General features: G+C 36.7%; 217 protein-coding genes, 15 tRNA genes, 3 rRNA genes, 1 other RNA gene, 3 riboswitches and 1 other annotated feature (2 of these 240 cut by a window edge). Of the genes, 190 read left to right on the top strand and 46 right to left on the bottom strand.

Going from position 1 to position 230,686, the window contains the following annotated elements; translation table 11 throughout:
• A protein-coding gene (scrK, locus tag A5821_RS05475) for a fructokinase ScrK (protein ID WP_086313573.1) crosses the window boundary here: on the top strand, nucleotides 1-546 show its 3' portion. 330 nt of this gene lie to the left of the window's left edge; 546 of the gene's 876 nt are visible here — the last part of the coding sequence; its start codon lies beyond the left edge, outside the window; it ends in the stop codon at nucleotides 544-546.
• 61 nt (nucleotides 547-607) lie between these two features.
• Here the strand turns inward: scrK and A5821_RS05470 are convergent, their stop codons facing one another.
• Complete coding sequence (locus A5821_RS05470) at nucleotides 608-1,498, bottom strand: ArsR/SmtB family transcription factor (RefSeq protein ID WP_069646570.1); 891 nt, start codon at nucleotides 1,496-1,498, stop codon at nucleotides 608-610.
• Between the two features lie 201 nt (nucleotides 1,499-1,699).
• On the opposite strand from A5821_RS05470, the gene A5821_RS05465 reads away from it, so the two are divergent.
• The 8 genes from A5821_RS05465 to A5821_RS05430 all read left to right on the top strand — a co-directional run bounded on the left by A5821_RS05465 (nucleotide 1,700) and on the right by A5821_RS05430 (nucleotide 10,115).
• On the top strand, nucleotides 1,700-3,193 hold the full coding sequence (locus tag A5821_RS05465; protein ID WP_086313572.1) for an alpha-N-arabinofuranosidase: 1,494 nt from the start codon (nucleotides 1,700-1,702) through the stop codon (nucleotides 3,191-3,193).
• 16 nt (nucleotides 3,194-3,209) lie between these two features.
• Entirely contained in the window at nucleotides 3,210-4,451 is a 1,242-nt protein-coding gene (locus A5821_RS05460; RefSeq protein WP_086313571.1) for an extracellular solute-binding protein, read from the top strand.
• A 127-nt stretch (nucleotides 4,452-4,578) separates the two neighbouring features.
• Complete coding sequence (locus A5821_RS05455) at nucleotides 4,579-5,457, top strand: carbohydrate ABC transporter permease (protein WP_069646567.1); 879 nt, start codon at nucleotides 4,579-4,581, stop codon at nucleotides 5,455-5,457.
• A gap of 12 nt (nucleotides 5,458-5,469) precedes the next feature.
• Nucleotides 5,470-6,315 (top strand): carbohydrate ABC transporter permease, encoded by an 846-nt coding sequence (locus A5821_RS05450; RefSeq protein WP_069646566.1) that lies wholly within the window; start codon nucleotides 5,470-5,472, stop codon nucleotides 6,313-6,315.
• 12 nt (nucleotides 6,316-6,327) lie between these two features.
• Nucleotides 6,328-6,762, top strand: coding sequence for a DUF4064 domain-containing protein (locus A5821_RS05445; RefSeq protein ID WP_086313570.1), 435 nt, complete (start codon nucleotides 6,328-6,330; stop codon nucleotides 6,760-6,762).
• A 45-nt stretch (nucleotides 6,763-6,807) separates the two neighbouring features.
• Nucleotides 6,808-8,412 (top strand): glycoside hydrolase family 43 protein, encoded by a 1,605-nt coding sequence (locus A5821_RS05440; protein WP_086313569.1) that lies wholly within the window; start codon nucleotides 6,808-6,810, stop codon nucleotides 8,410-8,412.
• Between the two features lie 23 nt (nucleotides 8,413-8,435).
• Nucleotides 8,436-9,875 carry an alpha-N-arabinofuranosidase gene (locus A5821_RS05435; RefSeq protein WP_086313568.1) on the top strand — a complete coding sequence of 480 codons (1,440 nt, stop codon included), beginning with the start codon at nucleotides 8,436-8,438 and terminating at the stop codon, nucleotides 9,873-9,875.
• 3 nt (nucleotides 9,876-9,878) lie between these two features.
• Nucleotides 9,879-10,115 carry a DUF6171 family protein gene (locus A5821_RS05430; RefSeq protein WP_069646562.1) on the top strand — a complete coding sequence of 79 codons (237 nt, stop codon included), beginning with the start codon at nucleotides 9,879-9,881 and terminating at the stop codon, nucleotides 10,113-10,115.
• A 75-nt stretch (nucleotides 10,116-10,190) separates the two neighbouring features.
• On the opposite strand, the gene A5821_RS05425 is transcribed toward A5821_RS05430, so the two are convergent.
• Nucleotides 10,191-11,081, bottom strand: coding sequence for an ArsR/SmtB family transcription factor (locus tag A5821_RS05425; RefSeq protein ID WP_086313567.1), 891 nt, complete (start codon nucleotides 11,079-11,081; stop codon nucleotides 10,191-10,193).
• A 245-nt stretch (nucleotides 11,082-11,326) separates the two neighbouring features.
• Between A5821_RS05425 and A5821_RS05420 the strand changes: the two genes are divergently transcribed.
• The 9 genes from A5821_RS05420 (at nucleotide 11,327) to araA (ending at nucleotide 21,454) form a co-directional block, all read left to right on the top strand.
• Complete coding sequence (locus tag A5821_RS05420) at nucleotides 11,327-12,613, top strand: ABC transporter substrate-binding protein (RefSeq protein WP_069646560.1); 1,287 nt, start codon at nucleotides 11,327-11,329, stop codon at nucleotides 12,611-12,613.
• Nucleotides 12,614-12,712: 99 nt separating this feature from the next.
• Entirely contained in the window at nucleotides 12,713-13,621 is a 909-nt protein-coding gene (locus A5821_RS05415) for a carbohydrate ABC transporter permease (protein WP_069646818.1), read from the top strand.
• Nucleotides 13,622-13,741: 120 nt separating this feature from the next.
• The gene (locus A5821_RS05410) at nucleotides 13,742-14,524 is read left to right on the top strand and encodes a carbohydrate ABC transporter permease (protein WP_240488099.1); all 783 of its coding nucleotides are present in this window, start codon (nucleotides 13,742-13,744) and stop codon (nucleotides 14,522-14,524) included.
• Between the two features lie 10 nt (nucleotides 14,525-14,534).
• Nucleotides 14,535-15,134, top strand: a complete 600-nt coding sequence (locus tag A5821_RS05405; RefSeq protein ID WP_086313566.1) for a YesL family protein — start codon at nucleotides 14,535-14,537, stop codon at nucleotides 15,132-15,134.
• A 12-nt stretch (nucleotides 15,135-15,146) separates the two neighbouring features.
• Nucleotides 15,147-16,664 carry an alpha-N-arabinofuranosidase gene (locus A5821_RS05400; protein ID WP_086313565.1) on the top strand — a complete coding sequence of 506 codons (1,518 nt, stop codon included), beginning with the start codon at nucleotides 15,147-15,149 and terminating at the stop codon, nucleotides 16,662-16,664.
• 14 nt (nucleotides 16,665-16,678) lie between these two features.
• Nucleotides 16,679-17,641 (top strand): family 43 glycosylhydrolase, encoded by a 963-nt coding sequence (locus tag A5821_RS05395; RefSeq protein WP_086313564.1) that lies wholly within the window; start codon nucleotides 16,679-16,681, stop codon nucleotides 17,639-17,641.
• Nucleotides 17,642-17,677: 36 nt separating this feature from the next.
• Entirely contained in the window at nucleotides 17,678-19,285 is a 1,608-nt protein-coding gene (locus tag A5821_RS05390; RefSeq protein WP_086313563.1) for a xylulokinase, read from the top strand.
• A 17-nt stretch (nucleotides 19,286-19,302) separates the two neighbouring features.
• Nucleotides 19,303-19,998 (top strand): L-ribulose-5-phosphate 4-epimerase, encoded by a 696-nt coding sequence (locus A5821_RS05385; RefSeq protein ID WP_086314314.1) that lies wholly within the window; start codon nucleotides 19,303-19,305, stop codon nucleotides 19,996-19,998.
• Nucleotides 19,999-20,026: 28 nt separating this feature from the next.
• Complete coding sequence (gene araA, locus A5821_RS05380; protein WP_086313562.1) at nucleotides 20,027-21,454, top strand: L-arabinose isomerase; 1,428 nt, start codon at nucleotides 20,027-20,029, stop codon at nucleotides 21,452-21,454.
• A 64-nt stretch (nucleotides 21,455-21,518) separates the two neighbouring features.
• On the opposite strand, the gene A5821_RS05375 is transcribed toward araA, so the two are convergent.
• The gene (locus A5821_RS05375; protein WP_086313561.1) at nucleotides 21,519-21,962 is read right to left on the bottom strand and encodes a VOC family protein; all 444 of its coding nucleotides are present in this window, start codon (nucleotides 21,960-21,962) and stop codon (nucleotides 21,519-21,521) included.
• Between the two features lie 84 nt (nucleotides 21,963-22,046).
• On the opposite strand from A5821_RS05375, the gene A5821_RS05370 reads away from it, so the two are divergent.
• From A5821_RS05370 to A5821_RS05360, 3 genes are all read left to right on the top strand, one after another.
• Complete coding sequence (locus A5821_RS05370) at nucleotides 22,047-22,988, top strand: helix-turn-helix transcriptional regulator (RefSeq protein WP_086313560.1); 942 nt, start codon at nucleotides 22,047-22,049, stop codon at nucleotides 22,986-22,988.
• Nucleotides 22,989-23,106: 118 nt separating this feature from the next.
• On the top strand, nucleotides 23,107-23,706 hold the full coding sequence (locus A5821_RS05365) for an alpha/beta hydrolase (protein ID WP_086313559.1): 600 nt from the start codon (nucleotides 23,107-23,109) through the stop codon (nucleotides 23,704-23,706).
• 98 nt (nucleotides 23,707-23,804) lie between these two features.
• The gene (locus A5821_RS05360; protein ID WP_086313558.1) at nucleotides 23,805-24,056 is read left to right on the top strand and encodes a YtxH domain-containing protein; all 252 of its coding nucleotides are present in this window, start codon (nucleotides 23,805-23,807) and stop codon (nucleotides 24,054-24,056) included.
• A gap of 44 nt (nucleotides 24,057-24,100) precedes the next feature.
• Here A5821_RS05360 and spxB read toward each other — a convergent pair whose 3' ends face one another.
• Nucleotides 24,101-25,828 carry a pyruvate oxidase gene (gene spxB, locus A5821_RS05355; RefSeq protein WP_086313557.1) on the bottom strand — a complete coding sequence of 576 codons (1,728 nt, stop codon included), beginning with the start codon at nucleotides 25,826-25,828 and terminating at the stop codon, nucleotides 24,101-24,103.
• A 159-nt stretch (nucleotides 25,829-25,987) separates the two neighbouring features.
• Between spxB and A5821_RS05350 the strand changes: the two genes are divergently transcribed.
• Nucleotides 25,988-26,806 carry a ZIP family metal transporter gene (locus A5821_RS05350; protein ID WP_086314313.1) on the top strand — a complete coding sequence of 273 codons (819 nt, stop codon included), beginning with the start codon at nucleotides 25,988-25,990 and terminating at the stop codon, nucleotides 26,804-26,806.
• Between the two features lie 47 nt (nucleotides 26,807-26,853).
• Here the strand turns inward: A5821_RS05350 and A5821_RS05345 are convergent, their stop codons facing one another.
• Nucleotides 26,854-27,312: an S-ribosylhomocysteine lyase gene (locus A5821_RS05345; RefSeq protein WP_010771832.1), complete on the bottom strand. Its 459-nt coding sequence runs from the start codon at nucleotides 27,310-27,312 to the stop codon at nucleotides 26,854-26,856.
• Between the two features lie 92 nt (nucleotides 27,313-27,404).
• Nucleotides 27,405-29,051 carry an alpha-keto acid decarboxylase family protein gene (locus A5821_RS05340; RefSeq protein WP_086313556.1) on the bottom strand — a complete coding sequence of 549 codons (1,647 nt, stop codon included), beginning with the start codon at nucleotides 29,049-29,051 and terminating at the stop codon, nucleotides 27,405-27,407.
• A gap of 247 nt (nucleotides 29,052-29,298) precedes the next feature.
• Between A5821_RS05340 and A5821_RS05335 the strand changes: the two genes are divergently transcribed.
• The 7 genes from A5821_RS05335 (at nucleotide 29,299) to A5821_RS05305 (ending at nucleotide 36,083) form a co-directional block, all read left to right on the top strand.
• Nucleotides 29,299-30,354, top strand: a complete 1,056-nt coding sequence (locus tag A5821_RS05335; protein ID WP_086313555.1) for an aspartate-semialdehyde dehydrogenase — start codon at nucleotides 29,299-29,301, stop codon at nucleotides 30,352-30,354.
• A 133-nt stretch (nucleotides 30,355-30,487) separates the two neighbouring features.
• The gene (dapA, locus tag A5821_RS05330; protein ID WP_086313554.1) at nucleotides 30,488-31,360 is read left to right on the top strand and encodes a 4-hydroxy-tetrahydrodipicolinate synthase; all 873 of its coding nucleotides are present in this window, start codon (nucleotides 30,488-30,490) and stop codon (nucleotides 31,358-31,360) included.
• A 31-nt stretch (nucleotides 31,361-31,391) separates the two neighbouring features.
• Nucleotides 31,392-33,080, top strand: coding sequence for a ribonuclease J (locus tag A5821_RS05325; RefSeq protein WP_086313553.1), 1,689 nt, complete (start codon nucleotides 31,392-31,394; stop codon nucleotides 33,078-33,080).
• 368 nt (nucleotides 33,081-33,448) lie between these two features.
• Nucleotides 33,449-34,630: an AI-2E family transporter gene (locus tag A5821_RS05320; RefSeq protein WP_086313552.1), complete on the top strand. Its 1,182-nt coding sequence runs from the start codon at nucleotides 33,449-33,451 to the stop codon at nucleotides 34,628-34,630.
• A 195-nt stretch (nucleotides 34,631-34,825) separates the two neighbouring features.
• A complete protein-coding gene (gene amaP, locus A5821_RS05315; protein ID WP_086313551.1) occupies nucleotides 34,826-35,389 on the top strand; it encodes an alkaline shock response membrane anchor protein AmaP in 564 nt (187 codons plus the stop codon).
• Between the two features lie 12 nt (nucleotides 35,390-35,401).
• Complete coding sequence (locus A5821_RS05310) at nucleotides 35,402-35,635, top strand: DUF2273 domain-containing protein (protein ID WP_086313550.1); 234 nt, start codon at nucleotides 35,402-35,404, stop codon at nucleotides 35,633-35,635.
• A gap of 25 nt (nucleotides 35,636-35,660) precedes the next feature.
• A complete protein-coding gene (locus A5821_RS05305) occupies nucleotides 35,661-36,083 on the top strand; it encodes an Asp23/Gls24 family envelope stress response protein (protein ID WP_086313549.1) in 423 nt (140 codons plus the stop codon).
• Nucleotides 36,084-36,195: 112 nt separating this feature from the next.
• Here A5821_RS05305 and A5821_RS05300 read toward each other — a convergent pair whose 3' ends face one another.
• Nucleotides 36,196-36,657 carry a methylated-DNA--[protein]-cysteine S-methyltransferase gene (locus A5821_RS05300; RefSeq protein ID WP_086313548.1) on the bottom strand — a complete coding sequence of 154 codons (462 nt, stop codon included), beginning with the start codon at nucleotides 36,655-36,657 and terminating at the stop codon, nucleotides 36,196-36,198.
• 92 nt (nucleotides 36,658-36,749) lie between these two features.
• Here A5821_RS05300 and A5821_RS05295 point away from each other — a divergent pair, with 92 nt between their 5' ends.
• From A5821_RS05295 to A5821_RS05260, 8 genes are all read left to right on the top strand, one after another.
• Nucleotides 36,750-38,129: a bifunctional metallophosphatase/5'-nucleotidase gene (locus A5821_RS05295; protein ID WP_086313547.1), complete on the top strand. Its 1,380-nt coding sequence runs from the start codon at nucleotides 36,750-36,752 to the stop codon at nucleotides 38,127-38,129.
• Nucleotides 38,130-38,163: 34 nt separating this feature from the next.
• On the top strand, nucleotides 38,164-38,823 hold the full coding sequence (locus A5821_RS05290; RefSeq protein ID WP_086313546.1) for a YutD family protein: 660 nt from the start codon (nucleotides 38,164-38,166) through the stop codon (nucleotides 38,821-38,823).
• 6 nt (nucleotides 38,824-38,829) lie between these two features.
• The gene (locus tag A5821_RS05285; RefSeq protein ID WP_086313545.1) at nucleotides 38,830-39,600 is read left to right on the top strand and encodes a TIGR01457 family HAD-type hydrolase; all 771 of its coding nucleotides are present in this window, start codon (nucleotides 38,830-38,832) and stop codon (nucleotides 39,598-39,600) included.
• A gap of 1 nt (nucleotide 39,601) precedes the next feature.
• Nucleotides 39,602-40,249: a TIGR01906 family membrane protein gene (locus tag A5821_RS05280; protein ID WP_170922959.1), complete on the top strand. Its 648-nt coding sequence runs from the start codon at nucleotides 39,602-39,604 to the stop codon at nucleotides 40,247-40,249.
• A 189-nt stretch (nucleotides 40,250-40,438) separates the two neighbouring features.
• A complete protein-coding gene (locus A5821_RS05275; protein ID WP_086313543.1) occupies nucleotides 40,439-41,053 on the top strand; it encodes a MarR family winged helix-turn-helix transcriptional regulator in 615 nt (204 codons plus the stop codon).
• Nucleotides 41,054-41,258: 205 nt separating this feature from the next.
• Nucleotides 41,259-41,828, top strand: a complete 570-nt coding sequence (locus A5821_RS05270) for a DUF1836 domain-containing protein (RefSeq protein ID WP_086313542.1) — start codon at nucleotides 41,259-41,261, stop codon at nucleotides 41,826-41,828.
• Nucleotides 41,821-42,678, top strand: a complete 858-nt coding sequence (locus A5821_RS05265) for a DegV family protein (RefSeq protein ID WP_086313541.1) — start codon at nucleotides 41,821-41,823, stop codon at nucleotides 42,676-42,678. The genes A5821_RS05270 and A5821_RS05265 overlap by 8 nt, the downstream gene beginning before the upstream one ends.
• Before the next feature lie 195 nt (nucleotides 42,679-42,873).
• Complete coding sequence (locus A5821_RS05260) at nucleotides 42,874-43,539, top strand: MIP family channel protein (protein WP_086313540.1); 666 nt, start codon at nucleotides 42,874-42,876, stop codon at nucleotides 43,537-43,539.
• 81 nt (nucleotides 43,540-43,620) lie between these two features.
• Here the strand turns inward: A5821_RS05260 and A5821_RS05255 are convergent, their stop codons facing one another.
• Nucleotides 43,621-44,388 carry an SDR family NAD(P)-dependent oxidoreductase gene (locus A5821_RS05255; protein WP_086313539.1) on the bottom strand — a complete coding sequence of 256 codons (768 nt, stop codon included), beginning with the start codon at nucleotides 44,386-44,388 and terminating at the stop codon, nucleotides 43,621-43,623.
• 163 nt (nucleotides 44,389-44,551) lie between these two features.
• Between A5821_RS05255 and A5821_RS05250 the strand changes: the two genes are divergently transcribed.
• On the top strand, nucleotides 44,552-44,935 hold the full coding sequence (locus A5821_RS05250; RefSeq protein ID WP_249921828.1) for a MerR family transcriptional regulator: 384 nt from the start codon (nucleotides 44,552-44,554) through the stop codon (nucleotides 44,933-44,935).
• A 45-nt stretch (nucleotides 44,936-44,980) separates the two neighbouring features.
• Here the strand turns inward: A5821_RS05250 and A5821_RS05245 are convergent, their stop codons facing one another.
• Nucleotides 44,981-45,940: a S66 family peptidase gene (locus A5821_RS05245; protein ID WP_086313538.1), complete on the bottom strand. Its 960-nt coding sequence runs from the start codon at nucleotides 45,938-45,940 to the stop codon at nucleotides 44,981-44,983.
• A gap of 185 nt (nucleotides 45,941-46,125) precedes the next feature.
• On the opposite strand from A5821_RS05245, the gene yycF reads away from it, so the two are divergent.
• The 7 genes from yycF to A5821_RS05210 all read left to right on the top strand — a co-directional run bounded on the left by yycF (nucleotide 46,126) and on the right by A5821_RS05210 (nucleotide 53,676).
• On the top strand, nucleotides 46,126-46,830 hold the full coding sequence (gene yycF / locus A5821_RS05240) for a response regulator YycF (RefSeq protein WP_086313537.1): 705 nt from the start codon (nucleotides 46,126-46,128) through the stop codon (nucleotides 46,828-46,830).
• Between the two features lie 6 nt (nucleotides 46,831-46,836).
• Nucleotides 46,837-48,666, top strand: a complete 1,830-nt coding sequence (gene walK, locus A5821_RS05235) for a cell wall metabolism sensor histidine kinase WalK (protein WP_086313536.1) — start codon at nucleotides 46,837-46,839, stop codon at nucleotides 48,664-48,666.
• Nucleotides 48,663-49,970, top strand: a complete 1,308-nt coding sequence (locus A5821_RS05230; protein ID WP_086313535.1) for a YycH family regulatory protein — start codon at nucleotides 48,663-48,665, stop codon at nucleotides 49,968-49,970. The genes walK and A5821_RS05230 overlap by 4 nt, the downstream gene beginning before the upstream one ends.
• Complete coding sequence (locus A5821_RS05225; RefSeq protein ID WP_086313534.1) at nucleotides 49,970-50,851, top strand: two-component system regulatory protein YycI; 882 nt, start codon at nucleotides 49,970-49,972, stop codon at nucleotides 50,849-50,851. The genes A5821_RS05230 and A5821_RS05225 overlap by 1 nt, the downstream gene beginning before the upstream one ends.
• A gap of 54 nt (nucleotides 50,852-50,905) precedes the next feature.
• A complete protein-coding gene (locus A5821_RS05220; protein ID WP_086313533.1) occupies nucleotides 50,906-51,712 on the top strand; it encodes an MBL fold metallo-hydrolase in 807 nt (268 codons plus the stop codon).
• A 207-nt stretch (nucleotides 51,713-51,919) separates the two neighbouring features.
• Entirely contained in the window at nucleotides 51,920-52,819 is a 900-nt protein-coding gene (locus A5821_RS05215; RefSeq protein ID WP_086313532.1) for a permease, read from the top strand.
• A gap of 14 nt (nucleotides 52,820-52,833) precedes the next feature.
• On the top strand, nucleotides 52,834-53,676 hold the full coding sequence (locus tag A5821_RS05210; RefSeq protein ID WP_086313531.1) for a TIGR03943 family putative permease subunit: 843 nt from the start codon (nucleotides 52,834-52,836) through the stop codon (nucleotides 53,674-53,676).
• 39 nt (nucleotides 53,677-53,715) lie between these two features.
• Here the strand turns inward: A5821_RS05210 and A5821_RS05205 are convergent, their stop codons facing one another.
• The 3 genes from A5821_RS05205 to A5821_RS05195 form a co-directional block, all read right to left on the bottom strand.
• The gene (locus A5821_RS05205) at nucleotides 53,716-54,144 is read right to left on the bottom strand and encodes a GNAT family N-acetyltransferase (RefSeq protein WP_086313530.1); all 429 of its coding nucleotides are present in this window, start codon (nucleotides 54,142-54,144) and stop codon (nucleotides 53,716-53,718) included.
• 89 nt (nucleotides 54,145-54,233) lie between these two features.
• Nucleotides 54,234-54,710 carry a threonine/serine exporter family protein gene (locus tag A5821_RS05200; protein ID WP_086313529.1) on the bottom strand — a complete coding sequence of 159 codons (477 nt, stop codon included), beginning with the start codon at nucleotides 54,708-54,710 and terminating at the stop codon, nucleotides 54,234-54,236.
• Between the two features lie 41 nt (nucleotides 54,711-54,751).
• Nucleotides 54,752-55,504 carry a threonine/serine exporter family protein gene (locus tag A5821_RS05195; RefSeq protein WP_086313528.1) on the bottom strand — a complete coding sequence of 251 codons (753 nt, stop codon included), beginning with the start codon at nucleotides 55,502-55,504 and terminating at the stop codon, nucleotides 54,752-54,754.
• Nucleotides 55,505-55,734: 230 nt separating this feature from the next.
• On the opposite strand from A5821_RS05195, the gene A5821_RS05190 reads away from it, so the two are divergent.
• The 6 genes from A5821_RS05190 (at nucleotide 55,735) to argF (ending at nucleotide 61,191) form a co-directional block, all read left to right on the top strand.
• On the top strand, nucleotides 55,735-56,433 hold the full coding sequence (locus A5821_RS05190; RefSeq protein ID WP_086313527.1) for a DUF554 domain-containing protein: 699 nt from the start codon (nucleotides 55,735-55,737) through the stop codon (nucleotides 56,431-56,433).
• Nucleotides 56,434-56,523: 90 nt separating this feature from the next.
• Entirely contained in the window at nucleotides 56,524-56,913 is a 390-nt protein-coding gene (locus tag A5821_RS05185) for a GyrI-like domain-containing protein (protein ID WP_086313526.1), read from the top strand.
• A 239-nt stretch (nucleotides 56,914-57,152) separates the two neighbouring features.
• Nucleotides 57,153-58,184: an N-acetyl-gamma-glutamyl-phosphate reductase gene (argC, locus tag A5821_RS05180; RefSeq protein WP_086313525.1), complete on the top strand. Its 1,032-nt coding sequence runs from the start codon at nucleotides 57,153-57,155 to the stop codon at nucleotides 58,182-58,184.
• A 62-nt stretch (nucleotides 58,185-58,246) separates the two neighbouring features.
• Nucleotides 58,247-58,999, top strand: coding sequence for an acetylglutamate kinase (gene argB / locus A5821_RS05175; protein WP_086313524.1), 753 nt, complete (start codon nucleotides 58,247-58,249; stop codon nucleotides 58,997-58,999).
• Nucleotides 58,996-60,162, top strand: coding sequence for an acetylornithine transaminase (locus tag A5821_RS05170; protein WP_086313523.1), 1,167 nt, complete (start codon nucleotides 58,996-58,998; stop codon nucleotides 60,160-60,162). The genes argB and A5821_RS05170 overlap by 4 nt, the downstream gene beginning before the upstream one ends.
• 93 nt (nucleotides 60,163-60,255) lie before the next feature.
• The gene (argF, locus tag A5821_RS05165; protein WP_086313522.1) at nucleotides 60,256-61,191 is read left to right on the top strand and encodes an ornithine carbamoyltransferase; all 936 of its coding nucleotides are present in this window, start codon (nucleotides 60,256-60,258) and stop codon (nucleotides 61,189-61,191) included.
• 32 nt (nucleotides 61,192-61,223) lie between these two features.
• On the opposite strand, the gene A5821_RS05160 is transcribed toward argF, so the two are convergent.
• Nucleotides 61,224-61,847, bottom strand: a complete 624-nt coding sequence (locus A5821_RS05160) for a class I SAM-dependent methyltransferase (RefSeq protein WP_086313521.1) — start codon at nucleotides 61,845-61,847, stop codon at nucleotides 61,224-61,226.
• Nucleotides 61,848-62,101: 254 nt separating this feature from the next.
• Between A5821_RS05160 and A5821_RS05155 the strand changes: the two genes are divergently transcribed.
• From A5821_RS05155 to A5821_RS05145, 3 genes are read left to right on the top strand one after another with little or no spacing between them, the layout of a single operon-like run.
• Nucleotides 62,102-62,371: an IreB family regulatory phosphoprotein gene (locus A5821_RS05155; RefSeq protein ID WP_010760982.1), complete on the top strand. Its 270-nt coding sequence runs from the start codon at nucleotides 62,102-62,104 to the stop codon at nucleotides 62,369-62,371.
• Nucleotides 62,368-62,796, top strand: a complete 429-nt coding sequence (gene ruvX, locus A5821_RS05150; protein WP_086313520.1) for a Holliday junction resolvase RuvX — start codon at nucleotides 62,368-62,370, stop codon at nucleotides 62,794-62,796. Before A5821_RS05155 ends, ruvX begins: the two co-directional genes overlap by 4 nt.
• A gap of 47 nt (nucleotides 62,797-62,843) precedes the next feature.
• Nucleotides 62,844-63,152, top strand: coding sequence for a DUF1292 domain-containing protein (locus tag A5821_RS05145; protein ID WP_010760984.1), 309 nt, complete (start codon nucleotides 62,844-62,846; stop codon nucleotides 63,150-63,152).
• Nucleotides 63,153-63,374: 222 nt separating this feature from the next.
• Here the strand turns inward: A5821_RS05145 and A5821_RS05140 are convergent, their stop codons facing one another.
• Genes A5821_RS05140 through A5821_RS05130 form a run of 3 tightly spaced genes read right to left on the bottom strand, consistent with a single transcriptional unit; the run spans nucleotide 63,375 to nucleotide 66,645 of the window.
• A complete protein-coding gene (locus tag A5821_RS05140) occupies nucleotides 63,375-64,544 on the bottom strand; it encodes an FtsW/RodA/SpoVE family cell cycle protein (protein WP_086313519.1) in 1,170 nt (389 codons plus the stop codon).
• Nucleotides 64,541-65,722: an FtsW/RodA/SpoVE family cell cycle protein gene (locus tag A5821_RS05135; protein ID WP_086313518.1), complete on the bottom strand. Its 1,182-nt coding sequence runs from the start codon at nucleotides 65,720-65,722 to the stop codon at nucleotides 64,541-64,543. The genes A5821_RS05140 and A5821_RS05135 overlap by 4 nt, the downstream gene beginning before the upstream one ends.
• On the bottom strand, nucleotides 65,719-66,645 hold the full coding sequence (locus A5821_RS05130; protein ID WP_086313517.1) for an LCP family protein: 927 nt from the start codon (nucleotides 66,643-66,645) through the stop codon (nucleotides 65,719-65,721). Before A5821_RS05130 ends, A5821_RS05135 begins: the two co-directional genes overlap by 4 nt.
• Before the next feature lie 290 nt (nucleotides 66,646-66,935).
• A riboswitch (M-box (ykoK) riboswitch) is annotated at nucleotides 66,936-67,105 on the bottom strand.
• Nucleotides 67,106-67,523: 418 nt separating this feature from the next.
• On the opposite strand from A5821_RS05130, the gene alsS reads away from it, so the two are divergent.
• Together alsS and budA are read left to right on the top strand one after the other, a co-directional pair.
• Nucleotides 67,524-69,188: an acetolactate synthase AlsS gene (alsS, locus tag A5821_RS05125; protein WP_086313516.1), complete on the top strand. Its 1,665-nt coding sequence runs from the start codon at nucleotides 67,524-67,526 to the stop codon at nucleotides 69,186-69,188.
• 13 nt (nucleotides 69,189-69,201) lie between these two features.
• Nucleotides 69,202-69,915, top strand: coding sequence for an acetolactate decarboxylase (gene budA / locus A5821_RS05120; protein WP_086313515.1), 714 nt, complete (start codon nucleotides 69,202-69,204; stop codon nucleotides 69,913-69,915).
• Nucleotides 69,916-69,958: 43 nt separating this feature from the next.
• Here the strand turns inward: budA and rnhC are convergent, their stop codons facing one another.
• Nucleotides 69,959-70,888 carry a ribonuclease HIII gene (gene rnhC / locus A5821_RS05115; protein WP_086313514.1) on the bottom strand — a complete coding sequence of 310 codons (930 nt, stop codon included), beginning with the start codon at nucleotides 70,886-70,888 and terminating at the stop codon, nucleotides 69,959-69,961.
• A 321-nt stretch (nucleotides 70,889-71,209) separates the two neighbouring features.
• Here rnhC and rimP point away from each other — a divergent pair, with 321 nt between their 5' ends.
• The 11 genes from rimP to A5821_RS05060 all read left to right on the top strand — a co-directional run bounded on the left by rimP (nucleotide 71,210) and on the right by A5821_RS05060 (nucleotide 82,475).
• Nucleotides 71,210-71,683 (top strand): ribosome maturation factor RimP, encoded by a 474-nt coding sequence (rimP, locus tag A5821_RS05110; protein ID WP_086313513.1) that lies wholly within the window; start codon nucleotides 71,210-71,212, stop codon nucleotides 71,681-71,683.
• Nucleotides 71,684-71,806: 123 nt separating this feature from the next.
• Nucleotides 71,807-72,988: a transcription termination factor NusA gene (gene nusA, locus A5821_RS05105; protein WP_086313512.1), complete on the top strand. Its 1,182-nt coding sequence runs from the start codon at nucleotides 71,807-71,809 to the stop codon at nucleotides 72,986-72,988.
• 18 nt (nucleotides 72,989-73,006) lie between these two features.
• Nucleotides 73,007-73,303 carry an RNase P modulator RnpM gene (gene rnpM, locus A5821_RS05100; protein ID WP_086313511.1) on the top strand — a complete coding sequence of 99 codons (297 nt, stop codon included), beginning with the start codon at nucleotides 73,007-73,009 and terminating at the stop codon, nucleotides 73,301-73,303.
• Entirely contained in the window at nucleotides 73,296-73,598 is a 303-nt protein-coding gene (locus A5821_RS05095) for a YlxQ-related RNA-binding protein (protein WP_086313510.1), read from the top strand. Before rnpM ends, A5821_RS05095 begins: the two co-directional genes overlap by 8 nt.
• A 12-nt stretch (nucleotides 73,599-73,610) precedes the next feature.
• Nucleotides 73,611-76,112: a translation initiation factor IF-2 gene (infB, locus tag A5821_RS05090; protein WP_086313509.1), complete on the top strand. Its 2,502-nt coding sequence runs from the start codon at nucleotides 73,611-73,613 to the stop codon at nucleotides 76,110-76,112.
• A 33-nt stretch (nucleotides 76,113-76,145) separates the two neighbouring features.
• Nucleotides 76,146-76,496, top strand: a complete 351-nt coding sequence (rbfA, locus tag A5821_RS05085; RefSeq protein WP_069634716.1) for a 30S ribosome-binding factor RbfA — start codon at nucleotides 76,146-76,148, stop codon at nucleotides 76,494-76,496.
• 196 nt (nucleotides 76,497-76,692) lie between these two features.
• On the top strand, nucleotides 76,693-77,949 hold the full coding sequence (locus A5821_RS05080; RefSeq protein ID WP_086313508.1) for a PcsB-like coiled-coil domain-containing protein: 1,257 nt from the start codon (nucleotides 76,693-76,695) through the stop codon (nucleotides 77,947-77,949).
• A 240-nt stretch (nucleotides 77,950-78,189) separates the two neighbouring features.
• The gene (gene truB, locus A5821_RS05075) at nucleotides 78,190-79,110 is read left to right on the top strand and encodes a tRNA pseudouridine(55) synthase TruB (RefSeq protein WP_086313507.1); all 921 of its coding nucleotides are present in this window, start codon (nucleotides 78,190-78,192) and stop codon (nucleotides 79,108-79,110) included.
• Nucleotides 79,111-79,127: 17 nt separating this feature from the next.
• On the top strand, nucleotides 79,128-80,075 hold the full coding sequence (ribF, locus tag A5821_RS05070; protein ID WP_086313506.1) for a riboflavin biosynthesis protein RibF: 948 nt from the start codon (nucleotides 79,128-79,130) through the stop codon (nucleotides 80,073-80,075).
• 232 nt (nucleotides 80,076-80,307) lie between these two features.
• Nucleotides 80,308-82,101, top strand: a complete 1,794-nt coding sequence (locus A5821_RS05065) for a glycerophosphodiester phosphodiesterase family protein (protein ID WP_086313505.1) — start codon at nucleotides 80,308-80,310, stop codon at nucleotides 82,099-82,101.
• Nucleotides 82,102-82,229: 128 nt separating this feature from the next.
• On the top strand, nucleotides 82,230-82,475 hold the full coding sequence (locus A5821_RS05060) for a hypothetical protein (protein WP_086313504.1): 246 nt from the start codon (nucleotides 82,230-82,232) through the stop codon (nucleotides 82,473-82,475).
• Nucleotides 82,476-82,614: 139 nt separating this feature from the next.
• On the opposite strand, the gene A5821_RS05055 is transcribed toward A5821_RS05060, so the two are convergent.
• Both A5821_RS05055 and A5821_RS05050 read right to left on the bottom strand, forming a co-directional pair.
• Nucleotides 82,615-83,505 (bottom strand): LysR family transcriptional regulator, encoded by an 891-nt coding sequence (locus tag A5821_RS05055; RefSeq protein ID WP_086313503.1) that lies wholly within the window; start codon nucleotides 83,503-83,505, stop codon nucleotides 82,615-82,617.
• Between the two features lie 25 nt (nucleotides 83,506-83,530).
• On the bottom strand, nucleotides 83,531-84,412 hold the full coding sequence (locus tag A5821_RS05050; protein ID WP_086313502.1) for a LysR family transcriptional regulator: 882 nt from the start codon (nucleotides 84,410-84,412) through the stop codon (nucleotides 83,531-83,533).
• 626 nt (nucleotides 84,413-85,038) lie between these two features.
• A riboswitch (M-box (ykoK) riboswitch) is annotated at nucleotides 85,039-85,209 on the top strand.
• 116 nt (nucleotides 85,210-85,325) lie between these two features.
• Between A5821_RS05050 and mgtA the strand changes: the two genes are divergently transcribed.
• The 6 genes from mgtA (at nucleotide 85,326) to dnaJ (ending at nucleotide 94,481) form a co-directional block, all read left to right on the top strand.
• Nucleotides 85,326-87,989: a magnesium-translocating P-type ATPase gene (gene mgtA / locus A5821_RS05045; protein WP_086313501.1), complete on the top strand. Its 2,664-nt coding sequence runs from the start codon at nucleotides 85,326-85,328 to the stop codon at nucleotides 87,987-87,989.
• 245 nt (nucleotides 87,990-88,234) lie between these two features.
• Complete coding sequence (gene hemW / locus A5821_RS05040; protein ID WP_086313500.1) at nucleotides 88,235-89,392, top strand: radical SAM family heme chaperone HemW; 1,158 nt, start codon at nucleotides 88,235-88,237, stop codon at nucleotides 89,390-89,392.
• Between the two features lie 188 nt (nucleotides 89,393-89,580).
• Nucleotides 89,581-90,624: a heat-inducible transcriptional repressor HrcA gene (hrcA, locus tag A5821_RS05035; RefSeq protein ID WP_086313499.1), complete on the top strand. Its 1,044-nt coding sequence runs from the start codon at nucleotides 89,581-89,583 to the stop codon at nucleotides 90,622-90,624.
• Between the two features lie 106 nt (nucleotides 90,625-90,730).
• The gene (grpE, locus tag A5821_RS05030; protein ID WP_422392087.1) at nucleotides 90,731-91,228 is read left to right on the top strand and encodes a nucleotide exchange factor GrpE; all 498 of its coding nucleotides are present in this window, start codon (nucleotides 90,731-90,733) and stop codon (nucleotides 91,226-91,228) included.
• Between the two features lie 62 nt (nucleotides 91,229-91,290).
• A complete protein-coding gene (gene dnaK, locus A5821_RS05025; protein WP_010771895.1) occupies nucleotides 91,291-93,120 on the top strand; it encodes a molecular chaperone DnaK in 1,830 nt (609 codons plus the stop codon).
• A 197-nt stretch (nucleotides 93,121-93,317) separates the two neighbouring features.
• Entirely contained in the window at nucleotides 93,318-94,481 is a 1,164-nt protein-coding gene (gene dnaJ, locus A5821_RS05020; RefSeq protein WP_086313497.1) for a molecular chaperone DnaJ, read from the top strand.
• A gap of 63 nt (nucleotides 94,482-94,544) precedes the next feature.
• On the opposite strand, the gene A5821_RS05015 is transcribed toward dnaJ, so the two are convergent.
• Complete coding sequence (locus A5821_RS05015; protein WP_086313496.1) at nucleotides 94,545-95,474, bottom strand: helix-turn-helix transcriptional regulator; 930 nt, start codon at nucleotides 95,472-95,474, stop codon at nucleotides 94,545-94,547.
• Between the two features lie 137 nt (nucleotides 95,475-95,611).
• Nucleotides 95,612-95,754: riboswitch (adenosylcobalamin (AdoCbl) riboswitch) on the top strand.
• Between the two features lie 240 nt (nucleotides 95,755-95,994).
• Here A5821_RS05015 and A5821_RS05010 point away from each other — a divergent pair.
• The 29 genes from A5821_RS05010 to A5821_RS04870 all read left to right on the top strand — a co-directional run bounded on the left by A5821_RS05010 (nucleotide 95,995) and on the right by A5821_RS04870 (nucleotide 118,882).
• Entirely contained in the window at nucleotides 95,995-97,128 is a 1,134-nt protein-coding gene (locus tag A5821_RS05010; protein ID WP_086313495.1) for a 1-propanol dehydrogenase PduQ, read from the top strand.
• An 80-nt stretch (nucleotides 97,129-97,208) separates the two neighbouring features.
• On the top strand, nucleotides 97,209-97,553 hold the full coding sequence (eutS, locus tag A5821_RS05005) for an ethanolamine utilization microcompartment protein EutS (RefSeq protein WP_086313494.1): 345 nt from the start codon (nucleotides 97,209-97,211) through the stop codon (nucleotides 97,551-97,553).
• 18 nt (nucleotides 97,554-97,571) lie between these two features.
• Nucleotides 97,572-98,144, top strand: a complete 573-nt coding sequence (locus tag A5821_RS05000; protein WP_086313493.1) for an ANTAR domain-containing response regulator — start codon at nucleotides 97,572-97,574, stop codon at nucleotides 98,142-98,144.
• Nucleotides 98,137-99,555 (top strand): sensor histidine kinase, encoded by a 1,419-nt coding sequence (locus A5821_RS04995; protein ID WP_086313492.1) that lies wholly within the window; start codon nucleotides 98,137-98,139, stop codon nucleotides 99,553-99,555. Before A5821_RS05000 ends, A5821_RS04995 begins: the two co-directional genes overlap by 8 nt.
• A gap of 105 nt (nucleotides 99,556-99,660) precedes the next feature.
• Nucleotides 99,661-101,088, top strand: a complete 1,428-nt coding sequence (gene eutA, locus A5821_RS04990; protein ID WP_086313491.1) for an ethanolamine ammonia-lyase reactivating factor EutA — start codon at nucleotides 99,661-99,663, stop codon at nucleotides 101,086-101,088.
• Nucleotides 101,089-101,135: 47 nt separating this feature from the next.
• Nucleotides 101,136-102,503, top strand: coding sequence for an ethanolamine ammonia-lyase subunit EutB (locus A5821_RS04985; protein ID WP_086313490.1), 1,368 nt, complete (start codon nucleotides 101,136-101,138; stop codon nucleotides 102,501-102,503).
• 19 nt (nucleotides 102,504-102,522) lie between these two features.
• Nucleotides 102,523-103,437 (top strand): ethanolamine ammonia-lyase subunit EutC, encoded by a 915-nt coding sequence (gene eutC / locus A5821_RS04980; protein ID WP_170923001.1) that lies wholly within the window; start codon nucleotides 102,523-102,525, stop codon nucleotides 103,435-103,437.
• Between the two features lie 15 nt (nucleotides 103,438-103,452).
• The gene (eutL, locus tag A5821_RS04975; RefSeq protein ID WP_086313488.1) at nucleotides 103,453-104,106 is read left to right on the top strand and encodes an ethanolamine utilization microcompartment protein EutL; all 654 of its coding nucleotides are present in this window, start codon (nucleotides 103,453-103,455) and stop codon (nucleotides 104,104-104,106) included.
• An 18-nt stretch (nucleotides 104,107-104,124) separates the two neighbouring features.
• Nucleotides 104,125-104,589, top strand: a complete 465-nt coding sequence (locus A5821_RS04970; RefSeq protein WP_086313487.1) for a BMC domain-containing protein — start codon at nucleotides 104,125-104,127, stop codon at nucleotides 104,587-104,589.
• A 13-nt stretch (nucleotides 104,590-104,602) separates the two neighbouring features.
• Nucleotides 104,603-106,063: an acetaldehyde dehydrogenase (acetylating) gene (locus tag A5821_RS04965; protein WP_086313486.1), complete on the top strand. Its 1,461-nt coding sequence runs from the start codon at nucleotides 104,603-104,605 to the stop codon at nucleotides 106,061-106,063.
• Between the two features lie 91 nt (nucleotides 106,064-106,154).
• Nucleotides 106,155-106,433 (top strand): BMC domain-containing protein, encoded by a 279-nt coding sequence (locus tag A5821_RS04960; protein ID WP_211272478.1) that lies wholly within the window; start codon nucleotides 106,155-106,157, stop codon nucleotides 106,431-106,433.
• Nucleotides 106,434-106,594: 161 nt separating this feature from the next.
• Nucleotides 106,595-107,224, top strand: a complete 630-nt coding sequence (gene eutD, locus A5821_RS04955; protein ID WP_086313485.1) for an ethanolamine utilization phosphate acetyltransferase EutD — start codon at nucleotides 106,595-106,597, stop codon at nucleotides 107,222-107,224.
• Nucleotides 107,225-107,233: 9 nt separating this feature from the next.
• Nucleotides 107,234-107,863, top strand: coding sequence for a hypothetical protein (locus tag A5821_RS04950; protein ID WP_086313484.1), 630 nt, complete (start codon nucleotides 107,234-107,236; stop codon nucleotides 107,861-107,863).
• Between the two features lie 9 nt (nucleotides 107,864-107,872).
• On the top strand, nucleotides 107,873-108,136 hold the full coding sequence (locus A5821_RS04945; protein WP_086313483.1) for a EutN/CcmL family microcompartment protein: 264 nt from the start codon (nucleotides 107,873-107,875) through the stop codon (nucleotides 108,134-108,136).
• A 20-nt stretch (nucleotides 108,137-108,156) separates the two neighbouring features.
• Complete coding sequence (eutH, locus tag A5821_RS04940; RefSeq protein ID WP_086313482.1) at nucleotides 108,157-109,248, top strand: ethanolamine utilization protein EutH; 1,092 nt, start codon at nucleotides 108,157-108,159, stop codon at nucleotides 109,246-109,248.
• A 9-nt stretch (nucleotides 109,249-109,257) separates the two neighbouring features.
• Nucleotides 109,258-109,710, top strand: coding sequence for a cupin domain-containing protein (locus tag A5821_RS04935; protein ID WP_086313481.1), 453 nt, complete (start codon nucleotides 109,258-109,260; stop codon nucleotides 109,708-109,710).
• Between the two features lie 406 nt (nucleotides 109,711-110,116).
• The gene (locus tag A5821_RS04930) at nucleotides 110,117-111,004 is read left to right on the top strand and encodes an energy-coupling factor transporter transmembrane component T (RefSeq protein ID WP_086313480.1); all 888 of its coding nucleotides are present in this window, start codon (nucleotides 110,117-110,119) and stop codon (nucleotides 111,002-111,004) included.
• Nucleotides 110,977-112,653 carry an ABC transporter ATP-binding protein gene (locus tag A5821_RS04925; protein WP_086313479.1) on the top strand — a complete coding sequence of 559 codons (1,677 nt, stop codon included), beginning with the start codon at nucleotides 110,977-110,979 and terminating at the stop codon, nucleotides 112,651-112,653. Before A5821_RS04930 ends, A5821_RS04925 begins: the two co-directional genes overlap by 28 nt.
• Nucleotides 112,646-113,332 (top strand): ECF transporter S component, encoded by a 687-nt coding sequence (locus A5821_RS04920; RefSeq protein ID WP_086313478.1) that lies wholly within the window; start codon nucleotides 112,646-112,648, stop codon nucleotides 113,330-113,332. Before A5821_RS04925 ends, A5821_RS04920 begins: the two co-directional genes overlap by 8 nt.
• A 23-nt stretch (nucleotides 113,333-113,355) precedes the next feature.
• On the top strand, nucleotides 113,356-113,730 hold the full coding sequence (locus tag A5821_RS04915; RefSeq protein ID WP_086313477.1) for a DUF4430 domain-containing protein: 375 nt from the start codon (nucleotides 113,356-113,358) through the stop codon (nucleotides 113,728-113,730).
• 10 nt (nucleotides 113,731-113,740) lie between these two features.
• On the top strand, nucleotides 113,741-114,238 hold the full coding sequence (locus A5821_RS04910) for an ECF transporter S component (protein ID WP_086313476.1): 498 nt from the start codon (nucleotides 113,741-113,743) through the stop codon (nucleotides 114,236-114,238).
• A 3-nt stretch (nucleotides 114,239-114,241) separates the two neighbouring features.
• Nucleotides 114,242-114,988, top strand: a complete 747-nt coding sequence (locus tag A5821_RS04905) for an AIR synthase related protein (protein WP_086313475.1) — start codon at nucleotides 114,242-114,244, stop codon at nucleotides 114,986-114,988.
• Nucleotides 114,985-115,578 (top strand): bifunctional adenosylcobinamide kinase/adenosylcobinamide-phosphate guanylyltransferase, encoded by a 594-nt coding sequence (cobU, locus tag A5821_RS04900; protein ID WP_170922957.1) that lies wholly within the window; start codon nucleotides 114,985-114,987, stop codon nucleotides 115,576-115,578. Before A5821_RS04905 ends, cobU begins: the two co-directional genes overlap by 4 nt.
• On the top strand, nucleotides 115,575-116,324 hold the full coding sequence (gene cobS, locus A5821_RS04895; protein WP_086313473.1) for an adenosylcobinamide-GDP ribazoletransferase: 750 nt from the start codon (nucleotides 115,575-115,577) through the stop codon (nucleotides 116,322-116,324). The genes cobU and cobS overlap by 4 nt, the downstream gene beginning before the upstream one ends.
• Nucleotides 116,325-116,335: 11 nt before the next feature.
• On the top strand, nucleotides 116,336-116,920 hold the full coding sequence (locus A5821_RS04890; protein WP_086313472.1) for a histidine phosphatase family protein: 585 nt from the start codon (nucleotides 116,336-116,338) through the stop codon (nucleotides 116,918-116,920).
• Nucleotides 116,917-117,366 (top strand): EutP/PduV family microcompartment system protein, encoded by a 450-nt coding sequence (locus tag A5821_RS04885; protein WP_086313471.1) that lies wholly within the window; start codon nucleotides 116,917-116,919, stop codon nucleotides 117,364-117,366. The genes A5821_RS04890 and A5821_RS04885 overlap by 4 nt, the downstream gene beginning before the upstream one ends.
• Nucleotides 117,363-117,920, top strand: coding sequence for a cob(I)yrinic acid a,c-diamide adenosyltransferase (locus A5821_RS04880; protein ID WP_086313470.1), 558 nt, complete (start codon nucleotides 117,363-117,365; stop codon nucleotides 117,918-117,920). The genes A5821_RS04885 and A5821_RS04880 overlap by 4 nt, the downstream gene beginning before the upstream one ends.
• 110 nt (nucleotides 117,921-118,030) lie before the next feature.
• Nucleotides 118,031-118,450 (top strand): pyridoxamine 5'-phosphate oxidase family protein, encoded by a 420-nt coding sequence (locus tag A5821_RS04875; RefSeq protein ID WP_086313469.1) that lies wholly within the window; start codon nucleotides 118,031-118,033, stop codon nucleotides 118,448-118,450.
• Between the two features lie 21 nt (nucleotides 118,451-118,471).
• Complete coding sequence (locus tag A5821_RS04870) at nucleotides 118,472-118,882, top strand: EVE domain-containing protein (protein ID WP_086313468.1); 411 nt, start codon at nucleotides 118,472-118,474, stop codon at nucleotides 118,880-118,882.
• A gap of 52 nt (nucleotides 118,883-118,934) precedes the next feature.
• On the opposite strand, the gene A5821_RS04865 is transcribed toward A5821_RS04870, so the two are convergent.
• Genes A5821_RS04865 through A5821_RS04855 form a run of 3 tightly spaced genes read right to left on the bottom strand, consistent with a single transcriptional unit; the run spans nucleotide 118,935 to nucleotide 121,739 of the window.
• Nucleotides 118,935-120,158, bottom strand: a complete 1,224-nt coding sequence (locus A5821_RS04865) for an ABC transporter permease (protein WP_086313467.1) — start codon at nucleotides 120,156-120,158, stop codon at nucleotides 118,935-118,937.
• A gap of 15 nt (nucleotides 120,159-120,173) precedes the next feature.
• The gene (locus A5821_RS04860) at nucleotides 120,174-120,866 is read right to left on the bottom strand and encodes an ABC transporter ATP-binding protein (protein WP_086313466.1); all 693 of its coding nucleotides are present in this window, start codon (nucleotides 120,864-120,866) and stop codon (nucleotides 120,174-120,176) included.
• Nucleotides 120,867-120,878: 12 nt separating this feature from the next.
• On the bottom strand, nucleotides 120,879-121,739 hold the full coding sequence (locus A5821_RS04855) for an efflux RND transporter periplasmic adaptor subunit (RefSeq protein WP_086313465.1): 861 nt from the start codon (nucleotides 121,737-121,739) through the stop codon (nucleotides 120,879-120,881).
• Between the two features lie 200 nt (nucleotides 121,740-121,939).
• Between A5821_RS04855 and A5821_RS04850 the strand changes: the two genes are divergently transcribed.
• The 6 genes from A5821_RS04850 (at nucleotide 121,940) to A5821_RS04825 (ending at nucleotide 127,567) form a co-directional block, all read left to right on the top strand.
• Nucleotides 121,940-122,674: a metallophosphoesterase gene (locus A5821_RS04850; RefSeq protein WP_086313464.1), complete on the top strand. Its 735-nt coding sequence runs from the start codon at nucleotides 121,940-121,942 to the stop codon at nucleotides 122,672-122,674.
• 117 nt (nucleotides 122,675-122,791) lie between these two features.
• Nucleotides 122,792-124,984, top strand: a complete 2,193-nt coding sequence (locus tag A5821_RS04845) for a Tex family protein (RefSeq protein ID WP_086313463.1) — start codon at nucleotides 122,792-122,794, stop codon at nucleotides 124,982-124,984.
• 2 nt (nucleotides 124,985-124,986) lie between these two features.
• Nucleotides 124,987-125,472 (top strand): SprT family protein, encoded by a 486-nt coding sequence (locus A5821_RS04840; RefSeq protein WP_086313462.1) that lies wholly within the window; start codon nucleotides 124,987-124,989, stop codon nucleotides 125,470-125,472.
• An 81-nt stretch (nucleotides 125,473-125,553) separates the two neighbouring features.
• Nucleotides 125,554-126,279 carry an ElyC/SanA/YdcF family protein gene (locus A5821_RS04835; protein WP_086313461.1) on the top strand — a complete coding sequence of 242 codons (726 nt, stop codon included), beginning with the start codon at nucleotides 125,554-125,556 and terminating at the stop codon, nucleotides 126,277-126,279.
• A 278-nt stretch (nucleotides 126,280-126,557) separates the two neighbouring features.
• Nucleotides 126,558-126,640, top strand: a tRNA-Leu gene (locus A5821_RS04830).
• Nucleotides 126,641-126,826: 186 nt separating this feature from the next.
• Entirely contained in the window at nucleotides 126,827-127,567 is a 741-nt protein-coding gene (locus tag A5821_RS04825) for a glucose 1-dehydrogenase (RefSeq protein WP_249921827.1), read from the top strand.
• Between the two features lie 744 nt (nucleotides 127,568-128,311).
• Here A5821_RS04825 and A5821_RS04820 read toward each other — a convergent pair.
• Nucleotides 128,312-128,713, bottom strand: a complete 402-nt coding sequence (locus tag A5821_RS04820; protein WP_086313459.1) for a DUF2871 domain-containing protein — start codon at nucleotides 128,711-128,713, stop codon at nucleotides 128,312-128,314.
• A 170-nt stretch (nucleotides 128,714-128,883) separates the two neighbouring features.
• Here A5821_RS04820 and A5821_RS04815 point away from each other — a divergent pair, with 170 nt between their 5' ends.
• Both A5821_RS04815 and A5821_RS04810 read left to right on the top strand, forming a co-directional pair.
• Nucleotides 128,884-130,533 carry a glycoside hydrolase family 13 protein gene (locus A5821_RS04815; RefSeq protein ID WP_086313458.1) on the top strand — a complete coding sequence of 550 codons (1,650 nt, stop codon included), beginning with the start codon at nucleotides 128,884-128,886 and terminating at the stop codon, nucleotides 130,531-130,533.
• Nucleotides 130,534-130,763: 230 nt separating this feature from the next.
• On the top strand, nucleotides 130,764-131,981 hold the full coding sequence (locus tag A5821_RS04810; protein ID WP_086313457.1) for a pyridoxal phosphate-dependent aminotransferase: 1,218 nt from the start codon (nucleotides 130,764-130,766) through the stop codon (nucleotides 131,979-131,981).
• An 84-nt stretch (nucleotides 131,982-132,065) separates the two neighbouring features.
• Here the strand turns inward: A5821_RS04810 and A5821_RS04805 are convergent, their stop codons facing one another.
• A complete protein-coding gene (locus A5821_RS04805; RefSeq protein WP_086313456.1) occupies nucleotides 132,066-132,242 on the bottom strand; it encodes a hypothetical protein in 177 nt (58 codons plus the stop codon).
• A gap of 194 nt (nucleotides 132,243-132,436) precedes the next feature.
• On the opposite strand from A5821_RS04805, the gene A5821_RS04800 reads away from it, so the two are divergent.
• Both A5821_RS04800 and nagA read left to right on the top strand, forming a co-directional pair.
• Entirely contained in the window at nucleotides 132,437-133,264 is an 828-nt protein-coding gene (locus tag A5821_RS04800) for a helix-turn-helix domain-containing protein (protein ID WP_086313455.1), read from the top strand.
• Nucleotides 133,265-133,367: 103 nt separating this feature from the next.
• Entirely contained in the window at nucleotides 133,368-134,516 is a 1,149-nt protein-coding gene (nagA, locus tag A5821_RS04795) for an N-acetylglucosamine-6-phosphate deacetylase (protein ID WP_086313454.1), read from the top strand.
• A 41-nt stretch (nucleotides 134,517-134,557) separates the two neighbouring features.
• Here nagA and A5821_RS04790 read toward each other — a convergent pair whose 3' ends face one another.
• Both A5821_RS04790 and A5821_RS04785 read right to left on the bottom strand, forming a co-directional pair.
• Nucleotides 134,558-134,950, bottom strand: coding sequence for a hypothetical protein (locus tag A5821_RS04790; protein WP_086313453.1), 393 nt, complete (start codon nucleotides 134,948-134,950; stop codon nucleotides 134,558-134,560).
• Between the two features lie 33 nt (nucleotides 134,951-134,983).
• Nucleotides 134,984-135,652: a DNA/RNA non-specific endonuclease gene (locus tag A5821_RS04785; RefSeq protein ID WP_086313452.1), complete on the bottom strand. Its 669-nt coding sequence runs from the start codon at nucleotides 135,650-135,652 to the stop codon at nucleotides 134,984-134,986.
• Nucleotides 135,653-135,817: 165 nt separating this feature from the next.
• On the opposite strand from A5821_RS04785, the gene A5821_RS04780 reads away from it, so the two are divergent.
• The 4 genes from A5821_RS04780 to A5821_RS04765 all read left to right on the top strand — a co-directional run bounded on the left by A5821_RS04780 (nucleotide 135,818) and on the right by A5821_RS04765 (nucleotide 142,281).
• Entirely contained in the window at nucleotides 135,818-136,519 is a 702-nt protein-coding gene (locus A5821_RS04780; RefSeq protein ID WP_086313451.1) for an ABC transporter ATP-binding protein, read from the top strand.
• Between the two features lie 6 nt (nucleotides 136,520-136,525).
• Nucleotides 136,526-139,954, top strand: a complete 3,429-nt coding sequence (locus A5821_RS04775; RefSeq protein ID WP_086313450.1) for an FtsX-like permease family protein — start codon at nucleotides 136,526-136,528, stop codon at nucleotides 139,952-139,954.
• 309 nt (nucleotides 139,955-140,263) lie between these two features.
• Nucleotides 140,264-140,788 carry a hypothetical protein gene (locus A5821_RS04770; protein WP_086313449.1) on the top strand — a complete coding sequence of 175 codons (525 nt, stop codon included), beginning with the start codon at nucleotides 140,264-140,266 and terminating at the stop codon, nucleotides 140,786-140,788.
• Between the two features lie 20 nt (nucleotides 140,789-140,808).
• A complete protein-coding gene (locus A5821_RS04765; protein ID WP_086313448.1) occupies nucleotides 140,809-142,281 on the top strand; it encodes a flotillin family protein in 1,473 nt (490 codons plus the stop codon).
• A 107-nt stretch (nucleotides 142,282-142,388) separates the two neighbouring features.
• Here A5821_RS04765 and A5821_RS04760 read toward each other — a convergent pair whose 3' ends face one another.
• Complete coding sequence (locus A5821_RS04760) at nucleotides 142,389-143,648, bottom strand: MFS transporter (RefSeq protein ID WP_086313447.1); 1,260 nt, start codon at nucleotides 143,646-143,648, stop codon at nucleotides 142,389-142,391.
• Nucleotides 143,649-143,876: 228 nt separating this feature from the next.
• On the opposite strand from A5821_RS04760, the gene A5821_RS04755 reads away from it, so the two are divergent.
• Nucleotides 143,877-144,575, top strand: a complete 699-nt coding sequence (locus A5821_RS04755) for a carbonic anhydrase family protein (protein WP_086313446.1) — start codon at nucleotides 143,877-143,879, stop codon at nucleotides 144,573-144,575.
• A 66-nt stretch (nucleotides 144,576-144,641) separates the two neighbouring features.
• Here the strand turns inward: A5821_RS04755 and A5821_RS04750 are convergent, their stop codons facing one another.
• Nucleotides 144,642-146,258 carry a PucR family transcriptional regulator gene (locus A5821_RS04750; protein WP_086313445.1) on the bottom strand — a complete coding sequence of 539 codons (1,617 nt, stop codon included), beginning with the start codon at nucleotides 146,256-146,258 and terminating at the stop codon, nucleotides 144,642-144,644.
• A 61-nt stretch (nucleotides 146,259-146,319) separates the two neighbouring features.
• Nucleotides 146,320-147,075, bottom strand: coding sequence for an IclR family transcriptional regulator (locus tag A5821_RS04745; protein ID WP_086313444.1), 756 nt, complete (start codon nucleotides 147,073-147,075; stop codon nucleotides 146,320-146,322).
• Nucleotides 147,076-147,250: 175 nt separating this feature from the next.
• Between A5821_RS04745 and A5821_RS04740 the strand changes: the two genes are divergently transcribed.
• The 5 genes from A5821_RS04740 to A5821_RS04720 are packed head-to-tail and all read left to right on the top strand — an operon-like array spanning nucleotide 147,251 to nucleotide 152,423.
• Complete coding sequence (locus A5821_RS04740; protein ID WP_086313443.1) at nucleotides 147,251-148,924, top strand: thiamine pyrophosphate-dependent enzyme; 1,674 nt, start codon at nucleotides 147,251-147,253, stop codon at nucleotides 148,922-148,924.
• 47 nt (nucleotides 148,925-148,971) lie between these two features.
• Complete coding sequence (locus A5821_RS04735; protein WP_086313442.1) at nucleotides 148,972-149,874, top strand: sugar phosphate isomerase/epimerase family protein; 903 nt, start codon at nucleotides 148,972-148,974, stop codon at nucleotides 149,872-149,874.
• 22 nt (nucleotides 149,875-149,896) lie between these two features.
• Entirely contained in the window at nucleotides 149,897-150,859 is a 963-nt protein-coding gene (locus A5821_RS04730; protein WP_086313441.1) for a D-2-hydroxyacid dehydrogenase, read from the top strand.
• Nucleotides 150,860-150,887: 28 nt separating this feature from the next.
• The gene (locus tag A5821_RS04725; protein WP_086314310.1) at nucleotides 150,888-152,033 is read left to right on the top strand and encodes a glycerate kinase; all 1,146 of its coding nucleotides are present in this window, start codon (nucleotides 150,888-150,890) and stop codon (nucleotides 152,031-152,033) included.
• A gap of 27 nt (nucleotides 152,034-152,060) precedes the next feature.
• A complete protein-coding gene (locus A5821_RS04720) occupies nucleotides 152,061-152,423 on the top strand; it encodes a cupin domain-containing protein (RefSeq protein ID WP_086313440.1) in 363 nt (120 codons plus the stop codon).
• A 64-nt stretch (nucleotides 152,424-152,487) separates the two neighbouring features.
• On the opposite strand, the gene A5821_RS04715 is transcribed toward A5821_RS04720, so the two are convergent.
• Nucleotides 152,488-153,087 carry an FUSC family protein gene (locus tag A5821_RS04715; protein WP_086313439.1) on the bottom strand — a complete coding sequence of 200 codons (600 nt, stop codon included), beginning with the start codon at nucleotides 153,085-153,087 and terminating at the stop codon, nucleotides 152,488-152,490.
• Between the two features lie 116 nt (nucleotides 153,088-153,203).
• Here A5821_RS04715 and A5821_RS04710 point away from each other — a divergent pair, with 116 nt between their 5' ends.
• Both A5821_RS04710 and A5821_RS04705 read left to right on the top strand, forming a co-directional pair.
• Nucleotides 153,204-154,163, top strand: coding sequence for an aromatic acid exporter family protein (locus A5821_RS04710; protein WP_086313438.1), 960 nt, complete (start codon nucleotides 153,204-153,206; stop codon nucleotides 154,161-154,163).
• A 218-nt stretch (nucleotides 154,164-154,381) separates the two neighbouring features.
• A complete protein-coding gene (locus tag A5821_RS04705; RefSeq protein WP_086313437.1) occupies nucleotides 154,382-154,885 on the top strand; it encodes an HD domain-containing protein in 504 nt (167 codons plus the stop codon).
• A 67-nt stretch (nucleotides 154,886-154,952) separates the two neighbouring features.
• Here A5821_RS04705 and A5821_RS04700 read toward each other — a convergent pair whose 3' ends face one another.
• Nucleotides 154,953-156,308, bottom strand: a complete 1,356-nt coding sequence (locus A5821_RS04700; protein WP_086313436.1) for an MATE family efflux transporter — start codon at nucleotides 156,306-156,308, stop codon at nucleotides 154,953-154,955.
• A 313-nt stretch (nucleotides 156,309-156,621) separates the two neighbouring features.
• Here A5821_RS04700 and A5821_RS04695 point away from each other — a divergent pair, with 313 nt between their 5' ends.
• The 5 genes from A5821_RS04695 to recQ all read left to right on the top strand — a co-directional run bounded on the left by A5821_RS04695 (nucleotide 156,622) and on the right by recQ (nucleotide 163,138).
• Entirely contained in the window at nucleotides 156,622-157,890 is a 1,269-nt protein-coding gene (locus A5821_RS04695) for a voltage-gated chloride channel family protein (RefSeq protein ID WP_086313435.1), read from the top strand.
• A 59-nt stretch (nucleotides 157,891-157,949) separates the two neighbouring features.
• Entirely contained in the window at nucleotides 157,950-158,228 is a 279-nt protein-coding gene (locus tag A5821_RS04690; protein ID WP_086313434.1) for a UPF0223 family protein, read from the top strand.
• A gap of 1 nt (nucleotide 158,229) precedes the next feature.
• Nucleotides 158,230-158,997, top strand: a complete 768-nt coding sequence (locus tag A5821_RS04685; protein ID WP_086313433.1) for an inositol monophosphatase family protein — start codon at nucleotides 158,230-158,232, stop codon at nucleotides 158,995-158,997.
• A gap of 250 nt (nucleotides 158,998-159,247) precedes the next feature.
• Entirely contained in the window at nucleotides 159,248-161,083 is a 1,836-nt protein-coding gene (gene typA, locus A5821_RS04680) for a translational GTPase TypA (RefSeq protein ID WP_086313432.1), read from the top strand.
• A gap of 267 nt (nucleotides 161,084-161,350) precedes the next feature.
• Nucleotides 161,351-163,138 (top strand): DNA helicase RecQ, encoded by a 1,788-nt coding sequence (gene recQ, locus A5821_RS04675; RefSeq protein ID WP_086313431.1) that lies wholly within the window; start codon nucleotides 161,351-161,353, stop codon nucleotides 163,136-163,138.
• Between the two features lie 66 nt (nucleotides 163,139-163,204).
• Here the strand turns inward: recQ and A5821_RS04670 are convergent, their stop codons facing one another.
• Nucleotides 163,205-163,984 (bottom strand): ABC transporter ATP-binding protein, encoded by a 780-nt coding sequence (locus A5821_RS04670; protein ID WP_086313430.1) that lies wholly within the window; start codon nucleotides 163,982-163,984, stop codon nucleotides 163,205-163,207.
• Nucleotides 163,985-164,142: 158 nt separating this feature from the next.
• On the opposite strand from A5821_RS04670, the gene A5821_RS04665 reads away from it, so the two are divergent.
• From A5821_RS04665 to A5821_RS04555, 23 genes are all read left to right on the top strand, one after another.
• Nucleotides 164,143-164,709, top strand: a complete 567-nt coding sequence (locus tag A5821_RS04665) for a YceD family protein (protein ID WP_086313429.1) — start codon at nucleotides 164,143-164,145, stop codon at nucleotides 164,707-164,709.
• A 59-nt stretch (nucleotides 164,710-164,768) separates the two neighbouring features.
• Nucleotides 164,769-164,948, top strand: coding sequence for a 50S ribosomal protein L32 (gene rpmF / locus A5821_RS04660; RefSeq protein ID WP_010763436.1), 180 nt, complete (start codon nucleotides 164,769-164,771; stop codon nucleotides 164,946-164,948).
• Nucleotides 164,949-165,193: 245 nt separating this feature from the next.
• Nucleotides 165,194-166,615 carry an NADP-dependent phosphogluconate dehydrogenase gene (gndA, locus tag A5821_RS04655; protein ID WP_086313428.1) on the top strand — a complete coding sequence of 474 codons (1,422 nt, stop codon included), beginning with the start codon at nucleotides 165,194-165,196 and terminating at the stop codon, nucleotides 166,613-166,615.
• A gap of 149 nt (nucleotides 166,616-166,764) precedes the next feature.
• The gene (locus tag A5821_RS04650; protein WP_010765234.1) at nucleotides 166,765-167,451 is read left to right on the top strand and encodes a response regulator transcription factor; all 687 of its coding nucleotides are present in this window, start codon (nucleotides 166,765-166,767) and stop codon (nucleotides 167,449-167,451) included.
• Nucleotides 167,452-167,462: 11 nt separating this feature from the next.
• On the top strand, nucleotides 167,463-168,965 hold the full coding sequence (locus A5821_RS04645) for a HAMP domain-containing sensor histidine kinase (protein ID WP_086314309.1): 1,503 nt from the start codon (nucleotides 167,463-167,465) through the stop codon (nucleotides 168,963-168,965).
• Between the two features lie 622 nt (nucleotides 168,966-169,587).
• Nucleotides 169,588-171,148, top strand: a 16S ribosomal RNA gene (locus A5821_RS04640).
• 83 nt (nucleotides 171,149-171,231) lie between these two features.
• Nucleotides 171,232-171,304, top strand: a tRNA-Ala gene (locus A5821_RS04635).
• Between the two features lie 187 nt (nucleotides 171,305-171,491).
• Nucleotides 171,492-174,403, top strand: a 23S ribosomal RNA gene (locus tag A5821_RS04630).
• Between the two features lie 96 nt (nucleotides 174,404-174,499).
• A 5S ribosomal RNA gene (rrf, locus tag A5821_RS04625) occupies nucleotides 174,500-174,615 on the top strand.
• Together the 16S, 23S and 5S rRNA genes with 14 tRNA genes alongside form the textbook arrangement of a ribosomal RNA operon.
• A 7-nt stretch (nucleotides 174,616-174,622) precedes the next feature.
• Nucleotides 174,623-174,696: transfer RNA gene (locus A5821_RS04620), tRNA-Asn, on the top strand.
• Nucleotides 174,697-174,743: 47 nt separating this feature from the next.
• Nucleotides 174,744-174,832: transfer RNA gene (locus A5821_RS04615), tRNA-Ser, on the top strand.
• Nucleotides 174,833-174,847: 15 nt separating this feature from the next.
• A tRNA-Glu gene (locus tag A5821_RS04610) sits at nucleotides 174,848-174,919 on the top strand.
• 12 nt (nucleotides 174,920-174,931) lie between these two features.
• Nucleotides 174,932-175,004 (top strand) — tRNA-Val (locus tag A5821_RS04605).
• Between the two features lie 9 nt (nucleotides 175,005-175,013).
• Nucleotides 175,014-175,087 (top strand) — tRNA-Asp (locus tag A5821_RS04600).
• Between the two features lie 14 nt (nucleotides 175,088-175,101).
• A tRNA-Phe gene (locus A5821_RS04595) sits at nucleotides 175,102-175,174 on the top strand.
• Between the two features lie 3 nt (nucleotides 175,175-175,177).
• Nucleotides 175,178-175,258: transfer RNA gene (locus A5821_RS04590), tRNA-Tyr, on the top strand.
• Between the two features lie 9 nt (nucleotides 175,259-175,267).
• A tRNA-Trp gene (locus A5821_RS04585) sits at nucleotides 175,268-175,338 on the top strand.
• 13 nt (nucleotides 175,339-175,351) lie between these two features.
• Nucleotides 175,352-175,424, top strand: a tRNA-His gene (locus A5821_RS04580).
• Between the two features lie 31 nt (nucleotides 175,425-175,455).
• Nucleotides 175,456-175,528, top strand: a tRNA-His gene (locus A5821_RS04575).
• A gap of 14 nt (nucleotides 175,529-175,542) precedes the next feature.
• Nucleotides 175,543-175,614 (top strand) — tRNA-Gln (locus A5821_RS04570).
• A 34-nt stretch (nucleotides 175,615-175,648) separates the two neighbouring features.
• Nucleotides 175,649-175,719, top strand: a tRNA-Cys gene (locus A5821_RS04565).
• Between the two features lie 16 nt (nucleotides 175,720-175,735).
• Nucleotides 175,736-175,819 (top strand) — tRNA-Leu (locus A5821_RS04560).
• A 76-nt stretch (nucleotides 175,820-175,895) separates the two neighbouring features.
• A complete protein-coding gene (locus A5821_RS04555; protein ID WP_086313427.1) occupies nucleotides 175,896-178,310 on the top strand; it encodes a bacterial Ig-like domain-containing protein in 2,415 nt (804 codons plus the stop codon).
• Between the two features lie 70 nt (nucleotides 178,311-178,380).
• On the opposite strand, the gene A5821_RS04550 is transcribed toward A5821_RS04555, so the two are convergent.
• Complete coding sequence (locus tag A5821_RS04550; RefSeq protein WP_086313426.1) at nucleotides 178,381-178,926, bottom strand: PadR family transcriptional regulator; 546 nt, start codon at nucleotides 178,924-178,926, stop codon at nucleotides 178,381-178,383.
• A 122-nt stretch (nucleotides 178,927-179,048) separates the two neighbouring features.
• Between A5821_RS04550 and A5821_RS04545 the strand changes: the two genes are divergently transcribed.
• The gene (locus A5821_RS04545) at nucleotides 179,049-180,248 is read left to right on the top strand and encodes an MFS transporter (RefSeq protein ID WP_086313425.1); all 1,200 of its coding nucleotides are present in this window, start codon (nucleotides 179,049-179,051) and stop codon (nucleotides 180,246-180,248) included.
• 147 nt (nucleotides 180,249-180,395) lie between these two features.
• On the opposite strand, the gene A5821_RS04540 is transcribed toward A5821_RS04545, so the two are convergent.
• Complete coding sequence (locus A5821_RS04540; protein ID WP_086313424.1) at nucleotides 180,396-183,059, bottom strand: sigma 54-interacting transcriptional regulator; 2,664 nt, start codon at nucleotides 183,057-183,059, stop codon at nucleotides 180,396-180,398.
• 255 nt (nucleotides 183,060-183,314) lie between these two features.
• Here A5821_RS04540 and A5821_RS04535 point away from each other — a divergent pair, with 255 nt between their 5' ends.
• From A5821_RS04535 to ssrA, 19 genes are all read left to right on the top strand, one after another.
• Complete coding sequence (locus A5821_RS04535) at nucleotides 183,315-183,650, top strand: PTS lactose/cellobiose transporter subunit IIA (RefSeq protein ID WP_086313423.1); 336 nt, start codon at nucleotides 183,315-183,317, stop codon at nucleotides 183,648-183,650.
• Nucleotides 183,651-183,674: 24 nt separating this feature from the next.
• A complete protein-coding gene (locus A5821_RS04530) occupies nucleotides 183,675-183,977 on the top strand; it encodes a PTS sugar transporter subunit IIB (RefSeq protein ID WP_086313422.1) in 303 nt (100 codons plus the stop codon).
• A gap of 23 nt (nucleotides 183,978-184,000) precedes the next feature.
• Nucleotides 184,001-185,260 carry a PTS sugar transporter subunit IIC gene (locus A5821_RS04525; protein WP_086313421.1) on the top strand — a complete coding sequence of 420 codons (1,260 nt, stop codon included), beginning with the start codon at nucleotides 184,001-184,003 and terminating at the stop codon, nucleotides 185,258-185,260.
• Between the two features lie 12 nt (nucleotides 185,261-185,272).
• Complete coding sequence (locus tag A5821_RS04520; RefSeq protein WP_249921826.1) at nucleotides 185,273-186,325, top strand: tyrosine-protein phosphatase; 1,053 nt, start codon at nucleotides 185,273-185,275, stop codon at nucleotides 186,323-186,325.
• A 263-nt stretch (nucleotides 186,326-186,588) separates the two neighbouring features.
• Nucleotides 186,589-187,425 carry a BglG family transcription antiterminator LicT gene (gene licT / locus A5821_RS04515; protein ID WP_086313419.1) on the top strand — a complete coding sequence of 279 codons (837 nt, stop codon included), beginning with the start codon at nucleotides 186,589-186,591 and terminating at the stop codon, nucleotides 187,423-187,425.
• Between the two features lie 125 nt (nucleotides 187,426-187,550).
• Nucleotides 187,551-189,434 (top strand): beta-glucoside-specific PTS transporter subunit IIABC, encoded by a 1,884-nt coding sequence (locus tag A5821_RS04510; RefSeq protein WP_086313418.1) that lies wholly within the window; start codon nucleotides 187,551-187,553, stop codon nucleotides 189,432-189,434.
• Between the two features lie 40 nt (nucleotides 189,435-189,474).
• Entirely contained in the window at nucleotides 189,475-190,905 is a 1,431-nt protein-coding gene (locus A5821_RS04505; protein ID WP_086313417.1) for a 6-phospho-beta-glucosidase, read from the top strand.
• A 236-nt stretch (nucleotides 190,906-191,141) separates the two neighbouring features.
• Nucleotides 191,142-191,918 carry a helix-turn-helix domain-containing protein gene (locus tag A5821_RS04500; RefSeq protein ID WP_086313416.1) on the top strand — a complete coding sequence of 259 codons (777 nt, stop codon included), beginning with the start codon at nucleotides 191,142-191,144 and terminating at the stop codon, nucleotides 191,916-191,918.
• 56 nt (nucleotides 191,919-191,974) lie between these two features.
• Nucleotides 191,975-192,634, top strand: coding sequence for a MurR/RpiR family transcriptional regulator (locus tag A5821_RS04495; RefSeq protein WP_249921825.1), 660 nt, complete (start codon nucleotides 191,975-191,977; stop codon nucleotides 192,632-192,634).
• 746 nt (nucleotides 192,635-193,380) lie between these two features.
• Nucleotides 193,381-195,921 carry a choline trimethylamine-lyase gene (gene cutC, locus A5821_RS04490; RefSeq protein ID WP_086313415.1) on the top strand — a complete coding sequence of 847 codons (2,541 nt, stop codon included), beginning with the start codon at nucleotides 193,381-193,383 and terminating at the stop codon, nucleotides 195,919-195,921.
• Between the two features lie 141 nt (nucleotides 195,922-196,062).
• Nucleotides 196,063-197,079, top strand: a complete 1,017-nt coding sequence (locus A5821_RS04485) for a DMT family transporter (RefSeq protein WP_086313414.1) — start codon at nucleotides 196,063-196,065, stop codon at nucleotides 197,077-197,079.
• The gene (locus tag A5821_RS04480; RefSeq protein WP_086313413.1) at nucleotides 197,079-197,357 is read left to right on the top strand and encodes a hypothetical protein; all 279 of its coding nucleotides are present in this window, start codon (nucleotides 197,079-197,081) and stop codon (nucleotides 197,355-197,357) included. The genes A5821_RS04485 and A5821_RS04480 overlap by 1 nt, the downstream gene beginning before the upstream one ends.
• Nucleotides 197,358-197,376: 19 nt before the next feature.
• Nucleotides 197,377-198,327: a choline TMA-lyase-activating enzyme gene (cutD, locus tag A5821_RS04475; RefSeq protein ID WP_086313412.1), complete on the top strand. Its 951-nt coding sequence runs from the start codon at nucleotides 197,377-197,379 to the stop codon at nucleotides 198,325-198,327.
• 238 nt (nucleotides 198,328-198,565) lie between these two features.
• Nucleotides 198,566-199,723 carry a histidine kinase gene (locus A5821_RS04470; RefSeq protein ID WP_170922956.1) on the top strand — a complete coding sequence of 386 codons (1,158 nt, stop codon included), beginning with the start codon at nucleotides 198,566-198,568 and terminating at the stop codon, nucleotides 199,721-199,723.
• 16 nt (nucleotides 199,724-199,739) lie between these two features.
• Nucleotides 199,740-200,474: a DNA-binding response regulator gene (locus A5821_RS04465; RefSeq protein WP_086313410.1), complete on the top strand. Its 735-nt coding sequence runs from the start codon at nucleotides 199,740-199,742 to the stop codon at nucleotides 200,472-200,474.
• A 132-nt stretch (nucleotides 200,475-200,606) separates the two neighbouring features.
• Nucleotides 200,607-201,083 (top strand): GAF domain-containing protein, encoded by a 477-nt coding sequence (locus A5821_RS04460; RefSeq protein ID WP_086313409.1) that lies wholly within the window; start codon nucleotides 200,607-200,609, stop codon nucleotides 201,081-201,083.
• Between the two features lie 69 nt (nucleotides 201,084-201,152).
• Entirely contained in the window at nucleotides 201,153-201,584 is a 432-nt protein-coding gene (locus A5821_RS04455) for a VOC family protein (RefSeq protein ID WP_170922955.1), read from the top strand.
• A gap of 179 nt (nucleotides 201,585-201,763) precedes the next feature.
• Nucleotides 201,764-202,087: a DMT family transporter gene (locus A5821_RS04450; RefSeq protein ID WP_086314308.1), complete on the top strand. Its 324-nt coding sequence runs from the start codon at nucleotides 201,764-201,766 to the stop codon at nucleotides 202,085-202,087.
• Nucleotides 202,088-202,224: 137 nt separating this feature from the next.
• Nucleotides 202,225-202,592, top strand: a transfer-messenger RNA (tmRNA) gene (gene ssrA, locus A5821_RS04445).
• A 91-nt stretch (nucleotides 202,593-202,683) separates the two neighbouring features.
• On the opposite strand, the gene A5821_RS04440 is transcribed toward ssrA, so the two are convergent.
• Together A5821_RS04440 and A5821_RS17570 are read right to left on the bottom strand one after the other, a co-directional pair.
• Nucleotides 202,684-202,833: a tyrosine-type recombinase/integrase gene (locus A5821_RS04440; protein ID WP_422392086.1), complete on the bottom strand. Its 150-nt coding sequence runs from the start codon at nucleotides 202,831-202,833 to the stop codon at nucleotides 202,684-202,686.
• 131 nt (nucleotides 202,834-202,964) lie between these two features.
• On the bottom strand, nucleotides 202,965-203,381 hold the full coding sequence (locus tag A5821_RS17570; RefSeq protein ID WP_086313407.1) for an N-terminal phage integrase SAM-like domain-containing protein: 417 nt from the start codon (nucleotides 203,379-203,381) through the stop codon (nucleotides 202,965-202,967).
• Between the two features lie 148 nt (nucleotides 203,382-203,529).
• On the opposite strand from A5821_RS17570, the gene A5821_RS04430 reads away from it, so the two are divergent.
• The 6 genes from A5821_RS04430 (at nucleotide 203,530) to A5821_RS04405 (ending at nucleotide 206,416) form a co-directional block, all read left to right on the top strand.
• On the top strand, nucleotides 203,530-203,820 hold the full coding sequence (locus A5821_RS04430) for a TIGR04197 family type VII secretion effector (RefSeq protein WP_086313406.1): 291 nt from the start codon (nucleotides 203,530-203,532) through the stop codon (nucleotides 203,818-203,820).
• Nucleotides 203,817-204,203 (top strand): hypothetical protein, encoded by a 387-nt coding sequence (locus A5821_RS04425; RefSeq protein ID WP_086313405.1) that lies wholly within the window; start codon nucleotides 203,817-203,819, stop codon nucleotides 204,201-204,203. Before A5821_RS04430 ends, A5821_RS04425 begins: the two co-directional genes overlap by 4 nt.
• Nucleotides 204,193-204,513, top strand: a complete 321-nt coding sequence (locus A5821_RS04420) for a hypothetical protein (protein ID WP_086313404.1) — start codon at nucleotides 204,193-204,195, stop codon at nucleotides 204,511-204,513. The genes A5821_RS04425 and A5821_RS04420 overlap by 11 nt, the downstream gene beginning before the upstream one ends.
• A complete protein-coding gene (locus tag A5821_RS04415) occupies nucleotides 204,510-205,478 on the top strand; it encodes a hypothetical protein (RefSeq protein ID WP_339098984.1) in 969 nt (322 codons plus the stop codon). The genes A5821_RS04420 and A5821_RS04415 overlap by 4 nt, the downstream gene beginning before the upstream one ends.
• Nucleotides 205,479-205,480: 2 nt before the next feature.
• Nucleotides 205,481-205,858 carry a hypothetical protein gene (locus A5821_RS04410; protein ID WP_086313402.1) on the top strand — a complete coding sequence of 126 codons (378 nt, stop codon included), beginning with the start codon at nucleotides 205,481-205,483 and terminating at the stop codon, nucleotides 205,856-205,858.
• A 165-nt stretch (nucleotides 205,859-206,023) separates the two neighbouring features.
• Nucleotides 206,024-206,416: a hypothetical protein gene (locus A5821_RS04405; RefSeq protein ID WP_086313401.1), complete on the top strand. Its 393-nt coding sequence runs from the start codon at nucleotides 206,024-206,026 to the stop codon at nucleotides 206,414-206,416.
• Between the two features lie 384 nt (nucleotides 206,417-206,800).
• Here A5821_RS04405 and A5821_RS04400 read toward each other — a convergent pair whose 3' ends face one another.
• Nucleotides 206,801-207,667, bottom strand: a complete 867-nt coding sequence (locus tag A5821_RS04400; protein WP_086313400.1) for a LysR family transcriptional regulator — start codon at nucleotides 207,665-207,667, stop codon at nucleotides 206,801-206,803.
• A gap of 124 nt (nucleotides 207,668-207,791) precedes the next feature.
• Here A5821_RS04400 and A5821_RS04395 point away from each other — a divergent pair, with 124 nt between their 5' ends.
• Nucleotides 207,792-208,370 (top strand): DapH/DapD/GlmU-related protein, encoded by a 579-nt coding sequence (locus tag A5821_RS04395; RefSeq protein WP_086313399.1) that lies wholly within the window; start codon nucleotides 207,792-207,794, stop codon nucleotides 208,368-208,370.
• Nucleotides 208,371-208,549: 179 nt separating this feature from the next.
• Here A5821_RS04395 and A5821_RS04390 read toward each other — a convergent pair whose 3' ends face one another.
• The 4 genes from A5821_RS04390 to A5821_RS04375 all read right to left on the bottom strand — a co-directional run bounded on the left by A5821_RS04390 (nucleotide 208,550) and on the right by A5821_RS04375 (nucleotide 213,578).
• Nucleotides 208,550-209,374 carry a DUF4393 domain-containing protein gene (locus tag A5821_RS04390; RefSeq protein ID WP_086313398.1) on the bottom strand — a complete coding sequence of 275 codons (825 nt, stop codon included), beginning with the start codon at nucleotides 209,372-209,374 and terminating at the stop codon, nucleotides 208,550-208,552.
• Between the two features lie 487 nt (nucleotides 209,375-209,861).
• On the bottom strand, nucleotides 209,862-211,505 hold the full coding sequence (locus tag A5821_RS04385) for a YfhO family protein (RefSeq protein ID WP_086313397.1): 1,644 nt from the start codon (nucleotides 211,503-211,505) through the stop codon (nucleotides 209,862-209,864).
• 360 nt (nucleotides 211,506-211,865) lie between these two features.
• Nucleotides 211,866-212,780, bottom strand: coding sequence for a helix-turn-helix domain-containing protein (locus tag A5821_RS04380; RefSeq protein ID WP_086313396.1), 915 nt, complete (start codon nucleotides 212,778-212,780; stop codon nucleotides 211,866-211,868).
• 456 nt (nucleotides 212,781-213,236) lie between these two features.
• Nucleotides 213,237-213,578 carry a hypothetical protein gene (locus A5821_RS04375; RefSeq protein WP_086313395.1) on the bottom strand — a complete coding sequence of 114 codons (342 nt, stop codon included), beginning with the start codon at nucleotides 213,576-213,578 and terminating at the stop codon, nucleotides 213,237-213,239.
• A gap of 251 nt (nucleotides 213,579-213,829) precedes the next feature.
• On the opposite strand from A5821_RS04375, the gene A5821_RS04370 reads away from it, so the two are divergent.
• The 10 genes from A5821_RS04370 (at nucleotide 213,830) to A5821_RS04325 (ending at nucleotide 223,295) form a co-directional block, all read left to right on the top strand.
• Nucleotides 213,830-214,147 carry a hypothetical protein gene (locus A5821_RS04370; RefSeq protein ID WP_086313394.1) on the top strand — a complete coding sequence of 106 codons (318 nt, stop codon included), beginning with the start codon at nucleotides 213,830-213,832 and terminating at the stop codon, nucleotides 214,145-214,147.
• A gap of 228 nt (nucleotides 214,148-214,375) precedes the next feature.
• Nucleotides 214,376-214,423, top strand: a sequence feature (sodium ion sensor (DUF1646 type); this cis-regulatory element may regulate processes involved in with the transportation of sodium ions).
• Nucleotides 214,424-214,590: 167 nt separating this feature from the next.
• On the top strand, nucleotides 214,591-214,917 hold the full coding sequence (locus A5821_RS04365; protein ID WP_086313393.1) for a hypothetical protein: 327 nt from the start codon (nucleotides 214,591-214,593) through the stop codon (nucleotides 214,915-214,917).
• Entirely contained in the window at nucleotides 214,904-216,907 is a 2,004-nt protein-coding gene (locus A5821_RS04360; RefSeq protein WP_086313392.1) for a V-type ATP synthase subunit I, read from the top strand. The genes A5821_RS04365 and A5821_RS04360 overlap by 14 nt, the downstream gene beginning before the upstream one ends.
• A 15-nt stretch (nucleotides 216,908-216,922) precedes the next feature.
• A complete protein-coding gene (locus A5821_RS04355; protein WP_010760283.1) occupies nucleotides 216,923-217,396 on the top strand; it encodes a V-type ATP synthase subunit K in 474 nt (157 codons plus the stop codon).
• A 13-nt stretch (nucleotides 217,397-217,409) separates the two neighbouring features.
• Entirely contained in the window at nucleotides 217,410-217,991 is a 582-nt protein-coding gene (locus A5821_RS04350) for a hypothetical protein (RefSeq protein WP_086313391.1), read from the top strand.
• A 41-nt stretch (nucleotides 217,992-218,032) separates the two neighbouring features.
• Nucleotides 218,033-219,034 (top strand): V-type ATPase subunit, encoded by a 1,002-nt coding sequence (locus A5821_RS04345; protein ID WP_086313390.1) that lies wholly within the window; start codon nucleotides 218,033-218,035, stop codon nucleotides 219,032-219,034.
• Nucleotides 219,024-219,335: a V-type ATP synthase subunit F gene (locus A5821_RS04340; protein ID WP_086313389.1), complete on the top strand. Its 312-nt coding sequence runs from the start codon at nucleotides 219,024-219,026 to the stop codon at nucleotides 219,333-219,335. The genes A5821_RS04345 and A5821_RS04340 overlap by 11 nt, the downstream gene beginning before the upstream one ends.
• Nucleotides 219,336-219,502: 167 nt before the next feature.
• A complete protein-coding gene (locus A5821_RS04335; RefSeq protein ID WP_170922953.1) occupies nucleotides 219,503-221,284 on the top strand; it encodes a V-type ATP synthase subunit A in 1,782 nt (593 codons plus the stop codon).
• Nucleotides 221,277-222,653, top strand: coding sequence for a V-type ATP synthase subunit B (locus A5821_RS04330; protein WP_086313387.1), 1,377 nt, complete (start codon nucleotides 221,277-221,279; stop codon nucleotides 222,651-222,653). Before A5821_RS04335 ends, A5821_RS04330 begins: the two co-directional genes overlap by 8 nt.
• Before the next feature lie 6 nt (nucleotides 222,654-222,659).
• Nucleotides 222,660-223,295: a V-type ATP synthase subunit D gene (locus tag A5821_RS04325; RefSeq protein ID WP_086313386.1), complete on the top strand. Its 636-nt coding sequence runs from the start codon at nucleotides 222,660-222,662 to the stop codon at nucleotides 223,293-223,295.
• Between the two features lie 90 nt (nucleotides 223,296-223,385).
• Here the strand turns inward: A5821_RS04325 and A5821_RS04320 are convergent, their stop codons facing one another.
• The 4 genes from A5821_RS04320 to A5821_RS04305 all read right to left on the bottom strand — a co-directional run bounded on the left by A5821_RS04320 (nucleotide 223,386) and on the right by A5821_RS04305 (nucleotide 228,188).
• Nucleotides 223,386-224,342 (bottom strand): serine hydrolase, encoded by a 957-nt coding sequence (locus A5821_RS04320; RefSeq protein WP_249921822.1) that lies wholly within the window; start codon nucleotides 224,340-224,342, stop codon nucleotides 223,386-223,388.
• 372 nt (nucleotides 224,343-224,714) lie between these two features.
• Nucleotides 224,715-226,634 (bottom strand): fructose-1,6-bisphosphatase, encoded by a 1,920-nt coding sequence (locus A5821_RS04315; protein ID WP_086313385.1) that lies wholly within the window; start codon nucleotides 226,632-226,634, stop codon nucleotides 224,715-224,717.
• A gap of 15 nt (nucleotides 226,635-226,649) precedes the next feature.
• Complete coding sequence (locus A5821_RS04310; protein WP_086313384.1) at nucleotides 226,650-227,462, bottom strand: pyruvate, water dikinase regulatory protein; 813 nt, start codon at nucleotides 227,460-227,462, stop codon at nucleotides 226,650-226,652.
• A gap of 90 nt (nucleotides 227,463-227,552) precedes the next feature.
• A complete protein-coding gene (locus A5821_RS04305; protein ID WP_086313383.1) occupies nucleotides 227,553-228,188 on the bottom strand; it encodes a helix-turn-helix transcriptional regulator in 636 nt (211 codons plus the stop codon).
• Nucleotides 228,189-228,354: 166 nt separating this feature from the next.
• Here A5821_RS04305 and ppdK point away from each other — a divergent pair, with 166 nt between their 5' ends.
• Nucleotides 228,355-230,686 carry the 5' portion of a pyruvate, phosphate dikinase gene (gene ppdK / locus A5821_RS04300; protein WP_086313382.1) on the top strand. 284 nt of this gene lie beyond the right edge of the window, so the window shows 2,332 of its 2,616 coding nt (coding positions 1-2,332); its start codon is at nucleotides 228,355-228,357; its stop codon lies off the right edge, out of view.

Here is a 230,686-nt window from a genome sequence, read left to right as displayed (position 1 = left end):
GCAGCTTACGGAGAATATGTTTCTGGAAATGGCAAGGGTTCTTCCAGCTGTGTTTATTATACGATTGGCACAGGTGTTGGTGCTGGTGCTATCCAAGATGGTCATTTTATTGAAGGGTTCAGTCATCCAGAAATGGGTCATATGATCGTAAAAAGACATTCAGATGACAAATTTAAGGGGAGTTGTCCATTTCATAGCGATTGCTTAGAAGGTATGGCAGCAGGTCCTGCGATTGAAAAAAGAGCTGGAAAAAAAGGGCAGGATCTATCAGAAGAAGATTTAATTTGGGATATCGAAGCATATTATATTGCACAAGCAGCTTATAATACCACGTTAATGCTTGCGCCAGATGTAATAATTTTTGGTGGGGGAGTAATGAAGCAACGCCACATGTTAGTTAAAGTCCATCGTGAATTTGAAAAGCTGATCAACGGTTACGTGAAAACACCACCATTAAAAGATTATCTTGTGACACCTAAGTTAGAGGATGATCCAGGAACGATTGGGTGTTTAGCATTAGCTAAAAAAGAACTGGAAAATTCATAAAAAAAGCAATCAGGATCGTTTCCAAGTCCTGATTGCTTTTTTTATCGACTGATTTTTATGCTTAACTATAGTACATTTTTACTTTGATATCTTGATTATAATTTCCAAAATCTTTACCAAATAATGTGCAACCTCCAATATTTTCAGCATCATTTTTGACCTCAATGCGTAATTGCCAAGTATCTGTTCGTTCATCAATATCAGATAATTTCACAGCGGAAAGCGGCTCACCTTCCATATAGGTACCATGATTCATGATGCGAATCGTTTTTAGCAAGCCATATTGATTAAGATTATCAGGATACCAATCTGGAGTATACTTGCCCCGTATGTCCGCAAAGTCACCTGGACTTGTCCATGTTCCGAGCTCAATACCATTCAAAGAAAAAGTGATATCAGAAGGCCAATTGTCATTAGAAAAAGGAAACTCAGAAGAAATCTCCATAGAAAGTTCGATCATTTCTAATTTTTGATCTGAAGTCAAAAAATTTGGTGTTTGATATTCTAAATAGCCTTTAGTAAACCACAAAATTTGAGCTTCCATTCGGCTAGGATCCATAAAATATTTAGGTTCGTCCACTTTTCCAATAAAATGAGTCCCCGTTGCTAGCCCACAAGTTGGTTCAACCGAGTAATTCGTATAATGACCAACAGGAATCGTTGTTTCTAATGTATCAAACGCATTAAAGATTTTTTCAGGAAAGTGAATTTCAATATTATCGACGCGTAGGCTTGAAATCTTTTGTTGGCCTATTTTTTCAGTTTTGATGATATTCGCATCTTCTAGTTTTTTTATATGCATAGTGACGATTGCACTACTTAATCCGAGCTCGTGTGCAATTTCTTTGATATTCATTTTTTGTTTGGCGAGTAGTTTGATGATCCTGATACGGACAGAACTAGCCAGTGCTTCATAAACGGGTAATGCTTCTTCAGAAATCTCCAGTTGCATAGTAACCACCACCATTATATATTTATATATATATTAACATATACGCTAATACGTGTAAACAGGTAAACTTATCATTACTTATTATTAATATATTTATTAATTTATAAAGTGTTATTTATAGTTGTGATTAACAATAATATTGTTGACAGCGATTTCAAAATGGATTATTATTTGTTTGTAAATAAATAGTGAGGTGATTAAATGGAAAGCAAATTAATAATTTCGAAGAGATTTGAGATTTCTGAAATTGATCCACGTATCTATGGTTCTTTTATTGAACATATGGGAAGGGCAGTTTATGAAGGAATCTATCAGCCCGGACATCCAAGTGCAAATGAACAGGGATTTCGTCAGGATGTCATCGAATTAGTGAAAGAGTTGAATATTCCTTTGATTCGTTATCCAGGAGGAAACTTTCTTTCTGGTTATAACTGGGAAGATGGTGTTGGACCGAAAGAACAGCGGCCTAAAAGACTAGATTTAGCTTGGCGTTCTTTAGAAACAAATGAAGTAGGGATGCATGAATTTGCTAACTGGATTGAATTAATTGATTCCCAAATCAATATGGCTGTTAATCTGGGAACAAGAGGGATCGATGAGGCAAGAAATCTTGTAGAATATTGTAATTTTGAAGGCGGTACCTATTGGAGTGAACAGCGTAAACAACATGGACAAGAGAAACCTTTTGGAATCAAGACGTGGTGCTTAGGTAATGAAATGGATGGACCATGGCAAATTGGGCACAAAACAGCTGATGAGTATGGACGTTTGGCTGAAGAAGCTGGAAAAGCAATGAAATTGGTAGACGACTCGATAGAGCTTGTTTTGTGTGGCAGTTCCAGTAGTCACATGCCGACTTTTGGTGACTGGGAATTAACTGTTCTGGATCATGCATATGACCAAATCGACTACTTGTCACTCCACCAATATTACGGTAATCCAGATGATGATTTGGAAAATTATCTTGCTCGTTCACTGGATATGGAGGAATTTATTCAAGGTGTTGTTGCCATATGTGATTCAGTAAAAGCGAAAAAGCATAGCAAAAAGCAAATTAATCTATCGTTTGACGAGTGGAACATTTGGTATCACTCGAATGAGCACGATGAACAAGTAAAACCTTGGCAAGTAGCGCCGCCCTTATTAGAAGATCATTATAATTTTGAAGATGCGTTATTATTAGGTTGTTTACTTATTACATTGTTAAAGCATTCTGATCGAGTAAAAATTGCCTGTCTTGCTCAATTAGTCAATGTTATTGCACCAATCATGACAGAAGCTGAAGGAAAAGCATGGCGACAAACCATTTTTTATCCATTTATGCATGTATCGAATTATGGACGCGGAACTGTTTTGACTCCAATTATTGATGCACCAACATATAAAACGAAAGACTTTGATGCTGTACCATATTTAGAAACGATTGCAGTTTTAAATAAAGAAAAAAATGAAGTCATTATCTTTGCTGTAAACAGAGGCAAAGAAACGATGAATTTCTCCGTTGAAACAACAGATTTTGCGATTAAGAAAATCATTGAGTTTACAGAGATGACAGATTTTGACATCAAAGAAACCAATACAGCTGACAAAGAACGGGTCAAACCAAAATACTCTGACCGTTATGAAGTAACCGATGGAGGTCTATCGATCGAACTTGCGCCACTTTCATGGAATATGATTCGTTGTGAATTATAAAAAGGGAGGGATTAAGATGAATTTAAAAAAATGGATTCGTTTAAGCATTATCACGTTATCAGCTAGCTTATTGCTATCTGGTTGCGGAAAAAAAGAAGACCCGAATACAATCGTTTTTTGGAACCCTTTAACAGGGGACGACGGGGCTTATATGGATAATATGGTCAAAGCTTATAATAAAACAGAGCCAGAATTTCCTGTGAAGTCAGTGGTCACATCGGATATGTACACAAAAATTTATACCGTATTGAATTCAAAAAAAGATGTTCCAGATTTAACATTGATTCATGCAGATCGTGTACCTGGTTTTGTTAAAGCGGATATGTTAGAGCCAATGACTAAAGTCCTAAAAGACAAAAAGGAAATCAAAGAGTCTAACTACCTACCTCAAGCTTGGTCTGCTGGAGAAGTAGAAAATGTTCAATACACTGTGCCTTTAGATATCCACTCGAGTGCGATGTATTATAACAAAGATCTATTAAAAAAATATGGTGTCGAACATTTTTTAGATGACGATGTCGTAACCTTTGATGAAATGATGTCCTTAAAAGGCAAGCTAGACGAAGGGGATTATCTAGTAAATAATGCCTTGCTTTCTTGGGTAATTTTAGCCGAAGTGATTAATTTAAATGGTGATATTCAAAAAGATGGCCAACCAGCAGTGAATACTCCTGAAATGAAACAAGCACTTGAATCAATCAAAAAAATTGTAGAAGCTGGACTTATGACACCGAACGGAGAAGATGGATACTTAATGTTTCAATCAGGGAATGTATTGTTTTCAACTGATGGGACTTGGACATCGACGGCCCATGATGAAGTGGATGGTTTAAATTATGGTGTAACCAATATCTATGCCTATTCACCTGACAAATTTACAAATCGGGCATCCTCTCATATGTTTTCTATGCTTAAAAATGAAGCGAGAACAGATGAAAAAGAAAAAGGCATCGCAGAATTTTTAGAATATGTTCGTGAGAATTCGATTGAATGGGCTAAAGCGGGACAAATCGTAGCGAGTAAAGAAGTAGTTGAGAGCCCGGAGTTTAAGGATTATAAACAATCTTACTTTACTTCAAATGAAAAAGAATTAGATTCGCTGCATATTTTCACGTATGAGTATTATCCTTATATCCAAGAGGCGCTTGATACGTATGGGTTGGATATTATTTATGGCGATACTAGTATTGAAGAAGGCTTGGCGACTATGCAGAAATTTGTAGAAGATAAAATCGCAGAAGGAGACAACGGCGGATAAAAGTAAACAATAAATAGACTGATTAAAAACTTGTGCCAAACTATGTAGAAAAAAGCAGCTCTTGATAGATTAATATTTTTTAAGAGTTGCTTTTTGATCTTTTCTCCAAGAAAGGAGTATTTTTACTATGAAGAAAAAGGCAAATCTAAAGCCAATCTTATATATAGGGCCACATTTGTTATTGTTTATTGTTTTTATTTGTCTGCCAACAGTTTACGGTATTTATGCGTCATTTACAAAATGGAATTTGATTGGAGAACCGCAGTGGGTTGGGTTAGATAACTACAAAACACTTCTATTCGATCGTTCATCGACCTTCCATTTTCAATTTACAAATGGACTGAAAAATACGTTGCTGTATGTTGTTTTGATGGTCCCCTTGTTAATCGTCATTCCTTTACTGATTTCTGTAGCTTTAGAAAATAAAAAAATTCGTTTTAAAAGCGTGTTTCAAGGGATTCTGTATATCCCTGGACTTGTTTCGATTTCAGCAGCAGCGTTGATTTGGTCGTTGATGTTTCATTCTAAGTTGGGAATTGCGAATAATTTATTTGGTTTGAATATTTCGTGGGCGTCTCAGCAACCTTTTGCGTGGTTTTTGGTTATTATTGTTAGTTTATGGGGCGGGATTGGGGGAAATATGATTATTTATCGAGCGGCAATTGCCGGGATTTCTCCAGATTTGTATGAATCTGCTGAGATCGATGGTGCTAGTTCTTTTCGAAAATTTTTGAATATTACCTTGCCTTCGATAAAATTTCCGTTGATTTATACGTTAGTGATGACGACAGCTGGCTGTTTTAATGTATTTGCGCAACCGTTGATGATGACAAAAGGCGGTCCGAAACAAAGCACGCATGTCTTGATGATGTATATTCGAACGCTTGCATTTGGACATGGGGAATCGATTGCTGGTATGGCTTCTGCGATGGCTGTACTTTTAGGACTGATTATTTTAGTTATTTCTGGTTTCCAATATTATGTCATGAACAAAAATACGGATTAGGAGGAACAAGGAATGAAAAAAAATGGAGCAATTAGCAAATGGCTTGCCTATATATTTTTAAGCGTTCTTTGTGTGATCTGGATCGTACCGATCATTTTTGGGTTGATGACGTCGTTTCGTTCTCAAAGCGAGGTAGTTTCTTCTGGTTTTCGTTTATTGCCAGTGGATTGGATCGTTGATAACTACATAGCGATTTTAGAAAATACATCCACCGCACCGATTCTACAATGGTTAGTCAATTCACTTTTTATTGCTGTCAGCCATACGATTTTAGTGGTGATGGTTGTCTCCTTGACTGCTTACGGATATTCTAGGCTGCGATTTAAATATCGAGATCAGCTATTCTTTTTGCTACTAGGAATCTCAATGTTTCCAGGGGTTGTGAATCTGATTCCTTCTTATAAAATCATCGAGACGTTTGGTTGGGTCAATTCGCCTTTAGCGATGATTATTCCTGGTCTTGCTGGAATGGGAAATATTTTTTTAGTTCGACAATTCATGAAAGGGATTCCAAAAGAATTTGATGAGTCTGCACGGGTTGATGGAGCAGGTGAATTTACGATTTATTCTCGTATCATTTTGCCGATGATCAAACCTGTATTGATTGTGACAGGGCTCTTTTCTTTCACGGGTTCTTGGAATGATTTTTTATGGCCGGTAATTGTTTATAGTGATGTTGAAAAAATGCCGATTACCGCAGGATTACTGCTATTACAGGATATTTATGGGAATTATCGCATGATCGGGCAATTGATGGGTTCAGCATTTTTAGCGATTATTCCGACGATGCTCCTGTTTTTATTTGCTCAAAAGTATTTTGTACAGTCTATGAATTTAAATGCAGGTGTGAAGGGCTAGGTGACAGCTTGAATGAAAAGAAATACAGAGAAAATCTTATTGTACTGTGGTGGAATTTGGAATATTGTTACAGCTAGTTTCACGATTCTTGGTTATTCTTCTTGGTTTAAAAAAACAGGAATCGAAGCTTTAGAAAAAAATCGTCAGTTGAACTATGTAAATAGTACGATGGTAGATTCTATTACCAAAGTCATAATGATCTTTGGGCTATTTACGTTAGGAGTGGGGATCATTAATCTTTTCGTGGTTAAAAGCTTAAAAGCGAATCAGATTGATAGAAAGGTGATGATTTGGTTATGGTTCGTGACAGGGATTCAATTGTTATCGTTTGACTTGATTGGACTTGTTTTCTATTTAGTTGCAAGTGTTTTGTATTGTTCAAAAAACAAAGCAATTCGTATGATAATGCAACAAACAGACACGAATTTTATACGAGTAAGCGAATAATAGTGAAAAACCAGGTATTGACTAAAAATGAAAGAAGGAAATGAAATGAAAAAATGGATGATCGGTGTTCTTTTTTCTGTATTGAGCGGGTTTGTTTTAGGAGGTTGGAACGTGAGTGAAGCAAAAGCACAAGAGTGGCAAACGCATCCAGCTAATAGAGTATCTGTCCACGATCCATCAATTACTTCTGTTATCAAAGATGGTAAGGAAACATTTTATATTTTTGGTAGTCATTTAGCTCAAGCAAAAACAACTGATTTTCAAACTTGGAACGTTCCTTTTACAACTGAGTATGAAAATCCTAGCAATAATCTAATGTTAAGAAATTTAAAAGAAAATTTGAAAGAGTCATTCAATTGGGCTGGTTATGACGATGGAAATTCAAAAGGCGGTTATGCAATTTGGGCACCGGATGTGATTTGGAACGAGAAATATGAATGGTCGAATGGTGAAAAAGGTGCTTATATGTACTATTATTCGACGTCTTCAACATGGCGTCGTTCGTGTATAGGATATGCTGTTTCTAAAACAATCGAAGGACCATACGCTTATGGCAATACGATTGTTTATTCCGGGTTTACTGAAAAAGATTCCACCGATGGCAGTACTCGAAATACCAATTATCAAAATACCAACGTCAGCCAGTTAATTAAAAACGGTAAAGTCTCTGGATTTAGTCAAAATTGGCGCAAGGATAATGGCCTAACTTATAATACTGACTATGCGCCAAATGCGATCGATCCAGCTCTTTTTCATGATCAAAGCGGTAAATTATGGATGACATATGGCTCTTGGTCAGGTGGTATATTTCTGTTAGAGATCGATCAAAAAACAGGCAACCCGATTTACCCTGGCAAAGATTCTGTTAAAACATCTGGTCAACCGATCGATCGTTATTTTGGCGTGAAATTAGCAGGTGGGTATCATCAATCTGGTGAAGGTCCTTTCATCGTATATGATCGCTCAGTGGGGTATTATTATTTGTTTGAAACCTACGGCGGGTTATTTGCCGACGGCGGCTACAATATGCGCTTGTTCCGTTCTAAAAATCCTGATGGCCCATATGTTGATGCAAAGGGAAATACGCCACTATTTGATAAAGACTCGATCAATAGTGATTATGGTGTAAAAGTGATGGGGAATTATCAGTTTGAACAAATGCAGACTGCCTATAAAGCTCAAGGGCATAATTCAGCGATCATCAGTCAAAATGGTCAATGGTATTTAGCGTTTCATACTAGATTCAATACAGGAATGGAAAATCATGAAGTGAGGATTCATACGATGTATATGAATGAAGCTGGTTGGCCAGTTGCTACACCTTACGAATATCGTAAAGGTGAATCTAGAACGGTTGCTTCGTCTGAAATTGCTGGAACTTATCAGTTTATTCAACATGGAACAGATAACGGTACGACTGTTTTACCAACAAAGACGATTCAATTAACTGTTGATGGAAAAATAAAAGGTGCTGTTAACGGAACTTGGAAGCAAACTACAGCAAGATCTGGTATTGATTTCGTCATTAATGGAGTAACCTATACAGGTATTTTGACCAAACAAAATAATGAAGCAGCAAATGCTGAGATCGTTGTGACTTTTTCAGCAATTGGCAATAACAATGAAACGATTTGGGGCAGCAAAAAATGAGTAAAATACAAAGGATGAGATAGATGAAAATTATTATGACACCCAATAAATCAGGCACTAAAATCAGTAAATATATTTATGGTCATTTTGCAGAGCATTTAGGACGCTGTATTTATGAGGGAATTTGGGTAGGAGAAAATTCGCCTATTCCAAATAAGAACGGTATCAGGACGGATGTCGTTGATGCCTTAAAAAATATTTGTGTACCCGTTTTACGTTGGCCGGGTGGGTGCTTCGCCGATGAATATCACTGGAAAGATGGAATTGGTCCCAAAGAAAAAAGAAAAAAAATGGTCAATACACATTGGGGCGGTTTGACTGAAAACAATCATTTTGGTACACATGAATTTTTTGAGTTGGTCTCACAATTAGGCTGTGAAGCATACATTAATGGCAATGTGGGAAGTGGCACGGTTCAAGAAATGCAGGAATGGGTCGAATACATGACGATGAATGGTGAATCACCTATGGCCAATTTAAGAAAAGAAAACCATCAGGTAGATCCGTGGAAAGTAGCATTTTTCGGTGTAGGAAATGAAAGCTGGGGCTGTGGTGGAAATATGCGTCCTGAATATTATGCTGATTTGTATCGTCGCTATCAAACCTACGTCAGACAATATGGCAAAGACAAAATCTATAAAATTGCTTGTGGTCCTAATATTGATGATTACAATTGGATGGAGCAGGTAATGAATAGTGCTGCACCGTTTATGGACGGAATCAGTTTGCATCATTATGCTTTAACAGGGGCTTGGGAAGACAAAGGTCCAGCACTGAATTTTCCAGAAGAACAATGGTGGTCGTTGATTGCTAGTGCGCAAAAGATGGATGAATTGATCACTAAACATAGCACGATCATGGATAAATATGATCCTGACAAACGAATTGGTTTGATCGTTGACGAATGGGGTTCGTGGTTGTCGGTAGAGCCAGGGACCAATCCCGGATTTCTTTATCAGCAAAATACTATCAGAGATGCAATGGTTGCAGCAGTAACATTGAATATTTTCCATAAACATGCTGACCGAGTGCACATGGCTAATATCGCACAAACTGTCAATGTGCTCCAAGCAATGTTATTAACAGACGGAGAGCAAATGGTCAAGACACCTACTTATCATGTGTTTGATTTGTATAAAAATCATCAAGATGGTGAATTGATCGATAGTTATGGAGATGAAAATGATACAATCTCTTATACAATTTCTAAAAAAAAGGAGAAAGTGACGATTTCTATCTGTCATTTTTCATTAACAGCATCGAAAGAACTTTCTTTTGATGGAGATAATGATTTAACACTGGTTGATGCAAACTATATTACAGCAGAATCGATGGATGCGTACAATGACTTCACTCACCCAGAAACGATTTCGATTAAGCCATTCAAGGAACTTTCTATACTCAATGGAACGCTTAACGTGATAATTCCGCCGATGTCTGTTGTTTCGATTGTAGTTGAGTAGCTGATGAGTTGTATTGGTTGTGAAATCAAAGAATCTACCACTAATTTAGATGTACAACAGTTGATTGAGGAACAGTTACTTCTTGAAACAAATGTCGTCAAAGAACAAGTCAAAATAAAACGAATAAAGTTGTGTGAGACATGTCCTTTTAGAGTTGCTCACACTTGTTCCAAATGCGGTTGTTTTTTTGAATTTCGAGCTAGTTTAGCAGTTAAAAAATGTCCAGTTGGTCATTGGTGAAAGAAGACGAATCGATTGACTAAAAGGAACAAGCTGAAAAATGATTGAGACATCATTTTTCAGCTTGTTTAGTGTTTAGCGGTAATACATTTTTACTTTGATATCTTGATCGTGATTACCAAACTCACGGCCAAATAATGTGCAGCCGCCCATATTATCTGCATCCTCTTTCACTTCGATTTTCAATTTCCACGTATCCATTTCACTTTTGATATCGGCTATCGTAACGTCTGATAAAATATTGCTGTCCACATTTGTTCCGTGATGCGTAATTCGGATCGTTTTAAGTAAACCATATTGATTGAGATGATCTTCCCACCAATCAGGTGTTAATTTCCCTCTAGCATCGTAGAAATCCCCTGGACTAGTCCAAGTGCCTAATTCAATATCATTTAAAGTGAACGTGATATCAGACGGCCATTCATTATTTGCAAAAGGAAATTCAGAAGAAATCTCAAAAGAAATTTCCAACATTTCTAGCGTGTCTTCAGCTTGCAGAAAATTAGTAATCTGATATTCAATAAAGCCTTCGGTAAACCATAATATTTTAGCGTTCATTCTTTCTGGGGCCATAAAATATTTTGGCTCATCAAAAATACCAATACGGTGCGTTTCTGTAGCTAAGCCACATGTTGGTTTGACTTGGTAGTTTGTATATAAACCAACAGGAATCGACGTTTCATAGGTATCAAATGCATGAAAGATTTTTTCTGGAAAACTGATTTCGATAGTGTCGACTTTTAAACTAGAAATTTTTTGCTGACCAACTCGTTCTGTTCTGATCAAATGGGCTTCTTCAAGCTTATTGATGTGCATTGTCACGATAGCGCTGCTTAAGTTCAGTTCTTTAGCTAATTCCTTGTTGTTCATTTTTTTCTCCGATAGTAGCCGAATGATATGTAGTCTTACTGAACTTGCTAAAGCTTCATAGGTTGATAAAGATTGATCTGAAATATCTAGTTGCATATGCTCCCACCTATTCATAGTTTTATTTACGTCCATCGTATCATCTGAGGTATATTTTGTAAATGTTTAATATAAATGTTAATCGATGGTTTTAATTTATAATATGATTCGTATAATTGTTATTGACAGCGTTTGCAATTAGGTATATTATTTAGTTGTAAATGAAATGAAGGAGGTTTAATCAGGTTTTGGTTAATGATTTTGGCTAAGCTTTTACTACTAAATTAACTAGGGAGAGAAAAAAGATGAAAGCATGGAAGAAAATTTTAGGAGCATCACTTGTGTTAGGTTGCAGTCTATTATTGTTAAGTGCTTGCGGAGGAGGCAATGAAAAAAAAGCTTCTGAGTCAGCTGACGGCAAAACAAAATTGACCTTTTGGAATGGTTTTACAGCATCTGATGGAGAGATACTACAAAGTATTGTTAACGATTTCAATAAGAAAAATGATAAAGGTATCACAATTGAAATGGATGTCATGACTTGGGCGAACTTAAATGAAAAGCTTCCACCTGCGATTTCTTCTAAGACAGGCCCTGATTTTATGTTGCTGAATTATGGAGACTTTGCTCAATATGTTAAGAATGGTGCCGTTCAACCATTAGATGATTTTTGGGACTACAAAGGAGTCGACAAATCTGATTTCACAAAAACTGCTTTGGAATTAGGAACAGTGGATGAACAACAATATTATATTCCAATGCAAGTTCAAGGGATGTATACCTATTGGAACAAAGATTTATTTAAAGCTGCTGGCTTAGATGAAAATAAACCGCCGAAAACTTGGGATGAGCTAACTGAAATGGCACCAAAATTAACAGATGCGTCTAAAAATGTTTCTGGGTTTGTTTTTAACAAAGATGGTACCGCACCATTGTATAACTGGGTTTTAGCGAATGGTGGGAAATTAGTGAACGATGATTATACAAAGTCGGAATTTGCCTCACCTGAAACGTTAGAAGTACTGAAAAAAATCCAAACAATGATTCATACGGATAAAACTGGTCCAGAATCCATTTCTGGTGCTGAAATGGATAATTTGATGAACGCTGGGCAATTAGCAATCGAGTTAAATGGTCCATGGTTAAACAATGGTTTGAAGAAAAATGAAATCAATTATGGTGTCACAACGATTCCACAACTTATTGCTGGAAAAAATGAACATGCAATTTTAGATGGTGTAGGATTTGGTATTCCAGCCAGCACAGATGATTCGAAAAAAGAAGCTATCTATGAATTTATTAAATATTGGAATACAACAGAAATTGGTAAGAAATGGAGTATTGAAAATGGCTTTCCGCCATACTTGAAATCCGTTAGTGAAGACGCTGAAGTCAAAGCAGATCCAATTGTCTCAGAACTAGGGAAACAAATAGAATTTGCTAAACCATTCTTACCGGGATTCGATCAACTACCTTCGATCAACAACGATATTATGAATCCATTGATCGAAAAATTATTAGCTGGTGATGATCCTGAAAAACTAATGAAAGACGCTGACAAAGCAATCAATGACATGTTAACTAACAAATAAGTAAGACGGATGAAAACACACTCATTAAAGAGTAAAAAATGAGTGTGTTTTCGCTTGATTGTTTCACTACATACTCGCAAAAAAGGGGATGGAAAACAGATGAAGAACTATAGGACATCACTTTCAACTTATTGGAATAAACCAAGTCGAGCGGGGTATCTTTTTCTCGCACCATCAATTTTGGTTTTGCTGTTTTTTACAGTGATTCCGTTGATTGGGACATTTGCACTCAGTTTTTTTAAAATCAATATATTCTTTACGAATACTACGTTTACTGGTTTTGACAATTTTCTCCGGGTATTTCAAGATGAACGAGCGGTTCGATCGTTGATCCATACATTGTATTTTACGTTACTAGAAACACCGGCTCAGATTATTGTAGGCTTGCTATTTGCAGTTTTATTATCAAAAAACACAAGATTTAATCGTTTTTGTCGATCAACTTTTTATATTCCCGTTATTTGTTCGTTGACATCGATTGCCATTATTTTTTCAATGCTGTTAGATCCAAATATTGGTGCGATTCCTTACGTACTTTCTCAACTAGGCATGCCGATCCCTCAATTTTTTAGAGATCCAACGCTTGCAATGCCTACAGTCGCTTTTATGACGGTTTGGAAAAACTTTGGAGTGACTATGACGATTCTCTTAACAAGCATTCAAGGGATTTCACCTTCATTATATGAATCAGCTGAAATGGATGGGGCAACTAAAAAAGAGCAATTTTTTAATATTACGTTGCCGCAAATCGTGCCTTCATTAGGCTTTTGTATTTTGACTAATTTGATTGGTTCAATGCAAGTCTTTGACCAAGTTTATGTAGCAACAGGCGGTGGTCCACAGTTTAAAACAGAGACAGCCGTACAATATATCTACAGCCGAGGATTTTCTGCACCGTATGAGTTAGGTTATGCTTCCTCATTATCTTCCGTGTTGTTTGTATTAGTGGCAGTTATTGCTATTACAGCTAATGTTTACATGACAAGAAAAGAACGCCAAATGAAATAGGAGATGAAAAAAATGACAGAACTTGTAGAGCATTCAGCAACACTTGATAGAAGTCCTGCAAATAAAGACAAAAGGTCGCTGAAGAAAAAGGATAAAACCTCTATTTTTACTAAAATCGCAATGACGATCATTTTAGTAATTATTGCCTTTCCTTTTATTTGGTTAGTTATTTCATCATTTAAATATGAAAAAGATATTATCTCTTTTCCACCTAAAATTCTTGCGGATAAGTATACCTTTGAAAACTATATTAAAGTGTGGTCAACGATTCCTTTACTAGACTATATCAAAAATACCGTTATATTTTCAGGCGGAGTTGTGTTGACGTCAGTTTTCTTTGACTCACTAGCTGGCTATGCATTTGCCAGAATGAATTTCAAGGGAAAATCAGTTTTCTTCTATTTTGTGTTACTAACAATGATGATCCCTTTTCAAGTCTTTATGATTCCGTTGTTTATTGAAATCAATAAATTAGGCCTGCTTGATACGTACGCTGGGTTGATCATTCCAAAAATGACGAGTGCATTTGGAATATTCATGATGCGATCATTTTTTGTAACATTACCAAAGGATCTAGAAGAAGCCGCTCGGGTGGATGGACTCAATGAATTTAAAATATTTTTAAAGATAATGTTGCCGTTAAGCAAACCAACAATGTTGTCCCTGGCGATTTTTACCTTGATGAATAGTTGGAATGATTTATTGTATCCACTTATTTTAACAAGCAGCTCTAAGATGAGAACGCTACCAGCTGGTTTGGCCTTATTTACTGGACAAAATATTTCCTTTTATGGCCCAGTTATGGCGGGAACAGTTATTTCGATGTTGCCGCTGCTGATCATTTACATGTTTGCTCAAAAGTACTTTGTTCAAAGCACGGCGATGTCTGGAATGAAAGAATAGGGGGAAGAAAATGAAACTGATCAATAGTCGATTTTATGGCGCAATGATGGTGATTACGGATTATCTATTGTTAGGGTTATTGTGGCTGATTTGTTCATTTCCGTTGATTACTATTTACGGGGCATCTGTTTCAATGATTTATGTGGTGGATCAATGGCATGAAGGGGAAACAGGTACTATCCTGTATCTGTTTTTTACTAAATTCAAAGAAAAGTTCATTCGTAGAATCCTTATTTCCGGCTTGTTTTTGCTTAGTTTCAGTGTGATCTATTTTGATTTTTCACTATTATCTACTCTATTTTCGGACGATAAACCAATCGTTGTTGGGTTGATTGTAACTAGTTTGATAGTGGGGTTACTTTTTATAAATATGACTTTTATCGATGGTATAACAAAGGGATTAAACTTCGTTGAGTTATTCAAAGCAACAGTGCTCAGTTTATGTACAAATTTTCTTTTAGATATGCTCATTCTAGTACTAGTTTTAATCAATGGTTTTCTAGTGTTTCTATTGCCAGTCACTGTTTTTTTTACACCGATCATCTCGGCAATAGGAATCTATAAAATAAGTTGCAAAAAGAAAATGTTCATTCACATAAGGCGAAATTGAAGGAGGGAAAGTATGCCGACAACGATAGAAATAAATAAGGAATTTAAAGTGGGCAAAATCAGTCCGCGATTGTTTGGTTCTTTTATCGAACAGATGGGCAGCGTGGTTTATACAGGGATTTACGAGCCAGAACATCCGGATGCCGATGAACATGGTTTTCGTTTAGATGTGTTAAATAAAATTAAAGCATTAAATTTAGGGATTATCCGTTATCCTGGTGGAAATTTCACTTCAGGTTATGACTGGACAGATACGATTGGACCGATAGAAAATCGAAAAACAAAACTGGAGCTTGCGTGGCGTGGGATTGAACCAAATACTTTTGGATTGAACGAATTTTTTGATTGGCTCAAATTAGTTGGCTCTGAACCCATGATGACGGTCAACCTTGGAACAAAAGGGATCGATGATGCACGTAATCTTGTTGAATATTGCAATTTTCCTGAAGGAACTTACTGGAGTGATTTGCGAAAATCTCATGGGATTAAGAAAACACACGATGTTAAAGTGTGGTGTTTAGGGAATGAGCTGGACGGACCTTGGCAAATAGGTAGAAAAACAGCGTATGAATACGGACGTTTAGCAAATGAAGCATCAAAAGCGATGAAATTGGTTGATGACACGATCGAAACAGTTCTAGTCGGAAGTTCCACTCCCAAATTGGATTCTTACCCTGAATGGGATCGCGTTAGTTTAGAACAAGCATATGAAACAGTTGATTATTTGGCACTGCATAATTATATCGATCGTTGTCAAGATGAGGATTTAAGCAAAAAGGCGCCGCGCGAGCCAGACGATACACCAACTTACTTAGCTCGTTCCATCGAATTTGATAAGCAGATCGAAGCGGTGATTGCCACATGTGATTACGTAAAAGCATTAGTCCGCAGTGACAAAACAATGTATTTGGCTTTTGATGAATGGAATGTTCACAACTTTCCAGAAAAAGAACATCGCAACTTTGAATTAGGTAGTCCAATTGATTGGTGTCACTTTTCGATGGAAGATACGTTGTTATTTGCTTCAATGGGTTTATCGATTTTAAGACGGGCTGATCGTATCAAAATTACTTGTCAGTCTTTGTTAGTGAATACGATTCCCTTGATATTGACGGATGCCATGGGACAATCGTGGTGTAATCCAACGTATTTTGTTATGAAAGATTTGAGTAATCTAGCGAAAGGGACCGTCTTACAAAGTGTTTCATCAGGGACTCTTTATCATACCGATATCTATCAAGAGGTGCCATATATCGATTCAGTGGTTGTGGATTCAGAAACAGAATTGATTTGTTTTATCGTCAATCGTTCCGCGGAGGAAGAAAAGATTGTTGTAAACACAACGATTGATTTCTCAGGAGAAATTAGTCACTCAGAATTATCTAGTAAAAATTTAGAAGATACAAATACAAGAGAAAATCCAACTAATGTTCAACCAAAAGAGGTAAAAGGGCGCGTCAGTCTTACGAACAATCAAATCGACATCACTGCCGCACCTTATTCTTGGAATGTGATAAGAGTTGGAAAATAAGGGAGTCAATGTCTATGTCAGGGGAAAATCCGCAAAAAATTTATACAAACCCAATTGTTTTAGAAAGAGCTGATCCTTGGGTCTATAAACATAGTGATGGTTATTATTATTTTACTGGTTCAGTGCCAGGTTATAAATCGATTGAACTTCGTCGGGCTAGATCGTTAAATGATTTAGAAAATGGAGAACGAATAACGGTTTGGAAGGCGCCAGAAACAGGACCAACGAGTTGTTTGATCTGGGCACCTGAAATCCACTTTGTACGAGGGAAATGGTATATCTATTTTGCCGCAAGTGACAACGAGGAAATTCGCAATGAAAACCATCACCACCGCATGTTTGTTATTGAAAATGCTGAGGAAGATCCTATGAATACAAATTGGGTAGAAAAAGGGCAAATCAAGACCCAATTTGAAAGTTTTAGCTTGGATGGTACGATGTTTGAACATCAAGCACGTCTTTATTACGTATGGGCACAGCAAGATCCAGTTATTCCGGGTAATTCTAATTTATACATTTCAGAGATGGAAAATCCTTGGACTCTAAAAGGGAAACAAACGCTATTATCGGTGCCTGAATATCCTTGGGAAAAAATTGGATTTTCTGTGAACGAGGGCGCCGCAGCAATCATCAGAAACGGTAAAGTGTTTATCACGTATTCAGGTAGTGCGACAGACGAAAATTATGCTATGGGTTTATTATGGGCAGATGAAAAGAGTGATTTACTGAATGGATTCTCTTGGAATAAAACGGTTGAACCTGTTTTTAAAAGTTCTCCCGAAAATCAACAATTTGGTCCAGGACATAATTCATTTACAGTCAGTGAAGATGGCAAACGTGATGTAATCGTTTATCATGCTAGACCAGAACCAAACAAGGTAGGTGATCCTTTAAACAATCCAAATCGTCATGCGAGAGCACAAATTTTCGAATGGGATGAGAAGGGATTTCCAGTTTTTGGAGAACCAGTTCGTTGAATCAGAGATAAAACAATTAGTATTGGAGGGCTAACTGTGGATGATAAAAACAATAGCATCAAGGCAGATATTGTAAATGGTCGTACCTCGTTAGGCATTGAATTCGGTTCGACGCGCATCAAAGCTGTATTGATTGGCTCAGATTATACCCCGATTGCTTCAGGCAGTCATGAATGGGAAAATCGTTTAGAAGATGGAAATTGGACATATGCGCTTAACGATATTTGGCAAGGGCTAAAAGACAGTTATCAAACTATGGCAAAAGAAGTCACAGAAAAATATGGTGAAGTACTTACAACTATTGGTTCAATCGGCTTTAGCGGTATGATGCATGGCTATTTAGCATTTGATAAAAATGGAGAGTTACTCGTTCCTTTTCGGACATGGAGAAACGCTTCAACTGAACAAGCTGAAAAAGAACTGACCGCATTATTTGAGCATAATATTCCTCAAAGATGGAGCATTGCACACTTATATCAAGCTATTTTGAATGATGAAAAACATGTACAGGAGATTGATTATATTACAACTCTTTCTGGCTATATTCATTGGCAATTAACTGGTAAAAAAGTCATAGGAATCGGAGATGCTTCTGGCATGTTCCCAATTGATGCCGCCACAAAAAACTATGATGTTGGCATGGTAAGACAATTTGACGATTTGATTCGTGAACAAAGATATCCATGGACATTAACTCAGATCTTACCTGAAATCCGCATAGCGGGTGAAAAAGCTGGTCAATTAACTGAAAGCGGAGCAAAACTGTTAGACATAAGCGGAACTCTTCAAAGTGGAATTCCGATGTGCCCACCAGAAGGAGATGCTGGAACTGGAATGGTTGCAACGAATAGTGTGGCAGAGCATACAGGAAATATCTCAGCTGGAACCTCTGTGTTTGCTATGATTGTTTTAGACAAACCGTTGAAAAAAGTTTACCCACAAATTGATATTGTCACAACACCATCTGGTAGTTTAGTGGCGATGGTTCATGCGAATAACTGCTCGTCAGAGATCAATGCTTGGGTACAACTATTTAAAGAATTTGCTGAAATGATCGGTGTACCCATCCAAACAACAGAATTATTTGAAACCTTATTTTTAAAAACACTCGAAGGGGACAAAGATTGTGGTGGTTTGCTTTCTTATGGGTATTATTCAGGCGAAAATATTACGGGAATCAAAGCGGGGCGCCCTTTGTTTGTTCGCACACCTGAGAGTAAGTTTAATTTGGCTAATTTTATGCAAGTTCATTTATACTCGGCTTTTGGCGCATTAAAGATCGGTATGGATATTCTATTAAAAGAGGAAGCGGTACGGATCGATAGTGTTGTCGGACATGGCGGTTTGTTCAAAACGAAAGAAGTTTGTCAAAAAGTTGTGGCATCAGTGATGGACTCGCCAGTTTCTGTGATGGAAAATGCTGGAGAAGGCGGTGCTTGGGGGATTGCTTTATTAGCCGCTTTTATGCGCGAAAAGACAGCGGAATTGACTTTAGCGAATTACCTTACTCAAACGATATTCATTAACGCTGAAAAAAACACTGTGGGTCCAAATCAAGAAGAAAAAGCTGGCTTTGAGCTTTTTATTGATTGTTATAAAAAAGGACTGCCAATCGAGCAAGCAGCCGTTGACTACCTGCAGTAGAAAGAGAGGAATCAATGATGTTAGAACAGCTGAAAGAAGAAGTTTTTCAAGCAAATCTTGAATTGCCTAAACAAGGACTGATCAAATATACCTGGGGAAATGTCAGTGCGATCGATCGTGATAAAGGACTTTTTGTGATTAAACCTAGTGGCGTTGATTATGAAACATTGACTGCTGAAGACATGGTCGTTTGTGATTTAAATGGACAAGTAATTGAAGGAAAACTAAACCCATCTTCAGATACACCTACGCATGCGGTGTTATACCAAAAATTTCCTAAGGTTGGAGGAATTGTGCATACCCATTCAACTTGGGCGACGATTTGGGCTCAAGCTGGATTAGATGTACCAGCGATGGGCACAACTCATGCGGATACTTTTTATGGATCAATTCCTTGTGCACGTTTTTTAAATCAGGCTGAAATCAATCAAGGATATGAAACAGAAACAGGTAATGTGATCATAGAAACATTTGAAAGGCGAAACATCGATCCTATGGAAGTTCCAGGTGTTTTACTTCATGGACATGGCCCATTCACGTGGGGAAAAGATGCAAAAAGTGCAGTGATGAATGCAGTTGTTTTGGACGAGGTGTGCAAAATGAACTTATTTGCTAGAGAGCTCAATCATTTTGCTGAAACCTTACCGCAACGTATTTTAGATAAACATTATTTACGCAAGCACGGGACCGATGCTTATTATGGTCAAAAATAAAAGAATTCTTTGAAGGAGCGAAACAAATATGTTAAAGACAGGTAAAAAAGAATTTTGGTTTATCGTAGGTTCGCAACATTTATACGGAGAAGAAACATTATTAGAAGTAAAAAAGCATGCACAGGAAATTGCAACTGGATTAAATGAAAGTGGAAAATTACCATATCCAATCGTTTTGAAAGATGAATTAGCAGTTTCAGCGGATGTCATTACAAGGATTATGAAAGAAGCAAACTACAATGATGAAGTTGCTGGCGTAATTACATGGATGCATACATTTTCTCCTGCAAAAATGTGGATCAGAGGCACGCAATTACTACAAAAACCGTTGTTGCATTTAGCCACGCAATATAACGAAAGTATCCCATGGAGCACGATTGATATGGATTTTATGAATTTAAATCAAGCAGCTCATGGGGATCGGGAATATGGGTTTATCAATGCTCGTTTAAAGATCAATAATGAAATAGTCGTTGGGTATTGGCAGCATGAATCTGTTCAAAAACAAATTTCTGAGTGGATGGATGTAGCAGCTGCTTATGCGGAAAGTTTTGCTATCAAAGTTGCTCGTTTTGGTGATAATATGCGGAACGTTGCTGTGACAGAAGGGGATAAAGTTGAAGCGCAAATCAAGTTTGGCTGGGTGGTTGATTATTATGGTATCGGCGATTTGGTTGCCGTAATCGATCAAGTAACAGATGCCGAAATCGATGCATTGTTTGCCGAATATAAAAAATTGTATGATTTTGAACTTGGAGAATATGCAGAAGAAGTTTGGACAAAACATGTTAAAGAACAAGCTCGGATCGAAATCGGATTGCGCCGTTTCTTAGAAGAGGGCAACTATTCAGCTTTTACAAGTAATTTTGAGGACTTATATGGTATGAAACAATTGCCAGGCTTAGCTGTTCAGCGTTTAATGGCGGAAGGCTATGGTTTTGCAGGTGAAGGAGATTGGAAAACAGCTGCGATCGATCGTATGATGAAAATTATGGCTCACAATGAAAATACTGGTTTTATGGAAGATTATACGTATGAACTAACACCAGGAAAAGAAGCGATTTTGCAATCTCATATGATGGAAGTGGATCCGACACTAGCAGTCAATAAGCCAAAAATCGTGGTTTCGCCATTGAGTATGGGCAATCGTGAAGATCCAGCTCGTCTAGTTTTTGACGGGAAAGCCGGGTCAGGAGTGGTTGTTTCTATGGCCGATTTTGGCACGAATTATCGTTTATTGATCAATGAAGTGGATGCATTTGAACCAACTGAACCAGCACCTCATTTACCTGTTGCCAGAATTCTTTGGAAAGTAAAACCTGATTTTAAATCCGGCGTTCATTCTTGGATCCAAAGCGGTGGGGGGCATCATACCGTTGTTTCCTTGAACCTTTCTTCCAAGCAAATCGTAGCTTGGGCGAAAATGGTTGATTTGGATTATGTACTGATTAAATAGTTTTAAGCAAAAAGTAAGCCAAACAATTATGATGAGAAGTCCATCATAAGTGTTTGGCTCTTGTTTATTTTAAGCGTTCATCATGCATTAACTGAATTTGTACCCCAAAAGGATCCTCTACAATCCCGTAAGCACCACTGAAAACATTTTGATTCAACGGTACAATGATTTTGACACGATCATCTGATGTTAGATTGGAATAAAAAGTTTCAATTTCGACTAAATCAGCACTTTGAATACACAAAGAAAAGTTAGTACCTATTTTAAATGATTGGGTTGGATCCATTGAATCTTCTGCAATCATTAGTTTCGTTTGACCAATTTGTAAAACTGAATGGGAAATGAATTGTTTATTTTCTTCTGTCACTAGGAAACTGTCATCTCTTTTGGCCATGTCTTCATAGGTCACAACGAGTAGCTCTTTAGCTCCTAAATGTTTTTTATAAAACGCCAAAGCCTCTCCAGCACGTCCATTCATGGATAAAAATACTGCAATTTCTAAAGTCATATGAATTCCTCATTTCTTTTATTTTCTTTCCACCTTTAGTATACTGATCAAAGGTGTCAAAACATGATACTTTTAGGAGGAGTTATGAAAAAAGCAGAACGCATCAATGATATGATTCTTTTTTTAGCCAATAAAAATAGTTTTAATTTAAAAGAATTGATCGATCGATATAACATTTCAAAAAGTACAGCGCTGAGAGATATACAGTCACTTGAAGAAATTGGTCTACCGATTTACTCTGAACTTGGAAGATATGGTAAATATCAACTGTTGGATACTCGGATAGTGGCTCCAGGTTTATTTACAGAAGGTGAGATTTATGCTCTTTATTTTGCTTTGTTAACGTTAAAAGGTTATCGCTCTACACCGTTCAACATGGAAAGCAGTACACTTGAATTAAAATATAGTCAGGTTCTGCCAGAGAAGTTACAGCAAAAACTTTTATTAATGCGTAAAATCATTACACTTGAGCAAGTCAATCACAGCAATGTCAGTCAGTATTTAAAAGAAATCGTTGAAGGAATCCTTCATGAAAAGATCTTTAACATTCGGTATGCAAAAAAGCAAGAAAAAGTGTCCATCAAGGCTCAATTTATTCAGCTTTCTTCTAAGTTTGGCCAATGGTATGCTAGAATTTGGACGATTGAAACCCAACAAATTCGTGTCATTCGTTGCGATAAAATTGAGTCACTAGAAGAAGAAAACCGTCAAGATTCACTACCACTTGAAATGCTATTAGAAAAAGCTGAAACGTTTTATCAAAAGGAACAACTAACGTCATTTTCAATCAAAGTCGATGAAAAGGGCAAAGATATTTTTTCTAAGGAAAACTACCCTTCAATGTCAATCCAAGTATCTGAAGAAAATTATTTGATTAGCGGGTACTACCATATAACCGAGGAAGAATTTATTACGAATTACTTACTTCGGTTTGGAACATCAATTATACAAATAGAGCCGACTCAATTAAAAGCAAGCCTGTCAAAAAAAGCGGCATCCTTTGCTGATTACTGGGGTCAGTTATAGCATTTTGTAAAAGTGACAAATAACATAAAAGGTGTTAAAATGAATTTAACTTACAAAAAGTAAGCGTTTTGGATGGATCATTTTTCGTCCTAAAAACAATGGAAAAGGGAGGAAAAAAATGCATTATCTATTTGAAAAAGGTGCGCCCAACGGCAAAAAATTACTATTACTTCATGGTACTGGAGGAGACGAAACATCATTGCTCGACATTGCTCGTTTCTTGGATGAAGAGGCTACGTTACTTTCATTTCGCGGAACAATTCAAGAATCAGGGATGAATCGCTTTTTTAAGCGAAACGGGTTGAATCAATTTGACCTAGTTAGTCTAGAAGAAGAAAGTGACCGCCTGATCCAATCTATCACATCAGTTAGTGAAGAAAAAGGTATACCTTTAGAAGAATGGGTTATTGTTGGTTATTCGAACGGTGCTAATATTGCGGCACACATGTTGTTGGAACGTACGACCGCTATCAAGTATGCTATTTTGTTTCACCCAATGTCTTTAGGTGTCGACACCCAAGATTTTCCACTTGCTGATAAGGGGCTGTGGTTGTCTGTGAGTGAAAATGACCCTATTGTTTCAAAGGAAGCTTCAAATCAGCTGGTTCAACAATTAAAAAATCGCCAAGCAGCAGTTACAATTACGACGACTAATTCAGGTCATCAAATAACTATGGACGAAATCAATCAAGCAAAACAATGGTTGAGTGGGCGCTAAATAATTCGTTGATAAAAAACAAAGCGAATCGTTTGTAGCAAGTTAAAAAGGATGCTATGCTAGTTATGTACTATAAATTAACTAGGAGGGATTTTCACATGGCAGATTTAAATGGACGCGTAAATGATGCAAAAGACAAAGTTGAAGGAACAGCTAAAGAAGTTCAAGGTAAAGTAACAGATGATAAAGGCAAAGAACTTGAAGGTAAAGCGCAATCAGCTTTTGGCGATGTAAAAGACAAAGCTCGTGATGCCGGTGATGATATCAAAGAGGGCGCTGAAAAATTAGGCGACAAAATCAAAGAAGGCTTTGAAGATATCAAAGAAAAATTCCATAAACATGATAAATAAAATATGAAAACAGCAGATGCGTAAAAATCGCACCTGCTGTTTTTTTAGTTTTTCAGTAACTCTTTCAGTACAGGCATATCATGAACTTCATATTTTTCTTTAAATTCATGGATTTCGTTTTCACTGAATTTTTCAGGGTCTAAAACCAATTCCTCAACAGGCAAAGGACGTGTATTTCTAATTTTCACATCGATCACTACAGGACGTTCACTATGTTTAGCTGCTTCAAAAGCGGGTTCTAATTGACTATATTCTGTAATTGTAAACCCTTTGGCACCAAGAGCTTCACCAACTTTTCCGAAATCAGCTCCTTGTAAAAAGACACCGAATTTCTTTTGCTCACTGTCTTCTTGTTCTGCTTCAATGAAGCCAAAAGAGTCGTTTGAAAAAACAACATTGATGATCGGTAATTTGTATTTCACTTGGGTAATGATATCTTGCATGACCATAGCAAAAGCACCATCACCACTCAAGGTAAAGACTTGCCGATCAGGATAACTTAGCTGAGCTGCAATACCACCGGGAACAGCATTGCCCATGGTAGCAAACCAACCAGAAGTCGTGAATTTTTGTTTGCCGTTCATGTCCAACAGACGAATCGCATGAATGGTTGTATTCCCAACATCTGTGACAAAAATTGCTTCCTCATCAGCGATTCGACGGATTTCTTTAAAAACAGGCTCGACACGAAGTGGTTTATCTGACGTATCATCGAAACTTCTTAACCAAGCAACCCAGTTTTCTTTGTTTTTTTGATTGGCTTTTAGCCAGCGATCTTCTGGGCGTGATTCACCTAGTTCAACCATTCGTTTTAACGCTTCCCCGGCATCACCTAAAATCGCAATATCTGTTTTATGTCGTCGTCCTAATTTTGTTGAATCAATGTCGATTTGAATAAATTTAGCATCAGGGTTAAAGAAATAAGCAGCAAAAGGGAAATCACTACCGGCAAATACAATCAAATCTGTTTCAGCTAACGCTTCGTTTGCAGGTTTAGTTGCCACACGAGCAGCAAAACCGAGGAAGTTTTCATACGCATCTGGAACAATGCCTTTACCTAAGACAGCCGAAATGATCGGCATTGAAAAGTGTTCAGAAAAAGCGCTGATTTCTGGCCAAGCACCACGAGTTCCTTGTCCAATATAAAGAACGGGCTTTTCAGCAGCTTCGATCAAAGAAACAGCCTTTTTTAAGTCATTATAGTGTGGCATAACTAAAGCTGTTCGATGATTTTTTGCGGTTGAAACCTCTTGAACAGGAATTTCTTTGGTACCAAAATCAACAGGAATCGTTACAACGGCAACGCCATTATGCTTATATGCGGCTTTAATGGCTTCATCCACAACATGAGGCAAACTTTCTGGGGTCATAACAGTTCGATTATACACGCTGACATCTGCAAACATAGGGTTTTCATTTAATTCTTGGAAGGAATTGTAATTCATAGAGCTTGAAGCGACTTGACCTAAAAGCGCTAAAACAGGGACATGATCCATCTGCGCATCGTATAACCCGTTGATCAAATGAGTAGCACCAGGTCCTGCAGAACCAAAAGCCACCCCAATTTTTCCAGTCAATTTAGCATCTGCGGCGGCAGCTAATGCCCCAACTTCTTCATGGCGGACTTGAATGTAATGGATCCTATCTTTTTCTTGGTATAAGGCATCCATTGTGGAGTTGAAGGAACCTCCTGGGATTCCGTAGATATGATCGATGTCCCAACTTTCTAAGACTTTGATCATTGCAACAGCAGCATTGATTGTTTCGGACATTTTGCTCACTCCATTTCTTTGTTTATGTCTATCTAAAGTATACTCTTTCTAGATTTTTGTACCAAATGAAAGCATTTTTCATTTTTAGCGTGGTCATAAAATCGGTGATATGATAAAGTTAAGTTAAGAAAAAAAAATGGGAAAGATGGGGTGTTCATAATAATTGATTGGCTGTTATCTTTAGAGGCTTGGCAACAAGCATTAGTGGGGACAGGATTCACATATTTTATGACAGCTTTGGGCGCGGGCTTGGTCTTCTTTTTTAAGGAAATCAAAAAAGATATTTTGAATATGATGTTAGGCTTTGCTGCTGGTGTGATGATTGCTGCAAGTTTTTGGTCATTGTTAGATCCAGCGATCAAGCAGGCAGAAGAAAATGGTAGTATTGCTTGGCTTGTGGTTAGTTTTGGATTTGGCTTGGGTGGATTATTTTTGTATATCGCAGATAAAACGTTACCGCATATGCATTTTGGTCCGAATCATGAAAAAGAGGGGCTACCTAGTCATTTAAAGCGGACGATTTTATTAGTATTTTCGATTACGTTGCATAATATTCCAGAGGGATTGGCTGTAGGTGTGGCATTTGGGGCAGCTAATTCGGCAGATGATCCTAAAAAAGCGGTGTTAGCAGCAATTTCAGTGGCATTGGGAATCGGTATTCAAAACTTTCCAGAAGGTGCGGCGGTTTCGATACCGTTGAGACAAGAAAATTTGAGTCGTAAGAAAGCGTTTATTTATGGTCAAGCTTCAGGAATTGTGGAACCAATTGCAGGAATCATTGGCGCGGTTTTAGTAACGAAAGTAACGTTATTATTGCCGTATGCGTTAGCATTTGCAGCTGGAGCAATGATTTATGTAGTCGTTGAAGAATTGATTCCAGAAGCGCAACAAACAGTGACGAGTAAGCGTCATTTTGCGGTATTCGGTGTGATGCTAGGTTTTATTATTATGATGATTTTAGATGTAGCTTTAGGATAAAGAAAAAGGTCAAACCTGAATGATACGGGTTTGACCTTTTTACTATTTTATAAAACGCGCTCAAAAGGATCTAAACTGATTCCTTTTTCTAAAACAATCTTCGCATATTCTTGTGCAGAAAATAAAGAATGGTCTTTATAGTTTCCACACTCTTTAGCAGAAACAGCAGGAACGAAATCTGTCTCAGCGATAAAGTTCAATACTTTAACCAAAGCATCGCGAATTTCTTTTGGAGAATGTTCATTCCACATAATCATGTAAAAACCAGTTCGACAACCCATTGGAGAGATATCGATGATGCCTTCTAAGTGATCGCGCAAATTCACTGCTAATAAATGTTCCAATGTATGAACTGCTGCTGTTGGTAATTCGTCTTCATTTGGTTGTAAAAAACGTAGATCGTATTTTTCGATCAGGGCCTCACCATTTTTTTCAGTACCCGCTAAACGAACATAAGGGGCTTTAACTGTATTGTGATCTAATTCAAAACTTTCAACACGTGCCATATTATTCACTCCTTCAAATTAAGTAAATGTCGCTTTTAACTATAACAAAATAGTATAGAAAGTCAATAGATTCCGTCTTATCAACGGTTGTTCTAAGAATTTTGTTTTGCAAAAATTTTCGCTAGTTTTTTCAATAACTCAGGTGCATCTTCTTGGTCCATTACAACTTCGATCCATTGTAATCGTTTTGTATCTTTTCTAGCGGTCTTCATGACTTCATCTAACTCGATTGTTGTAGTGACTTTGTAGGTTGCAACGGTTTGGTCATTTCCACCAAATACTAAGGGTAAGTTTTGATAATCCCACATCGGAATATCATTGTATTGTTCTGTTGCGCCATGGATTTCTCGTTCCACTGTATAACCATTATTGTTGATAACAAAAACAATTGGGGTCAGTTTTTCTCTTAAAGCAGTCCCTAATTCCTGCACAGTCAGTTGCAAGGATCCATCACCAATAAACAAAAGATGCCGACTCGCTTGATTGGCAAGTTGACTCCCTAATGCAGAAGGGAATGTGTAGCCAATCGAGCCCCATAAAGGCTGGCCGATAAAATGCATATTTCTTTTTAACGCAACATTTGTTAAGCCAAAGAAAGAGGTGCCTTGTTCGCCAATGACAGTATCGCCTGGAATAAGGAATGTTTCTACCATTTCCCAAAATTGTTTTTGTGATAGTTTTTCATCTTTGATTGCTTGACTTGAGATTCGAGTTACTGGTTGTATTTCATCTTCATATCTACAAAAAGAAAGAGTTGTCAAAGCCGAAACAAAACGATCTAACTGTACTGCTTCAAATGTTTCGCCATAAAACAAAACTTCAGTGCTGCCAATCGAAATAATTTGTTGATCTGTAAAGCCAAAACTAAAGCCAGACGTAGCAGAATCTGTCAACTTAGCACCTAATAGTAAAACCAAATCTGCTGTATCAACACGATTTTTTAGTGGTTCTTCCGTTGTGGAACCTGAGTAAGTGCCTAAATAATGTGGGTCTTCTTCATTAAATGCGCTCTTTCCAAGTGGTAAAGTTGTGATTGGCAGATTAAATTTTTGGATAAATTCATCCAATTGATGTTCAATATGGTAACTTAAAATCTCATGACCAGCAATCACAACTGGATTTTTTGCTTGAGATAATGCTTTTTCAACTTTATCCAAAATAGCTGTTTCAACATCCGTTAGTTTTTCCACTGATTGACTTAACGGGCTTAGAGGAGGAGTCACTTTGAAATCTGCAACATCAATCGGTAAATTAATATAAACAGGGCGTTTTTCAATCATAGCAATAGTGAGTACACGATCGATTTCAGTTAAAGCATTTTCTGCTGTTAGATGAGCAATAGCCGCTGTTACTTCTTTATGCATTTTTTCAAAGTGTAGAAAGTTGCCGTCGCCTAATGTGTGGTGGACAAGTTTTTTATCATTCTGAACGGTCGTTGTTGGTGAACCCACAATTTCAACAACAGGCACATTTTCTGCAAAGCTTCCTGCTAAACCATTGATAGCACTTAATTCGCCAACCCCAAACGTTGTGACAAACGCTGAAATCCCTTTTGTTCTAGCATAGCCATCTGCCATATAAGCTGCATTCAACTCATTCGCATTGCCAATCCATTCAAGATCTTGTCTTGCGGTTATGTGGTCTAAAAATTGTAGGTTATAATCACCAGGAACGCCGAATATTTCATCGATACCCAATTCTTTTAAACGGTCTAATAAATAATCCGCTACAGTATACATCTAATCATCCTCTCAAAAATGTGGTGCTAAAACAGTATAAATCTGCAAAAATAATTAGTCGACTATGTTGCACCAATCATAAGAACGCCATTAAAAAATGATTTGAACGGTTAGTATTCCGAATTTTCTTTTTCTTTTTTGACAAAATTAAAGCAAAATCATTTTACTTCCTATGTAGTAAAAGTCAATATTATGGTAAAATAGAAAAAGCAACTTTCTTCAGGAATTTGAGAGGAGATCAATAAGTATGAAAAAAATGTACAATGTTGCCGTGGTAGGCGCAACTGGTGCTGTGGGTACCAAAATGATCCAAATGTTGGAAGAATCATCATTACCGATGAATCAGGTAAAACTTTTAGCTTCAAAACGTTCTGCGGGAAAAGAAGTAACGTTTAAGGGGCAAACCCTTGTAATCGAAGAGTTAGTACCTGAATCATTTACAGACGTGGATATTGCATTATTTAGTGCAGGAGGCAATATCTCAAAACAATTTGCACCAGAAGCAGTGAAACGCGGAGCGGTCGTTGTTGATAATACAAGTCACTACAGAATGGATCCAGAAGTACCTTTAGTAGTGCCAGAAGTCAATCCGAAAGCGTTAAAACGTCATAAAGGAATCATTGCCAATCCGAATTGTTCGACGATTCAAATGATGGTAGCACTTGAACCTATCAGACAGGCATATGGTTTAGACCGTTTGATTGTTTCAACTTATCAGGCAGTTAGTGGAGCAGGGATCAATGCAATGGAGGAGCTAAAATCACAAGCATTAGCGTATATCAATGGTACGCCTGCGGATCAATTAGAAGCGGCTATTTTACCAGCTGGTGGCGATAAAAAACACTATCCAATCGCATTCAACGCATTACCTCAGATCGATGTCTTTGCGGACGCTGATTATACTTATGAGGAATGGAAGATGATCAACGAAACGAAGAAAATCATGGAAGATGACAGCATCAAAGTGGTTGCAACCTGTGTTCGGATTCCTGTTTTATCTGGTCATTCTGAATCGATTTATATCGAAGTTAAAGAAGAAGGTTCGGATGTGAGCACAATCAAAGAATTGATTGCTAATGCGCCAGGTGTTGTTTTACAAGACGATCCAAGTAAGCAACTTTATCCGCAAGCTTTAACAAGTATTGATCGTAAAGAAACATTTGTTGGAAGAATTCGTCAAGATATTGATATTGAGAAAGGCTACCATATGTGGGTTGTTTCGGATAATCTATTAAAAGGTGCTGCCTGGAATTCAGTTCAAATTGCGGAAACATTACATGAGATGGATTTGGTAAGAGTTTAAATGTTTGTTTAGCTTTGTAGGCTAGACTCTGTAAAAAAAAATCTGCTTGTGAAAAAAAGTTACAAGCAAATTTACCTGTTTTTCTACGAGTCTAAACGAGCCTGCTACGCTTTTAAATTAGGAGGTAGTAAGTATGAATTTAAAAAATGCAACGATCATTACAGCAATGGTTACACCTTTTGACGAAAGTGGGGCAATTGATTTTGCTAAGCTGCCCCAATTAGTGAATCACTTGCTTGATCACCATACAGAAGGTATTATTTTAGCAGGAACAACAGGGGAATCACCAACGTTAACACATGATGAAGAAATCGATTTGTTTAATGAAGTAATTCGTTTGGTTGATGGTCGAGTTCCAATCATTTGTGGTGTGGGAACCAATGATACACGGGATTCTGTTGAATTTGTGCAAGAAATATCTGCAATTAGAGGTATTGATGCTGGTTTGGCTGTCGTTCCGTATTATAATAAACCAAACCAAGAAGGATTATATCAACATTTTAAAGCAATTGCTGAGGCGAGTGATTTGCCCATCATTATATATAACGTTCCAGGGAGAACGGTGGCAAGTCTTGATGTAGCAACGACTTTGCGCTTAGCAGAATTGGATAATATCATTGCAGTCAAAGAATGTTTCGGTTTAGATGCATTGACCGAGTTGATAGAAAAGGCGCCAAAAGACTTTTTAGTGTATACTGGGGAAGACTCCTTAGCTTTTTCAAACAAAGCTTTGGGCGGACAAGGTGTAATGTCAGTTGCCAGCCATGTTTTTGGAACGGAAATGTATGACATGTTTCAAGCGTTGGATCAAGGAGAAATTAAAAAAGCTGCAAGCATCCAGCGTCAGTTATTACCTAAGATGAATGCACTGTTCTCAGTGCCATCTCCGGCTCCCGTAAAAGCTGTATTGAATCAAATGGGTATTTCCGTTGGTGATTTACGTTTACCTCTTGTACCATGTACTTCTGAAGAAAAGGCGAAAATTTTAAGCATACTGGATCTTTGATTCAGTATGAGAATATAGAGAGGTGAAATGAGTGAGTACAATAAAAATCGTTCCATTAGGCGGCGTTCGTGAAAATGGTAAAAATATGTACATCGCAGAAGTGGAAGATGAAATTTTTGTACTGGATTGTGGATTAAAATATCCAGAAAATGAGCTATTAGGAATTGATGTGGTCATTCCCGATTTTACGTATTTGGTGGAAAATATCGATCGTGTCGCAGGGATTTTCTTAACACATGGTCATGCCGATGCAATCGGAGCGTTACCATATCTTTTATCTAAAGTTCATGTACCAGTATTCGGAACGGAATTAACCGTTGAGTTAGCAAAATTAAACGTAGGAGATCATGCAGATTCTAAAGATTTTAATGATTTCCATGTGGTTGATGCCCATACAGAAATTGATTTTGCACATGCAACAATCAGCTTCTTCCGAACAACACACACGATTCCAGATTCTATTGGAATCAATTTAAAAACTAAAGAAGGTAACATCGTCTACACAGGAGATTTCAAGTTTGATCAAAGTGCGATTCCAATGTATCAAACAGATTTTGGTCGTTTAGCTGAAATCGGCAATGAAGGAGTTTTAGCGTTGTTGAGTGACTCTTCTAATGCAGAAAACCCAACTCAAATCGTTTCTGAACTTCAGATTGCAGATGAAGTTTTTGATACAATCCGTTATTGGGAAGGCCGCATTATCGTAGCTTGTGTGGCGAGTAATTTACAACGTGTACAGCAAGTTTTAGATGCTGCCCACAAATCCGACCGTAAAATTGTTTTAACTGGGCAGGATTTCCAACGAATCATCAACACTGCCATCAAATTGGACAAATTAAAATTACCTAGTGAAGATTTAATCATCAGTGTGAAAGATATGAAAAAATATCAATCTGATCAATTAGTGATTTTAGAGACAGGAACGATGGGGGAACCAATCAAGTCATTACAAAAAATGGCTAATGGTACACATCGTGTCATTAAAATCAAAGAAGGCGATTTAGTTTATATCACCACAACGCCAACGACTGCGATGGAAACGGCTGTTGCTAAGACAGAAGACATTGTATACCGTGCAGGTGGTGTAGTGAAACAAATCTCTGATAATCTGCGTGTTTCAGGTCATGCAAGTCCAAATGATTTACAGTTGATGCTAAATTTGATGAAACCAAAATATTTTGTTCCGATCCAAGGTGAATATCGTCAATTGGCAGCCCATGCAGATTTAGCCCATGAATTAGGCATTCCATACAAAAATATTTTCATTACTGGTCGAGGGGATATCCTTGAATACAGTAAACAAAAAATGAATGTTGCTGGCAGTACAACTGCTGATAACATCATGATTGATGGAATTGGTGTGGGAGATATCGGAAATATCGTGCTTCGTGATCGTAGAATATTATCTGAAGATGGTATTTTTGTAGCTGTTGTCACAATCAATCGTCGCGAAAAAAGAATTGTTTCACCTGCTAAAATCACATCAAGAGGTTTTGTCTATGTGAAAACAAGCAAAGACTTGATGAAAGAAAGTAGCAGTATCGTAACCGAGATTGTTGAAAAGCATCTTGAGAGCAGCGATTTTGAATGGAGCAAGTTAAAGCAAGATATTCGTGAGCAACTGAGTCGCTACTTATTTGAACAAACCAAACGTCGTCCAGTGATTCTTCCTGTTATTATGGAAGCAACGCAACGTAAAGGACGCAAATCAGCAAATTAACCAATAAAATCACTCAGTTAGTTATTTAACGACTGAGTGATTTTCTATTTGAAAAGCAGAATAATGAAGGGAAAATTTTTTTACAGATTCCATTTTTTTCGTTACAATAAAGAAGTAACGCTATCTTGCCTAGTGGGATTTGTCTCTTGAAAAAAAGATAAAATATGTTAGTGATAAAAAGCATCACTATCCTATTTTTCAACGCCCCTTAACAAGCCCATTACACTTTTAAATTGTCTAGTTCTATGGGCTAGGCTCTATGAAAAAAGATAAAATCTGTTAGTGACAAAAAGCATCACTACCATATTTTCCTATTTTTCAACGCCCCTTATCAAGCCCATTACACTTTTATTTTAAGGAGGGATCAAATGGAAAAGAAACAAGAAACTCGTTGGATCAAATTTCTTGGTGGAAAAAATCTATTATTCACACTTGTTGCTTTATTGTTGTTAGGTGCAGTGATTTTTATTTTTCATCAGGTTGGTTTTATTTTTGGTCCGATCGGTGTTGTGTTCAAAACAATTATTGGACCAACAATTTTAGCGTTGATTTTGTATTATTTATTCAATCCAGTCGTCAACTGGTTAGAAAAACATAAAGTGAAACGAGTGTATGGTGTTTCGGCTATTTTTATTATTTTGATTGCATTGATCGTTATCGGTATTATTTTAGTTGTTCCGATTCTGCAAAAACAGGTGGATGGATTAGTCAAAAGCTTTCCACAATATATGGACGATCTAAATAAAATGGTCACAGATTTTTTCCATAATTCTGCATTAGAAAAACCTTTAGCCAATGCTTTAGATGGTATTCAAAGATGGTTTGATAACGTTTCAGATGGCATAGGAAGTTATTTTAGTAAAGCTGTGGAGGGAGCTTCGACGGTCTTTTCTACCTTGACTGGTTTTGCACTTGTGATGGTAACGGCTCCAATCATTACTTTTTTCTTATTGAAAGATGATCGTAAGTTTTTCTCTTTTATTTTGAACATTATACCCCCACGTTTTAGAAACGATGCGAAAGAAATTGGGGCAACAATGAGTAGCCAAGTTGGTGCCTATTTAAAAGGGCAAATTTTGGTGTCGATCGCTATTGGTATCTTAACATTCATTGGTTTTTGGCTTGTTAAAGTACCTTATTCAGGAACGTTATCGATTATTGTTGGGATTACTGCCGTGATTCCTTATATAGGACCTGTCATAGCATTCATTCCAGCTGCAATTGTCGCATTGATGGTGTCATTTGGTATGTTTATTAAAATGAGCCTAGTTTGGATGCTTGTCCAAATGTTGAATGGACATTTGATTGCACCTCAAGTGATGGGAAAACGACTAGTCGTGCATCCATTGACGATTGTGATCGTATTATTGGTGATGGGGGATTTACTAGGGATGTTCGGCTTGATTTTTGGAATTCCTATTTATGCTATTGCCAAGGTGCTAGTTACCTATATTTTCCGTAAATTTAAACAACGTTACAATCAATTTTATGGAGATAGTGGAGAATATGAAGACACTGAATTTTCTAAAGAAGAATATTTAGATGAATAATTAAAAAAGACGATTGAACTTGTGCATCCAGCAAATGATTTGCTGAATCTTATAAATTCAATCGTTTTTTTTATATAATCTGAGCAAAATAAAATGTCTGGAGAAAAAAAGAAATTCGTATCTTTTGTAATACTTTTTTTTAGGCGTTACAATTTAATCAGAAACGAAAGGACTAATCTCAAAGGAGGGAAGTATATGAAACGTTTGCTGAAAATTATTTTTTTATTTATCATACTCATACTGTTTATCGGAACACTGGGCTCACTTAGTCAGTTGGTCGATATTCCTTGGCTGTCTTACCAAGTAGATGGGCTTCTTTACAATTATCCTTGGTTATTCAGTTTTTTTGAATGGACTTTACTTATCTTAGGAGGTCTTTTACTGCTTAGTTTGGTGGCAGTACTTTCAGTTTCTGGACGAAGAAAACGTCTAGTCATAAAGGACGGTAAGAATCGGATCGAAGTACCTAAAAGCACTGTAGAACAAATTGTGAAAGATGCTTACAGCACCATCATCCATCCAGATAAAACGAAAATGACAGTTAGAATCAAGGGTAAAGAAAAAGTAGCCATTAAATTGAAAGTTGATGTTCGAAGCAAAGAGCGTTATCAACCTTTAGGAGAAGAAATCAAAGAAGCGGTACAAGGAGCATCAGACACAGCCCTGGAATCAATTGATAGCCGCGTAACGGTTCAATTAAGAGAAAAAGAACCGACAGAATCTACAGCTTTTGGTAAAAAACAATCACGAGTGATATAGGAGGGAAACGTCATGGATCAAGAGAAAAAAGAACACTGGCTCAAGCAGCTTAGACCGTATCGTTTTCGGATTATTTGGACAACCTTGTTTTTCCTATTAGCTCTCTTGTTATTACTGATTGGCTTTGGAAAAACATTGGTCTTACTAATTTTCGCAGCCGTTGGATTTATTATCGGAAAAATGCGGGATGAAGATTTAGATATCTATTCCTTGATAGATTCAGTTAGATCTATGATAGGAATTTAAAATTATATTGAAGGAGTGAATGCAAATGGCAGAGGCAGTAGAGAACAATACAAGTGGATTAAAAGCAAAATTGACGTTCGGTGATGTTGTGATCAAAAAAATCGTAGGTGTGGTTATTTCTGATATTGATGGGATCTTAGGATTGAGCGGCAATCTTTTTACCGATTTTGCTGACCGATTTAGAGATAACGAAGATGTGACAAAAGGCATTGGAGTGGAAGTCGGAACAAAACAAGTAGCGGTAGATGTATCCGTGATTTGCAAATACGATGTTAATATTTCAACTGTCTTTGATCAAACTGTTGAACTAGTAAAAGAAGCGATTGCTCATATGACTGGTTTAGAGCTGATTGAATTTAATATGAGTGTGGATGATGTTATGACAAAAGAGCAATACCTAGAAAAATATCGTGGCAAAGAGAGTAATGACAATGAGGGGAGCAACTAATCTTTTTTAAGAGATAGCCGTTTTATTTATACAGAAAAAAATAACGAGAAACAGAACGAAGAAAGTTTTGTTTCTCGTTATTTTTGATGCTTCGAATAGTTTAAAACGGAACCTAATCCAGTAATCCATTTTCCACTTGTAACAAGAACATTTTGATACTGAGCCCGTCATGTTCAGAACTACCTAAATAGCCTGTTAATTGCCCATTTTTGCCAATCACTCGATGACAAGGAACAATGATCGGAAGCGGATTTTTGCTGTTTGCCTGACCGATTGCTCGAACTGCTTTTGGTGAACCAATAGCTTGAGCGATTTCTAGGTAACTGCAGGTTTTTCCATAAGGGATTTGAGTAAGAGCGGCCCAAACTTTTCTTTGAAACTCAGTGCCGCTTTGGATGGATAACGGGACAGTAAAATGCGTTCGTTCACCAGAAAAATAGTCTATCAGTTCTTTTGCGGCTTGTTCTGTAAAAGAATTTGTTTGATGGTTTTTGAGCTCAAAAAATGAGACTAAGGTCAAGCCTTTATGATCGGCATCTAGCCATATCGGTCCAAAAGGTGCAGTGATTTTCATTTTGATCTCCTTTAATTTTATGGTTACTTTATTATACTTCATCTAGAAGTATGGTACTATACTTTTATATACTGAAATTTGGAGGCCTGTTTATGGAAGAAATCGTCATCTTTCACACGAATGATTTGCATTCACATTTAGAAAATTGGCCCAAAATCAGGCGGTATCTGATCAGTCATAAAGAAGAATATGAGAAATTAGGTAAAACCGTAATAACTGTCGACTTGGGAGATTTTGCTGATCGTTGGCATCCATTGACAGAAGCAACCGATGGTCAAGCCAATATTGAACTGATGAATGCTGTCGATTATGATGCAGCAACCATCGGTAATAATGAAGGTGTCGGTAATTCCAAAGAGCAATTGAATCATTTATATGATCATCGAAATTTTGATGTTATATTAGGTAATTTATTTGATTTAAACTCTGGTCAGGCGCCTGATTGGGCGAGTTCCTATAAGATTATAGAAACAAAAGATAAAGCTAAGATCGGTTTGATTGCTTTAACCGCCCCATTTCCGTTAACCTATAATCCAAATGGGTGGGATATACGTTCGACCAAAGAGATATTGCCATCATTGCTTAGAGAAATTCAAGCAAAATGTGATGTTATAGTCTTAATGAGTCATTTGGGCATTGACGAAGATATTAAAATAGCAAACGAATTTCCTGAAATCAATGTATTATTAGGTTCTCATACGCATCATCTGTTTAAAGAAGGAGAAAAAATCAATGATACACAACTATCTGCTGCTGGAAAATTTGGTCATTATCTTGGAGAAGTTCATTTAACAATCGATAATGTAAAAATTATTCATAGTGAAGCAAAGGCAGTATCAATGGCTGAACAGGAAACGTTAGCTGAAGATCAAAGAGAAAGTGACGATTACTTAGCTTTAGGCCATCAGTTGTTGAAGGCGAAAAAAATCGCGAAGATCGATCATCCTCTTTTAATCGAGATGGCGGCTGATCATCCTTTGATCGTGACAGCATTAAAAGCTTTAAAAGAAAAAGGCCAGACAGATGCAGCGATTTTAAATAATGGGTTGTTTTTATCAGATCTACCAAGAGGAATCATTGATGCAGATCAGCTTCACGAAACATTACCTCACCCGATGCATTTGATTCGTGTGACCTTATCTGGAGCAGAACTGATTCGTATGCTTAAGGAAATGGAAAAAAATCGACACTATTTACGAAAGTTTCCAATTACAGGAATGGGGTTTCGTGGTAAAGTCTTTGGTGAATTGTATTATGACGGAATCACGTATGATAAAGAAAAAAAACAAGTTCTATGGAAAAATCAACCCATCGATTTTAAGCAGAACTATACGTTTACTACAGTCGATCACTTTATGTTCATTCCTTTTTTTCCAACGATCGAACTTGCAGGCAAGGTTGAATTTTTGTTTCCGGAATTTATCAGAACAGTTTTAGGTGACTACTTGAACATGCACTATCCAATCCAATAAAAACAAGGTATAATAAAGTCTAGGCGGTGAAAAAATGACAGAAAAAGTAAAAAAAACATCCAAATCAGCTAAACCATTTAAACAAAAAGAAGAGACAACAGCGACGTTAACAGAAGAAATCACTGCTGTCCTTGAAGAGATAAAAGAAGAACCTGTCAAAGAAAAGAAAAAAGGTGAAGTCGTAACACTTGTTGATGATAAACATGTGACGATCGGTACGCGCGAGTATCTTTTAGTAAAAAATCATCGGGAAGCTTTTGATGCAGAGAGATTAGGAGAACGTTTTAGCGATGTTCTTTCAAGATATGATTATATTGTTGGTGACTGGGGTTACGATCAGCTTCGGTTGAAAGGTTTTTTCAACGAATCAAATCGCAAAGCTGCACCTGAACAGAGAATCGATACGCTAGAGGATTATTTGTATGAGTATTGTAACTTTGGCTGTGCGTATTTTGTGATCGAGCGAGTTGGTGGGAAACGTGAGAAACAACAAACACGCCGCAAAAAACCAAACAAAAAGCCAGCGAATTACAACCAAGCGCACACAGATGAAAAACGTGTGCCTGTAACAAATAAAACAAAACCTGTGATTAAAAATCGCAAAGAAAATGAACCGAAAAAACCAGTTGTTGGAAAACAAAATAATGGTGCTGGCCAAGGCCGCTCATTTACTATTCGTCAACGTGAGGAGTAATGATTTGTGAAAAAGCATTATCAAGGATATTTGATTGATTTAGATGGTACGATTTATTTAGGCAAAGAAGTCATTCCAGCAGGGAAGAGGTTTGTTGAACGTCTTCAGGAGTTAAATTTGCCTTTTCTTTTCGTGACGAACAATACAACAAAAACACCAGAGGCTGTTTCAGATCGATTAGCACAAGAATTCGATATTCATGTATCAGCTAAAACTGTTTATACAGCAAGTCTTGCAACAATCGATTATATGAAAGAACAAGAAAAAGGCAATCGGGTCTATGTGATCGGAGAATCCGGGCTGGTTGATTTGATTTTGTCTGCTGGTTTTCAATGGGATGAAGAATCACCAGATTATGTCGTTGTTGGTTTAGATACAGATATCAGCTATGAAAAATTTGCAACAGCTTCACTTTGTATCAGAAATGGCGCAACTTTTATTGGGACAAATCCTGATAAAAGCATTCCGACAGAACGTGGGCTGCTACCTGGTGCAGGCTCATTTATTTCTTTAGTCCAAACAGCGACGCAGACAGAGCCGATCATGATTGGGAAACCAAATGCAGTTATTATGAATGAAGCGCTAAAAGTGATGGATCTGAGCAAAGAAGATGTAATCATGGTTGGTGATAACTACGAAACGGATATTCAGTCTGGTCTTCAAAATGGCATTGATAGTTTACTGGTTTTATCTGGTTTTACAGCAAAGTCAGCAGTTGCGGATTTGCCTGAACAGCCGACTTATATTGTTGATTCACTAGATGACTGGACTTTTTGATATGAAGAGTGTGGAAAAAAATTGGATTTGGCGAGAACGACTAGGAATTGTATGCTTGATTTTGACTATCTTATCGCTGAGTATTACAATCACTATTAATTTTCGCCCGCTTTATATCGTTGATATTGATTCTTTGAAGATTTTGACCTATGTTGACATGGATAAATCCACATTACTAAAAAACTTTGGTGAGTTGATGAATTATTTAAATAACCCATTTCGTCACACACTGCAATTATCCGATTTTCCTGTATCAACAAGTGGGGCATTTCATTTTTATGAAGTAAAGCGTCTATTTTTACTATGTTATGGTGTGCTGATCGTGACGGTGGTTCCAAGCACTCTGTTTGTTTTCCATCTGTTCAAATCAAAGCGAATGTGGCGATTGATTCGTCCGTTCCAATGGGGAATGATCATCCCAGTATTTTTCGGGATTTTAATGGCAATCGGATTTGATCAGTTTTTTGTGGCATTTCATGGAGTCTTTTTCAATAATGATGATTGGTTGTTCGATCCGGTTACCGATCCGATCATAAATGTTTTACCAGAAGAATTCTTTATGCATAGCTTTATTTTATTTTTTGTTTTATTGGAGTTGTTCTTCTTAATCGGAATTATTTTAGGCAAACGACAACTGAAAAAACTGTAAAGAAGAGTATAAGTCACTGTAAGCAGACTCATTGAGTTGCTTCAGTGATTTTTTTCTATTATAAAGGTAGCTTTATAATTTTTTCAGCTTATATCAATTGGTTTTTTGGTGAATGTTGACAAAAACAACAGGTACCTTTATAATATAATTCAGGTACCTGATTTATAATTGACAATGGAGGACTAAATTATGGAAGAACAAACATTGATTGAACAATTTTTACGATTACAAGCAATGATGCAAAAATATTTTATGAAACGTCGTAGAGAACATGGACCTTTTGGTAATCCTCATAGAGGGCAAGGAAGAGTGCTGAATTTATTAAAACTTAAACCTGAAACAACTCAAAAAGAGCTATCTTATTTGTTGGATATGAGACCTCAATCACTAGGAGAATTATTAGGTAAGTTAGAGAGAAATGGATATATTAACCGCGAACCGTTGAAAACTGATCGTCGCGTGATGGTGATTCGATTGACAGAGGCGGGAAGAGCAGCAGCTGATAATAACAAGCAAGAAGAAGAAACACTTTTTGATGTACTGTCAGAATCAGAACAAGAATCGTTCAAAAATATTATGAACAAATTACTGGAAGCTTTAGAAGATGAAATTCCAGAAGAAGAGCGTGATTTTAGAGGAGCACATAAACACGGCAGACATAGAAGTCATGGTTTTGGTCGAGGACCTGGAAAAATGGATCCCCGTGATTTATTTGGAGTACCTGATTTTCCGAATAGGGGAAAATTTGACTTTGACCCATTTAAACGCAGCGATGAAGAGGATGATGGGTTTAATGATTTTTAAGTCTAGAGAAGGCAATTGAGTTTCTTGATTATTAGGAATAAAAAGAGAATTCACTTTTTATTCGGATTTCATGTGAGTGGGATATGACTCGTAGAGTTATGTTTCACTCGTTTTTTTATTAATTTTTCAATCTGGTTATCAAAACTAGTTTGAATGTTTTTCGAAATAATGTTAAACTGTTTTAGTAAATAGAAGGAGGGATCTTGTGAATGAATTAAAAGCCTCTTTACAAATTTGGGGAAAAGAATTGGAAGATGTCCATTTACCAAGATGGCATGAATTACCCGAATTAGAATTATATATGGATCAAGTGATCACACTTGTTGAACGCTACTTGTCACCAGTTATTTTAAAAGAAAAACATACATTACTCACCTCATCAATGGTCAACAACTATGTGAAATTAGGACTGATTCCAGCACCTATTAAAAAAAGGTATAATCAAAAACATCTCGCTTTTTTAATCGCAATTACGTTATTAAAACAAGTTTTAACAATACCAGAAATCAAGCAAGGTATTCTTTATCAAGGAGCAGCGGTTGGGATTCGTGAAGCTTATAATTTGTTTTGCGACGAGCAAGAAGCAGCTATAGCAGTTGTTGTTGCACAAGCGTTAGACAAGGAACCAGTTGCGGCATTTAATCAACCGATACCCGTAGAATTTTTGATTGTAAAAAGCGCAACGTTATCGTTTGCAACAAAATTGTTTACTGAAAAAGTCATTGAATTGGCACAAAAAAACTTAGAAGAAAATGGAGAACAAGAAAATGAATAAAGAAAAAATTGCTCTTTTAGTAGATTCAGGGACAGACGTGCCTCAAGAATTAGTTGAACAATATGGAATGTATATGATTCCGTTGCAGATCATTTATAAAGACCGTATTTATACAGATAAAGTCGATATCACACCAGAGGAAGTTTATGAACGCTTGCCTATAGAAATTCCTAGCACTTCGTTACCTGACGGTGAGACGATCACGAAAATTTTTGAAAAAATCAAAGCAGATGGCTATGAAAAAGTATTAGCTGTTACGATTTCTAGTGGGTTGAGTGGAACATTTAATGTTGTTCGTTTGATAGCAGAAGAATTTGATGGATTGGAAACATTTGTTTTAGATACTAAAAATATTGGAATTGGTAGTGGTCTTCAAGCTATTGAAGCTGCTAAAATAATTGAAGAAGGTCGCTCATGGGATGAAATCAAAATGACATTAACGACTAATGTGGCAAAATCTAAAGTTTTTTTCAATGTTGCAACGCTTGAATATTTACAAAAAGGTGGAAGAATTGGGTTAGTTGCTTCCATTTTAGGAAATGCTTTAAAATTGAACCCAATTATTTCATGTAATGGAGATGGTGTTTATCACACGGTTGCCAAAGCACGAGGTAGAAAAAAAAGTTTGGATAAAACCTTTGAATTAGTGAAAGCCTTCGTTGGAGACCATAAAAAATTTGTTTTGGCTGTTGCGCAAGGACAGGCGGTAGCAGAAGCAGAAACTTTCTACGAAAAATTGAAAGAACAGTTTCCTCAAGCAGAAAAAATTTATTTTGGTACGATCAGCCCTGCGCTAGTCGTTCATACTGGACCGGGGCTTATAGGAATCGGTATCCAACTTTTAGATTGATTTTGAATACCAACAAAGGAGCATTATTTAAATGCTTTTTGTTGGTATTTTTTTGATTTTCCTCATATGATTATATTTATCAATCATATTGAGATATTACTCATTAAATTTTCTCTCAATTTTAGTTGAAAGTATCAAGAAAATTTTCATGATTGTGATAATCTAGGTAAGAACATGGAGAAGGGAGGGAAATGTATGAAAAAAGCAATTGCAGAATGTCTTGGAACATTTATCTTGGTTTTCTTTGGTACAGCGACAGCTGTTTTAGGAGGCGGGATAGAAGGTATTGGCACAACAGGGATCGCTTTGGCTTTTGGCTTGACGATCATTGCAGCGGCTTATAGTATTGGTACGATTTCTGGTGCGCATTTGAATCCAGCAGTTTCTTTGGGAATGTGGGTCAATAAACGAATTTCAACAATGGATTTGATTTACTATATCATTGGACAAGTTGTTGGTGGTTTGATCGCTTCTTTTACTTTACTGTCAATTTTAAATGCTTCAGGAAGAGAAACAACAAACTTGGGTCAGAATGGCTTTGGTGATTTTAGCGCAATGGGTGCCTTAACAGTAGAAATTATTTTAACATTTATTTTTGTTTTGGTTATCATGACGGTCACAAGTGCTAAAAAAGGGAACGCAAAACTTGCAGGAATCGTGATTGGTTTGACGTTAACAATGATCCATTTGGTGGGAATTCCATTAACTGGCACATCTGTCAACCCAGCGAGAAGCTTAGGGCCAGCAATTTTTGCCGGTGGAGAAGCTTTATCTCAGGTTTGGGTATTTATCGTAGCTCCGCTGATAGGTGGCGTACTTGCAGCTATTGTTAGCAGATACTTATTGGATACTGAAGAGTAGACTTGTAAATTTTAAAATTAAATTGAGGCAGGGATGTGACTTTTAGAGTTATGTCCCTGTCTCAATTTATTTTTGACAACACTACAAATTGATAATTCCAGTTTGGTAATGGTCAAAAATAGGTCCTGATAAATTGAACTCAAATGTATCGCGGTCAACTAGCCCAACAACTTCTTGACTTTGATAGAGATCAATAAGAAGTTGCGCCATTTCTTTTGCTGTGTGAAATGTGGTAAAACCTTTGGTATAATCGTAAGTTTTTGACCCATTCGCAACTTGAGCAAATTCTGTTTCAGTTGCAGCTGGAGCTAAGACCTTTGCTTTAAGTTGGGCTTTTTTTGCTTGCAATTCTAAAGCGATAGCTTCAGTAAAGGCACTTACATAAAATTTTGTAGCGCAATACGTAGCAGCATTGGCAACATTTTTATATCCACCAGCAGAAGAAATATTGATCAACTGCGTATTTTCTTTGTCTTTATAGTCTGTGACATAAAGAGAGGATAATAATGTCAAAGCTTCAATATTTAAATGCAGCATTTGGCTAACTTTCGTTAAATCTTGATCAGCTACTGAATGATAGTAGCCAAAACCAGCATTATTGATCCATGTTTCAATATCATATCCTTTTAGAGAGCTGTAAAGAGCCAATACGTTTTTGCTTTGGGACAGATCAACTGTTTTAGTCAGAATCTCAAGTGTTGGATGTTTAGACAGAATTTCTTCTTTTAAGCGATCTAGGCGATCTTCTCTACGGGCAACTAAAATCAAATTTTTCCCGAGGTTCCCGAATTCTTTTGCTGTTTCCAAACCGATTCCTGAACTTGCCCCTGTGATTACTGTGTACTTCATACTGATTCCTCCTATTATTCAATGGTTTTAAAGCTAAATAATTCAACCTACAATAAACTTGTTTCCTCATAAAATGAGCTAATGATAAAAACGAAGCTTGATGGTACAATCGAAGTATAAGGTTTAGAGTTTACTCTAACGCAAGGAGAAATATAAAAAGGATGTGGAAAAAATTTACACGATTAGTGAATTTGCAAAAAAGATTGACATCAGCGAACATACGCTGCGCTATTATGAAAAAGAGGGATTGATTAAACCATCTAGAGATGAACATAATTATCGTGTTTATGGAGAGGAAGATCTTGATTGGGCGAAATTCGTGAATAAATTAAAAAAGACGGGTATCTCCTTAAAAGAAATCAAACGATATACCCAACTGAGAAACCTTGGTGATTCAACGATTACTCAACGTAAAAATTTATTATTAAACCATCGAATAAATATTATAGCTGAATATGAAAAAGCCAAAAGTCATTTAGAATTACTGGATAATAAAATTACATTGTACGAACAATTGGAAAAAGAATATAAAAAAGAAAGTCTCTAATGTTTGCTTCACTTATTTGTGAAGTCTCTATTAGAGGCTTTCTGTTTAAAAAAAGGTGATTTTTTTCTGTGAAGTATCGACAGTCGCTTGATCACCAATCGGAATCGTAAAAATCGGCTGCGTATGACCGAAGTTCATATCATAAATCACAGGAATTTCTCGTAATAAAGGATATTTTGCTAAAATAGCTAATAGTCGTTCTTCAGTCATTTCTGTTTCTTTTGGAAAACGTCCGATCAATAAGGCCTGAGGATGTCTTACGACTTGCAGCAAAGCAGCTAAACCACGAGCGAAATCATGATAGTCATCTTCTTCAGCATTTTCAACAAATAAAATAGAGCGTTCAAGGTCTGGTAAAAAGCGTGTACCAAACAGTAGTTGGAACGTACCTAAATTCCCACCGTAACATCTTCCGGTAACGGATTTCGAATGACTATAGACTTTCCAGTTATTCGCATGTAATACTCGCTTAGGCTCGGGTAAATACCATTCGTCTTGGCTCCAAGACTCAGAAGCCGTCACATGAAAAGCTTTTTCATCTGTTGTTGCGTGTAAAAATGTTTCGGTTTGATAGTCCTGTAGCTCATCCATTTGGAAACTGGAAAAATGGGGACCCACATAGGTGAGTAACTTTGTTTTAGCTGTGATTGCATTACATAAAGCTGTAATATCACTGTAGCCGCAAAAAATTTTAGGGTGGCGTTTGATCAATTCAAAATCAAGGTAAGGCAGTAGTTCGTTGCTGTTGAATCCGCCGATGGCCGTTAGAATCCCTTTGACGTTGTCATCTGAAAAAGCTTCATGCAAATCTTTGACTCGACTCATGATCGAAGAAGAGCCTAACACATCTTGTTCATTTTTATGTTCAGAAAAGGTGACGTGAAAACCTAAATCTGTTAATTTTTTTTCAGCGGATTTAATTCCTAAATCTGTTAAACGTGAAAAACTGCTGGATGGCGCAATGACTCGAATTTCATCACCAGCTTGTAATCTTGGTGCTTTCATTTTATCGCTTCCTTTAAAAAAACTTATTCCTAATTATAGTCAGAAAACCTTTTTTTTTGCAAGATATAGATAAGAAAGAGTAAGGACTCTTTTATCAAAGATGAAACAGTGGACAAAATAAGGTATAATGAGGGAGAATATGTTTAGACTATGAAAAGACAAAAGAAAAAAGAGGTGCCTCTTATATGAAAAAAATATTAGTTGTAGATGATGAAAAGCCGATTTCAGAAATTGTGAAGTACAACCTTACAAAAGAAGGATATGAAGTTTTCACGGCTTACGATGGTGAAGAAGCTGTTGAAAAAGTGAAAGAAGTAGAACCAGATTTAATTATCTTAGATTTGATGTTACCAAAAATGGATGGTCTGGAAGTTGCCAGAGAAGTTCGCAAAACCTATGATATGCCGATCATTATGGTGACGGCCAAAGATTCTGAGATCGATAAGGTTTTAGGATTAGAATTAGGGGCAGATGATTATGTGACCAAACCGTTTTCTAATCGTGAACTTGTTGCCCGTGTCAAAGCGAACTTGCGTCGTGGCGCTACAAGTGCTAAAGAAGCAGAATCAACAACACAATCAGAACTTTCTATAGGAGACTTAACGATTCATCCTGATGCTTATATGGTATCAAAACGAGGCAGTAAAATCGAATTGACTCATCGTGAATTTGAATTGCTTTATTATTTAGCGAAACATATCGGACAAGTGATGACGCGCGAACATTTACTTCAAACGGTTTGGGGTTATGATTATTTTGGAGATGTTCGTACGGTTGACGTGACTGTACGTCGTTTAAGAGAGAAGATCGAAGATAGCCCAAGTCATCCGACTTACTTAGTCACTCGTCGTGGTGTCGGCTATTATCTTCGAAACCCTGAACAGGAGTAGTGATTTATGAAGAAAAAAGTTCACTTTTTTCAATCGGTAAATTTTAAGATTGCATTATCATTTATTTTGTTACTATTGATTGCGATTCAAATTATCGGTGGCTATTTTATCCGTGAGCTGGAATCGACAACGATCAATGATTATAAGCAAAATGTTGATCGACAAGTGACTCAGTTGGCAAGCACACTTAGTGCAAAATTAGGTGAAAAAGATCGAGAGCGAACAGAGGTCGACGCCGATTTGAAAAAGACCTTGAGTGATTTCTCTGGATCGGAAACGATCGAAGCTCGCGTTGTTGATGATAAAGGAATCGTAAGGGCAACAAGCGATTTAAATCGACAAGGAATCGTTGGAAAGAAAAATGATTATCGTGACTTGAACGATTTTAGTGCCAAAAAATATCCTGCGATGGATAATGAGAATCGTGTATATATCAATGTTCAGCCTATTCAATCCCCGACTGGCGACACTGTCATCGGGGTTCTTTATGTTAAAAGTAATACCGAAGGCAAGTACCAGGAGATCACAGACACAGCTCGTATCTTCTTTACGGCATCTATTATAGCTGGAGCGATTTCAATCATTGTGACTCTTTTGATTGCTAGATCGATTACTCAGCCGATCGGTGAGATGCGGGAACAAGCCTTACGAATTGCTAAAGGTGATTACACTGGAAAAGTAAAAGTTTATGGAAAAGATGAATTAGGTCAGCTAGCAGAAACGTTCAATCAACTCTCTGAACGAATTGAAGAAGCACAAGAAACGATGGAAGCAGAGCGGAATCGTTTAGATAGCGTGCTAGCACATATGACTGACGGTGTTATTGCAACAGATAGACGAGGGAAGGTCATTACGATCAATGAAATGGCGCTTTCTTTATTGAATGTGAAGGATGAAGATGTGATCGGTTCTTCTTTACTAGAATTATTAGATATTGAAACGGATTATACATTGAGGAAATTATTAGAAGAACCAGAAGAAATTTTGATCGATCGTTCTTTGTCTTCAAGGGAAGAAGATCAAATGATCATTCGTGTTGATTTTGCAATGATTCGTCGAGAATCTGGATTTATTACTGGACTTGTTTGTGTGTTACATGACGTAACGGAGCAAGAAAAGAATGAACGGGAGCGTCGAGAGTTTGTTTCTAATGTTTCTCATGAATTGCGGACACCTTTAACTAGTATGAGAAGTTATATTGAAGCTTTAAGTGAAGGAGCTTGGGAAAATCCAGAAATTGCCCCTAATTTCTTAAAAGTTACGCTAGAAGAAACAGACCGCATGATCCGCATGATCAATGATTTATTGAATCTTTCAAGAATGGATTCTGGCAACGGAGAATTACAATTAGAATACGTCAATTTTAATGAATTGATTAATTTCGTTTTAGATCGTTTTGATATGATGGTTGAAGCGAATGATAAAAACTATACGATCCATCGTGAGTTTACAAAACGGGATCTTTGGGTGGAGTTAGATACAGATAAAGTGATTCAAGTATTGGATAATATTTTAAATAATGCTATCAAATACTCACCCGATGGCGGAGAAATCACCTGTCGTTTGCTTGAAACACATAATAATGTTGTGTTTAGTGTAACTGATCAAGGTCTAGGTATCCCCAAAAAAGATGTCAATAAAGTCTTTGAACGTTTCTATCGTGTAGACAAAGCCCGTGCGAGAGAGCAGGGTGGAACAGGTCTTGGTTTGGCGATTTCAAGAGAAGTGGTTAAGGCTCATAATGGGGCGATTTGGGTGGAAAGTCAGGAAGGTCAAGGGTCTACCTTTTATATCTCCTTGCCTTATGAACCTTATGAGGAGGACTGGTGGGAATGAAAATAACAGAAAAAATCGTAAGAATCGGTTTGGTTTTGTTAGTACTCCTAAGTTTGTACTTTTCTTTTAGTATTTGGATCAGTTCTGCAAAAAAAGAACAGCCGATAAAAAATGATTCTCAATTGACAAGTGCAGTTGTCAATGAGCGGATAGACACAGACGTATTTTTACCGTTGCGTTTAGTTCGTATGCAAGATGGAAAATCAGAAATGAATACTAGTGAGAACTTGATCACGAATATCCAAAATGAAATCAAGCACAGTTCGTTTGGGAAAATTGCTCAAACTGTTAGTGGAGACTTAGAACAATTTGAAAACTACCTGGCAATGGGGCAAGGTTTTGAATTACTTTATGAAGGACCATTTCTATTAAGAGAATATGTGTCCATCTATAATTTAGAGTTAAATCTAACAGATATCGATGCTGATGAAATTTATTTTACTTGTATTCAGGTCGATCTAGCACAAAACAAAATTCGTTTTTTAGATTTTAACCGTAAAGATGTTTACGAAGCACCAATTACTATAAACAACGAAAAAGTCTTGAATTTAATGAATAAAGTTGGTGTGCAATATAACCAAATTTCTGAGCAACAAGCACTTGATGGGAAACATTATTACTTGTCAGAAGATCTAAAAATGAAAAAATATAGTTATATTTTAGCCTCTCAACCAGTGACGAAGTTTCGAAATGCTTTTTTCTCGAATACAGACGATATTCAAACAAACGAAGATAGCAAGGATTTATCTTATACAAGCGGTAGTGAACGGCTAACTGCAGATGAAAAACTAGGAACAATCCACTTTAATGGCGATTTAGAGGCTAGAACAGTCAAAGATAATATTTACTCTGATAGTTTCAAGTATATAAAAAAACTAGGAACAAATATGGGGAATATTCGTTATTTTGATCGAACAGAGGCAGAGATCAATTATCGAACATTCGTAGAGGGATTTCCAGTCTTTAGTGAGAATGATAAAGGTCAAGTTCGGATTACGATCGGCAATGATAAAGCCGAAAAATCAAGTGTGGTCATCGAAACAAGCGTGGATACGATTCAAGTGCCGATTCCATCAGAAGAAGAAGTTACCTTGAAAAGTACAGAAAACTTATTAGAGCAGTTGATAGCAAATGGCGTAGATACTGAAAAAATCAATTCAATGATGATCGGTTATACTTGGCATAAAATCGAGGAAATAACCCAAGTAGTCGACCTGACTCCAGAATGGTATATTCGCTATGATAATAAATGGTATCCAGAGCGCGAATTAGTGGAACAATTGGCGAATTTGGAGGTGGAATAATGGACTTTAAACGAATTGAGTGGATTTTTTTCCTTGCCTTTTTAGGCTTAAATCTGTTTCTTTTTGGTATTTATCAAGAAGGGGTAAAAGAAGAGAGCAATGTTTCTTTTTCTGAGCAGACAGACAGTATTGAAAAGAGGTTGGGAAAGGATGGCATTTCGTATAAAGGTGTACTTTCTGGTGGAAAAAAAGAAGGATATTATTTGAGTGGTGAACAAACGAACTTTTATGATGCAATTCAAAATGAACGAGAAACGAGAGACCGTAATTTTTTTAAAAATGGAATCGAACTGATCGATAATTCATTAACTGCGTATCCTCAAATGAATTACACTCAAACGAGTTACTTTATTGATGAGAAGAATGTTAAAAAGTCTTTAGAAGCATTTTTAAACGATAAAGATAGCGTTTTGTTTGGCAATCAGTACCTTTATTTACCTGAATTTTCTACATTAGATGGTGAATTTCCAGAAGTCATTGTTTCTCAAAGTTATAAAAATATTCCTTTTAAAGATGATACGGCTCAAATTTCATTAAAGTTGGAAAAGTCAGATGAGTCAGATGGCCTACACAAAATTTATAAGTATACACAAACTCATATTCAAGGAATCGAAGAGTTGAGGGATAAGATGGATTTATCTTCTGAACGTGATGCTATTGAAACGTTGTATATCAATAATAAGATTCCTAGCAACGCGAAGATTACGTTTAGAGAGCTAGCTTATACAAGAATTTATAAAATTCGTGAGAAAAATGTGTATGTACCTGTATGGTTTGTTGGAATCAAGTCTAGTGGTAGTAATTTACAGATAGAACAGGTGAATGCCATGAGCAATACGATTATTACAAATAATACTGTGCCAAAGGTGGAAAATCAGTAGTGATGGTTGTATAATAATTAGCTGTAGACTAAAGAAGGGAAGCGAATAGAAAAAATGAGTCAAGAAAAAGCTTTTAACATCAGCATTCTTGCCAGCGGCAGTACCGGTAATTCCCTTTTTATTGAAACAGAGAAGAAGAAGCTGCTTATTGATGCAGGCTTGAGTGGGAAAAAAATCACTTCATTACTAGCAGAAGTCGGCCGTAAACCAGAAGACTTGGATGCTATTTTAGTAACACATGAACATCGTGATCATATTCATGGTGTCGGTGTCCTTGCTAGAAAATATAAATTAGACGTCTATGCGAATGAAAAAACGTGGGCAGCAATGGATCCATTGATCGGAAATGTTGCGCTTGAGCAAAAGCATGTCTTTGATATGGGAAAAGTGTTAACGTTTGGTGATATGGATATCGAAAGTTTTGGTGTTTCCCATGATGCAGCAGCTCCGCAATTCTACCGTTTCTTTAAGGATAACCGTTCGTTTGTCATGCTGACAGATACAGGATATTGCAGTGACCACGTACGCGGTATAATCAAAGATGCAGATGCTTATTTAATTGAAAGCAATCATGAATTAGAGATTTTACGGATGGGTCCGTATCCTTGGAGCTTAAAACAGAGAATTTTAGGAGACAAAGGTCACTTATCAAATGATGATGGGGCTTTGACGATGGCTGATGTGATCGGGGATCATACGAAACGGATTTATTTAGGGCATTTAAGTAAGGAAAATAATACCAAAGAACATGCTAGAATGGCGATGGAATCGATTTTAGCTGAAAAAGGGCTAGGGGTTAATTTTGATTTTAACGTCTACGATACAGATCCTGAATCAGCATCAGAATTATTTGCGATTTGACCAATTAAGAGTAAACCAACAGTCTTTTTTCGTTTTGGTTTACTCTTTTTGTTATGAAATGAAAATCTTATAGATGTTTTAATATATTCGAGCTTATCTTGTATTTTTGTTAGAGGTGCAGTATAGTTAATTATATTTTTGAATGTTAAAAAAGTATCCGTACCATATGCGATTACTGGTGTTATTTTTAGCAGTAGGAGGAATTAGATGTTTCAGTTTTTACCCCATTCAGTTTTACAAATGGGTACTATTTTCTTGTCTATCGTGATCGAAGCTTTACCGTTTGTGATGCTTGGTTGCGTGATCTCAGGTGCTTTACAAGTGTTTTTAACACCAGAGAGAGTCAAAAAAATACTGCCAAAAAATAAATTTTTATCGATTGTTGTCGGAAGTTTGCTAGGGTTCTTTTTTCCATCTTGTGAATGCGGTATTGTGCCGATTGTTCATCAGTTTGTTAAAAAGGAAGTTCCCACTTATACGGCGTTTGCCTTTATGATTACAGCTCCGATCATTAATCCCATTGTACTATTTTCTACTTACATCGCTTTTAGTAATTCAATAAAATTTGTTGTTTGGCGGGTTGTTGGGAGTATGTTAGTAGCCTTGGTCGTCGGTGTTTGGTTGGCTTATATTAACAAAGAACCGATTCTAACTCAAACAGAACTCGATCAGGCATGCCAAATAGAAGCTCATCATCATGAGAAAGAAACAGCTTGGCATAAAGGGTGGTCTGTATTGACGCATGGCATCGATGAGTTTTTTGATTCAGGTCGCTATTTGATTTTTGGTTCCTTGTTAGCTGCTGCTATGCAGACTTATTTGCCAACAGGTGCTATTTTACAATTAGGTCATACCAAAATTTTAGCGATTTTAGTGATGCTTATATTAGCAGCGACGTTGTCATTATGTTCAGAAGCCGATGCATTTATTGGTTCTTCATTATTGAGCTTATTTGGCAGTGGACCGATTGTCGGGTTTCTTGTTTTTGGACCAATGGTGGATATCAAGAATTTATTGATGATGAAACGTTATTTTAAAACATCATTTATGTTGAAATTTGTTGGAATCGTGACAGTTGTTGTTAGTCTTTATGCACTAGCTATTTAAGGAGGGAAGAGTAGATGATTCGTTTTTTGATTTTGATTGGCTATACAATGTTGATGATGTATTTGCAGGTATCTGGCAGACTGAATCAATATATAAATGTTCATTACAGCTATTTGGCGATTTTGTCGATGGCACTTTCTTTTGTGTTAGCGATTGTTCAGCTGATTCTTTGGAACAAAGAAGAGGATAAAAAGTCTGAAAATCATCATAACCAGGAAGGACATGATCATGGTTTGACCAAACCGTATCAACGTGGGATTGCGTATTTATTATTAGCGTTGCCATTAGTTGTAGGCTTTATGTTTCCGACGATTAGTTTGGATACGTCGATCGTTGAAGCGAAAGGCTTTAACTTTCCGTTAAGTAAAGAGTCTGTGGGTGATCCCGATGTAGAGACTCAATTCTTAAAACCAGATACAAGTATTTATTTTGACAAAACGGATTACAATGAACAAATGAAACAAGCGTTGAAAAAATATGTAAAAGACAATCACGTGACGATCACCGATGAAAATTATTTAGAAGTGATGGAATTGATTTATAACTATCCTAGTGAATTTGCTGGTAAGACCATTTCTTATAAGGGGTTTATCTTTAATTCTAAACGAAAGGAACAACCAGGAACATTTGTTTTCCGATTTGGAATCATTCATTGTGTGGCAGATTCTGGAGTGTTTGGATTGTTGACGAATATGCCTGAAGGTCAAACATTCAGCAACAATGACTGGGTGGAGTTAACAGGGACAATTCGTTCTGAGTACTATACACCTTTTAAACGGGAGATTCCAGCAGTTGATGTTACAAAAGTCAAACAAGTGGAAGAACCGAAGAATCAATATGTGTATCGCTCGTTTTAATAAAAAAGTACCAGCCGAAAAAAACGGCTGGTACTTTTATTATTTTTTCCAAAGAAGCTGATATTCTATCTCGCCAGTATTATCGGTTTGTTGATTGATTTGTTGAAATCCTTGTTTTTTATAAAAATTTACAGCCTTCTGATTTTTAGCGTAAACAGAAAGGGTCAACTCGTCATGGACCTGTTTTGCTTCGTCTAAAAGCTTTTGACCGATTCCTAGATTTCGATAGCCATTCAGGACAAAAATTCCAGCGATATAAGTATCATTCATGCCCAAAAAGCCAATTATTTTGTTTTTCTCACAATAAATATAGAGATCGGCTTTGGGTAATTCTTCTTTTACAAATTCAACGTTTTTTTGCCAATAGCTTTCTGGGATAAAAGGATGGGCCTCACAATTGGCTGTTAGCCAAATTTGTACTATTTCATCTAATTCAAATGATGTTAAGACATCGATTTTTTTAATCATGTTTCTGTTCCTTTCTTAAGTTAGTTCTTGAAAGAAAAGTGATTACACTCATCAACTCACCTCTTGACTATTTTAGTTAAAATTTATGATTACTTTTCCTGTTTCTTTCTAATCAAACTAACGATTTCACGCTTTTCTCTAAAGTTTCTGATGTTATGATTTAAGACCTCTGATAAAACGAGGCCTAAAGCAATGGCTCCAGCGATCATGATGGCTTGGACGGTAGAGTAAATAGCTGTTTCGTAATTACCAATGACTAAATTTCGTACCGCTTGATAGGCTAAGCCACCTGGAACCAAAGGAACCATGCCGGGGATATTAAAAATAGTGACAGGTAATTTTAATTTTCGTGAACAGATAAAGCTAACTGCGGCAACACTTAATGCACCCAGTAAGGAGCCTAAAGCGGCGTTACCACCTAATTGAATCACAAACCAATAAAACATCCAGCCAGATGCACCAGATAAGCCACAGGCAATCAATGATCGTCTGGGAACATTTGTAATGATAGCATATGCAGCCGATGCTAAAAAACTAAAAGAAAACTGAATCAGTAAAGTGGTCATTTGAGAACCTCCAAATTCTTAAAAATGCATAACGATCATGTCTAATAAAATAATTGAAAAACAAAAGCAATTGCAAAGCCGATCATAGAGGCAGTCATCATTGCCTCAGTACCTCTGGAAACACCTGAAAGATAATGTCCAGCAAGCAAGTCGCGTAAGGCATTCGTCATTTGAACTCCAGGAACTAAGGGCATGACACATCCTATAATAATCATATCCTGATTGATGCCTAACCCGATTTTACTGCTCAAAAGAGCCGCACACCCAATAAAGAAAGCAGCTAAAAACTCGGAGAGAAATTTGATTCGTAAGACTTTTAAACTGGAATAATACAGAATATAACCGCTCCCTCCGATCAAACAGGTCAAAAGCAGGTCATCCCAAACACCACCAAATAAAATCATGATCGTTCCGCTCACAACAGCAGCGCTGATGAATCTTAGCCATAAAGGAAAAAATTTCCGTTCTTGCTCTAAAGTTTTTAGTTCATCTAAAAGCTCATCCAAGGTGTAACGTCCAGTCACATATTCTCTGGACAGCTGATTGATTCTGGAAACTTTTTCTAAATTGATCGAGCGATTTAAAATTTGGACCATGCGAATCGTTGATGTCCCATCTAGACCAACGAAAAGACCGGTTTGCGTAACGTAACTGACTAGGCGATAATCTCCCGAAGCTAAAGCAATTCGACTCATGGTATCCTCTACTCGATACATCTCAGCATCGCTTTCCAACATGATTTTTCCAGCCAATAAACAAGTCTCCAAAACTTTTTCTATATCTATTGTTGTCATTTATTTTCCTCACTTTTAGGTTCTATCATCTTATCTATGATTAGTATAGTTGATTATGGTTGGAAAAAATAGCATGGAACAACAAAAATAAACATAAGAACCAATCATTATGCACAAATCATGATGTTTTGGTCCTTGTAGATTTTTCTAGAGCTTAAAATATCTCTTTCGCATTTCTTATCGTATAATAAGAAAAAGTATGAAAATATCTAAGGTTTGGGAGGAAAAAAATGATTTTATTGGGTTCATTGGTTAATGGATTAGCAATTATTTTTGGGAGTTTACTTGGCGCTGTTTTGCGTAATATCTCTGAACAGATGAAAGATACTGTAACGAAAGGTATTGGGCTGGGCGTTGTGGTATTAGGGGTTCAAATGGCTTTTAAAACTTCTTCATTTATTGTGATTTTGATTAGTTTATGTTTAGGGGCAATGCTAGGAGAACTGCTTGGGATTGAAGACAAAATGAACGATCTTGGCTTGAAGCTGGAAAAGCGTTTCGCAAAACCAGGTAGTAATTTTGCCGAAGGGTTTGTAACTGCGTCATTGATTTTTATGATTGGATCAATGGGAATTATTGGTGCTATAGAAAGTGGCGTAGCGAATAATCATCAAACGTTGTTTACAAAAGCTGTTATGGATGGTTTTTTGTCAATTATGTTGACAGCGACATTAGGCGTTGGTGTCCTTTTTTCTGCAGTACCCGTTTTTCTTTATCAAGGTATCATTGCTTTCCTTGCCAGCATTCTGATGCGTTATATTCCTAAAGAACTGTTGGATGTATTGATGATGGAAATAAGTGCAATCGGTGGTTTGATGATTTTAGGTATTGGGTTGAATATAATGGGAATCAGCAAAATCAGAGTATCTAATTTTCTGCCTGGTATTCTTATTTTGATTAGTATTGTTCTGGTACAGTTTTATTTATAATGAATAAACAAAATTAAGTTAAATGATGACAGACAGCTGTCATTATTTTTATGATAAGCTCACCTTTAGAAATGTAGAGGAGTGAATAAAATGACAATTAGAGTAACTGAAAAAATAATTAAAGGAAAGAAAATTCGCACGAACAATAACCATTTAGATGAAATTATTGCGTTGTGGAGTAACGTTGCGAAAATGAACTTAGAAGGTGAAGTCTTCGCTGTTTATTCAAACTATGAAAGCAACTTTAAAGGAGATTATGACTTATTAGTGGGAAATGAAAAGGCAGATTTTCCTGAGAATTCAGTTATTCTTGCTGGTGATTATTTAGAGATCCCAGTAGCCGTTGCTAGCCCCGAAGGTGTAGGTGAAGCTTGGCAAAAAATTTGGAAAGACGAAGTGATAGAAGCAAAACGTACTTATCTGACGGATGTGGAACATTACAAGGAAGATGGAACGATTGTGATTTATCTTTCTGTATAGTTCTTGGAATTTTAAGTAGAAGAAAAGTTGATCAAGGTCAGTAGAAAAGCGAATAATGCTTTTCTACTGACCTATTTTTATTCAAAATATGATGAATATTCCGTTTCCTTTTTTTTGCATAAATATTTATTTTGTTTGTATAAATTAATAAAAAACCGTTGACTTGTCTCGTGGGAAAACGTATAATATGAAAAACAACACATAGCTTGGTAAAATAAAAAAGAAAAGAAGTGAAGCTGATGAAGGTCTCGATTGTTGGTGTAACAGGCTATAGCGGATTGGAGCTTTTACGCTATCTTAGACAGCATCCACTTGTCGAAGTCGTTTCGATCCATAGTCATTCAATGAATAAAAAATCAATAGATGAAGTTTATCCACATTTACAGCAACTCATTACCTTACCTTTAGAAAAAATCGATCCAGAAGAAATAATGAAAAAAAGTGATTTAGTTTTTTTTGCGACTCCGTCGGGTATTTCAAAAGAGTTGGCAAAGTCTTTCGTTGAAGCTGAATTTCCTGTGATTGATTTATCTGGTGATTTTCGGTTAAAAGAACTTGGGGCGTATGAAACTTGGTATGGCTCTAGTGCAGCTCCGATGCATTTGATCCAAAAGTTTGATTATGGCTTAGCAGAGTATCGAGAAGTGCCACACTCAAAATGGATCACTAACCCTGGGTGCTACGCTACGGCTGCGGAGTTATCTTTAGCACCATTACTAAAAGAAGGTAAACTAAGCTTAGATTCTATCGTGATCGATGCTAAATCAGGTATTTCAGGTGCAGGTAAAGGGTTATCTCAAACAACTCATTTTTCAGAAACACATGATAATATGACCTTGTACAAAATGAATAGCCACCAACATATTCCTGAAATCGTGCAACAATTGAAAAAATGGGCACCTGCTCTTACAGCAGTTCAATTTTCAACATCATTGATTCCAGTGACTAGAGGGATTTTTCTAACAGCTTATGCTAAATTGACACAACCGATTTCTGACGAGGAATTGGTTCAACTCTATCAAGCACATTTTGAGCATAATACTTTTATAAGAGTTCAAGAAGTTGGGCATTATCCTGTACTTAAACAGGTGATTGGTTCAAATTATTGTGATATCGGACTTGCCTATAATACACAGACAAATATGGTCACGATTGTTACAGTCATTGATAATTTAGGCAAAGGTGCTGCAGGGCAAGCAATCCAAAATTTAAATATTTTTGCTGGATTTGATGAACGATGTGGATTAGATCAGTTGCCGATTTATCCATAAAAAAAGGAACAATCAAATAAAATACAAAACAGAACGTTTAAAACATAAAGGGAGCGACAAGCATGAAGAAGGTCATTGTTATAAAATTGGGTGGAGTAGCCAGTGATAACTTAACAAAAGCATTTTTTGAACAAGTCGATCGTTGGCAAAAAGAAGGGAAACAAGTCGTTATTGTTCACGGAGGCGGACATTATATTTCTGAAATGATGCAGCGCTTAAATGTACCTGTGGTGATTCAAGATGGACTACGTGTAACTACCGCTGAAACATTAAAGATCACTCAAATGGTTTTGATCGGTCAAGTGCAACCGATGATTACAGCTCATTTTCAACAGGAAGGCTTCTCAGTTGTAGGACTAAATGCATCTTGTGGTCAAATCATTACGGGATCATTTGTTGATGAACATAGATTAGGGGCAGTTGGGGAGGTCGAGCAAGTGGATACAGAATTATTAGAACACTTACTTAAAACGAAGCATATCCCAATCATTGCTCCACTAGGTTTGACAAAAACAGGTGAATGGCTGAACATCAACGCTGATCACGTTGCATGTAAAGTTGCGGAAGAATTACAAGCTGAAAAGCTCTATCTACTAACGGATGTTCCAGGAGTAAAAAAGGAAAATCAGTGGTTAAAAGAACTCTCCACTAGTGAAGTGCCTAAACTAAAGAGAGAAAAAATTATCAAAGGTGGGATGCTGCCTAAATTAGAAAGTGCTGTAGCAGCTATCAAAGGTGGCGTAAAGGAAGTTCATATCACCAATCAAATTCAACACGCTGGAACCATCATTAAATCCAAGGGGGTCTTTGTATGAGTTATTTATTTCCAAATTATCAAAGAAAAGAGTTGGAATTGATCAAAGGGTCTAAAAATGTACTGACAGATCAAACAGGGAACAACTACCTTGATTTTACTAGTGGTATTGGCGTAATGAATTTAGGGTACAATGATCCTGAATTGAATCAAGTATTGCTAGAGCAGTCTACTCTTTTATGGCATACCCCTAATTTATATGAAAATCAATTGCAAGAACAAGTCGCTGAAAAATTAGCAAATGAGAAAGAGTATATCAGCTATTTTTGTAACAGCGGGGCAGAAGCAAATGAAGCTGCAATCAAGCTAGCTCGCAAAGCAACAGGCAAAAGTAAAATAATTACATTTACGAATTCTTTTCATGGTCGAACGTATGGTGCAATGAGTGCCACTGGACAAAATAGTATTCATCAAGGATTTGCTCCGTTAGTACCAGATTTTATTTATTTACCCTTTAATGAGTTGGAGCCTTTGAAGGCTGAAATCAATCAGCAAACAGCAGCTGTCATGTTGGAGCTGATTCAAGGCGAAGGTGGTGTTGTACCAGCTGATGAGGAATGGATTCAAGCGGTTCAATCACTATGCCATGAGTTTGGTGCTTTATTGATCATCGATGAAATTCAAACAGGAATTGGACGAACGGGCACTTTTTATGCTTATGAAGGATATCAAATCGAGCCAGATATATTTACACTGGCTAAAGGTTTAGGGAATGGAATTCCTGTTGGTGCAATGCTTGGAAAGAAGACCTTGGCGAAAGCGTTTGGACCTGGCAGTCATGGCTCTACTTTTGGCGGAAATAAGTTGGCGATGTGCGTAGCATCTAGAGTAGTTGAGCGAATCAATCAGACAGAATTTTTGTTGGAAGTTCAGAAAAAAGGGCAGCTGTTAGCAGCTGGTTTAACACAGATAGCAGAAAAAAATAAGGTGATCAAAGCTATCCGGGGTAAAGGCCTTATGCTTGGTATTGAGTTTTCTGACACCAATACATTAAATCAAGTGATGGATTTATTGGAAGCAGAAGGGTTGCTGACTTTAAAGGCTGGACAAAATGTTTTGCGACTTTTACCACCATTAACGATTGAAGTAGAAGAAATCAAACAAGCTTTAGCGATAATAAGTAAGGTTTTAAGTAATAGGACATTACAGGGCAACGCTGAATAACGAAAAATAGAGTAAAATAAAAAGTGACGCAGCTAATTTTTCTTTCAAGGAGGGACAAGCTCGTTTAGATTACATAAAAAAGGAGAAAAATAAATGATAAATTCTATGTATGGCAAAAGTGTTTTAAACTTAACTGAGTTAACAAAAGATGAATTTATGGGGATCATTGAGTTAGCTGTTGCAATCAAAGCAAATCCTGAAGAGTATCGTGGCGTACTAGCCGGGAAAATATTAGCAATGATCTTTGAAAAAAACAGTACTCGAACACGTGTCTCTTTTGAGGCAGGAATCATTCAACTTGGAGGGCAAGCGATCGTATTAGATTCCAAGAGTACTCAAATGGGACGGGGAGAACCTGTGAAGGATACGGCTAAAGTCATGTCTAATTATGTGGATGCGATCATGATTCGTACCTATTCAGACCAGATGGTGGCCGAGTTAGCGGCTGAAGCATCCATTCCTGTGATCAATGGTCTAACAGACAACCATCATCCATGCCAGATACTTGCGGATTTTCAAACAATTTATGAACAAAAAGGGAAACTAGAAGGAATCAAATTAACCTATATCGGTGATGGAAACAATATGGCGCATTCATTTTTGATTGGCGGAAGTTTGGTTGGGATGGATGTAAGCATCGCAACACCAAAAGGATATGAACCGAAAGAAGAGTTTGTGAAGCTTGCCAAAGAAAACGCAAAAGTAAGTGGCAGTGTCATTGAAATCTCGAACGAACCAGATCAAGCAGCGAAAAATGCTGACGTTTTAGTAACAGATGTATGGGCAAGTATGGGAGATGAATCAGAACAAAAAGAACGAGAAAAAGTATTCAAATCATTTCAAGTCAATGAGCAAATAGCTGCTCAGGCAAAAAAAGATTATCTATTCTTACATTGCCTACCTGCACATAGGGGAGAAGAGGTCGCAGCTGACATTATCGATGGTGTACATTCTGCTATTTATGAAGAAGCTGGTAATCGTCTTCATGCTCAAAAAGCACTGATGGTCAAGGTGCTAACTAATCTATAAAAAGTAAAATGATGTGAAGCGATTGTTTCACATCATTTTACTTTTTGAAAAACAAACATAGACCATTGATTTGTTTTATGGTGAGCGTAAGGTAAAAATCCTCGATCAGACATATAAGTTTGAAATGAGTCTATTTTTTTGAATTCAGGTAAAAAGTAGTTGATTTTTGCTGTTTCGCAGGCGAACACAACAAGGCCGTTTTGTTTAAGAATACGATGGATTTCACGTGAAGCTTTGTCTAGATCATCCCAGTGAAAATGAGTTTGAAATGCTGTTACAAGATCAAATGTTTCAGGCTGAAAAGCCATTGTATGAACATCCATTGTTTCAAAGTGAAGCCTTTCGTTTGGATACTTCTTTTTTGCTTGAATGATAGCGTCCTCAGAAAAGTCGATACCTGTTACTGATAATAAGTTTGCCTGCTGTAACAGATAAGCACTAGAGGCACCATTACCAACGCCAATATCTAAAATACTAATCTGATCATTCAAAGCCAAATTGCTCATTGTCCATTTCACTAAAGGGAGATACACACCATTCCAAAGACGCATCATCCATGTACCCAGAAATCCCGTCGGTTTTTTTGATTGCTTTAATAAAATTCGAAACAAACTGATCAATAACACAGTAATACTGCCGATAATCCAAACAAACATAAAAAAACCCCTTTATTTTGCACCCAATCTTTTAAACTAGTATACAATAAAAAACAACTAGTAGTAAAAATAGTGAGTAAGTCATCTTCATTTTGAGATCAAAACCAATTTATTTGCCTGATATTCCTCTGATTCTGATAAAATTAAAGGAAATCTTTAATATATGACAGAAAATGTTAAGTTTTGTTTGTAGTTTTGCCTTGTTTTTAGTAGAATGGATGTGTATGAATAGAATAAAAGTGAGGTGTAGATAAATGGGTTTTACAGATGAAACTGTACGTTTTGATTTTGATGACAGTCGTAAGAAGGAAGTAAGTGAGACTCTAGCTACTGTATACAAGGCTTTAGAGGAAAAAGGATATAATCCGATCAATCAGATTGTGGGCTATTTGCTTTCTGGAGACCCGGCCTACATTCCTCGTTATCAAGACGCTCGAAATTTGATTCGTCGTCACGAACGGGATGAGATCATGGAAGAGCTGGTTAAATATTACTTATCCGATCACGGAATCACTATTCGATGAGAGTAATGGGACTTGACGTCGGATCTAAGACAGTGGGAATCGCGGTAAGTGATCCATTTGGTTGGACGGCACAAGGTGTAGAGATCATTCGAATCAATGAAGAACAGGAAGAATTTGGCTTTGAACGTTTGGCAGAATTAGTCAAAGAATATGAAGTGACTCGTTTTGTTGTGGGATTACCAAAGAATATGAATAACTCGATTGGACCAAGAGCTGAAGCATCGATGGCTTATGGAAAAAAAATCGAAGACATGTTTCAACTCCCTGTTACGTATCAAGATGAACGTTTGACCACCGTTCAGGCAGAACGTATGTTAGTCGAACAAGCGAACACGTCTAGAGCGAAAAGAAAAAAAGTAATCGATAAAGTAGCTGCTGTCATGATTTTACAAAATTATTTAGATGGCGCTGGCAATAAAATTTAAACTAACTTGTTAAACAACAAGTATAAGATAAAAGGAGAGCAAGACAAATGGCAGAAGAACATAACCATGATCACGATCACGAAGGACATGAACATATTACGTTAGTTGATGAACAAGGAAACGAAACGTTATATGAGATTTTATTAACAGTTGACGGACAAGAAGAATTCGGTAAAAATTACGTACTTCTTTATCCTGCAGGTGTTCCAGAAGAAGAAGATGTTGAGTTGCAAGCTTATGCATACATCGAAAACAACGAAGGAACAGAAGGCGAATTACAACAAATCGAAACAGACGCTGAATGGGATATGATTGAAGAAGTATTCAATACGTTCATGGCGGAAGAAGAAGAATAGAAATTGAATGAGAGCTGAATCCTCGATATAAGAGGATTCAGCTTTTTCTTTTGTTTAGTGAATACCATCTGTTAAAAAATCAAGTGTTTTACTAGTGGATAACGGAGTTAGAATAAATTGGAAAGAAAAGGAGATAGCCGTTAATAAATAATAAAACGATGAAGCAACTTTTTAAAAGCTCACTTCATCGTTTTTTTTTTAATTCAAATAAATAGTCCCTAGCTAAATCTTCTCCTTCTGATAATACATCGAAAGAATCAACCCAACCCCAATAAAATTAGTCAAATAAGCTGTACCGCCCTGACTAATAAAAGGCAAAGGAATCCCCGTTAAAGGTAGCAAGCCAATATTAGACCCGATATTTTCAAGAATGTGAAACAAGAAATACATAATCACACCCGTCGTAATATACGCATAAAATTCACGTTTCGCATTTAGCGTACAGATCAGCATTTGATAAATTAGATAAAAGAATAACAGGATCAACGCACAAGTACCGACAAAACCATAAGCCTCACCAATTACAGTGAAAATCATATCAGATTCTCTAACAGGGACATAGATTTGTAAATTCGACAGACCTTTCCCCAACATCTCTCCAGACCCAATAGCAGTCAGACCGCGAGCTTGCTGAAATGAAATTGAATCCGCATATTCAAAAGGATTGAGCCAAGCATGGATCCGATTAAACTGATATGGCTGAAAATGAAGATAGGAAAGGATTGTTTGTCCTCGCTCAGTTAAAACCAACAAAATACCACTGACGCCAATTACACCTAAAATCCCAAAACCGACCGTTAAAATCTTCCAAGAGCAACCAGAAACAAGTACCATACCAAGAAAAATAGAAATAAAAACTAAACTTGTCCCAAAATCTTTTTGATAAAACATTAAAGCAAAAACAGGGAGGCTGACAAGTGATAATTCACCTAATAAGCGAAAATCTTCTTTTAAAGTTGAAGGATTCGACGATTTTTGTCTTCTTCTCGTAACAATATAGGCCAACATCAAAATATAGCCTAATTTCATGAATTCTGATGGCTGAAAGGAAATTGGCCCTATACGAATCCAACGTTTGGTACCTGTTGCGGCTGCCATTATTGGGTCATGAAATTTTATAAGTAAACTCATTACAAATAACGATAAACCGTAAAGAGCAGGAGTAAATTTCCATAAATATTTTATCGGAATGAACATTGTAGCAAACATTGTGACAATACCTAAAATAGTCCATAAAAGTTGTTTCCTCAATAAAGGTGCAACTGATTCAACAGAAGGATCTGCATGGAATGCACCGTACTGAGCAATGAAACCGACTAATATCAAAAGAAAGACAGGCAAGAGAAGGGCGTAATTCACTGGTTCGTTTTTGGTATTTAACATTTTTCTCATGCCATACCTCCCTGTTGCCTAGTGGTTTCTCTAATCTCTGTAGCGCGGGCATTCAAAGCGATGCCAAGCGTAATACTCAGTATCAGTAAGCTGGATCCACCATAACTGATGAAGGGGAAGGTCAATCCAGTCATTGGAATAAAACCTAACAAACTACCTACATTTACAGCGACTTGAAGTAAAAGTAACATCCCGCAACCAATATAAAGATAAGAATAATAAAGATTTTTTGATCTTATTGCAAGTAAGAATAAGTGAGCAACCATAAAGAATACTAAAAATAAAATCCCTAAAGAAAAAATCAAGCCCAACTCTTCGATACAAATAGCAAAAATAAAATCTGTATCAGGAGCTGGAAGGAAGCCTTTTTTCTGAATACTATTGCCTAATCCTAATCCCCAAAAACCGCCATTATGCATAGCATAGTAGGCATTTGACGTTTGAAATCCTTTACCAGTTGGATCGATAAAAGGGTTTTGCATCACTTCAAAACGTGTCACTAAATACCCGAATTTTTGTGGCATCCAATTGGTTGGAATCGACAATAAAAGAACTGTTCCTAACCGTTTTATCGCAACAAAACCAATTAAAGCTATCGACATAAACCAAGGAGAAAGTCCACTAGATAAAAACAAGACTAAAACAAGAATGAAAATCATTGATGCTCCAGCGATATTCGGCTGCAAAGCCACAAAAAACATAAAGAAAATAGCGACCAGCAGTGAGCGTTTATGATCCTTGAATCTAAATGGGACAAGTGTGTCCGTTTTAGCTAAATTGGAAGCCAAATAAAGAACGATTACTAAAGGAACTAACTCAGATGGTTGAAACAAAAGCACCCCCAAGTTTATCCAACGCTTGGCGCCACCAACACTGGTCCCTATAAACGGTAAAGCGATAATGGATAGGAAGGTCATGGTCAAAATAAAATACATCATTTTAGGTTTACGAAGAACCGCCAAGTTAATTCGATAAACAAAACTCATACAAACGATACTAAAAAGAAAATACATGGTTTGCTTAATTGCTTTACTAGAAGTTCCAAGATCACTATCTAATAGTTGATAAGAACTTGAACTATAGACCATTAGAATGCCAATGACGCATAAGATAAAATAAGGGATCAGAATATAAAAGTCTAAATAATGCATCTTTGAGAATCTTTTCATTTGTTTCATTTTGCAGCTCCATCACTCAAGAAGCTATGAATGGCTTCTTGGTTTTGTTTCTCGTCTATTTCTAATACACTGCCTGCATCAGTGTAATCGTTAAATGACCAGCTCCCTTTAACTGGTACAGATAATGTTTCAAGACTTTTTACGTTCCCTGTTAGAAAATCTTTTGCCAAGTCTACTAGAAGGTCAGTAGGAATATTTGTATCTAAGTAACCGACAGCTTCACCAGCAATTTTTGGAAGTTGTAAGAAGGAAACGGCATCTTTAGATTGTTTTGCCAGGGCGTCCATGACCTGTTGTTGTCTTCTTACACGACCAAAGTCACCTTCTTCGTCCATTCTAAAACGAGCATACTGTAACAATGTATTGCCATCCATAGTTTGTTTGCCTTTTTTGATGTCGACATTGTCTAAATTGATATCTTTTTCCGCATCAATCTCAATCCCTTTTGGATAAAGCTCATTGATCAATCGAATAAAATTATTAAAATCAGCTGAAATATAATAATTGATTGGTAATCCAAAAGAGTCATTGAGGACTTTTCTAGTTAATTCTGCTCCACCATATGCATAAGCTGCATTGATTTTTTCTAATCCATGACCAGGTATTGATACATAAGAATCTCTCATGATTGAGACTAATTTGGGTTGTTTAGTTTCACTATTATAGTGGGCGACCATCAAAGTATCTGCGCGTCCGCCATCTTCATCATCTTCACGACCATCATCACCAATTAACATAATTGTGATTTCTTTCATATTTGTCTGTTGATCACCAGAAAAATTAGTATTTTTGCTCTTGTTCACTTGAGATTGAGCTATTTTTTTCCCGTTATGAAAATTGATTGCCGTGTAACTCCCGATTCCTGTAAAAATCAAGAGAACAAAAAGAATCATACAAATTAAAAATTTCATTCCTGTTTTCATTTTTTATTCCTCGCTAATCATTTTAATTGATCATCAAATAAAGTTTGGCTTTAGGAATTGATTTAGATGGGGGATAAAAAGTCTATTTACTAAAAATAATGAATCACAGTAAATTCGAAATAAAAGAAGAATCTCTATACCATATCATTATGAAGAGACATTTTCTTCTTCGATTTGTAGATCCACCTCCAAAAAATTAAGAATTCTGTCAACATTATTTATCAAAACAAAAAACCTCCGCTTAGAATAACTCAGCGAAGGGGGATTGATTTCAGCACAAATAGGGCTTTTCATCATTCTCATCGTTGAGTTTTAGCACTATGAAACGTAAAAAGCAGAGCTTTTAGCTACTTTGTGAAAAGCCTTAATTCGACAATTCCTGTCCTACCCATTACTGTCTTTCGACATTTTTGAGCAGTAGCCTGTGTTTCCATAGGAGCCTCACCTAACAAGTTATTCAGATCGCTCTAAATATAGTGAATATCACTAGTAAAGTCAACTAGATAAGTATTAAGTTTTTCATAATAAGTCTAGTCCTGGATAGAGTAACGATTTTTGATCGATCGTTGAACTAGTAGGGAAACAAGCGTTGGAAAACTCGTCGATTTATACGTTTAGCCTAAATATTTTCTTTATTTTTTCTTAAACTTATATTGATATGGAGAATAAGTAAACAAGGAATATAAAAAATTGATTACAGTTTTATTTTAGCAAACAAATCATTAAACAAATAAAAGATCGCATGCTATAATAACGAAGTGATACAGGTTGATTAACTGTACTATTGTGATGGACGATTTTGTATTTTTTTTAATATTCACCCTTTTGTATAAGTGGTTTTGAAATTATGTAACATTATTTGAAAGGTAGTGTAACAGATGGTGGAAAAAAGTAGAAATGGTGCTGAAGTGATTGTAGAAAGTTTAAAAAATCATCATGTCGATTATGTATTTGGGATTCCAGGAGCAAAAATTGACGGTTTGTTTGATGCTTTAGTCGATGATGGACCTGAATTGATAGTAACGCGTCATGAGCAAAATGCTGCCTTTATGGCGGCAGCTGTGGGACGATTGACTGGAAATCCAGGAGTAGTAGTTGCGACAAGCGGTCCAGGTGCAAGTAATTTAGCAACTGGATTAGTTACGGCTACGGCAGAAGGTGATCCGGTATTGGCAATAGGCGGTCAAGTGAAACGTAGAGATTTACTAAAATTAACGCATCAAAGTATGAATAATGCTGCTTTATTTGAACCGATCACTAAGTACAGTGCGGAAATTCAAGATCCAGAGACTATTTCGGAAGTTCTAGCAAATGCTTACCGATTGGCAAAGTCTTCGAAAAAAGGAGCTAGTTTTATCAGTATTCCTCAAGATGTTGTCGATGGCGCAGTAAAATCCGTAGGCATCAAACCTTTGAGTGATCCAAAAATTGGTTCAGCTTCATCAGAGGATATTCAATATCTTTCAAAATTAATTCAAGCAGCAGAGTTGCCTGTATTGCTTATTGGGATGAGAGCCTCTACAGATAAAGAAGCTAAAGCGATCCGTGCAATCGTTGAGAAGACCAAAATCCCAGTTGTTGAAACGTTTCAAGCAGCGGGCGTGATTTCTAGAGAATTAGAGGACCATTTCTTTGGACGAATCGGATTATTCCGTAACCAACCAGGTGACATGTTGTTAAAACGTAGTGACTTAGTCATTGCTGTGGGATATGATCCAATTGAGTATGAGGCTAGAAATTGGAATGCTGAAGGAGAGGCAAAAATCATCGTGATCGATGATACTCCAGCTGAAATCGACCAATACTTCCAGCCCGAACGAGAGTTGATTGGGGATATTGCAGAAACATTAACAGTGCTTTTGCCTAGTATTGAAGCTAAAATAGTATCAGAGAAAGCGATCGATTATTTAAATACATTACATGAACGATTAGTGGAACGGGATGATGTGAAAGAACGAGTAGACAATGGTTTGCTGCACCCTTTGGAGGTCATTGAAACACTGCAAAGTATTGTCACTGATGAAATGACGGTCACTGTTGACGTGGGCAGCCACTATATTTGGATGGCGCGTCATTTTAGAAGTTATCAACCACGACATTTACTTTTTAGCAATGGTATGCAAACACTAGGGGTGGCGCTGCCTTGGGCTGTTTCAGCGGCACTGGTTCGTCCAAATACACAAATAGTATCAGTTTCTGGTGATGGTGGATTCTTGTTTTCAGCTCAAGATCTTGAAACAGCTGTGCGTAAAAAGTTGAATATCATTCATTTGATTTGGAATGATGGACGTTACAACATGGTCGAATTTCAAGAACAGCTAAAATATCATAGAGTTTCTGGTGTTGATTTTGGACCGGTTGATTTTGTGAAATACGCTGAAGCATTTGGTGCAACAGGGGTAAGAGTCAAGAATGTAGAAGAGTTGAGGGCAGCTATTTTAACTGGAATCAAAACGGAAGGTCCGGTAGTTATTGATATTCCAATTGATTATCAAGACAATGAAAAACTTGGTGAAACAATTTTGCCAGATCAGTTTTATTAGAAGGGTGAGAATAATGACAAAAGAAGCAGTCTTATATCAGCACGGGACATTGGGAGCTTTAATGGCAGGCTTGATGGATGGTACTGAAACAATTGCTAATATTTTGAAAAGAGGTGATTTTGGCATTGGCACATTATCTGGTCTAGATGGCGAATTGATTATTTTAAATGGGAAAGCCTATCAAGGCAGAGAAGATGGCGCGCTGATTGTGATAGATGAGCAACAGGAAACGCCATATGCTGCCGTGACTACTTTTAAACCGGTCATTACTTTTTCGGTGAACAAGATTGTATCTAATTTTGATATCAATAGATTGGTCCGTGAGCATTTGAAGAGTGAAAATCTTTTTCATGCAATCAAAATTCATGGTCAGTTCAAAAAAGTCCATATTCGCGCGATGCCTAAGCAAGAAAAACCTTATAAACGTTTAGTTGAAGTGTCCAAAGAACAACCTGAATTTATTAAAGAAGATTTGGCAGGAACTGTTGTGGGCTTTTTTACACCTGAATTATTTCAAGGTGTTGCAGCGGCAGATTTTCATTTACATTTTATTGATGATGAGCAGACTTTTGGTGGACATTTAATGGATTTTGAGTTGGAGTCTGGGATAGTTGAAATTGAACCAATGGATTCCTTGTTGCAGCATTTTCCTAAAAATGATGAAACGTTTATTCACACAGCGATTGACTACGCTGATCTAGACAAAGAAATTCAAGAAGCAGAATAGCAAAACGCCTAAGACAGTATCTCAATTTGTCTTAGGCGTGTTTCTATTTAGCGGCTATTTTTTTTGCTTTTTCCGTATTTGCAAAATGAAGTTTTACGTATTTACTTAATAATTCCATTCCACCTTTAGCTAAAACTTTAGCAGCAATTTTATCGGAAACAGTTCCAGCCCCAGAAGGGACCTTCATGCCTAATTCTTTAGACTCTTTATCTAATTCTTCCAAAAAGGCCGCGCGACTAATAATTGAAGCTGCAGCAACTGCTACGTGGTATTGTTCACCTTTCGTGATAAAGTACAACTTTTCACTGACCTGATTTTGCTCACTTCGTACATATTTTCTGTAGTTTGCTTCAGGTGTAAACTGATCGATTAAAATCGCTTCGGGTTTGATTGGTGCGATCTCATTTAATAGTAAATGGATTGCTTGATTATGAAGTGCGACTTTCATATGAACAGCATTGTACTTAGGTTGAATCTGATTGTATTTTTCTGGTTCAACAATTAGTAATCTATATGGAATCAATTCTTTGATGACTTTTGAAAGTTCTATGATTTGAGGATCGGTAAGTTCCTTCGAATCTCTTACACCAAGAGCTTTCAATTTTGTGACCATTGTTTTATCAACATAGGCTGCGCAAACTGTCACTGGACCGAAATAACTACCATTGCCGACTTCATCGCTGCCTAAGACAGAAAGTTGGCTGAAATTAGCTGGAAGTGTGTTCGCCTTCTTTGAAGTGGTAGAGTTTGTTCCTTTGCTCTGGGTCGGGTTTCCCCATTTAGCAGCAGCGTTTTGCGCATCAGGCCCCTGAAACATGACTTTACCAGAAGTGTAGGCCGTGATCGTTATATTGCCAACTTTCGCAACGAATTCAGAATAAGGTACGTTCCTATTCAAAAGATTTCTCTCGTAAAAGGACTTCATTTTTTTTATATTCTCTTTGGTCACTTTGATTACTTGTATTTGAGACATGGTGGTGCTCCTTTCGAATCTTCTTATCTATAGTAAAACAAAAGAATGGAAAAGTGAAGTATGATTTCTTGTGAGAATCAGTTGAGGGGAATAGCGTTGTGAGAAAGCAAATTTGAGTTTTCAGAAAAACTATGGTAGAATACATTATAAGTAATGATACTAGTTTGAGTGAGCGGATTTCTGCTCACTCTTTTTAATGGGGTAACTTAAGAGGAAAGCAAGATGAAACGTTGATTTGTCTTGCTTTTCTATGATTTAACTGCATGGAGCGTCGTTTCTAAAAACTAGTGCGTTACATAAATCTCGAAGGAGGCGAAAATTTTGAGTAGTGTTGTGGAAACTGTTACCGAGTTAGTCACACCAATCTTAGAAAAACAAAATTTTGAACTTGTAGAAGTAGAGTTTGTCAAGGAAGGAAGAGACTGGTTTCTCCGTGTCTTTATTGATAAAGAAGGCGGTATCGATATCTTAGACTGTGCATTTGTTAGTGAGCAGCTAGATGAAAAGCTTGACGCTATGGATCCCGATCCGATTCCTCAAGCTTACTTTCTGGAAGTATCCTCTCCGGGAGCAGAACGTCCGTTGAAGAAAGAAAGCGACTATGAAAAAGCAGTTGGAGAATACATTCATATTTCACTTTATCAAACGATCGATGGTGAAAAACAATTTGAAGGTATTTTAAAAACACTTGATAAAGATCAGTTGACCTTGACAGTCAAAATCAAAACAAGAGTCAAAGACTATACATTCGAAAGAAAAAACATTGCAAAAGCTCGTTTAGCAATTCAGTTTTAATTAAGTAAACTATCAAGCAGAACGTTTTAGTTTTGACTTATCACGAGATGCAAGAATCGGCATATAAAAGTCGATCAGCTCCGTTCACCTTTCATTTAGACAGTAGGAGGAAATGATAAAAAAATGAGCAAAGAAATGTTAAATGCACTTGATGCATTAGAAGCTGAAAAAGGTATTTCTAAAGAGATTGTGATTGATGCACTGGAAGCAGCATTAGTTTCCGCATATAAAAGACATTATGGGCAAGCCCAAAATGTTGAAGTAGAATTTGACGGTAAAAAAGGCAATATCCATGTTTATGCCGTTAAAGAAGTAACAGAAGAAGTATTTGATTCACAATTAGAAGTGTCATTAAAAGAAGCGATGGAAGTTAATAAAGCATACGAGATGGGCGATAAAATTCGTTTTGAAGTAACGCCAAAAGATTTCGGTCGCATTGCAGCACAAACGGCTAAACAAGTTATTTTACAGCGTGTTCGTGAAGCAGAAAGAAATATTATCTATAACGAATTTAGCGCGTATGAAAATGACATCATGCAAGGGATCGTTGAAAGACAAGACCGTCGTTATATTTATGTAAACTTAGGAAAGATCGAAGCTGTCCTTTCTAAGCAAGACCAAATGCCAAATGAGTTTTATCAACCTCATGATCGTATCAAAGTATATGTTTCAAGAGTTGAAAATACTTCTAAAGGTCCGCAAGTATTCGTAAGCCGTAGTCATCCAGATTTACTGAAGCGATTGTTTGAACAAGAAATTCCAGAAGTGTATGATGGAATAGTAGAGATTGTCAGCATCGCTCGTGAAGCTGGAGATCGTTCAAAAGTTTCAGTTCGTTCAACTGACCCTAACATCGATCCTGTCGGAACGTGTGTAGGACCAAAAGGTCAACGAGTTCAAGCAATCGTGAATGAATTAAAAGGCGAGAATATGGATATTGTTGAGTGGAGTGAAGATCCTGCTGTTTTCATCAGTAACGCATTGAATCCAGCTCAAGTCGTGGATGTTATTTTCGATCCGAATAACAATAAAGCTTGTACTGTAGTTGTTCCAGATTATCAGTTATCACTTGCTATCGGTAAAAGAGGTCAAAATGCTCGTTTAGCGGCTAAATTGACTGGCTTTAAAATCGATATCAAACCAGAGTCTGAAATGGAAACTTATTACGCAGAACTTGCAGAAAACCAAGAAACACCCGAAGAAGAAGCACATGATGAAGCAATCGTAGCATCTGATATGACTGCTGATGATTACGAAAACGTCGAGTTTGAAGAAAAAACTGCAGAAGACGAAGAACAAGTCTAACGATCTGGAGGGAATACAATGAAAAAAAGAAAAATCCCGATGCGTAAATCTGTTGTTTCAGGTGAAATGAAACCCAAAAAAGAATTAGTGCGAATCACACGCTCAAAAGAAGGCGAAGTGGCAATCGATCCGACTGGTAAAATGCCAGGACGAGGTGCATATGTTTCACTTGAGCCCAAAGAAGTCCAAGAAGCATGGGACAAACATATTTTAGATCGTGTGTTGGAGACTACCTTGACAGATGCTTTTTACCAAGAATTATTAGACTACGTTGAACATCAAAAAGCACGTAAAGAGTTGTTCGGCAATGGATAAAGAAAAAGTATTAAATTTATTAGGTTTGGCTATGAGAGCTGGAAAACTAGTAACGGGTGAGGAATTGACCATCGGTGATATCCGTAGTAATAAAGCGAAATTCGTTTTTGTTGCTTCTGATGCTAGTGAGAATACAAGAAAGAAAATAAAGGACAAAAGTTCTTATTACAACGTTCCTTGTGATGATTCGTTTTTACATTCGGAGTTAAGTCATGCGATTGGCAGAACACGTATGGTGATCGGAATCAATGACCAAGGCTTTGCGATGAAGTTCAAGGAACTAATCAAAGGTTAGGAAGGTGATTGCATGGGTAAAAAAAGAATTTATGAATTAGCAAAAGAAATCAATCAATCGAGTAAAGATGTTGTCGAAAAAGCACATGCATTAGGTATGGATGTGAAAAATCACATGGGCGCAATTTCTTCTGAAGAAGAATCAAAACTTCGTCATTCATTTGGAGGAAGCAAGCCTGCAAGTACGCAACAAAAACCAGCAGCGAAACCACAAGCAACTCAAAGTGGTCAAGCGCAAACAAAACCAGCAAATCCAAAACCAGCTAACCAAAATGGAAATAGACCAAACCAAAATCAACATAAAGCACAACAACCAACTGGACAACAAAACCGTCCGCAACAAAGTAACCAAAATCAAAATCGTCCAGCACAATCAGGACAACAAACGAATCAAAACCGTAACAACCAAAATCGAAACATGCAAGGAAGCAGCCAAAATATGACTCAAAACCGTTCAAATCAAGGACAACAAAACCGTCCGCAACAAAACAACCAAAATCAAAACCGTCCAGCGACACAAACAGGACAGCAAAACCGTCCACAACAAGGACAAACTAGCAACAATTCACAAGGAAATCAAAACCGTAACAATACAAATTCTGGAAACCGTAACAATAGTTTCGGCGGAGGCGGTGGTCAAAATCGTAACCGTAATGGCTACAACAACCAAAACCGCAACAGATTTAACAAAAAAGGTAAAAAAGGCAAATACCAAGAATCAACAAAACCAGCAGTGCCAGCACGTAAATTCCGTGAATTACCAGATGTATTAGAATATACAGAAGGTATGAACGTAGCAGATATTGCGAAAAAAATTCACCGCGAACCAGCTGAGATCATCAAAAAACTATTTATGATGGGTGTTATGGTCAACCAAAACCAATCATTAGATAAAGAAACGATTGAACTATTAGCAGTTGATTATGGTATGGAACCACAAGAAAAAATTCAAGTAGATGTTGCTGATATCGATAAATTCTTTGAACCAGAAGCTTTAGTTGAAGAAAATCTTGTCACACGTCCACCAGTTGTAACGATCATGGGTCACGTTGACCATGGTAAAACAACATTGCTTGATACATTGCGTAATTCACGTGTAACTTCAGGTGAAGCAGGTGGTATCACACAACATATCGGTGCATACCAAATCGACATCGATGGCAAACCAATTACTTTCTTAGATACACCAGGACATGCTGCATTTACAAGTATGCGTGCTCGTGGAGCTGGTATCACAGATATTACGATCTTGGTTGTCGCGGCAGATGATGGTGTAATGCCGCAAACGGTCGAAGCAATCAACCATGCAAAAGCAGCAGAAGTGCCAATTATCGTGGCAGTCAACAAAGTCGATAAACCAGGTGCTAACCCTGATCACGTAAAACAAGAATTAAGTGAACATGGCTTAATTCCAGAAGAATGGGGCGGAGATACAATCTTCGTAAATATTTCAGCGAAATTCAACCAAAATATTGAAGAATTATTAGAAAATATTCTTTTAATTGCTGAAGTAGAAGATTTGAAAGCAGACCCAACACAACGTGCGATCGGTACAGTGATCGAAGCTCGTTTAGATAAAGGCAAAGGCCCTGTTGCTACATTACTTGTTCAACAAGGTTCATTGAGAGTTGGAGATCCAATCGTTGTCGGAAATACATTTGGACGTGTCCGTGTTATGACCAATGACCTTGGTCGTCGTGACAAAGCAGTAGGTCCAGCAACACCAGTTGAAATCACAGGGTTGAATGATGTGCCGCAGGCAGGAGATCGGTTTGTAGTCTTTGAAGATGAAAAAACAGCTCGTCAAGCAGGTGAAGAACGTGGCAAACGTGCCGTTCTGGAACAACGGTCATCAAATAACCGTGTAACGTTAGATAACTTATTCGAAAGTCTAAAAGAAGGCGAATTGAAAGATGTTAACGTGATTATCAAAGCTGATGTACAAGGTACAGCAGAAGCCTTAGCCGCAAGCTTACAAAAAATCGAAGTTGCAGGCGTTCGTGTGAAAATCGTTCACTCGGCTGTTGGAGCTATCAATGAAAGTGACGTGACACTTGCTGCAGCAAGTAATGCGATCATTATTGGCTTTAACGTTCGTCCGACACCACAAGCGAAACAACAAGCAGAACAAGAAGAAGTGGATATTCGTTTACACCGTATCATCTACAAAGCAATCGAAGAAATCGAAACAGCGATGAAAGGGATGCTAGATCCTGAATTTGAAGAGAAAATTACGGGTCAAATGACTGTTCGTGAACTTTATAAAGTATCTAAAGTTGGAACGATTGCAGGTTGTTACGTAACAGAAGGCTCTATCCGTCGTGATAGTGGTGTTCGTGTAATTCGTGATGGCATCGTGATCTTTGAAGGCAAACTAGCTAGCTTGAAACGTTTCAAAGATGATGCGAAAGAAGTGAAACTTGGCTTTGAATGTGGTGCCATGGTTGAAAACTTCAACGATCTTAAAGTGGATGATGTAATTGAAGGCTTCGTTATGGAAGAAATCAAACAATAATAATAACTAAAAGTAGAGAGAAGGAGAAACAGTATGGCAAATTATCGTGACCGTCGAGTGGGTCAAGAAATCATGCGTGAAATCAATGATATATTGAGAAAACGTGTAAGAGATCCTCGTGTGCAAGATATTACAATTACCGATGTTCGAGTAACTGGCGATCTACAACAAGCGACGATTTATTACAGTTTGTTATCTGATCTAGCTTCTGATCAACAAAAAGCGCAACAAGGATTAGATAAAGCCAAAGGATTGATTCGTAAAGAATTAGGTCAACGTTTAACATTGTACAAAACGCCTGAACTGATTTTTGAAAAAGATGAATCCGTGCAATATGGGAATCATATTGATGAATTGATTCGTAAATTGAATCAAGGTGATTAAAATAATAGGTTAATGTACCTAATAAAAAGACCGAAAAGGAATGATCCTCTTCGGTCTTTTTTTGTACTTTTGTAACAGAATTATTTTTTGTAACTATATTGAAAGGAACTGTAACATTTTTACCGATTAACTAAAATGGATTTGTGTTATTATTTGAAGTACAAGTCTTATCGTTGAAGAAAATGGAGGGTTAATAGTGAAGAAAAAGAATTTGTCATTATTAATAGTTAGTATGATTACAGTTGCCGGAACAATTGCGCCAATTAGTTCGCTGGCAGAAACAGCTGATAAAAAAATAGAACAACAAGATAAAGAAATTTCGGCATTGAAAGAGAAACAACAGGGAGTAGCCAATCAGATAGCTTCACTAGAAGAAGAAATAGCTTCGATCTTTGATGAAGGTGTTGCCTTGAATAAACAAAAAACAGATTTAACAAAAGAATCTGAGCAATTAAAGAAAGATATCGCTGCACTAGATGTACGCATCAATAAAAGAACTGAAGCAATCCAAAAGCAAGGGCGCAATGTTCAAGTGAATGGACAAGGCACTCAAATTCTTGATATTCTTTTAAATTCAGAATCAATTACAGATGCAGTCGGTCGAGTGCAAGCAATTTCTTCAATTATGACAGCAAATAATGATTTGATTAAACAACAAAAAGAAGACAAAACACTCGTTGAAACGAAGAAATCAGATATTCAAAAGAATTTAGCTGCTGTAGAAGAAGCAACAGCTCAATTAGAAAAAGAAAAAGAAAACCTAGTTGCAAAACAAGCAGATTTGAATGTTTTGAAAGCAGAAGTTGATTCCGAAACTTCTGGTGCTGAAAATTCAAAAAATAAACTCTTAAAAGAACAGCAAGAAGCGCTAAAAGCGCAACTAGCAAATGAAACGAAAAAGAAAGAGGCTAAGAAGACTGAGACTTCTAACAAGCCGGAAAAACAATCTACACAAAGTGAAAGCACTAGTGAAACAACGAAAGAAACAACAACTACACCTCCTGTAGAGACGGATGAACCTAAAGAGACCGCTCCAAGCACGCCTGAGGGGAATAATTCGAATAACCAAGGAAATACAGTAGTGCCAGAAAATCCTGACAAACCAATAGAGCCGCCAGTGACTTCAGCTGACGCAACTTTCCAAGCACTTAATGCATTACGTACAGCGAATGGATTGAATCCAGTAAGTTGGGATGCTGGCCTTGCTGCTGCAGCTAGCGGAAGAGCTGCAATGATGCAAGATTTTCAAATACCATCAGATCATTGGAATCGCGGAGATGAAGTAATTGCCTTCATGTTTGCTCCAGGAAACTCTGTTATTATGGCTTGGTATAATGAGACCAACATGGTATCTCCATCTGGAACAGGACATCGTGATTGGGAAATGAATCCTAGCATGACACGTGTAGGGTTCGGTTATGCAGGTGACGTGATTGTAGGGCATTCTGCTTAATAAAACAATCAAATCCATAAGCGTAAAACAAAAACGGATGAACCGTTTTTGTTTTACGCTTTTTTTAAGAATCACATTCATTAGATCGACCGATATGTTGAACAAGGTGAGCATCTTCCAAAAATAATTTATATGTGAACTATCTCTATCACTCAAGACCCGTTTTTTAAAAATGAATTTCTCTTCTCTTCTATGCTATAATATATCAGTTGATACTATAATTTTTGGAGGAACTATTAGATGGACGGTATTTTACCTTTATGGAAAGAAGCTGGTATGACTAGTCATGACTGTGTTTTCAAACTAAGGAAAATTTTACATACAAAAAAAATTGGTCACGGCGGTACTTTAGATCCTGATGTGTCTGGGGTTTTACCTATTTGTATCGGAAAAGGGACGAAAGTAATTGAATATATGGTTGATTCAGGTAAGACGTATGAAGGAGAAATTACGCTTGGTTTTTCTACGACAACAGAAGATGTTAGTGGAGAAATAGTGGAGAAAGTTGTGCTGTCTAAACCTTTTTCAAACGAAGAAATCGATGCTGCTATGCAGACGATGACAGGCGTTATAACACAAATCCCACCGATGTTTTCTGCAGTCAAAGTCAACGGGAAACGTCTTTATGAGTATGCTCGAAATGGAGAAGACGTTGAGCGACCAGTGAGAGAAGCGATGATTTATTCTTTTGAACGTACCAGTGAGCCTGAATTTAATCTAGAAAACGGAACACAAAGTTGGCGCTTTAAAGTAGTTTGTGGTAAAGGAACTTATGTGAGAACGTTGTCTGTTGATACAGGACTTGCCTTAGGAGTGCCAGCGCACATGTCTGATTTGACGCGTACGGCAAGCGGTGGCCTAACAGCTGAGCAGAGTTTGACCTTAGCGCAGGTCGCAGAAAGAATGGAACAAAACAAAATAGCAGAAACGCTTTTGCCGATTGAAATAGCTATCGAACGCTTTAAACGCATTGATTTAACGGAGGAGCTTTACAACAAAGTTAAAAATGGTGTTCGATTAAGTCCAACCGATTTGGCTCTAAAGGAAATGCCGCAGGATTTGGTGGCCTTATTTTATCAAAATCAAGTCGTAAGCTTATATATGGCACATCCGACAAAGCCAAATGTATTAAAACCTAGCAAAGTGCTAAGAAATAATTAATAGAAAGAAGTTTTAACATGCAGATCATTCCAATTCGACATCCATATAATCCAGAACAAATCCCAGTAGAAGAGGTTGTTATGGTACTAGGATTTTTTGATGGTGTTCACCGTGGACACCAGAAAGTCATTGAAACAGGAAAAAAAATTGCGGAGAAGAAAGGCTTAAAATTAGCCGTCATGACATTTAATCAGCATCCGTCCATCGTTTTTCAAAAAGTTTTGCCTGAGAATATGAAATATTTGACAAGCTTAGAGCAAAAAGAACAATTGATGGAAAATTTAGGGGTAGATTTGTTATATGTAATCGAATTTACTTCGGCATTTGCGCATTTAGCGCCACAAGAATTTGTAGATCAATATATCGTTGGACTACATGCGGCTGCAGCCGTTTCTGGATTTGATTATACTTACGGACCGAAAGATATCGCAGATGTCGCCCATCTACCAGGCTATGCTAAAGATCGATTTGAAGTTGTGACGGTAGGTAAAGAAGAGTTGGATGGAGCGAAAATCAGTTCAACACGCATTCGCGAATTGATGGAACAAGGGAAGATGGAAGAGGTTACTGAATTACTAGGGTATGTCTATGAAACAGATGGCACCGTTGTTCATGGTGATGCTAGAGGACGTTTATTAGGATTTCCTACTGCTAATATCAAAGTAAAAAGTACAGTGCGCTTGCCTAGAATCGGTGTTTACGCTGTGAAAATTAAAATTGGAAACAAATGGCATATTGGTATGGGCTCGATCGGTCACAATGATACTTTTGGTGACGGTCGTGAACTAACTGTGGAGGTATATATTTTAGATTTCCATCAAGATATTTATGGTGAATATGTAACTGTGCGTTGGAACCATTATTTACGTGACCAAGTGAAATTTGATGGAGCGGAAAATTTGATTGTACAGCTAAAACAAGACGAACAAGATACTGCAGATTATTTTTTGAATAACAATCACTAATATAGTTTCATCATATTCGATAAACTGAATAAAGCAGCAATGAGTTTGGTTGTTGCTTATTTAGTTTAATTGTTTTTTTTCAGACTTTAGTTTCAGTGAAGTGGAAACTTGGAGTAGGAAAAATAATATAAAATTTTATATAAAAACAAATTTTTCTACATCGGATCAAAGTAAATTGATATACTATAATTGCACTACTAAAGGAGAAGTCATTAACGATAAGGGGCATTACATGGAAAAAAAGAAACGTGAAAAGAAGAAAAGAAAACTGTTTAGACTTCCGACGTTATTTATACTCTTGATTTTGGGCGGAATCGCTTTTTTATTTTGGTATTATTACAACCTCGATTATCAGGATAACGCTACGCCGTCCTATAATGGGTATCAAGTTTCCCCAATAGATTTAGAGATATCAGGTGTTGACTTTCACCAAGGTACTGAGCCTTTATTGGAAGGAAGTCGAGTGAATTCTGAATTTGCTGAGCCATTGATCGATCCATGGCCGCAAGATGAGCAAATCAAACAACCAGCAACGCTACCTGTTTTTCGTTTGTGGGATATGGACAATAAACAAACTGTTTACAAAGCAAGCGTAAATCTGTCAAGTGTGAAACATATTGAAAAAGTTGAATTTCCAACGTTTGGTGAAGAAAATGGACCAAACGATTTACAAATCTATCCAGCGAAATATCATCCAGAAAGTAGTACATGGGAAACAGATATTCTGGTTAAGAACCATCAAGAAGCGGGACGTTATCAGATTAAACTGTTGATTACGAAAGAAAATGGAAAAACTGAATTAGTGGACTTTGGTGAGTTTGTAGTTGAACAGCCTAGCATAGAAGCTGCAGTGGACAATGCTAACGTTGGTAAAGGGCAGTTTGATGTAAATATTCAGACTAAAAGCACTGCTGATATTGAAAAAGTACTAGTTCCAGTGTGGTCAAAAGAGGATAAAAGTGATAAAAAAGTATATGAGGGGACCCTTCAACCTGATAATACCTATAAAGTTCATGTTGATTACGAAGATTTCGCTTTTAATAATGGTCTGTACCATGCGAGTGCCCAACTAATTACAATGAATGGATTAAAAGCTGAGTGTGAGGCTGGCACTGCAGAGATTGAGTTGAGACGGCCAGTCCGTATCCGAATCATGCAAGAAACAACGTTGTTTCAAAATAGAACCTTGTCTAAAACAGCTAAACAATTACCAGCAAACAGTATGGCTTATGTGAAAGGGATCGTCTTTAATTCTGAAAAAAAAGTTTATCGAACGACTGAGGGCTATATTTCCGCTGAGAATATTGAAATTAGTGAAATGATGGATGATATACGTTATGTAGCTCATCGTGGAAATCATAAAGTAGCGCCCGAAAACTCTATCCCGTCCTTCCAACAATCTGATAGTTGGGGAATTGAAACGGATATTTGGCTGACAAAGGATAAACAGTGGGTGATCATGCATGATAGAACAGTTGACCGAATGACAAATGGTAAAGGGAAAATCAGTGATTTGACATTAGCTCAGATAAAAGCCTTGCGCATCGATCAAGGATCAAATAAAGAAAATTATTCCCAAGAACAATTAATTGTTCCGACACTAGAAGAGTTTCTAACGATCATGAATAATAAACAGAGTATTCCTTTTATTGAAGTTAAGGCAAAGAATCTTGAACCGAGCGATTATGATCATCTTGCAAATTTAATTACTTCCTATGGTATGTCTAATACAGCGGTGATCATTTCATTTGATTATCCAAATTTAGTGGAAATGAAAAAACGTCTTCCAGACACTCAGGTTCAATTGTTAGCTAAAACTTTAGATGAACAAATGATTACTCAAACGAGTAGTTTAGGTGGGAAAGCTGGTCTAGATATCAAATATGATAGTGTAGTGAATAGGCCAGACTTAATTGCTAAAGCTCAAAGTAAAGGATTGTCTGTTAATTTATGGGGAGTGCCTCAAAATGAATTTAAAAAGATGGAGGCATTAGGGATAAATAATTTAACAACGGACTATGACTAAGGAGTATTTAAGCCTTTTTGTAAAGGAATAGATTCATAAAAATTTTAGGATGGTTCATGTTTTTTATTCTGTCATAATGGACGATAAGCAAAAATAATTGCTTACTATTTTTTAGGAGGATAAAATCCATGAAAAAAATTATTTTAGGAACAACAATCTTATTTTGCTCAGTTGCTCTAGTAGGATGCGGTAAAAATGCGGAAAAGAACAATGATAAAACTGAAGGATCGTCGTCCTCCAGAATTGAAAAAAGTAGCAGTTCTCTAGAATCAAGCAAGAAAGATAAGCACGAAAAAACTTCGGAATCGAAAGAAGTTGGCAACGAAACTACAGAGTCCGTAGTAAAAAAAGAAAAAGTAAAAAAAACTGTTTAACAGGGGATAATGTAGAATCTACAAAATGATTTTTAAAAGTAGTGACTGAGTTGGTTTGTAAGGATGTGAGTGGGGATATAACTCAAAGAGTTATGTCCCCACTCACATTTTTTTTTTAAGAATCAGTGTATGAAATTCATTAAAAAGAAGTATCAATAAAAGATGATAATACTTGTTTTAGTTGATTTCCAATATATTTATTTTTAAGATAATAGATCGACATCACTCTGAGTGGGAGGCTTTCATCATTTATAGAAATGATGTCTAGATCATCCAAATGACGTTGTAAATATTGTGGGACGATAGAAAAAGTATCGGTGTTTTTTACCATGTAAAGAATCAATTCAGTGGTATCAACGTGAATATCCATTTCTTGAGATCTTGATGGGAGACTGTTTTTCATCCAATCATAAATTGTTTTCGTTTCAAGAAATGTTTGATTAAAGAATACAAAAGGATAATTATCAAATAAGTCTAGACTAATTGTTGCATGGTCGAAAACTGGGTGGCCTTTTCGCATGATGATTTTGTATTCGTTTGAATAAATATCTATTTTATTTATCGTGTCAGGTACATTGTTTATGGAAGGGCCAATTCCAATATCCGATTCTAATGTTTCGAGTGAGTGAAAGATATTATCTGAAATAATTGTATTGATTCTCAAATATTTATATTCTTGAAACAATGCTGAAAGAGTCTCATTTAATTTGAATTCTAGATCGTTTAAAAAAAGAGAAACATTAATCGTAGTTAATGCAGATTCTTTTGAAAAGGAGAGGTCATTGATCTCATCGCAAATATAGAACATTTCTTGTTTGATACGCCAACAATGACTTTCTAGTATTTTTCCAGCGGGGGTGAGTTGACATTCTTCTTTAGCTCTAAAAAATAGTGCTGCCCCGATTTCATCTTCAAGATTTTTTATTTGCTTACTTAATGCGGCTTGTGAAATGCCGAGATGATTGCTGGCTCTAGTGAATTGTTTTTGTTCGCAGAGTGTTAAGAAGTAGTTTAAATGAGTTAATTCCATGTTTTTTTCTCCTTTCAATTTGTTGTTAAAAAATAAATTGAAGTTGTTCGATTAGATCTTTATGTGCTTTTGAGAGAGGTAGGTCTGAATGATAACCAATAGAAATATTTCTGAAAGGTCCATCAATGATCTCGACTGATGTAATACTTAAATAATTCGGAATGGAATCTGCCAATGAGTAAGGAAGAAATGCCACGCCAAAGTCTTGATCGACTAAATTCAATATCGAGATTGTTGAAGGTAGTTCGTAACATTGATTATCTTTAAGTTCAGGATGGTTTATTTCTATCCAAGTTTTAATTATGTTCTTTTCATAGATTTGTTTTGAATAATTTATTAAAGGGGTTTGCAGTAAATGCTCTACTGACAATTCGTTTAGATAAGATAGTTGATTTTTTTTGCTAATGAAAACAACGTAAGATTCTGAAAAAATCAAACTACTTGCTATTTTAGAATTCTCTTCTGATAGAATACCGACTGCTATATCGATTTCTTTATTTTCCAGAGCTATTTCAAGATTGTCGTAATAGCCATAATCAATAGAGGCTAATGGATATTTTTGGTGAAAGTCTGTTAGCATTTTTGCAATCAAATAGTCAGTGTCAGCTAAATTTGTTCCGATTTTGATGGTTGCCGTTTCTCCAGTATGGACAAGTAAATTGATTTCTGTGACAGCCATTTCAAATTCTTGAAAAATTTTCTCCCCTCTTTTTTTTAAAACAAGACCCTCAGGCGTTAAGGTGTTATTGCCGTAATCTCTCGTTATCAGTTGGGCGTTTAGCTCCTGCTCTAATTCTCGAATATGTGTGCTTAAATAAGGCTGAGAAATACCTAATTCCTCTGATGTTTTTGTAAAGCTTTTGTTTTTGCATAATGCTAAAAAATAGTCTAATTGTTTTAATTTCATTTGCTCATCTCCTTTACTCTGTTGAAAATAAATGCTGGTTCTCTTCAAGATAAAATAATTTGAGATGAAATAGTCATTTTTTTTTTAAAATATACAAAAAATTAATAGTATTTTTTTATTTTGAAATAATGACTGTTTTCTATAAAGGAAAAGAGCCCTTTTAATTGGTAATAGCCGACCAATTAAAAGGACTTTTATCAGTATTAGCTTACTGATAGGGAATAGTGAACTATTAGTGAATAGGTTGTTTCTTAGTTTAGTATAATTTTTTTTGGCCAATAGAGCCATTCTGTTTTATTTATAGTGCTATTACTTTTTATGAAATTTGAACAATGAACTTTGGAAATATAAATCCCACTACGGGGGAAAGCCGAAGTGGGATCCATCAGAGCTTACTTTGTAAAAAGGAGTATGGATGTTACATAAACGAACTTGGGAGATTCGTTTATACAAATATAGTAAATAAAATGAACTGAATAAACTATTTCTTTTTTGTCATAGAAGTATTCTTTTTTATAAATGATTTAAAAAGGAAGATGGCGAAAAAACTACATTCAAAAAAAGTTATACAGGTATCGTTTTTTTTGTCTATAAATGTAAGGCATAATTCATTAGAATAACAGTGTAATTCTTCTTGTTAGGCGAGGCTCCTATACAAACACAGGCTACTGCCCAAAAATGTCGAGAGACGCCAATGGGTAGAACAGGAACTGTCGAATTAAGGCTTTTCTTAAGGTAGCTAAAAGCTTGGGCTTTTTACGTTGTATAGTGCCAAAACTCAACGATTATGGAGACTCACGGCAAAGCGGGCTGAGTTTTCAGTGCGCTTTTTTGTGTGGAAAGGATGTGGTGACGGTGCCAGAAGATAGTTCGATAAGCCAGAGATCAACTAAAAGAAAAGAGGATAATCTAGATGCAAAAAGAAATGAAGAACATGATCCATGAAAAAGCTTATCAAAAGATAGCGAATTTATCTATCGATAAAGTTTTAGAAAGCTTTTCCTCTTCTTGGGATGGCTTGAAAGCACGAGAAGTTCAACACTCGAAAGAAAAATTCGGTATAAATAAAATTACAGATAATAAAAAAAAGTCCTTTATTTATACTGTGATAAAATCCTATGTCACACCATTTACTGTTGTATTGATGATACTAGCAACTATCTCGTTTTTCACTGAATATGTGTATGCTGAACCAAGTGAGAAAGACATTACTGGGGTTTTGATTATGGTGGTCATGGTTTTGTTAAGCGGCACTATGACTTTAGTTCAATCAGTGAAATCAAGTAATGCAGTCAGTAAATTACAAAATATGATTCAGATCACAGCGACTGTTACCAGAGAAAATAAAGAAATGGAAATACCTGTGGACGAAGTTGTTTGTGGTGACTTAGTTAATCTTGCAGCAGGAGACATGATTCCAGCAGATTTGCGGTTGATTCATGCGAAGGACTTATTCGTTTCACAATCAGCGATGACAGGAGAAAGTTTTCCAGTTGAAAAAAAAGTCAAAAATGTTACTTCTACAAATAATAATAACCAAACAGATTTTGATAATTTATTGTTTTTAGGCAGCAATGTCGTTAGCGGCAGTGGTGTTGGTGTAGCTGTTCGGGTTGGGGATAATACACTGTTTGGAAAAATTGCACAAGATGTTGCAGATGATGAGAAAAAAACAAGCTTTGAATTAGGTGTAAACAAAACGACATGGTTATTGATTCGTTTTATGATGGTGATTACGCCAGCAGTATTTTTGATCAATGGAATCACAAAAGGCGATTGGGGTGAAGCCTTAATGTTTGCTATTGCAACGGCTGTAGGGCTTACACCAGAAATGCTGCCAATGATCGTTACGACTAATTTGGTCAAAGGTTCTAGGGATATGGCAAAAGAAGGAACGATCATGAAAAACGTCAACGCGATTCAAAATTTTGGTGCCATGGATATTTTATGTACGGATAAAACTGGCACCCTGACACAAGACAAGGTCATTTTAGAATATCATTACAATACCTCATGCCAAGAAGATCGGGAAGTATTGCGTTCTGCTTTTTTAAATAGTTATTTCCAAACTGGTCTGCGTAATTTAATCGATAAGGCAATTATTGAAGCGTCATCGAAAGAGTTATCTATCGATGAAGAAGATTATTTTAAGATTGATGAAATTCCTTTCGACTTTAATCGCAGAAGAATGAGTGTTGTTATTAAAAATAGAAGATCGAATCAAAGCTTTTTGATTACTAAAGGAGCAGTTGAAGAAATGCTGCAAGCATGCTCTCATATCAATCAGGCTGGAGACGTTGTTCCGATCACACCAAAAATAAAAAAACAAGTATTAAAAACAGTGAAGGAATTAAATGAAGATGGTCTAAGAGTCTTAGCGATCGCAGATAAAAAAGTCAACAATCAATTAGATGACTATTCTGTTGCAGATGAACAGGAACTGATTTTACAAGGGTATCTCGCTTTTCTAGATCCTCCCAAAGAAACGGCGGCTGCTGCTATTCAAGCATTAAAAAGTAACGGAGTTTCTGTAAAAATTCTAACAGGTGATAATGAATTAGTAACACGTTCAGTTTGTAAAGAAGTTGGTCTGGGGACTGAAAAAATGATCGATGGTTCAGCAATTTCTAAATTATCTGAATCAGAACTAGAACAGATGGTCAATAAATATACTATTTTTACAAAAGTAACACCTGATCAAAAAACAAAAATTGTTAAAGCGTTGAAGAAAAATGAACAAACAGTTGGCTTCATGGGGGACGGAATCAATGACGCAGGAGCTATGAAAGTCTCTGATGTTGGAATTTCTGTAGATACGGCAGTTGATATTGCAAAAGAATCGGCTGATGTGATTTTGCTGCAAAAAGACTTAATGGTTTTAGAACAGGGAATTATTTCTGGACGCAAAGTCTTTAGTAATACAATGAAGTATATCAAAATGACAGCAAGTTCAAATTTTGGGAATGTATTTTCTGTTATTCCTGCGAGTATTTTTTTACCATTTTTACCAGTTGCGCCGATTCAATCACTATTTTTGAATTTGATTTACGATACATCTTGCATGTCCGTTCCGTGGGATAACGTGGATAAAGAGTATGTCGAAAAGCCTAAGAAGTGGGAAGCCAAATCAATTGGTTCATTCATGAAATGGTTTGGACCGACAAGTTCTGTTTTTGATATCGTTACTTATCTATTTATGTATTTTATTATTTGTCCAACTATCTTAGGCGGTGGATTTTTCTCATTAGCAGCCGATCAGAAACTCTTATTTATCGCTATTTTCCATGCAGGTTGGTTTATTGAGTCTCTATGGTCACAAATGTTGGTACTTCATATATTGAGAACGCCAAAAATACCTTTCCTTCAAAGTAGAGCTTCAGGCATCTTGACGCTCGTCACTTCAGTTGGAATTTTAATTGGAACAATTTTGCCGTTTACGAATTTAGGAGCAAGCATTGGTTTTGCACCACTTCCAGGAAATTACTTTTTTTACTTGATTCCAACAATCATTGCGTATTTACTCTTAGTAACAGTGATCAAGAAAATATATATAAGAAAATATCAAGAATTACTCTAGTCAGAAAATACAGAGTTTTAACTGGGCTATTCTATCAAATATCAGACACTTTGATTTCGCGGGAGATATCAAAGTGTCTGTCTTTATTGTATAGTGTCATTACTTTTAAAAGGGGAGCGGAAGAATGAAAAAGCGGGAAATTATGAAGCAAATTAAAACATTTTATCATTGAGTGTGGTAAGATAAGAGACGTCTTCTATATGATGTAAAATAGCAAGACACTCTAAAGTGGAGGAAGAAATAAATTGAAAAACAATTCTAATAGCACCTCAGCATATATACATATTCCGTTTTGCGAACATATCTGTTACTACTGTGACTTCAATAAAGTTTTTTTAGAAGGACAACCTGTAGATGAATATATTCAAAGTCTTTTAAAAGAGATCCGATTAACGAAAGAGCACTATCCAAGCAATGATACCAAAACAATTTACATTGGAGGGGGAACACCTACATCGTTATCGGCGAATCAATTAGCAGTTTTATTAGAAGGTGTACGAAATTTACTCCCTTTTGATCCTAAAAATGAATTTACAGTGGAAGCTAACCCTGGAGATTTAACACAGGAAAAATTACATGTAATGAAAGAATATGGTGTGAACCGCTTGTCGATGGGCGTACAAACTTTTGATAATCAATTGTTGAAGAAAATTGGAAGAAAACATACAGCTGAAGATGTGTACGAAACGATGAAATTTTTGGAAAAAGAAAATTTTTCAAATGTAAGTATCGATTTGATCTATGCTTTGCCTGGACAAACACTAGAAGGATTCCGGGATACGTTGAAACGTGCGATCGAACTTGATTTACCTCACTATTCATTGTATTCACTAATTTTAGAAAATAAAACAATGTTTATGAATTGGGTTCGTCAAGGGCGCTTACAGTTACCAGATCAAGAAGTTGAAGCCCAAATGTTTGAAGAAACGATCATCGCGATGGAAAAAGGCGGCAGACACCAGTATGAAGTGAGTAACTTCGCATTAAAAGGTAAAGAAAGTCAGCATAATTTGATTTACTGGGATAATGAACACTATTATGGGTTTGGCGCTGGAGCAAGTGGCTATTTAGGACATACTCGCTATCGAAATCACGGACCAATTCAGCATTACCTAAAACCTTTACGTGATGATCAGTTACCAACTGTTGAAAAAGAGATACTAACATTGAATAATCAGATGGAAGAGCAACTTTTCTTAGGATTGCGCAAAAAAGATGGTGTCTCTAAAGCGCAATTTAAAGAAAAATTTGGTGTTACGTTAGAGCAAGTTTATAAAGAAAAGATCCCTAAATTGATTGAAAAGGGGTTATTATTGGAAAATGATACGTCTATTCAACTTTCCGAAAAAGGCTTATTTGTTGGAAATGATGTTTTCGAAGAGTTTCTAATCGACAAAGAATAAAAAAGAAAAAGTACAGAGCTGTTTTTGAATAAAAACCCTCTAGTGCTTTTTTTTTATCATCGTTTAGCACTCGATGATAAAGAGTGCTAAAAAAGTGTGTTTTTCTCTTGACAATTATACAAGATGTTGATATATTAATAATTGTATTAGCACTTAGATGCCATGAGTGCTAATGAAGGGTGGTAACTATGATAACGGAAAGACAAAAGAATATTTTGCGACTTATCATCCAGGGATACACAAATACAGGAACTCCTGTAGGATCAAAGAAATTGATGGAAGAAGGAATTAAATCAAGTTCTGCAACGATTCGTAATGATATGAAAGCTTTAGAAGAACATGGATTATTATTAAAGACACATTCTTCGTCTGGTAGAATTCCTTCAATGTATGGTTATCGTTATTACGTGGATCATTTACTAAGGCCGGCTGAAGTTGAACGTGATGAGTTAGAAACGATTCGTCGTTCTTTTGGCAAAGAATTTCATGAAATCAATGATATCATTGAACAATCGGCTGAGATCCTTTCAGATTTGACTAGCTATACAGCATTTTCGTTAGGACCAGAAGTGAAAGAACGGAAATTGACAGGTTTTCGTATCGTTCCTTTAAATGATCGCCAGATTATTGCTGTGATCGTTACAGATAAAGGCAATGTGGAAAGTCAGGTCTTTGCGATTCCGTCATCTGTATCTAGCCAAGATCTAGAGAAGATGACCCAAATCATCAATGATAAACTTGTAGGACAACCGCTATTGACTGTTTATCATCGATTAAGGACGGAAATTCCGATGATTTTACATCGTTATTTTCAAACGCCTGAAGGGATGATGAATTTATTCGATGCAATGTTAGGTCATGCTTTTGAAGAAAAAGTATTTGTCAGCGGGCGCATGAATGTTTTAGATTTCGGGATGAAACAAGATATCGATCAATTAAAATCTGTCTATTCTTTTATGCAAAATACAGATGCACTTACACATTTGTTGACGACAGATGAAAAGACAGATACTCAAATAGCGATTCGGATCGGCTCGGAAATAGGCAACGATTTGCTGGATAATATGAGTATGATCACTGCAACGTATGAAGTATCCGGTCACGGTAAAGGAACGATTGCTTTATTAGGTCCGACTAGTATGCCGTATTCAAAAATGTTTGGTTTAGTGGATGTTTTTCGCCATGAACTAGCTACAAAGCTTGGTGCTTATTATCGTTTTCTTGATGAATAAGCTAAAAGTTTAAATATAGAATTCTATTAATTCTACGGAAATGAGAAGGGAAGTTGCCAGAGTGAGTAATAAAGAAGAAACAAATGAAGAATTACAGGAAGAACGCATGGAAGCTATCGATGATTCAGGAGTTTCAGAAGTAGAAGCTGAAATGACAGAATTAGAAAATGCTCAAGCTGAACTATCAGAAATGGAAGATAAATTCCTAAGAGCTCGAGCTGAAATTGCCAATATGAGCAACCGTTTTAAAAATGAACGTGAATTGCTTGTTCGTTACCGATCGCAAGACTTAGGTAAAAAATTATTGCCTTCGCTTGATAATTTAGAACGTGCGATGGCAATCGAAGTCGATGATGAGCAAGGCGCAAGCTTGAAAAAAGGTATTTCGATGGTTCTTGAAAGTGTACAAGCTGCACTGAAAGAAGAAGGTATTGAAGAAATTCCAACAATGGGAGAAGTATTCGATCCTAATTTACATCAAGCAGTCCAAACGATTCCAGCAAGTGATGAAACACCTGCAGATACAATCGTTGAAGTCCTACAAAAAGGATATAAATTACATGACCGCGTTTTACGAGCAAGCATGGTTGTTGTTGCACAATAACAAGGAATGTTTGCATAATATAAATTGAAAAAATTAAAATAGAAGATAGGAGATCATTAATTATGAGTAAAATTATTGGTATTGACTTAGGAACTACAAACTCAGCAGTTGCAGTATTAGAAGGCGGAGAAGCAAAAATCATTGCAAACCCAGAAGGTAACCGTACAACACCTTCAGTAGTATCATTTAAAAATGGCGAAATCCAAGTTGGTGAAGTGGCTAAACGTCAAGCAGTGACAAACCCACATACAATTGCATCAATCAAACGTCATATGGGCGAAGCTGGCTACAAAGTTGAAGCTGATGGCAAATCTTATACACCTCAAGAAATTTCTGCGATGATTTTACAATACTTAAAAGGCTTTGCAGAAGAATATTTAGGTGAAAAAGTGGATAAAGCTGTTATTACAGTTCCAGCTTACTTCAACGATGCGCAACGTCAAGCAACAAAAGACGCTGGTAAAATCGCTGGTTTAGAAGTAGAACGTATTGTTAACGAACCAACAGCTGCGGCATTAGCTTACGGTTTAGATAAAACAGATAAAGACGAAAAAGTCTTAGTATTTGACCTTGGTGGTGGTACATTTGACGTATCGATCCTTGAATTAGGTGATGGTGTGTTCGACGTATTATCAACTGCCGGTGATAACGAACTAGGTGGAGATGACTTTGATAATAAAATCATCGACTACATGGTAGCAGAATTCAAAAAAGAAAACGGTGTTGATTTATCTAAAGATAAAATGGCTGTTCAACGTTTGAAAGATGCTGCTGAAAAAGCGAAAAAAGATTTATCAGGTGTTACATCAACTCAAATCAGCTTACCGTTTATCACAGCAGGAGACGCTGGTCCATTGCACTTAGAAATGAACTTAACTCGTGCTAAATTTGATGAATTAACAAGTGACTTAGTAGAACGTACAAAAACACCTGTACGTCAAGCATTGAAAGATGCTGGCTTGAACCCTTCTGAAATCGACGAAGTAATCTTAGTTGGTGGATCTACACGTATCCCAGCTGTAGTAGAAGCTGTTCGTAAAGAAACAAACAAAGAGCCTAATAAATCAGTGAACCCGGATGAAGTAGTAGCAATGGGGGCTGCGATCCAAGGTGGCGTTATCACAGGTGATGTTAAAGACGTTGTATTATTAGACGTAACACCATTATCATTAGGTATTGAAACAATGGGTGGCGTATTTACTAAATTGATCGATCGTAATACAACGATCCCAACAAGTAAATCACAAGTATTCTCAACTGCCGCTGATAACCAACCAGCCGTAGATATCCATGTATTACAAGGTGAACGCCCAATGTCAGCAGATAACAAAACATTAGGTCGTTTCCAATTAACAGATATTCCAGCAGCTCCTCGTGGTGTGCCTCAAATCGAAGTAAGTTTTGATATCGATAAAAATGGTATCGTAAACGTACGTGCGAAAGATTTAGGAACACAAAAAGAGCAAACAATCACAATCAAATCTTCTTCTGGTTTGTCAGATGACGAAATCGAACGTATGGTGAAAGATGCTGAATCAAATGCTGAAGCAGATAAAGCACGCAAAGAAGAAGTTGATCTACGTAACGATGTTGATGCTTTGTTGTTCACTGTTGATAAAACATTGAAAGAATTAGAAGGCAAAGTAGACGCTGATGAAGTGAAAAAAGCAGAAGATGCTCGTGATGAGTTAAAAGCAGCTGTTGAAGCGAATGATATCGAACAAATGAAAGAAAAACGTGATTCATTAAACGAAATCGTTCAAAACTTAACAGTAAAACTTTATGAACAAGCAGCGCAACAACAAGCGCAAGAAAATCCTGAAGCTGCACAAGGTGGAGCAGATGATGTTGTAGATGCTGACTTTGAAGAAGTAGAAGGCGACGATAAATAATCGTTAACAAGCTGGCAAAGACCAAAGTCATCGCTTTGGTCTTTGCCTATCTTTATTTGTAGATAAATACTGGCAAATGAAGGGAAGCTATTTTGCTTTTGCGTGATTTGTGGTATGATTACAACGATGTTTTTATACAAATAAGTTGGCGTCGATCCTATTTTAGAATAAATGGAATAATAGTTGGAGGGGAACTAATGGCTACGAAAAGAGATTATTATGAAGTGCTTGGCCTTGCCAAAGGTGCTTCAGATGATGAAATAAAAAAAGCTTACCGAAAGCTTTCCAAGCAATATCACCCAGATATCAATAAAGAAGCAGATGCAGAAGATAAATTTAAAGAAGTTTCTGAAGCCTATGAAGTGTTAAGTGATCCTCAGAAAAAAGCGGCTTATGATCAATATGGTCATGCAGGCACTGATCCAAATTACGGCGGAGCAGGTGGTTTCGGCGGATTTGGCGGCGGTGGATTTTCAAGTAGCGGTTTTGGCGGCTTTGAGGATATTTTCGATTCATTCTTTGGCGGTGGTTCTCGTAGTGTAGATCCAACAGCGCCAAGACAAGGGGCGGATTTGCAGTATACAGTCAACCTTAAGTTTGAGGAAGCCATTTTTGGTGTAGAAAAAGAAATCAAATACAACCGTGAAGATAACTGTAGTACATGTGGTGGGAACGGTGCTAAGCCAGGTACACATCCAGAAACTTGTCACAAGTGTCATGGGTCAGGTTCAATCAATGTTGAACGTCAAACGCCACTTGGACGTGTGATGAGCCGTCAAACTTGTGATGTATGTCGTGGAACGGGTAAAGAAATCAAAGAACCTTGTCCAACATGTCATGGAACTGGACATGAGAAAAAAGCGCATAAAGTCAAAGTCAATGTTCCGGCTGGAGTAGAAGATGGACAACAAATGCGTTTGGCAAATCAAGGAGAAGCCGGAATGAACGGCGGACCATATGGTGATTTGTACGTTGTATTCAGTGTAGAGGATAGTAATATTTTTGATCGTGATGGTTCAGAAATTTATTACGATTTACCACTAAGTTTTGTTCAAGCAGCACTTGGTGATGAAGTCAAAGTACCGACTGTTCATGGGGATGTGAAGTTAAAAATTCCAGCAGGCACTCAAACAGAAACAAACTTCCGTCTAAGAGGTAAAGGTGCACCGCGCTTGCGAGGTGGCTCTAATGGTGACCAGCATGTGAAGGTCAAAATCATTACACCTAAAAACTTGAATGATGAACAAAAAGAAGCATTACGCACATTTGCTAAAGCTGGCGGACAAACCGTAAGTGAACAGCAAGAAGAAGGCTTCTTTGATAAAATGAAAGACGCTTTTGGCGGCAAGAAAAAGAAATAAATATCGGAAAGCTTCTCAACCTGTACTCAAGTGGTACAGCGTGAGAAGCTTTTTTTAGCTTAATTATTGATAAAGTTCGAGTAACTCGCCAATGCGATTTTTTAATTCAGCTCTAACGTGGGGTGGGTCAAGGCATTCACACTGATTTCCAAATCCTAAAAGTAAGTTGTAGCCAAATTCATCTTCCATGAATGGAAACTTAACCATGAATAAATCCGAATCAGTAGAAAAAAAGTTCAGCTGTCCGAATTTATCGATGAGTTGTTCTTTGATCTTATGCGTTACTTTAAGCGTTATGGTCGTAAAGTCTTTACCGTAAAACGGTTCTTTTCCTAAGGGCTGAGGTTGAAATTCTCGAGGAATGAAAGTTGTCGGTAATAGTTCCAAATCATTCATTCTTGAAATTTTAAACGTACGAAAATCTAATTTCTCTGTGCAATAAGCCTGTAAATACCAACTTATTTCTTTTAAAACAAGTCGATAAGGCTCGATGATTCGCGTTGTTTGCCGTCCTTTATTATCCTCATAGTGAAAACGTAATAAGCGTTGTTGATCCATAGCAGATTTGATCACTTCTAAAAATGGCTGTAAGGTATGATTGCTAGTCCATGGAGTGAGATCAATCGCAATTTGATTCGTTTTGAACTCAATTTCTTCCATAAAACCTGCTGGGACAAGTGTTTTTATTTTTTCAAATGTTTGGCTTATTTGAATGGGTGAGACATTCGTCGATAAACTTTCTAAAGCAATCAAGAGAGAAGTGATATCGGCTGATGTAAAAAACTGTTTATCGATTTTATAATTGTCCATGATTTGGATACCGCCATTTACGCCAGGAGTTGTGGTTACTGGTATACCAGCCTCGCTCAGAGATGTAATATCTCGATAAATGGTTCGAACGGATACTTCCAAGGTTTCAGCTAATTGAGAAGCACTGATTTGTTTTTTATCTAGTAAAATCATAATGATAGCAAGTAGTCGTTCAGTTTTCATAAAATCACCTCTTTTTTGTTTGGCATAGTTCTTCTATTATAACGAAAATCTTGAAGCATTGGGAGAAAAAATCAAAAGAGATTTTATCAGAAAAAAACTTGTTTCTTTTTTTGATTGTGATATAATACAAATGTAGAAATTGAATATGTATTGATTTAGATGGAAATTTGGTTAGATTCCAATACGGTCCCGCCACTGTAACGAGCAGCAATGCTATAAGTCAGGTCTTTCTATTTTAGTACCCCGTACTATTGTTTCGAGGCAAAGCAATAGGGCACATTGAACATACTGTTTCAGAATGAAATATTTCTGGATCGTATACGCAAAAATGTGGTATCTGTACGATGAAGTACAATGCAACGGTTGAAGCCTATTTTTTGTGTTCAAAAATCCAAAAAGTAAGATAATTTGAATAAATTAAAAGCACAAAGTGGTGTTTTTTTAGCAAGCAAAGAAGCTGCGAAGAAGATGATAGACGTCTTTTTTGCGGTTTTTTTTGAAGAAACGAAAGGAGAATCACATGGAAACAATCACTTTTCCAACTAAGCTCCATATTGGAGAACAAGTTCTTGAAGGCTTAAACACATATGAGAATCAGCGGATTTTTATCGTAACAGATCCATTTATGGTTCAATCCAATAAAATCGAGCAAATCACAACGCATCTTATCCAAAAAAATGAACTTAAAATTTTCAGTAATGTTATTCCAGATCCACCAATTGAAAACGTTATTAGTGGTATCGAATCGATGAAAGCTTTTGCTCCAACAATTCTTTTAGCAGTCGGCGGTGGTTCACCGATCGATGCTGCAAAAGCGATGAAATTTTTTGCACAGAAACTGGGAGAAATCACAGACTTAACCTTTATTGTTATTCCGACAACAAGCGGTACAGGATCTGAGGTGACCAATTTTTCCGTTATCACAAATCAAGATAAAGGGGTTAAATATCCCTTAGTAACAGCTGAGATCCAACCTGACGAAGCATACTTAGCATCAGAATTAGTGATAAGTGCACCGCGAAATATTACAGCTGATACTGGGATGGATGTTTTGACCCATGCACTTGAAGCCTATGTTTCTACTAAAGCAAATGTATTTTCTGATGCATTGTGCGAGAAAGTTGTCGTACTGGTATTTGAAAACTTAGTGAAATGCTACAAAAATGGTGAAGATGTAAAAGCCCGTGAGCAAATGCACTATGCTTCTTGTATGGCAGGTATGGCGTTTAATTTAACCTCTCTTGGTCTCAATCATGGTATTGCTCATGCTGCAGGGGCAAAATTACATGTACCTCATGGACGATTGAACACATTATTATTGAGTGAAGTGATCCAATATAATGCAGGATGTGGGCATTATAATCACTCTTATGATGAACGAACGGCCAAAAAATATGCTTACTTAGCGAAGTTACTTGGCTATGAGAAATCAACCCCAAAAATAGGTGTGAAACACTTGATTCGAGCAATCGAACAGTTAAAAAAACAACTAGCAATGCCAAGTTGTTTGAAACAAGTAGGAGTGAGTCCGGAGACGTTTGAGCAATTTAAAGAAGAAATTACTGAAGGTGCTTTACTTGATGGATGTACAAAAACGAATCCTAGAGTGCCTACAAAAGCAGAAATCGAGCAAATTTTGGACAATATTAAATAAAGTTTGTTTAGTCAACGGTATGTTATGACACTAACTCAATCGTGATACTGTAAATTAACAAAGAAAAAGAGGTGAGCCAATTGACTGAAAAACAGCGGATGATCCAAGAATATGTACCAGGCAAACAAATAACATTGGCACATATTATTGCGAATCCTAATCCGGAAATTTATGAAAAACTAGGATTGATCGATGTAGAAACCAACGCAATCGGGATCTTAACGATCACGCCTAGTGAAGCGGCAATCATTGCAGTTGATATTGCCACAAAAGCTGGAGATATAAAAATTGGTTTTATCGATCGTTTCAGTGGGTCAGTGGTCATTACTGGAGATGTTTCATCGGTAGAATCAGCATTATCGGAAGTCCTTGTTGGATTAGGCACTATTTTAGGGTTTAATGAGACCCACATCACAAAAACATAAAGAAAAGGATGAGCCATTATGAACGGAAGAATTGTCATTGTAGACGATGAACCTATTACAAGAATGGATATCCGGGGAATGTTGGAAGCGGAAAACTACAACGTAGTAGCAGAAGCAGCAGACGGTATTGAAGCAATTGAAGTCTGTAAACAACATCAACCCGATCTAGTTATTATGGATATCAGTATGCCACTTTTAGACGGTTTGAAAGCAAGTAAAAAAATTTTAGCTGAAAAATATGCGAAAGCCGTGATTCTGTTAACGGCCTATAGTGATAAAGAGAATATTGAGAAGGCTAAAAAATATGGGATCAGTGGTTACTTGATTAAGCCGATCATGGAAAAATCACTAACGCCTATGGTTGAAGTGGCGATTGCTACAGGAACCAAGACGAGAGAATATGAAGTCTCACTTGAGAAACTGACGAAAAAGTTATCTGATCGAAAATTGATTGAAAAAGCTAAAGGAATTATTATGATCGAACAAAATATGTCAGAAGATCAAGCCTATCAGTTACTAAGAGATTTAAGTATGAATAAACGGTGTCCGATTGCAGAAATTGCCGAAATGTTTGTGGCTGCAGATGACTGATTTTACGATAAAGATCAAACAATTATGCGCTAAATATACGGACCTGTCTATAGAAGATATCGAGGAACTGATCTCTCAAGCTGAAAAAATTCTATCAAGGCATCTATATCCTGATAACGATGTTTTTATTGATGTAATGAATGAACTAACAGGAGATGCGATCGTTGTATTCCAGCGTCCGCCACTTTCCAAAAATTCACTTTACTCTAAAGATATTGTGGGACAAAAGGCAAAACGAAAAAATGAAGCAGCCGTTTATCGAACATTTGAAACCTCTTTGAATACAGTTGGCTTACTTGCTCGCTCACAAGAAAATGTCATGGTTCGGCAACGAGTTTATCCGATTCGTAATCAGCGAAAAAATATTGGTGTCGTCATCGTTGAAGATTCAGTCGATGAAAAAATGAAACATTTTTTAGTTGCGCAAAGCGAAGCTGAGAATTATAAGAATAGTCCTATATCGATCACATCTAAAGAATTTGTGACAGATAATATTGATGAAGGAATCTTGATATTTAATCGAAAAGGCTACTTAGTTCAGATGAATCGAGCGGCAGAATCCTACTATCACGGTTTTGGTTACTTAGATGACATTCTCGGGATGCATTATGATAATCTTTCGTTGGATATGTCAACCTTTGAACAGTTAAACTACTTACGTTCGCGCAATGATGCACCAGGCTCGATGGAAAAAGAAATCAAGTTTGGGAATTTATACTTTGAGATGAAATATATCTTTGATGAAGCCGAAGGTACGGTGATCGTGATTATTCATGATGTCACTGAAGTTAGAAAAAAAGAAGCAGAAATCAGTGACAAAGCCGTTGTGATCAAGGAAATCCATCATCGGGTAAAAAACAATCTTCAAAGTGTGGTTTCTATCTTAAGAATTCAAGCAAGACGTTGTTCAACAGATGAGGCTAAAAAAGTTTTGACTGAAAGTGTTTATCGAATCATGGCGATTGCGAGAACCCATGAATTACTGTCAAAACAGTTGGAAGACAATATTTCGTTGAAGTCTGTTTTAGACTCAGTCATAGAAAATATGCATCACTGTTACGAAGAACTCTATCACATCACAATGGAAGCAGAAATCGATGATCAACTTATTTTGGGAAGCGATATTGTTGTAACCATTGCGTTAGTAGTCAATGAACTAATTCAAAACTGTTATGATCATGCTTTTATCAATCGAAATCACGGAAGTATCAAAGTGACCGTTTATGAAAAAGACGAGTATGTTTATATTTCGATTGAAGATGACGGCATTGGGTATAAAACAGAAAACACCGAACAAAATAACTTAGGATTACAAATCGTAACGAGTTATGTTAAAGAAAAGTTACGTGGAAAATTGGAAGTCATTTCTGATCAAAATGGTACGAAAACATTTTTCTATTTTAAAAAATAAGAATAAGGATAAACAAGGTTGTTTATCTAGACAAGCAAAGACGCTTAAAAAAACTCTTTTTTGGAGGTTTTTTAAGCGTCTTTTTTATAGGAAGGATGTGAAATAATGACTGAAACAATGCTAAGTGTGGGAATCGATTTAGGAACCTCTACAACTCAAATGGTTATTTCTAAACTGACAATGAATAATATGGCTTCCGCTTTCACGATTCCAAGAATTGAAATCACAAAAAAAGAAGTCATCTTCCGCAGTGATATCATCTTTACCCCGTTAAAAGAACATAGAATCATCGATGTTGAAGCGATCAAGACATTTTTAGACGAACAATATATAAAGTCAGGCATCAAGAAAGAAGAAATCCAAATCGGTGCTGTGATCATCACAGGAGAAACCGCTAGAAAAGACAATTCAAGCTCTGTTTTACAAGCAATGAGCGGCTATGCTGGAGATTTTGTCGTAGCTACGGCAGGACCTGACCTTGAAAGCATCATTGCTGGCAAAGGCGCAGGAGCACAAACCTATTCGAAAGAACACCATACATCAGTTGTCAATTTAGACATTGGTGGAGGAACGACGAATCTCGTTCTTTTCAAAGATGATGATTTACTAGATACTGCCTGTTTTGACATTGGAGGGCGTTTGATCCGAGTAGATCCAAAAAACAAAACCATCCAATATATCGCACCGAAATTGAAAGAAATCATTCAAAAAGAAAATTGGTCGATCAAAGAAGGAATGGTAGCTTCAGCTGAATTACTGAAACCAATCATCCAAACATTGGTTTCAGTTCTTGAAAACAGTGTAGGAATCGGGGATTTAAATCCTTATTATGAACGCTTGATCACCAACAAAGGGTTAAAACTTGATACTAAAGTAGACTGTTTATCCTTTTCAGGCGGTGTAGCAGATTGTATTCAAACGGAACATTCCGATCCATTTCAGTACGGAGACATTGGCGTGCTATTAGGGCAAGCAATTTTAACCTCTCGACTATTTCAGGAGAAAAAAGTGATTCCCTCGCTTGAAACGATTCGAGCGACAGTCGTTGGTGCAGGTTCACATACGACCAAAGTCAGCGGCAGCACGATTACCTATGATCAAAAGAGTCTGCCTATCAAAAATGTTCCTGTACTGAGAATGTCTCAAGTAGATGAGCAAAGTGAAACAAAGGAGCTTGCTTCTATCATCAAAGAAAAATTGAATTGGTTTTCAGTCAACAATGAGCGTCAAGCTGTTGCCTTAGGTTTATCAGGTAAAAGCAGTCCAACGTTTCAGGAAATAATCGATACAGCTCAGTCGATCGTAGCTGGTTTTGAAGAACAGATCATTTACCAATTTCCACTGATCGTGATTTTAGAAGAGGATAATGCGAAATCACTAGGGCAAGCCTTATTCAATTATTTACCACCTGACTATCCTTTTGTGTGTATCGATGGTATTCAAGTTGAAAATGGTGATTATGTTGATATTGGTACGCCGATTATTGATGGCAGTGTTTTACCCGTGGTAGTAAAAACGTTAGTGTTTGAATAAATACAGCGTTTCTAATTATAAAACTATATAAAGGAGGCTATTATTTCATGATTTTAAAAACGAAATTATTTGGTAAAGTCTATCAATTTGAATCTGTGATGGATGTGATGGCCCGCGCCAATGAAGAAAAATCAGGAGACCGCTTGGCAGGTGTTGCAGCCGTTTCCTCTGAACAACGAGTGGCGGCAAAAGTTGTCTTAGCGCAGTTAACAATGGAGGATTTATTTAATAATCCCGCAGTCCCTTATGAGGAAGATGAAGTTACTAGAATCATCATCGACGATGTGAATCAACGTGCTTATAATCGAATCAAACATTGGACGGTAGAAGAATTAAGAGAGTGGATCTTAGATTTTAAAACGACGGATTATGATATTAAACAAGTGGCTCGTGGGTTGACGTCTGAAATGGTCGCAGCTGTTGCTAAGCTAATGTCAAACTTAGATCTTATCTATGCCGCTCAAAAAATCAAGATCATTAAAACAGCGAATACAACAATCGGTGAAGCAGGACGTTTTTCGGTTCGCTTACAACCAAATCATCCAACCGATGATGTAGATGGCATCATGGCTAGTGTGATGGAAGGATTATCCTACGGAATAGGAGATGCTGTTATTGGCTTGAATCCTGTTGACGATTCGACTGAAAGCGTGAAACGAATTTTAACGAAGTTTGAAGAATTCAGAAGTGAATGGGAAATTCCAACTCAAACATGTGTCTTAGCTCATGTTAAAACACAAATGGAAGCAATGAGACAAGGTGCTCCAACAGGTTTAGTTTTTCAATCGATTGCAGGTTCCGAAAAAGGCAATACTGCATTTGGATTTAACGCTAATGACATAGCAGAAGCTAAACACCTTGCTTTACAACAAGGTCAAGTGGCAGGACCGAACGTGATGTATTTTGAAACAGGACAAGGTTCTGAGCTTTCTTCTGATGCTCATTATGGCGTTGACCAAGTAACTATGGAAGCAAGATGCTACGGGTTTGCCAAACGTTTTGATCCATTTATGGTGAATACAGTGGTTGGTTTTATTGGACCTGAATACTTATATGACTCAAAACAAGTTATCCGCGCTGGTTTAGAGGATCACTTCATGGGTAAACTATCAGGTATTTCTATGGGCTGTGACGTTTGTTATACCAACCATATGAAGGCAGATCAAAATGATGCTGAAAACTTGTTAACGTTACTAGGAACTGCTGGTGTGAATTTTGTCATGGGAATTCCTCATGGTGATGATGTCATGCTGAATTATCAAACAACAGGATTCCATGAAACAGCGACGATCCGCGCGATGTTGAACAAACGTCCAATTAAAGAATTTGAAGAATGGATGGAAAAAATGGGCTTCATGGCAAACGGACAATTGACCGATTTAGCTGGTGATGCTTCTGTATTCTTAAAAAAATAAAGGAGTGAAAACATAAATGGTGGATAATAATGAAATCAAATCAATGATCGTTTCGATTTTAGAAGAAATGACAGACACAAAAAAAACAATCATTGAATCAAATACAACCCAAGTAAATCCGTATGCCTCTAATGAATCGAGCCAAGCACAAGTAGAAGATGGTTTGATCGATGATATTACAGAAGTGGATATTCGTAAACAATTTTTAGTACCTGACCCAGTTGATCGGGAAGGCTATTTAAAAATGAAGGCTAAAACACCTGCTCGTTTAGGGCTATGGCGAAGTGGTCCCCGCTACAAAACACAATCAATGTTACGTTTTCGCGCGGATCATGCAGCTGCTCAAGATGCTGTTTTTTCATACGTACCAGAGGCGTTGATCAAGGAAATGAATTTTGTTGAAGTAGCAACAAAATGCCAAGACAAAGATGAGTATGTGACTCGCCCAGACTTAGGTCGTCAATTTGATGAAGAAAATACAGCAAAAATCAAAGCTAATGTTAAACCAAATCAAAAAGTTCAAATTATTGTTGGAGATGGGTTAAGTTCAGCGGCTATCGAAGCCAACATCAAGGAAATTTTACCTTCGATCAAGCAAGGGTTGAAGATGTTCGGTTTGGAATTTGATGATGAATCTGTTGTCTTTATTAAACATGCACGTGTTCCTGCAATGGATCAAATTGCTGAGTTAACAGGAGCGGAAGTGGTTTGTTATTTGATTGGTGAGCGCCCGGGACTTGTTACAGCGGAATCAATGAGTGCCTATATTGCGTATAAGCCGACTGTTGGAATGCCGGAAGCTAGAAGAACAGTCATATCAAATATCCATAAAGGTGGAACACCAGCTGTTGAAGCAGGAGCTTATATTGCCGAATTAATCCATAAAATGCTGGAACATAAAAAGTCAGGTATTGATTTGAAAGAAGTAGAATAAGGAGGTTTTCAAAGAATGAAGAATGAGCGTTTAGGTGCAAGTGTACTAAGTGTTAAAGTCATTTCAAATGTCGCGCCTTCAATGGCACAAGCTTTAGGATTAGAACCAGAGCACCGTAGTCTGGGACTGATTACGGCAACGTGTGATGATGTGACCTATGTCGCATTAGATGAAGCGACAAAGGCTGCTGCTGTAGAAGTTGTTTATGCAAAAAGTTTTTACGGCGGAGCAGATAATGCAACAACCAAATTAGCTGGAGAGGTAATTGGGATATTAGCTGGACCAAGTCCGGCAGAAGTTAAAAGTGGCTTAGCAGTTGCGGTTCAAGAAATCGAAAGTGGTGCAAGTTTTTATAGCGCAAATGAAGAGAACTCGATTCCATACTTTGCTCATTGTGTTTCACGAACAGGAACCTATTTATCGAAAGAAGCAGGGATCAAAGAAGGTTCTGCGTTAGCTTACTTGATTGCACCGCCATTAGAAGCAATGTACGGACTTGATGCAGCGTTAAAGGCAGCAGATGTTGAAGTAGCCGCATTTTTTGGACCACCTTCTGAAACGAATTTCGGCGGAGGTTTATTGACAGGAAGTCAATCAGCTTGTAAAGCTGCATGTGATGCATTTGCGGATGCCATCGCGATGGTTGCTGAAAATCCAACCACTTATTAAAGGATGTGAAAATCAACCATGTTAGAAGCTTTAGGAATGATCGAAGTAACGGGTTACTTAGGCGCAATTAGTGCAGCAGATGCCGCACTGAAAGCCGCCAATGTTAAATTGTTGAAATCAGAAAAAGTCAAAGGTGGTATCACGACTATAGAATTGATCGGTGATGTAGCGGCAATTACTGCGGCAGTTGATGCAGGAAAAGTCGTTGCTGAAAATCTCGGTTGTTTCCGTGCTAGTCATGTAATTCCGCGAATGGATCCTGCAACACAAAGCCTTTTACTTGATGAATTAACTGTCAAAGAAGGAACAGCACCAGAGAATAAGGTTACGGAAGAACAACTTGTTTCACAAGTAGAAGAGCTGAAAGTAGAAATTTTTGAAGAAGAAATTGTAGCTGATGCAACGCTAAAAGATGCAAAGAGAGATAACAAAAAAGTAAACAAGTCAACCAATAAAAAGAGTGCTAAAAAAGACAAGAAATGAAGGAGGCTGACAAATGGTAACCCTTGATAAAGACTTAGCGTCTATCCAAGAAGTCAGAGACTTACTAAGTGCTGCAAAGTCAGCACAACAAACACTAGCAAAGATGTCGCAAGAACAAATCGATAAAATTTGTGAAGCAATGGCAACTTCGGCATATGATGCGCGTGAAAAATTAGCTAAAATGGCCAACGAAGAAACAGGATTTGGTATCTGGCAGGACAAAGTTGTAAAAAACAGTTTTGCATCAAAATTTGTCTGGAATTATATCAAAGACATGAAGACAGTCGGTATTCTGAATGAAGATAATGAGAAAAAAGTAATCGATGTAGCCGTACCTGTAGGTGTTGTGGCAGGCTTGATCCCATCAACTAATCCCACATCCACTGTCATCTATAAAGCGTTAATCGCAATTAAAGCAGGCAATGCAATCGTCTTTTCTCCACATCCGAATGCCTTGAATGCGATTTTAGAAACAATCAATATTATTTCTAAAGCAGCGGAAAGTGCTGGTTGTCCAAAAGGCGCCATTAGTTGTATGGTCAAACCCACAATGCAAGGAACAGCTGAATTGATGAAACATGATGATACATCGCTGATCCTAGCAACAGGAGGTTCTGCAATGGTCAAGGCAGCTTATTCATCTGGAACACCAGCCATTGGAGTGGGGCCAGGTAACGGTCCAGCTTATATTGAAAAAAGTGCTGATATCCCATTAGCAGTCAAACGCATAATGGATTCAAAAACATTTGATAATGGTACGATCTGTGCCTCAGAACAATCAATTATTGTAGAAACAAGTAACAAAGCTGCAGTCATCGCGGAATTGAAAAAGCAAGGTGCTTACTTCTTATCTCCGACTGAGTCAGCACAGTTGGAAAAATACATCATGCGACCAAATGGCAGCATGAACCCGCAAATCGTTGGAAAGTCTGTTCAAACAATTGCACAATTAACCAACTTGACCGTTCCAAAAGACGCAAGAGTCTTGATTGCTGAAGAGACAAAAGTCGGTCACAAAGTCCCTTATTCACGTGAAAAATTAGCGCCGATTTTGGCTTTCTACACAGTTGAAAACTGGGAAGAAGCGTGCGAGTTGTCAATGGATATCCTTTATCATGAAGGCGCAGGTCATACCATGATGATCCACTCACAAGACGATGCGATTATTCGTGCTTTTGGTTTGAAAAAACCAGTTTCAAGAGTTTTAGTAAACACGCCAGGCGCTCTTGGCGGAATTGGAGCGACAACGAATATGGCACCAGCTTTGACTTTAGGATGTGGTGCTGTTGGAGGAAGCTCAACTTCTGATAATATCAGCCCTGAAAATTTATTTAACATTCGTAGAATCGCATACGGTGTTCGTGAACTTGAAGATTTAAGAGAAAAGCCTAATGCTTCGTCTATTTCAACTTCAATCAATGAAGATCAATTAGTCGATACTTTAGTAGAACGTATTTTAGCCAAGTTACAATAATATTATTTAATATTATGTAAATAAATTGTTTAGCCTTGATTCAAAATGGATTAAGAAAAGAATCTAAAAAAACTCTAGGAGGAATTATATTATGAACGCAAATGCATTAGGAATGATCGAAACAAAAGGATTAGTAGGAGCTATTGAAGCAGCAGATGCCATGGTTAAAGCAGCAAACGTAACATTGATCGGCAAAGAACAAGTCGGCGGCGGTTTAGTAACAGTGATGGTTCGCGGTGACGTTGGTGCTGTAAAAGCAGCTGTTGATGCAGGTGCTGCAGCTGCAGAACGAGTAGGCGATTTATTATCTGTTCATGTGATTCCACGTCCACACACAGAAGTTGATGCTATTTTACCACCAGTAAAATAAAACATTTCGCTAAAAAATCAAAGGAAAAAGTAAACTTAGTAAAAAGGTAGCATTATAGAAAAAGGTGGTCTCCTTCGTCTTTGTTTGCTCTTATACTAAGGAGGCTTTTTCCTTTGTTTTAAACAAACGAGTGTAAAAATTTGAACAGAGGTGAAAACGGCATGAATGAACAACTGATAGATAATTTGGTAGATCAAGTTGTAGCAAAAATCAATGAAGAACGAAGCTTTTTAGTAGAAGCTAGCGGACGTCATGTCCATTTATCACAAGAGCATATCGATGCTTTATTTGGAACAGGATACCAATTAACGATCAACAACTACTTATCTCAACCAGGACAATATGCTTCAAAAGAACGTGTCACACTTTTAGGACCAAAGGGTGCATTGCATAATGTGGTGATATTGGGACCAGCTAGGGCTGCGTCTCAAGTAGAAATTTCTGGCACAGACGCCTTGACACTAGGAGTCAAAGTTCCTGTAAGAGAAAGTGGCGATATTGAAGGGACACCAGGTATCGTACTCGTTAATGGGAATAAAACTGTCCCGCTAGAAAAAGGATTGATTATTGCGAAACGACACGTCCATGTTTCTACAAACGATGCTAAAAAAATGAATGTGACTCAAGGAGAGATCGTAAAAGTTAGAATCAATAGTGATCAACGTTCCTTGATTTTTGATGATGTTGTGATCAGAGTCAGTGATAAATTTGCGACAGCAATGCACATTGATTACGATGAAGCGAATGCTTGCTCATTTAAAAAGGGAATCCGGGGTCATATTGTAAAGTAGGGATCAAACATGAAAACAACTGATTTTGATAATTTAGTTGAAAAAATCACTAAAAAAGTCATGGAACGACTAGCGGAAATTGAACAAAACAAGATCCAATCTCATTGTCTTTTGGGGACAAACCAAAAATGGCTGACACGGGAAGATATGGATTATTTGCACAAAGTCTCTCGAAATAAAGAGAATGATCTAGTTGTTGTGACTGAACTTTCCTTTGAAAATTTGGCGAATACGCTGAATTTCAATCCACAAAATGAACTGGAACAAACAATCGTTCAAACAATCAAAGAGGGCAACGAATTTGTGATCATAAAAGATGGTAGAACATACCTATCGTTAGTGACAGCTGGAAGATATGCATTGAAGAAAACCATTCTTGATTTTGAAACTCAATTATATCGTTATGGCGGCACATTTATATCTTTAGCTGAATTAAAACAAAGCGTGTCAGATAGAAAAACTGTACCTCCTTATGAAGCGTTGAAACATAAAAAATATTTAACTGTTAAAGATCTTACCGACAGAATCAACGACTGTCAAAATACAGTAGAACTATCTGACCAAACAAGTATCACAGATTATGCAAAAGAATATATTCGTGAGAAAAAAATCAACATTAGCTGGACTAATGAGAAATGAGGAGACGCAATGTTCATCGGACGTGTAAAAGGTAGTTTATGGGCAACCAGAAAAGATGAAAAACTAAGTGGTTTAAAATTTTTAGTTGTTGAATTAGATGAATACAATGGCCCTCAGCATTCTTTGGTAGCAGCTGATAACACAGGTGCTGGATTGGATGATTTAGTCTTAGTTTCAACAGGTAGTGCTGCCAGAATGTCATTAGAAAATCCAGAAATTCCAGTAGATGCCGTGATTGTGGGCATCATTGATTCAGTGGAGATAGATCAATAAAAAAGTAGGATGTGAAGTGAATGAGTATTAATGAAATAATCATGTATATTATTGCTTTTTTCATGGTTTTGGGGGCAATCGATAAATGCTTAGGGAATAAATTCGGGTTAGGTGAGCAGTTTGAAGAAGGAATTATGGCAATGGGGTCTTTGGCTCTATCCATGGTGGGGATCATCACGCTAGCACCTGTATTAGCGAATATTTTGAAACCTGTTGTAGTGCCCTTATATACAGCTTTAGGTGCAGACCCAGCAATGTTTGCAACAACATTATTAGCAAACGATATGGGGGGATTTCCTTTAGCAATGCAATTAGCACAAGATCCTCAAGCGGGCTTATTCGCAGGAGCGATTCTTGGTGCGATGATGGGACCTACCATTGTTTTCACGATTCCAGTGGCTCTTGGCATTATTGAAAAAGAAGATCAGCAGTATTTAGCTACAGGCGTTTTATCTGGTTTGATCACGATTCCTCTTGGTTGTTTTGTGGGTGGTGTGATTGCTGGTTTTCCAGTGGTGATGATCTTAAAAAATCTTGTGCCGATTTTACTTGTTGCGGTGTTGATCATGATCGGATTATGGCTAAAACCAGATGCTATGATCAAAGGGTTTACGGTATTTGGAAAGTTTGTCGTGATCGTGGCCATTGCGGGGTTAGTTTTAGGCGCTTTACAATTATTAGTGGGTGTCACGATTATTGAAGGCATTACGCCTGTAACAGAAGGAATTGAAGTTGTTGGTGGAATTGCGTTAACATTAGCAGGTGCCTTTTGTCTCGTGTTCGTTATCACAAAACTGTTCAACAAACCTTTGATGAAACTTGGAAAAGTCTTAGGAATGAATGAAGTTGCCGCTGCAGGAATGGTGGCTACACTAGCGAATAGCATTCCAATGTTTCAAATGATGAAAGACATGGACCCTCGCGGTAAAATAATCAACGTTGCATTTGCTGTATCAGCGGCTTTTGTAATGGGCGATCACTTAGGGTTTACAGCAGGAGTTGCTAAAGAAATGATTTTCCCAATGATCGTTGGAAAACTAGTTGGAGGGATCACCGCAGTTGTTGTGGCAATGTTTATGGCGAATCGGATGTTGAAAAAAGAAGCGAAGTAGGTGAGAATCATGAATAATTTGAATGAAGAAACAATTCGTGCTCTTGTTCGAGAAGTGTTATCTGAGCAATTAGCTTCAGTAGAAGATAGCACAAAAAACGTCGATCCAAGTGGCGTTTTATCGATCAAACTCCCATTATTAAATGTGTCAGAAGAAGATCGTTTAGATACTGGGAATCCAGAACATAAAGTATACTGTAAAGATTTAGTTACGTTGGGCGAAAGTCCGCGTCTAGGATGTGGCTTGATGGTCATGGAAGATACGACATTTGATTGGTTATTAGAATATGATGAAGTGGATTATATTATTGAAGGTCGCTTAGATGTTCTAATCGATGGTCGGACAATTACAGCAGGTCCTGGAGAAATTATTCTGATTCCTAAAGGAAGTCAGATCAAGTTTTCAGTTTCTGGAACGGCACGTTTTGTTTATGTGACGTATCCAGCAGATTGGCAAAAGTAATCAGTGAATGAATAAAAATGGTTCTTAAAGTTAGTTGACAGCTGATTTTTTGAGCTGTTTTTTTGCATAAAAAAAGCGCGGAGTAAGAGACTAATTCGTTTAATGGATATTGACTTTAAAGGGAGAAATTTATATAATGAAAGTGGTTGAACAACAATGAAGTTGTTTAAAACGATGGATGATTATGTCAATGAAGATATAGCAAAAATAAAAAATAAGAAGTGTTTGTAAGACTTACAAGTCTATATATTTTGATCGACACTTTTTATAACGACATCTTTTGTACCAAAGATGTTTGCTGTTCTGACATAATAACCTTCCGTTATAGTAGTCAATTCAGACAGCACACTTATACTAAAAGTGACTGCTGTTTTTTTATTGTTTAAGCTAAGAAGAGGAGCAAGCGATGAATCCACATTTTTTTAGGCAAAGACATCCGCTAGTCATTTCCTGCTATTATTTGATGATGTTGTTGATTGCCATGAGCACCACAAATCCACTCATTATTGGTTGTTGTTTTTTTGGAAGTTTAACTTCTCGGTTGCTGCACTTTAAGAAGGGAAACAAGCAGTCGATTATCTTCCCTTTGTTTTTTCTGATCTTGATTACGATCACCAATCCGTTATTTGTACATAGAGGCGGCACGATTTTATTCTTTTTTCTTAATAAACCAATTACGCTTGAAGCTTTTGTATATGGTCTTTTTATGGGAATGATGATTGCTTCTGTCATTTACTTATTTCAAAATTTTCAAAGTGCAGTGGATTCTGAAAAATTTTTTTATCTTTTTGGGAAACGATTTCCTAAATCGGCATTGATACTGACGATGATTTTTCGCTTTATTCCTTTATTTCAAGCCTATTATCAAGAGTTGAATCAGGTCCAAAAAACGATTCAGCGAACACAAAAAAGAACGTTTAAAGAAAAAGCCTCATATGGCTTAGATTTGTTTGGCAACTTATTTTCATGGGCTTTAGAGAATGCGATGGATACTGCTGACTCGATGAAAGCACGAGGTTATGGTGTGACGGTTAGGAGTAGTCGAACGAGTTATCGTTGGCGGAAGATGGATTCATTTTCTTTGTTTATGATCATCAGTTTGACTTGTTTGTTTATTCTGTCTGTTACGCAGGGGAGCTATCAATTTAACTTTTATCCTTATCAAGAGAATCTATTTTTAGCGTTAGAACAACGGTGGTTGGATTATCTAGTGATTTTGTTCTTAGCCTTATTACCAACATTAAATCGAATACGGGAGGTGATCGTGTGGACTATCTTGAAATCCAGAATCTAAGTTTTAGTTATGCTGGCAGTGAAAAATTAGTATTGAATAATGTGTCGTTAACCATAGAAGAAGGAGACTTCGTATTGATATGCGGCGCTTCTGGTAGTGGTAAATCGACATTATTAAAAATGGTAAAACCTCAATTGACACCAGCTGGGAAACAAACTGGAGCAATCTATTTAAATTACGAAAAAATCTCAGCGATTCCAGATGTTTTTTCAACAAGTAAAATTGGTTATGTCATGCAAAATCCGGAAAACCAGATCGTAACAGATAGTGCTTGGCATGAATTAGCCTTTGGATTAGAAAATATTGGACTTGAGCCTTCTGAAATAAAAAGTCGTGTGGCTGAAATGGTCAATTTTTTAGGCATTCAGGATTTAGTCGACTATCAAACAAAAGATTTATCGGGTGGCCAAAAGCAATTGCTGAATTTAGCTTCTGTTTTAGTCATGCGACCAGACGTTTTGATTTTAGATGAACCTACCACACAACTTGATCCAATCGCTTCTCAGAACTTTGTTGATGTATTAGTTCGACTAAATAGAGAAATGGGATTGACTATACTGTTAGCTGAACATGGGTTGGAATCCGTTTTTTCACTTGCTGATAAGGTGGTGCTTTTGGATAAAGGGCAATTGATTCTGTCAGATGCACCAGCGAACATATCCAGTGAAATTCAAAACAATCAACAGGATCTGAGCCGTTTTATCGTCAGCTTGCCTAGTGCAGTCCAAATATACCATGCAAGTGGTTTAACAGGACAGAGCCCAATCACTGTGATAGAAGGAAAGCGATTCTTAGCCCAACAAATTCCTGAAAAGCCGTTTAGCACAACGAACAGTTTGTCAGATCAAACTAAAACGCAAGAAAAGCCAATCCTTCAATTAAACAATTGCTGGTTTCGTTATGAGAAAAATAGTCGAGATATTTTAGCAGGCGTAGATCTTGATTTAGTTGAAGGTGAAATTTTTTCTTTAGTTGGAGGGAATGGTACAGGGAAAACAACTTTACTGAAGGTTATTGCGGGTATTCATGAGTGTTATCGCGGGAAGATCACTCTTTTTAATCAATCGCTGAAAAAAAATCAGCATGTTGTTGGCTACTTGCCTCAAGAACCTCAAATGATGTTTATCAGAGATTCAGTAGCAGATGATTACAACCATTATTTAGAGAGTAAGAAGATAGCCGAATCAGAAAAGCGCAGTCGAATCCAGCACATTGTGACCTTGCTTGATCTAGGTGAAGTACTGTTGCAGCATCCTCTTGATCTAAGTGGCGGGGAATGTCAACGAGCAGCGCTTGGAAAGCTTCTTTTGACCGACCCTAAAGTGTTATTGCTGGATGAGCCGACAAAGGGGATCGACAACTATGGAAAAAAACAATTGATCAGCTTATTGAAGCAATTGTCTGAACAAGGAAAAACGATTTTAGTAGTGACACATGATTTAGATTTTGCTGCAGAATTATCCGATCGTTGTGGGTTATTTTTCCAGAATGATTTATTAACAACAGCTACACCAACTCAATTTTTTGGGAATCATACCTTTTATACAACTGCAGCTAGCCGAATTTCACGTGACTTATTTTCAAATTTGGTCACGACGGATGAAGTGATTGCGGCCTACAAAGTAGCAAAAGGAGTGGCTAATGAATAAGAAAACAAACCCGATCGTGGTCAGAAGTATACTGGTTGGACTCTTGATTTTTATAGGAATTGCGCTTTTTCAAGCTAGCCAGTATCAGGTTATTTCCATGTTGCTTGTGATTGCTGCTTGTATTCCGATTTATTATCGCTATGAGAAAAAGCAGTTGAATATCAAAGAATTAGTTTTGATAGCAGTAGTTACAGCAATTGCTGTGCTAGGTAGATTTCTATTCTATATGGTTCCTGCGATTACTCCGATGACAGCCATTATTATTATTTGCGGGATTTGCTTAGGGTCTGAAATTGGTTTTTTGGTGGGTTCCCTTTCGGCGATCACATCGAATATGTTATTTGGTCAAGGGCCGTGGACCCCATTTCAAATGTTTTCTTGGGGGATGATCGGGTTTCTTGCGGGGGTACCGTGGATGCAAAAAGTTCTTGGAAAAAGTTATTGGTTTTTGGCGTTATATGGTATTTTTGCGGGATTATTCTTTTCCTTTTTTATGGATATTTGGACGGTATTTTCAATTGATCGAGCCTTTTCTTGGCAAAGATACTTAGCATTATTACTGACAGCTGTACCTTACACAGTTTCATATTGTTTTGCAAATGCATTTTTTTCGTGTTTGCTATTTAGGGCAATTCAGACAAAGCTTCAACGTATTTTAACGAAATACGATATAAAATAATAGAGACAAAGGCGGAATGAATAATGAAAAAATTTGTAAAAGTAGCAATGGTTTTAACAGTTATCTTTCTATTAGGCGCATGTGGCAAAGCAAGTGACACGAAAAAAGTAGAAGAAGACGCAATGAAGGTAACGATCATCTTAAAGGAAGATGATAAAGAGTTTGACAAAAAAGAAGTCAAAGTCAAAAAGGATGAATCTCTTCAAACAGTCATGGAAACAAATTATAAAGTAGACATGGATAAAGATTTTATCAGTGGAATTGATGGCCATGTGCAAGATGCAAAAACAAGTAAATATTGGTTATATGATGTAAATGGCAAACAGCCGGAAGTGGGCGCAGTTGAGTATTTCTTAAAAGACGGCGACACAGTGACTTGGACGTTGAATAAACTATAGGAGTGAGTAGATGACAAAGCGATTGACACTAACCGCAATGTTTATAGCATTATCGGTCATTGGATCAATGATCAAGCTAACTGGGTCGATCGCTTTGGATTCGCTACCTGGTTTTGTGGGAACGGTCTTTCTTGGTCCGAGCATAGGATTTCTTTTAGGGAGTTTTGGGCATTTGACAAGTGCAGCGATTGCAGGATTTCCATTAACGATCCCAGTTCATGTAATCACGGCTTTTTTGATGGGCTGTTGTTTATTTTGTTATGGAATAATTAGAGAGAAGTTAACGAAAAAGTACTCGATCAATCGTTTTTTATCGGTGTTTATCGCTTATTTGATCAATACACCACTATCGTTACTGCTCTTGTATCCTTTACTAGGTAATGTGGTCTATATGTTGTTTATTCCATTAAGTGTTGCTTCTTTATTGAATTTTCTCTTAGCTGAAGTCGTTCTTTATTTTTTAGAGAGGACTTCGGATCGATTTATCGCTAAAAAGAAAGTAGGGTAACAGATGAAAGAAAATATTCGTGATCTATCAGTTGCCTTTTTTACAGATGAAATTGGAATTGTCACAGCTTGTGATAGCAGTGCAGCGATTGGGCTAAAAGAAGCGGATCAAGTAAAGGTTGATCCTGAAATCACAGCGGCTTTTTGTTTAAGAGTGGCGTTATTAGAAGTTTTAGCAGTGGGTGGTAAACCGACCATGGTGATCGATACGATCGGTGGTGAAATGGAGCCTACAGGTAAAAGAATGTTGAAAGGACTTACTGCTGAATTAAAAAAAGCTGGTTTAGAAAATGTTCTGATCAATGGGAGTACCGAAGAGAATATGCTGACTGAAATGACCTCTATTGGTGTGACCGTTATCGGCTCAATTCACAAAGCTGAGTTAAATTATGGCAAAGTATTATCTGGTAGTTGGTTGTATCAAGTGGGCGAGCCATTTATGGGAAGTGATGTGTTGATGCAAGAACAAGAGATTTTTTCGTATCAAGACTTCTATGCTATTCAAAAGCAGGCTCATGTTTTAGAAATATTGCCTGTCGGCTCTAAAGGAGTGAGTTATGAGGCGGCTAAACTTGCTGAATCAAGTGGGTTGAAAGTGATTTTCGATCAAATTCAGTTTATGGATTCACGATCTGCTGGTCCTGCTACGGTGTTACTTGTTGCTGTTGAAGAAAATCAGCCGCTTCAATTAACAAATCAAGCCATTCACATCAAAAAAATCGGCTATTTCACAGAGGAGGATCCAAGTTGAGTTATACATTAGTTACAGGTGGCGCCAAAAGCGGTAAGTCGACATTCTCAGAAAGTTTACTGAAAAATGAAAGCTCTGTTTGCTATATCGCAACGAGTGTTATGGAGTATCCAGATGAAGAAATGACTTCACGAATCCAGCATCACCAAAACACAAGACCCACTGCATGGCATACAGAAGAACGTTTTCTTGGAATCGATGAATGGCTCAAAGAAACATCAAAAGACTATAATGCCTATCTCTTGGATTGTGTCACGATCATGACGACAAATCTGTTTTTTCATATTATGTCTAAAGAGTTGGCTGTTGATTTAGAAGAAATAGAAACTGTTTTTGACCACTATACGGCTAAAGAACGTCAAAAAATCGAGGAACAGATTTTTAATGAATGGGGAAAAATCACTAAAGCGATAATGGAAACGAATACAAAAATGATTTTAGTCACCAATGAAGTGGGGTCTGGAGTTGTTCCAATCACTAGTTTAGGACGCTGGTTTCAAGATTTATTAGGAAAAATCAATCAATTTTTAGCGAGGGAAGCGGAGCAGGTATATTTTGTCGTCTGTGGGATTCCGCAAAAAATAAAATGATCAAAACGTTGATTCTATATCTTCAATTTTTTACACGAATACCACTTCCAATGGAAATCGATCATGCTGAAGAACGATTTAAAAAAGGAATTCTTTGGTTTACTGTTTTGGGGTTACTGATCGGCTTAGTTGATGCTCTAGTTCTTTGGGGACTTTATGGGCTTTTACAATCTACGATACTTGCTTGGATCGCAGCCTTACTATTTGATGTGATGTTGACAGGTGCATTTCATATGGATGGTTTAGCGGATATGTGTGATGGTCTTTTTTCTTCTAGAAATAAAGAAAGAATGCTCGAAATCATGAAGGATAGTCGGGTCGGCAGTAATGGTGTTCTGGCCTTGATTTTTTACTATTTATTTTTGATTATCCCGATTATAACTAAAAGTATAGATGTCGATATTTTCTTCTTGATTCGTTTACTAATTGGGTTACAGGTAGTGGGAAAATCAGGGATCGCCTTATTATTTCAACAGATGCGTTATGCAGGACATACAGAAGGATTAGGACGATTATTTTTAGATGTTGAGACTTGGCGTATTTGGCTTTGTCAGATAATGGCCCTTGGTTTGATGTACGCGCTATTGGGAATAAAGGGATGTCTTAGTTATGTAGTCGTTCTCTTAGTCAGTTTTGCGTATCGATACTTGGTATATCAAAAAATCGATGGAATGAACGGTGATACATTAGGTGCATTTCATTGTATTGGGCAAATCGTTTTTATCTTGAGTTTTTTTAGAAATTAGAGGTGTCATCAATGATTTATTTAATTAGACACGGCGAAACACTACTGAATCAGGAAAAGAAATTTTATGGAAGCTTAGATGTTTCGTTGACTGAGACAGGAAAAAAGCAAAGCCGTCAAATTGCTGAAAAACTGAAAGAAATTTATTTTTCAAACATTTATGTCAGCCAACTGAAACGAACGCTAGAGACAGCCGAAATAGTCAGACCCGAAGAGCAATACTATGTCTTATCGGAACTTAATGAAAAGTCTTTTGGAGCATGGGAAGGACTTTCGGCAGATCAAATCGAAGCAAGCTATAAAAAGCAATGGCAAGCTTGGTTAGATGCGCCACTTGAGAAGGCACCTCCTGAGGCGGAATCCTTTAAGCAATTTAAGCACAGAGTTCTACATGGTTTTTCAAAAATCGAAGGAACTCTTGCAGAAAATCCTCAAACAGATATTTTGATTGTAGGACATTTAGGTGTTTTACGAGTGTTGGATCATTATTTTAATCACTATTCAACTGATTTTTGGTCATGTGACTATCAGCAAGGGATGTATACTATGTATCGTTATGAAAACAATTCGTATCAGCTGGAGGGAAGAAATAATTGAAAAAAGCAATCTTTATTGGTTCTGTTGGTTGCGGGAAAACGACTCTTTCACAAAAGCTGAAAGGAGAAGAGATTTCCTACAATAAAACGCAAGCAATCGAGTTTCATGATCAAATTATTGATACACCGGGAGAATTTATCCAACATCGTAATTATTATAGTGCTCTTTTAACAACGGCAGTGGATTCACAATTGATCGTATTGATGGCGAGTGCTGTGGAAAAGAAACAAACTTTTTCACCACTTTTTGCAGCAGCATTTGCCAAGCCTTGTATTGGCGTGATCACTAAAATCGATCTCGCTGAAAAAGAAGATATCGAACGGACAAAAAAGCAATTAGCATTAGCTGGAGCCAAGAAATTCTTCATGATTTCTGCAGTAGAAAATCAAGGAATCGACGAATTGAGAGCGTATTTACAAGAGCCTAAAGGAGACGAAGACAGATGAAAATATACACTAAAACAGGCGATAAAGGTCAAACGAGTATTATCGGTGGAGAAAAAAGAAGCAAAGGTTCCGAGCGCGTAGAAGCATACGGCACGATCGACGAATTGAACTCAATGATCGGCTATATTATCAGTCAGATGCAACACTATCGGGAAATAAAAAAGGAACTAGAAGAGATTCAACAAGTGTTATTTGATTGCGGCACTGATCTTGCCACACCAAATAGCACAAAAGGCTATCGAACGAGCAACCAACCGACGATCTGGCTAGAAGAGCGAATTGATCGATACGCAGATGTTCCTCCAGAGTTGACTGAATTTATTTTACCAGGTGGTTGTCCAATTGCTAGTTTACTTCATATGGCTAGAACTGTCGCTAGAAGGGCGGAACGATGTGTTGTCCGTGTACAAGAATCAGAAGAAATCAATATAGATGCATTGATTTTCTTAAATCGGTTATCTGATTATTTTTATGCAGTTGCTCGATTTATTAACTTTCGTGAAGGAAGAGAAGATATCAACTATCGTCGAAATGGCCAAATTTTTCATAGTTAATTATTCTTAATAATATTTTTTGAAGAAACCCTGACAATCAGTTGTCAGGGTTTGTTTGTTAGACTGAACTTGTCAGTAAGACAATATAAAAATAAAGGAGCAATTAATTTATGAAAACAACAGAAGCATTTCAAAAAATAATGAATGAGCAGACAGAAATCGCACTAGCAACTAGTGTTAATGAGGTACCAAATGTGCGAATCGTTAGTTTCTTTTATGATGAAGTTAAAAAATGTCTTTTTTTCTCAACCTTTAAAGGAAATGAAAAAATCAGTGAATTTCAAAACAATTCCAATGTTGCCTTCACAACGATCCCACAAGAAACAACGAATCATGTTCGGGTACATTTTGCAAAAGTAAAAAAGAGTGAGTTGACCGTCTATGATGTCGCAGATCAATGGATTCAAAAAATTCCTAGTTACGATGAAAACATTAAACAAGCGGGTACAATGCTTGAGTTATACGAGATCCACTTCTCAGAAGCGATCGTAATTTTGGGAATGGATAGTAGAAAAACGATTAAACTGTAACGTTGAAAAGGAGCGGATAATATGAATTATTGGATCGGTGTTGCGTCTAAGGACCATGTAACATTAGGTGTCGCAGGAGGCTTTTGCCAGTTGTGTCATGGTAAATCAGCACCTTTAAATAAAATGAAAGCAGGTGACTGGCTGATTTATTATGCACCCAAGCAAAGCTTGAAAACCAAAGAGCCTTGTCAAGAGTTCGTTGCAATTGGACAGATTTTGCCAGGTGTGGCCTATTCATTTGAAATGTCTCCGGATTTTATTCCAGTTAGAAAAGATATTAAGTTTATAGAGAATATTAAGCCCGTTCCACTGCAAGCGTTAGCTGATCTTCCCTTATGGCAGGAATATCGATCACGTTTGAGATTTGGGCATTTTCAAATTCCTAAGGAGTTGTTCGATTTTATTGCCTCTGGAATGAGAAAAGCAGGATGAATAAAAAAGTAGGACGAGAAGCTATTTTCTCTGCCCTACTTTTTTTATTAAATTATTCGTAACGCAATGCTTCGATCGGATCAAGTTTGGCTGCTTTTCTTGCTGGATAAACGCCAAAGAAAATCCCAATAGCACTTGAAAAGAGTAATACAGCGACTATTGAACCTAATGTAAATTGGGCCGTGATATCTAATGCACTAGCAACGCTAACAGCTAAAATTGCGCCTAAGGTCAACCCAATCAAGCCGCCAATCAAGCATAAAATCACAGACTCTGTTAGAAACTGGAATAAAATATTTCGATCTGTCGCACCTAAGGCTTTTCTGGTCCCGATTTCTCTTGTTCGCTCTGTAACGGAGACGAGCATGATATTCATCACACCAATTCCTCCTACAAGTAAGGCAATCGCAGCTACGGCCGCAATAAAATTAATAAATAAACCTAAAACGTTGTTCACTTGATCTAATGCTTGTAGGAAATTTGTTGCAGTATAGATTTTTTCGCCGACCGTATTATGTCGTACAGATAAAATATTTACGATCTGTTTAGAAACGGCATCTATATCATCCTTAGATTTTGCTATCACAGTCAAACTAGTGATTTTAGTTGCATCGGGATTTAACGCGTTTGCAGTAGTCAATGGGATGGAGACATAGCCCATCATTTCTTCTTCATCAAAAGAGCCGACCATTTTTTCTACAGTACTTTTGGTAACGCCGATGATCCGAACACTGAGTTGTCCTTTTTGTCCGCGTAAATTAATTTTTTCCCCAACGACATTTTCACGTCCATTGAAAAAATAGCGGGCAGTGTCTGCACTGATCACAGCGACTTTACTGCCTTCTGAATATTCTGTGGTATTGAAATAACGACCATAGACGATAGCTTTATCCATTGTTTGATTCGTATACTGTAAATCAGGTGTTCCTGCCATGATCAAAGTAGCTTTTGACTTGTCGTTAGCTGCTCCAACCGCTTGGATCGACACGACAGGGGAGAGATGATCGATTTGGGGAATACCGTCTTTTAGTGCCTTGATATCTTTACTTGTGATTTTTTGACTATCCGTTGCATCTCGACTAGTAGAAACTGAAATTGTTGAAGCTCCTAAGTCGCTAAATGTGCCTGTGATTTGACTCGTTGCGCCATTACCGACTGCTAAAATAGCAATTACAGCTGCAATTCCGATGATGATTCCTAACATGGTCAAAAACGAACGCATTTTATTGGCTAAAATACTATCGATCGCCATTTTGAAACTCTCAATGATTCCCATAAAAACGGCTCCTTTCTATAGTGTTTTTCGCTCTTTGACAGGTTGATCATCAATGATTTCGCCATCTTTGAAAGAGACGATCCGTTTAGTGTACTGGGCAACATCTGGTTCGTGTGTCACCATGACCACAGTGGTACCAGCATTATTTAAATCTTGGAATATTTTCATGATTTCTAGTGTTGTTTTTGAATCTAAATTTCCAGTTGGTTCATCAGCCATCAAGACAGCTGGATCATTGACAATGGCACGAGCAATGGCAACACGTTGTTTTTGTCCACCTGAGATGGCATTGGGACGATGAGTTACACGATCTGCTAAACCAACTTTTCGCAATGCCTCTAAAGCTCGCTCTTTACGTTCTTTCGGTGCAATTCCTGAGTAAACCATTGGTAATGCAACGTTGTCTAAAAGAGACATCCGCGGCATTAAATTAAAGGATTGAAAAACAAAACCGATTTCTTTATTTCTAACATGAGCACTTTCATAACTCGTCAAATTTGTCACATCTTGCCCATTTAAATGATACGTTCCTTCATCAAAGCGATCTAATAGACCGAGAATATTCATCATTGTTGATTTACCAGAACCGCTTGGCCCCATGATTGAAGTGAATTCTCCTTCAGCAATATGCAAGGAGACATGCTTTAAAGCCATTAACTCTTCTCCACCAGTACGGTAGATTTTTACTACATCTTTTAAGTCGATCAATCGTTTCACCTTCTATCCTTTGGTTACTTCAGCATTGTTTTTAACATCAGAATTTGGCGAAAGAATGACCGTATCGCCTTCTTTTAGTCCATTTTTAACTTCGATCATTTTATCAGATTGAATGCCAATCTCAATTTTGGTTTCTTTTGCTTTACCATCGTTTACCACATAAACAATTGCTTCGTTTTTATCATTGTAAGTTAAAGCTTCGATTGGTAGAGCTAATGCATTTTCTGCTGTATTTGTTTTAATGTCTACATCCACATCAAATCCTGCAAATAGGTTATCTGGTGCTTGATCAAACGTTACGATCGCGCCTAAACTTGCCGTCGTTCCTGTTGCTGATTGCGCACTTTTTGCAACGGGCTCTTTTTCTGAGACTTTACCAGGGAATTTTTGATTACCACTTGAGATTTCTGTTTTTTGGTTGATTGCAACAGCGGATGCTTCAGAATTAGATAATTCTAATTGAACTTTTAGTGTGGAAAGATCATCTAATTGAATCGCAGGTTTCCCTTGTTGTGCATTTGTGTCAGCTTGTTTTGCTTTGATATTGACTTGAGTGATCGTTCCTGCAAAACTAGCAATTAATTGTAACCCATTGTCATAAGTCGCTAAAACGTTGTCTTTTTCTACTTTATCACCAACTTTGACATTCACGTCAACGACAGTTCCCGTACCCATAAGCGATTGAGTTTGATTTGGGATCAAAGTACCAGATGTGGAAAGTTTTTCGACGATGGTCTCTTTTTTTACCTCATCTGTTCGCACCGTAACAGCTTTAGATTTACTTGAATTTCCTTGAACAATCAAGAAAATTGCGATTGCAGTTACCAAGACTGCTAGAATACCGAAAATAGTTTTCTTCTTCATACATTTCAACTCTTTTCTGCTATTTTTATGACATAGTGTCATTTATGTAAGTTTACTCTCTTTTTTATGAAAAGTCTAAGATTAATTTCTGATTCTTTAAGATTGTTAAATTTCGCCAGTGTTGCAGTGGATAATCTGAATCATCTGCTTCATTTTACGTTATACTAAGAGAAAAAGATGGCTTGAAAGGAGCGAAACCAATGAAAAAATTTGTGTACGCAATCAGTGATATTCATGGAGAATATGAGTTGTTTAAAGCATTGATCCACTATTATGATCCAACGATACATCAGTTGGTTTTGATCGGTGATTTAAATGATCGTGGTCCTAAGACAAAAGAGAGTTTCTTCCTTGGCAAAGAATTAGTTGAAAAGTACGGAGCTGTTTATCTTAGAGGGAACCATGAAGAGTATTTCTTGCAGTTTTTAAATAAGCCTGAAGATTGGTTTACTAGTTATATACGCAATGGTGGCAAAGAAACGATGGAAAGTTTACTACATTCAGGAGCTACAGAAGAATACTCTCCCACAGAAATCAGTATGATGATTCGCAGTCGCTACAAAGAATTGATCGATTTTTTGATGGAGCGACCGCTGTATTATGAATGGGGCAACTACATTTTTGTTCATGCTGGTGTTGACCTGAGCAAAAAAGATTGGCATGAAACGAGTCCACATGATTTTATTTGGATCAGGGACGCATTTCATCAAGGAAAAAACAATACAGGGAAAAAAATCGTTTTTGGTCATACGATTACACCCATGCTACATGGAGATATGGAAACAACTGACTTATGGCTTTCTGATAACAAGATAGGCATTGATGGTGGCGCAGTTTTTGGCGGTTCCGTTCACGGTGTGATTTTTGATCAAAAAGGAATTGTACAAGATATTGAGTATCAAAATTTAAAGGGACCCTGGCAACCTGATTTTTAAGCGACTCTTTTGGTCGTCAATGAGTATGGTCTTTTTTAAGCTTTTGGCTCTGCCTATATTTCAAGTAGAAAATATGCTAAAATGAAACGGTATGTTAATGAAAAGAGGTATGTAAATATGGCAGAAGCTTATAACCAAGAAGTAGTTGATTTACTTCAGAAAGAATTGACAGAATATCGTCCAAAACAACTAACGACAGTGCTGACTTTATTAAGTGAAGGCAACACTGTTCCTTTTATTGCTCGTTACCGTAAAGAGATGACAGGCAGTTTAGATGAAGTACAAATTCGTGAAATCGAAGAACGCTATACTTATTTAGGTAATCTAGAAAAGCGTAAAGAAGAAGTTCTACGCCTGATTGAAGAACAAGGGAAATTGACAGAAGAATTGTCTAAATCCATTCAAAAAGCAGCGAAGATGCAGCAAGTAGAAGATTTATACCGCCCTTATAAACAAAAACGTCGCACGAAAGCGACAATTGCCAAAGAAAAAGGATTAGAACCATTAGCGGATTGGCTGATGAGTTTCCCCGTTCAAGCTAATGTAACGACAGAAGCGGAAAACTATATTGATACTGAAAAAGAAGTTGATTCAGCTGAGACTGCATTGCTTGGTGCTCATGAAATCATCGCTGAACGAGTATCTGATGAACCGAAGTTTCGTACATGGATTCGTGATTTTACCTTTAAACACGGTCAATACGTCAGCACGGTCAAAGATCAAGAGAAAGACGAGAAATCTGTTTATGAAATGTATTATGATTTTTCAGAACCGGTAAGTAAGATGGTTTCTCATAGAGTACTAGCTACAAATCGTGGGGAAAAAGAAGATATTTTAAAAGTAGCATTATTAGTAGAAGAGGAAAAAATTGCTTCTTATTTAGAAAGACAACTGATTGGTGCAAATAAGCAATCACCGACTGCAGCATATGTTGAAACAGCTTATTTAGACAGCTACAAGCGATTCATCGGTCCTGCAATCGAACGTGAAATCCGCAATGAACTCACTGAAAAAGCAGATGAACAAGCAATCAATATTTTTGGTGAGAACTTACGTAATTTGTTATTACAACCACCATTGAAGGGGAAAGTTGTTTTAGGGTTTGACCCAGCTTATCGTACGGGATGTAAAATGGCAATCGTTGATGCGACTGGGAAAGTATTAGCCATTCAAGTCATTTATCCTCACAAACCAGCTTCAGGAGAAAAACGCGCGGCAGCCGGTCCTGCTTTTAGTAAATTGATCGAAGAATATCAAGTTGAAATGGTTGCAATCGGAAATGGAACAGCTAGCCGTGAATCGGAATTATTTGTAGCAGAACAATTAAAACAAATCAAAAGAGACGTTTTTTACGTGATCGTCAATGAAGCAGGAGCTTCTGTTTATTCTGCCAGTGATGTGGCTAGAACAGAATTTCCAGACTTGCAAGTAGAAGAACGCAGTGCAGTCAGTATTGCACGACGCTTACAGGATCCATTAGCTGAGTTAGTAAAAATCGATCCGAAAGCTGTTGGTGTTGGACAATACCAACATGATGTAGCTCAAAAACGATTAGCAGAACAATTGGATTTCGTGGTAGAGACAGCAGTTAACCAAGTGGGTGTGAATGTAAATACCGCTAGTCCGCAATTATTACAACATATATCTGGTTTAAATAAAACGACTGCACAAAATTTAATGGCCTATCGTGATGAAAATGGTGCGTTTACTGCACGGAATCAAGTCAAAAAAGTGCCTCGCTTAGGACCGAAAGCGTATGAACAAGCGATTGGATTTTTACGAATTCCAAATGGCAAAAACATATTGGATAATACAGGTATTCACCCAGAAAGTTATGATGTTGCCAAAGCTATTCTTGAAAAAGCCAATGTTAAATTAGCTGAACTGGGTACCTCAGAGTCAGCCCAACAGATCAAGGGATTATCGTTAGCTCAATTGGAAGCAGAATTAGCAGTCGGCAGTGAGACCTTAAAAGATATCATTGCGGCTTTAGTCCAACCTGGAAGAGATATGCGTGATGAAATGCCAGCACCTCTTTTAAGAAAAGATGTTTTATCAATGGAAGATTTAAAATCAGGAATGGAATTGCAGGGAACGGTTCGTAACGTGATTGATTTTGGCGCGTTCGTTGATATCGGTGTGAAACAAGATGGTTTAGTGCATATTTCAAAACTAAGCACAAAATTTGTGAAACATCCAACTGACATCGTTGCCGTAGGTGACGTTGTTACCGTTTGGGTGGAAGATGTGGACACGAAGAAAGGGCGTATCAGTTTAACGATGCTGCCGCAAGCTGAAAGGAAAGATTGATTTTGAGTCGTTTTTCAACAGAGGAAAAACCAGCAAAGCCAGTATTTACCGATGATCAGTTACAAAAATTAGTAGAAGAAATTTCGTTGTCTTTTTTTGAAAAAAAGTTTAAACATAAAGCCTTTTTCAATCGACGGTTGAAAACGACAGGTGGGCGTTATCATTTAAATTCTCATGATATTGACTTCAACCCAAAAGTCGTCGAATTATACGGTGAAGATGAATTGATCAAAGTAATCAAACATGAACTTTGTCATTATCATCTCCATATTGAAGGAAAAGGCTACAAACATAAAGATTCTGATTTCAAGACTTTATTAAAGCAAACGGGCGGCAGTCGCTATGTGCGCCCGTTAGTTAAACAAAAGCCTCAATCCTATCATCAGTATCAATGTGAGAAGTGTCAAACATTGATTTTAAGAAAACGTAGAATCAATACGCAAAAGTTTGTCTGTGGCAAATGCCATGGAAAGTTGATAAAGGTCTAGAGAAATTATAATACCGCCTTTTCTTTTTTAGAAAATGGCGGTATTATTGTTTTATCAATTAAACACAGAGTAGGTGAGCAGATGATTCAGGAATGGAATACAGTCATCGACTATTTATCAGAGAAAGAAAAAGTGACAGGTACTTATGATTTAGCGATTTTAGCTGGAAATAGTTTACCTTATCTTGCAAATGAGTTGATCGATTTATACAAGCAAAAAAAAGTATCCGCGTGTTTACTTGTGGGTGGCATTGGTCATGCTACGCCTTTTTTACGCAAAAATTTTAAAGATATGGGCATAAACGTGAGTGACACAAGTGAAACTGAAATGTATTTAGAGTACTTTAAAGAAAAATATTCTCTCGATACAAGCTCATTTTTAACAGAGACAACATCAACTAATTCTGGTGAAAATGCCCTTTTTTCATTAAATACTGTAAAATCAATGGGAATCACGCCCAAAAAAGTCTTGTTATTAGAAGATCCCATCTTACAAAGAAGAATCAAAGCAACTTTTAAAAAAGAATGGCAAGAAACCGACACAGTGTTTACAAACTATGTACCAATAGTACCTTACGTTACAGCTATCAATGAAACGATCAGTTTTGAAGATCCGAAGCTAAATGGTTTATGGAGCAAAGAATATTTTCTTTCTTTAGTTTTAGGTGAAATTCCACGACTAAGGAATGATGAATACGGTTATGGTCCTAAAGGCCGTGATTATATAGGTGAAGTAATGATTCCTCAGGATGTGTCTCTAGCATATGACATGTTACTGCAGCGATTTGAATACAAGCAGAAACGGTGACAGGAGAACGGAGAATCTGAGATCGCAAAAAAACATTCCGAGAAATTAAGTGGTTAGGCTGTGACTCGTAACGTTATATCCTAACCACTTTTTCTTGATTTGTTCTATATGAAGCATTGTAATTGTTTTAGTCAAAAAGAAAGTAACTCAAGTTATCTCAAGGAGTACTTTTTGGAATATTGACAAATACTAAGGTATATTCTATGATAGATTTACGCAGAAAGAGTGACTCATCTGCTTTAATTTCAACAAAGAGTCGATTGATTATTTTATAAAAAGCGGTCATGGCGGAATGGCAGACGCGTCAGCTTGAGGGGCTGATGGGGGCAACCCCGTGGAAGTTCGAGTCTTCTTGGCCGCATAATTTTTTTAACAGATATGAAAAAATTGTGAGCAAAGCATCTTCCTTTTCAAGGAAGTGCTTTTTTAGTTTTATCTTTCAATGATTGTAACGTCCATTTACAAAACCTTATAAAGCGTTATAATGAATGTAAGCGTTTTATAAGGTTTTTGGTTTTATCATATAGTAAGAATGGGGGACTCATTAATGAGATTAAAAGGAAAAATTGCGTTGGTTACTGGAGCATCGATGGGGATGGGGAAAGAGCATGCTGCTTTATTTATTAAGGAAGGTGCGATCGTTTATATTGCGGATATCGATGATAGTTCAGGAAAAGAAGCAACTGCCGATTTAGGCGAAAACGCTCATTTTGTTCATTTGGACGTTACAAAAGAAGAACAGTGGCAAGCTGTTATTGAGCAAATTTCTAAAGAGCAAGGTGTATTAGATATCCTTGTTAATAATGCGGGGATTAGTGTCTTTAAAAGTTTAGAAAATACTAGCCAGGATGATTTTATGAGGACGATTGAAATCAATCAACTATCTGTCTTTTTAGGGATGAAAACATCTATCGGATTAATGAAAAAAAGTCAATCAGCTTCAATCATTAATATTTCATCTATCGAAGGTTTTGAAGGAAGTATCGGTGGTTATGGCTATGTCAGTTCAAAATTTGCGGTTAGAGGCTTAACTAAATGTGCCGCTTTAGAATTTGCAGATAGGAATATCCGCGTCAATTCTGTGCATCCTGGCGGCGTTATTACGCCAATGGTCACCCAAGCAACGGGAGAACAAAAAGCTGCAATTGAACAATTCCAGCAAACAATTCCGATGAAAAGGATGGCTAATCCACAAGAAATCTCAAAATTAGTCTTGTTTTTAGCATCAGATGATTCTTCTTATTCAACAGGTAGTGAATTTATCGCAGACGGCGGTATTTTAGCGTGATACCCGAGAAAATAAAAACGTGAGAGTGGACATTAGAGTTATTTCGTGTATTATAAAACTATGGAAACCCACACAGGATTATTAACCCATATCAAGGTGTTTAAAGAAAAGCCATACGCTATAACAGGGATGTTAATTTGGGAAAATGATGTCTGTATTAATTGTGTTATCAAAAACAGACCGTTTGCCACGTATGTACTGTCGTTACCGATGCACCAATACAAAATTGAGGTAAAAGGAAACTATAATAGTAGAGGACAATTTGATGTAAAACATATGCGCATCGTTAACATAGATAGCTATATTGCTTTGATAGGAACACCGGAATAAAGAGCTTGGGACGGAAGAGTTTATTTACGAAGCTTTCAAATCTTAGTGCTTTAGCACTTGGAAAATAAAGGGAAGTATTTTGTTATTCGTGATTTACAGCAATGTAATCAAAGAGTAAAATAGTAGTTTTTTCTGTTTCCACTGTTTATTCGGATTACTTGAGACAGGGATGTGACTCATAGAGTTATATCTCTGTCTCTTTGCATTTATTACGTATAAGACAAAAAAATTATTCGCATATGAATGGGAGAAATTAGTCGGATATAGTGAATCATTTAAGTGTTATAGGAAATGGCACTTTAATTGCTGAACATCAAAAAAAGTGCGCTTCATTTATTTAGAAGACGCACCATTTTAATAATGATTAAAAGAATAGACAACCAGATTCATTCCTTGTATTAAAAACAGTGAAGTCTATTCTTTAACTGCTTTAAATAAAACTTGGAAGAAATAAGCTAATCCCACTGTAATGATAATATGACCTAATCCAGCCATTCCAGAAATCGCTGCTGATTCAGGATGACCTAATACTTGCAAAATACCTCGAACGATCATCATTAATAATGTAACACCTAAGCCAATATTATAAATAATATAGAATTTTTTATAATTTTTCTCTTTAGTCAATTGAAAATTCTTTTCTAGCACTAAAACAATCAAGAAAAAGAACATTCCTAAAATCAATACATGTGTGTGTAAAACACTCAATTGTGTTGTACCAGAAAAATCATTCCATTTTGTAAATTCACGATAAAAAACTCCGGCCAATAATCCAAAAATCATATAAGACATACTAACTCTAACTAATTTTTTCATGGTTCACCTCTAAATTTATTTTTCAAACAACTTAACTATAGCAAAGCAACTGGTTAATTTCTACGTATTTGCTTTTAGAGTGGATACAAAAAATATATGCATTTTAGATACGCTTTTTGATCATATCTTATATAATGGATGAAAGACAAATACAAATTGGAGTGATACAGATGACAATCAAACGTACTTGGTGGAAAGAAGCAGTTGGTTATCAGATCTACCCAAGAAGTTTTATGGATACTAATGGTGATGGTATCGGTGATTTGAACGGTATTCGCTCAAAGTTAGACTACCTTAAGGAGTTAGGAATTGGCTTTATTTGGATCACCCCAATCTATGAATCACCTAATATAGATAACGGTTATGACATCAGTGACTACCAGAAAATTCTCAGAACATTTGGTACGATGGAAGAATTCGATTTGTTAGTGGAAGAAGCACATACATTAGGAATCAAGATCATTATGGATTTAGTTATCAATCACACCTCTAATCAACATCCTTGGTTTTTGGAATCAAGATCTTCCGTAAAAGATGATTATAGAGATTATTATATTTGGGCAGATGGCAAGATTGATGGTCCGCCCAACGATTGGGTTTCGATTTTTGGAGGATCGGCATGGGAATATGATGAAACAACCAATCAATATTACCTCCATGTTTTTGCCAAAGAGCAGCCTGATTTGAATTGGGAAAATCCTAGAGTTAAAAGAGAATTATTTTCAATGATCGATTGGTGGTTAGATAAAGGTATTGATGGGTTTCGTGTTGATGCGATCTCTCACATCAAAAAGGCACCTTTAGAAACGCCCTTAACCAGCGACCCCTTTGAATCATTTAAAAATGTACCTGGAATTGAAACGCACTTAGAAGAGCTGAGAGATGTGTTTAAAAAACGTGATATTTTAACGGTTGGTGAAGCGAATGGTGTTAGTGCCAAAGAAGCGCATCAATGGTTAGGAGAAAATGAAGGATACTTTAATATGCTGTTTGAGTTTGATCATATTTCACTTTGGAATAAAGAAGAACAAGAGACTCTAGATGTCATTCGTTTTAAAGAAGCAATCACTACTTGGCAAGAAGCTTTGGCGGATGGTAAAGGTTGGAATGCTTTGTATATGGAAAATCATGATATTCCTCGTTCTGTTTCAAGTTTTGGTAGTGAAGAGACTGTGTTCTGGCAGGCATCTGCTAAAGCATTAGCACTCACATTTCTTTTACTACAAGGAACGCCTTTTATATACCAAGGACAAGAAATAGGAATGACAAATATGCCATTTGCATCGATTGATGATATCGATGCAGTAGATACTAAAAATTTTTATTATGAAATGATCCATGCAGGAGTGACACCGGAAAAAGCAATGGAAGTGATTCGAAAAACAGCTAGAGATAATGCAAGAACACCGATGCAGTGGACGGCAGAAGAATATGCTGGTTTTTCAAAAAGAACACCTTGGATAGTTATGAATCCAAATAAGCAGTCCATCAATGTATTAGATGAATCAATGGATCCAAATTCAGTGTTAAACTTTTACAAAGAAGTAATTCAGTTAAGAAATCAAAATGAAGCATTGATTTATGGATCGTATAAATTGTACTTACCTAAACACCCACAATTATTTGTTTATGGTCGTCGCTTAGGAACAGAAAGGTTTGTGATCATGATTAATTTGTCTAAAGAATTTGCATCGGCTGATTTGCCAGAAAATGTTCAAATTGAAGAGTGGAATTTGGTAGTATCCAACCTCAATGATCACGCGATTCATCAACACACACTATTTGCTCCTTATGAAGCAAGAGTTTACAAACATAAATAAAAACTCTGACATCTTTTTTACTTAAAGAGAAAGATGTCAGAGTTTTTCAACGATTCATTTAAAAGGAAATTTTGCTGTTAGAGTGGTGTGATTCTTATTTTTGTAAATAAATAGAGCAGATAGGAAAATGGAATAAGAAATTTTTTTAGAAAATTTTCAATTTTTCATTGCTTTTTTTTTCTAGGTGGCGTAACTTTAAAGATATAAATTTTGAAAATGAGGGATACAGTATGAGAAATTTTGAGAAATCTAACAAACTTGATGGTGTAAGTTATGATGTACGTGGTCCGGTTTTAGAAGAAGCGGACAGAATGCATGAAGAAGGTATTCGTATTTTGAAACTTAATACTGGTAATCCCGCCCCCTTTGGTTTTGATGCGCCAAATGAAGTTGTCCGCGACATGATCATGAATGTTCGTAATTCAGAAGGCTATTCTGACTCAAAAGGGATTTTTTCAGCACGTAAAGCGATTGAACAATATTGCCAAGTTAAAGGATTCCCTAATGTGACGATCAATGATATCTATACAGGTAATGGCGTCAGCGAACTGATTTCAATGTGTATGCAAGGCTTATTGAATAATGGTGATGAAGTTTTAGTCCCAATGCCGGATTATCCATTATGGACAGCTTCTGTTTCTTTAGCTGGTGGAAACCCTGTTCATTATATTTGTGATGAACAAGCAGAATGGTATCCTGATATTGATGATATTAAATCTAAAGTTACGACCAATACAAAAGCAATTGTGTTGATCAATCCAAATAATCCGACAGGAGCCTTGTATCCTAAGGAAATCCTTGAACAGATCGTTGAAATAGCAAGACAAAATGATTTAATCATCTTCTCAGACGAAATCTATGATCGTTTAGTGATGGACGGACTAACGCATATACCGATCGCAACATTGGCGCCAGATTTATTTGTGGTTACTTTAAATGGACTATCAAAATCACATAGAGTTGCAGGTTTTCGTTGTGGTTGGATGGTACTTAGTGGGAATAAAAAACATGTGAAAGGGTATATAGAAGGATTGAACATGTTGGCTTCGATGCGTTTATGTTCAAATGTATTATCTCAACAAATTATTCAAACGGCTTTGGGAGGGTATCAAAGTGTAGACGACTTGTTATTGCCTGGAGGAAGAATCTACGAGCAGCGGGAATATATTCACAATGCAATCAACGCTATTCCAGGGCTTTCAGCAGTGAAACCCAAAGCAGCTTTTTATATTTTCCCAAAAATTGATACTGCCCGTTTTAATATTTATGATGATGAGAAATTTGTTCTAGATTTTCTACATGAACACCATATTTTATTGGTGCATGGTGGCGGATTTAACTGGACTCAACCAGATCATTTTAGAATTGTGTATCTTCCTAAAATGGAAGACTTGAAATTTACAACTGAAAAAATGCGTGAGTTTTTAAGTACCTACAAGCAAAAATAGTAAGGAAAATTTAGAACTAAAAAGAGTGACTCAAAACGATTTCCGTTTTGAGTCACTCTCATTTTTCGATTGCTATCTACAAAATTAGTCTGTAGTTTTGCAATCTTTTTTACTAATTACCATACGATTTGTGTACTTTTCTTCCATATCCGGACTTGGATCCGAAACAACAACCAAATAAGCATTTTCATATTCTTTTTCGACATAGCCCTGATAACTACTTTTGTCCCAACTGAAGCTAATTCGTTTCTCCTGTGTCATGAGTAACACCCCTTATTTGCAAAGCAAAATTATTTTAAATCGTCTCGGTCTAGTATTAGGTAATGTTCTTGCAGTATATTATGCAATAAAGTACAATAAATGCATAATGCGAATTCGCATATTTTGAATCTTTTTGATTAACAAAACTTTTTTTATTAGTAATAGATCATTGAAATTGGCTTAGGAGTGAAGGTATGGATTCTTTTGGAGCAGTTATTAAAGAGATTCGTAAGAATAGAAAACTAACGCAAAAAATGTTATCAGAAGACATTTGTTCACAAAGTGTATTGAGTAGGATCGAAAATAATGAAGAGTTACCTAATGTGGTAGTGATGCAACAAATTTGTCAGCGTTTAGGTGTAACAATGGACCAAATCATGCAGTTCAAGTCAGATGAAGTTCGTTTGATTACACAAATATTTGAAAAAATAGCGGATTACTTTCGACATAAAGAATATAAAAAAATAATGAGGTACATGAAAGATACTCAAATTGAAGAACGTTTACATTTGGATACAGACTGGCAACGCTATTATTATTATTTAGGTAGTTGTAAATTTTATCTTTGCAGTGATTACGAACAAGCGATCCTTGACTTGAAAAAAGGTCTTTCATACACCTATCAAGCAAATAAAGTGAACTTGTCTGATTTTGAAATTCAAGTGATCAGTTGTATCGGCAGTACATATAGTAGTATTGGTAAGATTGCGGATGCTGAGAAATATTTGAAACTAAGTATTCATTATTTTCATAAATTACCAAATGAACGCGTGACTGCTGAATTAACAAAGATATTTTATAATTACTCTAAATTTTTAACAGATCAAAAACGTTTGGAAGAGGCTCAAATCTATATCGATCAGGGAATTGTTTGGTCAAGACATCGAAATAGTTATTACTATCTAAGCGAATTATTTCAATTAAAAAGTCAATTGATGTTTGTTAAAGGAAAAATAGAACAAGCAGAAGAATATCAAATTTTATCGGAACAAATTCTCCGTATCGAAACAATTAAAATCTAAGGAAAGTTATGTAAATATTTTTTGAAAAGGTCTACACCATTCTTGACTTTACCTGATTTTAAGAGTACGTTTATAGTAGAAAATTAAAGAAAGAAGGATGAAGATGAGAACGTTTATCTTTGCTGAAAAGTTCTTTTTAAAAAGTGATGTAAAAGGACCAGGTTATTTAGAGATCACAGATGGTCTTTTCGGAGATTTTTATAAAGAAGTTCCTGAAAAAGATGTAAAAGTAATCAAAGAAGAAGGCAAATGGATTGCACCTGGCTTGGTTGATACCCATATTCATGGTTATATGAATCATGATGTGATGGATAACGATGCTGAAGGATTGAAAGTTATGTCAGAAGGATTGTTATCTTGTGGTGTAACATCATTTTTACCAACAACGTTGACTTCAAGTAAAGAACGCTTAAAAGATGTTGCCAAAACGATCGGTGATGTTTATCAAGAAGTTCCAGGAGCGAAAGTTCAAGGAATTTACTTTGAAGGACCTTTCTTTACAGAAGAACACAAAGGCGCTCAAAATCCAAGTTACTTTGGCGATCCAGATTTAGCGACATTTAATGAGTGGCAGGAAGCTTCTGGCGGTTTGATCAAAAAAATCGCATTAGCTCCAGAACGTAAGGGTGTTAAAGAGTTTGTAAAAGCTGTAACAGATGAAGGTGTTGTTGTGGCGTTAGGTCACAGTGATGCAACATTAGAGCAAGCAACAGATGCAGTAGAATCTGGTGCTAGTGTCTTTGTTCATGCATATAATGGGATGCGTGGATTGAATCATCGTGAACCAGGAATGGTCGGCGCACTAATGTCATTGAAACATGTCTTTTCTGAATTGATTTGTGATGGACACCATGTTCACCCGAATGCAGCAGATATTTTAATGGAAAAAGCGGGTCATGATCATGTAGCATTGATTACTGACTGTATGATGGCTGGCGGCATGCCAGAAGGTGATTACATTTTAGGCGAGTTTCCAGTTGTTGTTAAAGACGGAACAGCTCGTTTAGAATCGGGCAATTTAGCTGGTAGTATTTTAAAATTAAAAGAAGCAATCAAAAACGTTGTGGACTGGGAAATCGCTACACCAGAACAAGCGATTATGATGGCAACATTAGTTCCAGCTGTTAGTTGTAAAATCGATGACAAATGCGGTATGATTTCTAAAGGTCGCGATGCAGACTTTATCGTGTTAAATCCAAATATGGAATTAGATGCAACCTATTTGGACGGTGTAGAACGTTACCGTGCATAATAAAAAAACAGCTTTCAGCAATTTTGCTGAAAGCTGTTTTTTTATAGTGATTCATTTTTAGGTAAGATAGAAGAGTTTAATGTACCACTAGTGTACGCAATAAAAAAATCGGATAAGAATAGATCATAGGTCTCGATATCTTCTTTATAAAGTGAAACTGGAATAACAAAGCTCTGTTCAGTTGTACCTGCGATATAATCTCCGTCAATCGTTTGTGCTACAACCAAAAATTCTTTTTGTTTCCAATTTGAAATATCATCCGAGGAAATTGTTTCATCAGAAGCAAGGTATTGAACATTTTGCTCAAATTGCTCTTCTAAAGTTTGGCTGAAAATAATCGCACTTTCTTCATCCTGTTCATTTTCTAAAACCGCGGTTAAAAAACTTTGTGGATCAGATTCTGTAAGCTGGTCTTTTATCGTTGGAAAATCCATATACCTTCCTCCTAAACTTAAAAGCCGAACAGGCTATTTTTCATTCAATATCGTAACACGAAAATCAATGGTGGTATTTTTACCCAGGCCTTTTGCTTCTAAATCGATTTGTTTACATAATAATTCAGTACCTTCATAAACTGGTGTGACCCGATAACGGATCGTTTCTCCATTATCTAAGGCTTGACGGATTTGGTTTTCGTATTTAGTCATAAAAGGTGTATTTACAGGTGTTTGATAAAGAGTGGTGAGATTTCTTGCATCATCACCTGAACCGCCAAGCTGCCGTCCAATCAAATGTCCTCTAGAATGAGAGGTTGGTTCTAAACCAGAAACAAAACCGGGTGGGCGAATATCCTTATTAGCGGATGTACCTGTATTGACCATTGCTGGTTTCAATAAAGCATCAGCGCCAGTTGCCCGACCAAGTGAATCTAAAGCGTGATAATCAATCCAACCTTTTTTACTATCAGCTAACTCAGCGGCTGAAAAATTTGCAGCTCCAAGTTCCTTAGGCCCAGGATTCGTCGAACTTACAGGTTTTGTCGTACTTGATTTCGTTTGTTCCTGTGTGTGAATTCCGAACATCTCCTGAATGTCAGTTGGGACTTGTACCCCAAATACTCCTAAAACTAAAATAATTAAAACTGCCACGAGCATAACTGCTGGACTGAACGGTGGCTTTTGTTTTTTTCTTGCCATGTTTTTTCTCCTAACTGAAAATAAAGCTGACTTTTGTTGAAAATTTATAATAAGTCATCCTTCTATTATACGAAAAAAAACAAAAAAATCAAAAACCTTTTGTGCTGTAAGAGGACTTGTTAGTCTTATTATGATAAAATTCTTTTGAGAGGGGATTGAAAAAACATGGCGTATATTGATGTAATAAATGAATATAAAAGATATCATATGGGAGATACCACAATAGCTGCAAATGATGGGATCACCTTTTCCGTAGAAAAAGGGGAAGTAGCTGTCATCTTAGGTCCAAGTGGTGCTGGGAAATCAACTGTATTAAATATTTTAGGTGGAATGGATTCTTGTGATGAGGGGCAGATCGTAATCGATGGAACGGATATTGCCAAATTTAATGAAAAGCAATTAACAACATATCGCAGAAATGATGTTGGATTTGTTTTTCAATTTTATAATTTAGTGCCTAATTTAACCACAAAAGAAAATGTTGAGTTAGCTTCTCAAATCGTTTCGGATGCATTGAATCCGGAAGAAGTCTTGAAATCAGTTGGTTTGGGCGCTAGATTAGACAATTTTCCGGCACAATTATCTGGTGGTGAGCAACAACGAGTGACGATTGCCAGAGCCATTGCCAAGCGTCCTAAATTGTTATTATGCGACGAACCTACAGGTGCCTTAGATTATGAAACGGGAAAACAAATATTAACAATTTTACAAGAAACTGCTCGTAATACTGGTACGACTGTTATCATCATCACACATAATTCTGCGATTGCACCAATGGCGGATCGCGTGATTCGCATTAATGATGCCAAAGTTAGAAGTGTAACGATCAACGATGAACCAAAACCTGTATCCGAGATAGAATGGTAGGTGGCCGTGTTGAAAAAAACAGCCTTACTCAAAACAAGTTTTCGAGAAATCAAACAATCTAAAACGCGATTTATATCGATCATGGGAATTATTTTTCTCGGTGTGATGGTTTTTGTTGGTTTAAAAGCAACAGGGCCTGATATGACTCAAACAGCTTCAAACTATTATCAAAAGCAAAAATTACCAGACGCCCGAATCGTTTCGACTCTTGGGTTAACAGATAAAGACATTGATGAAGTGAAGCAAGTGAAAGATGTAGAGACTGTTTTTCCGAGATATACAAAGGATCTAGCTATTAGCGATCGAAATGTTGCGGTAAAATTTGTCAGCTACGACATCAAAGAAAAACCACCTTTGACTGACTATAAAATTGTTGACGGTCGAATGCCTAAAAAAAGTGGAGAGATCGTTCTAGATGACCTTGCTCAATTACGAGGACACTATAAATTAGGGGAGACTCTGACACTATCAAAAGAAGACAACAAAGACAAAGCATTGAAAAAAACGCAGTTTAAAATCGTCGGATTTGTTCAATCACCTGAGTATATCGAGAATACGTCAAGAGGGAATACAACGATAGGAAAAGGTTCACTAGATTTTTTTGCAGTAGTTCCAAAAGAAGATATGGATCTTTCAGTCTATACAGAAATACTAGTGTCTTTCAAAGGTCTTAACAATATTGACAGCTATTCAACTGAGTATAAGGACAAACGAGAAACAGCAGTTGCATCCGTTAAACAAGCAATGAAGAAACGTCCAAAACAACGCGTAGAAGAAATCCGTGAAGAATCAAAAGCTTCATTTGAAAAAGCGCAAAAAGAGATTACGGACGGAGAAAATGCTTTAAAAGATGCTGAAATAAAATTGCAGTCAAGTGAACAGGAATTAGTGTCAGGAAAGCAAGAATTAGCGCAAGCACAAGCAACCTACACACAACAAATCACGACAGCAGAAAATGAACTTGCAGCAAATCAAACAACGATCATCAACAGTGAAAATGAGCTTACAGCTCAAAAAAACTTACTTGAAACAAAACGAACTGAGTTAGCACAAGCAGAAAATCAAGTTGCTGAAGGTCAAAATGCCTTACCTGGGTTACAACAACAGCGCAATGAACTAGCGACATCAAGTGAATCGTTAAATCAATTAGTCAATGGTTATCAGAGTTTAGCTTCTTCGGTTGCTATTTTGGATCGTGTACCAGATGCGTTATTGTCAGAAAGTATTGCGGAAGCTGCCCCACAATTACAATCAGCAGTTCAATCATTAGGAGCGCCAGCTGAAATAACTAGTGCGATCAATCAACTGATTACCCAACCAGAAAGAGGAAACATAGGGGTTGTGATGCAAACCATCAATGGTGCTTTAGCAAATTTATCAGCACAACAAGCTGACGTTGCACAAGGTTTGCAATCGCTTGATCAAACCATTGCTACTATCAATCAATCGATCGCTCAATTCACGGAAGGTCAACAGCAAATCGCTGTAGCAGAAACTCAACTAGCACAAGCACAAGCGCAATTAGCTTCTGGAAAAGAACAATTATCAGCGGGACAAGCGCAATTGGAACAGTCAAAAATTGACGGACAAGCAAAATTAGATGAAGCGCAAGCCAAAATTGATGAGGGACAAAGAGCCTATGATCAAGGACTAGCCGACTTTCAAAAAGAAAAGGAAGAAAGTCTAGCGAAATTGGCGGATGCCAAAAAACAATTAGAAAAGAAACAAAAAGAATTAGCTGATTTAAAAGCAGCAGATTATTACTATTTCACAAGAGATGATAATCCTGGGTATTCAGAATATGAAGACAATGCGAATCGTATTTCGTCTCTATCAACCGTTTTTCCAATTTTCTTTTTCCTGATTGCAGCGTTAGTTAGTTTAACCACGATGACTCGTATGGTTGAGGAAAAGCGGATGGAAATCGGTAGTTTGAAAGCATTAGGCTATCGAAACGGTGAAATTGCCTTTAAATTTTTAGTGTATGCAGCAATTGCCAGTTTATGTGGTGCTGTTTTAGGATTGTTTGTTGGGTATTATTTATTCCCGACGATCATCTTTGATGCATATGGCCAATTATATAATATTCCAAATTTTGTGACACCTTGGTATTTGAGTTATAGTTTGATTGCTATTTTGGTGGCTGTGCTATGTACAGCCGGTGCAGCGATGGTTGTTTTACGAATCGACTTATTTAGCACTCCCGCAAGTCTTTTACGCCCCAAAGCACCTAAAGCTGGTCAACGGATTTGGTTAGAAAGAGTAAAACCAATTTGGAATCGATTGAGCTTTATTCAAAAAGTAACAGCACGGAATTTGTTCCGTTACAAGCAACGAATGCTAATGACAGTTTTAGGAATTGCAGGATGTATGGCATTGATTATTACAGGCTTTGGGTTGAAAGATTCAATTTCAGATATCGTAGAAGTACAATTTAATAAAATCTGGCATTACCAAGCTGTTGTGACGTTCAAAGATGGAACGAATAAAAAGGAGCAAGAGAATTATCAAGCGGTATTGGATAATGTTAACGGGTTAAAGGAAACGATGCCTTTGTACATCGAGTCTTTAAAAACGACCAATAAATCGAATGCAAAACAAGATGTTTCAATTTATGTTCCTGAAACACCAAAAGAAATCGATCATTTTATCTTATTCAATGATCGGCAATCTGGCAAAAAATATGAGTTGACAGATGATGGTGTCATCATCAACGAAAAATTAGCTAATTTATTCCACTATAAAACAGGTGATACACTTGTTTTGAAAAACAGTGACAACCAAGAATACAAATTTAAAATCAAGGCGATTGCCGAAAATTATACAGGTCACTTTGCCTATATGTCACCAGCCTATTATGAAAAAATAGTCAAGAAAGCACCGAAATATAACACGGAGTTTTTGCTTTTTGATAAAGTGCCAGATGAACAAACTGAGGCTTCAATAGGAAAAGAATTGATGGCAAATCAAAATGTTTTAAATGTTTCCTTCTTATCTATCTCTAGTGATGCACTAGATGATACGATCCACAGTTTGAATATTGTTGTATGGGTCTTGATCACAGTCTCTGGTTTGTTGGCATTTATCGTGTTGTATAACTTGACGAATATCAATATCTCAGAACGAATCAGAGAACTCTCAACAATCAAAGTATTAGGTTTTTATGATAAAGAAGTGACGATGTATGTTTATCGGGAAAATATTATTTTAACGTTGATCGGTATTTTCTTCGGTTGTTTCTTTGGAAAACTTGTTCATGGTTATGTATTGACAACGGTAGAAGTTGATATGTTGATGTTTTCTCCGACTATTCATTGGTTTAGCTATCTTTATTCCGCGTTGATCACCTTATTCTTTACTTTGTTGGTCATGGTTTTCATGCATAGAAAATTGAGAAAAGTCGATATGATCGAAGCTTTAAAATCAAATGAATAAAACGGATAAAAAGTTAGAGTGGAACAAAAACATTTAACTCCGAAAAAAGAAGGCGTCGCTTTTGCGCTCACTATTTATTTGGATTTCTTAAGGCTAGGACATAACTCTAAAGTTATGTCCTAGCCTTTTCTTTTTGTGTGAACAGATACTTTTGATGGATGACTTTTTTAAGATTAGCTGTCCTTTTGTACAGAATATTGGTAAAATATAAGTATCTTCGGGAGAACGTCAGGAGAGAATGGAAAAAGCCGTTTCAATAATAAAACGACAAAAAAAGGCGTGGGAATCAGACAAGAAAGGAGTGAGAACGTGATTCAAGGAATTCCGATTGAAACAATTTATCTTTACACACTGATTATTTGTGCAGGAATTGCGGTTTTACTGGTGATTTTCGGAGATATTTTTGATTTTGACGGACCTATTGATCCGATGTTAGCTATTCCATGGTTGGCATTTACATCATTATTCGGTTATTTAGGAGAGCGTTTACTTGGTTGGAATCATCTAATGTTATTCATCGTCAGTGGCGCAATTGCGTCAATTCTCGTTTTTTTCTTAAATTTTTATGTGTTGATGCCGTTGAAAAATGCGGAATCAACCATTTCGATTTCGGAAAAGGATATGGAAGGCAATACGGCAACTGTTATTACGCCGATTCCAGTTGGCGGTATGGGTGAGATTCAATTTAAAAGTGTCACTGGGTCAATCAGTAGACCAGCGGCATTCTATGCGCCACAAGACCAACCAATCGAACGAGGGGCGCAAGTACTGATTATTGAAATCAAAGAACGTGTGTGTTACGTCGTTCCTTATGAGGGTAGTTTACAATTATAAACAAGAAGGGGTAGAAGAAAATGGAATTAGGGATTTTAGGACCAATTGTTCTGGTTGTTTTTATTTTATTGATGATGTTGATTGTTTTTATCTCAAAATATCAAACAGCCAAACCAGATGAAGCGTTGATTATTAGTGGGAGTTATTTAGGTAATAAGAATGTTCATGCTGATGAGCGTGGCAATAAAATAAAAATCGTTCGTGGCGGAGGTGCCTTTGTATTACCAGTATTCCAACGCTCGAATCGAATTAGTTTGTTATCAAGTAAGCTAGATGTATCCACACCGGAAGTTTATACAGAACAAGGAGTTCCAGTAATGTGTGATGGAACCTCGATCATCAAAATCGGTTCTTCAGTTGAAGAAATCGCAACCGCGGCGGAACAATTTTTAGGTAAAACACGTGAAGAACTTGAAAATGAAGCACGTGAAGTTTTAGAAGGTCATTTACGTTCGATTTTAGGTTCAATGACTGTAGAAGAAATTTATCAAAATCGTGATAAATTTAGTCAAAGTGTGCAGGAAGTTGCGAGTGTGGATTTGGCCAAGATGGGTCTGATCATTGTATCATTCACAATCAAAGAAGTTCGTGATAAAAATGGGTATCTAGATTCTTTAGGAAAACCAAGAATCGCACAAGTAAAACGTGATGCAGATATCGCTGAAGCAGAAGCTTGGAAAGAAACACGGATCAAAAAAGCGGAAGCAGAAAAAGAGTCACAGCAAGCTGAATTACAACGTCAAACAGAAATTGCTGAAGCCTCAAAAGAAAAAGAATTGAAATTAGCAACTTACAAAGAAGAACAAGATATTGCTAAAGCCAAAGCTGACCAAGCTTATAACTTAGAGACAGCTAAAGCACAACAAGACGTTATTGCCCAAGAGATGGAAGTCAAAGTTATTGAACGTCAAAAACAAATCGAGTTGGAAGAAAAAGAAATCATTCGTCGTGAAAAACAATACGATTCTGAAGTGAAGAAAAAAGCAGATGCTGATCGTTATGCGAAAGAACAAGAAGCACTAGCTCAAAAAGCCCGTGAAGTAGCCGAAGCCGAAGCTGAACGTTTCCGTGTGGAATCATTAGCAGAAGCTGAAGCAAACCAAACTCGTTTAGCGGGTCAAGCGGAAGCGGAATCTATTTTAGCCCGTGGTGCTGCCGAAGCCGAAGCAAAACAAAAAATTGCGGATGCCTTTAAGGAATACGGCGAAGCTGCTGTCTTAAGCATGGTGATGGAAATGTTACCACAATTGATGAAAGAAGCGGCTCAACCACTTAGCAATATTGATAAAATCTCAGTCGTTGATACAGGCGGCGGCGGAGAGAATGCGGGCGCTAATCGGATTACGAACTATGCAACGAATTTATTAGCTGGTACGCAAGAAACATTAAAAGAAACAACAGGTTTAGATGTCAAAGAATTAATTGAAAACTTCTCAAAAAAAGGAACGAACAGCAATGTGAATTTCTACGGTGATGAGAAGGAAGAACAATAAGCAAAAAAGAAACAGTGAGCAGATAATCTCTGCTCACTGTTTTCTTTTTTTGAGGCAATAATTGGTATTACAGGCGTTTTTAATTCCCAGTATAGTTTGTTAAAGACTTAATCTAGTTCATAAGCACTATCTTTTTCAGGGACTTTGTTCACGATGAAAAAAGCTACGGCAGCTAGGACCATAATAATGATTGAGATGTAAAAACCCATTTCCCTTGTTCCAGACGCATCGGAGATAACTCCTGTAATCGTAGGAGCAAAAATAGAGGCGCTTAAGCCGAAAAAGTTTGAGATCCCAAGAGTAGTTCCCAAAATTAAAGGGTTTGCCTGGTCGCTGATAAATGAAATAATGATCGGCTCAACGGCTAATTTCCCTAAGAAACCATAAAGTATCAATGCAACTAATAGTAATGAAGAAGTCTTAGCGGTGACAGTCAACAGCAACATTGCCGCTGCACCTAATTCTAGTGCTAAGATGATCGTTATTTTTTTAGACTGCCATTTATCGGAAATTCGACTAAAAATCAAAGCACCTGGAATAGCAGCAAAAGCTACAAGTGCTGATGAAAATCCAATCGCCACACCTTTAAAACCGCGTTCATCTTGTAAGAATGCGGGGAGCCATGTAACGACCATATAGTAACCATAACAAGTGCCAAAATATAACAAGTAAGAGACAAGCATTTTAGCTGAAAAAAGTCCGGTCGGTTTTTCTGTTGTAGTTGGTACTTCAGTTACTGTATCTGTAGTGTCAGTGGTTTCATTTTGTTGTTTTGTTGGACTACTTTTTATCCCAAACGTAAAGGCGATGATCATTGTAACAATCAGTCCAAAGCAAAGGAACATCATCGATTGCCATGGAAAATTAAATTGTTTGACTAAAAGACTGGAAAGAATCATCCCAATCCCCATACCAACGGCAGAACCACTGTTAATAATAGCGGTAGAAAGGCCTTTTCTGTTTTGAGGGATACTTTCAGATGAAAGTGAGAAAGCTGCGCCATAGTATGAACCACAACCTAAGCCGGCTAGAACACTAGCAAAATAAATAAGTGTCAAAGATTGCGCTTGAGTGATCATAAATGCTGCTGCACCAAATAAAATAAATCCAGGAATCATCACAGTTTTCTTTCCGAGTCGGTCAACGAGCATCCCAGCTGGAATCTGCATACTTGTTGCCCCTAAAAAATAACAACTAGAGATCAAGCCCATTTGTGCATTGGTGTGAAGACCGACCGTTCCTTGGATTTCTGAAAATAATGGTGTAAGGGACGCGCGATAGACCCAAATAGTGACCCAACCAAAACATAGTAATACGACAATTCTTTTCCAGTAATGCGTGTCAATTTTTTCACTGCTGTTATTCATTTTTTTCCTCCTATAGCAATTTAATAGAACATGTATTGATCGAAACTAGAAATGTAAACGCTTTTTTACATCATAATAAGAAATCAAATATAATTCATGGTACATTCTGACTAATGTTTTTAAATTTCTTTGCTCTATTTGGACAAATACAACCATAAGTTCATCGATTATACTATCTTCAAATATAAAATTGTAAGCGTTTTATAACTGCAGGAAGGATACGTCAATATGGAAAAAGAAATAGAGTGGGATTATTCTTTAAACAAAGGACCAGAATCATGGATAAACTTATGTGATGATTACCATCAAGCATGTACTAAGTATATGCAATCACCAATCGCATTAGCCAAAAGTAAAATCACAAATAATTTGACCCAAGATGCATTGGAAATAGAGTATGAGTGTGACGATTTTCAAATACAGTGGTCAAAGCATACGTTTCATTTTATTCCAAAATCAAAAAATAATAAAGTGTATTTTGATGGGAAATACTTTTACCTTGATGATATTCACTTTCATATTCCTAGTGAACATAGTCTGGAAAATGCAGTTTATCCAATCGAGTTTCATTTTGTCCATCATTCTCAGGAAAATGAGCCGCTAGTAATTGCTGTCTTATTTAAAAAAATTGTTGGTAATGAGGAATTGCTACAAATAGAGGAGAGCTGCACAACTATAAATTGGGATCTAAGAAAAAAAAGTCTTCGCTTAAATCCTAAAGTTTTTATCCCTCAACTAGTGAATTACTATGCATATTATGGTTCGTATACGACGCCCCCATGTATAGGGGATGTTCATTGGATCGTGTTTTCAACAGTTTCTTCTCTTTTTAGTCGTACTATTTTGAAATTAATGAAAGAAAAAGGATGGACAAGTAATAATCGTCCGATTCAAAAGCAAGAGCAAAAAAAAATTTGGCATACTTAAGCTAAGTATGTCAAATTTTTTTAAGAGTCAGCTATGACCAAATAATGCTCAGTGTTTCACAATTGATCAGACTGCGCTTTCATTTTCTGAAAGGGACAAAGCTACTCGTAGTTTAAGTGATAATTTAGAATCATCTACTGGTTGGCCAAATAATTGATTACACTTTTCTATACGATACTTTACTGTATTTCGATGGACAAAAAGTTGTTCAGCTGTCTCAGTTATTTTACATTGACAGTCTAAATAGGTCGTTAAGGTTTTTCTGAGTTCCACATTTGTCTGGTTTGTGGGATAAGCTAGACACTTTAATATTGACTGGCAGAAGTGCTTCATTTCTTCTTCTGATAAATTTTCGGCGATTCGATTGATTCCTTGAGCAGTATTATAAAAAATGAAATTTGTCCGTGAAGGGACTGTTTGAAGCGTACTTTTGGCTTCTTTATACGAAAAATGAAACAAGTTCAATTGATTGACAGGATCACCGATGCCAAAATAAAGCGTAACACCTAGCAAGTCAAAAACTTTATCATGTAACTCTTCAAGTATAGATTGCAGATTCTCTTTGTTCCTAAATAGTAAGGCATACTGGTTATCTTCGTCGGTAGGTAAAAGTAAAATACTACCATGTTTTTCAGATAGATATTTTTCTACAAAGTCATAAATAAACAAGTCAATTTCTTTTTCATGAAAGAGTTTATTTTTAGGTATTTGGACTAAGGCTGTGACTACTCGGAAATAATTTGATTCAAATGAATTGATGATCGATGGGAGTTTAGCAAAATCTAATGGATAGCTATTTTTATCAGGGTGGAGCAAGTGATGGAATAAATGCAGTTTTGCTAAACGACTTTCATGTTTGATTGTTTGCTCTTTATAAATCGAAAGTGCCAAAATGATCAATGACTGCTCGATTGCAAATTGTGAAAAAGGATAGCTTAATTGATCGACTTTGAAAATGATCAATAGATATGGAATATAACTATCTGAAGGTACAGGAATAACACTTACTAAAGTTTGTTCCTGTTCATTTATTTCAAATAAGAAAGATTCTTTCTTTGCTTTTTTTTGATTGGAGGTTAAGTGTGTTATAAGTTGTTCTTTTTTTGCAGAGCTTAAAAAATCTGCCACATTATGACTGCGACTAGATGCGGAAACTTCGCCAAATGAATCGATCAGCATAATTGGCTGTTTGATCATGTGACTTAATTGATCGATTAGAGTTGGTGTGGAAGCACCGCGAAAAAGCATTTCAGCAAATTTTTGTTGGATTTCAAGCGAAAAAAACATTTCTTCTGTTTGATCACTCCACACATGACTCAGTAATTTATGAGAAATAGCACCTAAGGTTCGGTTCATCGGAATTTGAATGATAGGAAAATTAAGTGAATCAGCAAAATCGAGAACTTTTTTATTTATTTGTGGGATGAAGCGACCTAACTTGATTGCTAATCCAGCGCTAGGAAGGTTGTTTAAGTGCTCAATCAGTTCGCATAATCGATCAGGATCATCTTTATATGCCATACCAGTTGTTAAGAGTAAGGAATGAGGAGATAGGTAATTTGCGACATCAGGTGTTTCTGATATCTCGACTGTATGCAAAGGGACATCTAAATTTGCCTGTTGGTTTAAAACTACTAAGTCTGAAAAACGGGGAATGCTTAAAACCTCTCTAAGATTTTTCATAATAGTCTCTCCTTTTGATTTGGTTAAAGATAGCTCTCTCAATGAGATGTTTATTTCTAATTTAGTTGATAGTCGCTATTTCTTGTTTTGATAAGTTTAAAACTGTTTTAATTTTTTCTTCACTTATTCTAATGGTGGGAATGGATACACTGATTGCGGCAATTGTTTGATTGGCGGAATTTAAAATAGGTGTTGCAATGCAAAAAACACCTAGTTCACATTCTTCATTATCAACAGCAAATTGTTGTTTTTTAACTTGTTGAATTTCAGTCAAAAGCTGTTGTTTATCAGTGATTGTATTGGGTGTAAATGGTTGTAATTCGACAGTTTCAAAGTAACGCTCTAATTCTTCTTTTGGAAAGGTCGATAAAAATAATTTTCCTGCGCCTGTACAGTATAAAGGTGCCCTTTTCCCGATTTTCTGGGTAATGCTTAAAATTCTTTCTTGACTGTCAATCGAATTGATGTATTCAAGTTGATCTCCAGCACGTACGGATAAACAAGTAGCTTCAGCTAATAAAGAAGACAATCGATAAAGCACGGGTTGCGTCAGTTGAATCAGGTTTTCAGAAGAGATTAAATTTGCTGATATGACCTCAAATTTTTTAGATAATGAATACTGCTGGTTTTCCCGATTTTGTTCAATATAGCCTAATGTCATAAGTGTGTATAAAAATCGTAAAATCGTAGATTTGGGTAATTCAACTGCTTGTGCAATCTCAACTAGTGACATTTCTTGTTTAGCGCTAGTAAAGCTTTCGATAATAGTAAATGTTTTTATCACCGATTGATTTAATTTTACCTTTTTTTCATTCATACGTTACCTCCTGCTTTTTTCATCGAAGTGTATTTGTCCATCTTGTACAAAAGGATGAACTGTTTTTCGTTTGAAAGAGTCAAAGACCACTTTATGGAGTCATGGTAACATGTTGTTAAGTGAAACGCAATGCCACATGGTGAAATAAAATGAAAAATAGAAAGAAGGAAATGAAATGAAAGCTGCAGAAGCAATAGTTCAAATCATGGTCAAAGAAGGAATCAAAGATGCTTTTGGTATACCAGGAGCTGGCATAAATCCGGTTTACAAATATTTGGAAACAGCACCGATCGAACATTATTGTATGCGACATGAAGAAGCTTGTGTTCATGCGGCAGATGGTTACTACCGTGCCACACATGATATTGCATTAGCTATTTGTACTTCAGGTCCTGGTGCAACAAACTTTGTTACGGGCTTGTATACGGCAAATATTGATTCAATCCCACTGCTTGCCATAACAGGACAAGCAAATAGCTGGCAAATGAAACAAGATGCCTTTCAATGTGTTGATATGGTAAGTATTGCTTCAACTGTATGTAAGAAAGTGTATTGTCCTATGGATGCCGAAGAAATTCCTGCTATTTTGAGAGAAGCATTTTATATTATGCGTTCTGGAAAACCTGGACCTGTTTTACTTGATTTGCCTCTGGATATTCAACAAGTTGAAATCGATTTTGATATCAATGAGTATGAACCGAAAAAAGTGGAAACCGTAAAAGCTACGCCTACTCAAATCAATCAAGTATTAGATATGATCAATGCATCGAAAGCTCCCGTAATTATTATGGGAGGCGGCGTGATTTTAGCGAAAGCAGAAAAAGAACTGATTCAGTTTGCAGAAAGACTTCAAATTCCGATTATACAAACGTATATGGCAAAAGGTGGCGTACCAATTGAACATCCTTTAAACGCGGGTCATGCAGGGATTCAAGTCGGACAACCAATTGGGAATAAAATTTTTCTAGACTCTGACTTAGTCATCGGTATCGGCAATCGCTTTACTGATCGTCATACAGGAAATTTAGATGTTTATAGACAAGGGCGCAAATTTATCCATATTGATATAGAAAAAAATCAAATTGGAAAAGTATTTACGCCAGATCTTGGAGTTGTGTCAGATGCTAAAGAAGCAATCAATGATTTGCTAACAGCTATTGATTCACGCGGTATGACACAAGTAAATAGAAAAGGAATCAGTGAACTTCCTCAGCTTAGAAAGGAATTAGCTAGAAAAACGGATTTTGAAAACAAACCGATCAAACCCCACCGTGTCTTTAGAGAAATGAATCAATTCTTTGATTCAAACACAATGTATACAGCAGGATGCGGTATCACTCAGATTTGGAGTGGTCAATTACAAGATATTGATCGTCCTCGTCGTTATTTACCATCAGGAGGTGCGGGAACCTTAGGGTTTGAAGTGCCAGCAGCATTTGGTGCGAAAGTAGCAGATCCAAGTGCAACATCTGTCACCGTCTTAGGAGATTTTGGTTTTACTTTTATGGGAGAAGAAATCGCTGTTGCCGCAGCATTTAAAAAACCAATTATTGTGATTATTGTGAATAATGCCTATCTAGGATTGATTCGCCAAAATCAAATTTCAGCATATGATTTTGAATACGGTGTAGACATGCCCTATAACCAAGATGGTTTGATTGATTATGTAAAAGTAGCCGAAGGTTTTGGTTGTTTAGGAGAGCGGGTTTTCGATCCAGAAGACTTGTCAAACGCATTTAAACGTGCTGTTGATTCAGGTAAAACGTATGTGATTGATGTTATTTGTGAACCTGAACAGCTTTGTGATATGGGTGGTGCACTTGACCAAATCAAAAATTTTGGAGACTAGATCGTATAGGAAGAAAATAAAAAATGGATCAAAAGGAGAAGATAGAAATGAAAGAAAAAATTGAAACGTATTTTGATTTAGGTTTGATTCAATGGATGAGCTATCCGCCAAAAGAGTATGATTTAAAAGAAACACTTTTACAAATAGCTAAAGACGCCGATTTTAGAGCCATTGAAATTACCCAAATCAAAGATGATAAAACGCGCTTAGAAGTGAAGCAATTGTTGGAACAATCAGGACTAAGAGTTGGTTATGGGGCTCAGCCTAGACTTTTAGGTCCAGGACTTAATCCCAATGCACTGATTGAAGACGACCGGATCTTAGCAGAAAAAACGTTGCTTGAAGCGATTGATGAAGCAGAATATTTAGGTGCTAAAGGGATTGCCTTTTTATCAGGTCACTGGGAGGAAGCTACGAAATCAGAGGCGTATAATCAGTTATTAAAAACTACGGTAAATGTCTGTAAATATGCTGGGACTAAAGGAATGATGGTAGAACTAGAAGTATTTGATTATGATATGGATAAAAAATCGCTGATTGGTCCTGCGCCGTTAGCAGCTGAATTTGCGGCAGACGTTCGTAAAAGTTGCAATAATTTTGGATTGATCGTTGATTTATCTCATTTTCCGACAACGTATGAAACAAGCAAATTTGTTATTCAAACCACTCGTCCATATATTACACATTTGCATATTGGAAATGCTGTTGTTAAAGAAGGGTTTGATGCATATGGCGATCAGCATCCAAGGTTTGGCTATCCAAACAGTGCAAATGATACAGCAGAATTAACAGACTTTTTCAAAATATGTAAAGAAGAAGGACTCTTTAATAAAGAAGAACCGCTGATCTTATCTTTTGAAGTAACGCCACGAGAAAATGAAGATGCAGACGTAATTGTTGCGCAAACTAAACGAGTAATCAATCGTGCATGGGCTTTATTGGAAGATTAAAAAAGAAAAGGAGAAACAAACGATGAATATTGTTGTTCTTGATGGCTATACAGAAAATCCAGGAGACTTATCCTGGGATGGATTAGAAGCCTTAGGTAATTTGACTGTTTATGATCGAAGTCTTATTTCGGATGACGAGCTGATTAAAAGAATCGGTGATGCGGAAGTTGTCTTAACAAATAAAACACCTATTTCAAAAAAAGTCATTCAAACAGCCACACACTTAAAATACATTGGAGTTCTAGCAACAGGTTATAATGTAGTGGATGTAACAGCTGCTAAAGAGCAAGGCGTTATCGTAACAAATATTCCAACCTATGGTACAGATGCGGTGGCTCAATACACGATTGCATTATTATTGGAACTATGTCATCACATCGGAGCGCATTCAGATAGTGTTAAAAATGGTGATTGGACTAATTCTAAGGATTGGTGTTATTGGAATTATCCGTTAATAGAGCTATCTGGCAAAACCTTAGGAATTATTGGTTATGGCAGGATCGGTCAAAAAGTTGGAGAGATTGCTCAAGCTTTAGGGATGAATGTGATTGCAACGAATGGCAAGGCAGATGAAAGTACGACCAATGAAGAGACCTTAGTAGATCTTGAAACGATATTTACTGACTCGGATGTCATTACCTTACATTGTCCATTACTTGCAGAAAATGAAGGGTTCATTAATACAGAAAATATGTCAAAAATGAAAACGGGTGTATTGATCATTAACGACTCTAGAGGACAATTGATCAATGAGCAAGATCTGACAGATGCTTTGGCGTCAGGTAAGGTAGGTGGAGCTGCTTTGGATGTTGTTTCAAAAGAACCGATTGAAGCAAACAATCCTTTGTTGAAAGCTAAAAATATAATTATTACGCCTCATATTGCCTGGGCGTCAAAAGAATCACGTTTACGTTTAATGAATATCGCTGTGGAAAATGTAAGAGCCTATCTCAATGGGCAACCAATGAATGTGGTAAATGGATAGTTTGCAATAAATGATGGAAGGTGATCGTTTGAAAATACTAGTAGCGATGGATTCGTTTAAAGGCAGTGCAACATCAGTTGAAGTTGGGGAAGCCGCTAAAAAAGGAATCAAAGAATCTTTTAACATGGACGAAGCGGTTGAGGTAAATGTATTTCCAATCGCAGATGGGGGAGAAGGAACCATCGAAGCTTTATTTTACAACGAACCTGACTTTATTTATTCTGAAACCGTTCAAGGACCTTTGCTAGGTCAAGAAGTAAATGCGAAGTACGGTGTTGATCATGAAACTGTCATTTTAGAAGTAGCTGAAACATCAGGGATCATGTTAGTTGAAAAAGATGAACGTGATCCATGGTGTGCCACTTCATTTGGCTTAGGTCAATTGATGAAGAGAAGGATCAAGGCAGGGTATCGTAAATTTATTGTTTGTCTGGGGGGAAGTGCAACCAACGATGGTGGTATCGGACTTCTAAATGCTTTAGGATACAACTTTCTAGATGCTAAGGGACGATCCCTTGGGCATTTGCTGAAAGATATGAAGCACTTAAGCAAAATCGATGATTCCTCAGTTTTACCTGAACTAGCACAATGCTCGATACGAATAGCAAGTGATGTAGAAAATCCACTATATGGAGAAAATGGCGCAACGTTGATTTTTGGCAAGCAAAAAGGGGTAACCAAAGAAGATGAAAATGAAATCGACACTATACTTAAAAACTTTGCTTACTTAACCAATCAATTGACGAAAACGATCTATCAACACACAAAAGGTGCTGGGGCTGCAGGTGGTCTAGGTTTTGCACTGTTGTCTTACTTTGATAGCGAAATCGTTTCGGGGTTTGCTGAAGTAGCAAGAATCATCGATATAGAGGATCACATCGAACAACATGATTTAGTTATAACAGGAGAAGGTATGCTGGATGCTCAATCCATGATGGGAAAAGTACCAGTGGCAATTGCGTCTATGGCAAAAAAATACAATAAACCAGTCATTGCACTATCAGGGGGCGTTTCAAAAGATGCAGCAATGTGTAATAGTAAAGGAATCGATGCTTTTTTCCCAACCATTAGGAAAATCGCCTCTGAAAGAGAAGTCCTTGACCGTGACAATACACTTGAAGCAATCAGAGAAACCGCTCAACAATTATTTCGACTAGTACAGTTATTTAGTTGATTTTAAACAGAAAGGATTAGATGTAGGATGTCAAAAACAAGAATGGACGAACGATTAATTAAGTTAGATGCAGTATGCAATTTTTGTAATCATGAAGGCAAGAAAACAATTTTTTATGAAACAGAAAAGACTGCTGGTGCAGTATGGTGCTTGAAGCCAGGACAAAGTGTAGTTAATCATTCGCATACTACATCAGATGATCTTTGGTTTGTTACAAAAGGAACCGGAACATTCTTTCCAGGGGAAGGGGAAGAGGTTCAGATTTCTAAAGGTGACATCATCGTATCTTTACCAGGTGAACAACATGGAATGAAAAATACTGGGGATGAAGATTTTGTCTTTATTGGTTTAGCGGGTCCGCAACCAATGGACCTAATTGTACATGAGTAACTAAAATACGGCTTGAGTTTTGAGGACAACACAAAGTGTTATCGCCTAAACTTAAGCCGTATCTCTATTTCTTAGCGTTATCAGATTCCTGTTTTTTCAAGTTGATTTTTTGTTTAAGTTCTTCTAATTCTTTTTCTTTTTTGGCTAATTCTGCCAGATCTTCTTCGATTTCATGTTCTTCTTCTACTGGTTTTGGCCGTATGAAGAAATTTAAACCGATTCCGATAAATGTCCCGATAAATGTATCAATCACTCTGGATAATGCAAAATAAAACGATTCACCCTGAGGAATACTTAATGAAATCAATAACAACGTCGCAATTGCAGAAATAATCCCTGAATTATTGTTCATACCATCAGAAATCACAATCACTACAATCACTAAAAAAGGCAATAAAAATAGTTCAACTAAAAAATCATTAGAGAATAAATCTTTCACTAAAAAGTAGACGATCGCCAACCCTCCACCTAAAGTATTACCAAGGATTCTCGATTTTCCAAAAGTAAGGCTAGTGGTTAAATCTTGTCGTAATGAAAAAACTGCTGCTAGAGCCGCAATCATCGGTGCTCCACGATCGAATACTTTAAACAAAATAATACAGAGCATAACAGCTAGAGCTGTTTTCAATGTACGCATACCTAAACGAAAAGGACCGACTTCCATGAGCTTTCTCTCCTATAATCAACATTTAATCAGTTTTCTATTTAATGATAACCGAAATAGAGGTAAAATTACTAGTAATAAAACAAAAGATTAATTATTTTGTGAGGAGCAGTCAAATGAAAATTGGATTACGAACAATCAAGACCGCAGTGAGTGCGACCTTGTCAATGATCGTTGCAGGGAGTTTAGGGTTATTATATCCAGCATCAGCGGGTATTATTTCTGTATTGAGTGTGACAAACACAAAGAAAACCTCTTTATTAACGGGATTTTACCGTTTACTTTCTTTAGCGCTAGCTACTGCTATTGCCTATTTATGTTTTTCTATTCTAGGGTTCAATGCTCTTGCCTTCGGGGTTTACTTGCTTTTATTTATTCCAGCGGCAGTATATTGCAAACTTTCAGATGGGATTGTAGTGAGTTCAGTCTTAGTAACGCAATATTTAGTCGAACAAGATTTATCTTGGTCGATCATTGGAAATGAGTTTTTATTAATGACGATAGGGGTTGGGTTTGCCTTACTCATGAACTTGTATATGCCAGATACAGAAAAACGCTTAAAAGAAGATCAAGAAGTTATTGAAACGATGTTTCGTAAAATATTGAATAATATGGCAGCGTATCTAAATCAGCACGGAAAAGAAAGAAATTTGTTTGAAAAATGTAACGACTTAAAACAGTTCATCCGAACTGGTCAAAATTGGGCGAAGAACCATGCTGAGAATCAATTGATTTCTTCAAATCATTACTATATCGAATATTTTACGATGCGTCGTCTACAAAGTAATAGCTTGAAAGAGATGCTGAAAATATTAGAAAACATCACAGTTGAACCGGAACAAGTAGGCAATATTCAAGAACTATTGCAATATACCGCTGAAACATTTGCGGAAAATAATGATGGACAAGATATCTTGGATAGAATTGCTTTAGTGTATGAAGCATACAGGAATAAAGAATTACCGAAAACTAGAAAAGAGTTTGAAAACCGCGCCCAACTTTTTCAATTTTTACGAGTCTTTCAATCCTTTATAGAGATCAAAGCTGAATTTGCGAAAAACCAGAATGAAAAATAGGGATAAGAATAGTAAAAGCCTGATGATATAAAATTCTTTTTTTAAGAAGTAACTATATAGTTATAAAGTAAATATTAAAGTTTAGTTACGGAATTCAAAAATCCTAGCATTTGTAAAATCAAGGTGCTATACTTTCATCAAGTTAAAAAAGACTATTTCTTAAATTAAGTAAGAAAAGATAAAAATTATAAGTCTCTAAAAAGGTGGAACCAGAATTAATGACTGAAAAATGGCGTGAAGATCAGGAATATATGTCTTATGTGGAAGATTTATTGGAAACGGAAGAAGTACAACGTTTAGGCAATTACACGCAGCATGTTCATTCGACTCGTTTAGATCATTCAATCAGCGTTTCTTATTATAGTTATAAACTAGCTAAAAAATGGAATGGTGATGCTAGAGCGACAGCTCGTGCTGGGCTTTTACATGATTTATTTTACTACGATTGGCGTACGACGAAGTTCGATGAAGGATCTCATGCGTATATGCATCCAAGAATTGCAGTTAAAAATGCTGAAAAGTTAACCGAACTTTCAGATTTAGAACGTGATATCATCATCAAACATATGTGGGGTGCTACAATTGCTCCACCAAAGTATAAAGAGAGTTATATCGTTACTATGGTTGACAAATATTGCGCAGTCAAAGAAGCATCTGAGCCGATGACGAACTCAGTAAAAGCAAAATGGCGCCAATTTTTCCCAAGAAAACAATCTATTTAATAAAAAAAGTCGACTGATTTTCATTTTGAGAATCAGTCGACTTTTCTATTTTGATCAAGTGCATAAATTAATGTGTATCCATTAATTGTTCATGCTCTAATTTTTTTAAATGTTTGATTGCCTTGAAATAAGACGCTAGCAACACAATGACAGAGCCTGCCCAAGCCAATGGAGAGGCTAAAGCAGCACCGACAAAGCCGAGTGATGCAGTTAAGATAATGGCAGCGAAAGAACGCATGATCAGTTCCATAATTCCTGCTATAGTCGGAATCACACTTTGTCCAAGTCCTTGTAAAGTATAACGGATAATGAACAAGATTGCTAACAACCAATACATACTGCCGTTGATATTAAAGTAAATTTGAGAAAGGTTGAGTACTTCTGTTTCTTTCCCGCTGATAAAAAGGGTCACTAGATTCTGACCATAGAATAGAACAATTCCGCCAGCCAAAAGACTAAAGCCAATACTCATTACAAGGCATTGATTGACGCCTTGTAAAATTCGTTTGTATTTTTTCGCACCATAATTTTGAGCGGCAAATGTCGCCATGGCGATACCAAATGACATCATTGGTTGAGTCGCAAACTGTTCAATTTTTCCTGCAGCTGCTTGAGCCGCCACAACGTCTGTTCCTAAACTATTTAACGCAGCTTGCAAGATAATAGCACCGATTGCAATTATAGATGATTGAAACGCCATAGGCAATGCAATAGCTAAATGTGCCCGAAACTCACGTTTATCGATGACAAAATCCTTTTTACGCAATTGAAGATTAGGGATTTTCCACCGAATATAGACCACACATAAAAGACTGGAGATAACTTGAGCTGTAACAGTTGCAATACCAGCTCCCGCAACGCCCATGTGGAAATTAAGTATCAAAATCAAGTCTAGCCCAACATTGATAACACTAGCAATTATTAAAAATAACAGAGGGGTTCGACTATCTCCTAAAGCTCTAATCACATTCGATAATAAATTGAAGGCCATTGCTGCAAAGATTCCGATAAATATAATAGAAATAAACGTTTGAGCATCCTCTATGATTTCTGGTGGAGTTTGCATTAATTGCAGTATAGGACGAACAAAAAACAGACTCAACGCAGTCAAAATAACTGTTACGATGGTGCTGATGATAATTCCGATAGCAAAGCTTTTTTTCACTCCCCGATAATCTTGTGCGCCAAAACGTTGCGATGTTAAGATGGACAACCCAGCTGTCAACCCTTGAGCAAAACCAATAATCAAAAAAGTAATACTTCCGGTTGAACCAACCGCGGCTAAAGCATCTTTACCTAAGGTTTGTCCAACGATGATCATATCAGCCATATTATAGAATTGTTGGAAAATATTGCCAATCAATAGTGGGATCGTAAAGAAAAAGATTAGTTTTGCAGGATTGCCATGTGTTAATTCTTTCAATGAAAACATCCTTTCATTATGTGAGAATAATCGGTTGGGAGATTCTCTTTACAGTTTTAATTAAATAAACGATCAAGTTAAAGGGACAAAGAGAGTAGAGGAATTGAAAATTTCCTGCTTATAGTACCACATTAACAAGCATTTGCAAGTGCTTTTTAGTGTGAGGCTATTTTTATTTTGATTAAATTGATCAGTGACAAGAAATCACTTATTTATTTCTCGTTTCTTTGGATAAAAATTGCTATAATTGAACAGCGCAGATTTAAGAAGTGGTATCATAGAGTAGTTGATGTATTGATAAGGAGATGTCCAAATGAAAAGTGAATTAAATATGCCGATAAAAATTAGCCTGTATATGGTCAAATGGTTGACGATCAGTTTATTGATTGGTTTGATAATGGGGGCACTGTCGGCCTTTTTTTTGAAAAGTTTAGACGTAGTGACTCAAATTAGATTGGACAATCCTTGGCTGCTATTTTTTTTACCAATAAGTGGTGCCATTTTTGCTTTTCTCTATAAAAGATATGGTGATAATGCGGTTCGAGGAAATAATCTTGTGATTGATCAAGCAAATGGTGAAAAAGAAAACATTCCGTTACGTCTTATTCCTCTTACTTTGTTTGGGACTATTACAACGCATTTATTCGGTGGCTCAGTTGGCAGAGAAGGGACTGCTGTTCAGATGGGAGGGACAGTAGCAAATGCAGTGGGGCGTCTTTTTCGACTAGATAAGGTTGAACGCGAAATTGTTATTATTAGTGGCATCAGCGCGGGGTTTAGTTCTGTTTTTGGAACGCCTCTGGCAGGTACGATTTTCGGGTTAGAAGTCCTGGTAATTGGACGTTTGCGATCTGATGGGCTTTTCCCTAGTTTTTTTGCTGCGTTTTTTGCCAATTTTGTTACTGAATCATTTGGTATAACACATACACACTATGGTATGGGGTCAATACCCGATTGGTCATTGATATTGTTTATTAAAATAGTGATTGCAGGTGTGTGTTTTGGTTTAGTCGGTTGGCTGTTTAGTCGTTCAATCGTGTGGATCAAAAAAATGTACGCTAACTGGTTTGAAAATGTTGTGATACGAAACTTTGTTGGTGGAACGGTGGTAGTAGTTGCTGTTTTTATGTTGCAAACGCAACGTTATTTAGGACTAAGTTTACCTTTACTCAAAGAGGCGTTTAGTGGAGAGAATCACTGGTTTGATTTTCTCGGAAAACTTTTTTTCACGGCATTGTCATTAGGTGCAGGCTACCAAGGTGGTGAGGTGACACCATTATTTGAAATTGGTGCGACATTAGGTAGTAGCTTAGCACTGATCCTTCATTTATCCATTCCATTTTTAGCTGGATTAGGATTTATTGGTGTTTTTTCAGGAGCAACAAACACGCCAATTGCTTGTTTCATCATGGGAATCGAACTATTTGGAAGTGAGGCTGCATTATTTTTCTTTATGATTTGTTTGATCAGCTATATGTGTTCAGGAAATACAGGGATATATTCAGCTCAAAAAGTAGAAATAGAAAAAGGTGTTTTATTTTTACCGATTTTGACCAACTGGCAAAATAATAAGAAGAACTAACTAACAGACTATAGAAAATTTTTCTTAGCCTGTGATAAACTAAAAGATGAGGTGAAGACATGAAAGATTATCAATATCCTTTAGATCTGGACTGGACAACAGATGAAATGGTGATTGTGACCAATCTTTGGTCAGCGGTAGAACAAGCAAATGAAACAGGAATCGACACCAAAGCTTTTTTAAGTACGTATAAAGAATTTAAAACGGTAGTTAAAAGTATTGGGGAAGAAAAACGTTTAGGAAATGAATTTCAAAAAGTGTCTGGTTATTCTTTATACCGAACACTCCAACAAGCAAAGAAACAAGAGTCAGGTAAATTGAAACTAGGAGCTGATTAAAATGACAACGGAAAAAATGATCATTGAAATCAAAAAATGGTTGATGGAAGCCGCAGGATACATTCGCGTGAGCTTGACCAATGAACTGACGGTTTCTCAAAAGTCGGGCAGAACGGACTTAGTTACAAACATCGATGAAGAAACACAATCATTTTTTATTAAAAAAATAAACCAATATTATCCTAATGATCGCATTTTAGCTGAAGAAAAAGGGTATGATACAATTGATTCTCTAACTGGTCGTGTCTGGATCATCGACCCGATTGATGGTACGATGAATTTTGTGATGGAACAGGAAAATTTTTGTATTATGATTGCTGTTTTTGAAGAAGGCATTGGACAATTAGGTTTCATTTACGATGTAATGAAAGATGAGTTGTACTGGGGTGGGAAGAACCGCGGAGTATTTCTGAATGAGCAAAAGCTAGCACAACCAAATGATGTTTCTTTATCAAAAGGCTTATTGGGGATGAATGCCTATATGTATGGGAAAAATATTCATTCAGCTGGAGAAATTGGACATGCAAGCATGGGAATCAGAGTCAGTGGATGTGCTGGAGTGGAACTGATCGCAATGCTTAAAGGGAATCATATCGGCTACATTTCAAATCTTAGCCCTTGGGATTATGCAGCTGGTTTGGTCTTGTTGGATGAGTTTGGATTCAAGTACTCTAATATAGAAGGAAAGCCATTAACATTTACTAAGCGTGAATATTTTTTGGCTGCAACGCCTACAGCTTACGCAGAAATTCTGGAAAACTTTATTTAAAAATAGAAACATAGCTTCTGATATACACGAAAGAAAAACGAACTGTTTGATAAAAAAGTAGGACAATCTTGACAGAAAACATTGCTTTTTTTCAGTAAATATGTTATTTTTTCAAAAAAAGGCAATAAAACATGAAGTTTTCATAACTTTTGAAAGCTTTAGACTATATTTCATGAAAAAAATTTGGTATAATAAACAGTCGGATTTAATGAACAAGTGACGTAAGGCAAAAGGATAAGGAGCAATTACATTGAAATACAGAGAAGATATTAGAAACGTGGCCATCATCGCCCACGTCGATCATGGTAAAACAACATTAGTAGATGAACTTTTAAAACAATCAGATACTTTAGATGGACACACGCAATTACAAGAACGTGCGATGGATTCAAATGCGATTGAAAGCGAACGTGGAATCACGATTTTAGCTAAAAATACGGCAGTTGATTACAAAGGCACTCGTATCAACATTTTAGACACTCCTGGACACGCGGACTTCGGTGGTGAAGTAGAACGTATCATGAAAATGGTAGATGGCGTAGTTTTAGTTGTCGATGCATACGAGGGAACAATGCCTCAAACTCGTTTCGTATTGAAAAAAGCATTGGAACAAAAAGTAACACCTATCGTTGTTGTAAATAAAATTGATAAACCTTCAGCACGTCCTGAGCACGTTGTTGACGAAGTCTTAGAATTATTTATCGAATTAGGTGCGGATGATGATCAATTGGACTTCCCAGTTATTTATGCATCTGCTTTAAATGGAACTTCAAGTGATTCTGATAAACCTGAAGATCAAGAGCCAACAATGGCACCGATTTTTGACCAAATCATTGAACACGTACCAGCACCAGTTGATAACTCAGATGAACCATTACAATTCCAAGTATCATTATTAGACTATAATGATTACGTAGGACGTATTGGGATTGGTCGTGTGTTCCGTGGAACAATGAAAGTCGGAGATCAAGTTGCTTTGATGAAATTAGATGGCAGCGTGAAAAACTTCCGTGTTACTAAAATATTTGGTTTCTTTGGCTTACAACGTGTTGAGATCAATGAAGCAAAAGCAGGCGATTTGATTGCCGTTTCTGGGATGGAAGACATCTTCGTTGGTGAAACAGTTGCTGACGTGGCGCATCAAGAAGCTTTACCGATTTTACACATTGATGAACCAACATTGCAAATGACATTCTTAGTAAACAACTCTCCATTTGCTGGTCGTGAAGGTAAGTATGTCACGTCTCGTAAAATCGAAGAACGCTTAATGTCAGAATTACAAACAGATGTGTCGTTACGTGTAGAACCAATCGGTCCTGACTCTTGGACAGTATCTGGTCGTGGTGAATTGCATTTATCAATCTTAATTGAAAATATGCGTCGTGAAGGATACGAATTACAAGTTTCTCGTCCAGAAGTTATTGAGCGTGAAATTGAAGGCGTAAAATGCGAACCGTTTGAGCGTGTTCAAATCGATACTCCTGAAGAATATATGGGTAGTGTTATTGAATCATTAAGCCTACGTAAAGGTGAAATGCAAGATATGATCCACACTGGTAACGGTCAAATTCGTTTGATTTTCTTAGCACCAGCTCGTGGGTTGATCGGTTATACAACTGAATTCTTGTCAATGACTCGTGGATACGGTATTATGCACCATACCTTTGATCAATATCTACCAATGATTCAAGGAACAATTGGTGGACGTCATCAAGGTGCTTTGGTTTCGATCGATACTGGTAAAGCAACTACTTACAGTATTATGAGTATTGAAGAGCGTGGAACAGTCTTTGTAGAACCTACGACTGATGTATACGAAGGTATGATCATTGGTGAAAATAACCGTGATAATGACTTAACTGTAAACATCACAAGAGCAAAACAAATGACCAACGTTCGTTCTGCCAATAAAGACCAAACGTCAGTTATCAAAAAAGCAAAAATCCTTACATTAGAAGAATCACTAGAATTCTTGAATGAAGATGAATATTGTGAAGTAACACCTGAAAGCATTCGTTTGAGAAAACAAATTCTTAATAAAAACGAACGTGAAAAAGCAAGTAAAAAGAAAAAAGTAGCTGAATAATCTAGTTTAGCTCTTCATCTGAACTAGCAGATGAGACAAGACATAAAAAGTCTTGTCTCTTTTTTTGTGGATAACTTTTAATGGATAAGGGGAAAAAATGCGTATCTTAATATAGAAACCTTGATAAATAAAGGTTTTGAATTTTAACGAACGTGGCATTATGTTTCACATGGGGAATATTGTTTCACGGCGGAGTGGATCCTCCCTTGAATTGCACTATAACGCATGCTAAAATAACAATCAGACGCAAAGAACGGAGAGAATTTCATGATTGATAGCAAAGGTTTACTAAAAGAAAAATTTGGATATGATGAATTTCGTCAAGGGCAAGAAAATATCATCAATCATGTTTTGCATAAAGAAAATGTTTTAGGGATTATGCCGACTGGTGGCGGGAAGTCAATTTGTTATCAATTACCTGCTCTGATGTTGGAGAATTTAACGCTAGTGATATCGCCATTGATCTCTTTAATGAAGGATCAAGTGGATGCGTTAAATATGATGGGAATTCCAGCGACATTCATCAATAGTACAATTTCACAACAAGAAATGAATAAACGTGTCCAAATGGCAGTTAATCGTGAAGTAAAGCTTTTGTATGTAGCGCCTGAACGTTTAGAATCGTTTGATTTTCAGCAATTGTTATTACATGTTCCAATTGATTTGTTGGCAGTGGATGAAGCGCATTGTATTTCGCAATGGGGACATGATTTTCGCCCAAGCTATCTGCGCTTAGCGGAGATTATTGAACAGTTCCAACAGCAGCCAACAGTGATTGCCTTAACTGCTACAGCAACACCTCAAGTAGCAGAAGATATCCTTAAACAATTACATATTCCCAAAGAAAATCAAGTGCAAACGGGGTTTGCCCGAGAGAATCTATCATTCCAAGTTGTAAAAGATCAAAACCGCGATGTTTTTCTGCTAGAATACTTGAAATTGAATCAAGGCCAATCTGGTATAGTTTATGCTAGTACTAGAAAAGAAGTGGAACGAATTTATCATTTACTTCAAAGTAAAAAGATAGCAGTAGGAATGTATCATGGTGGAATGAATGAGAAGGAACGTAATCATAATCAAGAAGAGTTTTTATTCGATAAATTGCAAGTTATGGTGGCAACGAATGCGTTTGGTATGGGAATCAATAAAAGTAATGTCCGCTTCGTTATTCATGCGCAGATACCAGGTAATATTGAATCTTATTACCAAGAAGCAGGCCGGGCTGGTCGAGATGGTCTGCCAAGTGACGCAGTCTTATTGTATGCGCCACAAGATTTACAAATCCAGCAATTTTTTATTGATCAATCAGAAATGACGATTGATTATAAACAAAAAGAATACATGAAATTAAGAGAGATGTCCCAATATGCTAATGCTCAGATGTGTCTGCAAAAATTTATTTTACGCTATTTTGGAGAAAAAGGTCATGATTGTGGGCGCTGCTCTAATTGTTTAGACGAGCGGGAATTAGTGGATATTACTGTTGATGTTCAAAAAGTGCTGTCGTGTGTAAAACGAATGGGCGAAAAATTTGGTAAAGGTTTAGTCGGAAAAGTATTGACTGGTTCAAAAGACCAAAAAATCGATCAATGGCATTTTAATCGCTTACCTACTTATGGATTGATGAAAGATCGAACGCAGAAAGAAGTCAATCAATTGATTGACTATCTGACAGCTGAAAGATATTTAAATCCATCTGATGGGCAATATCCGTTGCTATCCGTTTCACCAACTGGAGTTCAGGTGCTTTTAGGGGAACAGACGGTGTTTAGAAAAGAAGATCAGCGTGTTCGGAAAGTTGTGGTCAATGATGGACTGTTTGAAACATTAAGAGAGTTACGGATGGATTTGGCGCAGGAAGCAGGTGTGCCGCCATATTTGATTTTTTCAGATAGCACTTTGAAAGAAATGTGTGAAAAACTACCTAAAAATTCGATTCAGTTACTACAAGTAAAAGGTGTAGGGCAAAATAAACTAGATAAATACGGAGAAAAATTCCTAACAGCAATTGAAACGTTCAAACAAACAGAAGTAAAAGGCGACAGTATCCAGTAAGTCTTAGCACTGACGAACAAAAAAAGTTAGAGCCTCGCTCTAACTTTTTTGTTTGACTAGCTCCTTTTATATAGGATAAACAGCAAAGCGTTGTTCTTTCAACGGAATGATTTGGATTGGTTCAGCATAAAAGTCTGCGAATATTTCTTCGTTAAATAGTTCTGCTTGTGTTCCCTTGGCAAAGATTTCACCATCTTTTAGCAGCATCAAATGATTAAAACATGGCAGAATTTCTTCAGTATGATGGGTGACATAAAGCAAGGTTGGATGATTTTTTTGCTCAGCGATCTGTTGGATTTGAGATAAGAGCTTTTCTCTAGCAAATAAATCCAAACCATTACAAGGTTCATCTAAAATCAATAATTCCGGATCAGTCATTAAAGCTCTGGAAATCAAGACAAGTTGACGTTCTCCTTGAGATAATACTTCATACTTTTTACCGATGAGCGACTCACCGCCAGCATTTCTTAAAATGTCTTTGGCTTGCTCTAATTCTTTTTCGGTATAGTTCTGATAAATGCCAATGCTAGCAAATTTACCTGAAAGAACAATCTTTTCGGCGGTCTCGTGATTTTTCATTCGATACTGCAAAGCAGTACTAACCCAACCGATCCGGCGCTGTAACTCTGGTATTGAAGCATGACCAAATACTTGGTCCAACACTTCTAAACGCCCCTTAGACGGCCATAAGTAGCCGCAAATCAGTTGTAAAAGAAGTGTTTTGCCTGCACCATTCAATCCAAGAATAGCCCAGTTTTCAGAAGTGTCAACAGACCAGTTCACGTTATTTAACAATGTCTTTTTATCCCGAATAAAAGAGACGTTTTTAAACTCAAAAGCTTTCATACTAGCTCCTCCTTTGTCTTATTTTACCATTAAAAATCAAGAATAGAATAGGAGAGCTTGAAAAAAGATGAAAGAAGAAAACACTGTCAAGAAAATTCCATTGACAAAGCTTTCAAACCCTTGTATAATTGCTTTTGTTGCGTTATGAGGTGATGAATATGAAATGGTCTTTACTAGAACTAAATAAATACAAAGACAAACCATGTGATTTTTCAGAGACACTTGATTTAAAAGCGTCTTTGATGAAAAGAGACAATCTAATTCTAGATGTTAGTCCTGTTAAAGCAACCGGGATATTAACAGTAGGAAAAGAAGAGTATCTGCTTCACTATAGAATTGATGTTATTGTAACAGTTCCATCTTCACGTTCTTTAACACCTGTTCCTCTTACTTTAGCAATTGATGTGGATGAAGTCTTTATGACTCCTGAACAATATCAGCAAAGAGATGAACGTTTGGCAGATGAAGAAATTATTTTGTTGGAAAAACCAACAATTGATTTAGATGAATCCGTCGAAGATAACATTCTTTTGTCTATTCCAATTCAAGTGTTGTCAGAAGAAGAACAAACAAGTCAAGATATGCCAAAAGGCAATGACTGGGAAGTTCTATCAGAAGAAGCGTACGAACAGAAAAGACAATTTGAAGCACAACAAACAATGGATCCTCGTCTTGCTAAATTATCCGAATTATTCAATGAAACAACTGAAGATGACGATAACTAGTAAGATTGGAATATATCGTGCATTTTATGCACACATCTTTACAAGGAGGTGGAACACCAATGGCAGTACCAGCTAGAAGAACTTCAAAAGCTAAAAAGGGCAAACGCCGTACTCATTACAAATTAACTATCAAAGGTTTGAATGCATGTTCAAACTGTGGTGAAATGAGAAAAAGCCATCACGTATGTCCAGCATGTGGTCATTACGATGGAAAAGACGTAATCTCTAAAGAAGCATAAAACATTTTTTAGAAAATGTTAAAATCCCCTAGGCTAACCATGGAGCCTAGGGGATTTATTTTAATTTAGTGAGAAGTATTTTGATTGACATTTCTCTGTAATTGTCCAAATTATAAAAAATAAACTAGAATAAATGGAATTATTCGAACTATTTTGTTTTCATATCAAGCATTCTACGTTATAATGATGTAGATTATAAGAAAGTTCTAATGAAGTTCTTTTCTAAGATAGTGGGAGGATACAAGATGACAAAACAACAATTTGGCGTAGTCGGAATGGCCGTAATGGGGAAAAATTTAGCCCTAAATATCGAGAGTAGAGGATATTCAGTTGCTCTATTTAATCGTACAGGTTCAAAAACAACGGATGTCGTTGAAGAACATCCAAATAAAAATTTTAAAGCGACTTATACAATTGAAGAGTTTGTAGACTCTATTGAGAAACCTCGCCGTATTATGTTGATGGTTCAAGCTGGTTTTGCAACAGATGCGACGATTCAAGAATTATTGCCTCATTTAGATAAAGGGGATATTTTGATCGACGGCGGGAATACATTCTTTAAAGATACAATTCGTAGAAATGAAGAATTAGCTAATTCAGGAATCAATTTTATCGGAACGGGTGTTTCAGGCGGTGAAGAAGGTGCGCTTAAAGGACCTTCAATCATGCCGGGTGGTCAAAAAGAAGCGTATGAATTAGTAGCGCCAATTTTAGAAAAAATTTCAGCGAAAGCCGAAGATGGTGAACCTTGCGTTACTTACATTGGTCCAAATGGTGCGGGGCATTATGTTAAAATGGTACACAATGGAATCGAATACGGTGATATGCAGCTGATTGCTGAGTCTTATGACTTAATGAAAAATATCCTTGGTGTTTCCGTTGATGAGATGGCTGAGATTTTCAATGAATGGAACCAAGGCGAATTAGATAGTTACCTTGTAGAAATCACAGCAGATATTTTAACACGCAAAGATGATGAAGGAACTGGCAAACCAATCGTTGACGTGATTATGGATGCAGCTGGTAATAAAGGAACTGGTAAATGGACAAGTCAAAGTGCATTAGATTTAGGTGTCCCATTACCACTGATTACAGAATCTGTATTTGCTCGTTTCATATCTGCATATAAAGAGGAACGGGTAAAAGCAAGTAAAGTATTGGCAAAACCCGAAGCTCCTGCTTATCAAGGCGATAAAAAGGAATTGATCGAAAAAATTCGTGAAGCTCTTTATTTTAGTAAAATCATGAGTTACGCGCAAGGTTTTGCACAATTACGTGTTGCATCTGAAGATTACGAATGGGATTTACCGTTCGGTCAAATCGCTAAAATCTGGCGCGCAGGTTGTATCATCCGTGCTCAATTTTTACAAAAAATCACAGATGCATACGATAAAAATCCGACAATCGAAAACTTATTATTAGATGAGTACTTTATTGATATTACGAAAAAATATCAACAGTCTGTTCGTGATGTGGTATCGATCGCTGTTCAAGCCGGTGTACCAGTTCCAACATTCGCTTCAGCGATTGCTTATTATGACTCTTATCGTTCAGAGCGTTTGCCAGCAAACTTGATTCAAGCTCAAAGAGATTATTTTGGTGCTCATACGTATCAACGTACTGATAAAGAAGGCACTTACCACTATAGTTGGTATAACGAAGAATAATAAGTTGGAAAACCATGGGATCCAAAGATTTCTCATGGTTTTCTGTCTGTTATTAAGGAGAAAACAGGTTGTTACTAGCTTTTTGAGTTAAAAGTGGGTATAATAGGTAGGCTTTAAGATAGCTTTTAAAGAGAAAGGACAAATAACCAATGAGTAATATTCTAATTATTGAAGATGAAAAGAACTTAGCGCGTTTTGTAGAGTTGGAGCTGAAACATGAGGGTTACACGACAGAGGTTCACTACAATGGACGTACTGGTTTAGAAGCGGCTTTAAATAATGATTGGGATGCTATCCTTTTAGATTTGATGTTGCCTGAATTGAATGGACTTGAAGTTTGTCGCCGTGTACGCCAAGTGAAAAACACACCGATTATTATGATGACCGCACGTGATTCTGTAATTGATCGTGTCTCTGGCTTAGATCATGGAGCAGACGACTACATTGTTAAACCATTTGCTATTGAAGAATTATTAGCGCGTTTACGCGCATTGCTTCGCCGAATCGATATCGAAGGTGACAAAAATGTAGCGAAGCAAACCACGATCACATACCGTGATTTAACAATCGAAAAAGAAAACCGCGTTGTGCGCCGCAATTCAGAGATGATCGAATTGACAAAGCGCGAATATGAATTACTTCTAACTTTAATGGAAAATGTAAATGTTGTCCTAGCCCGTGATGTACTATTAAATAAAGTCTGGGGTTACGAAACAGAAGTCGAAACAAACGTTGTCGATGTCTATATCCGTTATCTGCGTAATAAAATTGATGTTCCAGGCGAGGAGAGTTACATTCAAACTGTTCGTGGAACAGGTTATGTGATGCGCTCGTGAAATCAATAAAAATGAAAAAAGCAACAAAAAAAGAACTGAAGGGGCCTTCTTTGACAATCAAGTGGGCTTCTGCAAGTTCTTTCTTCATATTTGTTGTATTCACTATATTCGCTGTGATTACTTATAAATCATCCGTTAATTTGATTGTTGAAAAAGAACGTGAAAATGTAGAAAGAACGGTCGCTGAAGTAGGCAACCGATTAGCTAATGCAGCAGAAAATTTGACGATCTCAGATGTTTATGAAAAATTAAAGACCCCAAGTGTTAATGAGAATGACCTGGACAGCAAAAAACTTTCTGTAGAAGGATCATTGATGGAAATGGATAGCATGATTTCTGAATTAGGGCAACCTGCCTTATTCCTTTCGGTCTATGATACGAAAGGAACACTGATATTTGAAACACAGAAAGCGCAAAATCAGTTGCTAAAAAAAGAAAAACAATCTGCTGAGATTAAAACAATGGGGGATAAGACGGGTTTTTTGATGATTCAGCCTGTTCGTTCAAAAGATAATAGAGAGATCGTCGGGTATATCCAAGCATTTTATGAGTTATCTTCTTTTTACGATATTAGAAATCGTTTATTGTTGACATTGTTTGTACTAGAAATAATCTCATTGATTTTAAGCAGTATTCTAGGTTTTATCCTATCATCATACTTTTTAAAACCATTGAAAGTGTTAAGGGACACAATGGATACTATTAGAAGAGATCCTCAATCAGATATTCATATGCCGGATATTCATTCAAATGATGAGTTAGCGGATCTCGCAGAAATCTTTAATGAAATGTTAGATCGGATGAGACGCTATATTGAACAACAAGAGCAGTTTGTAGAAGACGTATCTCATGAATTGCGTACACCAGTTGCAATTATTGAAGGTCATTTGAGTTTGCTGAATCGTTGGGGGAAAGAAGACCCAGAAGTTTTGGATGAATCTTTAGAAGCCAGTTTGCAAGAAATAGTTCGTATGAAGAGCTTAGTTCAAGAAATGTTGGACCTATCCCGGGCGGAACAAGTAGACGTTCAGTATTCAAACCACACATCAAATGCGAAGCAAGTAGTGTACCAAGTGTTCAATAACTTTAAAATACTATATCCAGATTTTGTTATCACTTTAGATGACGACTTATTGCACGAAGTAACTTTAGGTATTTATCGTAATCATTTTGAACAACTGCTGATTATCATTTTAGATAATGCGGTGAAATATTCAACAACACGGAAAGAAGTCCATATTTCTATTTCGAAAACGTTGAATGAGTTTGAAATTGCTATTCAAGATTTTGGTGAAGGGATACCAGAAGAAGACTTGGAGAAAATATTTAATCGCTTTTATCGCGTTGACAAAGCGCGCGCTCGTAATAAAGGTGGGAATGGCCTGGGGCTGTCGATCGCCAAGCAACTAGTAGAGAACTACAAAGGAAGAATAGATGCCGAAAGTGTTGTCCATCAAGGCACGATATTCCGAATTTATATTCCAATAGTAGATAAAGGTGAAATAGTAGAGTAGGAGCAGGTAAGCTCCTGCTTTTTTCTTTAAGCGAATAATCTGACTGTTATGATTTGCAACATAGCGGAAAAAGCGAATGCTTAGATGAAGTTGAAGAGATTTGTTCGCTAAAGAAAAAAAGAATGAAAAATAGGCATTTTCTAGTTGCTTTTTGCGATAAGACTTGTTATATTTATACATGTTCTTGTGATTGCACTTTATAAATATAAGAGAGAAAAAAATGTTTTTTTTCCTCTTGACGAGTGAGATACAATCATGATAGAATAACAAAGTTGTTGAAATAAAACAGCTAAAGAAACTTGAAAAATCAGGAAAAAAGTTGTTGACAAATAACAAACAACCTGATAAACTAATGAAGTTGTCGCGAAACATTCGATAACATCAAGCAGAAAAAACTTTGAAACTTTTTTTTAAAAAGTGTTGACATCAAATCGAAGATTTGATATGATGTAAAAGTTGCTGCGAGGTAACACAGTAGACCTTTGAAAACTGAACAAAGTAAGACGAACCAAATGTGTAGGTTGTTTTTACAACGGTAAAAACAAACAACAATTTTTAACAAAGCGAAGCAATATGCTAGCAAACAAATGAGCTTAACAATCTTCGGATTGTGTTCAACTTTTATTATGAGAGTTTGATCCTGGCTCAGGACGAACGCTGGCGGCGTGCCTAATACATGCAAGTCGAACGCTTCTTTTCTACCGAGTGCTTGCACTCATTTGAAAAGAGGAGTGGCGGACGGGTGAGTAACACGTGGGTAACCTACCCATCAGAGGGGGATAACACTTGGAAACAGGTGCTAATACCGCATAACAGTCGACACCGCATGGTGTTGATTTGAAAGACGCTTTCGGGTGTCACTGATGGATGGACCCGCGGTGCATTAGCTAGTTGGTGAGGTAACGGCTCACCAAGGCCATGATGCATAGCCGACCTGAGAGGGTGATCGGCCACACTGGGACTGAGACACGGCCCAGACTCCTACGGGAGGCAGCAGTAGGGAATCTTCGGCAATGGACGAAAGTCTGACCGAGCAACGCCGCGTGAGTGAAGAAGGTTTTCGGATCGTAAAACTCTGTTGTTAGAGAAGAACAAGTAGGAGAGTAACTGCTCTTACCTTGACGGTATCTAACCAGAAAGCCACGGCTAACTACGTGCCAGCAGCCGCGGTAATACGTAGGTGGCAAGCGTTGTCCGGATTTATTGGGCGTAAAGCGAGCGCAGGCGGTTTCTTAAGTCTGATGTGAAAGCCCCCGGCTCAACCGGGGAGGGTCATTGGAAACTGGGAGACTTGAGTGCAGAAGAGGAGAGTGGAATTCCATGTGTAGCGGTGAAATGCGTAGATATATGGAGGAACACCAGTGGCGAAGGCGACTCTCTGGTCTGTAACTGACGCTGAGGCTCGAAAGCGTGGGGAGCAAACAGGATTAGATACCCTGGTAGTCCACGCCGTAAACGATGAGTGCTAAGTGTTGGAGGGTTTCCGCCCTTCAGTGCTGCAGCTAACGCATTAAGCACTCCGCCTGGGGAGTACGACCGCAAGGTTGAAACTCAAAGGAATTGACGGGGGCCCGCACAAGCGGTGGAGCATGTGGTTTAATTCGAAGCAACGCGAAGAACCTTACCAGGTCTTGACATCCTTTGACCACTCTAGAGATAGAGCTTTCCCTTCGGGGACAAAGTGACAGGTGGTGCATGGTTGTCGTCAGCTCGTGTCGTGAGATGTTGGGTTAAGTCCCGCAACGAGCGCAACCCTTATTGTTAGTTGCCATCATTCAGTTGGGCACTCTAGCGAGACTGCCGGTGACAAACCGGAGGAAGGTGGGGATGACGTCAAATCATCATGCCCCTTATGACCTGGGCTACACACGTGCTACAATGGGAAGTACAACGAGTCGCTAGGCCGCGAGGTCATGCAAATCTCTTAAAGCTTCTCTCAGTTCGGATTGTAGGCTGCAACTCGCCTACATGAAGCCGGAATCGCTAGTAATCGCGGATCAGCACGCCGCGGTGAATACGTTCCCGGGCCTTGTACACACCGCCCGTCACACCACGAAAGTTTGTAACACCCGAAGTCGGTGAGGTAACCCTTGTGGAGCCAGCCGCCTAAGGTGGGATAGATGATTGGGGTGAAGTCGTAACAAGGTAGCCGTATCGGAAGGTGCGGCTGGATCACCTCCTTTCTAAGGAATATTACGGAAACTTACACATTCGTCGACACTTTGTTCAGTTTTGAGAGGTTTACTCTCAAATTAATAAGTACCACGGGGCCTTAGCTCAGCTGGGAGAGCGCCTGCTTTGCACGCAGGAGGTCAGCGGTTCGATCCCGCTAGGCTCCATTAGTAACCAATGGGTTACTAGTATTGTTCATTGAAAACTGGATATTGAAGTAAAAAAGTAATCAAAACAAACCGAGAACACCGCGTTGAATGAGTTTTTTAATTAAAATAGTTCGAATGCTTATTTTATTGGTGACGCCTCTATCGCTAGAGAAACGAACCAAACAAACTGACCGTAAGGTCATAAGGTTAAGTGAATAAGGGCGCACGGTGGATGCCTTGGCATTAGGAGCCGATGAAGGACGGGACTAACACCGATATGCTTTGGGGAGCTGTAAGTGAGCTATGATCCAGAGATTTCCGAATGGGGAAACCCAACATCTTTTATAGGATGTTACTTGCCAGTGAATACATAGCTGGTTAGAGGTAGACGCAGAGAACTGAAACATCTTAGTACCTGCAGGAAGAGAAAGAAAATTCGATTCCCTGAGTAGCGGCGAGCGAAACGGGAAGAGCCCAAACCAACAAGCTTGCTTGTTGGGGTTGTAGGACTCCGTTGTGGTAGTCTGTCAAGATAGTCGAAGAACCTGGAAAGGTTCGCCAAAGTGGGTAATAGCCCCGTAGACGAAATGTTGGCAACACCTAGGAGGATCCTGAGTACGGCGGAACACGAGAAATTCCGTCGGAATCCGCGGGGACCATCCCGCAAGGCTAAATACTCCCTAATGACCGATAGTGAACCAGTACCGTGAGGGAAAGGTGAAAAGCACCCCGGAAGGGGAGTGAAATAGATCCTGAAACCGTGTGCCTACAACAAGTCAAAGCCCGTTAATGGGTAATGGCGTGCCTTTTGTAGAATGAACCGGCGAGTTACGATTGCATGCGAGGTTAAGGTGAAGAGCCGGAGCCGCAGCGAAAGCGAGTCTGAATAGGGCGAATGAGTATGTAGTCGTAGACCCGAAACCATGTGATCTACCCATGGCCAGGTTGAAGGTGTGGTAAAACGCACTGGAGGACCGAACCCACGTACGTTGAAAAGTGCGGGGATGAGCTGTGGGTAGCGGAGAAATTCCAAACGAACTTGGAGATAGCTGGTTCTCTCCGAAATAGCTTTAGGGCTAGCGTCGAAGTTAAGAATGATGGAGGTAGAGCACTGTTTGGACTAGGGGCCCATCTCGGGTTACCGAATTCAGATAAACTCCGAATGCCATTCATTCATATTCGGCAGTCAGACTGCGAGTGATAAGATCCGTAGTCGAAAGGGAAACAGCCCAGACCACCAGCTAAGGTCCCAAAATATATGTTAAGTGGAAAAGGATGTGGGGTTGCACAGACAACTAGGATGTTGGCTCAGAAGCAGCCACCATTTAAAGAGTGCGTAATAGCTCACTAGTCGAGTGACCCTGCGCCGAAAATGTACCGGGGCTAAACATATTACCGAAGCTGTGGATCACACCTCTGGTGTGATGGTAGGAGAGCGTTCTAAGGGCGTTGAAGGTCGATCGTGAGGACGGCTGGAGCGCTTAGAAGTGAGAATGCCGGTATGAGTAGCGAAAGACGGGTGAGAATCCCGTCCACCGTATGACTAAGGTTTCCTGGGGAAGGCTCGTCCGCCCAGGGTTAGTCGGGACCTAAGCCGAGGCCGATAGGCGTAGGCGATGGACAACAGGTTGATATTCCTGTACCAGTTGTTTTTGTTTGAGCAATGGAGGGACGCAGGAGGCTAAGGAATGCATGCGACTGGAAGTGCATGTCCAAGCAGTAAGTCTTGAGTAGAGTCAAATGCTTTACTCTATACGGACAAGCTGTGATGGGGAGGGAAATAATAGTACCGAAGTTCCTGATGTCACACTGTCAAGAAAAGCTTCTAGTGAGAAAACAACTGCCCGTACCGTAAACCGACACAGGTAGTCGAGGAGAGTATCCTAAGGTGAGCGAGCGAACTCTCGTTAAGGAACTCGGCAAAATGACCCCGTAACTTCGGGAGAAGGGGTGCTGACTTCGGTCAGCCGCAGTGAATAGGCCCAAGCGACTGTTTATCAAAAACACAGGTCTCTGCAAAATCGAAAGATGAAGTATAGGGGCTGACGCCTGCCCGGTGCTGGAAGGTTAAGAGGATGGGTTAGCTTCGGCGAAGCTCAGAATTGAAGCCCCAGTAAACGGCGGCCGTAACTATAACGGTCCTAAGGTAGCGAAATTCCTTGTCGGGTAAGTTCCGACCCGCACGAAAGGCGTAACGATTTGGGCACTGTCTCAACGAGAGACTCGGTGAAATTTTAGTACCTGTGAAGATGCAGGTTACCCGCGACAGGACGGAAAGACCCCATGGAGCTTTACTGTAGCTTGATATTGAGTGTTTGTACCACATGTACAGGATAGGTAGGAGCCGATGAACCCGGAACGCTAGTTTCGGTGGAGGCGCTGGTGGGATACTACCCTTGTGTTATGAACCCTCTAACCCGCACCACTTATCGTGGTGGGAGACAGTGTCAGGTGGGCAGTTTGACTGGGGCGGTCGCCTCCTAAAGAGTAACGGAGGCGCCCAAAGGTTCCCTCAGAATGGTTGGAAATCATTCGCAGAGTGTAAAGGCAGAAGGGAGCTTGACTGCGAGACTTACAAGTCGAGCAGGGACGAAAGTCGGGCTTAGTGATCCGGTGGTTCCGCATGGAAGGGCCATCGCTCAACGGATAAAAGCTACCCTGGGGATAACAGGCTTATCTCCCCCAAGAGTCCACATCGACGGGGAGGTTTGGCACCTCGATGTCGGCTCGTCGCATCCTGGGGCTGTAGTCGGTCCCAAGGGTTGGGCTGTTCGCCCATTAAAGCGGCACGCGAGCTGGGTTCAGAACGTCGTGAGACAGTTCGGTCCCTATCCGTCGCGGGCGTTGGAAATTTGAGAGGAGCTGTCCTTAGTACGAGAGGACCGGGATGGACTTACCGCTGGTGTACCAGTTGTTCTGCCAAGGGCATTGCTGGGTAGCTATGTAGGGAAGGGATAAACGCTGAAAGCATCTAAGTGTGAAGCCCACCTCAAGATGAGATTTCCCATTTCTTTAAGAAAGTAAGACCCCTGAGAGATGATCAGGTAGATAGGTTGGAAGTGGAAGTGCAGTGATGTACGGAGCGGACCAATACTAATCGGTCGAGGACTTAACCAAAGTAACGAAATAAAAAAGTTTTTTCGGAATGTTTGATTACTACTTCAATCCAGTTTTGAGTGAATAATCACTCAACTTAATAGTAACAACACCCAGTGTGGTGGCGATAGCGAGAAGGATACACCTGTTCCCATGCCGAACACAGAAGTTAAGCTTCTTAGCGCCGATTGTAGTGAAGGGTTTCCCTTTGTGAGAGTAGGACGTCGCCACGCTAATTATTCCGGCATAGCTCAGTTGGTAGTAGCGCATGACTGTTAATCATGATGTCGTAGGTTCGAGTCCTACTGCCGGAGTTCCTTAATATAGGATTTATGAGTAATATTTTGCTTCTTTTAACTCTGGAGAGTTGTCCGAGAGGCCGAAGGAGCATGATTGGAAATCATGTAGACGGTGAACGCTGTCTCAAGGGTTCGAATCCCTTACTCTCCGTATTAAGTTTTTATTGGCCCGTTGGTCAAGCGGTTAAGACACCGCCCTTTCACGGCGGTATCACGGGTTCGATTCCCGTACGGGTCATTTATATTTATTGGAGGTTTAGCTCAGCTGGGAGAGCACCTGCCTTACAAGCAGGGGGTCGGCGGTTCGATCCCGTCAACCTCCATTAAATTACGGTTTGGTAGTTCAGCTGGTTAGAATGCCTGCCTGTCACGCAGGAGGTCGCGGGTTCGAGTCCCGTCCAGACCGTTTCATTAATTTTTGGCGCAGTAGCTCAGTTGGTAGAGCAACGGATTGAAGCTCCGTGTGTCGGCAGTTCGATTCTGTCTTGCGCCATTTGGAGGAATAGCGAAGTGGCTAAACGCGACGGACTGTAAATCCGTTCCTTAGGGTTCAGTGGTTCGAATCCACTTTCCTCCATTACATAGTAGGGATATAGTTAAACGGTATAACTACGGTCTCCAAAACCGTCATTGTGGGTTCGATTCCTACTATCCCTGTTAATAGTTTATGGCGATTGTGGTGAAGTGGTTAACACAGCGGATTGTGGTTCCGCCATGCGTGGGTTCGATCCCCATCAGTCGCCCTTAGCTTTTAAAATTATCATATGCTTTATGGCGATTGTGGTGAAGTGGTTAACACAGCGGATTGTGGTTCCGCCACGCGTGGGTTCGATTCCCATCAGTCGCCCTTAGTTCTAATATTGGGGTATAGCCAAGCGGTAAGGCAACAGGTTTTGATCCTGTCATGCGTTGGTTCGAATCCAGCTACCCCAGTTTTCTCTAATAGAGAATGTTTCATTTATAATATGGCGGTATAGCCAAGTGGTAAGGCAGAGGTCTGCAAAACCTTCATCACCGGTTCAAATCCGGTTACCGCCTTGCAAATTTATTTCATGCCGGCGTGGCGGAATTGGCAGACGCGCTGGACTCAAAATCCAGTGCCCGCGAGGGCGTGCCGGTTCGACCCCGGCCGCCGGTATAAAAGATAAGCCAACGTTGGTGAAACGTTGGCTTGTTTTTTAATATTTTAATACATTAGTTAAAAGGAGGTTATTATGAGGAAAATAAGAGTTTATTGTTTATTTATCTTGCTAGTTGGCTATATTAGTCCAATCATTGTAAGCGCCGAAGAGATCAACGAGTATAAACTAGATGAATCTGCAGAACAACACATAGAAAACAGTTCAGAAAAATTCAGTACATACGATAATGAAGCAGAAGAAGTTATGCCTCAGAAAGAGAGTACATTAGATACTTCAAGAAGTGTGCCTGAAGTATCTAATGAAATAAAAGAAGAAAAAAGTGGGAAAGTAATTGTTGCCTCAGGAATGTTCGGAACGAGTAAATGGCAAATAGATAATTCTGGAGCTTTACATATAGGTAGTGGTGACTTTATAAATACTAGAAATAGTTCACCTTGGTTTCCATATAGAAATCAAATTAATAAAATAGTTTTTGATGGACCTGTGAAAGCTAGCAACAATTCCTCAAATCTTTTTTCTAATTTAGATCGAGTTGTCGAATTTGAGAATCTTGGTGAGTTTGATACAAGTAATGTTACTCTAATGCGAGATATGTTTTCAAATACAAGTAGCTTAGTAAGTTTAGATTTATCTCATTTTGATACAAGCCGAGTAATTGATATGGGATTCATGTTTTCTTACGCAAGCAGTTTAACAAACTTAAATTTATCAAGTTTTAATACAAGCAATGTAGTTTATATGAGAAGTATGTTCTTTGGGACGCAAAATATAGATCATTTAGATTTATCAAACTTTGACACAGGTCATGTAGAAGATATGAGTGGTATGTTTATGAGAAGTGGAGTAAAAAACTTCGATATCAGTCGTTTTGATACAAGTAATGCAACAGACATGAGTGGTATGTTTAGTGGTCTTGATTTGGATGGTTTAGATCTATCTCATTTTGATACAAGCCAAGTGACAAACATGTCAGCTATGTTTGGCTGGAGTCAAATAACGAACTTAAATGTTTCTAGCTTTGAAACAGCTCAAGTCAAAAACATGGATGAAATGTTTACAGGGACTCAAATAGATAGTGTAGACTTATCCAGTTTTTATATAAATAATGTGAAGAATATGAATAATATGTTTAGTGGTAGCCAAATAAATAGTATCGATATATCTAATTTTGATACAAGTAAGGTAGTTTATATGTATGAAATGTTTGCACGTATGAGTGAACTTAAACATATCAATCTTGGCGAAAATTTTCAATTTAAAGATGGAGTAACATTACCTTCTCCAAGTAATATTTTACCTTATTATGGAAAGTGGCAACGAGATCATGAAGGAATAGTCTATACATCAGAAGAATTAGCAAATCAATATGATGGTTTAACAATGAAGGGAAATTATTATTGGGCAGAAAAACGGCCCAAGTTAGAAGTCAGAGACTCTACAATTTATACGGGAGACGAATGGAATCCACGAAATAATTTTATTTCAGCTGCTGATGAAGAGGGGAATACCCTTTCATTTGATCCAGCTATGACTACTGATACTGTAAATACTGAGTTCCCAGGAACCTATGAAGTTACGTATACAAATAACAGTGTGTCTAAAACAATCATAGTGACTGTAAAAAAAAATCTAGAAACGATCGAGGCTGAAGATACTATCATTTATGTTAATGATAGGTGGGAAGCAAAAGATAGTTTTCTCTCAGCTACTAATAGAGATGGAGAGAGTATTGAGTTTAATGCTAATATGACTGCAGATACTGTGAATACTACTATTCCTGGAACGTATCCTGTAACTTATAAAAATGGAAGATCATCAAAAACAATTGAAGTGATTGTAAAAGAAAATAAAGAAAGTATTTATGCTAAAGATTCTCTTATTTATGTTGGAGATAACTGGGAAGGGTATGACAGTTTTGTATCAGCAACTGATAAGGATGGAAATGAATTATCTTATAATGATTCCATGCTATCTGGAGAAGTAGATACTAAAGTACCAGGGATATATAATGTTGATTATACTAATGGTGAAGCTACAATTAAAATAACGGTCACTGTCAAAGATAACCTAGCTAGTATTCAGGCTAACGACTCAACTATTCATGTTGGTGACAATTGGCATGCAGAAGACAATTTCAAAGGGGCAACAGATAAAGCGGGGAATCAGCTAAGTATCAAAGATATAACCGTTACTGGAAAAGTCGATACCTCAAAAGCAGGTAAGTATGAAATAACATATGCTTATGATCAAGTTTCGTTGACCATTTTTGTGTTTGTTGAGGAAAATAATGATCAGAGCAGCATTGACAAGAATAACTTCGGAGATAAAATGGATAACAATTTAAAAAATGAAAATAGTACTAAAAAGAATACTAATCATGTACTTCCTAAAACAGGCGAGCAAGTCCATATGTTGTCTATAGTATTTGGTCTATTTATTTCTATGTTATCTGTTATCATGTTGAAAATAAGAAAAAAAGTTTTATAGTGCGTAAGAAAACGTAAAAAAGAGGAAAGACACTCAGTTGTTTTTCCTCTTTTTTGGTGCACAAATAGTATCAGATACTAAGCTTTTTTGAGAATAGTTGTTCCACCTGTTCTTCCGCCCATTGACACCATCTCAGTTCTTCTTCACAAATACGTATTCTTCTTTGGATGACAAGGAAACGCCCAAAGTTTCTGTTCTGTTCAACAGGATCACTCAACTGTTCTATTTGTTCTTGCTTTTCTTGGTTTTGCTTTAAAATTTTCAGCTGATGCTGTCTTCTTTCAAAAAGTAGCCCTTTGACTGTGTGTTTATCTAGAATAGAAGCAACATAGATTTTAGCTAGAAATTCGTCTTTTTGAGAGGGCTCCTTGGTTTCTTCTTGAATCCAGAGATTAACAACTTCTTCTCCTTTTTTGGTCAAATGATAAATCTTTTTTTGAGTATGTGTGTCATCAGTTTCTACCGATACATATTCGTCTTTTAAAAGTTTCGCCAGAGAAGTGTAAATTTGACTGTGATGGGCTTCCCAAAAAAGAGCAAGGTATTGCTTTAATTCATAACCAGTACAAGGTTTTCTAACTAACATACAAAGTAAAATATAACTAAGAGTATTCATTGAAGCTAGTCTCCTTTTATTTTTTTCTTTATTATACCATAAAAATATATGTATTAATAAACATGTAAATATTGACATGTTTATTTTTTTGTAGTATCTTTTTATAGAAAGAAGGGAAATAAATGGAAGAAACAGGTATTTTAGAGGAACAAGTGGAGATAGAAACTAAGGCGGGTTTGCGATCGGCATATGCAGTGGCATTTACATGTATGATTGCATTTATGGGAATTGGTTTAGTTGATCCTATTTTGAAAACAATTGCTAGACAATTAGATGCAACGCCAGCTCAAACAACTTTATTGTTTACGAGCTACATGTTGGTGACAGGAGTCATGATGTTGTTTACTGGTTTTATTTCTAGTCGAATAGGTGCAAAGAAAACATTGATTTTTGGACTTATTATCATTATAGGATTTTCATGTTTAGCTGGTTTTTCTGAAACAATTGAAGGACTGATTTATTTACGTGCGGGCTGGGGTTTAGGAAATGCTTTATTTATTTCAACTGCTTTATCAGCTATTGTGGGTGTGTTAGCCGGGCAAACAGAGAAAGCAATTATTATGTACGAAGCATCTATGGGACTTGGAATGGCTATTGGTCCGTTGCTTGGTGGTGTATTAGGAAGCATGTCTTGGCGTATGCCATTTTTTGGTGTAGCTACTTTGATGCTTATTGCAAGCTTTGCGATTGGTCTTTTATTGACTCCTATCGCTAAACCAAAGAAAAAAGTTACTCTTTGGGCAGGGATCAAAGCTTTAGGTAATCATAAATTACGTTCAGTTGGCATTATTGCACTACTATATAATTTTGGTTTCTTTACCTTATTAGCATATGCACCATTTTTACTGGAAGGATTTTCTGAAATGCAAATTGGATTTGTCTTTTTTGGTTGGGGCGCATTATTAGCTGTTGCATCGGTATTCATTGCACCTATTTTAGAAAAACAGATCAATACGTATCGTACGATTTTACTTGCATTATTTTTATTCTTTGCGTGTTTGTTCTTTATTGGCTTCAGCGCCCAAAAACCTGGATTGGTTGCAGCAGGCGTTATCATGGCAGGCTTTTTCCAAGGTCTGATCAATACACTTTTGACAACGATTGCTATGGAGATACCTGAGATCGAAAGAAGTGTAGCATCATCTTCTTATAGTTTTATTCGTTTTTTTGGCGGAGCGATTGCGCCATTTATTGCTGGTAAGCTAGCGGAAATTTGGAATACAAGTATACCCTTTTATTTTGCTGCCTTTATGGTTCTAATAGGTCTTGTATTTGTGGTCGTTCATAATCAATATTTTGCTACAGAAGAAGAGTATGAATAGAAGAATTTAAAAAACGCAGCATCTCTGAGAACTTCGAAGATGCTGCGTTTTTACTAATATTAGTATTACATTTTTAGGTATTTCATAAATTCAATATACAAACGAACGATCTACTATCGTTATAGTAATAGTTTTTGTATCTGGAAATCAAATAAACGATTCGCTCATAAAAAAAGCAGTGATATAAAAGATTTCATCTTTAGGAATAGAAATGGCATAGTAAGCTTCTAAAAATTGACTATTTTTTTGAACAATAGAAATTTCATTTGAATATTTTTCCTTAAACGTTAAAGTTTGCGGGAAAGTACTGACATTTTTTCCTTGTTTTAAACGATCGATCATACAAACGATATGACAAGACAATCCAATTTTTATTTCATAAGAGATAGCCGGATTGATTTCTGCCGCCATCGTTTCCACCCATTCTCGAATCGATAGAATCAAATTCTCACCATCTTTATATTCCAACATAGTTGCAATATTTAGACGCATGCCTTCAAAGGCGATTTCATAATCGATAAGTGATTGGATTTTTTCTGTTTTTGTTTCGTCTAGTGCATCAGTAATTGAGAAATGCGGTGCAGTGAAAGGATATTGAAACGTACCGATCGTACAGATTATTTTTCCAGATTGGCTTAAGTTTGCGACAGTTTGTTCAAGTAATTTTTGATCTGTGATTTGTAAAGATACAATTTCACAAGCAGAACCTCTCAAATTCAAACGGCTACTTAGCATTTTTTTGATCATTTGAGCCGATCCTTCTCCAGTAGTGCATAAAGTGAGTATATATAATTTCGACGGTCTTTTTTCTTCTGAATGTTTTTTATAAGTAGAAAGTCCTCTGATATTTATAGTTGCTTCAAATATTTCATTTAGTCCATAGCCAAGTGAGGCTTTTCTACTTGCTTCTAAGACATGAAGTGTACTAACTAATTCAATACAACGGATTTGAATATTTAATTTTTTCTCTAATTCATCACTGAAATTAATCAAAGAGCCCATGTCTACTAGTAAAAGAACGTCTTTTAACTGCTCTTTTGAAGAAAGATAATTTTGTATATTGGTCAAAGCGGTAATCGGTTTCTCGTCAAGACTCATATCAAAACCTACAGCTATTTGTTCACCCAATAGCTTATTAACGACTGTCGCCATACTGGTTGCCGTGGATTCACCATGAGCCACAACAATGACTTCGACCTTCGCTCTTTTTTTACTTTTATTTTCATCGGTTGTAAAAAATAATGCAAGAAAGGCAACTTCATCTTCAGGTAGTTGAATACTAAAATCAGTCTCAATAACCGAAAGACAATGCTGTGCTGTTTCAAAATGTCTAGGATATTCTTTTTTTATCTCAGAGATTCTTGGGTTAATGATAGTTTGACCTCTTTTTATTCTCTGAATCGTGTTATATAGATGAAGAGAGAGTCCATAACGAACATTATCAGGTAGATAAACATTCAATAATCGAGAGGCTTTTTCACAGACTTTATTAGCAGTTGCCACAATTTCTGATCCGACTATTTGTTCTAAATTAGTTAAATCGATTGTTGAATCATTATCATATGAACGATAGTAATTAGTGATCGTGGTATCGATAATCTCAGAAGTTTGGGAAAAATCAAGACCGATTCGTTCCATATCATTCATTTTTTGTTCAATGATTTGGTAGATATCATTTCCGTTCGTCGTATCTTTAGGTAAAAAAAGAGTGGTTTCTTCTTCATTAAAAAGAAAAAATCGAGCATTCATATTTGGTAAAAGTAACCATATTTTTTTTCGGTCTTCATTGTTGTAAAGACCTTCACGGATATAATGTGGTAATTCATAACTACCTATTTTAATAGTTTCTTCTTGTCGAGCAATAAATTGCGCATAAGCTTTTGCACAAAGCAACTGAATATCTGCTTTTAGTTGACCTACATTATTTGGACAATGATAGCCTAATAATGCTCGAATCGTATTGGTGGAAACTTCTATCGCTGTCCCTAATTTTTTAGTCTCCATTTGGAAAAACGTTGCAATCAAGCCTAGTCGTTCTTCTAGTCCTCGTTCAATTAAGCTTGGGATTTCGATTCTCATTGGAATTCTACGAATAAAGGTTTGTAGTAAAGAGGAAGAGGTATCTTCCGTTGTTGCACAAACGAGTAGTACTTGTGCCTGTCTTTCACTACTGGTCTCACCAAGTCTTCGATAAACGCCGCGGTCAATAAAAGTAAACAACATTTCTTGTCCTTCAGGAGGAAGGCGGTGAATTTCATCAAGAAATAGGATACCCCCATTGGCTTTTTCTAATAAGCCAGTTCGATCACTGTCTGCACCTGTATAAGCACCCTTGAGAACACCAAAAATAGAGCCGACCAATAATTGAGGGTTGTTGGCATAGTCAGCACAATTGAAGGTAACAAAGTTAGAATCCGCTTTCACTTTGTTTTGAGAGACTGCATAAGTATAAATCAATTCGGCGAACATACTTTTTCCGACACCTGTTTCGCCAGTTAATAAAATATGCATGCCATTTGGCGGGTATAAGACAGCAGCTTTAGCCTGTTCACCACAGTGAAACAAACTAGGGCTTTTTTTGATGAAGTCATCTAAGATATTCGTTTCAGTTTCTTCTTTTGGATTAGTTGAAAAGAAAAAAACAGGCTTCGTTCCATTTTTTTCTGCTTTGCCTAATTTAACTAATTGATTTAAGTCACTACTAACATTTGCTCGTGTAATGTTTAATTGTTCTGCGATTTCACTTGCTGTGACTGGTGTTTTTTCAGAATATTGGCGTAGTAATTCTGCCACTTTATCGATTCTTTTCATTTTTCCCCGACCTTTGATAAATATGTGTTTTTGTGTTCTACGGATTAAGTATACTGGTGTGAAATGAAATAGTCAAAGTCATGTGTTTTATTCTTGACAATGTGTTTTATCGCTGAGTTGGAATGTGTTTTGTTTTTTAGGAAATATGAAACACATTTGATGAGAACCTTGTTTCATAGCCTTTCTAATCGTTTGGCACGTTTATTGCTTATATAAATATGACAACGTAACGAGTGTTTGAAAGGAGAATGTCAAATGATTTCAGAGACAGATGTAATGCAAATTATTGTGTATGCTGGCAATGCCAAGTCACTGGCAATGAATGCAATCAAGGAAGCAAAAGGTGGAGAAATAGAGGCTGCCAAAAAAATGTTGGAGGAAAGCAAGAGCAATCTGAAAATTGCACACCAGCATCATACAGATATTTTACAGAAATTTGCGAACAATCCAGAAGAACCAGCAAATATGTTTTTGACTCATGCACAAGATCATATGATGGCCGCTATCACAGCAACAGATTTTTCAAAAGAATGTATCGATTTACATGAAGAGATACAAGAAATGCGTATTTTAATTAAACAGAATGCATAAAATAAAAAGGAAAAGGTGATTAGGATGAAAATTACATTAGCGTGTGCAGGTGGAATGTCCACAGGAATGTTAGTTAAGAAAATGGAAGAATATGCGAAATCCCAAGGAATCGAAGCAGATATTTCAGCCTGCGGACTTAGTGAATTAGAAGAACGAGTAACAGGTTCGGATATTATCTTGTTAGGACCTCAAGTTGGTTATCAATTGGACGATGTGAAAAAAGAATATCCAACTATTCCAGTACTTGTGATTGAAATGATGGATTATGGCATGATGAATGGGGAAAAAGTCTTTAAGAATGCTCAAGAAGTTATTGCATCTAATTAGGGTTAGTTAAAGGAGGAATACAAATGTCAGAAACGAAAAAAAGTTCATTTACTAATGGGTTGAACGTATTTGTCAATAAGTTTTCAAATAATACGTTTGTTAAAAGTATTGCGAATGGTATGATGATGACGCTGCCGATTACCATTGTGGGAAGTTTGACAACAATAATCGGTATGATTCCAGGTTTGCCAGAAATAGTTGTGAAGGCTTGTTCGCTTGGCACATCAATTTCAAGTAATTTAATTACGATTTATGTGATTATTGGTATTTCAAGTGCAATGGCCAAAGAGAAAAAAGGTGATATGATTTCTTCGATTATCTTAGCGTTAGCGTCGTTCTTCGTTTTAACACCAATAACTGCATTTGATATTGGTAAAGAGAAACCGGCGATGGCTTTTGAACTAACCTACCTAGGCTCAAAAGGGATTTTTGTTGGAATGATCGTTGCATTGGTTGTAACCTGGGTGTTTGCTAAGATGGTCGAAAAGCGTATCACGTTTAGAATGCCAGAGAGTGTTCCTACAGCAATCGCTAAAACATTTGAAGCAATTGTTCCTGCTGCAATTATTTTTATTGTTGTTATTCTAATAAGTACAGCATTCGCTGAGACGAAATTTGGAAATGTTCATGATTTTATTTATACGAATCTTCAAACACCACTGGAATCTTTAGGTGGTTCAATATGGTCTGCACTATTTATTATGTTCTTATCAGAATTGCTATGGTTTTTTGGTATTCATGGAAGTATGGTTGTAGGTTCTGTTATCGCTGTTTTATTTACAACACAAGCATATGCTAATATGGAAGCAGTAGCGGCTGGAGAAGTAGCGACAAATATTATCAATTCATTCTTCTTAGATGCTTTTAAAGGCCCTAGAGCTTTAGCATTAGCTGTGATTTTAGTATGGATGAGTAGAAGCGAAAAGTTCAAGTCGATTGGTAAGATCTCTTTAGTGCCTAGTATTTTTGGGATTACTGAACCAATGAAATTTGGTATTCCGATGATCATGAATGCAGTCATTTTTATTCCTTTAACTCTTTCGGCAGCTGTTTGCGTAGGAATTGCTTATTTGGCAACGATTATAGGATTTTTACCAGTTATTAGCGTGAATGTTCCTAAAAATCTGCCGACCTTCTTATCTGGTTTTATGGCCGCTGGTTGGCAAGGATTAGTCGTTCAGCTGATTCAATTTGTTGTGGTATTATTATTGTATCTGCCATTTATGAAAAAATTAGATAGTCAAGGTGTTGCTGATGAAGCCGCAACTCTTGAAAATAATTAGGAGCGTGAAATAATGCAAACACTTCAAGTGAAAAGAGAAGAAGATGAGTTAGCAATCTATATTCCTGAAATAGCTGAGCTTCCTGTAAATGTTTACTATGGACCTGATAGTTCAGGAAAAACCGAGTCTAATTATATAGAATTCACTGAAAAAGGTTGGCAAAAAGTGATTGATCCTAATTCTAAAGAGCGAAATTACTTTAAATTAAACATAAATTCAGAAACCTTTATTGGAGCTGAACGACGCTTACCATTAAGAAACTTGTATAATTGTCGTGATATGGGAGGTTATCTAACGAAAGATGGTCGTTTAACAAGTTGGGGAAAAGTCTTTCGTTCAGATGCACTTCATCAAATCGATGTGGCAGGACAAGCCTATATCGAACGTATGGGCGTTAAACGAATTATTGACTTTCGTTCACCAGAAGAGATTGCAAAAGACCCAAATAAAGCGATTTTAACCAGTGAGATGTTCAATTTCAATCCCCATGCCGATGTTGCCCAACAAGCTAGTACGCAATCAGTTTCTAAGAAAGATGAAGATAAAATCATTCAATTAGAAAAAATGGTGAAGACTGAGGCAGGTCGAGCTCAGTTAATCAAAAACCGTAACATCATGATTAAACAGATGGAACAATTAGTATTAGGAGAAAATGCTATTGAAGCATATAAACATTTTTTCGAAATACTATTACAAGATTCTGTCACACCATTGATATTCCACTGTCAAGGTGGAAAAGATCGGACTGGCTGGGCTGCAGCATTGTACTTAGGTGCACTAGGCGTTGGAAAGGAACAAATCTATGAAGATTACCTACTGACGGATAAGATGAATGCCCCGAGAAATGCTAAAAGAATGGCTATCTACAAAAAATATACTGACAATGAAGATGTTTTAGCTTTTTTAGCCTCACTTCAGCAAACCAGAAGAGACTATCTTGATGGGGCGTATACAACGGTAGAAGAAGGTTATGGTACGATAGAGCATTATTTAAAGGAAGTATTAGAGATAGATGCTACACAATTGGAGATTTTAAGAACTAGATACTTGTATCCAATCGAATAGATAAAATTATGAAAAGTCAAAATAGTGAGATGGAATCAGTAATCTGTCTCGCTATTTGTTTGCGATAAGTAACAAAATAGTTGATTTACAAATTTAGTTCATCCTAAAAACTAAACGTTGTTTTTTCCTATGTTGACAACGCTTTACTTTCATGTTTTAATAACAAGAGAAATTAAGATTGTTACTGAATTTTCAGGCTATACTTCATTTCTTTTTATCAACATTTAATTAGCTAGCTGATCTAATCTCATTGAGGGGACAATATGGAAGTAAAAAAAGTAATCAATAATAATATTATAAAGTCTCTTGATGCTGACGGGCTTGAAGTGCTAGTGATGGGTAAAGGGATTGGCTTTAAGAAAAATATCGGTGATGTCATTGAGGATACTCTTATAGAAAAAGTGTATACAAGCAATGCCGATTTAAATACAAATAAGCTTACTCAGCTATTAGCAAACGTTCGTTTAGAGCATCTACAGGTGGCAAATGAAATTATTGGTTTTGCTAAAGTTTCCTTAGGCAAAAAGTTGAACGAAAATATCTACCTGACGCTGACAGATCATATCGATTATGCGATTGAGCGTCACAGTAGCGGCTTACCTGTTAGAAATGCACTTCTTTGGGAGATCAAACGTTTTTACAATCATGAATACTTGATAGGAAAAGAAGCGTTGAATATGATTTCCAATCGTCTGGGAATTGTGTTGCCTGAAGATGAAGCAGGTTTTATTGCATTGCATATTGTTAATGCAGAACTTGATTTATCCCAAGTTAGCCAAGTCTCTGAAATGACAAAAGTCATTCAAAAAATCATCAATATTGTTAAGTATCATTATAAAACTGATTTAGATGAATACACATTAAATTATGAGCGGTTTATTACGCATTTAAAGTTCTTTGTACAGCGTTTATTTAGCGGTATAGAGTTAGACAAAGATAAAGACGAAGGATTCTTGTTTATGTTAAAGGAAAAATACCAAGAAGAATACCTTTGTGCATTGAAGATCCGTGAATATATCAGCAAAGAATTTGGTCGTGATTTACAAGAAGACGAGATGATTTATCTCACTATTCATATCAGAAGAATTACCAACAATTAAAGGATTGTTACTGCATTAAAGCAGGCTATACCTAAGAAAAATCTCTTTGGAATAAGAGGTTTCTTAGGTATTTTTTTATGTTACTAATTTACACGATTTAATATTTAAAATTTGGGGGATGAAAAATGAATTATCAAGAATTAGCACAAACGATTATTGAAAAAATCGGTGGCAAACAAAATATTACGGGACTAACTCACTGCGCTACAAGACTACGTTTCAATTTGAAAGATGAGAAAAATGCGCAAACAGAGGAGATAAAAGATACAGCTGGCGTAATGGGTGTTGTTTCAAAAGGCGGACAATATCAAGTCATCATTGGTAGTGATGTTGGTAGTGTCTATAAAGAAATTTTAAAGGAAGTACCTTCTTTAGATGGAGAACCAACTGAATCTGATGAGAAAGATGATCGTGGGACTGCTTCGAAAATTATCGACACGATTACAGGTATTTTCACACCGATTTTACCAGCAATTACAGCAGCAGGGATGTTAAAAGCTGTTTTATCACTATTAGTTGTTTTTAATGCAATTGACAAAACGGGACAAACATACATTATTATTGATTTTATGGCAGATTCGGCCTTTTACTTTTTACCTATTTTACTAGCAGCATCGTCTGCACAAAAATTTAAAACCAATATGTATCTAGCGATGATGGTAGGAGGAATTTTACTGCATCCAAACTTTGTTGGAATGGTTAATGCAATCAAAGAAGCTGGAGAAGGTGGTATTCATCTATTTGGCTTACCAATATCTGCAGTAACGTATGGATCATCTGTTATTCCGATTATTTTGGCGGTTTGGTTTATGTCTTATGTTGAACCAATTGCTGATAAAGTGTCACCTAAAGCAATTAAGTTTTTCAGTAAACCATTGCTTACAATTGCGATTGTTGGAACGGTATCATTAGTCGTTATTGGACCTGTTGGTTATTTCATTAGCGATGGTATTTCAAATGGAATCAAAGCATTAGAAAACTTCAGCCCGTGGTTAGTTCCAACCATTATTGGTGCGTTGACACCATTGTTTGTAGCTACAGGAACTCACTATGGCTTAGTACCGATTGGGATTAACAATCGAATGACAACAGGATATGACAGTGTGATCTATCCAGGTATGTTGGCGTCAAACCTTGGTCAAGGAGCTGCTTCATTAGCGGTTGGTGTGAAAAGTAAAGATTCTTCAATCAAACAAGTAGCTGCTTCAGCTGGTTTAACTGGTTTGTTTGGGATTACTGAGCCTGCTCTATACGGGGTTAACTTGAAATATAAAACACCTTTATATGCGGCAATGATCGGTGGTGGAATCGGTGGTTTATTTATGGGAATCACTCGAGTGAAAAACTTTACTGGTGGTTCACCAGGTTTGTTGACACTCCCAAGTTACATTGGTGATGATACGTTAAGTCATTTATATATGGCTTGTATCGGAGCGGCTATTAGTATTGTGCTCTCTTTTGTGATTTCTTATATTTTATATAAAGACCCAGTAGTTGAAACAACAAAAGTAATACCCAATAAAAGTGAAGATACTTCCTCTTCTGACATAAGTTCTATTACAGAAGTTGCTACACCGATTAAGGGTGAAATAGTTGCTTTGAGTTCAGTCGAAGACGGTATGTTTTCAGAAGAAATTTTAGGTAAAGGATTTGCTGTTAAACCAGTAGAAGGCGTAGTTTACGCACCAGTTTCAGGAACTGTAACAGCCATTTTTGATACTAAACATGCAATTGGCTTAACTAGTGATTCAGGAGTGGAGTTATTGATCCACATTGGTATTGACACGGTCCAATTAAATGGGGATGGGTATGAATACTTTGTTGAAAAAGGTCAAAATATTGAAATTGGTGATAAATTAATTGAATTTGACTTAGAAAAAATTACTGAAAAAGGCTATAATATAATTACACCCGTTGTGGTAACAAATTCAACAGACTTTGGTGATATTATTACGTTGACCAAAGCCTTGTCTGAACCAGGTGAACAAGTAATGAAGGTTATTCGATAACAAGAATCCCTTTATTCTAATAAATTGGAGGATGATTTGAATGGCATTTAGAAAAGACTTTTTATGGGGCGGCGCAACAGCTGCCAATCAATGCGAAGGTGGCTATAATGAAGGCGGACGTGGCTTAGCGAACGTGGATCTTGCCCCTGTTGGACCAGATCGTTTCCCAGTAATCACTGGTGAAAAGAAAATGTTTGCGTTTGATGACGAACATTTTTATCCAGCCCAAAACGCAATCGACATGTACCATCGCTATAAAGAAGATATCGCGTTGTTTGGCGAAATGGGCTTTAAAACCTACCGTCTATCGATCGCTTGGAGCCGTATTTTCCCTCTAGGAGACGAAACAGAGCCGAATGAGGAAGGGTTGAAGTTCTATGAAGATTTGTTCAAAGAATGCCGCAAACACAATATAGAACCCCTTGTAACCATTACTCACTTTGATTGTCCTATGCACTTAGTGGAAAAATATGGTGCATGGCGCAGTCGTGAAATGGTTGGCTTTTACGAAAATCTATGTAATGTGATTTTCAATCGTTATAAAGGCTTAGTAAAATATTGGTTAACATTCAACGAAATCAATATGATTTTACACGCACCATTTATGGGGGCTGGTCTTTATTTTGAAGAAGGCGAAAACAAAGAACAAGTCAAATACCAAGCAGCTCACCACGAATTATTAGCAAGTGCGATCGCAACGAAAATCGCTCATGAAGTTGATCCAGAAAACCAAGTCGGCTGTATGTTAGCTGCTGGGACAAATTATGCGTATACGTGTAAACCAGAAGATGTTTGGGCAGCGCGTAAAGCAGACCGTGAGAATTTCTTCTTTATCGATGTTCAATCTCGCGGGGAGTATCCAGCGTATGCTCTTAAAGAATTAGAACGCGAAGGCATTGAATTACCGATTGAGGATGGAGATCTAGAACTACTAAAAGAACACACAGTCGATTTTATTTCATTCTCGTATTACTCATCACGTGTACAATCGACGGATCCAGCAATCAATGAAAAAACAGCGGGCAATATTTTTGCCTCAGTGAAAAACCCATACTTGGAAGCAAGTGAATGGGGCTGGCAGATCGATCCACTAGGCTTGCGTACAACAATGAATGACTTATATGATCGTTACCAAAAACCATTATTTATCGTTGAAAACGGCTTAGGAGCAGTAGATACACCAGATGAAAACGGCAATGTGATCGATGATTATCGTATTGAATACCTGGCAGCACATATCCAAGCGATGAAAGATGCGGTAGAGCTAGACGGAGTTGATTTACTAGGTTATACAACATGGGGCTGTATCGATTTAGTTTCTGCTGGAACAGGTGAAATGAAGAAACGTTATGGCTTTATCTATGTCGATCGTGATAACGAAGGCAATGGTACGTTGAAACGTTCGAAGAAAAAATCATTTGACTGGTATAAAAAAGTCATTGCGACAAATGGGGAAGATTTAACGAACTAAGAGTTATTCCTTAAAAGTAAATTGATTTTAATTTAAAGTAAAAAAGTAATAGAACAACAAAAAACACACAGCTAGAGCAGTTGTGTTTTTTGTTGTTAAAATAGTTGTTTTTATTTCAAAAAGCTTGTTAAATCAAGGATGCAACAGTTTATTGCATCCTTTTTTTTCATTTGCAAGTAATATTTTCTGGTACAATGATATAAAGTTGGTTAATTTAGATTAAGAAGGAGGAAAATATGAATATTGGGGAACAATTAAAGTCGCGAAGAAAAGAATTGGAAATGACTCAAGAAGAAGTTGCGAAACAACTATTTATTTCAAGACAAGCTATTTCAAATTGGGAAACAGGGAAAAGCTATCCTGATATCGAAAATATTATTATATTGAGTGATATTTATGAAATATCTTTGGATAACTTATTGAAAGGAGATAAGAAGGTAATGATAGAATTAAAGAAAAAAACCGTCTATCAGTATGTAAATCTGACTTTAGTTATTTTAACTATAATAAGCATTGGTATTTGTCTATTAGTAGACTTGTTAATTACTGATCATTTATCATGGTCATTAATTGTAACGAGTAGTTTGATCTACGCAGCAGCGATAGGGGTTACCTTGTATAAATCTAGGGGAAGTAAATTAATAAAAGCTTTTTCTACGGCTAGTTTATTATTAATTCCCTTGTTAGCGAGTATTCAATACTCATTATATTTCTCGCAAATCAACCAGACAAAATGGTTAATGAATTTAGGGATTCCATTGGCATTGCTTTGGCTGATAATTATTTGGCTAGTTATTGCTGTCACATATATCTTTAAACTAAATCTTTTTTTATTTTTTTCATTATTAGGTTTTGCTTCGATTTTTGGCAGTTACTTGACAGGCTTATTTACAGGGCTTTACACGAATATAAATGATTATTTTGATTATTTTTTCTCAAATGGTTTAGCTTCGTTAAGTGTAGGGCTAATTTGTTTGGTGATGGGGGTAAATTATTCTAAAAGAGTAAGATAAAAACAAACAGTAATCATTTTTTGCATAAAAACATGTAACCTGTTACGTAATATGTTGTGAAAAACTTAAATGAAATCAAGAATAAAAGTATTCGCGAAGTGGCCGATGATTGTTTTGTATCAACAACAACCTTTTTAAGATTCGTTCGGAAAATTGGCTTTTCTGGCTATAGTGAATTTACAACGGTTATCAAATATACTCTTTTAAATCAGAAAGAAGAGAAAGTCAGCTCTTTTATTATTTCTCAAAAAGATTACCGAGAAGAGTATCTTAAAAATATCAATGAATCAGTACGTGTTATTGATAAAAATAGTTTGATAACTGTTGGAGAGTATTTAAAGAAGAAACCAATTATTTATCTATTTGCTAAGAGAATGAACAAACAACTCATGCAGTATGCAAAGTATTTATTTGTAGCGGGAGGTTTTTTTGTGGTATTTCCAGAAGATCAATCAATGAGAATGATCGTTCAAAAGCAGATAAAGTCAGATGATATGGTTTGTATCTTAACGTATCAAGGAAAAGATGAAGAATGGATTCAATTGATGCAACGACTAAAAAATACTGCTCATCCATTACTTGTTTCGATTATGGGAGCAGATAATAATGTGGTTCAAAATATGAGTGATGTTAACTTTTATGTATTTACAGATGAACTTTTTTTAATAAGATGGAAATTACTTCTCATATTTCGATGCTGGCAATTCTCGAATTGATTTTGTATCAATATTTGGACAATGCCGAAGAAGATGAGTATCACCTGATCTTTAAATGATTAGCCCTATAGCTATTGATGAAGCGACTATCAACAAAATAGAACAAAAAAATTGTCTTGAACATAAATCGTTCAGGACAATTTTTTTACTATAATTTTCCATAGTCATGATGATGTTTTGGTGCATGTTTCAAAAATGAATAGGCGGCAAGTGTAATAGCAGATATTGTTGCTCCTGTAACGAATATTTTTTTCATAGACATCATTCCTTTCGTTATAGCTGAATCTATGTTTAAGTGCAATAAATACACATACGTGGACGGTAGGATTCGAACCTACACCTCATCAGGTCGAGAATAAACATCCGTTAGTCCTCAAAGAGTTTTAACACCACGTTCATCCACAAAGTTATTGGTTGTTTACTATGATTAAACTATAACCTTAATAGATTAAATCAAACATAAAAAAGCTTGAAAAAAGTGTGAATTCGTTTGAAGTTGTTATGAAGAGTATGAATATCTTTGATAATAAAAAAACAAAGGCTTGATAAGGAAATAGGGCATAACGTCTTTTTTTTACAATATAAGGTCTTTATTTTAAAAAAATCTATGAATTTTACAAGTTAAACTAATGCATGTAAACAAAAATTATATTGAAGGGACGTATTAGAGTTCAGTCAAATGATAAGAATGTAAGCGCGAACAAATTTGATGCGACATAGTTAAAGCCAAAAGGGAGGAAAAACAAATGAACAATGAACTTTTAGAAAAACAATTAATCGATGCAACAAAAAATCTATCTGGTACGGAATCACAAGAGCTAGTCAAAGTATTTTCAGGTGTTATTCAAGAATTAAAAGAAGATGATCCAGTGGTGGTATCGAATATTTCTACTTTTCCAGGAGATGAATTAAGTCGATTTAGTCCTCGATTAAAAAAATTAAAGGACCATTATTTAACAATTCGTCCTTCTGTAACGGCTCATAGAGCAAAAGCAGTGACTGAAATTGCAAAAAAACATTGGGGTATGCCAAAAATTATCTTACGAGCAAAAGCGTTTAAACATGCATGTGAAACAGCACCGTTGTTGATTCAAGATAACGAATTGATCGTAGGTCATGCTTGTGGACGTCCTCGGGCTGGAGCTGTTGCTCCAGATATCGCATGGCGTTGGGTATTAGATGAACTCGATACGATCGATTCAAGACCGCAAGATCCATTTGAAATTAGTGAAGAAACGAAAAGAACGCTTCGAGAAGACATCTTCCCATTTTGGGAAACTCGTTCATTAGATGAAGTCTGTCAGTCACAATATGAAGAGGCAGGTCTTTGGGAATTTTCTGGAGAAGCATTTGTTAGTGACCTATCCTATCACCAAATCAATGGCGGCGGCGATACATGCCCAGGATATGATATTTTGTTGATTAAAAAGGGAATTAACAAAATAAAAGAGGAAGCGGAAACGAAACTTTCTGAATTGTTGATGAGCAATCCAGAAGATATCGAAAAAATTTATTTTTATAAAGCTGAAATTGAAACTTGTGAAGGTATTTTAAATTATTCTAAACGTTTATCTGACCATGCCAAAGAACTAGCGGCTGTAGAAAATGATCCAGTTCGAAAAGCAGAACTTTTAGAAACAGCAGAAATTCTGTTAGCCGTTCCAGCAAATCCGCCAAAAACATTTAAAGAGGCGTTGCAATCAATCTGGACAATGGAATCATTGTTTGTAATAGAAGAAAATCAAACGGGGATTTCATTAGGACGTCTAGATCAATATATCTACCCAATGTATAAAGCTGATCTTGAAGCTGGACGAATGACTGAACATGAAGCAATTGAGTTACTGGGCTGTTTCTTTATCAAATGTTCTGAATATATGTGGCTGTCTAGTGAAGGCGGAGCTAAATTTTTCGCTGGCTATCAACCCTTCATTAATTGTACGGTTGGCGGAGTAAAACGCACAGGTGGAGATGCTACGAATGAATTGACCTATGCGATTATGGAAGCTATTCGGATGACAAAAGTTTATCAGCCTTCATTAGCGTGTCGTATCCATAACCAATCACCGCAAAAATATTTGAAAAAAATTGTTGAAGTTGTAAAAGCAGGAATGGGCTTTCCAGCTTGTCATTTCGATGATTCTCATATCAAAATGATGCTAGCTAAAGGTTTTGGGATCGAAGATGCACGCGATTATTGTTTGATGGGATGTGTAGAGCCACAAAAATCCGGCAGAATTTACCAATGGACTTCAACAGGATATACACAATGGCCAATTGCAATTGAGTTCGTATTAAATCGCGGTGTTATGAAATGGCATGGTACAAAACAAGGAATCGATACAGGTGATTTAGATCAATTTAAAACATTTGAACAATTCGATGAAGCGGTTAAAGAGCAGTTGAGAAGGATTGTTAATTTATCAGCAGTCGGCACTGTAATTAGCCAGCGTGTCCATGCAGATGTTGCACCTAAACCATTGATGTCATTGATGGTAGAAGGGTGTATGGAGACAGGAAAAGATGTCACGCATGGTGGAGCAGTTGTTAATAATGGGCCAGGATTAGTTTGGTCTGGTTTAGGTACGTACGTTGACTCAATGGTTGTAATCAAAAAATTAGTTTTCGAAGAACAAAAGTATACATTAAAGCAACTCAAAGAAGCTTTAGATGCAGATTTTGTTGGATATGACCAAATCAAACGTGATTGTTTAAGTGCTCCTAAATACGGGAATGATGATGATTATGCTGACTCGATTGCAGCAGAAATAATTAACTGGACAGAGAGAGAACATCAGCAGTATGACATGCTGTATTCGAAAATGAGCCATGGAACATTGTCAATTTCCAATAATACGCCATTTGGAGAAATGACTGCAGCAACACCAAATGGTCGTAACGCTTGGGTGCCGCTTTCTGATGGAATCTCTCCGAGTCAAGGAGCGGATAAATTTGGTCCAACAGCAATCATCAAGTCTGTCAGCAAGTTAGGAGTTGAGAGTATGACGATCGGTATGGTGCATAATTTCAAACTACTTAAAGGGATTTTAGAGACATCCGAAGGGGAAAACGGTTTGATTAACCTTTTACGTACAGCATCGATATTAGGCAATGGTCAGATGCAATTTAGTTATATCGATAATGATTTGTTGTTGAAAGCGCAAAAGCAGCCTGAAAAACACCGTGATTTGATTATTCGTGTAGCGGGATATAGTGCTTACTTTGTTGAATTGTGTAAAGAAGTACAAGATGAAATCATCAGTCGGACAATGATTGAGCATTTCTAATTTATATTGAAAGGACACTTATTCTTTCTCAGTAGTTAAAACGGTCAAGAATGGTGAGAAAAAGTTGTTTAGTCCATTCCAAACACTGGGATGATTAAACAACTTTTATCTTAAATTCATTTTACAGATGGAGGAAAAAGAATGAATAATGTAAATGACTTAAGCAATTCTAATATAGAACAAGCAAAAATAAAACAAGCAAGTAGTTTTGAGCGTAAAGGTCTTTTAAATGGTTTGTCTTCTGGGTTACTTTTTGGATTGAATAGCGCATTACTAGCTTTAGCGATTTCGTTATTTCTCTTTTCAGACGAACCTAATGCCTATGCTTTACCGTTAGTTTTTGCAGGTTTTAATGATTTTTTAGCTGCGATTTGGTTGATTATTTATAATACTCATCAAGGCAGGTTAAAAGAGATTTTTAGAAGCTTAAAACTATTTCCAGGGAAAATGACATGTTTAGCAGCTTTAATGGGCGGTCCAGTGGCTCAAGGAGCCTATCTATTAGGGATTGCTTTTGCTGGACCAACTTATGCTGTACCAATTTCAGCATTGTGTCCAGTGGTTGGCGCTTTACTTTCTGCAGTTTTCTTAAAGGAAAAAATAACCCAGCGTGTGTGGGCTGGTATGGCAATTTGTGTTGTTGGTGCCGTTGTAATTTCATACACGCCGCCAGCGGGGAATGTAGAGAATTTTTATTTAGGGATTATTTGTGCGGCGGTTGCAGCCTTAGGATGGGGTCTTGAAGGAGTTCTTTCAGCTTTTGGTGGTTCTGTACTTGATCCTAAAGTAACGATTACGATTCGCGATATTACATCTGGATTGACATTTTTCTTGATTGTGATGCCTTTAGTCAATGGATTGGGTGTTTTTCAACAAGTGTTCCAATCGCCAAAAACTTTAGTCATTTTAGCGTTAGCAGCGTTAGTTGCTGCGGTCTCTTTTTTACAGTGGTATAACGCCAACAGCATGTGTGGTGTGGCAAAAGGGATGGCTTTAAATAGTACGTATGTGATGTGGGGAATTATTTTTTCAGCTGTTGTTTCCCAAGATTTTTCGACTATTACGCCAATGGTTATTGTAGGTGCATTATTGATTACCTTTGGTGCCATCATGGTATCAGTTAATCCACTTTCATTCTTTAAAAAGGAGGTAGCATAATGGCAGAAACCTTATTACCGCTACGTTTTCGTGTGTTAAAAGAACTAAAAGATAAAAAAATGCATTTTCAAGAGTTGATGACTTGTTTGCATCCTGAATATGGTACGGAGAAGCAATTTAATGAAGCGGCATTTTTAGATCATGTACTCGCGTTAAAAGAAAACGGCTTGTTAGAAGAAGCAGATGCCTATATCAATGAGAAAAACCAATTGTTAACGACTTATCAAATAAATGATGCTGGAAAAGAGATGCTGAGAAAATATTTACCGAAAAAATAATGGAAAGTAGTGAGAGAAGATGATACCAGCAAAAAAAACGGCCCGGATCTTTAATATTCAGAAATATTCTATTTATGATGGAGATGGGATTCGTACGTTAGTCTTCTTTAAAGGCTGTCCGTTACGGTGTAAATGGTGTTCAAATCCTGAGAGTGTAGAGTCTGGATTTCAAGTGATGAAACAACAAAATTTATGTGACGATTGCGGAATTTGTACGGAAGTCTGTCCTAAAAACATTCACAAAATGCGTACAACGATGGATGACAAGCAAGAACACTATATCGATCGAAAAATTTCTTGTAGCGGTTGTCGAATTTGCGAAGAAAAATGTCCTAAAAATGCTTTGACTGTAATGGGGCAAGATATGACTGTTCCAGAAGTGATGGAAGTAATTTTGCAAGATATGTTATTTTATATGAGCTCAAATGGAGGGGTCACACTTGGTGGGGGTGAAGTGACTTATCAAGGAGATTTCGCTGTTGAACTTTTAGCTGAATGTAAAGAAAATGGCATTCACACGGCGATTGAAACTTGCGGGTACACAAAATGGGAAATGATGAAAAAATTTGTTGATGTGACGGATTTATTTTTGTTTGATGTGAAGCATTTTGATCCTGAAAAACATCGTGAATTAGTCGGCGCACGAAATGACCGCATTATGGCAAATTTGGAACAACTATTTCAAGCAGGAGCAACTATTTCAGTTAGAATGCCGTTAATCAAAGGATTAAATGACTCTTTAGAAACGCTGAAAGCAACTATTTTGTACATTAAAGAAATTCAAACAAACGGACAGTTGAAAAGTATCGATATTTTACCTTATCATAAATTAGGGGTAGCTAAATATGAACAATTAGATCAAACATATCCATTAAAAGATATCGATATGTCTTATACTGATGATGAACTTGAAAAAATCAGAGATTATCTGTCTCAATTTGAATTACCAGTCAGAGTAGTGAAACATTAAACAAATAAAAAGACCTTTAATTTAACTATTATAAAGTTAAATCATCTAGTTGTAATAGATAGGAAAGAACTGTGTAAGTTATAAGATTGCTGCGATAAATGCAATTGTTGATCATATTCGTTTACTTCTTCCAAATTTGAATCATTAGTGATGGGAATTCCAAAAGCTGAAATTGTATAAAATGTTATTTATGTTATACTGTATGTACAGCAAAATTGTGTTAAAAGGAGCAATTAGTGTGGAAAATGTTTATCTAACTATCTACACCAGTTCAGAGCTTTCCCAACAAACAATCGAGCAATCTCAAGAACTACTGAAAAGATTTCCGTTCAAGGTACGTCCGTATTTTCAGATTTTAAACAAAGTGAGCTCAACGATTGATGAAGCAAACCAAAGCTTCTGTAAACGTGCAACGGATTGTTCTTCTTGTCCATCAAGTGGCGGCATTTTTAGAAAGAAGAAGATCGCTTCTTACTGCCATCGCTGCAGTTATGGATTAAGTAAATTTATCTATCCGTTTCAATATTGCGGAAAAGAACGAGGCTTGTTGATTTTCGGCCCTTTTTTTAAAGATGAAACGGATATCAACTTATTGATCGTATCTGATATTGATGAAGCTGGTGCAAATGAAAAAATGAATATCTTAAACCTTTTTGAAGAGAATGAACTAGAAAAGGTTGAAAACTTCGCTTCCGTCTTTGCAGCGTTTTTATCGCAAACTTTAACGATGGAAAAATTGGAAAAAGAAAAGCAGAAGACTGAAAATAACTTAAAGATCCTCTCTCAAAAAATTAAACATATAGAAAATCAGGACAACAGTAAAGGGTTGACACCTTATTTTGTGTTTAATTCACTGACGACTTTAGCAAGACTGGCCCATTTTAATGAGAACCCTGATTTAGAAGAAGCTGTCTATAAGTTATCCAATGTTATCCGCTACAATTACCAATCACAAAATCATTGCATTTCTTTAGAAGAAGCATTTAGCTATTTAAGCAATTACTTAGAACTTAGTACGACTAGATCGCTGAAGCGATTAACGTATCAAGTTGATCTTCCCCAAGATTTGACTGAATATCGTATACCTGTAATGACCTTGATTCCAATTGTGGAAAATTTACTAGAAATCAGACTGCCTAAGTATGGAAATGATTTTTCTCTATTATTTACAGTAGAAAAAGTGAGTGGAAATATCATTATTACCATTCAAGAGAAGATTCACTTAGATAGAAAGAGAGAATTAGCTGTAGAAGAAGAGTTTCTATCTGCCGTTGCTAAAAGTAACACGAGATTGGTTGAATTATTAGGTGATCAGGCACATGTTCGAATGGTAGAATCGGTAAATAAGTTAGTTGTTGAGATAATGCTTCCAGCTTCAAAAGGATTAATAGTATGACTAGAGGATGAAGTAGATGAAAAATATAATGATTGTAGAAGAGGATGAATTAGAACGTCAATTTATAAAAGACATTATCAAAGAGAATTATCAGCGAGAAAATATAAATATAGTTGAGGTTCAAAACGGAACAGAGGCACTAAATAAAGCTAGAGTATTTCAGCCTGAATTAGTGGTGATGGATATTGAGGTAGCAGGTATGAATGGACTAGAATTACAAAAAGAAATATTACAAATTAAGCCAACGATTTATACGATTTGGACATCGATTTATTCTAATTTTGATATGTTGAGTCAAGGATTATCCTATAATGTTCGCGGTTATTTGTTAAAACCATATTCAAAAGCTCAAATGATGCAGCATTTGGATAAGTTTATGACCCGTAAGAAGAAATATACACTCTCTAGCCAATACAATAAACAATTTAGCGAAGGAATCAATAAAGCGATCCAGTACATCAAGAAAAGTTTTAAACAGAAAATAACTATTGACGATATAGCTAATCAAGTGTATTTAAATCCTCAGTATTTTGGACGTTTATTTCGCAAAGAGTTAGGTATTAGTGTGAATGATTATATCAATATTTTGAAAATAGAAGAATCATGTCGTCTTTTGCATGAAACGGATTTACCATTATATCGAATCGCAACAGAAGTAGGATTTGCGGATTCTTCCTATTTCACTAGAGTTTTTACGAAGTATTTGAACATGACACCGCATGAATATCGCAAACAAGAAGTAGGTAAATAGGCAAGTGGTTTGAGGCAATCCGTTTATAATAATGAATATGTGCACTCAATTCGTTAAGACTACTCTATGATATAATAAGAAAACAATGGAACTATTTCTGATTTTATTTATAGAGAAGAGAGGGAATGAACAATGTGGAAATCACCAGAAGAAAAGTCAGCTGTTTACAAATTATTAGTACAACAACAAGCTGCAATTATTGAAATCGAACATGATAAAATTGCTAATCTTGCCAATTCTTCTGCATTATTGGCAGATGCATTACCTAATACAGTGTTTGCTGGCTATTACTTATTTGATGGAGAAGAATTAGTCTTGGGACCTTTTCAAGGTAAGGTTTCTTGTACACGAATCAAGATGGGAAAAGGTGTTTGTGGGGAATCGGCTGAAAAGCGCGAAACATTGATTGTTGATGATGTAAAAAATCATCAGAATTACATCTCTTGCGATTCTGCTGCGCGCTCTGAGATAGTTGTACCAATGGTCAAGGATGGAAAATTACTTGGTGTTTTAGATCTAGATAGCTCAGTAACGCATGGCTATGATGAAATGGATCAGCAGTATTTAGAACAATTGGTATCGGTACTTTTAAAAGAGACAGACTTTTAGTAAAATATGAGCTTCTCTTTCGCTTAATTTATTTTTGCATGAGATAATTAGCGAAAATAGAGTGAGAGGATGATGAGCATGTTAGAAGTATACTTAAATTTTAAGGATGAAGCGGCCGATGCAATTACTTTTTACGAATCAGTCTTTGATGTTAAAAGTGAAGGTGTTATGACTTTTGCAGATGCACCTCAAGACCCTGAAAATCCAACGCCTGATGCTTGGAAATATTTGATTATCAATGCAACTATGACAATTGAAGGGGTACCTGTTATGTTTTCTGATGTGCCTGATGGAATGGGTTTGACCTTAATTGAAGGAAACAATGTTTCTCTTGTAATTAATACAGAAGACGAAGCCAAAATCGATCGGATTTTTAGTCGTTTAGCTGAAGGTGGTAAAGTAACGATGCCGCTAGGAGAAACATTCTGGTCTAAAAAATATGGCATGGTTGTTGATAAATTTGGCATCAACTGGATGCTTAATTATTTCGTTGAACCTTAATTTTGAACGCATCTAACTAAAATGAATAGGAGATCATCAATGGATTAGAAATAAGTAAATCTGTTGATGATTTTTTGTATCTAAAAAACGCTGAGAGTATATTAAGAAAAATCTACGTTTAAATTTGTTGAAATTTTGATATAATGATTTAGGAATTATATGAGGAGGAGAAGTTTGTGATAGGATACATCTATCTTTTTATTGCCATCATAAGTGAGGTCATCGCTACCAATTTGTTAAAAGCAACAGACGGATTTAGCAAATTATTGCCATCAGTCGAATGTTTGATTGCATATGTTGTTTGTTTTTATAGCCTATCTAAAGCAATTAAGTACATGCCGTTAAATGTCGCATATGCACTTTGGGGAGCAGTAGGGATTATCTTGATCACGATTTTTTCAGTGGTTTATTGGAAAGAGCAGATCAATACACCAACAGTAATTGGAATTGGTTTTATTGTGATTGGCACGATCTTAGTGAATACATTTGGAACAGGGCACTAATTATTTGATTGTGAACACTTGTTATAAGTGTTATCCAGTTGTAATTAGAAAGCTGAATAATTGGTATCTAATCCTTTAAAAAACAAGATAAATATGTTATACTAATCAAAGCGTATATTATGCTATTTAATCTTAACGGGGACGTTACGGATTCGACAGGCATAGTTGAGCTTGAATCGCGTTTCGTAGGTTACGTCTACGTAAAAACGTTACAGTTAAATATAACTGCTAAAAACGAAAACAATACTTTCGCTCTAGCTGCGTAAAAACAGCGGGTGAAGATCCTCCCGGCATCGCCCATGTGCTCGGGTAAGGGTCTCAAATTAAGTGGGATACGCTAAATTTTTCCGTCTGTAAAATTTAGAAGAGATTATCAGACTAGCGAGAGTTTGGGCCTGTTATGCGGCATGAACTTCAGCGAAGCCTTAAAATAGTATGACTATGAACGTAGAAGTTTAAGTGGCAATGTGTTTGGACGCGGGTTCGACTCCCGCCGTCTCCATTTATTTTATGGAGACAGACAGTAGAAACGTTGATGTACAGGTATTTGTACAGCGTTTCTGCTGTCTATTTTTTTGCATTGAAGTAGTTTTGTTTTACTGACCCACATAGTTAGCAAACAAGTTAGCTGTCCGATCTTTCTTCTCTTTTGAAATATGAGCATATATGTTCATGGTAGTTTGGATATCAGAGTGCCCTAAACAATCTTGAACCTCTTTTATAGATGTACCAGCTTCAAAGAGAATACTACAATGTGTATGTCGAAAGCCATGAGTGGTGATTTTTTTGCGTTGTACGCCATTGTTTCAGCATGCTTGTATTTTATCACCCATACTTACAACACGCGTAGAATTGCCTGTTTTTGGTGTTTGAATGATTAGTTTAGATTGTTCACCACTTTACGAATGCCAGTGAAAGCTAGCACACGGAATAATGAATAAATTTTCGGTTCCTTCTCTTTTTCTAAATAGCTAAAGAATAGTGTTAATTCCTCTTTAGTGTAGAAGTTCAGTTCTTTTTCCTCAACCTCATCTTTAACTTTTGGTCTTGTAACTAGCTTAGTCGGATTCATCGCAATTAGCCCAGTACGGATTGCATAATCAAATATCATGCCAGCATAGTTCATAATCATCTTAAAGCGTTTAAAACTCTTAGCCGATAAATTAATAGCATTCTGACAATGCTTAATTTCAATGTTTTCTATTCGCATCTGCCCAAAATATGGGAGAATGTGATTTTTGAAGATTCGCTTTATCTTTACGAAGGTACATTCTTTCACTGTGTTTTCACTCATTTAATATGTTATGTGCATGATTAGTCATAATTTCTTTATTTATATAAGTATTCACTTATAGTTCCTTTTTAATCCATTTATCATATTTATAATTTATCTAGTATATGATAAACTAAATTAGACAATAAGATAAATAAGAAGGAACAAAATGGCTGTTAATAGTAATTCAAGTATTGCCGGTGGTATTTCGGCTTCTTTTAGTCAGTCTGCTAGCGCATTAAATAGTATAAGTGTTTCTGTATCGGCTTCTAGCACCAATGTTTCAGGAAATGCTCCAGCTGTACAATCGCTCAATAACTATCAACAGGGATTAGCAGCATTATCTACCAGTGTTGTTTCAGCTGGTGATAACATTCATTCCGTTGCGAAAGAGTTTGAACGAATCGATCAGAATATTGCGCAATTAACAAAATTTAACCTTCCAGGAGGTTTTTCATGAGTGAAATCCAGAAACAACAAGAAATTGAACAAAAAAATTATCAGTTTAGGATTCGCTTGGAACAACTTCAAGAGGATCAATTAGCGATTAGAAAAGAGCAACACTACATAGAAGAGCAACAAGAAGAATTTTTCCAGTTACAGCAACAAGAACAGGCCGCGTATGATTTTGTCTTAGGAAACTGCGAAGCAGAAGAACGAGCCTTTTTCGAAGAAAGAGGAGATGAGGGTCTTCATCTTGCTAAAAAAGCCCAACGAGAATTTGATGAACAACTCCTTCTGCTAAAAAAAGATGAACGGACGTTGTTTGATCAAGAAGAAAATCTAAAGGCAGAGCAACAAGCTTTTTGGAAGACAACAGAGGGAAAAGAAAATGGGGCTTAAATTTTACGTAAGTGAAGCACAGGCACGAGCCTCACAAGCTTCTCAATTGACCAATCAAGCAAATCAGGCAATCACAGCGTTACAAGCAAGTATTCGACTGTTCTTATCCGCACCACTTTCTAGTAAAGCCTATGATTCAGCTAAAAATTATTTCATGGTCGCTTATACACCTTTATGTCAATCTGCTATAATGACAGGTGAAGCGTTGGAAAATGCCCATAAAAAGTTTCTTAGTGAATATCAAGGAACTGTTAGTGGAATCGATACGGATGAAGATTTGATTCTAGAAGAAATCAATTTGAGCAGTTGAAGCAGCGTTTAGATCAGCAAATGAGTACGGCTAAAACACCACGACCAGACTTAGAACGGAGATATATCAATGCCTGTGAAAGTATTGATAAACGTCGAGAAAAATTAGAAAAGTTTCATGCATACGATGGTCAATCAGCAAGTTTCTTTTCAGAATATGAAGCAAGTCAACAAGAGTTTAATACAGGATTGGCACAAGTGGCTAATTCTAAAGCATGGAATCCAGCAACAGGGACTTTTGATTTGAAACGTTTAGACATGACGTGGGCAAAACCAATCCATACACGTTGGAAGCAGCGTGAGAAAATGAAGCAACAAGTGAAAGATGCACAAGTAAAACAAGCAATTGGTAAGCTGGATGGGTATGAAATAATCAAAACTGAATTAGGTCATTGGTATATAATGAAAGATGGCAAAATTGTTTCTCCAGATAAATACCCAGAACTCTATGAACAATTAGAAACGTGTAAAGATTATTTAAATAAAGATCAGTACAAAGTTGAAGAATTAAAAGTGATGAAAAATGAAATGCCGCTTGCTCCTGGATTTGGCGGTATCTTAGGAAATCTAGGAAATGCTAGAAAAATAGCGGATGCTATTAAAAAAGGGACTGGAGCAGTAAAAGTTGGACAATCTATTGTGGATAAAATAAATAATGCACCTACTATCAATGCAGTAGATGAGACTTTGGAATTAGATAAGAGTCGTGAAGAAGGTAAACCTGCTAAGAAACATAAAGTCTTTGATTCAGAGAAAAGGAATCTGGATAAAGAAGGTGAGCCAAACTCATCTGCTGACTTATTAAATGATGATGCTTCAGTTAAGCAAAGGAGATACTATGGACCTGATAGTCTGCCAATTGAAGATATAGACTACAATCACCCTGACGACGGAACACATGAATTTCCCCATAGGCATCAGTGGGATTGGAATAAAAGACCACCTAGACAAAAAGGAGAATGGTAAAAATGAATATGGTACATGACTATGAAATAAAAAGCTATTTTGTAAATTTTGAAAATAAGGATATAGCTATTAATATTTCTGATGATGAGAAAGAAAAACAAATTATATTCCATAACTTTTTATGTTACAAATTTTATGATGAAATGCCTTACAGTATTATTTTAGATCTGGAAGAAAGAGCTTTAGATAAATTTTTTATTGAAAATAAAGAATTATTGATTCAAGGGAAAAAAAATGTATGGCCAATGCGGTATGATTCATTGGAAGAACTAGAAGAAGAAATAAGAAAAGATCATTTGACCTATCAGGTTTTATATTCTTCGTATGGAATGAATGGATGGGTTTTGGCTGAGCGAGTAGAAATTATTGATCTTAATTAACCTTTATCAACAGTTTTGCCAATAAAAATAGTACAGAATTTAAATAGTAAAAACCAGAAATCTTAAATTAACAAGATTTCTGGTTTTTACATATATGATGTTAAGTATTCATATTTTGTGTAATGTTAGTATACTTAATGAAAATGGGAATGAAGGTGTATGAATATGTTAGAAAAGTGGCGTGAATATAATCAAACTGATGTACCAAAAGATACTTATGAAGTTTCTGAAGTAGTACAAAATTCTGAAGGAACGGTTATAAAGCTAATGGGAGAAAAAAATAATATGAACATCACTTTCGGTTTTGTTGATTCTTTACGAATTACTGATGAAGGAAGACGGATACAAACATATAATGAAATTGAAAGCATTCAAAAGTATAGGGAAAATTTCATTGGCAATCCTTTATATAAAGTAGAACAATCAGAATATGTTGCGTGGATAAAAAAAGAGAGTGCTGGTTTTTGTGCTGATGTAGATCATTATGTAATTATCACGGAAAATGATCTTATTGATATATTGTCTACTTTTCCCCCAACAATCACAAATTATGTATAGCGCCCCACGCTAATGAGAATTAGTGAATACGAGTTTGAATACGATTCACATTCAATTGTTTGAAATGCTATGGAGGCTGTTTCAATTAATAGTATCAAAAGTGTACTGATTTATAGTGGATGAACCTCGTACCTTTAAATCCCATCGTCTCCATACGAACGAACATCCATACATACTGATTTAACAGTATTTATAGATGTTCTTTTTTATTATCAAAAATCAAGCGTAATCATTCTATATCTAAAAATATGAAAATATAGATTTTACACATTTAATTTGTATCCTAAGTAATTTTACAAAATCGTGATTATACATTTTGAAATCCAGTCTTTTTAATTCAAAAATTAAAAAGACTGGATTTGGAAATAGAACAAATAAAGTGAACTATACCGACTTCAGTAGACGTAAAAATTCTTTTGCTACACTTGAAAGAGTTAGATTTTTTTTCCAAACAATGTTGATGTTTGCAGTTAATGGTGGTGAAAAGGGAATAAAGGTTAGATTTGTATTTGCAGTATTTACAATATTATCAATACAAAGGACACTTGCAACACCTTCTTTTACCAATAATGAGGCATTATAGAGTAGGTTATACGTACCGATAACGTTAAAATGTTCGAGGTTTCCTCCAAGCCATTCAGAAAGTTGATTATCAACCAATGATTGATTTGAAATAAGTAATGGTGTTTGTTGAAGGTCTTTTGGTTGAATTGTTTTTTTATTGGCAAGACGATGTGATGTATTGACTAAAATTCCCCAATGATCAACTAAAGGTAGGCGGATATATTCGTATTTTTGTTTTTCAACAGGGTCAATCACTAGCCCAAAATCTATAAGTCCTTTATCAATTTTTTCCAATACATCATCGGCATTCCCACTATAAAGGTGTATATTGATCTCTGGATAGTTATCTCTTAGCTCATGTAAAATACCTCCAAGAAATTCAAAAGCCTGCGTTTCTCCACCGCCAATTGTTAGTTGGCCACTAATTATTTCACTTTTGTTGAGGTTTGTTGTTGTTGATTCAACTAAAGAAAGAATTTCTTGACCTCTTTTCATCAAATAAAGGCCATCTTCTGTTAATGTGATAAATCGATTTCCGCGAATAAATAGTGTAACGCCTAGCTCTTCTTCTAACTCTTTTAATTGTTTTGAAAGGGTTGGTTGAGAGAGATTTAAGGACTCAGCAGCTTTGCTAATTGTTTTTTCTCTTGCAACCGTGAGAAAGTAAGTTAATACACGAAGTTCCATTTTATTCTTCCTTCCTATAGTTAAAACGAATAGTTGCGTATTCTTTATTGGTATTAGTTAAGTATAACGGATTCAGGTATACTTTGGATAGTCGAAAATGAAAAATTCGTAGGAGGTAAAAGGAATGGCAACTAGTGATTTGCTGAAGAAGATTAGTAGGAAAGAGATTTTAAAAGATTCGCCTTTATTTAAAGAAATCCATTTGATAAAAAAGGATAATGAACGATTGATCATGATGTTGAATGCACAATATTGTCCTAATGAAGAAGTTATACGGTATCTAGAGAAAATTACTGGACAAACAATTGATTCGTCAGTAACGGTTTCCCAGCCTTTTTACAGTGATTTTGGTAAACATATTACGTTTGGAAAAAATATTTTTATTAATCAAAATGTGACATTTGTAGATTTAGGAGGAATTACAATTGAAGATCAAGTATTGATTGGTCCAGGGACTAGATTAGTCACAGTAAATCATTTAATTTCTCCCAAAAACAGGCGAGGAATCAAAGTAGAACCGATTTGTATTAAGAAGAATGCATGGCTTGGGGCAAATGTAACAGTCTTACCTGGAATTACAATTGGGGAAAATTCCATTGTTGCTGCTGATTCAACCGTAACAAAGGATGTTCCTGATAATGTAATTGTAGTAGGAAGTCCAGCTAAAGTGGTCCGGAAGATTGAGGAGGATGTTAACGTATAAGAAGATTTAGTTTGAAGGAACTGCTATGAACATGACATCGAATCAATTCAAAGTTATGTTCAACTCCTGCCCCACTCAACCTTAATGGGGCAGGAGTTAATTTTTTTTATCAATATTATTTGTGGTATTAACAAGTTATGCAATTAAATCTGTTATTACATTTCAAAATAGAGAAAGAGCTAAGCTGTTTTTTTAAGCTCACTAGGAAAAATTAGGGAGCAAAAATCCTTGCCGCTTTGTGTTAATATTACACTACCTTTAGCATATTGAATAGAGGTTTTAGAGGGAGGATATGCCGTTGACTTCTTCGTGATCTCAACGGCTCTTTCTTTTAGATTGCTATAATATTCAGATTCTTTAAAGGAGTCATAGACATCGCGAAATATTTTGCTAGATGCAGCTTCAGTTTCATTATAATCGATTAAACCAAATGAAACTAATGTCTCAAAAGAAGTCGGCTGATAAGTAATTTTGTCAGGAGTTAAGATTATCTTGCTTTCGATATCTCGCCATATTTTTGTTTCCTTATTGAAGATCCTAACTCTCGCTAAAGCAGCTCGCCTTACGGAGTTATTGTTATGAATTAGTTTTAGTAAATTTGCATCTGTTGTCGTAAGTTCAGACAAAATACTTGAAAACCGAGGGGATATTTTTGAATTTTTACGGTTATCGATCGTACCAGCAACTAATCTTGAAAAATACTCTCTCATATCCTCTTCATCCAATTGATACCGAGCATCTTCCATTATTTTTAATGCAATACCTAGTTTAGAAGAATCTCTGTTATTCTCGGGAATTTTGTTAGTTTCAACATTAATTTTCTCAACAAAATCTTTATAATTTTTTTCTGTAATTACATTTAATTTTCTTAAGGGATTCATGATAAAATTTACAACACCACCTAGACCTTGTCCAATTCCAACAGTAGCAGGTCCTAAAAGGTTGGTAAGCAGTTCTTTCGGAATCGCCTCAATATTTACAAATGATTTTTTATCTTTAGTCATAATTACATCTCCTTTTGCGTTTATTATAACAAATAGGGGATGATTTATCTATGAAACTTAGACCGCTTAAAAAACAAATTTGAATTTAAAACATTGGCTCGGACTTAATGGAAAATGATGGAAAAAATCCAGTAAAAATAAATAGATAGAATCACAGCACCTATAAAAAAACTTATACTAATATATTTATAGAGTTGTTCTCCCTTCTTTTTGTAAATAAATAGAAAAATGATGCCAATCAAAATAGAAATTAATGGATAAAGCATTAACATTTCCTCCTTTTTAATGACTATATACAGAAGTCAAGGATTTCATTACTGAAATCAAATTTTTTATGAATAAATCAATTGTATCACAGAGAGAGGCAGACATCAGAGGAATTTTAAAAGAATGGAAGTTGTTCGATCTGAGTAAAAAATAGGCAGAGCGTGGAATCTGGATAAACGCTCCAGACCCATTCTCTACCTATTTTTTAGAAAAGTGATTATTATTTACTTACTTTCTTTTTTAGGAAGTTGTAGAAGATTAATAGCCCAACCACTAAAACTGAAAAAATAACCGAAATTTTTTGAATAGTCGTTTTTCTATAAGAAATGCGAATATTGTGAACACCTTGTCCAAGTTTAACTGTGACTAATCCCTCTTTATTATAAGTAGGAATTACTTTTTGATTCACTTGAACCTCGTAGCCTTTGTAATAAAATTTAGGCAGCTGAACTTCCTGAGCACCGTTGATTTGCGCAGAATAATAATCAACATTGTATTCATTTCTTTCGTGGTGAGATGAATCAAGAGAGGGAACACCATCAATAAATAATCCGGGAGAAGCAAAATACTTTTTGAAATCGGTATCTTTTACTAAATATTCCTTACCGTGGCCGATTTCCGATTCGTAAAAATCAGTAAAATTTTCATCTGTTACAGTTATGTTGTTTTGAATATTGCTTTGCGTCAAATTATTGATATTAAAACCCATGGTTAAAAAACTAGCTAACGCCATTAATATAAGCACATCTTTTCTTGATAAGATAAGAAATTGTTCAATCAAACAAACCGCAAGCAAACTAGCAGAAAAAGAAGTAAATAACAATAATCTCCAAGGAAATTGAATGGTCGCTAAAATTGAAACTTTAAAAAATCCCCATGGAAAAATAGTTGTAGACACTAAACTAAAAAAAATAGTGGCAAGTGTAAGACGTTTATTGACAAGCGTCAATTTTCGATAACTAAAAATGGCGGTTACGATAGCAACTAAAAGTAAAAGACCAATATTAGGAGCTAGTTCAGTGAATGGTGCGCTCATATTTGCAAGGCTATTCATAAATAAGTTGCTTAAGTTAAAATTTAATCCACTAGCCCATAATGTTGTATTGGCAAAATTAAATGTCAAATATCTTATTTGTTCCAGATAAGGAAATACGAACCAAGCAGATAATCCAAGGGATAATAGCCCGGCTTGAACCAAACTTTTTATCTGAGCTTGTTTACATTTTTTCCAGTTGATTACTATGAAGAGAAGAAGAAAAATAAACGAGTAGAAGGCCGTAATCAAGTGACTAGCAATCAATAAACTCATTCCGATTCCTAACAGTTGCCAGCGGTGCCTGTTGCTATAAAAAATGGAATAAATACCAAGTATAAATAAAGGTAAGAAAATAAATGCTAATGTTTCGCCAAGTGCAGCGCGAACAGACTGATCTATCAAGCGATAGGTGGAAAGAGTATAAAAACAAGAAAATAATAATGCCAATTTCTGTGATTTTTTTACAGAATATAGAAAATAATAGGACGTAGAAGCAGTTAAAAAGCTAAGTAGTAACTGATACAAATAATAGGAGGGGACAAAAGAAATCCCTATAATCCTAAAAATAGCGAAAGGTAACAATAGAATGGAGGGATAAAATAGATCTGCTCCATAACCAAAGTTTAATCCCATCGTAGGAAAAACTCGTGGGAAAAAATCTAAGTGTTTCACTGCTTGAGAATAGTTTTCCAATCTTGTTCGATGAAATAAAAGATCATCTTGACTAAAAATAAAGTTATTAAAAAAATAAGGAAAAATAGAGATAATGCTAATCCATAATAATGCGATTAAAAGAGTGATTTTTGTTTTTCTATATTGTGTGTTCAAGTAAATTCGCCTACTTTATATTTTTTCTTTATTTTAACAGAATTTATAGAGAGATATGGCATATTTGTCTAAAGATAAGTTGTTCATTGAAAAATTATTTTTGATCAAAGGGGACTTTAGAATAGATAAAAAGCTCACTTAATCAATAGATTAGTGAACTTATCAGACAATAAGTCTGGTTTTTTTTAATAAAATCTTCAATAAATAGTCAAATAAAAGATTTTCAAGTACTTTAGGGTTGAAATTTGTAACATGATGTAGTATTATAAATGTACCCTAACAGTATTTTCATTTTACTCAATCCGAGTAATACTCCTTATCCCACCTTGAAAGAGGTGGGATATTCTTTTTTGAATTTTTTTAACTTTCTTTTAATAAGCCAATAGTGTAGTTATTTAATATTTTTTCGCTGTCTCTCTCATGAGTCAACATTTTCACTTCTTTTTTCACGTTGTTTGCATGATTGATATCACCAGCATTTTCCAGCAAATGAATAAAGTCGTATACACGCTCCATATAGACAGGTTCTCCGTCAAGAAGATAATTTAAAAGATTCGTTAAATATTGCAAGTTTAATTTGAAATTGTAGTTTTCATTTTGTTTATCTTGTTTTTTTGCTAATTTAATAAACTTTTCTGCACCGTTATAATCTTTTGCGTATAATCGTAAAGTAATTAGATTAATTAAGATATTGTGAGCAAATTTCTTTGTGGTAAAATCACGTTGTTCTTCATATTTAATTGGAAACATTTTAGCAACAAGTAAATCCGCTTCTTTGGCATTAAAAAATCGAATAAGATTGCTTGTAATCACGTAATCATATTGAAGATAAAATGATTTATTTAACAGTTCTTCTAAAGTGTTGGTAATTTCTTCAGAAGATATCTCATCAATCTCAGGCCAATGATCATGGAAAAAATTTTTAATCGCAATATAATTTGATAATTCTCGTAGTGTCTTATCTTGTTTACTTTTTAAAGAGAAATAATAGTTAAGAAGTTTTTGTTTAGTACTCTTATTTTCTAAATGATTAGCACAATAATAAAAGTATTTTCTAAAATCTTGTTGTTCTTTATCAAATGTTGCAAAATTAAAAAATTCTTCAGCATTAACGGATATATGGCTAAGTATTTCTTCTAGCTCACTAACCTTCAAAGAACGGCGTTCACTTTCAATCTTAGAATAAGTCGATGGATCAGTATAATCTGGCATCATTTCTTTTTGAGTAAGCTTTAATTTTAATCTAAAAAAACGTAAAGTATCTATGATATTCAAGGATTTCCCTCCTTTATTATGCGATTATAGCATAGAATCAATGCGAAATTCCTTTTTTTTATAAAAAGTTCTAAGATTTTAATATTTTATATGCTAATTTCGCATTTTAAAAATTTTTACTTTCCATTTTGAACTTTGTTTGCTATTCTTTACTTAAGGAAAATTATTTGTTTGCAAACACTGATTTTTTTTAAATTGAATAGGAGGTGTTCTTAATGGTTTCTTTTTTGGCTTTAATGTCGGGAGCTATTAGTGTCTATGTGATCTGTGCAGGAGGCTAGAAGTATATATATTCTATTGAATTTTAAGTTATCAAAACCAATTTTGCAAACAAGCAATTTAACTAAAAAAACTAAAAATGTATAAGTAAAAAGTGCGTACCAAAAAAAGTGCAAATAATAGCTTCTGATTTACTTTTCCTGTTGAATGAAGTAAATCAGAGGCTGTTATTTATTTTTAACTGTCTTTTTCTAAATCATCGATGGGCGCTGTTGGAATGATATAGTGTTCTATACCATATTTAGTTGCAAGAGCTTTTGAAAACATTCTTTCTTGAACTACTTTCATATAATTAAAAAAGTCAATTTCAGTTGTAGTTGGCTGTTCTCTTGATAAAATTTCTTTGTCGTATGTCAATGCGATAGCTTCTGAAAAATAATAAGAGTCGTTTTTAGAGATAGAAAGTCTCACTGTATCTCCAAATAGGATATTGTTTTCTTCAGAAAATGAATCTTTTTTCAAGTTGATCAACCATGTATTGTGAAAAGTTGTCCTTATTTTAATTAAATGTTGTTCCATTATTTTTCTCCTCCAGTTGAGTCATTAATTAGTGTACTGTTCTATTATATCAAATGGTAGATAATTTCAAACATTAAGTTTGATAGTAGTCTGTTAAGATTGATTATAGTTGGAAAGAACAGTCTATATCAACATTTTGTCTAGAAACTTTATAATCGAATTTTTGACGATAGGGATTTCACGGCTGATTTGTCTCACTAGCAATCTTTTGGTATGATGAAAAGATTGAATAAAGCAAAGGAGTTAAGGACATGAAAAAAATTACAACTAAACTGTTTATCACACTATTAGAAAATAAAGAAGACCGGTTTGCAGTTATTATCAATCACTGGTTTTATTACATAGAAAAAGGACGTATCTATCGATTCCAACAACATAATAATACAAAAATGCTAGCCATGTTAGGTTCGTTCTATGAAGACGAAATCGGTAGTGAGACGATGATCATGGAGTTAAAAAAAAGTATTATCAACCAAATTCAATATGATTGGTTTACAGATGTTTGGAAAGAAACAATCGTTGAACGAATTAGCCGTTCTTCTTATGATTTAGAAGCTTTCTTTTTTTAAAGAGTGGAAAAGAAAAATCATAGTGCATATCATTTGTAAAAGTAAAAATAGGATAGTAATATAAATCTATCCTAACATTAAACTTTTTTTCATTTACTCTCATGAGTAAAACTCCTTCTCCCATCTTCGATTGAAGATGGGATTCTTTTTTCGTCAGAAAAAGTTCACTCTAAAATCAGTTGTAATTTTCGTTTTTTTTTGCTAAGATTAGTGCATATGAATAAAAATGGTTGGGCGCAAGCTTCAAGGATCAGGTTCTTCAAGGGGTGAGAAGAATGGTTTTTTGAACTTACGCCCTTTTTTTCATTTTCCGATTAAATGAGGGAATAAGTTGTGTTTTTAGTAAATAGAAGCACAAATTATGCCCTTTTTGATTGTAATAAAAAGGGATACGTTCAATAATAAGGTTGAAGAATAAGTAGTCAAATGATAGGGGTGAAAAAATGGTTTTAGAAGCATTAGATAAAATTCGTGACGCTGAAGATAACGTTGAAAAAATGAGACAAAATGCAAAAGATGAACTTAATGTTTATGAGCAAAAAAAAGCCGATGACTTCAAGAAAAAACAAGAAGAAAGCCAAGAAAAAGTCAAGATGTTACTTCGCGAGTTAGAAACACAAAAAAATGAACAACTACAAAAAGAAAAGGACATTTTGCTAAGTGAAGCAAAAATCCAAAATCAAGATTTTAGAGAAAAATATGAAAAGAACAAAGAATCTATCATTGATCACGTAATAGAAAGGGTGAAAAAAATCTATGGCAGTCAATAAAATGGAAAAAATGACGATTATAGCTGCAGCCGAAAAAGAAGAAGCGATTCTTCAGGCCATTCAAGGGATGCAGGCAATCGAAATCAAAGATTTTTTTCATTCAAGTGTAGATAGCTCTTATATAGAAAAACATTTTTCGGCAACATTGGTAGAAGGAGACGAAACTCAAAAGAAACAGTTCCAGACAATGTTGACTGAGATCCAGGAGTCACTAACGTTTATTGAGCGATTCTCCGAAAATACTTCAAAGAAGAAATCCTTTAAAAGACAAATTCGTACATTAAGTTCTTTAGAAAAAGACTTTGATGTGTTTAAAATCAACAGATATTTAAAAGAAATAACCTCACTCAAGAATAGGCTGACAAAGATCGAGACGATCAGAAAGGATTTACTGTCAAAAGAAAACTGGTTAGCCCGTTGGCAGTATTTAGACATTATTCCGAAAAAAAGTGTTCTAGAAAGTAGTAATATCTTGCTAGGATCAATCAATTCTGCCAATCGGATGGACTTTCTGTCAGATTTAAAAAAAGTTTCATCGATTTATGTAGAAGAAATCTATCATAGTCAAAATCATGTCTACTATAGCTTGATTTATCTCAAGGATCAGTCTTCTGACGTGGATGAAATCACAGCTCGATATAGTTTTAATCAATTTGATTATCCATACGATATTTTACCAAAAGAGGCATATCAACAGAATAAAGAAGCAATAGCTGCACTTGTTATGGAGGAGAAACAATTAAAAAATGATTTAACTTCTTATCGAGACCATTTAGAAGAATTATATTTAGCAGAAGAAATGACCTATGCGTATATCCATCGTGAAGACGCAAAAAAACATTTATTGAATACTTCTTACTTTTTTATTATGCAAGGCTGGATTCCTATTGAGGAGAAACGAGAGTTAGCTACTGTATTAGAGGATGCATTACCGAAAGATGAAGTGTATATTTCTTTTGATACGCCATCAGCTGATGAGATTCGAGAAGATATTCCAGTGAAACTAAAGAATAATTCTATAGTAGCACCATTTGAGATGCTTACTGAAATGTATAGCTTACCCAAATATGACGAAATAGATCCAACGCCGATCATGACGCCGTTTTATATGGTATTTTTTGGCATGATGGTGGCAGATATTGGCTACGGATTACTGATGCTTGTAGGTGCATTCCTTGCGTTGAAGTTAATGGTCTTACCTCGAGGAATGAAGCGTTTTGCAGACTTTTTCCTGATTTTATCGTTTCCAACGATTATTTGGGGTTTTATTTACGGCTCTTTTTTTGGCGCTGCTTTACCCAAAATACTATTTGGCGTTCAGTTGCCGTTTCCAATTTTATCAACGACTGAAGATGTGAATACGATTTTGATCTTATCTGTTATTTTTGGATTTATTCAATTGTTGACAGGTCTGATGGTTAATGGCATCGAACTAACGAAGCGAAAACGTTACTTGGACAGTATTGGTGAAAGTTTTGCTTGGCAAGGTTTATTGATAGGAATTTTGATTGTAGTCTTAGGTATGTTGCTATTTCAAAATGATGGTTTGGTTACGGCTGGAATAATTGTGGCGGTCATTTCTGCTTTGTCAATCGTGATCGTACCAATTATTCAAACGAAGTCAAAGGTCAAAGGACTAGCTAAAGGTCTCTATGGATTATATGGTTTGACCGGTTATATTGGGGATTTAGTCAGTTATACTCGACTGATGGCTTTGGGAATCTCGGGAGGAAGCATTGCCGCTGCCTTTAATATGTTAGTAGCGTTTATGCCGCCAGCTGCACGATTTACGGTGGGAATTTTATTGATCATCGCATTACACGCGTTGAATCTATTTTTAAGCTTGTTAAGTGCTTATGTTCATGGTGCACGTCTACAATATGTAGAGTTTTTCGGAAAATTTTATACAGGCGGCGGTCGAGCCTTTAAACCGCTAAAGACAGAAGAGAAATATATGAATATTGAAAAAAAATCAAAAGTAAAAGAATAGTGGAGGAATAATAACATGATAGATTACTTAATTAATAATAATGGTGGAATTCTTTTTGCAGTATTAGGAATGGCGATGGCAACGATTTTAGCAGGGATTGGTTCAGCGAAAGGTGTTGGTTTTACAGGAGAGGCGGCCGCGGCCTTAACAACTGAACAGCCTGAAAAATTTGGACAAGCATTGATTTTACAATTATTACCTGGTACACAAGGATTATATGGTTTCGTTATCGCATTCTTGATTTTTATCAATTTAAACAATGATATGACGATGGTTCAAGGTCTGGATTATTTTGTAGCATCCTTACCAATCGCCTTTGCAGGTTTATTTTCTGGAATCGCCCAAGGTCGAGTAGCAGCAGCTGGGATACAAATTTTAGCGAAAAAACCTGAACATGCAACAAAAGGGATCATATATGCTGCTATGGTTGAAACATATGCCATTCTTGGGTTTGTTATCTCATTCTTACTTGTCCTAAATGTGAAGTAGTAGGAGGAAAAAAATGGATGCAATCGAAAAAATTGTCGAACAAATTCTAGAAAAAGGTCAAAAAGAAGTTTCAGAACGAAAGAAAATTGAACTAGATCGTATCAATCAAGAGTATCAGGAACAGAAAGAAGCATTATTTTTACAAGAAAGTAAACTGATTGAAAAAAATCAAGAACAAACGAATAAAGCTTTTAAACAAAAAGAAAATCGTCAGCAACTGGAAATCAAGCAATCGATCTTGAATCAAAAGCAAGGATATCTGGAGCAGCTTTTTACAGAAGCCGTTGAACGAATGAATCATTGGACAGAAAGTGAATTTCAAACATTTGCAGAGCAAATCATTAATCAGCTACCAATAGAGGGCAAGGCTTACTTAAAATTAGGTTCGTTTTCAAAAGGAAAGTTGTCTGAGCAGTGGATAGTTGAACATTCTAATGAAATTTTGACGTTGATACTGGAAAAAGAAGAAGTTCCAAATGATGGCGGGTTTATTGTAGCAAAAGATGGTATCGAATATAATTTTTTATTTTCCAGTCTAATGCAAGAAATTAAAAAAATGGAAAGTTTTAAAATAGCAGAAATGCTGTTTCAATAAAACAAGTTGCTCCACCTTATATGATGGGAGGATCATAACGAATGAAAGAAACTGCATATAATCAAATCAACCCTTTGATTCGTCTTAAAGAAACAGAACTTTTGAGTAGTGCTCAATATGAACAACTATTAAATGCAAAAAACACTGATGAACTAAAAGAGTTATTAAAAAATACTGTTTATGGAACATATATGACGGAAGATTTTTCTGAGCGTTTTGAATATATTTATTCAAAAGAAAAAGGCAAACTTTATGAATGGTTATATGAAATGGCTCCAGAGCCAGAAGTGATCACAATATATACTTCCAGAGCAACATTTCATAACTTGAAAGTTTTGACAAAAGCTGAGCTGACAGGTCAAGATTTAGACTATCTATTTATTGACGATGGACGATATTCGATAGAAACACTGAAAAGTGCGATTCGTACCCGTGTTTCCAATGAATTGCCGCAAGCGTTGATGAACGCAATTCTTGAAGTGCTAGATTATTTTCAAGAATCGAACACTCTTCAGGCAATCGATATCATTTATGACCGAAATTTCTTAACATTTCAACGACAATTAGCTGAAAAATTAGGAGATAAAGATATACTAGCTGAAGTTACCGCTTTTATTGACTTGACGAATATTTCTACCATGGCCAGAGGAATCATACAAGGTCAGCATGAAAATTTTTTATCAACAGTTCTATCTAGTTCAGGAAGTATTCCTAAAGCGGTGTTTTTAGACTATACAGAGCAATCATTAATTTCTTTTACTGATTTTGTTTTGAGCACGACCTATGGTGGGATGTTAGCGCCAATCGTCTCTGGGGAAACGAAGGAAATAGATTTAGTTGCTTTTGAAAAGGTAAAAGATGATTATTTGACTAGTCTTTATGACAAAGCGAAGATCATGGCTTTTGGTCCATTACCGCTGCTTGCTTTTTTAAATGCTAAGGAAGTGGAATGGAAGAATCTGCGTTTGATTCTAGTTAGCAAACGAAGTAACTTTCCTATAGAAGTCGTGAGAGAAAGGATGCGGATAACAGATGACGTATAGTATAGGCGTAATCGGCGACAGAGATTCTGTTATGCCATTTAAACTTTTTGGCTTTGAGGTAGTTTATGCCGTTTCATCCAAACAAGTTAGAGAGACGATTGAATCAATGGCGAAAAATAATTTCGGTGTTATTTTTATCACAGAAGATGCTTCTGAATTAGCAATTGAAACGATTGAACGATATAAAAGTGAAGTTACACCAGCAATAATTTTGATTCCAAGTCATAACGGAACAAAAGGTATTGGACTGAAAGAAATTCAGGATAATGTGGAAAGAGCGGTTGGACAGAATATTTTGTAGGACGTTAGAATGTTGTTCAGCTTTATAGTTGGTCTAGCTTCACGAGCCAGTTTTTTTCGGCAAATAGATAAAATTAGGTAATGATAAAGAACATCATTGAATGATTTTCATGATTTGTTCAATAAATATACGGGCACGTTCAGCTTTTCTGAATAGGAGGAATGAGTTTGCAAACTGGTAAAATTATTAAAGTATCTGGTCCTTTAGTTATGGCGGAAAATATGTCTGATGCAAGTATTCAGGATATTTGTCATGTCGGGGAACTAGGTGTAATAGGAGAAATCATTGAGATGCGCGGAGATGTTGCATCGATTCAAGTATATGAAGAAACAACAGGGATTGGACCTGGTGAACCAGTTGTTACAACTGGTGAAGCACTGTCAGTTGAACTAGCACCTGGATTGATTTCCGAAATGTTTGATGGGATTCAGCGTCCTTTAGATACATTCGCTGAAATAACAGAAAGTAATTTCTTAAGCAGAGGTGTTCAAATTCCAGCTTTGGATAGAACCAAAAAATGGCTATTTGAACCGACCGTTTCCATAGGAGATGAAGTATCAGCAGGGGATATTATTGGATTTGTTCAAGAGACAAAAGTGATTCCTCACAAAATTATGGTGCCCTTTGGCATCAGCGGAACAGTGGTAGATGTTAAACAAGGTGAGTTCACGATCGAAGAAGTCGTTTATGTAATTAAAACAGAGCTGGGTGAAAAAGAATTTACAATGATGCAAAAATGGCCTGTCCGCCGTAGTCGTCCGATTTTAGAAAAATTAAATCCGGATGTGCCGTTACTTACAGGACAGCGTGTGATCGATACTTTCTTCCCTGTGACTAAAGGTGGAGCTGCTGCAGTTCCAGGGCCTTTTGGGGCTGGTAAAACAGTGGTACAACATCAAATTGCTAAATGGGCAGATGTTGATTTAGTGGTCTATGTAGGCTGTGGTGAGCGCGGTAATGAAATGACAGATGTATTGAATGAATTTCCTGAGCTGATTGACCCAAGTACAGGAGAATCTGTAATGGAACGAACTGTGTTGATCGCAAATACCTCTAATATGCCTGTAGCAGCTCGCGAAGCATCTATCTATACAGGAATCACAATTGCGGAATACTTCCGTGATATGGGCTATTCTGTAGCGATTATGGCTGACTCGACTTCTCGTTGGGCGGAGGCTTTACGCGAAATGAGTGGACGTTTGGAAGAAATGCCGGGGGATGAAGGATATCCTGCCTATTTAGGGAGTCGTCTAGCAGAATACTATGAACGGGCGGGTCAAGTTGTAGCATTAGGAAAAGATCATCGCGAAGGTAGTATTACAGCGATTAGCGCGGTATCTCCATCTGGTGGGGATATTTCTGAACCTGTTACGCAAAATACATTACGTGTTGTAAAAGTGTTCTGGGGTTTAGACGCGACATTGGCACAAAAACGTCACTTCCCGTCAATCAACTGGCTGCAAAGTTATTCATTGTATGATTCTGAGGTTGGCAAATATCTAGATCAACAATTACAAGTTGAGTGGTCTGAGATGGTTACAGAAGGAATGCGCATTTTACAAGAAGAGTCGCAATTAGAAGAAATCGTTCGTTTAGTTGGTATTGATTCATTGTCTGATAAAGACCGTTTAACTTTGGAAGTTGCTAAATCGATTCGTGAAGATTATCTGCAGCAAAATGCCTTTGATGATGTGGATACGTTTACTTCGAGGGAAAAACAATATAAGATGCTACATTTGATTTTAACTTTTTATAAAGAAGGACAAGCGGCATTAAGTTTAGGAGCTTATTTATCAGAAATTATGGCAGGAACAATTGGTCTAAGAGATCAAATTGCTAGAAGTAAATATGTACCAGAAGAAGATATTGATCAATTAGATGGCTTAGCTGATGAAATAAAACAAACGTTAAAACAAATTATCGCAGACGGAGGGATGGCAAATGATTAAAGAGTACCGTACGATCAATGAAGTTGTCGGTCCCTTGATGATCGTTGAAAAAGTTGAAGGAGTTAAATACGAAGAATTGATTGAAGTTCGCATGCAAAATGATGAAATTCGGCGTGGACAAGTTCTCGAAATCAATGGGGATAAAGCAATGGTTCAGATTTTTGAAGGAACCAGTGGAATCAATCTGCGTGATTCAAAAGTTCGCTTTTTAGGTCATCCTTTAGAATTAGGTGTATCAGAAGATATGGTAGGGCGAATTTTTGATGGTTTAGGTCGACCAAAGGATAATGGTCCTGAAATTTTACCTGAAAAAATGGTAGACATCAATGGAGAAGTAATCAATCCAGTTGCCAGAGATTATCCAGATGAATTCATTCAAACAGGAATTTCTGCGATCGATCACTTGAATACATTAGTTCGTGGACAAAAATTACCAGTATTTTCTGGATCAGGATTGCCACATAAAGAATTAGCAGCACAAATTGCACGTCAAGCAAATGTTCTAAATAGCGATGAAGAGTTTGCCGTTGTTTTTGCAGCAATCGGAATTACATTTGAAGAAGCTGAGTTTTTCATGGAAGATTTCCGCCAAACAGGAGCGATCGATCGCTCTGTAATGTTCATGAATCTAGCGAATGATCCTGCGATCGAACGAATCGCTACGCCGAGAATGGCGCTGACTGCCGCTGAATATCTAGCCTACGAAAAAGGCATGCATGTGCTAGTGATCATGACAGATATGACGAACTATTGTGAAGCGTTACGTGAAATTTCAGCAGCGCGTCGGGAAGTACCAGGGCGTCGCGGCTATCCAGGTTATCTGTATACCAATTTAGCTACTCTTTATGAACGGGCTGGTCGTATTCGTGGGTTAAAAGGCTCAGTAACTCAAATTCCAATTTTAACGATGCCGGAAGATGACAAAACACATCCAATTCCCGATTTAACTGGCTATATTACAGAAGGCCAAATCATTTTATCCAGAGAGTTGTATAAGAGCGGAATTCAGCCGCCAATCGACGTTTTGCCGTCATTATCCCGCTTGAAAGATAAAGGGACAGGTGAAGGGAAGACACGCATCGACCATGCGCCTACAATGAATCAGTTGTTTGCAGCCTATGCTCAAGGAAAACAAGCAAAAGAATTAGCGGTTGTCCTTGGTGAGTCGGCTTTATCTGATGTCGATAAAATCTATGCAAAATTTGCTGATCGATTTGAAAAAGAATATGTCAATCAAGGATTTTATACAAATCGCTCAATCAATGAAACATTGGATTTAGGATGGGAATTACTATCGATGTTACCAAGGACTGAATTGAAACGTATCAAAGACGATATGCTAGACGAATACTTGACTGAAGGAGAGTGATCGATTATGGTGCGTTTAAATGTAAATCCTACTCGAATGGAACTCTCTCGTTTAAAAAAACAGCTTGGAACCGCAACTCGGGGACATAAATTGTTAAAAGATAAGCAAGATGAACTGATGCGCCGTTTTATTTTACTGGTCAAAAAAAATAATCAGCTGCGGATCGATGTGGAAGAAGAGTTAACAGCTGCATTAGCTAGTTTTGTATTGGCGAATGCGACATTAAATGAAGCCTTTATTGAAGAATTGGTGGCTATTCCAGCAGATGATATTACTCTTGATGTGATCGAAAAAAATATCATGAGTGTGACAGTTCCAATCATGAATTTCCACTATGATGCAACTGTAACAGAGGCACCACTAAATTATGGCTATCTAAATTCTAATGCAGAACTGGACGGTGTGTTTGCTAAGATTTCGACTATTTTACCCAAATTATTAGAATTAGCGGAAGTTGAAAAAACTTGTCAGTTGATGTCAGAAGAGATTGAAAAAACTCGTCGTCGGGTGAATGCATTAGAATACATGACGATTCCTCAACTAGAAGAAACGATTTATTATATTCAGATGAAGTTGGAAGAAAACGAACGGAGTGAGATCACTCGTTTGATTAAAATTAAAAATATGGGAAGCAATGCTTGATACTTATAATAAAGGAAGTAGCGTGCTTTTACGTCATTTATTAAGAATTAGAGGGTAAAACAAAACTATTTTTTTAGTTTTGTTTTACCCTCATTTTTTTGGATATTCATGACTTTGTACTGTCCATAACTGATCTGTAATAGTTGAAATGAATGAGATGCCAGCATCAGTCTGCCCGTTTGTAAATACGGTCAAAATAAAAGGATGCTCCGTTTCTAAGATGCCGATATCATGCAGAAAACCTTCATAAGAACCAATCTTATGTGCAACTTTTCCTGATGTTGTTGGTGTATCCATTCGTTCATGGAAAACTGTATTTTTCATGTAATCATAGATTGTTTGATACTCTTGATTTGAGGCTTTTTCATCATATAAAATCTTAAGGATTTTTGCCGCATCTTCAGAAGTAAACTTCGCATCATCCCAATCCGTTTCTTTTTGCAAAAAATGAGCGTAGAGTGCTTTTTTGGCTTCAACGCCACCGCCAAAGGTATCATACAACATATTTTTAGCAATATTATCTGAATAGGTGATGTTATATTCTTGCAATGTTCTTAACGAATATTTTGGTTGAATATCATTGATAATAATACCCGTACCATCTTCGTAGTCTTCTTTTTCATTAAAAGTAAGCTGATCATCCCACTTTAAACTACCAGCTTGAACTTTATCAGCAATCATCATAGCTAAAGGTACTTTAATTGTGCTAGCACTATAAAATTCCTTTTCCCCATTAACTGAGATCTGTTTTCCAGTTGTCAGATCGACATAAGTCATGCCCACATCGCCTTTAAACGTTTTCGCAGTATCAGTCATCACTTGTTCGATTTTATGATAAAAATTCGTCAGTTCTGGGCTGTTTATTCTTTTTGTTTCCGGATTTTTAACTGCAGAAGCAGAGGCAGTTTTTATTGGAACGCTAATTTGTTCGCTTGTTTCTGTCCCATTTGCGTAATCTACTGTATGGGTAGAAAAAAAGAACGATACAATCAAAAAGAAACAAATAGAGAAAATCATCCCATATAGAGTCATTTTCTTTTTTTCCAAATACTTTTCGTTCCTTTCAAAAAAGTAGAATTGTAATAATCATATCAAAGAATCATTAAAACCAATTAAATTTCTATAAAAGGTTTAACTAAAAATACGATCATACTCATTTAATCATTTTTTTTATTGATTTGCAAGGTAAGTTAAAGTACGAAAATCATAGAATGTTGATTTGTGGTAAGTGAACCAGAGTGATGTCTGTTCCTAACAGGAGTGGAATTATTTTTTGTGTAGAAATAATATAAGAGATTTAATTGAAGAGCAATTGATAGTCAATGATCGTCAAATAACCGAAGTGGGTCAAAGAAAATAGAAGACAGAAAGAGAAAGAAAAAATAGTATGAATTAAAAATAAGGGCTAAGATCGATTGATTACAATCGTCTAAGCCCTTGTTTTAAATTAGAAAGCTGTTGATTGTGGTTTTCTAATTGTTGTTTTAACTGTTTTGTCTCTTTTATCAACGACTCACCAATTGTTGTATCCTTCACTTTCAGACGTTTCAGCCGTCGATCGACGATTTGCCTTGTCGAAATTATATCATCATTTTTTTGAATCGCCGTTTCTTTGTTCGAAAATGGTTTATGAGCAGCTAACTGCATGCCAAAAGAATTATATAAAAGCGTATAACCGCCAATTCCAGTCACTTTTTGATAGGCTCGCGAGAACCCACCATCAATAACAATCATTTTACCATCAGCTTTAATCGGCGATTCCCCTTTGATCTGCTTCACAGGCGTATGTCCATTAATAATATGAGCATCTGCTTCATTTAGATCAAAAGCACTTAAAATTTGCTGACAGATTTCAGAATTATTCCTCAGTTCATAATAAGCATTTTTTTCTTCTATATGCGTTTCAGTTTCTTGGATAAAATAACGTTCAAAAGTTTTCATTGCTTTTTTCCCAAAGAGAGAAGAACTTTCCCCACACCACAGATACCACACGACATCAGTTGCAAAATCTTCGGACTGCCATCGTTGTGCAAAGGCTTGTTTAATCGCTGTTTCAAAAAAGTCGAGTAAGCTTCTACCTGCATAATTTTGTCCATTAAAGAATGCAGATTGGAAGGAGCCGTCCGCATTAAGAGGAATACAGCCATGAATCAACAAGTTGTGATTATAGGAAAGATAAAGTGAACCTTTTTCTATAAGAAATGCCATATGTTGATTTAATTTTTGAGAGTGTTGGAATTGCTGTAGTAAATCATTTATGATAAATTCTTCTTCTTTTGATAGCTTATAGGGATCGTGCCAATCAACTGTTTGAAAACAAGTGTTGATCAATTGATAGGAATGACTATCAATCGTAATACGGTCATTTTGAATTTTATCTAAGAGCAATCGATGCTCCATTTGAAATTCAGGACGACGTTTAATAAGCTGACCTTCTAATTTTTCTTGAATGATTGCCATCGCTTGTTGAATGTTCATCGCATCAGTTATTTCAGTTATCGTAAGTTTTCTATACGGATTTTTCTTTGGGAGAAAATGAAGGTTCTCCTGAAAAGTTTTTCGACTGTATGATTTTAATAAATTTAGATCGATCCCGTATGCATTTTCCAAAAGATCAAGGTTGCCGTAGCGGGCACAGATTCTCAGAACATTAGCTAAACAAGCTTTAGAACCACTCACAGCACCTAACCAAATAATGTCGTGATTTCCCCATTGGATATCAAGTGAATGATAATCAATCAAACTATCGATTATTTTATCAGGATGAGGACCTCGATCATAAATATCACCGATGACATGAAGATGATCGATCACAAATTGTTGAGTCAAATAGGCTAAATCTTCTATAAAACGTTCTGCTTCACCAAGGTCGATGATTTTTTTGATGATTTGTCGATAGTAGGCTTTTTTATCGGTCGTTTCATCGTATTGATAAATTAACTCTTCTAAAATATAGGCATAAGTTTCGGGTAAGGCTTTGCGAACTTTGGAGCGGGTGTATTTACTTGAAGAAAATCGAACAATAATCAATAAATGTTCAATTGTGTCAAACCACCAAGTTTGCGATAGCAACTGTTGCTCTTGTAATGCTTGAATTTTTTCTTCTGGATAGTAAATCAAAAAACAGAGTTCGTCCATTTGTTCTGCAGAAAGCTTTTGATTGAAAAGTGTATATACTTTGTCCCGAATGCTTCCTGAGCCATTTCTTAAAATATGATTGAACGCATCAAATTCTCCATGAAGGTCACTGATAAAATGCTCGGTTCCTTTAGGTAAATTTAAAATAGCCTCCAAATTTATAATTTCGGCAATCAGTTCATTGGATCGAATGTTATTCATCTAGAGGACTCCTGACTATTTGTTTTGGGCTAAATCTTCGATAATCGTCGTAGTTTCTTCAATTGATTTTTTGTCAACATTGATTACAAGTGCATTGTATTTTTGAAAAATACTATTTGCGTAATCTAGTTCTTCTTGGATACGATCAGCATTTGTATAAGCAGAGTCTTCTTTTAGGCCTAGCGAATGTAAGCGGGACTTGCGAATGTCCATCAAACTTTCAATGCTAGTTGTCAGCCCAATGATTTTTTTGGGATCAATTTGATCTAATTCTGCGGGTAAAGAAACTTCTGGGATCAAAGGTAAATTAGCAACTTTATGATTTCGGTTTGCCATATACATACTTAAAGGTGTCTTGGATGTCCGTGAAACACCTAGTAATACGTAATCAGCTTCTAAAAAGCCTTTTGAATCCTTACCGTCATCGTATCTGACTGCAAATTCTATCGCTGAAACACGGCTAAAATACTGCTCGTTCAACTTGTGGATAGCCCCTGGTTCTTGTAGAGGCTGAATGCCAAAAGTTCCCTCGACGATTTCACTTAGAGGGCTCATATAATCCACATACTGTAACCCAGTTCGATTCGCAAACTCTTTGACTAAATTTACTAGTTTTTTATTAACCAAAGTCGTAACGACAATGGCCTTATCGTGTAAAGCATCTTTTAAAATTGGCTGTAATAGCCCTTCGTCTGTAATGAATGGGAAACGTTTAATATCGCTCATATCAATACTTGGGTATTGAGCTGAGACAGCCGAAATGATTTTTTGTGCGGTTTCACCAACTGAATCTGATACTAAATAAATTTTGATTTTGTCTTTTTTCATGAATGCACTCTCCTATATTGTGATCGTTATAATCTATAGTTTCTTTACAAATAATTTTTGAAAAAAACTATGAATAGACCTTTTTATTTTTTAATAATTTTCTTTTTCAATGTCATTACCTGCATTAATAAAATAAGCCATCATTCTAGTCTTAGTGACTTTACCGATCACTTTTTTTGGCTGACCAATCTCAACAACAGGTAAGGTATCAATACTATGTTGCATCAATAAGCCCCCAGCCTCCAAAATCGTACGGTCGCTAGTGATCGTGATGATATTTGGCATGCGGCTCATAATCATAGCAACAGGTGTTTTTTCTGTATTAGGATTGCTGATAGCCGCTCTTAATAAGTCTTTACGAGATAAGACGCCATTCAACTCATCATTGTCATCTTTTACATACAAAGAACCCACATCGTACATGAACAAATTTGTTACGGCATCATAAACCGTTGTACTCTGGTGGATAAGGATCGGCGGTAGCATAATATCTTCTACTGTTTTCTTGTATAGTTTTTCGTAAAGCAAAGGCTCAATTGTTTGACCAGTATAAAAATAGCCAACTTTTGGTCTAGCATCAAGCAAACCAGTCATCGTCAAAATAGCTAAATCACTGCGTAAGGTCGCACGGCTTAAACCAAGAGTTTTGGCAATACTATCCCCGCTGATCGGTTCATTTTCCTTAACGATTTTGATGATCTCTAATTGTCTTGAGGTAAGTTTCATTTTATCGACCTACTTTCTAAATGTGACACACTAATTATTATATATTTCTTATAAAAATAATGCAACAATAAAAAAAGGGTACACTAATTATTCTTGACAATGAATGTGATACACAATATAATCAATTTTAGATAAATGTGATACACTAATTAAGAAAAAGGAGATTATGCTTGTGACATATGTAATTGATTTTTTAGAAGGAAGTAAAGAACAAGGCGATTTATTAGGAGGAAAAGGTGCTAACTTAGCTGAAATGACAAAATTGAAGCTCCCAGTTCCGACAGGTTTTACGATTACAACAACGGCTTGTTTGGACTATCTTGAAAAGAAAGAAAATGTTTCAACTAAGCTTAATGAAGAAATCCGAGAACACGTCCTTAGTATGGAAAAAAGAACAAAGAAGATATTTGGGGACCCTTTGGATCCTTTATTGGTTTCGGTTAGAAGTGGATCAAAATTTTCAATGCCTGGAATGATGGATACCATTTTAAATTTAGGCCTAAACGATGAAACAGTTCTCGGCTTAGCAGAAAAAAGTGGAGATGATCGTTTTGCTTATGATTGTTATAGAAGATTATTACAGATGTTTGGCGATGTCGTTTGCGGTATTGATAAAAATCGATTTGAAGAACAACTAGATTTTTACAAATCAAAAAATAAATATTTATTAGATACAGAAATGCAAGCCGAAGATTGGCAAGAATTGGTAGCGGTTTATAAAGATATCTTTTTAGAAGTGACCCATCAAGCTTTTCCTCAAGATCCCTACGAACAATTGACTTTGGCAGTGGAAGCCGTCTTTCGTTCTTGGAATAATCGTAGAGCAATTACGTATCGTCGTCTCCATGATATCTCAGATACATTAGGAACTGCCGTTAACATTCAAGAGATGGTTTTTGGAAATTTTGGGGCTGATAGTGGGACAGGTGTTGCCTTTACTAGAAATCCAGCAACGGGTGATAAAGGGATTTTTGGAGAATTTCTTTTAAACGCTCAAGGGGAAGATGTAGTAGCTGGGATACGAACACCGCAGCCAATCAGTGAACTGAATGTTTTGATGCCGGAAGTTTACCAAGAGTTCTTACGCTTAAGTCATCTGTTGGAGAGTCATTATAAAGATATGCAAGATATTGAATTTACGATTGAAAATCGCAAATTATATCTTCTGCAGACGAGAAATGGTAAACGAACAGCCAAATCTGCGTTTAAAGTTTGTATTCAATTAGTTGAAGAAGGAATTATTTCTAAGAAAGAAGCGATTCAGCGAATCAATCCAACTATTGTGACTCAGTTACTTCACCCTGTTTTTGAACCGGATCAACTAAACCATGCTGAGCTTTTTGCTAAGGGACTCCCAGCAAGTCCTGGAGCTGCTAGTGGGAAAATCTATTTTACAGCTGAACAAGCCAAAAAAGCTAGTGAACTAGGAGAGAAAGTTATTTTGATCCGTCAAGAGACATCCCCAGAAGATATTGAAGGCATGGTAGTTAGTGAAGCTATCGTAACCTCTAGAGGTGGTATGACTTCTCATGCTGCAGTGGTAGCCCGTGGTATGGGGGTTTGTTGTGTTGCGGGCTGTGAAGATATTTATGTAGATGAATTTTTAGAACAGGCAACGGCAGGCGATATTACATTGCATCAGGGTGATATCATCTCAGTAGATGGAACTACAGGAACTATTTATCTAGGCAGTATACCTTACGTTGAGGGAGATGAATGGCAATTATTAGAAACCATTACAGACTGGGCAAAAGAGGAAGCGAGTATTGGTGTCAAAGCCAATGCTGAAACACCTAAAGACATTAAAACAGCATTGAAATTAGGCGCTCAAGGAATTGGTTTGGCAAGAACTGAGCATATGTTTTTTGGGGAAGAACGGATATTTGAAATGCGCAAGATGATTCTTGCAGAAAATGAAGAATCTCTGATAGCCCCTTTAAGTTTGTTAAAAGAGTTCCAAAAAGATGATTTTCGAACAATGTTTACCTTGTTAAAAGGAAAAGAGTGTACGATTCGTCTATTAGATCCACCGTTACATGAATTTTTGCCGCAAACCGAAGAAGAAATTATTCATTTGGCCAATGCAACACAGAGAACAGTTGCTGAGATCAAGCATCGAATAGAAGAACTCCATGAACAAAATCCAATGCTCGGCCATCGAGGATGTCGATTGGCAGTTACAACACCAGAAATTTATGAAATGCAAGTAGCGGCTATAATTGAGAGTGCGATAGAAGTCGCTCAAAAAGCAAAGGATCTAAGGATCGTTCCAGAAATTATGATCCCTTTGATTGGCAGCCAAGAAGAGATGCATTGGCTACGAGAACGATTGGTTCAAGCTATTCAAAAAATATTTGACGAAAAAAAGCAAACGATCTCATACAAAATAGGGACGATGTTAGAGATTCCTAGAGCTTGTTTAACAGCAGAAAAAATTGCAACAGTTGCTGACTTTTTTAGTTTTGGTACAAATGATTTAACTCAACTGACTTATGGGT

This window comes from Enterococcus sp. 7F3_DIV0205 (genome assembly GCF_002141365.2).
Taxonomy (GTDB): Bacteria; Bacillota; Bacilli; order Lactobacillales; family Enterococcaceae; genus Enterococcus_L; species Enterococcus_L palustris.
This window is presented reverse-complemented; position numbering and strand designations above follow the sequence as displayed.

Coding starts and splice junctions, on each gene's coding strand:
- A5821_RS05470 (WP_069646570.1), bottom strand. CDS start 1,498: ATGCAACTGGAGATTTCTGAAGAAGCATTACCCGTTTATGAAGCACTG.
- A5821_RS05465 (WP_086313572.1), top strand. CDS start 1,700: ATGGAAAGCAAATTAATAATTTCGAAGAGATTTGAGATTTCTGAAATT.
- A5821_RS05460 (WP_086313571.1), top strand. CDS start 3,210: ATGAATTTAAAAAAATGGATTCGTTTAAGCATTATCACGTTATCAGCT.
- A5821_RS05455 (WP_069646567.1), top strand. CDS start 4,579: ATGAAGAAAAAGGCAAATCTAAAGCCAATCTTATATATAGGGCCACAT.
- A5821_RS05450 (WP_069646566.1), top strand. CDS start 5,470: ATGAAAAAAAATGGAGCAATTAGCAAATGGCTTGCCTATATATTTTTA.
- A5821_RS05445 (WP_086313570.1), top strand. CDS start 6,328: ATGAAAAGAAATACAGAGAAAATCTTATTGTACTGTGGTGGAATTTGG.
- A5821_RS05440 (WP_086313569.1), top strand. CDS start 6,808: ATGAAAAAATGGATGATCGGTGTTCTTTTTTCTGTATTGAGCGGGTTT.
- A5821_RS05435 (WP_086313568.1), top strand. CDS start 8,436: ATGAAAATTATTATGACACCCAATAAATCAGGCACTAAAATCAGTAAA.
- A5821_RS05430 (WP_069646562.1), top strand. CDS start 9,879: ATGAGTTGTATTGGTTGTGAAATCAAAGAATCTACCACTAATTTAGAT.
- A5821_RS05425 (WP_086313567.1), bottom strand. CDS start 11,081: ATGCAACTAGATATTTCAGATCAATCTTTATCAACCTATGAAGCTTTA.
- A5821_RS05420 (WP_069646560.1), top strand. CDS start 11,327: ATGAAAGCATGGAAGAAAATTTTAGGAGCATCACTTGTGTTAGGTTGC.
- A5821_RS05415 (WP_069646818.1), top strand. CDS start 12,713: ATGAAGAACTATAGGACATCACTTTCAACTTATTGGAATAAACCAAGT.
- A5821_RS05410 (WP_240488099.1), top strand. CDS start 13,742: ATGACGATCATTTTAGTAATTATTGCCTTTCCTTTTATTTGGTTAGTT.
- A5821_RS05405 (WP_086313566.1), top strand. CDS start 14,535: ATGAAACTGATCAATAGTCGATTTTATGGCGCAATGATGGTGATTACG.
- A5821_RS05400 (WP_086313565.1), top strand. CDS start 15,147: ATGCCGACAACGATAGAAATAAATAAGGAATTTAAAGTGGGCAAAATC.
- A5821_RS05395 (WP_086313564.1), top strand. CDS start 16,679: ATGTCAGGGGAAAATCCGCAAAAAATTTATACAAACCCAATTGTTTTA.
- A5821_RS05385 (WP_086314314.1), top strand. CDS start 19,303: ATGTTAGAACAGCTGAAAGAAGAAGTTTTTCAAGCAAATCTTGAATTG.
- araA (WP_086313562.1), top strand. CDS start 20,027: ATGTTAAAGACAGGTAAAAAAGAATTTTGGTTTATCGTAGGTTCGCAA.
- A5821_RS05375 (WP_086313561.1), bottom strand. CDS start 21,962: ATGACTTTAGAAATTGCAGTATTTTTATCCATGAATGGACGTGCTGGA.
- A5821_RS05370 (WP_086313560.1), top strand. CDS start 22,047: ATGAAAAAAGCAGAACGCATCAATGATATGATTCTTTTTTTAGCCAAT.
- A5821_RS05365 (WP_086313559.1), top strand. CDS start 23,107: ATGCATTATCTATTTGAAAAAGGTGCGCCCAACGGCAAAAAATTACTA.
- A5821_RS05360 (WP_086313558.1), top strand. CDS start 23,805: ATGGCAGATTTAAATGGACGCGTAAATGATGCAAAAGACAAAGTTGAA.
- spxB (WP_086313557.1), bottom strand. CDS start 25,828: ATGTCCGAAACAATCAATGCTGCTGTTGCAATGATCAAAGTCTTAGAA.
- A5821_RS05345 (WP_010771832.1), bottom strand. CDS start 27,312: ATGGCACGTGTTGAAAGTTTTGAATTAGATCACAATACAGTTAAAGCC.
- A5821_RS05340 (WP_086313556.1), bottom strand. CDS start 29,051: ATGTATACTGTAGCGGATTATTTATTAGACCGTTTAAAAGAATTGGGT.
- A5821_RS05335 (WP_086313555.1), top strand. CDS start 29,299: ATGAAAAAAATGTACAATGTTGCCGTGGTAGGCGCAACTGGTGCTGTG.
- dapA (WP_086313554.1), top strand. CDS start 30,488: ATGAATTTAAAAAATGCAACGATCATTACAGCAATGGTTACACCTTTT.
- A5821_RS05320 (WP_086313552.1), top strand. CDS start 33,449: ATGGAAAAGAAACAAGAAACTCGTTGGATCAAATTTCTTGGTGGAAAA.
- amaP (WP_086313551.1), top strand. CDS start 34,826: ATGAAACGTTTGCTGAAAATTATTTTTTTATTTATCATACTCATACTG.
- A5821_RS05310 (WP_086313550.1), top strand. CDS start 35,402: ATGGATCAAGAGAAAAAAGAACACTGGCTCAAGCAGCTTAGACCGTAT.
- A5821_RS05305 (WP_086313549.1), top strand. CDS start 35,661: ATGGCAGAGGCAGTAGAGAACAATACAAGTGGATTAAAAGCAAAATTG.
- A5821_RS05300 (WP_086313548.1), bottom strand. CDS start 36,657: ATGAAAATCACTGCACCTTTTGGACCGATATGGCTAGATGCCGATCAT.
- A5821_RS05295 (WP_086313547.1), top strand. CDS start 36,750: ATGGAAGAAATCGTCATCTTTCACACGAATGATTTGCATTCACATTTA.
- A5821_RS05290 (WP_086313546.1), top strand. CDS start 38,164: ATGACAGAAAAAGTAAAAAAAACATCCAAATCAGCTAAACCATTTAAA.
- A5821_RS05280 (WP_170922959.1), top strand. CDS start 39,602: ATGAAGAGTGTGGAAAAAAATTGGATTTGGCGAGAACGACTAGGAATT.
- A5821_RS05275 (WP_086313543.1), top strand. CDS start 40,439: ATGGAAGAACAAACATTGATTGAACAATTTTTACGATTACAAGCAATG.
- A5821_RS05265 (WP_086313541.1), top strand. CDS start 41,821: ATGAATAAAGAAAAAATTGCTCTTTTAGTAGATTCAGGGACAGACGTG.
- A5821_RS05260 (WP_086313540.1), top strand. CDS start 42,874: ATGAAAAAAGCAATTGCAGAATGTCTTGGAACATTTATCTTGGTTTTC.
- A5821_RS05255 (WP_086313539.1), bottom strand. CDS start 44,388: ATGAAGTACACAGTAATCACAGGGGCAAGTTCAGGAATCGGTTTGGAA.
- A5821_RS05245 (WP_086313538.1), bottom strand. CDS start 45,940: ATGAAAGCACCAAGATTACAAGCTGGTGATGAAATTCGAGTCATTGCG.
- yycF (WP_086313537.1), top strand. CDS start 46,126: ATGAAAAAAATATTAGTTGTAGATGATGAAAAGCCGATTTCAGAAATT.
- walK (WP_086313536.1), top strand. CDS start 46,837: ATGAAGAAAAAAGTTCACTTTTTTCAATCGGTAAATTTTAAGATTGCA.
- A5821_RS05230 (WP_086313535.1), top strand. CDS start 48,663: ATGAAAATAACAGAAAAAATCGTAAGAATCGGTTTGGTTTTGTTAGTA.
- A5821_RS05225 (WP_086313534.1), top strand. CDS start 49,970: ATGGACTTTAAACGAATTGAGTGGATTTTTTTCCTTGCCTTTTTAGGC.
- A5821_RS05220 (WP_086313533.1), top strand. CDS start 50,906: ATGAGTCAAGAAAAAGCTTTTAACATCAGCATTCTTGCCAGCGGCAGT.
- A5821_RS05215 (WP_086313532.1), top strand. CDS start 51,920: ATGTTTCAGTTTTTACCCCATTCAGTTTTACAAATGGGTACTATTTTC.
- A5821_RS05210 (WP_086313531.1), top strand. CDS start 52,834: ATGATTCGTTTTTTGATTTTGATTGGCTATACAATGTTGATGATGTAT.
- A5821_RS05205 (WP_086313530.1), bottom strand. CDS start 54,144: ATGATTAAAAAAATCGATGTCTTAACATCATTTGAATTAGATGAAATA.
- A5821_RS05200 (WP_086313529.1), bottom strand. CDS start 54,710: ATGACCACTTTACTGATTCAGTTTTCTTTTAGTTTTTTAGCATCGGCT.
- A5821_RS05195 (WP_086313528.1), bottom strand. CDS start 55,504: ATGACAACAATAGATATAGAAAAAGTTTTGGAGACTTGTTTATTGGCT.
- A5821_RS05190 (WP_086313527.1), top strand. CDS start 55,735: ATGATTTTATTGGGTTCATTGGTTAATGGATTAGCAATTATTTTTGGG.
- A5821_RS05185 (WP_086313526.1), top strand. CDS start 56,524: ATGACAATTAGAGTAACTGAAAAAATAATTAAAGGAAAGAAAATTCGC.
- argC (WP_086313525.1), top strand. CDS start 57,153: ATGAAGGTCTCGATTGTTGGTGTAACAGGCTATAGCGGATTGGAGCTT.
- argB (WP_086313524.1), top strand. CDS start 58,247: ATGAAGAAGGTCATTGTTATAAAATTGGGTGGAGTAGCCAGTGATAAC.
- A5821_RS05170 (WP_086313523.1), top strand. CDS start 58,996: ATGAGTTATTTATTTCCAAATTATCAAAGAAAAGAGTTGGAATTGATC.
- argF (WP_086313522.1), top strand. CDS start 60,256: ATGATAAATTCTATGTATGGCAAAAGTGTTTTAAACTTAACTGAGTTA.
- A5821_RS05160 (WP_086313521.1), bottom strand. CDS start 61,847: ATGTTTGTTTGGATTATCGGCAGTATTACTGTGTTATTGATCAGTTTG.
- A5821_RS05155 (WP_010760982.1), top strand. CDS start 62,102: ATGGGTTTTACAGATGAAACTGTACGTTTTGATTTTGATGACAGTCGT.
- ruvX (WP_086313520.1), top strand. CDS start 62,368: ATGAGAGTAATGGGACTTGACGTCGGATCTAAGACAGTGGGAATCGCG.
- A5821_RS05145 (WP_010760984.1), top strand. CDS start 62,844: ATGGCAGAAGAACATAACCATGATCACGATCACGAAGGACATGAACAT.
- A5821_RS05140 (WP_086313519.1), bottom strand. CDS start 64,544: ATGAGAAAAATGTTAAATACCAAAAACGAACCAGTGAATTACGCCCTT.
- A5821_RS05135 (WP_086313518.1), bottom strand. CDS start 65,722: ATGAAACAAATGAAAAGATTCTCAAAGATGCATTATTTAGACTTTTAT.
- A5821_RS05130 (WP_086313517.1), bottom strand. CDS start 66,645: ATGAAAACAGGAATGAAATTTTTAATTTGTATGATTCTTTTTGTTCTC.
- alsS (WP_086313516.1), top strand. CDS start 67,524: ATGGTGGAAAAAAGTAGAAATGGTGCTGAAGTGATTGTAGAAAGTTTA.
- budA (WP_086313515.1), top strand. CDS start 69,202: ATGACAAAAGAAGCAGTCTTATATCAGCACGGGACATTGGGAGCTTTA.
- rnhC (WP_086313514.1), bottom strand. CDS start 70,888: ATGTCTCAAATACAAGTAATCAAAGTGACCAAAGAGAATATAAAAAAA.
- nusA (WP_086313512.1), top strand. CDS start 71,807: ATGAGCAAAGAAATGTTAAATGCACTTGATGCATTAGAAGCTGAAAAA.
- rnpM (WP_086313511.1), top strand. CDS start 73,007: ATGAAAAAAAGAAAAATCCCGATGCGTAAATCTGTTGTTTCAGGTGAA.
- A5821_RS05095 (WP_086313510.1), top strand. CDS start 73,296: ATGGATAAAGAAAAAGTATTAAATTTATTAGGTTTGGCTATGAGAGCT.
- infB (WP_086313509.1), top strand. CDS start 73,611: ATGGGTAAAAAAAGAATTTATGAATTAGCAAAAGAAATCAATCAATCG.
- rbfA (WP_069634716.1), top strand. CDS start 76,146: ATGGCAAATTATCGTGACCGTCGAGTGGGTCAAGAAATCATGCGTGAA.
- truB (WP_086313507.1), top strand. CDS start 78,190: ATGGACGGTATTTTACCTTTATGGAAAGAAGCTGGTATGACTAGTCAT.
- ribF (WP_086313506.1), top strand. CDS start 79,128: ATGCAGATCATTCCAATTCGACATCCATATAATCCAGAACAAATCCCA.
- A5821_RS05065 (WP_086313505.1), top strand. CDS start 80,308: ATGGAAAAAAAGAAACGTGAAAAGAAGAAAAGAAAACTGTTTAGACTT.
- A5821_RS05060 (WP_086313504.1), top strand. CDS start 82,230: ATGAAAAAAATTATTTTAGGAACAACAATCTTATTTTGCTCAGTTGCT.
- A5821_RS05055 (WP_086313503.1), bottom strand. CDS start 83,505: ATGGAATTAACTCATTTAAACTACTTCTTAACACTCTGCGAACAAAAA.
- A5821_RS05050 (WP_086313502.1), bottom strand. CDS start 84,412: ATGAAATTAAAACAATTAGACTATTTTTTAGCATTATGCAAAAACAAA.
- mgtA (WP_086313501.1), top strand. CDS start 85,326: ATGCAAAAAGAAATGAAGAACATGATCCATGAAAAAGCTTATCAAAAG.
- hrcA (WP_086313499.1), top strand. CDS start 89,581: ATGATAACGGAAAGACAAAAGAATATTTTGCGACTTATCATCCAGGGA.
- grpE (WP_422392087.1), top strand. CDS start 90,731: ATGGAAGCTATCGATGATTCAGGAGTTTCAGAAGTAGAAGCTGAAATG.
- dnaK (WP_010771895.1), top strand. CDS start 91,291: ATGAGTAAAATTATTGGTATTGACTTAGGAACTACAAACTCAGCAGTT.
- dnaJ (WP_086313497.1), top strand. CDS start 93,318: ATGGCTACGAAAAGAGATTATTATGAAGTGCTTGGCCTTGCCAAAGGT.
- A5821_RS05015 (WP_086313496.1), bottom strand. CDS start 95,474: ATGAAAACTGAACGACTACTTGCTATCATTATGATTTTACTAGATAAA.
- A5821_RS05010 (WP_086313495.1), top strand. CDS start 95,995: ATGGAAACAATCACTTTTCCAACTAAGCTCCATATTGGAGAACAAGTT.
- A5821_RS05000 (WP_086313493.1), top strand. CDS start 97,572: ATGAACGGAAGAATTGTCATTGTAGACGATGAACCTATTACAAGAATG.
- A5821_RS04995 (WP_086313492.1), top strand. CDS start 98,137: ATGACTGATTTTACGATAAAGATCAAACAATTATGCGCTAAATATACG.
- eutA (WP_086313491.1), top strand. CDS start 99,661: ATGACTGAAACAATGCTAAGTGTGGGAATCGATTTAGGAACCTCTACA.
- A5821_RS04985 (WP_086313490.1), top strand. CDS start 101,136: ATGATTTTAAAAACGAAATTATTTGGTAAAGTCTATCAATTTGAATCT.
- eutL (WP_086313488.1), top strand. CDS start 103,453: ATGAAGAATGAGCGTTTAGGTGCAAGTGTACTAAGTGTTAAAGTCATT.
- A5821_RS04970 (WP_086313487.1), top strand. CDS start 104,125: ATGTTAGAAGCTTTAGGAATGATCGAAGTAACGGGTTACTTAGGCGCA.
- A5821_RS04965 (WP_086313486.1), top strand. CDS start 104,603: ATGGTAACCCTTGATAAAGACTTAGCGTCTATCCAAGAAGTCAGAGAC.
- A5821_RS04960 (WP_211272478.1), top strand. CDS start 106,155: ATGAACGCAAATGCATTAGGAATGATCGAAACAAAAGGATTAGTAGGA.
- eutD (WP_086313485.1), top strand. CDS start 106,595: ATGAATGAACAACTGATAGATAATTTGGTAGATCAAGTTGTAGCAAAA.
- A5821_RS04950 (WP_086313484.1), top strand. CDS start 107,234: ATGAAAACAACTGATTTTGATAATTTAGTTGAAAAAATCACTAAAAAA.
- A5821_RS04945 (WP_086313483.1), top strand. CDS start 107,873: ATGTTCATCGGACGTGTAAAAGGTAGTTTATGGGCAACCAGAAAAGAT.
- eutH (WP_086313482.1), top strand. CDS start 108,157: ATGAGTATTAATGAAATAATCATGTATATTATTGCTTTTTTCATGGTT.
- A5821_RS04935 (WP_086313481.1), top strand. CDS start 109,258: ATGAATAATTTGAATGAAGAAACAATTCGTGCTCTTGTTCGAGAAGTG.
- A5821_RS04930 (WP_086313480.1), top strand. CDS start 110,117: ATGAATCCACATTTTTTTAGGCAAAGACATCCGCTAGTCATTTCCTGC.
- A5821_RS04920 (WP_086313478.1), top strand. CDS start 112,646: ATGAATAAGAAAACAAACCCGATCGTGGTCAGAAGTATACTGGTTGGA.
- A5821_RS04915 (WP_086313477.1), top strand. CDS start 113,356: ATGAAAAAATTTGTAAAAGTAGCAATGGTTTTAACAGTTATCTTTCTA.
- A5821_RS04910 (WP_086313476.1), top strand. CDS start 113,741: ATGACAAAGCGATTGACACTAACCGCAATGTTTATAGCATTATCGGTC.
- A5821_RS04905 (WP_086313475.1), top strand. CDS start 114,242: ATGAAAGAAAATATTCGTGATCTATCAGTTGCCTTTTTTACAGATGAA.
- cobS (WP_086313473.1), top strand. CDS start 115,575: ATGATCAAAACGTTGATTCTATATCTTCAATTTTTTACACGAATACCA.
- A5821_RS04890 (WP_086313472.1), top strand. CDS start 116,336: ATGATTTATTTAATTAGACACGGCGAAACACTACTGAATCAGGAAAAG.
- A5821_RS04880 (WP_086313470.1), top strand. CDS start 117,363: ATGAAAATATACACTAAAACAGGCGATAAAGGTCAAACGAGTATTATC.
- A5821_RS04875 (WP_086313469.1), top strand. CDS start 118,031: ATGAAAACAACAGAAGCATTTCAAAAAATAATGAATGAGCAGACAGAA.
- A5821_RS04870 (WP_086313468.1), top strand. CDS start 118,472: ATGAATTATTGGATCGGTGTTGCGTCTAAGGACCATGTAACATTAGGT.
- A5821_RS04865 (WP_086313467.1), bottom strand. CDS start 120,158: ATGGGAATCATTGAGAGTTTCAAAATGGCGATCGATAGTATTTTAGCC.
- A5821_RS04855 (WP_086313465.1), bottom strand. CDS start 121,739: ATGAAGAAGAAAACTATTTTCGGTATTCTAGCAGTCTTGGTAACTGCA.
- A5821_RS04850 (WP_086313464.1), top strand. CDS start 121,940: ATGAAAAAATTTGTGTACGCAATCAGTGATATTCATGGAGAATATGAG.
- A5821_RS04845 (WP_086313463.1), top strand. CDS start 122,792: ATGGCAGAAGCTTATAACCAAGAAGTAGTTGATTTACTTCAGAAAGAA.
- A5821_RS04835 (WP_086313461.1), top strand. CDS start 125,554: ATGATTCAGGAATGGAATACAGTCATCGACTATTTATCAGAGAAAGAA.
- A5821_RS04825 (WP_249921827.1), top strand. CDS start 126,827: ATGAGATTAAAAGGAAAAATTGCGTTGGTTACTGGAGCATCGATGGGG.
- A5821_RS04820 (WP_086313459.1), bottom strand. CDS start 128,713: ATGAAAAAATTAGTTAGAGTTAGTATGTCTTATATGATTTTTGGATTA.
- A5821_RS04815 (WP_086313458.1), top strand. CDS start 128,884: ATGACAATCAAACGTACTTGGTGGAAAGAAGCAGTTGGTTATCAGATC.
- A5821_RS04810 (WP_086313457.1), top strand. CDS start 130,764: ATGAGAAATTTTGAGAAATCTAACAAACTTGATGGTGTAAGTTATGAT.
- A5821_RS04805 (WP_086313456.1), bottom strand. CDS start 132,242: ATGACACAGGAGAAACGAATTAGCTTCAGTTGGGACAAAAGTAGTTAT.
- A5821_RS04800 (WP_086313455.1), top strand. CDS start 132,437: ATGGATTCTTTTGGAGCAGTTATTAAAGAGATTCGTAAGAATAGAAAA.
- nagA (WP_086313454.1), top strand. CDS start 133,368: ATGAGAACGTTTATCTTTGCTGAAAAGTTCTTTTTAAAAAGTGATGTA.
- A5821_RS04790 (WP_086313453.1), bottom strand. CDS start 134,950: ATGGATTTTCCAACGATAAAAGACCAGCTTACAGAATCTGATCCACAA.
- A5821_RS04785 (WP_086313452.1), bottom strand. CDS start 135,652: ATGGCAAGAAAAAAACAAAAGCCACCGTTCAGTCCAGCAGTTATGCTC.
- A5821_RS04780 (WP_086313451.1), top strand. CDS start 135,818: ATGGCGTATATTGATGTAATAAATGAATATAAAAGATATCATATGGGA.
- A5821_RS04765 (WP_086313448.1), top strand. CDS start 140,809: ATGGAATTAGGGATTTTAGGACCAATTGTTCTGGTTGTTTTTATTTTA.
- A5821_RS04760 (WP_086313447.1), bottom strand. CDS start 143,648: ATGAATAACAGCAGTGAAAAAATTGACACGCATTACTGGAAAAGAATT.
- A5821_RS04755 (WP_086313446.1), top strand. CDS start 143,877: ATGGAAAAAGAAATAGAGTGGGATTATTCTTTAAACAAAGGACCAGAA.
- A5821_RS04750 (WP_086313445.1), bottom strand. CDS start 146,258: ATGAAAAATCTTAGAGAGGTTTTAAGCATTCCCCGTTTTTCAGACTTA.
- A5821_RS04745 (WP_086313444.1), bottom strand. CDS start 147,075: ATGAATGAAAAAAAGGTAAAATTAAATCAATCGGTGATAAAAACATTT.
- A5821_RS04740 (WP_086313443.1), top strand. CDS start 147,251: ATGAAAGCTGCAGAAGCAATAGTTCAAATCATGGTCAAAGAAGGAATC.
- A5821_RS04735 (WP_086313442.1), top strand. CDS start 148,972: ATGAAAGAAAAAATTGAAACGTATTTTGATTTAGGTTTGATTCAATGG.
- A5821_RS04730 (WP_086313441.1), top strand. CDS start 149,897: ATGAATATTGTTGTTCTTGATGGCTATACAGAAAATCCAGGAGACTTA.
- A5821_RS04720 (WP_086313440.1), top strand. CDS start 152,061: ATGTCAAAAACAAGAATGGACGAACGATTAATTAAGTTAGATGCAGTA.
- A5821_RS04715 (WP_086313439.1), bottom strand. CDS start 153,087: ATGGAAGTCGGTCCTTTTCGTTTAGGTATGCGTACATTGAAAACAGCT.
- A5821_RS04710 (WP_086313438.1), top strand. CDS start 153,204: ATGAAAATTGGATTACGAACAATCAAGACCGCAGTGAGTGCGACCTTG.
- A5821_RS04705 (WP_086313437.1), top strand. CDS start 154,382: ATGACTGAAAAATGGCGTGAAGATCAGGAATATATGTCTTATGTGGAA.
- A5821_RS04695 (WP_086313435.1), top strand. CDS start 156,622: ATGAAAAGTGAATTAAATATGCCGATAAAAATTAGCCTGTATATGGTC.
- A5821_RS04690 (WP_086313434.1), top strand. CDS start 157,950: ATGAAAGATTATCAATATCCTTTAGATCTGGACTGGACAACAGATGAA.
- A5821_RS04685 (WP_086313433.1), top strand. CDS start 158,230: ATGACAACGGAAAAAATGATCATTGAAATCAAAAAATGGTTGATGGAA.
- recQ (WP_086313431.1), top strand. CDS start 161,351: ATGATTGATAGCAAAGGTTTACTAAAAGAAAAATTTGGATATGATGAA.
- A5821_RS04670 (WP_086313430.1), bottom strand. CDS start 163,984: ATGAAAGCTTTTGAGTTTAAAAACGTCTCTTTTATTCGGGATAAAAAG.
- A5821_RS04665 (WP_086313429.1), top strand. CDS start 164,143: ATGAAATGGTCTTTACTAGAACTAAATAAATACAAAGACAAACCATGT.
- rpmF (WP_010763436.1), top strand. CDS start 164,769: ATGGCAGTACCAGCTAGAAGAACTTCAAAAGCTAAAAAGGGCAAACGC.
- gndA (WP_086313428.1), top strand. CDS start 165,194: ATGACAAAACAACAATTTGGCGTAGTCGGAATGGCCGTAATGGGGAAA.
- A5821_RS04650 (WP_010765234.1), top strand. CDS start 166,765: ATGAGTAATATTCTAATTATTGAAGATGAAAAGAACTTAGCGCGTTTT.
- A5821_RS04645 (WP_086314309.1), top strand. CDS start 167,463: ATGAAAAAAGCAACAAAAAAAGAACTGAAGGGGCCTTCTTTGACAATC.
- A5821_RS04555 (WP_086313427.1), top strand. CDS start 175,896: ATGAGGAAAATAAGAGTTTATTGTTTATTTATCTTGCTAGTTGGCTAT.
- A5821_RS04550 (WP_086313426.1), bottom strand. CDS start 178,926: ATGAATACTCTTAGTTATATTTTACTTTGTATGTTAGTTAGAAAACCT.
- A5821_RS04545 (WP_086313425.1), top strand. CDS start 179,049: ATGGAAGAAACAGGTATTTTAGAGGAACAAGTGGAGATAGAAACTAAG.
- A5821_RS04540 (WP_086313424.1), bottom strand. CDS start 183,059: ATGAAAAGAATCGATAAAGTGGCAGAATTACTACGCCAATATTCTGAA.
- A5821_RS04535 (WP_086313423.1), top strand. CDS start 183,315: ATGATTTCAGAGACAGATGTAATGCAAATTATTGTGTATGCTGGCAAT.
- A5821_RS04530 (WP_086313422.1), top strand. CDS start 183,675: ATGAAAATTACATTAGCGTGTGCAGGTGGAATGTCCACAGGAATGTTA.
- A5821_RS04525 (WP_086313421.1), top strand. CDS start 184,001: ATGTCAGAAACGAAAAAAAGTTCATTTACTAATGGGTTGAACGTATTT.
- A5821_RS04520 (WP_249921826.1), top strand. CDS start 185,273: ATGCAAACACTTCAAGTGAAAAGAGAAGAAGATGAGTTAGCAATCTAT.
- licT (WP_086313419.1), top strand. CDS start 186,589: ATGGAAGTAAAAAAAGTAATCAATAATAATATTATAAAGTCTCTTGAT.
- A5821_RS04510 (WP_086313418.1), top strand. CDS start 187,551: ATGAATTATCAAGAATTAGCACAAACGATTATTGAAAAAATCGGTGGC.
- A5821_RS04505 (WP_086313417.1), top strand. CDS start 189,475: ATGGCATTTAGAAAAGACTTTTTATGGGGCGGCGCAACAGCTGCCAAT.
- A5821_RS04500 (WP_086313416.1), top strand. CDS start 191,142: ATGAATATTGGGGAACAATTAAAGTCGCGAAGAAAAGAATTGGAAATG.
- cutC (WP_086313415.1), top strand. CDS start 193,381: ATGAACAATGAACTTTTAGAAAAACAATTAATCGATGCAACAAAAAAT.
- A5821_RS04485 (WP_086313414.1), top strand. CDS start 196,063: ATGAATAATGTAAATGACTTAAGCAATTCTAATATAGAACAAGCAAAA.
- A5821_RS04480 (WP_086313413.1), top strand. CDS start 197,079: ATGGCAGAAACCTTATTACCGCTACGTTTTCGTGTGTTAAAAGAACTA.
- cutD (WP_086313412.1), top strand. CDS start 197,377: ATGATACCAGCAAAAAAAACGGCCCGGATCTTTAATATTCAGAAATAT.
- A5821_RS04465 (WP_086313410.1), top strand. CDS start 199,740: ATGAAAAATATAATGATTGTAGAAGAGGATGAATTAGAACGTCAATTT.
- A5821_RS04460 (WP_086313409.1), top strand. CDS start 200,607: ATGTGGAAATCACCAGAAGAAAAGTCAGCTGTTTACAAATTATTAGTA.
- A5821_RS04455 (WP_170922955.1), top strand. CDS start 201,153: ATGATGAGCATGTTAGAAGTATACTTAAATTTTAAGGATGAAGCGGCC.
- A5821_RS17570 (WP_086313407.1), bottom strand. CDS start 203,381: ATGAGTGAAAACACAGTGAAAGAATGTACCTTCGTAAAGATAAAGCGA.
- A5821_RS04430 (WP_086313406.1), top strand. CDS start 203,530: ATGGCTGTTAATAGTAATTCAAGTATTGCCGGTGGTATTTCGGCTTCT.
- A5821_RS04425 (WP_086313405.1), top strand. CDS start 203,817: ATGAGTGAAATCCAGAAACAACAAGAAATTGAACAAAAAAATTATCAG.
- A5821_RS04420 (WP_086313404.1), top strand. CDS start 204,193: ATGGGGCTTAAATTTTACGTAAGTGAAGCACAGGCACGAGCCTCACAA.
- A5821_RS04410 (WP_086313402.1), top strand. CDS start 205,481: ATGAATATGGTACATGACTATGAAATAAAAAGCTATTTTGTAAATTTT.
- A5821_RS04405 (WP_086313401.1), top strand. CDS start 206,024: ATGTTAGAAAAGTGGCGTGAATATAATCAAACTGATGTACCAAAAGAT.
- A5821_RS04400 (WP_086313400.1), bottom strand. CDS start 207,667: ATGGAACTTCGTGTATTAACTTACTTTCTCACGGTTGCAAGAGAAAAA.
- A5821_RS04395 (WP_086313399.1), top strand. CDS start 207,792: ATGGCAACTAGTGATTTGCTGAAGAAGATTAGTAGGAAAGAGATTTTA.
- A5821_RS04390 (WP_086313398.1), bottom strand. CDS start 209,374: ATGACTAAAGATAAAAAATCATTTGTAAATATTGAGGCGATTCCGAAA.
- A5821_RS04375 (WP_086313395.1), bottom strand. CDS start 213,578: ATGGAACAACATTTAATTAAAATAAGGACAACTTTTCACAATACATGG.
- A5821_RS04370 (WP_086313394.1), top strand. CDS start 213,830: ATGAAAAAAATTACAACTAAACTGTTTATCACACTATTAGAAAATAAA.
- A5821_RS04365 (WP_086313393.1), top strand. CDS start 214,591: ATGGTTTTAGAAGCATTAGATAAAATTCGTGACGCTGAAGATAACGTT.
- A5821_RS04360 (WP_086313392.1), top strand. CDS start 214,904: ATGGCAGTCAATAAAATGGAAAAAATGACGATTATAGCTGCAGCCGAA.
- A5821_RS04355 (WP_010760283.1), top strand. CDS start 216,923: ATGATAGATTACTTAATTAATAATAATGGTGGAATTCTTTTTGCAGTA.
- A5821_RS04350 (WP_086313391.1), top strand. CDS start 217,410: ATGGATGCAATCGAAAAAATTGTCGAACAAATTCTAGAAAAAGGTCAA.
- A5821_RS04345 (WP_086313390.1), top strand. CDS start 218,033: ATGAAAGAAACTGCATATAATCAAATCAACCCTTTGATTCGTCTTAAA.
- A5821_RS04340 (WP_086313389.1), top strand. CDS start 219,024: ATGACGTATAGTATAGGCGTAATCGGCGACAGAGATTCTGTTATGCCA.
- A5821_RS04330 (WP_086313387.1), top strand. CDS start 221,277: ATGATTAAAGAGTACCGTACGATCAATGAAGTTGTCGGTCCCTTGATG.
- A5821_RS04325 (WP_086313386.1), top strand. CDS start 222,660: ATGGTGCGTTTAAATGTAAATCCTACTCGAATGGAACTCTCTCGTTTA.
- A5821_RS04315 (WP_086313385.1), bottom strand. CDS start 226,634: ATGAATAACATTCGATCCAATGAACTGATTGCCGAAATTATAAATTTG.
- A5821_RS04310 (WP_086313384.1), bottom strand. CDS start 227,462: ATGAAAAAAGACAAAATCAAAATTTATTTAGTATCAGATTCAGTTGGT.
- A5821_RS04305 (WP_086313383.1), bottom strand. CDS start 228,188: ATGAAACTTACCTCAAGACAATTAGAGATCATCAAAATCGTTAAGGAA.